We start from the raw sequence: 218198 nt of genomic DNA, 5'->3' as shown, positions 1-218198 counted from the left end.
TTTGACTAATTTAGTTTAATGTTCGATATTAATTGAACTACAAACTGATTAATAAAAACTGCTAGATTACTCTAAGTAAAGGCTATTTGATTAGGATTTAGTGTATACTTTTTTTGATGAAAAAGTTGATTGGAATGGAGGGGTGCTCTACTCCTATGGGATTAGCGGGAAGGCTAAAGACCCCGCAGGCTTGCCGAGGAGGCTAAAGAATCTCGCCCCATGGAAAGCGAGCATCCTGTAATGGAAATCAACATCACTCTACTCCTTTTACGAAAATTTGGTCATTTAATTGACAAGGTTGTTTTTCAACAGCGTGAAAAAGCTAACTTATTTGTTAGCTTTTTACTTATTTGAAGTCCCCAAGTGAATATTGACTCAAAAATTACTATTTACTTTATGTATCAAACTAATTTCTCCCAAAACGATCGGCTTTCTTAAAAGCTTGAAAAACCAAATAAATAATAAACAAAATTGGTATATAAAAATAAAGAAAGCTAGAAGTAGCATATGTCATAAAAGTCCCTATTTTCTCCACATCCAATTTACTTTTGAGACTGATCACCATGATATGAACAATAATTATTGAGAACCATAAAGACTTTCTAGTTTTAAATTGAAACGATTCTTTTAAAATTCGGAACGCTCCCCACAATGCCATACAACAAGGAGGCAGTATTACTAAGAGCCATAAAAAGATATATACATATTCAAATCTTTCGATAAAAGGATAGCGAATAATTTTTGACATCATAAGGGTTGGCCAAGTTATATGTTTAAGTTGTCCATGACTAAAGTAAGCGAATGAAACGAATGTAATAAATAAGTATAAAATGATTGTATACGCTTGTGATATATGTGCCCATTTTTGAGATTTTTGATTATTTTTAATAAACGGAAAGTAAATAAGCAAAAATTCAGGTCCAGAGTACATCAGAATACAATACTTTGCTGAAACGAAATAGTCACTTATACTATGATTAAAAACAGGTAATAAATTCGTCCAATAAGCATATTTCAATGGAAAGTAACATGTTAACAATAAGAGAGAAGGTATTATTACTCCCCAAAAACATATTCCTGTAATGACTCTAAATCCTCCAATGACCAAATATGTGATAACAAAAAGCATAATAAATGATAAGAGCCAAATTGGAAAATATGGAAAAACCCAAGTAATAAGAACTGCTATATAGGACCGAATGATCGTTGTAATGACTAAAAGCATGTAAATATAAAAAAAGGTATTTAATATATTTCCTATCCATTTCCCAAATAATTGTTGGTGTAACGACATAATATCTCCATTATTTGATTTCTTTAACAAATAATACATTATCCAAATAATGATATGTATAGAGATACCAACTAGTAAAACCGAAACCCATGCATCCTGTCCGGCTCCTTTTACTATATTACTTTGAAAATTCAGTAAGCCAACACCTGTTTGGGTACTATGAATAAGAAATAATAAAAAAAAGGGAGATACTGTCAGACTTTCTTTTAATTGTTTACTCATAGACGATCTCCTCCATTTTTTTATTCGCCAATCCCAGATTGAGATAATACTACTTTTACATTCACATCGAATTTAATAGTTGGATACACATTTTCATAAAATTCCTTTTCGTTCCATTTTTTCGAATGTGCTCGTGCTAAATCACCTATACCTAAAGGATCGACTTGATGTTTTTGAAAGGTTAATAATAGATTTTCAAAATCTTCTTTCATCTGTTTTTCCAATTGATTGTTTAAAAATAGATTATTTTTTCTTTTCATTAAATCTAGCCATTCTGGATAATCTTTTACCATCCCATTTAGAGTAATATCAAATTTCATTTTTGTTTTTTTCTTATTGGTTTTAATTAATCTTTTTTCATTCCCATTTAAAATCGTTAATATTGCAACATCAATTTTATTTCCCTTCTGAATATTAAATTCTGTTTGTCCTCTAATTACTCTTCCTCTTAATATTTTATACAGTAAGCTTTCTTTTGGATTTAAGATCAGAGCAAGTTTGTCCTTCTTAAATACAGCTAGTCCGTTCACTTCAATATTCTCGTTTTGATTTATCTTAATATAGGGTACTGAAGCATCTCTACCTTCTCCATAATAATCAAATAAAAAACTATGAAATGTTGGAAGCGGTACAAATTGGTTCTTAAAATTTTGTTCAACCAATTTATAGATATAGTTGCTGTCTTTCTCTTTGTTTTTCTTTAATAATTCTCCTGCTGGTTCTTCTGAAACAGCCAATAGCGCATTGCTTCCAAGCAATGGATCCCTACAAACCGCCTTAACAAAATATGACACCCCATTTTCAGCTAGTTCTTTTCCAAAAATAAGAAGGTTCAACTTTCCAATTTCTATCGGTTTTGGGGATTGTTCATTTAAAGCTTGTTTAATTAATAGGGATTTCTTACCACTTCCCTGTAGGACGGAGCTCCCCTTATTTCCTACATCGGTAAAATCAGAATATAGTGCCGTTCCAACAAAATGATCATCAACCTTATCAAAACCGTATACTGATAGAATTTGTATTTCATCAATAATTTTTTGCCGAGGAAAAGAGCAACCTGACAGTAACAAGGTTAGTAGAAAAAAAGCACAAAAAAAGTATAAATTTTTTCGGTTTATTCTATTCATTATTACGATCATCCTTATCTTGATTAGGATTATATCTTTTTAGTGAAAGAGGTCTTAAAAATCTACTACGAGTCGTTGTAAATTGATATGATGACCGAATAAAACTATCGCCGAAGCTTTTTATTCTAAAAGGATATAAAGGAACCATATACGGATTTCCCAATGATTTAAGCTTTAATAAATGCCCTAGCAAAAGAACAAATCCTATTATTATTCCAAAACCACCCATATAAGCTGAAAGTAAAATAAGTGGAAACCGCAAAAGTCGAATAGCATTTGACATTTTAAATATAGGTGTTGTGAAAGAAGCAAGTGCAGATAGTGATACAATGATCAGTAAAATATTACTCGTTAGTGCAGCTTGAACAGATGCCTGTCCGATTACAATACCACCTACAATTCCTAGTGTTTGGCCAATTTTTGTTGGTAATCGAGCTCCTGCTTCTCTTAACAGTTCAATGGTAGTCTCCAAAAAAATGGCTTCCCATATAGGAGGAAATGGAACATGAGCTCTTGAACTAATGAGGGGTTGCAATAAATCATCAGGTAAAACTTCATAATGGTATGTTAAGATTGCTACGTAAATTGGTGTAGCAAACAAAGAGAAAATTACACTTATAATCCGAATGATTCGAAAAAACGATCCAAGTACCCAATTTAGATAGTAATCTTCAGGAGAAATGAAAAAATCCAATATAGTAGTTGGTCCAGTAATAATGTAAGGTGATCCATTCGAAAGGATAGCAACTTGCCCATTTACCATTGCATATACAACCCGATCAGTCCGTTCAGTAGATAAAAAAATTGGAAAAGGTGTATTTGAGTTATCTGAAATAATTTGATCAATCTGTGAATTATCAAAAATAACATCGAAGTCGATGTCTTCCAATCGTTGACGAACAGTTTGTACATATTCTGGATTCGTAATTCCATCCAAATAGGCAATAACTACTTCTGTTTTAGACATCGAACCTATTTTAATTTCCTCAAAAACTAACTCAGGTACAGCTAATTGTTTTCGAAGTAAATGAAGATTAGTACTTAGATTTTCAACAAATCCAACTTTAGGACCGATAACACTAAATTCATTTTCTGTATCATTATTCTCACGATAACCAAGATTTGCATTTTCTACGCTTATCGTCAAATAGCGTTTGAAATACTTGAATTCAAGAATAACATATCCTTTTATTAATTTTTTTTCGATCTCTAGTGGGTCATTCGTAAATTGGACATCCTCAAAAGGAATCGACTTCTTCACATCATTAATTGTACTAATTTTCTTAATATGCTCTTGTAATGACGGGAGTAAAAGGTTATTTATTTTATCGGCATCTACCATACTTTTAAAGTAGCTAATGGTTAGATCCTGCTCTTCACATAATGAAAATTGGTAGAAATCACTCGATTTAGCAGCCTGTTGAAATATGGACGTTATTGACTTTTTTTCTTTCTCGGACTCTTGATTATTTAAATTTCGTTCACTTGATTTTAAACGCATTTAGACCACCCAATCGAGTTTGTTTACTAATTTCTAAGTATTAAATATAGTCTGCCTAGAATTTCCATTTTATTTCCTACTTTATTTTTTCGTACTTTCTAATTTATATACAATAAAAGCATTCAATTTATATTTAAATTAATTCTCTAATACATCCATGCAATGCTGTGATCACATTTGCGGTTATTCTTTTCTATCTCCTGTTACTCATTAATCTTCAATAAATCTATACACTGAGTTTACTAGGTTTTAATATTCAGATGATATGATGGGTTTAACTTCAAATGAGGGGGCAGAATAAATGAATATTCGTGCATTATTTATCGATATGGATGGTACACTCTTAACAGTCTCAAACAACATTTCTCGCCGAAATATGGAAGCCATTAATAAGCTCATGAATCAAGGAGTCATGGTTTTTCTAGCAACTGGTCGACACTTTGAAGTGACCGCTCCCTACCATAAAGAAATTGGATTACAAACTCCGATGATTTGTTTGAACGGTGCCGCCATTCATGATGGTGAGACAGGAAGAATGATTCAAATGGAAACAGTCAAAGTGAACGAAGAACTACTCCATCATTTGACTGCTGAAGACCCTTGTAATGTTATTATCCATACAGCAAATGGACTTTACTGTAAAGAAACAAATGAAGAAATTGATTATTGGACAAAAGTTGGGCAAATACCACCACGATACATTGGTGACTTAAGACTGGCTAATTATAATGATGTGCTTAAATATAGTGTTCGAACAGATGAACAAAATATATCTGCTTTGTTTAAAGAGGAAGCTGAAGTCATAAATTGGAATGACGGTTTTGAAATGGTTGCTCCAAATGTTTCAAAATGGTCTGCTATTAAAAAACTACTTCGTGCATATCGAATTAATCCAAATGAAGTAGTAGCTATAGGAGACGGACCAAATGATATTGAAATGCTTCGTTATGTTGGCACAGGTGTGGCAATGGGGAACGCTCGCGAAGAAGTTAAAGCAGCATCTGATTTTGTAACTGGACATCATGAAAATGATGGATTAGCTGAATTTATAGAGCGTTATCTGCTTAAATCAACAGAAACATTTGCGATTTAGTGTTCTTTTCTAACAAGTTTAATGAATGTGAGAATCCAAAATCAGTAGTCATAAAAAAGGCTCAGAAAAAATCTGAGCTTTTTTGCTTTGAGATAGAATTTTATTATTGTGTAAAGATGGAACAGTCTTAAAATTATAGATTTCAGAAAAAACGATTCAATTGAAATTTTTCTTTGTTTATAATGGGAAAAACTAACATTATCATTTGTTACTAAAATCATACCTTATGAAAGGTTTGATTCCTTTGTTTGACTTTTTGAATTGAGGGTTTTGGTTTCAATAAATTAAATAAATTGCCTACGATCAAGCCTGTAAATAAATAGGTTAACCCTCCAAATAATGTATAAATAGTTACTCCTACTAGTGCACATATAAAACCGAAAATAACTTGTTGTTTGTCTTTGGCTGGCGATGTAGGAGGATCAGTGAGCATAAAAAATGCAAAGAAAAGCGATGCATTTATAAATGGACTACGAAAAGCATCCGATGCATCTCCAATATGAAACAGATTAGTCAATATTAAGAGAATGAAATAGGTTCCTAAAAATGAAAAAACCATAGGGAATTTATTTACACGACTTACAACCATATACCCAGCGATTAATAAAAATATATTTGTCCAACCTTGAAGATCTCCAAATGCCCCCCACCAACTTTGTTCAGTGTGAAAAAGGATGATAGACATTAATAGACCAAAAACTGCTGGATTAACTATTTGTTTCCTTTTAAAAACAATTATATATTTTGATAGAATTGAAATGATTGTAGTGAAAACAATCACATACCATGCAGTGGTTATACTTAAAATCATCGCGACAATCATTCCAGTAATAACTGCTCCGTATGGCTTAATATTTTTCCTTTTTAAAATTAACAAACAGAATATATCCGTGATTGTTGCCACAAAAACGGCGATCAAACAGTTAATTACTCCTCTACTGGTTTGATAATCAATTGTAGCAATTAAGAGTAAAATCATTAAGGACAGAATCACATATCCTTTTGGTGACTTTATCCATTGTTTAATAGTCAATAGTATCCACTCCTTTATGATAAATTTGTAAATCGGATGAAATTAAAATACCCTCTAAACCAACTTCTTCTAATAGAGTTAGTCCCTTTTTTCTTCCCATTAAAAAACATGTAGTTGAAAATGCGTCAGCCATCATTGCATATGGTGCGATGATACTACAACTAATCAACTCTGTTGGTGATTTTTTATTTTTTGGGTTAATAATATGATGAATTCCTGGCTTTAAACCACTTTTACGCTCATAACTTCCAGAAGTACAAATCGCCATGTTAGAAATTTCTAGTGTGTGAATGATATTTTCCTTATTTTGTGGATGCTGAATTCCTATTTTCCATTTATCACCTAATTCATCTAAACCTCCTGCATAAAGATCCCCACCAGCATTAACAATGAATCCGTCAAATTGTCTCAATTCATTTACAGCAAGATCAATGGCAAATCCTTTGGCAACAGCACCTAAGTCAATCACTAATGGCTTTTTTAAAAGTATTGTTTTATCTTCTTCATTTAAGGAAATATCCGAGTAAGTAACTTTTTTAGATGTATTATTTTGTATGAGCTCTTCTGTTAAATAATGTTGGTTAAACCCAACATTTTCCATTATTTGACCGACCGTTGGATCAAATAGTCCATTTGTCCATTTAGCCACCTCTAACGCGAATTTTAATGGCTCAAATAATAATGGACTAACAGCTACTGGTTTATTAATTTGTTTACACACCTTCATTAGTTCACTATCCAAACTAAATCGACTACATGTCCTTTCAACTTCTCGAAAAAAATCAAATGCACGATTAATTGAAGCTTCCGTTTCCTCTAACGATTTTGATGTGACTACTTTAATATCAACAATCGTATCCATAAATAATTTCGTTTTTCCTATGATTTTCTTCATTATATGTTCCTTGCCTTTAATAGAGCATCTTGAATAGCATCTTTAAAGGCCTGTGTACTATATGTCGCTCCTGACACATTCCGAACTTGTGAACTTTGAACACTTACTACTTCATTTGGTAAATTTACAATATCATTCTCAGAATAATGCATACCATAATTACTTATCTCTACATCTATTATTTTATCTTCATTTATCTTTAAGGCGATTTGAATCGATCCACGACGATTAGAACCCATCCCATAAAAAGTTCCATTTTTATATAAACTTTTTTTTACAATATTATTTTTAATTAACGGTACATTGACCTGTTCTGTTTTTGGCGACGCTACATTCGAATCTTGAATCTCAGTTGTAAAGTAGCCAGTAGCATATATCGCTCCTATTGCAGTTGAACAGATCGTAACCCATTTTTTACTCATTTTGCCCATTTACATACCTCCAGTTCTTATTATCATCTTGTATTATAATGAGTAATTCTTAAAATTCTTTTAATTGCTAAGCAAAATTAATAAAATTTCTAGAATTTTTTTGAAAACTTTTCTTATCAGATAGCTTCATTTTAGAAGCTGAATAAACAGTTTAAGATAAATTTAGATTACTTTTTCTTGTTATTCAAAAAATAGGTAGCCATTTAAAATTTGTTTCTTCTAAAAATTACACTATAAAAGTGAAAACTTGATGAAAATTTTGTTCTTTTTTCATTAAATTGCAGAAATTGAGATGCAAGTCTTCTAAGTTGCACAAACTAATTTCTACATCATTAAATTTGTCTATCAATTTTAACCTCTTTTATAAGGAGATTACATAAATACTTTAATGATAATAATAATTAAAAATAAATTAAGGTTACTGGTAAAAGGAGTAGTTGCCCATGCCTGAACATTTTGAAATAATTACAAGAACAATGCTAGCATTTTTAATATTGTTCATTGGTGCTAAACTATTAGGAAAACAAATTATTGCTGAGATGAATACCTTTGATTTTATTGCAGCTATTTCAGTTGGGAGCATTATTGCAAATTTAGCTTTTAATTTAAATATAAAAATCCACCATGCAGTATTAGCTTTTTTAATTTTGGTTTTAGTCATTTTACTCGTTAGTTTTATTTCCTTGAAAAGCAGAATAGGTAGAAATTTACTTGCAGGTAATCCAACTGTCATAATTGAAGATGGAAAAATTTTAGAGGCTAATATGAGAAAAATGCGCTATTCTCTAGACTATTTAAATCAACAATTAAGAGAAAAAGGAATTTTCAACATAGATGAAGTTCTTTATGTAGTAGTTGAAACAAATGGTAAAGTATCTTTTTTACAAAAACCACAATACCGAAGCGTAACAAAACAAGATTTAAATATACCGACAAAACAAGAAAGTAATTTACCTATTGAGTTGATTATGGATGGGGAAATTATCTCAAAAAATTTAAGAGAAAATAATCTGTCAGAATTAAAATTGCAAGAAGAGCTAAAAAAACGTAATCTTCAAACGAAAGAAGTAGTGTATGCTGTGTTGGCAGCAAATGGAAATATTTATATCGATACTTATAAAGATCAGATTGCTTCTCCAACTGATCAAGAATGAACGATAAATTATTTGATAGGATTATTGAATAAAGTTCAAATAAAAAAGAGCCAATTAAGGCTCATAGATTATAAATTCATCATTAAAAATTCAATTATTTTGGTGGATTTACTAATTTATTATGAACTTTTACATTGATACCATCAGTATAAACCATTTTTCCACCATAATATCCTACTGATAATACTAGAATAAGTGAAGCTAAAGAAAAGATTAAATATAAAAACTTAAGCTTTTTAAATAGTTCTTTTTTCTTGAAATAAGTAGAATAAATTCTAAAAGCTGCAACAATTGTTACTAGCCAGCTTGTAAGTATTGCTAACTGTTCGTGTATATGCAAGAAAGTAGTATTACCTCTAGCCATCTCTTCTGGTCCAGAAGAAACTGAAAGCCAAGCGGTAAGTGCTGCAAAAATCCAAAGCCACAAACCACGCTCTGCTTGAAAGTTTACTTTCTTAAAAAAAGCACTCCAAAAATCTTTTAGAACTGCTAAAGTGATAAATGCAATTGGGAAATGAACAAGAATTGGATGAAGATGAGAAGTTACTTCGTTAATCATGTGAAAACCTCCTATTTAAAATAGTTGTGTATTCCCTCTAAGATTACTTTTAATTAGTTTGATTAAAGTGTAAACAAATATTATGAAAATTAAATGAAAAATAAATTAAATTTTCCGAAAAATCAATAAGTGAATTCCATCTTATTTGGAGGAACTCCTCTAATATCTTGAGTGATTTTTCTATTCTTATTCCCTACCCACCTATTAGATACAAAACTACTAATTAGTAGTACGAGTGCTACAAATCCAAGCACGTATTATTTGCAAAAGGATTTAGTTTTAAATGATATTGGCTAAAATGCTTCAATCTACTCATGTCATTACAGAAGGATCAATTGAAAAACGTTTTTTAATTTATGTACACGCAAGACAACAAGGTGAATGGGTTCAAAAGATAACAGGTGTTGATCCATTAACAAATAAAGATCAGCTTCTAAAATTTTGTCCCATAAAAAAAATTACAAAAGATTACCCGCCAACATTATTTTTACACGGAACGAAAGACACAGATGTTCCATATGAACAATCTGTCTTTATGAGAGCTGCACTTTTACAAAAAGGTGTGAAAACAAAGTTCATCACTATTCCAAACGGAGAACATGTATTTGATAAGGAATTCGAACATCCAATCGTTCAAGATTCATTAAAACAGATGATGGAATTTCTCCGACAGTATGTATGAAAATTTGCTGAAATAAAAGACTAATCGTTATTCTTTGAATGGAAAACTAAAAAAGGATGTCTCTTTGCCGAAAAAACGACGATGAGACATCCCTTTTCTTTATTATGCGATTGAAATACCATAAGATTGGGCAATTTCCCCATTCGAATTTGAAGAATCAGCAATAATGACTGTAGTTCCTACGTTAACTTGCTCAAAAAGCCATTGAATTTCACTATTATGCATTCGAACACAGCCGGAACTTACTGATTGTCCTATTGAACTCTCTTTATTGTTTCCGTGGATACCATATGCAGCACCAACACTTAATCCTAACCAGCGCTTCCCAAGGGGATTCCTAGGATCACCTCCAGGAATATTTCCTTTGTACCATGGGCGGTTCTTAACTTTGTTTGAGATGACAAATTTCCCAGTAGGTGTAGGTGTTGACGACTTACCTGTTGCAACAGTAAAGGTTTTTACAAGATTACCATTACGATAAAAAGTAAGTTTATTCGTCTTTGTATTAATCATTAGCAATTGACCAGTTGAAAACGTTGAACTACTTTTAACTGAACTTACCACTTGTGAAATATAATGTGATACGAGCAAAGTATGTGGAGTACTTTGATTATTACTCTGATCTAGAACGATTACTTTGAGAATTGAATTCGCTTTTTGTTTCCCAATTTTAACAGTGAATTTTCCTGTTGAGCTAACTGTATTATTTCCGATTAGATTTTCGTTCATATATACTTTGACAGTTGCGAAAGGTTCAGATATTCCAGTTACATTCTGTGATTGATCAGATATAGCAGAAAGAGAAGTAATCGATGGTGCAACTGTATCTTTTACACTAACTGTAATTGGTTTACTTTTTAATCCTTCACTCACCCCAATGACACTTATTTTCGTAAATTCTTTCAATGGTTTTATAGCATCATTAAATTCACCTTTATCATTTGTTTCCACGGTATTAATTAATTTAGAATCGGTATATACTTCTACCTGACTATTTGAAAGAAATAGACCTTTAATAGCAGTTGATTGGTTTGTTACTTGTTCGATCGTTGGGGTCGGTAAATCTAAAATTGTAAAATTGATTTTATTATCAGAGATTACTAGATTTTGATGATTAAATTTAATTGAATCAAGTTTATATTCTCCTTTTATAAATGAACTTGTAATTTTCATTTTTCCGGAAAAAGATTTCTCTGAAGTTTGTGTTAAAGAAATATTTTTTCGATTCGTACCATTTGAAAATGTTAATGAAACTTTTTCACCGCTTTTTTTCGTTTTTAAACCGATCTCAATTGTTTTACCATAAGTAGCCTCTGTCGTTTTTAAGTTCACATGATCTATATAATTAGAGAACTCATTATTGTTAAAATTAAACTGAAATGTAGTCGCATTCGCTTTCGGTATGAGGATAAGGATTACTAACATTCCCAGAAGTATCCAAATAATCTTATTAGACATAAGCTCTCTCCTTATTTATATTAAATTACTTAACTAATAGCTGGCCTTGGATTCTAAAACTAACTAGAAAACTTATATATGTATCATAGTTTTTAAATGTTTCATTTTTTGTCACAGGATGTTTCAAAGTTGTAAACATTTCGTTTTTTAACCTAAAAACAAGATAACTGAGATAAAAATAAAAAAGCCAAGAAAAATTCTTGGCTTTTTTTAGAATGTTGAAATATATAATGATCAAAAGGGAAAATGGACATTAAAGGAACATTTATTAATGATGAGATTATTTTTTGGATGGTTTTAAATGTTAATATGTTAAGCAATTTTATGATTCTAATAACACTAGTAATGTTTTTTTAGAAGTTAAAAAAATTATTAATCATCTAATAGGTTACTCTAAGTAAAGGTTATTTGATTAGGATTTATTGCAAACTTTTTTTGTTGAATTAGTTGATTGGAACGAAGGGGTGCTCGACTCCTATGGGATTAGCGGGAAGGCTGAGACCCCGCAGGCTTGCCGAGGAGGCTCAGGTCTCGCCCCATGGAAAGCGAGCATCCCGTAGTGGAAATCAACATCACACTACTCCTTTTACTAAAATTTGGTAATTTAATTGACAAGGTTGTTTTTCAACAGCGTCAAAAAAGCCAAGAAAAAATTCTTGGCTTTTTTGACCTATTCTATTTGGGGGGATATGTAAAAAAGAAAACAGTATTAGTATTTTTCTTTTTTTACATGTAACTTACTATAAATGGTATAGTGATTACTGTTATTAACATTAAGATCCAATTGTGTTTTTTAAGTTTATCTTCAAATTTTTGCATCTCATCTGCTGAAATGGTTTTAATGGGCTTCAATTAATCCGCCTTCTTTCTGTTTAAGTATTATTTAAGAATAAAATGATTATAATCTATTGATGTGAACTTAATGTGAATTTATGTTAACTTTTTTAGAATGAATCCTCTAAAATCGTAAAAAAAATATTGAAAAGTTAATAGATGTTTAATTGAGGGTATGTGAAAATTGATAAAAAAATCCTGATGGCTCTAAAGTGGCCATCAGGATTTTTTTTGACTTTATTTAGTCTTCAAAATCTGACTAAATCATATTTTCTGGTCTGATCATTCGATCGAATTCTTCTTCCGATAAATAACCCGTTTTTAAAGCAGCTTCTTTAAGTGTCAAATTTTCGTTAAATGCTAACTTCGCTATTGTTGCTGCTTTTTCATAACCAATATGAGGATTTAATGCGGTTACGAGCATAAGTGATCGATTTAGATTTTGTTCAATCACTTCTATATTTGCTTCTATACCTTTTGCACAGTGATCATTAAATGAAGTGATTGCGTCTGAAAGTAATCTTACTGACTGCAGAAAATTATAAATAATGACTGGTTTAAACACATTCAATTCAAAGTTTCCTTGACTAGCAGCAAAGCCTATTGTCGTATCATTTCCCATAATTTGTGTTACAACCATTGTCAGTGCTTCGGATTGTGTCGGATTTACCTTCCCTGGCATGATTGAACTTCCTGGTTCGTTTGAAGGAATGGTTATTTCACCTATACCACTTCTAGGACCGCTTGCCATCCAACGGACATCATTCGCTATTTTCATTAAATCTGCAGCCAATGCTTTTAAAGCACCATGAGTATAAACGATCTCATCATGACTTGTTAATGCTTGGAATTTATTTTCTGCAGAAATAAAATGTAGTCCAGTTAACGAACTAATTTCTTCAGCCATCATCGTTCCAAAACCCGGATCCGCATTGATTCCTGTGCCAACAGCAGTCCCACCAATAGCTAACTCAGCAATGAATTTCATACTATCTACTATCATTTCTTCGCTTTTTTCTAGCATACGATGCCAACCACTGATTTCTTGACCAAGTGTTATTGGTGTAGCATCTTGCAAATGTGTTCGGCCAATTTTAATAATTTGTTTAAATTTATTCATCTTTTCGTTTAATGTCATTTTTAAATTTCTTAATGCTGGAAGCAATTGCTCATTTACTGCAAGAGCACTTGAGATATGCATTGCTGTTGGAAATGTATCATTCGAACTTTGAGACATATTGACATCATCATTTGGATGAATTCTTTTATCGTTTCCTTTTTCTGCTAAAAACTCATTCCCACGATGAGCGATTACTTCATTAACATTCATATTTGTTTGTGTACCACTTCCTGTTTGCCAAACAACAAGTGGAAAGTGATTGTCAAGTTTACCTTCTAATATTTCATCTACAGCACCAATGATTGCATCTGCTTTTTCACTATCCAATTTTCCTAGTTTTTTATTAGTAATTGCTGCACTCTTTTTAATTAATGCTAATGCATAAATTAATTGAATAGGCATTTTTTCAGTACCGATTTTAAAGTTCTCAAAACTTCGCTGCGTTTGAGCTCCCCAAAGTTTATTAACGGGTACTTTTATTTCACCAATTGAATCTTTTTCAATTCGATAATCCAATTTTTTGCCTCCTAGATTTTAATTATTAAATCATATGTAAAAAGATGGAATCAAAGTAATAATTTTGACATTAGAATAAGTAGAGTTGAGTTAAGTTTATTTATGTATCATTCGAACTTTGTAAAAAATCCTATCTAAAAGAGTAGTCCTTTTTTATTTTATATTGAAATAAAGTCATCAAAATTTAAAATAAAAGTAAGCTAATCCAACAAGATTCGATTAGCTTACTTTTATTTGACTACATTTTCTATTATTTCTTTTTTTTATGAACAGATTCATTATTTAACTGCACAATTAAACTAATTAGAATTTATTTATAAAATCAATTTATACAGTGGTCAATTAGAATAAAAATGCATCTAACGCATATTTACCAGGTCCAATTAAAGCTATACCAATAGCAACTGACATCAATGTTAAGTTGTATTCATATCCATTAGCTGTTGCCCATAAACCATTAGGTCCATGAACTTTAATAATTGCCATCAGCATTGTTACTGCAATCATTATTCCTGCAAGTGGTGTTAATAGACCTAGTGTAAACAAAATTCCACCAATCAGTTCTGCTAACCCTGCGAAAAGTGCAACAGTCACACCTGGTTTCATACCAATTGATTCAAACCATCCACCTGTTCCTTTCAATCCATGACCACCGAACCAGCCAAATAATTTTTGAGCACTATGCCCCACAAAAAGTAAACCGATAACTAAACGAATAATTAATAAACCAATATTTATCATCTTAAAATCCTCCTAATTGTTATTTATCTTTAATTCGAGATAATATTTTAAAAAAATTACTGAATTAATTGTTTTTTATACATTATTTCTAAGACAGAGATTGTGAAATATTTATGTTTTTCTTTATTAACTCATCAAAAACTTCTTTATACTATTGATTTTAAAGTAAAACGAAAGAATTTAGCATTTATTATCCATTATTCACACCTCCAAGTTGTTTCAAATTAAAATATCTTGAATATGAGATAATAATAGTATGAAAAAACTTGGTTGTCAATAATTACAGGAAAAATAATTAAAAAATGTTAAACATACTAGATAAGATTCCCGCATTTTTAATTTAAGTTTAAACAAAAAATGATTTTTTGCCTTTCTCAATACTAAAATCAATACTTATTCGGTAAACGATTTGTCACTAATTAATAATGATCCCTTACAATTACCCTCAGTTAACATTTCTTTTTTCGGTACAAGTTTAAAGTAATTATTACAAGTTCTTTCTAAAAATTTTTTGAATAAATCAATAGTAGGTATTGATTACTGGATGTCTTTAGTTTGATCGCTTAATGATACGTTTTTTGCTCAAACCAAATTACAATAATAAGTAATGGGGGTAAATCGCGTTGAAAACAAGTGAATTTTACTACATGAAGGAAAGTATAGTTCAATGACCTTTCAAATGTGGAGTCCATTTCATTTTTTATTTATGGCTAGCCCTTTTCTATTTGTCACTTTGTTTTATTTTCTATTTAGGCGCTTTAACAATCAGACGTTACGATTGATTGGTATGGGTTTCTCGCTTATTGGGATTGCTCTTTTAGTTGGTCGTAATATAGAAATTTATCACAAAGTGAATCAAGTTTCACCTGAAGAAATCCCTTTACAAATTTGTCATTTTGCTAATTTTATTTTATTATTTGCTTTTTTATATGAAAGTGAATTACTATTTTCAATTGCGTTTTGTTTTAACCTTCCTGCAGCTTTAGTAAGTATTATATTTGCAAACGGGCTTTCAAACTATCAATCTCTCCTAACATGGCAAGGAATGGCGTATCTTTGGGGGCATATGCTAATCGTAGGAATTGTATTGTGGGCATATTTCAATCATATGGTTGTAATTAATTTAAAAATTTTACGAAAAACAATGTCGCTCATTATTTTAATGTACATTTTATCAATCTTTATAAATAATTTGTTTATGAAATGGATGGAACCCTTTACTTCTAATTACTTTTACACAATGGCACCCGAAAAAGGAACTCCATTAGCCTATTTTTACAATCTGGGTAAAGAAACAACAACTTTTGGACTTCATTACAATCTAATGTATTTATTGATCCTACTTTTAGTTGGGCTTTTTGTTGTATTCCTCTTTTATTTGGTCTATCTATTTTTAAATTTATTTAAAAACAGTGCAGTGAAGAAACTGAATGAGCAAAATCCGATGAATTAGGTAGAGTATTTAAGCCTCTTATTAAAAAGAGGCTTTTAGACAGTTAATATAAAATTAGTAGGATATCTTTTAAACGTACTTTTTCAATACAATAGCAGAATTATGACCACCAAAGCCGAATGAGTTTGAAATACCAATGTTTATTTCTTTTTTCCTAGCCACTTGGGGTACATAGTCTAAATCACAATCAGGATCCGGCTGAGTTAAGTTGATTGTTGGTGGAATAATACCTTCTTGAAGACTTTTCACTAAAGCGATCGCCTCTACTCCACCTGCTGCGCCAAGCATATGACCAAGCATTGATTTATTTGCTGTAACTGGAATATTATAAGCGTGTTCACCAAACAGTTTTTTTATTGCCAGCGTTTCAGATTGATCGCCTAATGGGGTACTTGTTGCATGTGCACTAATGACATCCACATCTTGTAATGCTATTTCAGCTCTATTTAATGCATTTCTCATAGCTAAAAACGCTCCTCTTCCTTCTGGGTGAGTTGCAACCATATGATATGCATCAGAACTTGCTCCATAACCAATTATCTCACATAAGATGGGCGCATTTCTTTTAATCGCGTGTTCTAATGATTCTAACACTAAAACCCCTGCTCCTTCACTCATTACAAATCCATCTCTATTTGCATCAAAAGGTCGACTTGATGAAGTAGGTTCAGTATTGATGGACAATGCCTTTGCGTTACCAAAACTTGCTAAAGATAATTGAGTTATAGCTGCCTCTGTACCACCCGCAAAAATAACATCAGCTTCTCCGTTACGAATTGTATTGAATGCTTCTCCAATTGATGAATTTCCTATAGAGCACGCGGTTACTGGTGATAAAGATGGACCAAGTGCACCTAATCTTATACTTATTTGAGCTGCTGCTGCATTTGATATCATCATCGGTACTAAACTTGGACTAACTCTCCCAGGTCCTCTCTCGTTTAATAAATTTACATTTTCGATAAAGGTATTAATTCCACCAATTCCTGATCCAACATAAACGCCTAAACGTTCAAGATCAATTTTTTCTAATTGTAATTGTGAACTTTCTAAAGCTTGTTCAGCAGCTGCTAAAGCAAATTGACAAAAACGATCTAATTTTCTTGCTTCCTTTCTTCCCCATCTTTCTTCGGCATCAAAGTCACGAACAATTCCTGCTACCTTCGTTTTTATATTTGATACATCAATTGTATCAATAGCGGTGATACCTGATTTTCCGTTAATTAAGTTATTCCAAACTGTATCTACATCATTTCCAAGAGGCGAGATAACACCCATACCTGTAATAACTATTCTTCTCATTATAAGTTCTCCAATCGTTTTTTCTTTATTTTAACGCGTATTTATCCTATTACAAGTTGTAGTTTATCCTAGTATAATTTATACTACGTTGAGAAGGGAGTTATAAGATGAATCAAGAAACCCGACTTCAAGCACTGTCAGAATTTCTAAAAACGCAACGGTCTAAAATAAATCCGCAAATGGTTGGATTACCAGTTGGAAACCGTAGAAGAACGCCGGGCCTCCGTAGAGAAGAGGTTGCCGGGTTAGCAGGGGTAAGTACAACATGGTATACATGGCTAGAACAAGGAAGAGATATAACAGTTTCTAATTCTGTATTAGATGCTATTTCAGATGCATTACAATTAAATAAGGATGAGCGAAATTATTTATATGCACTTGCATTACCGGAAGCTGAAAAACGCTCATTTTCAAATGAAGAAGAAACAGTCATTAGTCCAGCCTTGACTAAAATATTAAATGAACTTCGGAACTGTCCGATCATTATTTCAGATCGAAGGTGCCATATCGTTGGATGGAATCCAGCAGCAGCTCACGTATTTTTAGATTTCGAACAAATTCCAAAAGAGGAACGAAATCTTATTCATTTACTGTTCTCTAGAAAAGAATTTAAAAGTTTAGCAGTGAATTGGGAGCATTTTGTGAAAGGCTTTTTAGCTATTTTTCGAACTTATTACGGACAATATATGGGAGATCAATGGTACACTTCGTTTATTTATGAAATGGAACAAAATTACCCTGAATTTCATGAACTCTGGAATGAGAGCGAAGTAAGTTCGGCCCCAGATGTTTTAATTGAATTTCGACACGCAAAAGCAGGAAAAATGCTCTTTAATTTAACTTCATTACAAGTACAAGGTAACATTGATTTAAGATGTAGTGTTTACACCCCTGTTGAAAATACCAATACAGAATCTAAGTTAAGAAAACTGATGAATAATGAGTAGATTTTCTTCTTTTTATATACTCATGGAGTTCTTATGAGGTACTTAATTTCTTATTTTCGCCTTTTTACTTACTCATGAAGCTCTTATGAGGTACTAAATTTCGTATTTTCGCCTTTTTACTTACTCATGAAGCACTTATGAGGTACTACTTTTCGTATTTTTTTCTTTTTACCTTACTCATGAAGCTCTAATGTGGTAAAATTTCACGTAATTAAACTAGTCTAAATTCAAAAAAAATCCCGATTACTCATAAGAGCAATCAGGATTTTTTGTTTTGCTAATGCTTATACATATTATTTAACTAAAGAAAACTGAGTTAATTTAAATGAATCAACATTTATTAACTTGTTTGTTGCGGCACTAGATTTTGTACCAGTAGCAACAATCTTAATAGTGTGAGCTTTATTTGCTAGATTTTGTATATCGAATACATTTACTTTATATTTACGGCTTGAAGAGTAAAGGTCAATTTGCTTTATTTTTTTGCCATCAATATAAATATCTGCTCTACCCATATTCTTATCTTTTAAAGCATTTACAGTTATACCCGTACCACTAAAATTGTATTGAAGCGATCCAGTTGATCCTTTTGTTTGATTTATCGTGCCACCAGAAGCGCTCGTATAATTTAACTTACTCCAGTTTCCTGAGTATTTAACATTAGAATCATTGTTCTCTACTGATTTTGTTGTTTGCACTGAAATATTAATACTATATTGGCCAGAGCCTTTTACAGCAGAAGGAACGATATAGTACATACCAGTTTTTGTTGGTTTAAAGACAATTTTTTCAGTAGACGTTGTACTAGCAGACTTTTTCAATTCATTCGTACCATAAATAGTTGATGTACCAATGTTGTATAATGAAAGATCAAAGTTTGCATTAGTCGGACCAGTTAACGTAATTTCATATGTTTTGCCTGCTTCTAAGTTTTTAGCCCAAACATCTTTAAAGTCTTTTGCGTCAGTATTAAGACTGCCTTTTGCAGTACCTGATATATATATTCTTCCTTTAATATCATCATCGTTTACGTAACTAATTGATGTTGAATAAGGTGTCTCAGTTTTATCCTGTGTATTAATTACCACAACATAGTTGTACGTTTTTCCAGGTGACATAGCAGTTGTATCTGTAAATGTCGTTGTTGTAATAGGTGTTTTATTTATTTGTACATAATCAGTTTGTGACGACTCTTTTCGATAAATATTATATGATTCTGCCCATTTAGGAGCAGTCCATGAAATTACTGGATATTTCTTTGCAGTATCAAATGATGTTTTTAATGAAATAGGATTATCTTTAACAATAAATTTATCCAAATTGATTCCTGTAGCAGATTTTCTTGCCATTGGATCACTTTTACCAGTCCAAACAATTCTGATAGAGTGATTGCCATAAGTTGTAAAATCATATTTTAATAAACTTTGATTTGATTTCAACGTACTATTATAAAGCGATAGAGATGGGATCTTATTGCCGTCTATATATACATCGGCAATTCCTTGTGTTGCATCTTTAAAACCTTGCCATTCAATGCTAGATCCAACAAATGAGAAATTAACTTCACCTCTAGAATTAAGTACTCCTGCCATTTCTTCAGAGAATTGCGGATTAATTACTGCATTCCATTCTCCATCTAACGTCACTGCGTCAGAATCATCTTCATACGATCCACCGAAATTTCCAGAATAAAGTTTGTAGTTTCCTGAACCACTGTAATCGTAGACATTTACAAAATAGATTCCAGTTCTAGGAGCGATAAAGTTAATCTTTTCTTTGGATGAATTTATGTTCTCTGAGTACGCAACCATACCATTCTTATTATTTACACTAGATGAGGATTCATTATAAACATACAAGTCAAAATCGCTTCCTGTTTGCCCGTTTAATGAGAATGTAATGCCTTGGCCTTCTTTTAATGATATTGCATAAACATCGTTTTTGTCTTTTGTAGAATCTAGACTTCCATTTAGTACACTTTTATCTAATGGAATACCTGGTGTATCATTGTCATCAAAGTTATCTAGAGTTGATGATTTAACAATATTTCCAGTGCCTACTAGACCTTTTAGTGAATCTAATTTCGTTCCTTTTGCACTTGTATATAGCTTAAGCATCTCAGGTGACATGTTTGGATGTAAACCTAGTAAAATAGCAGCCGCACCCGTAGTATGTGGAGTTGCCATAGATGTTCCACTATAATAATCATATGCTTGGGTATAATCAGAAACATATTTAGAATTAATGACTGTTTTTGGATCATTCGATGTTACATAATCAGCGATGTAGTATGGTAAATCATATCGGTTTACATCAAATTTAGTATCTTGATAGATTCCACCAGTACCTTCAACATTTAAACTTGGACCCATGTCTGAATAAACATTTAAATGTAAAGTATCTTTTACAAGCGATGATTTCTCTTGTCCACCAAGTACGTTCACACCAGATAATAATAACTTACCGCCATTAGTAAGATAATTTTTTAGTAATTCTGTATCTGATTTTGTTAAAGTAGTACCCTCTTCAGAGTTAATTCCAATACCGTTCCCTGTAAACCAAACTACAGCATCGTATTGTGATAAATCTGTACTGTTCATTGATAAAGAAGAATCAGAACTGATTGTAACCGTATTTACCGAAGAATACTTAGACAACAGTTTTTGATATGTCGGTAAATAGTTTTTAAAGATTTTAGCAAGTTCAGGAATAAAATCTTTTAACAAGTCTGCAAGATCATTTTCATCATCTTGAACTAGTAAAATTTTCTTATTCGTATCCGTTAAATCTAAATAACTTAATGCTTTATCAAAAGCATCCTGTCTTTGTTTTTCAGATATCTTTTCATATCCAATGCCATCAAAGATCGCTTTGTAATTGTCTCCAGCAATTTGAGCTGATGCTCCAGCTTGATCAATTTTTAATGCTTTTGTAATTTCATCGATTGGGTATTTAGGGACTGAACTCATAATGTCAACTCCAGGAGCAGCAACATCTACAGATTCAGCGCCATAATTTGAGAATGGTGCTAAATTTCCTTTATTATCAACTGCAGCAACGGATAATATATTAGAACTTTCAAAACTAGCAGGATAAGAGCCTTCTTCATCATTATCCATTCCGTCATTACCCGCAGCAGCTACAAATAAGCTATTTGAATTTGCAATTGCTTCTTCAAGTAATGGATCGTATTCTCCGCCACCCCAGCTGTTATTTGTGATTTTTACGCCCATACTTTTAGCGTATTCGATTGCTTCGATCGCATCTGCTGATGTTCCTCCATCAGGACCGATGAACTTTAATGGTAAAATCTTTACGTTAGGAGCAACACCTACTACACCTTTATTATCTGATAGATTTGGACCTTCTAGTGCTGCGGCAATTGTTCCAGATACATGAGTACCATGTTCATCTCCATCAAGTGCATCGTAAACAGTGTTATCATCGTTATAAAAATCCCAGCCATTTACATCATCAACATAACCATTATGGTCATCATCAATTTTATTATTAGGAATTTCTTTAGTATTTTTCCAAATTTTTCCTGCTAAATCCGGATGATTAATATCCACGCCTGTATCGATTACACCAACTACTACTTGCGCTTCAGGTTTTGCAAGTTTTGAACTAAAATTAGTCCAGCTTTCAGGTGCGTCTATATCAATATCTTCTTTTCCTACACTATCATTGACCGTTTGTCCTTTATTATTAAGTCCCCATAATTGTTCATAATAGTCATTCGCATTATTGAAGTCAGAAGCGTAATATTTGTAGTTCGGTTGTACAGATTCAACATTTGGATCCTTTTTTAGTTTCGTTATGTATTCTGAAGTACTTTCGCCTGTTGGAATTTTTACTAACTCAGCATTTAAACTCTTTAATTTCTTAGAAGACTTTAAAGAATATTTTTTCTGTAGTGTAGTGATTTCCCCAGTAGTCACTTTCTTTTTATATTTAACGATTAATTCACCTGTTTGTTCATTATGTTTCGTTACTGATTGTTTATTTTTTAATTTATCTCTTAATTTTGTTTCAATTTTAGATTCTGCCTTTTTAGGGAGTACTTTACCACTTGCTTTTTGCACTTCCTTCATTTGGCTTTTTCTAAGGTTTTTACCAGAGTTTGTCTGATTAGCTACTGTACTATTAGCTCCTGTTACTGAAGCAGCTTGAACTGTTCCAGAATAAATACTTGAAAATAACAGGATTGTTGATACAGGTAAAGCTAAATAATTTTTTTTCTTCATTGTTGAGCCCCTTTTTTAATAGATTCAAAGATTATTAACTAGACAAACATATGTAACAACTAAACATTAATCCATTCATTTAAATGTAAGATTAGAATTATTTAATGAATGAAAACAAATGGATTAAACTTATATGTAGTTACATCATTTACAAATCAAAACTATCAAACCCCTCCTTTCTCTTGGAATTATTTTCTAGTAAACACTCAATAATACCTTTTAGATTACTCAAAAATAGAACTTTTGGATTTGATAATATGAATTTCCGAGGATTTTCAAGGTCTATTTACCTGTAACGTAATTAACAAAACAAGCGTTTTTACTCACTATTAATAAAAAGAGATATAATTGTTACAAATTCTTATTAATTGTAAGGTATTTAAAACAAAATTAATATACAATTAATTGTTTTTTAAGAAAAATAGTAAAATTTTCCTTATCCCTATTTTTTCCATAATTGTTTAAACAAAAAATTAGGGTAAAAACTAACCAATCAACAAAAATATAATTCAAATTTTACATACATCATAATTTAGAGTAAATTGGGGGATTTAAGCATGAATGAAAGAACATAAAAAAGGGCATTTCACTTAAAAATATTGTCATTTAAACGATATTTAAAGAGAATCCCAAGTTAATTTGAGGAAATATCAATTCGTTTTATTAAAAAAACATAAATTTTTTATATTGATTTTTTTTATAATTGGGGAAATTAATAGATTAAATGTTTATTTTGTGATGCAACTAAAATTATATGTCGAAATGTATTTTTTAATTCTTTGTTATAAAATAAAAAAGAGGTAGCAAAAAAGCAAACCTCTTCAAAAAAGTACTTTTAAATACAAAATAAAAAGAGCCTCCAAAAATTTGGAGACTCCCACTTTTTAATATTGATCACTAAACATTCGTTGATCCAAAATAGAATGAAAAAATGTTTCAATTTCTTTGATATCTTCAGCTGCAATGCCGAGCTTTTGATCCCAGTGTTCTGGATGGTCAATGTCTTCTCTGCAAAGTAATACCATTCTTCCACTTTGAATAGAGACAACCATTGCTTTACCTAGAAATTTTCCCGAAAAGATAACAGCAAAGTCGTAGCGATGGCTACCTGCAGCGATACAGTAATAATGAATGTTTTGGTTTTCCTTCTCTTCCGATATAATGTAGAAATTCATCCCTACCACTCCTTTTTTTTACCATAGTTTTTACTTTGAGCATCTTACACTTAAATCGAATGATTGCATCGATTATTAAATAGAAAGAGAGTATAAACTCCCTTTCTTATTAATTAGCTAAAATATGCCAATTTTCCTTTATTTTTATTGTTAAAATTTTGTGATAAATTAAAAATTATGTCGTAATGCATCTAATTATTTTCAAACTAATGTAAATTTGAACTTTTTTTAGATATTAAAATTATTTTCTATTAAAAAAAGATAAACAGTAAACTGTCTATCTTAAATTAAACAAAATGTTTATTTTACTAAATTAGCTTTGTGCAACCTTCTTTTGCAAATTCTTCTTCTAAGATTGCCAAACAAACATGATCATACCACTGATCTCTAATTTTTAAGTTTTTTCGATAATATCCTTCCTTCACAAATCCAACCTTTTCAAGGACGCGTAAAGACCCTAAGTTTTCTGGATTAACTTCTGAAGTCACTCGGTGGAACTTCAAATCTTCAAATGCAATTTTCAAAGCAAGTTTCAAAGCTTTCGTCATATATCCTTGGCCGTTAAATTTTTCCCCAATATGGTAACCAACCATACAACTTTGTTTAGGTCCTCGTGTAACAAAAATGAACTGTACTTCGCCAATTAAAGTAAATTCATTGTCTTCTTTAACAAAGATCGCAAAATCATATCTATTATCTTCTGCACTTTTTTCCATAAACTCTTTAATACTATTCATTTGTCCTTCAACTGTATAAAATTCCTCTTTCCTTAATGTAGGAGACCATTTTTCAAAGTGTTCTTTATTTTCTACATGTAATTGTAACTTAGCCTCTGCATCCTCAAATGTATATGGGCGTACTATAACTTCTTTCAAATTAACCCCTCCAATAAACTTTTCTATCTCTACTATTCGTTATCCATCTACTCATTAATAACAGCTGATTTATTTATACGGAAAATTGTTAATAATGAAATTTTACCATAAAATTTTACAAAAATGCTATTTCTTAAACATTTATGGACAAATTAAAAAGGGGTGATTTGATGGAAGTAAAACCGCTGTTAGAAGTTGAAAAGTTAGCCTTAAAGAAACAAAAAATATTTGACCAAAGCCATCTCCGCTACGTATTAAGAAGTATGCTTGCAAGTATGTTTATTGGTTTTGGGGTAATGGTAGCTTTTAAAACAGGGAACGGCTTTTTCTTAGTGAATTCTCCTGTTGCTTACCCAATTGCCGCATTAACATTTGGAGCAGCTATTGTGTTGATTTGGTATGGAGGTGGAGATCTCTTTACTGGGAATACATTTTATTACACTTATGCTGCATTGAGAGATAAAATGAAATGGCCTAAAGTCTTTGAGCTCCTGGTATATAGTTATGTAGGAAATGTATTAGGCGCATGTCTTTTTGCTTTTATCATTTATACTACTGGACTTTTTGATGCTCCTGACTCAAGTGCGTTTCTATTATCAGTTGTCGAACATAAAATAGATAATTCTATTTTTCATTTATTCGCAAGGGGGATCTTGTGTAATTGGCTCGTGTGTCTTGCCTTTTTCATACCAATGTCTTTTGGTGAAACTGAAAATCTAACAAAAATTACTGCGATGATGTTATTTGTATTTTGTTTCTTTATGTCCGGTTACGAGCATAGTATTGCCAATATGTGCTCCTTTGCAATAGCACTTGTAATTGATCATCCTACCACTATTTCTGTATCAGGAATTATTCGAAATCTAATTCCTGTAACAATTGGAAATCTTATTGGTGGAGAATTTATGATGGCAGTTATGTACTATTTTGCGAACAAACCATTTTTTGATGAAGAAGTAAATTCTAAATAAGACTTAGTTAGAAACTATCCAAGTTTTTTTTATAGTCTCATTAGAAAAGTACGCTGATTACTCAGCGTACTTTTTACTTTTTTCTTAATATGCTCTCTCATAAGGTTTTGGAGTCAAAGGTTTTCCATCAAGAAGGATTGAAGCTTCATTAGCCCAATAAGGATTGCTTAGCATACCACGACCAACAGCGATTAAATCCGCTTCTTGATTGCCAAGTACAGCTTCTGCAAGATTTGCATCATCTAATTTCCCAACTGCAATGACAGGGATTTCTACTTCTTTCTTAATTTGTTCAGCTAATTTGACTTGATATCCAGGATGAGATCCAGGTCTACCTCCTGAACCGATTGGACCTTCACCACCGGATGAAATGTGGAAGATATCCACACCTGCATCACGGAATGCTTTAGCCATTTCGACAGAATAATCTAGTCCATAGCCTCCATCCACGTATTCTAACGCAGAAATTCGCATAATAAGTGGCATGTCAGCTGGCATTACACTTTTAGCTGCTTTAATCACTTCTTTTCCAAATAAAAATTTATCCTGTCCATATTCATCTGTTCTTTGATTCGTATAAGAAGATGCGAATTGGTGAATAAGATAGCCATGAGCACCATGAAGCTCAATCGTATCTACACCAGCAAGAACTGCACGCTCTACACCTTTTTTGAACTTTTCAACCATTTCTTTTACTTCTAAAGTTGTTAACTCATGTGGAGTTTTTGAATTCTCGTTAAAAGCGTTTGGTGAAGAGGACACTGGAATTGGAGCATCTTCAGCTTTACGTCCTGCATGAGCAATTTGAATCGCAACTTTTGCACCATATTTATGACATTCATCGATAATTCGCTTAAATGCCGGTATATGGTCATCACTCCAAATTCCTAGGCAATAATCTGAAATGCGGCCTCGATCTTCAACGTTTGTCATTTCTATAATGATTAAACCCGTACCTCCGATTGCACGACTTGTATAATGAACGAAATGCCAATCTGTTGGAATCCCATCTTTTAAATGGACCGAATATTGACACATAGGGGGCATTACAACACGATTTTTTAATTCTAATCCTTTGTATTTGAATGGTTTGAATAAATTAGACATAGTCAACGTCCTCTCACAAACTTTATATTTAAGCTACAATCCCATATTATCCCAATCATTTTAAAAATTCTATTTAATTGCTCAGTTCACTCATTTATCTTACCCAAGAAATAAAATATAAAAAGTAGAAAGCAATATGCCTTCTACTTTTTTAGTATTCAATCATTTCAAAAATTCCAAATCGTTTTATAAGCTTGCTTCCATGAAAAGAAAGTCACAATAATTAGCAAGACTAAATAAATCATTACACCAAATGGAATAAATGTTACCCCCCAATGAATTAATGCCAATATGCCCCCTAATATTAAAGCAACCATTATTTTGAGACCGGAATTTTGAGTGGCATCCTCAAATGACTCTGAAAATGGTAGCGATCCCTTAAGATAATTTGAGCAAATAACTGTATATAAAATTGAGCTTATAAAAACTACTAATAGATCAGGAATTATTTTTATACCAAAGATTCCGATAAAAATTATACTTAAAATAAAATAGACCGGAAAATATAGATTTGCGATAAATACTTTTAATGTTGCGCTATATAATGGTGCTAGGTTTGATACAGGAGCCGTTTTGTAGATCCAGGCTCCTTTATATTTCCCGGAATATTTTAACATTGCAATCGCATTAGGGATAATTAAACAAGACATATAAATCGTTAGAAAACTCTTACTTGATACGATATGATGGTAGGAAGAAATTTGTAATTGATTGAATAAGAAAACAAATGGGAGAACGATGGATAATCCTAATGACGGATAAACCTTTAGTCGGAATTCCCTCTCGTTTCGCATCATATTATCTGCAAATCTAAAAAATACTTTTTCTTCATTATTTTTACAAATTACATTAGCTAGCCAATTTTTCCACTTACTGTCTTTTTTTCTATTTAAGCCGCTATTATTTGATAATTTTTGAAGATTTTTCTCAAAGGATGGGATCAATAAACTGTAAAACATGATTGCAATAATAGGGATTATTACTGCTAAAATAGAAAATCCAATAAGATAAGTACTTGTATTACGATTTAAAATCAGCTCAAATGGTGCCCCAAACCAAATAGGTGGAATCAGAAAATGGTACCAATTTGGCGAAAATGACATATCTAGATTTACAAAGCTAAATGCTCTACCAACAAGTTGATAACCAACAGCAATTGAAATTGATAGCCCGATTTGAACGTAATTGATAATATCTTTTAACTTTTCACCATCAAAAAATCTTAAAATAATATAATAAATAATTGAAGTTAAAACAACTATAAATAAATTGACTAGAAGAAGCTCTACAATCGCTAAAATTAAAAATAAAAAACCGTGTCTAAATGTCCCAACTATTACTGGCAATGCTGTAATAGATGTAGTTATTAATAAAAGATAGATCGATATATGTACCATTTTAGCAGCAGTAATCGTCTTTTTTCCGATCGGTTTCGTATGAAGAATCCCCTTGTCTTTCACATCAAGTAAGACATTTGAAAAATCTGAGATCATTGATGTCATGATGAGGAACATAATAATGCCAAAAAAAGCGCTCATTTCATATACATAACTTTTTCCAAAAAGCACTAAAGGTATGAGCATTAGACTAAGTAAAGCATACATTCCTAAAGATTTTGTAACTCCATTTTCTTCGTCTTTTTTTGTTTTCTTGTTATTTTGATTAAAAATGGTCGGTGTCCTACGACTATCCATTGTTAATTTAACTGCTAAAATTTTACGCATGATTGGATAATCAACACCAAATAGTTCAAAAAGCGGTCGAAAAAAGTCTAAGATTTTTAACGTAGGGAAATCCTTCACAGTTATCCCCCTTTTACAATGGATACGAATTCCTCAGCTAAAGCTTGATGTTCATTAAATCCTGTAAGCTGATTGAAAATTTGTTCCAATGATCCTTCTTCATTTTGCTCCTTTAATTCTTTAAAACTACCATCTGCAACGATTTTGCCATCATTAATCAAAATAATTCGATTACTTATTTTCTCTACTACGTCCATAATATGTGATGAATAAAAGATCGTTTTTCCATTAGCTGCGAGAATGTCTAGTATTTCTTTAAATACCATTACACTATTTGCATCAAGTCCACTAAGTGGCTCATCCAAAAATAATAGGTCAGGATTATGTATTAAACTTGAAATGATTAGGACTTTTTGCCTCATCCCTTTTGAAAAAGAAGCAATTCGCGATAAATAAACTTCCTCCAAACCAAATACCTTCATTAACTTCATAGCCTTCTCATCAGCTTCATCAAAATCCATTCCGTATAACTCGCCAACGAATGTTAAATACTCTCTGGCTGTTAGATTATCGTATAGTTCGGCAATTTCAGGAACATACCCAATATTCTTCTTATATTCAACATTCTGATCTGAAATTTCCTCTCCAAAAATCTCAACCTTCCCAGAGTAATTCCCTTCTAGTCCTAATAAAATTTTGATAGTCGTGCTTTTACCTGCTCCGTTTGGACCAATATAACCAATAATTTGTCCACGATGAACTGTTAAATCAATCCCTTTTAAAACCGATTTTGCACCATAATCCTTTTTTAAATCCTTCAAGCACAATACGACTTCGTGTTTTGTCTCGATGATGATCACCTACTTTTTATTTAATAATTCAATTTTAATAGACTATTAATCTTGTTGTAAGAGCAAGAATTACCATATTTTAGGAATTTTTTTACAATAACAGAAGAATTTTTTGTCTGTTTTAATTTAAAAATGGAGTTTTAGAAAAGTTAATTCAAGTCAATATAAAAAGCATCGATCTATAAAATCGATGCTCTTTTGTAAATTTGTATTAAATCATTCAGTTAAAATAATTAGCATTGTATTTAAACGATCTGAAGTGGTGATTTTCCAATCAGTGGAGACTTGTTTCCAGAGTAAAGTACGATCAAATTGTGTAGTGCTCGAGTACATCCAACATAAAGTAATTTAGCGTCTTGTTTCGTTTCTTCGTAGTGTTCATCATCTACATCGACAAGTAGTACTGCATCAAATTCAAGTCCTTTAGAAAGATACACCGGTACTACCGAAATGCCCCCTTCATATTTTCTCTGTTTTGAATGAATAAAGGATACTTCTTCACCAGCTGCAGATAATTCACTGTGTAAAATTGCACACTCATCCTCAGTCCGACCAATAATTGCAATTGTATCCATTTTATCCTTTTTTAATTGACGGATGGAATTAATGATTATTTCAATCTGATTTGAGTGATCTACTTCTTGTATTTTAACTTTTTCCCCACTTCGAAATACTGGATTTGCTAAGCTAACAGGTATATTTGCCTTTTTTATAATCTCATTCGCAAACTGAATGATTTCCATTGTGGAACGATAGCTTCTATTTAACTCGTAATAGGTTACTTCTTTTGCATTGAATACCTCTAAAAACTCATCCCAATTATTAATACCTTGATACTCGTGAATGGCTTGGGATAAATCTCCGAGAATCGTGAACGAATTTCTAAGCGTCATCTGCTTTAATAGTGCAATTTGGAAAGGTGAAAAATCTTGCGCTTCGTCAACGATTACATGATGGAACTTTTGCTGTGACTCAATTCCAAAAAGACGATTGTGAATATAGACTAGCGGAGCCAAATCCTCCTGATCCATCTCTTTCTTTTTACAATTTAAAGATGTTGATTTAATAATATCTGCTGGTATTTCGTCTACAATAGAAGCACCCTTTGTTGTAGTGAATAGAGATTTATAGAAAGAAAGTGCAGTATGCTTTGGCCATTGTTTCATATAAGAATTTAAATATTGAATAGCTTTTTTCTTTTTCTCTTTTCTTATATTTGTTTCTTCTATAATCTTTAGCTCATTATCAATCCATTTCTTGAGCCTTGCAACAATTCGTTCTCTCCGTTTAGCAAGTGGATAATGTTTATATTCAATACTAAACCAATGTTTAAGTGTTTCTTTATCAATCATTCTTTTTTTCCAAGGTTTGAAATCTTTCTCAGGAACAGCTGAGGCTTCATACATATCCATACATCGATCAATATATGACATAAAATGAGTTGAACCTTTCCATTTACCTGGACTATATTGATTGATTTCAAGACGATTAGCACCAATTGCGAACCATTTGTTTAAGTTTTCTGACGAATCCTTTAATTTTACATCATGGTCGAGAGTATTTAATGCCCAATCTGAAAATGTTGTCTGTTGGATGCCACCTACTCCTAACTCTGGAAGAACGTTAGAAATATAATCTAGAAACATATTATTAGGTGCAAAAATAATCATTTTATCTGCCCTTAATGTTTCACGGTATTGGTAAATCAGAAATGCAAGTCGATGAAGAGCAACAGTTGTTTTTCCGCTTCCTGCTACTCCTTGAATGACTAAAGGTGTATTTTTGGATGAACGAATAATATCATTTTGTTCAGATTGAATAGTAGAGACAATATCCTTCAAGCGATTATCTTTGTTTTCACTTAATCGATATAGAAGAAAATCATCAGTAGTTGATACATCTTGATCGCCTTTTACATATGTATCTACAACGCGTTGGAGATTTTTTTTGCGGATTACTATATTTCGTTTTAAATAGATAATACCTTCGATAATACCTTCAGGCGATTCGTAATAAGCAGGATCGTCCCCTCCAGTAAACGAATAAAACATACTAGCAATTGGTGCACGCCAATCAATTATCAATGGATTTTCTGTAGCTTGTTCTGATATTCCTACTTTTCCTATGTAAACTGGTACCGAATCTTTATGCTCCTCTTGAAAATCCATACGACCAAAATAAGGTTCGTTTTTAGCTAAGCGAAGATTCCTTCGATTTGTTTCTCTTATTCCTTCTAGTACTTGTTCGGTTACATCACTTCCAGTGTAAACGGGAATCCCTTCAAGTTTCGTTAGTTGCCGTTCCATTTCAGATAAAATTGTGTTTAAATATTGAAGTTCTTCTTCGAATTGCTGTGTCGCCATTTTCTAACCTCCCTTTATGTAAATAAATAGCCGAATTTTCAGACGGAAAGCTATTGTATCAAGAATTTAATAATAAAGTAAAGACATTATTATTAAAAAATTATTTTTGATAATGGTTAAGCTTTTCTTGTTATATCAAATAAATTAAATATTATTACTATATGGAACTAGGAAAATGACTGTAGCTGAACAAAAGAAAAAAGAAACTATAATAAATTCAATAACAATTTTAAATTAAAAAAGATGAAAACTGTACAACACAGAAATCATCTTTCCATTACGGATTACTTCTTTTTCAAAATTATTTTTAAAAGAATCTTTCATTAAGTGATTTTCACTTGTTTTATTGTTTTGTTTATTTTGTGAAATTATATATCTTTTTACTTACATAGTTGTCCCTTTATCTACCAAGATAATTTTTACGTTTACATTAATTTTTGATTGTTGGTATGCACTAACCCAATCATCTTCTACTTTTTTCCATTCATGGTATTTAAATGACCTTGCGAATTGACCAAGACCAATAGGATCCAACTTTTCTTTTTGTAGTGATTTAATTAAATGATTAAGTTCTTTTTGTAATTCATGCTCAATTTCCTTTTTCAAATTTCCTTGTGATTCATCATTTAATAATATTGGGGATTCTGTTATTGATACCGGTAATTTAAGGTTTATATCAAATTGGTATTTTCCATCTTTATATTTCTTTTTTACATTCCTTTTTATATCCCTAACATAAAAACTGATTTTATCATTAGGGATGGTATTATTATTTTTGTTGTCTTGTTTATCCTTTAACCACATACTTATTTGTCCTGTATTTCTATCCGCTAATATTTTTATTAGCAATGTTTCTTTTAATGATAGGGACCTACTATATTGATTTTGATTGTTTAATAAAGTAGTACCACTTATTTCTAAAATATCATCCTTTAAAGTTAATTCAGGTGCAAAAGGTGTAATACCTTTTTCTGAATTCAAAGAGTAAAAATTTCGTAATGTAGTTCTTACTGAGACATTTCTAAAATTGGCTGTTTTTATTAACTGTGGAATAAAGACTGATAATCTTGGCTTATTTTTCGGACTAAATTCAAAAACATCTGAAACAGAACCGTTAATAACTAATATATCAGCATTAAGACGCATCTTTGGATCTCGGTAAAATACATCTAATAAAGAAAACCAGTCGTTACGTTCAATTATTTTTCTACCGATTAATATAGCCTGCAACTTACCACCTGCTGTAATACCAGTTGCTTTTGCATCAAAATAATCTCTGGCTTCTTTGAAAGATAAACTTTTCACTTTAAATTCTTCATTTTTTTCTTTCGCATCTTTACTAAAAACAGGGCTTGACATATAAATAGTAACATTCCCTTGTTCGTCTAAATCAATTCCGTATAAAAGCGCCATAGTAATGTCTTCAATATTAACTTTATCATTACAACCTGTTAATCCCATTAATATCATCAAACTTAATAAACAATGAGCAATTTTTTTCACTTTGATGTCACCCGAAATTTTTTTTATTTATTATTCCACCTATCCATAACAATATAGGTAGGCCTAAAATAACAATGAGCCCCAAATTAGAAAAAGTTTTCACTTGAAGATCAAAGAATTTAAAGGATGGAATGAAAAAAAATGAACTAATTATAATGAAACTAAAAATAGTCATTACAAAAAGCGGAAATCGTTTTATTTTAAATAACTCATAAAGTCCGTCCATACCTGCCCAAAAATAGGTAACCCATGTTTTTGAAATTACCATAAATAGTAAAGATAATAAAATTACATCCATTCGCTCTAAAAATTGAAATTCGATAATACTTAAAATATCAATAACAGGTGCAAAAATAGTTAATATCTCATATGGATTATAATTTAAAAAACAAATTATTGTTACAAATAAATAGGTAAACGAACTCATCACATTTGCTATAATAACTCCCTTCATTGCTTTTTCCTTCTTATCTAAAAATGGATAGATTACAAATATGATTTCGATTCCTAAAAATGACACAGTCGTTGTAGGAACAGATTTTATAATAGGCATCCAACCTTCTTTCAAAATAGGAATTAGATTTTTAAAGTTTGGAATTTTTAATGTCAGAAATAACATAAGTAAGAAAAATATAACTAATGGAAATATTGTTTCAATATATTTCGCAATTAAATGAATACCTCCAGTTACTAATTGAAAAGACGGAACCAAAAATAAGAACAATATAATATAAGCACTTGTATGTTGAAGTAAATATGATTGAACAAATAATACAGATAGCATTAAAACTAAAGATGCACCATATATGAAATAGATTGAGATTAAAAAAAGCATTATTTTTCCAACTATTTTTCCTAAATAAAAAGTAATAAATGAAGAAAAATTTTTGTGTGGAACTTTTTGACATAATTTTATATATAAAGTACTTAAAATTGTTGAAATTAAACCTCCAATTAAGATCGAAATCCAACTGCCTGCACCTGATTTTTCAGCTAATTCACGTGGTAGCGATAACATTCCAATACCTATTTGAACGCCAAAAATAATAAGAACAAATTGGTAGTATGTAATGTTCAATTTAGTGATATTCATTAATAATCACATCCAATATTCACTTAATCCTTTTTAATCGTTTTATTTTGATTTTTCCAAAGATAGTTTAAAGGAATTCGTATAAATGTATCCTTTAGTTGACTAAAAATAATTGGTGATAGGGGTGAAGAATATGCTGTATTGAAACTCTTTAATGATAGTACGTGAACAGTTAAGATCATTGTACTAATAACAAGTCCAAAAATGCCAAATAATGACGCCATCACCATTATAGGAAATCTTAAGATGCGTAAACTTGATGCCATTTCATATTTTGGAATAATAACGAAGAAATAGCTGTTAATGCAACTACAATAACCATAATGTTACTTACAATACCTGCTTGAACTGCAGCTTGTCCAATTACAATCCCCCCTACTACCCCTACTGTTGTACTAATTGGCGCTGGTAATCTAATACCAGCTTCTCTAAGCATTTCTAATGTAATTTCCATAATAATTGCTTCAAATAGAGGATCAAAAGGGACCTGTGCACGTGATTCACCAATAGAAAAAAGTAATTTTAAAGGTACAACTTCAAAGTTAAACGAAACAATTGCAATATAAATTCCAGGTAAATAGAGCGTAATAAAGAAAGCTACAACTCTTAGAATTCGATTAAATGTAGCTACTAAAGATCTAGAAGAATAATCATCAATACTTGTAAAAAATGATATGAACTCAGAAGGTAAAATAATGACATCAGATGAACGATCTAATATTAGAACGACTTTTCCTTTTAATATTGCTGAAGCCGCTTCATCTGGCCTTTCAGTAGTTAATATTTGTGGAAATGGTGAGAATTGATTTCTCTCCATTAATTGAGCCAATTGATTTGCATTTAGTATAGAATCTACTTTTATTTCTGAAATTTTGTTTTCAATAGATAAAAGTAAATTATTTTCAACCACATTATCTAAATAAGCAATTGACACGATGCTTCTATTCTCATTTCCAATTTCTGTTTGCTTTGTTCGAAAATCTCGATTTTGAATAAATCTACGGAGCAATGCAATGTTATCTTGATACGTTTCAACAAAAGATATTCTTGAACCCTTCAGCGAATTATCGATAGTAGGTGGCATGAATGTCCTATGAGGTGGATTCTCTGTAGAATAAATAAAAGCAGATGAAACCCCATCTAAAAATAAAACGCTCTTACCCTCTAGTACAGATTTTTCGATTTTAGCAATTCGAATCGTACTTTCCGTATTATTATTTACGAATAACTCGAAATCTTTTTTTTGCGAAATTATATTATTAATAAATGAATCAATTTTTTGTTCATTTACTAGACCCGATAAATAAATTAAAAGTGCAGGCTTGCCATCAATCATTAGAATTTTTTTTACAAGGTCAGAAGTAGGAAAGATTGATTCGATGATTTCCAAGTTTTCATTGATATTTCCTTTGGGATTAATTGTGAAATTATGGACATTATTTTTCTTATTTTTTTCATTTCTTCCATTTAAATCAACCACTTACTATTTCATCCCTTCGCAAAAACTAAGAACTTTTATAGATAAATCATCCTACCATCTTCCACTCTAAAAATTATCTTGATTAGTATGCGCTTTTTTGTTTCTTTTCATTATTGTTTGTCAAAAAAAAGCGTAAAAATGAAAATTATATTAAATTTTAGGTTTAATAATTACTAGATAGCATATTGTAAACTTTTGAATTTCGAATAATTCAATTTTTTGATCTGTTAGTTTTAAATTAAAATAATCAAATTCAAACAAATCAAAAAGCATGAATCAGATTAATTTTCAGATTCATGCCTTAGATACAGCTTTATAGTTTATGTTTTTTTGTTAAGATTTTACATTTTTTTCAATGTTATTTTCTCTTAAAGTACAATTTCCCTTTTTGTTGGTGAAACTAAAATTTCTTTATTTTTCACATCATATAATCCACTTGGAGTTAATCGAATAAATGGTAAATGGGTTGCAGAAAAGAATAATAATGTAAAAGCAGGATCGTCGTATTTATATCCTTTTTCTTTTAGCAATTCAATCATCTTTTTCTCAATTTGGATTAAACTGTCCATTTCTAATTCTGACATGCTACCTTTTAAAGTTAAAGATATTTCGTGAACAATTTTGTTCTCTTCAACTAGTACCATGCCACCACCTATTTCTTTCATTCTTTCAAAAGCTTTCAACATATCTGACTTTCTTTTGCCTAAGATTAAAATGTCTCCAGTACCAGAATAAGAACTTGCAAATCCACCCATGTGTTGAGCAAATCCTTTCACTAACGAGTTTAATCTCCAAGAACCATCTCTTCCAACCATTAAAAGAAAACATTCATCATGCTCGTATGATAATTCTTCACATTCTAGATCAATCATACTTTCATATGGTTTTGTAATAACATTATTTATCAAGTTTATACCATATGAATTTGATAGGTTCAGATCCTCTTTATGTAAAGTCCACTTTAAATCTAGTTTAGAAAATTGATATTTCTCCCAATCGATCGGTGAATATTGATTGATAAGGTTCCCGTCTTTCTTGATCCATTTACCTTTTGCTAAAACACTTTTAGGTGTTGGGTTTTCTTTACTTTCTAGTAAATTAATATTTGCAATTCTTCCCGTGGCGATTGAACCATGTAAATGTTCCAGATGATAATAGCAAGCTACATTAAAACTAGCCATATTATATGCTTCAATCAATGGTATTTCGTGACGGATTGCTATTTTTATTAATTCATCAGTCATTCCTTTTTCATAAAAATAAGGATGTGAACCGTCAGTCGTAAAGAAAAAACGATCAAATTTTTGAATGCCGAGTTCTTTAATTTCCTTTAAAAGCACTTCTAAATCGGGTCGTATCGAAGAATGTCTTAATGAAACCATATAGCCTTGCATTAAGCGCGAAAGTACTTCGTTTCCTGTCATTGCTTCATGATCACAATCTGCACCTAATAACATTAATTTAGCTAAAGTGCGTTCTGAAGCTCCAGGAAAATGCCCTTCCACTTTCTTATTTAGCTTCTTCGTCTCCTGTATCCAAGTAAGCATTTGGTTGTCACCATTTAATAGCTTTGGCCACGCAGTTAGTTCTCCACCTTGTAAAACTAAATCATTTTCAAGCCATGACATAACATCTTTTGTATTGAATAACTTATCATTATTCGGAAATTCAGTTTGTGCATCGAAACGACACCACCAATACATGCTTGATGGGATATTTTTAAAATCATTTAATAATTCAAAAGCAGCATGACTAGGCAATTCTAAGAAGAATTTTAGATTATCGTTTATTAATGTTGTAGTACCGAATTGTCCAGCATGTTTTGCTAAAGTAAGAGGATTATAGAGTTGATAAGGATGAGCATGAGGTTCAATATAACCTGGCACTAAGTATTGCCCTTCACAATCAACCACTTCAATTTCATTCAAGTTTTCCGGAAGAACCTCTCCAACATAAACAATCCGATCTTGATAAACCCAAATATTTGCATGTAACCATTGATTCAAATATGAATTTAAATACGTTGCATTTTTTAAAATGATATGCGGATTAATTACTCCATCAAGAACGCTTACTTGGTTTCTAATTTGTTCATTACTCCATCTATAATTTTTCATCATTTCACCCCTATTTTGTTAAAAAACTAACTGAACAAGAATCATATAAACTATCGTACCTCCCGCAATCGACAGAAGCATCATTCTCTTCCATAAATGGAGAATCGCAACAACAAATACTGACATGAACTCTGGAATACCGTGCGTATGAGAAAGTATATTTACATTTTTAAAGCAATAGATGACCAATAGTCCAATTACCGCAGACGGTAGGACTTTACCTAGATACTGAATATACTTCGGTGTAGCTTTCCCAGGTGGAAAAATGATAAATGGAAGAAATCTTGTAAGCATAGTACCTAAAACAACCATTGATACTGTGATAATTTGCTGTGTTATATTCATCGTCATACTGATACCTCGACTTTCTTAGATGGTTTTCTTCTAAGTACACTAAGTGTAACAAGAATTGAAAGCATCGCAGGAATAATAAAGTGATCCCCACCAAAAATAATTAAACAAATAGTTGAAAGACCAACCCCTGTTATTGCACTTATGTGTTTTGTCTCTTTTTTCCACTGTTCAATGAATATAACAACAAAAAGGGCAGTCATGACGAATTCAAGCCCTTTAGTATTGAATTTTACAAGTGAACCAAAAATTCCTCCAATTGATGCACCAATTACCCAATACAAATGATTAAGGAATGTAACAAAAAACATAAACCATCTCTTATCCACGCTATCTGGGATATCGGCAGTATAATTTATCGAAAAAGTCTCATCACATAATCCGAAAATTAGATAGATTTTTTTCTTTCCAGTGCCTTTATATTTATCTAACATTGAGATTCCATAAAACAAATGTCGCGCGTTCACCATTAAAGTTAGTAACAGTGCGTTAATTGGATTGAAACCCATAAGTAATAAGTTTGCTGCAATAAATTCCATCGATCCAGCAAAAATTGTTAGCCCCATCAGAATAGGATAAATGGCACTAAATCCTAAAGAGTTCATAAAAATCCCATATGCTATACCTAAAAATAAAAATCCTGCAAAAATGGGTATTGTGTGCGGAAAAGCAAAGCGAAATGCCATCCAAAGTTTGTTTCCCTTTTTCATAGTTTCACATCCTGTATCGTTAAATTTATTATAATTTAACATAGAGAATCCATACAAAAAACGAAATAATTGTATGGATTACAATTTTCTAAAAATTAAATCAAGTATAGTTTAAAGGATGTTTACCACTTTCTATTCAATTAGGAATCTATTTTTAATTTTTTGATTTCCATACAAAAATGATATAATTGTATGGAATTAAACAGTAGAGGTGGAAACTATGCCAGTAAATTCATTTGAAAATTACCCAATGTCTTGGAAACCAGACAAAAAGACTTTAAAGCGTCCTTTTTATAATTCCATTGCCCTACAACTTGAACAAGATATTATCAATGGTTTTTTAGCACCTGGTACAAAGTTACCACCGCAGCGAGAATTAGCCGATTTTCTTGACCTAAATTTTACGACAATCACTCGCGCCTACAAAATATGTGAAATAAAAGGTTTAATCTATGCGATTACAGGTAGTGGAACTTTTGTCGCTCCAAATGCAGCTCATTCAATCACGATTTCAACAGATAAAACAGCCAATAGTATTGATCTTGGCTTTGTGGCTTCTTTTGAACAAACGAATAGTATTGTGATTGAAGCAATTCAAAAAGTAGTCGGTAAAAGCTATTTAGATCAATTATTAAATTACAACGATCCCACCGGTATCCCACATCAAAAAGCAGCAGCACTAAACTGGATGGAAGCTTTTGGTATTAAAGCAAAACAAGATAATATCGCAATTGCGTCTGGTACTCAAAATGCTTTGGTCCTTGCTTTGGCTAGTTTATTTGAGCCAGGTAATCGAATTGCAACAGATTTTTACACTTTTTCAAATTTTATTGAGTTGGCCAAAACGCTGCACATTCAATTAATCCCTATTCCTTGCGACCAGTATGGAATGTTGCCGGATGAACTTGAAAAGCAATGTAGCCAATTAAATATACATGGCATATTCCTAATGCCTTCTTGTAGTAACCCAACTACTATCATGATTTCTGACTTTCGTAAACTTGAACTAGCTTCTGTAATAAGGAAGCATCGTTTAATTTTAATTGAAGATGATATACATGCATTTATAACTGCAGGAGTAATTTCTGACTATAAACAGCCAATGTATAATCTACTTCCAGAACAAAGCGTATATATTTGTGGTACATCAAAGTCCATCTGTTCTGGATTGAGAGTTGCCTACATGGTTTTTGGAGATGCACTACGTGAAAAAATTTTGAAGGCAATTTTTAATCTTAACGTAAAAACATCATCACTGGATGTGGAAGTAATTACTGAACTGATCTTATCAGGAAAAGCGCATGAAATCGTACAACAAAAGAAACAGTTAGCTGAAACTGTAAACGACATTTATTCATCCTATTTCCCTGTAAATAAGATTGGTCATCCGCTTAGTTTTTACCGTTGGCTTCCAATTCATGGAAATAGTAATGGGGTAAACTTCGAAGCAGATTTGAAAAAATTAGGTGTACGTGTGTTTCATTCTGATCGTTTTCTAAGTGGACAGTCTTCTTCTGAAAAGTATTTACGTATTGCACTTTCTTCTACCCATTCACTAGATGATTTAGATTCTGGATTGAATGTTCTTGCTCAATATCTCGACAAACAGATGAAATAATTGCGATACAACAAATGTATTTGAAAAAAAGGAGCTGAATTACAATCAGCTCCTTTCAGACTATTAATTTATTCTTTTAAATTTAATTAAAACGAGAAGAACTAACCTTTAAGTTATAATCAGTAATCTCAAATCCAAGTTGTTGATAGAGATTCAATGCACTTTGATTATGACCAAAAACGTGTAGGCATACTTCATCTACTCCTAATTCATTAATTTCTTTTATACACATTCTCATCGATTCTTTACCGAATCCCTGACCCCTATATTCTGGATAAATTAGAATTTCATATAAATAAGCATAATTTGGCACTTGTTTTATGTTAATAGAATACCAGATATAACCAATCTTTTCTTCATTTAAAACAATGTTTTTCAAATAGTTATTTTCAGTATTTTCACCTTCTGGCAATAAAGATTGAAAAGCTGCCTTAGATTGTTCTAAAGCTGTTTCTTCTTTCCAACTTCCATTTTTCACCTTATCATTCGCAAAATTCACGGTTGCTATTTCTAGAAACCTCTGAAAATCTTGGTGATTCATAAGTGTCAAATTTAAAGTCAAATTAGATCATCCTTTTCATTCAAGTAATTTTTAAGCTTAAAGTCCCAATTAAGTATTCAATTTTATATCAGAAATATCCTTTTTTGATCGTCAGACTATGAAAATAGGACGGCACTTTTGGCTATCAGATAGTAATTTCCATGAGATTTATCCTAAAGATGGGTGAAATTGAGTAAAAGAAGACTATTCAAATGTTTATTTTCAAATCCATCTGTTCAGATAAAATATGAAAGTAAAAAAGACCCTCAATCTATTAAATACAGGTACGAGTCTTAATACTGTAATTATGAATATTTTAGTTCAATTAAGTCCATTAAACCAAGCGGTCGCTGTAATTTTATTCATTTGTAAGTCTTTTAATTCTATTGTTTTCTAAGAAGTCTGTGCAATTTCTGTGCAATCGAAAAGTAACGCTTTATTATGAATTAGGTTGAATTGCAAAATTAAACTATCATGTACACCTGCTTCGATTATGGGAAGCGCTAGAAGAAACTTAGTAAAAATAGATATTACGATCTGACACAATTTGAAAAAGGACTGTCTAAATTTTTGACAGTCCTTTTTCGATCTTATTGAAATAATACTAGCGTTAGCTCGATAAGAAAAGCTATGTTTGAACACTGAGAAGTACCTAATCTAATGTAAATTAATTAAGAAATGATGGTAATAAAATCACCTCATTAAACAAAAACGAATACAAATTAATTGTAAAAACAGGGGGAACTCGATCACTAGTTTCATTATATAATAGATTGTTACTGGTATACGATCCCTTGCTACACATTCACCACTTTTTAAAATATAGCACTCTACATAATGATCACAATGAAATCCATGCAAGTTTGTTGTTGTGAATTCAGCCAACTTCGCCTTAAATTATAAACGCCTTATTTTTTTATTATTTCTGTTTTTTCTTGTTTACTTTAGATAATCTTCCTAATGTAAAGGCACCGACCGCTAAGCCAATCATGGTGTTGTTTTTTTTATTAAAGACCTGTTTTGCTACAAGGTTTAAGTTTTGTGGTCTTTCCGCAAGCCGACGCATAAAGTAACCGTACCAGTCCTGTCCAAATGGCACATAAGTGCAGAAATTGCAGCCTTCACTTGCTAGTTTCAATTGAAGGTCTTTTCTGAAGCCGTACAGCATTTGGATTTCAAATTTATCGTTCGGAATATTATTTCTTTTTACAAAATCTTTAACATGTTGGATAATTTTGTGGTCATGTGTTGCAATAGAAGTGAATTTTCCATTTAACAAGTGCCATTCTATCAACTTAATAAAGTTTTTATCAATATCTTTCTTGTCTTGGTACGCATATTCCTCAGGCTCTTTATATGCACCTTTTACAATACGAAGGCGAAAATCTTTATACTTTTCGAGATTTTCTTGTGATTGATAGAAGTATGCCTGAATAACGGTTCCTACATTATCATACTCCAAAGAAAGCTCATCTAAAAGATCAAACGAAGGCTTTAAGTGTCCATAATCTTCCATATCAATATTAACAAAAATCCCATATTGATGAGCCTGGTGAACAATTTCTTTTAAATTACTCAAACAAAAAGAGTACTCAATGTCCAAGCCCAATTGAGTCGGTTTTAACGAGATATGTGCATCTACTTTATTCTTATGAATGGCTTCGATGACTTTCAGAATTTGTTCTCTAGCCTGGATTGCTTCTTCCTTTTTAAAGACAAATTCCCCTAAGTTATCAACCGTACATGAGATCTCATGTTTATTTAGCTCTTTAATGCTTTTAATTACTTCTTCAATATTTGTACCAGCTACAACACTTTGCGCCCCCATTTTTAAACCATACTTTTTAGCGGCACTGTTAAGAAATTGGTTTTGTGATAAGGCCATAAAAAAATCTTTCAATATCATATTGATTCCTCCCATATTTTCCTGCTACCTAAATCTAGTTTGCTTTTTCCGGCAAATCTTTGCTAGCTTTTGAAACAACCCCAACCACTTCATTTTTATTAGCAGGGTTAAATGATGTGATTTTGTGATCCGTTATAATTTTTTCCCCGCCAATGGTTAGGGGATATTCTTTCCCAAGCTGTGAGTTTACAAGATCTAATGCTTGATTAAAAGCATTTATATTCTCCTCTTTTGAAAAGTCTGTAAAAGGTTCGTGTTTATAAGATAGCATGTTTTTACCCCCTCAAATTCTTTGTTGCTTTATTTAAATGCAATTTTTGTGCCAACTTAAAAAACTACTTTATACTTGATTTTTCGAAAATTGTGTAAACTATACATTTACAAAAGTGTAAATGGAGTGTAAAATATAAACACTTTTGTAAACCATTAAACAGTGATAAGGTGATTGGTTATGTTAAAAGAAAAAGTTTCACTTCTGTCCATTTCCCTTCCTTTAGATGAGGAGATTCATACAGAAAAAATAAAACAATTCTCTGTCGACACCTTGCTCTCAGAGGTTGAAGAAATAGTTCTAGACCAAGATATTGTTCTTGTTGATGAAGCTGGAAGGCAAGTGCGCAGGGTCCCTTTTACTACATTAATAAATGCTATTTTTCAAGAGTGGCAAAAGCTTTCAGGTGTTTATCAGACGCTTCTGCGTGCCGTAGATAATGCCATTACAATAGTAGACAACGATGGAAAAGTTGTTGCATGGAATCCTAAGGCAGAAGATTTGTACAAAACTTCTGCTGAAGAAATGATCGGCTCTAAAATTACAAATCGCTTTAAAGAGGATTCAGTAGTTTTAATGTCCACAATGAAGGAAGGAAAAGGGGTTATTCGGCATTATAACCAGCCGCAGGAAGATGTCCATGTATTAATTAACACCTTACCAATATTCATCAGGAATAAGGTGGTAGGTGGGATTTCCGTTGAAAGTGATATTACAGAAATTGTAAAACTAAATAATGAACTTACAACTACTACTGCGTATATTCAAGATTTGGAAAATCAGATTGGGAACAAGGATATTATCGATCCCTTCCACAAAATAAAGGGAAGAAGCCAAGCGATAAAAACTTCCATCTCTTTGTCCAAGAAAGTCGCCCATACAGATGCAACCGTCGTGATTACTGGTGAGAGCGGTGTTGGTAAAGAGTTGTTTGCACAGGCTATTCACAAAGCAAGTCCCCGTTCAAAAGGGCCATTTGTTGATCTTAACTGCGGGGCCATTCCCTCGGCGCTTTTTGAAAGTGAATTATTTGGTTATGAAAAAGGTGCATTTACTGGGGCAATAAAAGAAGGGAAGCTAGGAAAAATAGGGACAGCAAAGGGTGGAACATTATTTCTCGATGAAATTGGGGAAATGCCATTAGAGCTTCAAGTAAAGTTGCTGCGTGTCTTGCAGGAGAAACAATACTATCGAGTTGGCGGAAACCAACCTATTCCAATAGATGTACGAATTCTTTCAGCAACTAACCGGGATTTGGAGAAAATGGTGGAAGAAGGTTTATTTCGTGAAGATTTATATTATCGGTTAAATGTGGTTACGATTCCTATCCCGCCCCTCAGAGACAGAAAGGAAGACCTACCCGAACTTGTCCAATTATTTTTAAAAGAGTTTTCCATCAAATACCGGAAGCCGGTTCCAGTCATTTCTCCGGAAGTGATGGTAACATTCATGCATTTTCCTTGGAACGGCAATATCAGGCAGCTAAGAAATATAATTGAGCGAGTAATGATATTTACAGATGATAATATAATCAAATCTGAACAATTGCCAAATGAATTTTTTAAAAGACACACAAATTCTCAATCGCCTATTCTCGGAGAAGCAGAACTACACGAAGGGGATGAAAAGTCACTAATAATACATGCCCTAAAAGTAACATATGGAAATAAATCAGCTGCTGCAAAAATGCTTGGTGTTTCCAGGGTGACACTTTATAACAAAATGAAGAAATATGGGCAGTTATAATGAGATGTAATTTTTAACAAAAAAAGTGATCGCGCAATAAAAATTTAGCGATCACTTTTTTCAAATAACATCTATTTTCTAGGAAAGGTATTTAGCTCCTTAATTGGGGGAGTACCAGTGGTTGTCACCACCCGCAGTAAGGCAATCCAAATCTCAATGTCTCCACCAGTATTTGATCCCTTAACTGCGACTCTTGCACTGAATTTGTAGCACCATTGATACCGCTTCTAAAATCAAATTACTTATATTAATCCACTTAATAAAAAAAGGTTAAGTCCCAATAACGAAGGGAACTTAACCTCTAATCTCAACTATTTGATACTTTATATCTTAGACTTTACTTAAAATTAACACTACCTCTAAAACCATACACATTTCATAAATAATTTATTTTCTTTAAACTCTATAGTAATACTACCATTCGTTTTTTCCATTAACTTTTAGCAATTGGCTAACCAAGGTCTGTGCCTTTTCCTGTTCGAGTATGTTCAGCCAGCTTTATAAAAACGATCAATCATACGTTATTTATGTGTAATTCATCAACTACACAGACTGACTATGACCTGTCGAAATTTCCATTTCCACATTGTTTTTTGATTTCCATAATATAAAGAGTGAACAAATTACAAACAATATACAAAGTAAATAAACATTACGATAACCTGCTAATTGTGCAAATAGACCTCCGCCTAAATTTCCTACTAAACTTCCGATCGTTGAGCAATTCGCATAAATTGAAGCAGAAAATCCCGGTGAATTTGGTAGTAGGTCGTTAAAATAGCTTATACCATTACCCATTACGATAGCAATGTAAGTTGCCTGTAGTAACTGTGCAACGATTAACTCCCATGTATGAGTTGAAATGCTTAAGGTTAAGTAATAGAGTAATCCAATTAAGCAGCCGTAGATCATCAATGCATGATTGGAGATTTTTTTAGAAAGTACTCCCAACACAAGCATGATTGGAATTTCTAAACCTGCACATAAACTTACGACTAATCCAACATCTGTATTAGTACCATGTAACACATTGACGATAAAAAGAGGTGTGTTGATCCAATTTATCGAACTAACTGCAAATAATAAGATAAAAGCTATAAATGGTAATCTAAGTTGTTTTCGTTTAGCGGCTGTGACTTTTGTCTTGTTTTTCTTTTTTATATTGTTCTGAACTGGCTTTCTCTTTTCTAAAAAGAAGAATACTAGAAGTGTAATCAATACATAAATGCTAGATGTTCCCCAAAAAAGTCCATGATAACCTTTTGCCCTTAAAATTAAAGTACCTATTAATGGTCCAATTAAAAAACCTAAAGAAACAAGTGAACGTAAAGTTGATAATGCTAAAGTCTTGTCTTTCGTTAAACTTGCATTTGCCGATTCCTGTGCGGATGCAAAAATTTGTGGCATAGCCGCTGCACCTAATCCATTAAATAAAGCAACAAAAACTAATAATAAATAGTAGTTATGAAATAGTAAATAGGATGCATAACCTATTGCAGATGAAATCATCGCAATCAGAATAATCCATTTTCTGTCAATCCCTCGATCAGAACGTTCAGCAATAAATGTATTAACTAAAACACCACTTAATGAAATCACTGCCATGAAGATACCAAATGCTCCAGAGCTCATCCCTATATATTTTGTTGAATACAGTGATAAATAAGGAGTTGTGATTGAAAGTCCGATCCCTACAAATAACAAACAGATGACAAATAAACTATACCCCTTAATGGCAAATAGATCTTTTATCCGTCTAACCAAATTTTATTCCCCCTTACCTTTCTATATTTTAATCGATTGGTTTAAATAGACAAATAAAAACAACCTTGGATAATGTTATATACTCACACATTTAACCAAGGAAAATATTGCATATTTAGATGTATTTAGATTTCTTTACTATTATAGTACATTAGACTCTTTAAAAATATATTTTTGAAATGCATATGCAACACCATTTTCATCATTACTTAATGTAACAACATCACTTGAGAGCTTTACTTCTTCTTCAGCATTCCCCATTGCTATAGATAATCCGGCTATATTTAACATCGGTAGATCATTTTTTTCATCTCCAATAGCTACTGTATTTTCTATTGGAATATTAAAATATGAGGCCATTGCTTTTAAACCATACCCTTTATTTCCATTTATATGTGTAACCTCAAGATTAAAAGGTGAGGCACTTGTAACAAAAGTCTCATCTATGGATCTTAATTTTTTATCAAGTCTCTCCATTTGTTTTGGTTCAAGGGTTAAAATAAGAAACTTTTGGACTGTCAAATCCTCATTATCAATTATTTCATGAACTTTGTTAAAAAACGAATGCCCATATACACTTGGAGGTGTAGTAAACATTTTGAAGTGTCTGTTTGAAAAGTATTCTTTAGGAACACGCCCAGATGAAACAACTTGTTCAAATCGTTTATGCCAATTACTTGGGGCATATATTCCCTTGTTTGTAGAAATATTGTACGGCAAGTCTTCTCTCTCAACTTCTAAGGCAATTTTTTGCACTTGAGGTCTTCCTATCGAATTTAGTTCAATTAATTTACCATTCACATATAATGCGGTTCCGTTATGGCCTCCAACTGGACAATTTAAGCCATACTTTGAAAGTTCATCATTAACTGAACTTGGTGAACGCCCGGATAAAATCATCACGATATGCCCTGCTGCCTGAGCTTTTTTAATCGAATTTAATGTTTCTACACTTAATATTTTATTAGTGTTGAGTGTTGTACCATCAAGGTCTAATGCAATTAGTTTCATAAGTATCTCTCCCTTAAGGGTTTTAAAATTAATTCCTCATCGATGAAATGATAATATTATAGTTTTGAAGATATGTTTGATATACTTAATTATGCATTAAAATAAGCAGAGTTCGTTAACACATTCCTCCTCAATGATTGCCTAATCCTCTCACAATTACATATCCTATGAAAAATTTTTTAAATTTAAAGTAAGGAGGACTATATGTCTGAAATTAACGTTTCTTATCTAAGCGAACTAATCCAAATTATTGATCGCAATACTAGTCATGAAGGTGTTAACGAGACCTCAATTAACTCATTATTTTTCATTCGGGAGTCTACGATTACTGATCCTAAATACAGGGTCTATAAGCCGTCGCTATGTATAGTTGTTTCTGGTAAAAAGGAATTATTACTAGGTAATGAAAGTTTTAAATATGGACCTGGAAATTATTTAGTAGCATCCGTTGATTTACCAGTTACAGGCCAAGTTATTGAAGCTACTCCAAGCGCTCTATATCTAGCTTTAAAACTTGAATTTAATCCAGGTCAAATCTTGGAAATTTTAACTGATACTAAAATTCCCACTAATTCAAAGGAAATTGCTAAACGAGCGATTTTTGTTAACGAGTTAGAAGGTTCAATTTTAGATGCAGTGATTAGATTGGCCCGTTTAACGGAATCACCTGAAGATATCCCATTTCTTGCACCTATTTTTACAAAAGAAATTCTCTATAGAGTATTGCGTGGACAGAATGGGAATATATTGCAACAAATAGCCATCGAAGGTAGCACAACTAATCGAATTAATGAAGTTATTGAACAAATTAAAGCGAATTTTTATAAGTCTTTACGAATTGATGAGCTTGCAGAAATCGCAAATATGAGCGTTTCTTCCTTACATAGACATTTTAAAGACGTAACTGCAATGAGTCCCCTACAATTTCAGAAGCACTTAAGGTTGCAGGAAGCGCGACTTTTATTACTGTCTGAATCTTCAGATACACAAGAAGTAGCATTCCGAGTAGGGTATGAGAGTCCATCCCAGTTCAGTAGGGAATATTCTCGATTATTTGGTTTTCCGCCAAAAGAAGATCTTAAACGAATGAGAGCGAAATAACCTAGTTAAAATGGGAAAGCAAAAAACTAAGATTCTATCAATCTTAGTTTTTTTGCATCTTATTTATCTTTTTCCAGTATCTTCTATAATCCGATTCGGTCCCCTTTTTCAAGTCTTTGAATCTGTTGTGAACCGACTTCAGCTAATTCTTGAAATTGTAAAATTGTTTGACGCATTTTTGGCAAAGCTTCTTGTTTAAATGTACTAATCGATTCAAATGCTGATATGACGTTTGTGAATGAGGTTTTTAGTGTTTCAACCGATACCGCTGATTCCATTGCTTGCTTTTGGATTGCAACTCCTTGCTCCTTTAATAATCTAGAAGTACCTTCAATAATTGTATTTGTTGTTTGATTTAAAGCAGTGATTTTTTGTAAAACGATTTTTTGATTATATAGAGCACTTGCTACCGTTACAGCTGTATTCAGTGCGGAAATCGTTACTGTTTTTGCACGTTCAACTCCACGGATTAATTCACGATTATTCCGAATAACAACTTCATATGACATATCTCCTTGGTGATTGACAACTAACATTTGCTGTAGGTCCATGACTCGTTGTCGTAACGGATAAAGAACTTCCTCTGAGATGAATTTAATTTTTTCTTGATCTTCCCCTTCAATTTTTGCTTTTTCAATCTGGTTTTCAATTGACTCATCCATTAATGTTCCAAGTTGGATTTCTTTTTCTAGCGTTTTTGAAAGCATACGAAGTGATAATTGTTCATGCTCTAATGTCGTATTATCATTTTCAAGAATTTTTTTACCCTTATCAAGAGACTTTACAATATCTGCGATTGCAACATCTGCTTTTTCAAATCTTTGAAAATATGAACGAATAGGATTAAATAACTTACCTAAAAAACCCGACTTTGTAAAATTAATTACACTTGGATCTAAATCTTTTAATTGAACTTGGAGCTCTGATAATCCTTTTGCAACTTGCCCTCCTTCGTCTCCACTTTTAGCAAGTTGACCAAGTGAAACCTTTAGAAGAGAATTTTTATTCGAAGAAGATTTCATTGTCTGTAATCCAAATGATTCGATAGATTGAAGAATTTCCTTTCGTTTTTCGTATGTTTCTTTTGAAACAGTGTCTATTTCCATAATCATCGCTACATTTGCATCCGCTGTTGCCTTTAATTTCATTAATTCCTCTGGTACAGGCTTTACTTGCTCTTCTATTACTGCTTTGATTTCCTCTTCATTTACAACTTGCATAGAAAATGACATGCTTAAATCCTCCTACTAATTAAAGTTGAACATTAAAGAGATTACGAATTTTATAGATTACGTCATCTGAATCTGCATTAATATTCGCAGCTTCGTTAATATTGGAAATACTTTCAAGCGCTTTAATATTGGCGTTATAACCAATCGTATAAATTGGAATTTTATATGCTTTTATAATTCCTTTTACATTTTTTAATGAATTCCCGTGATTGGTCTCCCCATCGGTTAGGACAAAAATAAGCGGTCTTACATTTGGATTTTTTTTCATTTCATCTTTCAGCATATTAATTGCTACAAGGATTCCATCGTTTGTTGCTGTATCTCCACTTGCATCGAGGCTAGATACTGCACCAACAAATTTTGACTGTTGATTGGCATCATATTTTGCAATTGGAAGATTGATCGTAACATCAGCAGAGTATGAGATTAAGCCAATACTATTATCTCTTCCTAAATATTTTTGTCCTTTAAGTAATGATTCTTTTAGCTCATTTAATGGTTTGCCATCCATACTACCTGAAACATCGGCTACAAAAACCGCAGCAATTGGATTTGAAGTATTTTTCTTTCCTTTCCAAAGCTTCTGTGCAGCACTTAATGTATCCCCATCGATCGTTTTAAGCTCTGATTTGTAATTGTTTAACCCATTAAACCCATCTTGTTTCGCAAGTGATTGAAGATTATTTTGACCAGTAAATTCAGCAAATTTTTTCAAAATATCCATTTTCTCTTTTGATAAATTCCCTAAAGCATAAAGTGGACTGTCGTGACGCACTCCAAATGGAATAAACTCGTAACTATTTTTTAAACCAGGTGAATTAACAAATGTTTGATATTCTAAGACAAATGCATCCAGGACGCCCGATTCTGCTGCATCACTCATTTGTAGAGTCGTAGATGCAGTGAATGGTACATTTGCTTGAAAGCGTTCAAACCCTCTCACAGCAGTATCGCTTAGTACATCTTTTGAATCAAAGGAATTTAAAGTCGTAACTAAAAAATTTAATCCTGTTGAACTAGTAAATGGGTCGGTATATCCCATTGATAGTTCATTTTTTGTCATCGCTTCGATAACGGTTTTCGGATCGACTTTACTGTACTTTTTCATTAACTCATTATATTTTGTCTTTGAAATGACAATTCCAGGGACATTCCCAACTAAACGCGAGGATACAGTTTCTGTTTGTACACCACTTGCTGTGATCATTTGACCCCAAAGTTCATTTGAAGGTGTAAAGGCATCAGGAACATATTTACCAGTTTTAATAAAATCTGTTGCAGTACCAGATGCAATGTTTCTAATTTTTACAGATACTTGCTTACCGTTTAGATTGAATTTTGCATCATTAAACTTATTTGCGACCTCATTTAGCCAACCATTTTTTCCATCACTTGATTTTTCAGTAGATGAAAAAATTTCAACAAAACTTTCAGTCGTATTGTCTACGGATACAGGAAATTTTGAAATATCGGGGAGTTCACTTGCTACATCAGCTGTACTTAAGTCAATTTGACCTTTAATTGGTTTTGCTTTCGAAATATTTATTTTTTCTATCATTTTAGCTAATTGCTGATTTTTATTTTTATCAGTAATTTTCACAACCTTATCCCCTGAAGTCATATTGACTCCAATATAGACAAGAAGAAAAACTACAACGATCACTGCAATAGATGCAAAAAGAAACTTCCTCATTGTTATCATCCTTTCATTCATTGCCTATAATATTTTGTTTGTTGAATTAACGAATCGATTTCTTTCATACATTCCATTTTTTCAATATCATCGATTCCGATTTCATCAAGTCTTGAAATTTCTAAAATTAATTTATCAATATTAACAAGAATCTCTTCATTCATTTCAATTGCTCTTTTTACGAATTTAATGTATTCATTAAAAAGATTTGTTTTCTCTTGAATTAATGACTTTGAGTACCGTAATCCATCTTTCCCCTTTATTTTTTTATATTCAAGTTCATCAAAAGTACTAATCTTGTTTATGATGTTTCTTATTCTTAAATAAAATAATGTTTCAACCTCGTCCACAACAGATGCAAACTTGTTGTATGTAATTTCGGTTGGAGAAAATCGATCTGCTAATAAGTTATAAAATACGCCTTTTTTCTTTTTCATTCGTTCGATTTGCTCAATTGAAGTAATAATATCTTCTTTTAGTACTTTACTATTTTTATACCGACTTAAAGCAAGAACGAAATCTTCATTTGTTTTTAGCTGTTTAATTGGCTTATCTTTAACAGGCTTGAAATATAGTTGAAACATACTAAATAGAAGTACTAACAAATTCGCTATTATGAACGATATCCCAAATGCAGTTTGAAATGCACTCGCATTAATTAATTGGATTCCGATTAAACCTGGAGAAAATACAATCACGTTCAAAATCGTAATGAAAGCGATTAGCCCCACTAATTTTAATCCCTTTATCATCTTTCACTCCTCCGCTATACTCTATTTATGCTCTATTACTCATTTATATTTATCATTCTGATTTTTTAGTTTAATAATTAATGACTTGGCTTAAATTTTTTTACAATTGATTTTTTTATTAAACAAAAAAAAGACCGCTAAGCAGTCTTTAAGTTTGTACTAAAAGCTAGTTAAACACCCTATCTCTTCATTTTTTCCCAACCTTTTTTTGTCCTAAGAATATGCTAATTGTAGTTTACTTTATTTAACCATCAGTCCAATAGCTAAATTAATCCCCCGACTTTTCGGGGGCATCAGCATTCTCATTTTTTGTAAATATTTGCATTAAGAATGTTCTTACACTTATTAATCTTTTGTTTAATTTGCATATTATCAAAAAAATATACTTCTGTACCTGACCAAATAAATACCCAACATACTATGCTTAATATGCCTCCGATATAGGCGTGACTTTTTTGAAGCTTTAAATATAAGATGCCGATAATAATACCAAAAACAAATAAAATAATTGTCTTTTTAATATTTCTAGCATAAATCCGTTCATCAGTTTTCATGAGGTTAGAAAAAGAGTTTAACGTCGCAGTTTTTAATGAATGTTCATCAAAATTATTTTGACCACCAAATAGTAGCTCTATATTTTTTCTTTTAGCACTATGTAGTTTAGATAATATAAAATCTTCTAAATCAGAGCTTAAGTGTAAATCGTCTTCGCTATAATAACTAGCGTATGGATTATCCGACTCTTTTAAAAAAATATTAATCCTTATTTTATCTTCCATTTTAAAACTCCTTTAACATGATCACTTTAAAAAAACGCATTGATATTTCTCAATGCGTTTTAATTTTAGATTTAATGTGGATTTTTAGGATTAGGTACGATTGGATTTACAATATTATCTCCATTCGCTCCTCCTGTACCCGGCGTTTGATCACCTGGCTTCGTACCTTCTCCTGTCCCGTTTCCATTCCCTTGCTCATTTCCAGTTCCTTGTCCATTTCCATTTCCCTGTCCATTTCCATTTCCTTGTCCACCTTCATTTACAGGTGGAGTAGTTGGTTGTTCAGGTGAAGATAAATCAACAGTAACTGTAACAGGTCCACTCTTACCTTCAGCACTCATAGCAACAATCGCTATTTTTACAATATCTCCAGGGACAATTCCATTAATACTTGTTGCTGTACCTTGAATTTTTTGAGTTTGTCCCGCTGCACCATTTACAGTATAACTTACTTCAAAAGAGGTTTTTTGAAGCAGATTTGCAGGATACGTCCAATTTAATGAAATATTACTTGTAACAGGATCATAATTCGCCTTAACATTTTTTGCAGACTCAATCACAATATCTTTTGGAATATCATCTACTTTTTCTCCACGAATGTATAATTCATTTCGAATTTCTTCAACCGATGAAGGTTTTCTAAATATTGCGTTTCGATCACCATTTGCAGCTAACATATCTCTTGCAATGTATTTGGCAATATTCGTTGAACCTTTACCAAGAAAGTTATTCTTTTTATTTTTTTCATACCCAGTCCAAACAGCCATTGTAACATCTGAAGAATATCCTATAAACCAACTATCACGAGTTGCGTTATCCGGAAATCCGTATTTTTGTTTTACTTCATCAGAATAGTTTGTCGTACCTGTTTTACCTGCCATATCAAGCCCTGGTACATTTGCTCTCTTACCAGTACCAAGTGGTGTTTTTACTACATCGCGAAGCATATCTGTTACCATATATGCAGTATAATCACTCATTACTTGTTTAGGCTCAGTTGCAAATACTTTTTCAGTTTTATCAGGATAAATAATTTTTTTAACGGAGTGAGGCTTATTATAAATTCCACTATTTCCAAATGCAGCATAAGCTCCTGCCATCTCCATTGCTGATACACCTGTGAATCCTCCAATAGAATAAGATTCATAATATGTATTTTTCGAAAAATTAAACCCTAAACCATTCCCAAATTCTCTAGAGCGATCACTTCCTACAGCCTGGAAAGTCTTTAATGCAGGAATATTTCGAGAATCGACTAATGCTAATCGAATTGAAATATTACCTTTGTATTTGCGATCCCAGTTTCTAATAGGTGTCCCATTAGAATATGTATAAGGTTCGTCAAGAATTTGATGAAAAGTTGACCATTTTAAATACTGAATAGCTGGACCGTAATCAAGTATAGGTTTAATCGAAGATCCCGGCTGTCTTTTAATATCAGTTGCAAAGTTTAAACCACCAGTACTTGTATTTCTACCAGCACCTACTGCTCGAATTTCACCTGATTTCGTATCTAATAATACAAAGCCAGTTTGAAATTCATCACTCGGATAGAAGCTTTTTCCCCTACTTAATATTTCATCAGCTTTATCTTGAGCTTTAGGATCTAATGTAGTTTCAATCGTTAGCCCATCTGTATAAACATTTGCATCACTGTTTTTTTCTACTTCGTTTACGACTACATCGATAAATGAATTGTATTTTGTACCACCAGATTCATGTACCTTTACTAATGATTTCATTGGTATTGCTTTTGCAGTTGTATATTGTTCCTCTGTAATATAACCATATTTTTTCATTTGACTTAAAACCGTATTTCTACGATTTTGTGACTGTGTAGGGTGCTTTGCAGGATTATAGCTATTTGGGGCCTTCACCATCCCTGCTAAAGTTGCTGCTTCTGGCAATGTAATTTTAGATAAATCTTTACTAAAATAAGTTTCACAAGCTTTAGCTACCCCATATACTCCTCGCCCTTTAAGACCATTTGAAAAGTAAACTTTATTTAAATACATTTCTAATATTTGATGTTTAGAGTATCTTTGTTCTAATTTAAATGCTAAGTACATTTCCTGAACTTTACGCTTAATTGTTTTTTGAGAAGATAAAAATGAGTTTTTTACTACTTGCTGGGTGATTGTACTTCCACCTTGTGATCCAAAACCTCCAGTAATATTGGCTAAAACTGCACCAAATACCCGTCGAATGTCTACGCCTTTATGTTTATAAAACCGCACATCTTCAGTGGCAATAAATGCGTCCTCTACAACCTTTGGAATTTCATTGTAGGACACTTTTGTTCGTTGTTCTCTACCTAATTCGGCTACTACTTTGCCATCCTTATCGACAATAGTCGAAGATAGCGGTACTTTAAGTTTTGATTCATCTAGTGCGGGTGCTCCGCTAACTAAATATGAAAATATTCCTACACCAATCAGTATGAAAACAATTACGATTGATAATAATGTTACAGTAATTTTTTTCCATAAGCCTTCAGACTTATTGGAAATTTTAGAAGGCTTTTCCAGCCGTTTACGTTCTTCTCGCGAACGATATTCATTTGCCATCTTAGTTCGCCTGCCTTTTTAGTAAAATAGAGCTTTTTGGGGCAAAAATTATACTTTTTATTTAAACCAATTTAGTAATAATAGTATTTTCTACACGCTCTACTTTCATGTACATGTACTGAAGAATATCTTCCTCAAATAAAAAAACAGATAAACCGCTCTTTAAGGTTCATCTGTTTTACAAAATCTAATTAGTTATTTAATTTGCATTAGACGAAAACGTCTTTTCAATAAAATCAATTACTCTCTTCATATATGGTTCAGGTTCTTCAATAAATGTTGTAATATGTCCATGTTCTGTTAGCCATAATGTTTTTTCGTTTTCATTAGGGATTTGTTCATAAATCATTTCACTACTACTGAATGGTACTTTCAAATCATTTTTTCCATGAATTAATAAATAATTTGTAGAATTTCCTTTTTGAACTGATATGACTGGAGACACTTCTTTTGGATTAATCTTTAATAGGTGTTTCATCGAACGTAAAATGATTGAAGTAAACGGTTTTTTAGGTAATTTTGACCAAACACTTAAATTATCTTCCAAATAAGTTTGTAAATCATGAAATGGGCTATCTGCAATAACTCCTTTAATTTGCGGATGAAGACTGCCAACTAATAAACATGTCGCACCACCCATACTCCATCCAAGCAAAACAATTTCAAGTTGATTTCGTTGATTAATCACATATTCGACTGCCGACGATAAATCATGCTGCTCATAATATCCAATTCCTGTTGTTCGTCCACCTGATTTTCCACTATTACGGAAGTCAAACATCAATACATTATACCCTTGATCATGGATTGATTGGACAATTCGAAGACCATTAATCTTTTTTTGACTTCGTTCATCTGTATACCCGTGTGCAGTTATAACAGTTTTAGATGTTGAATTTTTTGCTGGTATCCACCATCCTCTTAGCACAACTTGATCAAGATTACTCTTAAATTCAACCTCTTCAAATTGCAAATTGTAATCGGCAGGGGTTTGTTCGGTTTTTCGTCTAAATGGATGCGTTAAAATTAAACCGACTAATATCGGTATTAGGAAGAATAAAAACGGAGACAAAATTAACATCCAAATTAAAAGCTTATTTATTTTTTTCCGTTCCATCTTGCACACTCCTTTTGTCTGGTAGCCCAATAGAAGTTCTTCTATTTAAAGTATGAAATATGTTAGACTTTGTTAGTCTTAATCAAATTTTATTTATGTATTAATTGTATCTTTTTAAGTTCCTGTTAATCAATAAATAAGGGGTGCCGAAATTTCAGTTACACCGAATTTTTAGGCACCCCATTTAATGAACTTTAGATTAACTTTAAAAATTTACTTACGTGCTAATTTCTGATGTCTTCCATTATACAATCTTGTGGTCCTTGTCTATATGTTAAAATAACTAATGTTGTGATTGCGACTAAATAAAATAATAGCATTGCACAAAATCCGATTACTAAGAACATAAGATTACCACCTTTATATTTGTTATGATTTTCACAAGTTAAATTTAACATATAAAGTTTAGGATTAATTCTCGATATTATGTATTTTCTTGTGACAAAATTCACAAAATTGTATTTGAGATATCATGGAGCATGAAACAATTAGTTAAATACTAAAAAGTGTAATGGCAACAATTACGTTATTTGCCGAATCGTTGCCGTCATCAATTATCTCCAAATTATATATAAATTTATAATTACTTATAGCAACTTATTATGCGAAAAAAGCTATTAATTTATATTTAATTTTAACAAAATTATTTTTAACGAAAAGCACTCATCTATTAAATCTAATATTAAAATTCGTACCATTGTCACTAGTTGTAAAATCAATGGTTGCGTTATTTCGCTTTGCAATCGCATAACAAATTGCTAATCCCAATCCAGTTCCATTTTCTTTTGATGTGACAAATGGTGTGGAAATTCTCTCGATTATTTCAGGTGGAATCCCAGTTCCTTCATCATTAATTGACATAACAATTTTATCGTCTTCAATATAAGTATGTATTTTTACAATTTTTCTAACATCCATTGCATCTAAGGAATTACTAACCATATTTAAAAGTAGCTGTCGGATTTCATTTTGATCAATGATTAAATTAGGAATTTCATTTAGCTCTCTTATAATGAGTTTGTCCTCTTTTAATGCTCTAGTTTCAAGTAATGGATAAAAAGTATTTATTATTTGATTTAAATTATGTTCTTCAAGCTTGTTAGGCTTTTTCTTTGCAATATCGAGAAATTCAGTAATAATTGCATTTACCCGATTAATTTCATCGATCATTAATTCAAATATTTGACTATAGCTTTCAAAGTCTTTATTTTGTAATCCTAATTGTAAAAATCCCTTTACTGTAGTAAGAGGATTTCTAATTTCGTGCGCTACACCAGCAGCCATTTCTCCTATTATTTTTAGTTTTTCATCTCTCAGATATATTACTAAAAATAGCTAGTATCCCATTCTGATCGGGTATCACCTTAATTTCATATGGAATAAGTGAATACTCCGTTATTGTTTCAAAGACTTCCGCCATGTTATTAAAAACTTCATGTAGGTCAACATGATTAATTAATTGATTTTCTTTATTTAATGATAAATTACTATTTGAAACCAAAGTCATCATACCCCTTCCTTTTTTTATGACTAATAAAAAATCTAACCAGTTTATTTTAGAATATCATATTTCTGAATTTTCAGAAATAAACCCTTATCCCATTATTCAGTTAGATACAAACAAAATTAAATTTATAATTTCATTACATTACTTAAAAGATACTCTTTTTACTTCTTTCTTTATACTAAATCCAGGAAAAAATCCACCCTTTTGAGGTTCTCTTTAATATGATCATTAGTAAACAATATAAATAGAACAATCTATAAAAATTATTATTGAGCACCCGGTTACTTATTATTTTAAAAATGCAAAAAACAACAAATGCACCAAATGGAAATTTAAAATAGCTCAAAACACAAAAAATCCCCTCATATTTTCCCTATGAACAATAGGTGAATTATAGAAGGAAAAGTTTTAAATGAGTATAATTTTTTTACTTTAAAAGAATTTAACTATCATTCTTATTAATGAGTTTAATTGCTTTTTGGATCGACCGTTTTATTCCTGTGTATCCTGTACATCTACATAAATTACCTGATAAAGCTTCATTTATTTCTTCATCTGTAGGATTTGAATTTGTATCAAGAAGCGCTTTTACAGCCATTATCATACCTGGAGTGCAATATCCACATTGATATCCGCCCTCTTCTAAGAAAGATAATTGAATCGGGTGGAGCCCTTTTTCTGCTATTCCTTCAATTGTACAAATTGATGTATTATTTACTTGATAGGCCATCATCAGACAAGAATTAACTAATTTATTATCCATATGAACCGCACATGCCCCACACCGACCAATTTCACATGAGATTTTAGTTCCCGTCAGTTTTAATTCATCTCTTAAAATGTCAATTAGACGTTTGGTAGGTGAAACATATAATTGCTTTTCCTTATTATTTATTTTTAAATTTAGTTCAAGTAAATGAATAGGTTGATCTTGATCATATTTATTCATACCCATTAGCTCATCTCCTTGAATTTATTAATTGCAATAAATATTCTGGGGAAATTGGTAATTTATTGATCCAACATCCTGTTGCGTCGAAAATTGCCCTAGCAATTGCAGGAGCAACAGCAACTGTTCCGATTTCTCCAACTCCTCTAGGTCCAAATGAATCTTCTTCAACAAGATTTTCTATTGGGACTACATTTAATTTAGATGGAACATCACAAATTGTTGGTATTAAATACGTATCAAAGTTATCAGAAATGTATTTACCTTTTTCCATTATCGAATCTTCCATCAATGTATACCCTAATGCCATAACACCTCCACCCTCGATTTGACCTTTATAACCTAAAAGATTGACAACTGGACCAGCAGCAACTACTTGGTCTAATCCAATGATCTTGGTTTTTCCAGTCAAAAGGTCTACTTCAACTTGTGCCAAAACGGATGCGAAAGAATAAAGATAGTGACTACCTCCAACAGTAGCATCAGGACTTATCGGAAAATCAAAAGATGTCTGAACGATTATATCTTGTTTTTGAGGCAATTTTTGAGCAAGCTCTTTATACGTCATAATAAATTTTTCTTCTCTATCGTTAACTTTTAGCCAAATCCCTTTAGGTCCCATTTCAAGAAAGTTAATCGGTAATCTAGTAACCTTTTGAGCTAGTTCAAGAACTTGGATCTTAAATGAAGCTTCCATTCTTTTTAAAGAATGCCACACCATGCTTGTAGCTCTCGATGCTGTAGAAGAACCACTAATTGGCACCAATTCAGTATCACCTATAATAATATTAATATCTTGTTCAGAACAATTAAATTCATCGATTAATAATGTTTCAATTACAGCTAGAATACCTTGACCACATTCTTCAAATCCAAAAGCTGCTTCTATTTTACCTTTTCGAGTAAACGATAACCGACCTCCCGCTGGGTCTATTCTGTCGACCCCAAGTCCCCCACCATGCATTGTGATCGCAATACCTTTTCCATAAACCTTCCAATTCTGATTATGCTCATTTTTATTTAGTACAGGTGTTTTACATATTCGATTTAATACATCAAAAGCACTGTTTGTTGGTACGATTTTTTGACCTAATGGGCCTAAATCATTTATTTTTCTTAGATTTATTAAACGAAATTCGATTGGATCCATATTAAGCTTTTCAGCAATTCGATCGATTTGACCCTCAAGAGCAAACGTAATTTGATTTCCTCCAAATCCTCTAAATTCACCAGCAACTCCATTATTCGTAAATACTGAATACCCTTCAATTTCAATATTAGATATGATATAAGGTCCTGATGCATGTTCAATAGCAAAATCTAAAACTGCAGGACCTAATGTTGCGTATGCACCTGTATCAGCAATAATTTTTACTTTATGTGCTTTAATTTCTCCAATTGCGTTTACACCTGTTTTCATTGTAATTTTCATTGGATGTCGTTTTAATCCAGACTTAACAGATTCGCTTCTACTTTGGTGAATTTTTATTGGACATTTAGTTTTTAGAGCTAACAATGCACCGTATGGTTGAATATTTAATTCATCTTTCCCTCCAAATGAACCACCCATTGGGCTAGAGATAATTCGAATTGTTTCTTCTGGCATATTTAGAATCCTGGCCAATTGAAATCGATCTTTAAAACCATGCTGTGTTCCAACATACACCGTTAAATCCCCATTTATTTCAGGGACAATTACTCCACCTTCTGTTTCCATATATGCATGCATTTGCCTAGGTAACTCATATGTTTCTTCAATAATCATACTACATTCTCGAAACCCTTCGTCAACATCACCTTTTTGATATTTAGACTGATGTAAAATATTTCCTTGTTCATGTAATTTAGGAGCATCAAGGCGAAGGGCCATTTCAGGGCTATCAATAACAGGTAGCTTTCTATATTCCACTTTTATCAACTTTAAAGCCTGTTCAGCGATTTCTTCTGAATCAGCGGCGATTGCTGCAATTGCATCACCGATATACCTTACCCGGTCTTTACAAAAAACAGGTTGGTCAGGAACGATCAGACCAAAACCATTTAAACCTGGAATATCCTTATAAGTAACAATAGCTTTAACACCCGAAATTTTTTCAGCTTCTTCAATTGAAATAGATAAGATTTCAGCATGTGGCTCTGTACTTCTTAATACTTTCCCATATAACATTTTTGGAAAGGAAAGGTCCGTAAGATATTTCAGATTTCCGGTCACCTTGTTTAAACCATCAGGACGAATTCTTCTTTCCTTATTGGTAGGGGTCAAATCTTTACGCATTCAATCACCTCTCATTTACTACTTAGTTTAGCAATCTCGGAAACTATAATATTAATTGTAATGTCCTGTTTATAGTTCGAAGATGAAAAATGATCAGAAGGAGGATTGAATTCCTTTTTGATTGACTGAGCTATTTCATTGAATTGACATGGTGGAAGGAGTAACTCTTTAATAAGCTCTTCTGTACGATTTAACCTTTGGGGCAAAAAAGAGCTACCACTAACTGCTAAGTGAACTTTTTCGATTACCTTTTTTTTGCCGGTTTTGAAATAACCGCAGATACTCACTATACTTTGACAAAAATTCTCTCTTAATCCTATTTTTTGATAAAAATAATTTTCACGAGTATTCTTTTTTTGAACAGGAATAGTAATACTCACGAGGATAGAATTTAATAAAAAGTTCTTTTCTTTTATACATTCTGTTAATTTTTTTACTTTAATTTTGTCTCCATCATACAATAACAGACTTGCATCCAATACTAATAATGCCGGAATGACATCACCATATCCATTTGCAACATTCCCCCCGATTGTTGCTCTGTTACGAATGGCTGGAGATGCAATATTGCGAACAGCTTCCACTAAGATTGGGACATTTTCAAGGAAGATTGGATTATTCCTACAACAATCTAAAGTTGTTAAAGCTCCAATTTGGATAAAAGATTGCCCATATTTTGTCACTAATTCAATTTCCTTCAATTCTTTAATGTTTTCTATACTTATTATATTTTCCGGACACTGAATTCCCTTTTCCCATTCAGTTTGTAAAAGAGTTCCTCCCGCAATAAGGCATGAATTATAATAATATTGCCGCTTTAATTTGTATGTTTTCTCAAGTGTATCTGGAAACCAAACGGCTTGCTTATTAAGGGTCTCATCTCCTTTTCTAATCACAAATAAAATCAACTCCCTTCGCTACATCATACGCCTCTTTTGTATCGATATCGAAAAAATCCCACTTATTCTCAAATTCAACTAAAAAATCTTCTAGATTAGTATGATTCCGAATAATTGCTCTTGCTCCTTCATCTCCATTTAACATGAATAACTCAGGTATCGTATTTGGTGATAGTATAATAGGGGGTCTAGGAAAGCCTTGGAAGCTTGCTGCTAAAAAAGGAATTGTTGAATTCTCACTAACACGATTTAAATAAATTTCATGTAATTCATTAATCGTATGGATTGATAAAAAAGGTTGGTCTGCTAGGAGAATCATGATCCCTAAAGCCTTTGATTTTAGGGTTTGATTTAAACCACATTTTAGAGAATATGATTGTCCCTTGTTAGCACTTGCGCATGGAACATGTGTCCATGAATCTTTATAAGGTTTTTGAAAAAGATCTTTGCTAATCCAATTTAGTGAATCATCTTCTTTTGTTACGACAAAAACATGGTCAATATTAGAATTGATAAATGTACGTAAACCGATACTTCCAATTGTAGAATTACCTAATGGAAGTGACATTTTATTCTGTCCCATTCTTTTACTACTACCTGCAGCAAGTAAAATTGCAACGATTCTACTATTCTTCATACTTAGATATCTTCTTTATTCTTTGTCGTTGAATTAGTTCACCAACAATACTGATTGCAATCTCTTCTGGTCCTTCAGCACCAATTTGTAGGCCAGCTGGACTGTTTATTTCTGTATCTACTTTTTTACCTTCCAAAAGTCGTTGTATTCGTTTTTTTCCACCTAGAACTCCTAAATACTTAAGATGAATATTTAAAATATGATTTACTATTTCCTTGTCTTTTTGGAATTGATGGGTAATGATTATAGCAGAATCAGAAGCAGTCAATTGAAGTCTTGGTATGATTTCGCTCGGAAAGCCCACAAGAATTTGATCTGCGTCTGGAAAGTATTCTTTAGAGCAAAGATCTGCACGCCAATCAGTTATCGTTACAAAGAATCCTGCTAAAGATGCAAGTTTTACTAAAGGAATCGCATCTTTACCTGCTCCGAACACGAATAATCGAGGCTTTGGATAAAAAGTATGTAGATACGTATTAGTTTTAAGCGGTTTAATCATTCGTAACCCACTTTTTTGATTAGTATAATGTAATTCATTAAGAGCACTTTTAACCTGATCTAAATTTCTTTCATTACAATTTCCAAAAAAGGTCTGTTCATCCACGAGGAATAAAGTTTCAACTTCATTACGATCGTCAAATAAAATTTTCATCATCGATACACTCATACCATTTAATAAGAATCTTTTTAATTTAGTTAGTAAATTAAACATACTTTCATCAATTGGCTCTAAAAGCACAGTAATAATTCCGTTACACCCTGCTCCATTTCCCCATGTTAAATCATCCTCTGCACTCATGTCATAGGTAACAGTTTGAGGTGTTTTTCTTACTCTTGTTTCTTGAACTCGATATGACAAATCTGCTTCAAGGCAACCGGCACTTAGTAAGCCAACCTCTTTCCCATTTCCCTTAAACAACATAGAAGCTCCTTCTTTCCGGTATGCTGAGCCTTCTACATGAATAATAGTCGCTAATACATCACCCTCTTTAGCTGATGTAATTTCATTTAGTATCTCATGGATACTTTCCATTAGATCACTCCTAAATATAAAATCACTGATTCATAATCCAAACGGCATTTTTTTAGTAAATATTAATATATAGTTCTATGATGAATGTGTTATGTCTCCATACAAAATTAATTAACATAAATAATAACTACAATAAAAAAAGATTAACCATAATCAATGGTTAATCGATAAATTTAAGTAAGTTAAATTGAAAAATATAAACTTAATACAAAATTTTTATTTTTTTATACCTAGCGCGTTCTTTCCAATATTAGCTAGTACAGTTTGTCCATCTTTAGTTGGATGTATATCTCCCTGTCTAACATACGTTGCTTGTTTTTCATCAAACGCAGAAAAAGCATCAGCTATTTTTACATTTTTGTATTTATCTGCAATGCTAGCAATTTTAGGATTAATGATGAGAGATAATATTTGATTTGAAAGTTTATGCATCGGTTGATTATTTACTTGAAATGGATTATAGAAATTGTACAAAACAATCGTAGCATCACTAAGTTCACGAATTTCCTTAATTATTTCATTTAAATTTCCAGTTAATTTTGGCATCATTGAAGCAATTTTAACTGGAAGTTGTTCTAAATGATTACTTTTTTTCAAAGTATGTAACAAATCATTATTTCCTATATCCAAAGTAATATAGTCTGCATGTCTTATTGATTGTCTGAAGTTGATATCATATTTTATTGCTTGTAAAAGATTAGCTGTCGTCCAACCTGGAACGCCTAAATCACGAACTTCAAAGTTTGCGTTTTCACCAATTAGAAATGGGAACGCATAGTTTGATGGTATATTATTATTAGTGCCTAGATTGAAACCAAATGTTATGGAATCTCCAAGACCAACTAGATCAATCTTTTCATAAGTATTAACTTTATCTTCTTTTGCAAGTGCTGTATTTGAAAACAAAGAACCTGCTAACGCAAAAGTAAGAAATGTTATTACAATTTTTTTTCTTTTCAACAAATACGCCCCCTTAAATAAGTGTATTAAGATACTAAACTTCTTTTTATGATTAGTAAAAAGTAGTAATACAAGACTTAAATTACCAATTTTCAGGATTATACTCTAAATATATAGGTATTGTGTTTTATTAAATTATTTGTCTAAAAGAACAAAAACATGTAACCATTTAGCATAGATTTGATAATAAAAGATGAAATTTGAGAAATAAAAAAACTAACTGTATTTATTAGCTTCTTTCACGCTGTTGGATAATAACTTTGTCAATTAATTACCAAATTTTCGTAAAGGAGAAGGGTGTTGTTGATTTCCACTACAGGATGCTCGCTTTCCATGGGGCGAGACCTGAGCCTCCTCGGCGAGCCTGCGGGGTCTCAGGCTTCCCGCATATCCCATAGGAGTCGAGCACCCCTCCGTTCCAATCAACTCATTCATCAAAAAAAGTATACAAAAAAACTTAATCAAATAGCCTTTACTTTTAGTAACTTAAAAGCTTATTAATCAGTTTGTAGGTAAATTAAGATCGAAATTAATTTAAACTAATCAATTGTATTTGTTTTTCTATAAAATTAACTCATAAATTTTTAACCTATGAAAAAACATTACTAGAAATGGTGGAAAAACAGTTTAACATTTAAAACTATAAATAGATTATCCAAAAATGATAATTTCATCTTTAAATAAATGTTCATTTAAAGTTCGTTTTCCCAACTGACAATTTTATATTACAACACTCTTAAAAAGCTAACTGAACTAGTTAGCTTTTTTCAATTCGCAAGTAAATTTGAAACTTCTATTCTTGATCTAAATTTAAATCTCAACAACTTTTGAAGGGTTATTTAGTTTATATTTAACTTCTTTGTTTAGTTTCTTATCAACTACTTTCCCATCAAATTGATAAGATTTACCTACTTCTAATTCAGCTGCTTTTAAAGTTTTGCTTAATGAACACCAAGCATTTCCAATTACTAAATCCTGATCTCCTTTGACGGCCACGTTTTCCCAAATTACAATCTCTTCTTCACTATCATTAAAATGATTATATTTTGTACTAAATTCTTTAATCGTACCGTTAAAATGTGATTTATCAGTTGGTAATGTAATTAAAACTTCCTCTTTCTTTTCTACTTTTTTCTTTGTAGTAGCTTTAGAAGTACTTTCTTTTGACTTTGTTACTGTTTCTGATTCTGATTTCTTCTCTTCACTGTTCTTCGTATCACTTTCACCAACTGTGTATACTTTCTTAAAACTTGGGGACTGCATTTCTTTTAAATAAGCAGGATGAATACATGTTAAATTGCCATCTTCAAATTCAATAATAATTGTATGATACTCATCTGTAACCCCATAAGTTTCATAGCCAACAAGCTTTACATTTACTTGAAAGTCTTGACCTTTGAATAAAAAATCATGTTTTGGATTTTTATTAAATAAACCCCAAGTTCTTCCTTTTTCTAAATAATCCTCATCAGACAAAAATCTTGTAAATTCTCCTTTTGGAGGTATGTATTTTATTAACTCAGTTTTCTCATTTTGAACTATATTTTCTGTCATTTTATTTACTCCTTTGGTGAATCTTTTTTATTTCCAGATTTACACAGTGGTTGTTTTATTAGTTATATGTCAAAATTATAGTTTAGTTTGGAACTTTTTGTCCATCTTATCGTTAAAAGAAATAATTTTAGGAATATATTACGATACGTGAAATTTTCGCGAATGAATTGCTGTTGATTCAGTTTTATTAATAATCTTAAATTTAAAGTTGTAAAATTCTTTTGTATATAAAATACGGTGAATGAAATTTCATTTACTATTATGAACTAAAGCACAAAAAACGCCGATTTTTTAACCGACGTTTTTTTAAATTTAAAATTAAAATTCCACCTTATCAAAATGATAACAATTTGTTAAATATGAAGTATTTGAATTTACGACCAACTTTTGGCAATAGTCTTCTAATACTTTTGGTCCTGTAACAAATTTACTCATCGCAAATGTACCTTTTCGATATCGGTCTGTTCGATCCCTTGAACTATCAAATCGATAGTAGATTAATTTTCCATTATATTGGTATTCGGTAATCACTGGATCACCCTTTGAAGTAAATTCAACAAATCGAATAAAGTCAGGCTTCTTATTTTTTACATTATTAATAAATTTTTGAATCCGTACATTATGGTTAGTTGTTCTTCCTATTATTAATATATCTCCTTTTTTTAGCGCATCTTCCTTACTATAGGATGCTGGGATTTTGTTAGTTACTTTTTCTCCATAATTCTCGATTTCTTTTTTTAGCATTTCTTTTGTAAATACACTTGCCTCGGCCACCATAAAATGATCGAAGGAAAAACCAAGAACTATTAAAAGCATAAACGATACGATTGATTTATACATTTTGCCCTCCAATAATACAATTAATATTATTGGTTAGTTTTTCCATTCAGTATTAACTTATGCAATTGACAAAAAATCCACCTTAGTAGAAAGGTGGATTTTTACGCTGATGAAAAACAACCTTGTCAATTAAAATACCAAATTTTCGTAAAAGGAGTAGAGTGATGTTGATTTCCACTACAGGATGCTCGCTTTCCCTGGGGCGAGATTCTTTAGCCTCCTCGGCAAGCCTGTGGGGTCTCAGCCTTCCCGCTAATCCCATAGGAGTCGAGCACCCCTTTAGTTCCAATCAACTTATTCAATCAAAAAAAGTCTACAATAAACCATAATCAAATTGCCTTTACTTAGAGTAACCTAACTGTAGTATATTAATCTGCTTGTAGGTCAATTAATATCGAACATTAATCAAACTAATCAATATTTAAATTGTTTTTCTAAAAATTAGCTCATAATTTAACTTCTGAAAAAATCATCATTAGAGTTATTGGAATCATGAAAATGGTCAAACATATTAACATATTCCATTCTTAAAACATTCATCAATAATTTCATCATAAAATAACTGTTCATTTAATGTCCGATTTCTCTTTTGACCATTTTATATTTCAACACTCTGAAAATCCACCTTTACGTAGAAAACTGGATTTTATTTACGAAGAGTGAGAGCTATATGAACTTGAATGTCTACGATGGTGGCGTCTAGAGGATGAAGAATGTCTGTAATGATGCCTTGACGATGAGTGGTCATGACGTCTTTTATGTTTTCGGTTACGTCGATGGGAACTTCCAAATATAGATTTAAAAATGCCTAGCTGGAGAGTTTCTTCTTCAAGAGAAAATCGTCCGACGTCAACAATTCGTACTTCGCCATCATTTGATAACATTAAATTATGATTATGTAAGTCGAATGCATTTAAACCCGCATTTTGAGCATCAAAGATCGCTTGATTAATTTCTGTTTCATATTGTTTACGTAATTTTTTACTGTTTCCATCTAATTGATAAAAAGTTTCCCCAAATATTCGATCACAGACCATAAAATCATTCGTAAATGTATGAACTTTTGGATAGTATATACTACGCTCGAGTAGGTGAAGTTTCATTCCGTCATCTCGACTTTTTCCATCTTCCTTAAATACTTTTATTACATAATTGTCTCTAGCGTAAACATTACCATCTTTTCCACTTGCTAAGTATTCAAAATGATCTGCATGTTCTCCAAATAAAGTAAAATCATGAATTTCTTTCAACAGCGATTGTTTCATTCATAAGCCCCTTTCAACTTGAAAACATTCTAAGTGATCAAGATTTAAAATTTCCTTTACAAATATATTCTTTAATAACATTCTTTTTACCTACCAACCATTGGTTTTGAAAAAAAGTTTACTTTAGTGGAGTAATTTGTATTAGCTTTGAATTTTGGGGATAATACCCTATTAACAGAGAAGATTAGCTATCATCAGTTAATTATGTATCAATCGTAATACAAAAAAAGTGTTGAACAAAAAGGAGTTTGTAAATATGCATGAAATAATTATGAGCTTAATCGCAGGTTTAATTGTTGGAGTTGTATTTACTCTCATTAAATTACCAATTCCGGCACCACCTGTATTTTCAGCAATTTGTGGGATTATAGGGGTGTGGGGTGGCATGAAATTAGTTCAGCTATTTATATAAATAAACCTTACTTTATTTAATGATATTTTTATATTGATTGGAAACAATAAGATTGCAAATTAGAAATTATTCTACGATTTTGTAGTTTGGAGGAAAATAAATGTCATATATTTTCGCAATCATTGGCATTATCTTGATACTTATTATTTGTTGGCTAATGTCTAATGATAAAAAGCACATTAACTATAAAGCTGTTGCCATCATGTTAGTGGTTCAATTGATTTTAGCTTGGTTTATGCTAAAAACCTCAATTGGAAGAACAGTTTTACAAAAGATCGTCTCCTTCTTTAATAAAGTATTATCTTTTGGTAATGAAGGTATTTCGTTTGTATTCGGTGATTTATCGACAAAGGGTTATTTCTGGATTAATGTTTTAATGATGATCATATTCGTATCTTCATTATTATCAATTTTGACTTACACAAGAATACTACCATTAGCAATTAAATATATCGGTGGTGCAGTTGCAAAAGTTACAGGATTACCAAAGATTGAGTCATTCGTTGCTGTAAATAGTATGGTATTCGGTGATACAACAGCAATTCTTTCTGTTAAAACTGAATTACATAAACTAACACCTAACCGATTATTTGTTGTCGTTACATCTTCGTTAGTTGCGGTATCTTGTTCGATCTTAGGTGCATATATGCAAATGATTCCCCCTGAATATGTACTAGTTGCACTACCGATCAACGTGTTCTCTGGTTTAATTCTTTCTTCAATGGCATGTCCTGTTACATCAGAACAAGATGAAGATATTAATGTCAAAGAAATGATTAAAGAAAAGTCATTATTTGAAGCCATCGGTAACGGTGCACTTGATGGTGGTAAAGTTGCCTTAATTGTAGGTGCAATGTTAATAACCTACATTGGTTTACTTGCAATGATTAATTTCGTATTCAATTCGATTATCGGAATGACATTTACTGAAATTTTAGGATATGTTTTTGCACCTGTTGCTTTTATCATGGGTATACCAACAGATGAATTAGTACGTTCCGGATCAATTATGGGTACAAAAGTCGCTGCAAATGAGTTTGTCGCAATGCTTGATTTCCAAAAAATCATTCCTAATTTATCAACAAAAACTGTTGCGATTGTGTCATCATTCTTAGTATCATTTGCTAACTTTTCATCCATTGGTATTATATATGGTGCAATTGCTGCAATTGATAAAAAACAATCGGAGCTTTTTGCAAAATTTGGATTAAAAGTATTATTAGTTGCTACGCTAGGTTCAGTTTTAACAGGAACAATTGTAGGATTATTTGTTAGATAATACTTATATTCATTTAAAATAACGTATAACAAAACAGCTGAATCAAATTTAGGTTTTCGGCTGTTTTGTTTATTATCTTAATTAATTTCTTGTATTGGTTTTAATTCTCTTTAATCCATTGATACATATAACCAATTTTCTAGATGATAGATGTTTTTTGTCATACACTACAAGGAAATACATTTTAAAAACGATGTCACCTTCATAATAATAATCCCCCATTTAGAGATTAGTGCAATTTTAAGCAATACCCCCCTTCTTTTTCTATCAATTCAAGTATCTTAATTTAATTCTAAACTTAATACGGTATGTGAAATTTCCTCTCATATATAAAACATTTTAATATTTGTATTGTTAGTATTCATTTTGAAATAAATTGTTCAAAAAATAACATATTAAATAAACCAAAATCTCGTTAAAATAATCGAAGTAGAAATCTAATTTTGTTATGTCTAATTGATTATTATCTTTCATAACAATACAAGTTTTAAGGAGATTTAATTATGCAATTTGTTACAATACTCACCCTTTTCTTATGTACCTTCTTCCCAATATTACATATGATTAATGCACTTCCAATCTTTTATAATCGTAAGAAACGAAAACAAAACATTGTACGATCTAATAAAAGCATTAGCATACTCATACCATGTTTTAACGAAGAAAGCATTATTGAAACAGCTATAAAAGGTATTAATAGATTAGATTACTCAGCAAAAGAAGTTATTTATATTAACGATGGATCACAAGATGAAACCATGAAAATTTTGCATAAACTTCTTCGTCTTTCACCAGAAGAGCGAAAAATATCAAATCAGTTAAAGAGTAATAAAATCAATAACTTTTATAAATCGACTATTTACCCTAATGTCTACGTAATTGACAAAGTAAATGGTGGAAAACATGACGCTTTAAACGCTGGAATCGAATATTCAAAAAATGAATTAGTCGTAACTTTAGATGCAGATAGTATTCTTGCAAACGACGCATTGCATGTTTTGAATGAAGTTTTCCAAGATCCAGATGTATTAGCAGCAGGAGGAATGGTGCACCCCCTTCAAGGTGTCCAATTTAATGAAAAAAATATCGAGCGTACTTTATCGGTTAATCATGTCATTCGATTTCAAATTTTTGAGTTCATAAAAGGATTCTATATTAATCGAGTTTCACTTGCGAAATTCGATGCACTATCCGTTATTTCCGGGGCATTCGGGGTTTTTAATAGAAAGATTTTATTTAAAGTTGGTGGATATAGAAAGACTTTAGGTGAAGATATCGACATTACATTAAAATTCCAACAATACATTTTAAAAAATCCTGGTAAGAGAATGGTTTTTGTACCCAATGCTGTATGCTATACAGAGTGTCCAGAAACGTGGAAGGATTTATTTAAACAGAGAATTCGTTGGCAAAAGGCATTTATTGATTGTGTCATTTATTATTTTCCGATGCTTATAAAGACCTTTTTATTTCGCACCGTTTCTTTCTTTATGCTAATCGATTCTTTTATATTAGGTACAGTTGCTATCTATTTTACGCTTTTTAATTTTGGTTATATGTTGTTTACAAATATAGGAAATGCTCAAAATCTACTATTATTCTATCTGCTTGGAGTTGTATCTTTAAATTTTATTTATAGTCTATTTGCTATGTATTTGGCTAATTATTATGGCGTTAAATTTAAAGGCAAAGAAAAGATCAGATTGACGGTTACAATTATTTTAGACTTATTTGTCTATCGTTTTGTAACATTGTTTTTTGTGCTATTTGGCACTATTTCCTATTTTATAAACCGTAATGATTGGAACAAAGTTTCACGATCCGGAAGAATTTATGAGTTAGAAAAGGATAAAGGAATGAAGAACGTTGGATAAAAAACTTGTTATCGTATATGCTGTTCTAATTTCATCATTTTTGATAGCATATCCGTTTATGAAAAGTAGTGCATCTTATTTGTCAGAATCTAAACCACAAAATAATTTGGTGCAAACTACTAATTGTAAAAATTTGCAAAGTAAAGTTCAAACACCACAAGAAATTCAAAAAAACAAAAATAAAGCTAACATTATTTTTACAATGGATGATGGATGGGAAACGCAATTTACGAAAGGTTTTAAAATCCTAAAGGATAATGATGTAAAAGGAAGTATTGCTGTCATTCCTTCGAAAATAGGTACTGAAGGATACATGTCATTAAGTCAATTAAATACTTTATATCGTTCTGGTTGGGATTTAATGAATCATACTAATACACATCGACATTTAGCAAGTTTAAAAAAACAAGAACAAAAAAGTGAATTAAACGATGCACGTAAATGGCTTGATCAACACTGTTTTACAAGAGCAAGTAATATCGCAGTTTATCCATATGGGTCTTTTAATCAAGATACCTTGAAAACTTTGCAGGAAGAACATTATCGAAGTGCTCGTACCATTAAGGATGGAATACAAACAAACAATATCAAAAAATATGAAGTCCGTACGATTAATTTACTTCCTAGTACCGACATTTCATGGGTTAAAGATCAAATTGACTTAGCAATTAAGACGAAACAATCAATTGTATTTACGAATCATCGATTTGAAAAAAAAGCTGATAAAGCTCAAATGAATTTTGATCCAGAAAAGTTTAAAACGATTGTTAATTATGTCGTAAGTAAAAAAGATGAACTAAACATTTTGACATATTCTGAATGGCTAGATTTAAAAGAGATTAAATAACATTATAAATATTAATTCAAGCTGCTTTGGCAGCTTTTTTCTTCTAAAATAATAATAAGGAGAGTGAGGGGTTCGTTATCTACTTACCTCTCACTCTCCTATTATCTAAACTTTAAAAGAAATTAACTTACTTGAATATCAGATTCATTCATTTTCGATGTGTTTAATTGTGTTTTATTTGTTACAAACTGGATGATTATACAAACTATAAGAACACCCAATAAAATTGCAGATGCGATTTGTGTTCCGTTCTCTAACCCTAATCCGCCTTTTTCTTGAGGTTTAATTAGGAAATCTCCGAATGTTGCTCCAAACGGTCGTGTCAACACGAACGCTATCCAAAATAAAAATACTCTATTTAAATTTGTAAACTTATATGCTAAAAGAATTAATAAAATTAAGCCACCTGTTAGCATAGCCCCCTCGGCTATAGTTAGTCCTAATCCTTGTTCTAGATAGTTACCACCACCTGCTAACGTACTTACTCCATCAGCTTTATGCGATAAAAAATCACCTGCTGCAGTCCCTAATGTATTAGATACAAGAATAGCAATCCAATATAAAACTTCAACTCGTTTTGTTTCAATTTTTTTCACATTTAAAGTTGGCTCTGTAAAATACCAAAAGATAAAAATGATAGCTAGCAAACTTATTAGTATGAGTGAGCCTTTCATATAACCTAGCCCTAATGAGCGATCCATATAATCAGAAAATGCTGTTCCCGCAAGACTAGTTGATAGAATAACAGTCCAATAGACAGATGGTACATATCTCTTAACAAATAATTGAATGATTAAAAAGACAGCAAATACTCCCACGAAAAACAGAAATGGAGTTAAATAATTATCCTCTGTTCCAGGTACAGTAACTAAATCACTCCCTGTTTCTCCTAGTGTTGTCGCTGCAATCTTCATAATCCAAAACAAAAAGGTCAACTGTGGAATTTTACTAACTGACGACTTTAAAACTTTTTTTGCATTTGACATTAAAATATCATTCCCTTTCATATGTAATTTAAATACAATTTATAATCCCATACAATTATGAAAGGAAAATGAAAATGGTAATTTTTTGAAAAAAATTCACCTATTCTTTAAAATTTTTCAACTTAACTCTAACTTAAAATTATGAATAGATCTTTACTGTTTTTTCTAATAATCATTGAAATTCACTCCAGCAAAACCATTAGTCATTATAATATCTTAGCCATATAATATTCATCAAAGCTTTTACCATCTATTAGTAAGGAATTTATTTTTGTTCCTTCGATTTGATAACCCATCTTTTTATATAAACCAACTGCTGCTTCATTCTGTTTTACAACAGTTAATTCTAATCTGAATATACTATGATTAATAGCCCATTCTTCTATTGCTTGAAATAATTTTGTCCCAATTCCCTTACCTGAAAATTCCTTTAAAATTCCAATGACAAGATAGACGGAATGTTTTTTCCTTTTTGCAGTACTCCCAATTGCAAAAGCATAGCCGACTAACTTGCCAGAAGTTTCTTCCGCAACAAATATAGTTGAATTTGAGGATTTTTCAATTACTTCTAACTGTTTACGTTGTTTATCAGTTGTTAGATTCCTTTCTCCTGCTCCATAAAGCATGAAATCTGCCTGGCTTTCAACTTCAGAAATTATTTTTGCAAAATTTTCCGCATCCTCTAGTTTGATTTCTCTAATTTTCACTTCTGACCCACCTTATGTATTGATTTTTTTCATAATTAAATTGTCGATCAAACAATTAAGAAAGTAAAGATTCTAATAAACTTGATAGACGAATATCTTCGTTTGTTATAGGATTCTCGTAACGGCTTGTTCGCACGAATAGCTTTTTAATATTCGATGTGATGGTATTGAATCCCTTTATTCTATGAACTTAAACTATATCAATTAGTGTTGTTCATGACTCATTTAAAAAAGAAGCCGAAATTTCGACTCCTTTGATGTTGGCTTTTTTAAATAGGGTTTTTCAGGCAAAAAATATGGAAACGTCTGATTTTGACGTTCCCCTTTCTTTTTCAGTAAAACACTCGATAATGAAATAAGCTAATTAATTTATATAATCTTACCAGTGTACTTGAAGTTTATTACCATTTGGGTCATAAAAGTGGAAAAAGGCATGACCGTTATCTTCTTTTATTTCCTCTACCTTAACTTGATGATCAATTAAGTGTTGATGAAATTTAGATAATTCTCGACTTGTAAAGCCAATGCTAAATGCTTGTTCATTATCAATTGTAAAATGTACAAATGTTTCATCTTCAGTAGGAACTAAGATAAGTAAGAAAGGTCCTTCATTTACTTTTAAAATCGCAAGTTCCTCATTATTGTTTACTAACTGCAGCCCTAATACATCTCTATACCACCTAGCAGACAGTTTTAAATCCTTTACAGGAATTCTTATATAATGTACTTGTTCAATAAATGATTTACTCATAGCCTTTTATCCTTTATTTAATCTGATCTATGAAATAATTCCCTTTCTATCTACCTTTTTCCTTCTGAAATTGAATTAACTTACCATTGATTTGGCAAATTATGTCCGATAATACCATTAAAACTAATTTGCCCTCAGTTAATTTTACAACCGTTAAAGTAAATCACTTAATACATTATTTTTTAACTAATCTTTAAAATTAAATCCTTTTATTCAGGAATTTGGCTAATGCCTCAACTATCAAATTATGATCATCCTCTTGAGCTAAGCCTGAAACCGTAATGACACCAATTACGCCAGATCCTTCAATTTTAATAGGAAATGCCCCTCCATGTGCAGCAAACTCAGACGGACTGGCCGAGTAAAATTCATTATATGATCTATTTTTCATCTCATTGTAAAGTCTCATATAATAAGAGCTGCAATGATGACGGAGAACAATATTAGCTTTTCGCTTGATCCATAAATCTTGATCTGGTGATGTATGATCCATTGCATAATGAAAAACGCTTTGACCATTTTTCAAAATATTTATAGCAACTGGTTTATCAAACTCTTTAGCTGCTTCAATCAGTAACAAACCAATTTCTAAAGCATTTTTGTTTGAAAAACTTTTAAAGATTAGATTCTCTTCTTGTTTTTTTACCACTTCAAGTTTTTGTTGAATAGTTATCTCTTCCATACGACCCCCAAATTAAAGATAGATTACTTTCTTTTCTTCGCTACTTTTAAGTGCTGCTTCAATGATTTTAATAACACATAAGCCTTCTATACCTGTAACGGGAGCATCGCAACCATTTAAAATACTTTCAGCAATTTTCCTGTAATATGTTGTATACGAACCTGGTATTGTTTCAATCGTTTCTTCCATTTCTTTTTTGCCGTCAACAGTATAGAGCTTTCCATAGAAATGTGGTTCATCCGTTCCCCATTTTTGTTCAGTAGGCTTTTTACCTTCTTTTAGTGCAGCTTCTTGTCCATCTATACCATACTTTATAAAGCTACCCTTGTTTCCATGAACTTGAAAACGCGGTCCGTTACTTGGAATGATGGAACCAGAGTGCAATATAACACGTAGTTTGTCATAACCTAGGATGATATGGAAATAATCATCTGTCTCTGCATTTTCTCTTTGTGCAAATACATCCGCAAAGATGAATTGAGGTTGTCCAAAAAGGCTTAAAGCTTGATCAATTAAATGTGAACCTAAATCGTATAACATGCCAGAACCAGGACCTTGCTTTTCTCTCCATCGATTTCTTACTTCTGGTCTATATCTGTCAAAGTGAACTTGATATGTATTGATTTCACCTAATACACCTTCATTTATTAACTTTTTAACTGTTAAAAAGTCGTTATCCCATCTTCTGTTATGGTAAACGCTAAGTAGTAAATTCTTTTCTTCAGCTATCTTAATTAGCTCTTCTGCTTCCCATGTTTCCACTACCATCGGTTTTTCTAATATGACATGTTTACCAGATTCTAAGCTTTGTTTTGCCATTTCATAATGCATTCCACTTGGCGTAGTAATGACAACTAAATCAATCAATTTATCTTTTAATACATCATCTAAACTACTTACTACATGAACATCTCCTAAATCTCTTTGGACATCTTCCTTTTTTGAACTAACAACTTTAGTTAATTCAAATTCATCTAGAACGCTAATAAATGGTGCATGGAACGTAGCTCCTGAAAAACCATATCCAACTAAACCAACCTTAATTTTTTTCATCCGAAACCCTCTCACTTTCCTCTTCTTCTAAACTAATTAAATGAATATTGAATTCGATTATTTTTCTTTTAAATTCTTCATCTGGATCTTTGTCTGTAATAATGATGTCGATCCCCTTCATATCACATACCTTGTGCAGAAAAACTTTTTCGAACTTTGTATGATCTGCCAATAGAACTACTTGTTTTGCACAACTGATCATTTTTTTCTTTAAAAACGCTTCCTCTTCATCAGGTGAAGTTATTCCGTCTGTGCTAATTCCACAAGCACCAAGAAATAGCTGATCAACTTTGTAATCATTAAGTGTTTCAATTGTCCTAGGTCCAACTAAATTTCTATTTTTTCGATTAAATTTTCCTGGTAGCATAAAGGTTTGAACTTCTTCATACTCGCCTAATAAATCAACTATATCAATTGAATTTGTAATCACATTGACTTGTTTATTCGACATAAATTTCGACATGAGTGCACAAGTTGAAGATGTATCCATCAATAAGTCACTAGTTTCCCGTATAAGTAATGTTGCTCTTTGCGCAATTTTTTCTTTGCCTTCCGTTGCAGTTCTTTCTTTATAATCGGTTAAATTTCGATTACTAGTTGGAAGTGTTGCTCCACCTTTAATTCGAATAATTTCCCCGCGTTCTTCTAGTTTGACAAGATCTCTCCTTGCTGTATCCTTTGAAACGCTAAGCATCGTACATATTTCTTCTAAAGTAATCTCACTATTTGAAGCCAAATACTTTATTATCAAAGTTAATCTTTGTTCTTGATACATCGTTTAGAGCCCCTTTATCTATTTCCTAAATATAATTCTAAAGCTATTATATATAATTAATCTAAGTATTTCTATAACAAAACTTAAAAAACTTAATTTAATTATGTTATTTAAGTTTTTAAGGAGTTATTTATAACATAAAATAAAAAAGACGGTATTTTAACTTAACCGTCTTTAAAAACTGTTTTATAAAAATTTAATTTGGTGGAATTGATGACTTTTTCCATTCCATTCAATTATAAATTCTTCAATCCCTAAAACTGCAGTCTCGGGTTTTGACACTTGATGATCAATCCATTTCTTAAGTTTAGGTAATACATCATTATGAAATTGGGATTTTGCCTTCTCTGGATAAATAGTTTGCGAGATTGGATAGAAATAAATTCGAATATCCTTGTCTCTATTACAAGTAACCGAAGCTACAACGGTACCGCTAATTTGTGGTGGTCTTGCACAACGATTATCAAATTCAAACTTTCTTGTTAGGCCAAATATAACACTAGCCTCTTCTTTACTAGGAAGATTCAACCTTATTTGTTTTCGATTTGCAGCATATGTTTCAATTTTATTGAGATTTCTAAAAAAAACGATCTTCAATTTTGCACCTCCTAATAATAGCCACAACAAATATAATTTCTACTTCATTTAATTTATGCCCCTACTAATAATCATATTGACCTACTTTGAAATAATCACAATAAAAAAAATCGACAAAAATGTCGATTACGTTCAAAGCTAGTAAACTATTTGAATTATGGTTGAATTAAGTAAGAAAAAATTATTTAATATAGTAAACTAGTCCTCCAATACTTATAAAAAAAATGCCAAAAACGCCTGACCATATGGAGATTTGATCTTTATTTAAGTGCCCTAACTTAAATAAATCATCTTTCACAACTCTTTGTTGTTCTGGAGCTTGAAACGCACCTATGAGTATTCCAGAAATAAGTATAAAAATTGCACCAATAATCAAACAAATTTTCACCAAATTTATTCCACTCTCCTTTATGAATTATATTCAAAGGAGAAGTACCAAAACCCTTTAATTTTTCCACTTATCTAATCGAATCAACTACTAATCTCCAAAGAAAATTTCCAACCAACAACGACAAGCCAATATACAGAACAAAAAAGAGAAGTACTACTAAAAACCTCTTAAACTTATTCAGCATAGTAATCCCCCATTATGTAAAAGATTAAGTGTCAAATAAGTAAATTTATATAATTTTATACTGATAATGGGGAGAAAGAACTTAATTAGCTAATATTTTCTTTTTAAAAAACCTCTCAAAATAGAGAAGTTCAGAGTGTTGAAATATAAAATGGTCAATATAGAAAACGGACATTAAATGAACATTTATTAATGATGAAATGATAACTTTTGGTTGAGCTATCTATTAATGGTTTTAAATATTAATATGTTTGAGCAATTTTATGATTCCAATAACACTAGTAAGTTTTTTTATAAGGTAATAATATTATATGCTAATTTATTGAAGAATAAATTTAGTTTATTAATTAATGTTCGATCTTAATTGACCTACAAATTAATAAACAACTGATAGGATACGCTAAATAAAGGCTATTTGATTAGTTTTTATTGCAGACTTCTTTTTGATGAATAAGTTGATTGGAACGAAAGGGGTGCTCGACTCCTATGGGATAAGCGGGAAGGCTGAGACCCCGCAGGCTCGCCGAGGAGGCTAAAGAATCTCGCCCTATGGAAAGCGAGCATCCTGTAGTGGAAATCAACATCACTCTACTCCTTTATGAAAATTTGGTAAGTTAATTGACAAGGTTGTTTTTTTTCAGCGTGAACCTCTCAAAATAGAGAGGTTATTTGTCAGCCTTAAGATTATATACCGGTTTCATAAAGAAATCGATCTCAATCTGTTCCGTAATATTTTCTAATATTAATTTAGGCTTTTTATATACCATTGGTGATTCATCGACTGTATGTTTATTGACTGATGTAGTATATACACCTTTCATTGCTTTTTGATAAACATCTAAGTCGACTTTATAGACTGCGTCTGTTCGGCTCATAATTCGGCCTGCCCCGTGTGGTGCTGAATAATTGTAGTCACTTGAACTTTTACCTTTCCCTACAACACATCCATACGCCATATTAAATGGGATAATAATTTCTTCACCTTCACGAGCTGAAATTGCACCTTTTCTTAGAATATTGTTTTGAAGGTCAATATAATTATGTACTGATTCAATTTTTTTAATCGAATCAAAATCGAGTTTAAAATATTTTTCAATGATGATTTTAGCAATCGTTTCTCTATTTAACGAAGCAAAATGTTGAGCAATTGATAAATCTCTTAAATATGCATCTTTGTCTTCCTGTTTAGATAAATATTCGAATCCTTTGTAACTTTCTCCGAATAATTGTTTCATATTTTCTTTAGCAACATTTATATGATGTTTTGCAATTTCAAATCCAAAATTTCTTGAACCTGTATGGATGACAAGCCAAAAATGATTATTCTCATCTTTATCTATTTCTATAAAGTGATTTCCAGAACCTAACGTTGCAATACTGTTCATTACATACATATAGTTCAGATTAAGTCTCTCAATCGCTTCAGCAATCTCTTCCGGCTCAATCACAGGTTCCTCATGGATATTTGAACCAATCGGGATCTGTTTTCGGATGAACTTATCAAGTTTTTCACTCTTTATAGATTTCATTCGCCCTAGATGGTATGCACTAACTCCACATCCAATATCTACACCGACGATTGAAGGGATAATAAAATCATTCAACGTCATCGTAAAACCTACCATGACACCTCCACTAGATATATGGCAGTCTGGCATGACAACAATGTTTGAATTTGCAAAGCATTCAGTATCCAAGATTGTTTTTAATCGTGTAATGACATTTGTATCAACATAATCAAGTAGTATTTTTCCATTATTGTGTTTTCCATTGAATTCTAACATGCGTGATCCTCACTTGTGTTTTTCTAAAACTGTTTTTCATAAAGTCCTATCCACTTAACAATAGAACAAACTTAGAAATATTATACCACCTCTAATTATACGATTCGTTAACTTCCTGAAAAATAAAGCATCATCTACTTCTTTCACCGTATTCTAATAATGCATTTTTTAGTAGAATATCAGTATAAAACTCTAACTCTCCTTTTTACATTTAATACCTCTAATCAAACTATTAGAAGTGTATGTACATTAATTCCATATTCTTTTCACTTCAACTAAAGATTCACCTTCAAAGGTTAATTTATAAATATCCGGCATAGCAAGTTCATTCCAAAAATTAAAATCATATTTTTGATCAAAATAATTCATAATTAGCACCATCAAATTTCCATGTGTACCAATAACAATGTTTTTACCCGAATAATTTTTTAATAGATTGTTTATTGCTTCCAATCCTCTTTTTTGAGCCGTATAATTTGACTCTCCACCATTCAACGAACGCTTAAAGTCCATCCAAACTTCTCTTATTACTTTTTCAAAATCCAGGACAGGCTCTAGTGATAGGAGTCGCTCTTTAAAATTTTCTTCTATTATAATGTCTAAATTTAAGGATATGGCTATCTCTTCAACTGTTTGAATTGCACGTTTATATGGACTTGAAATAACGTAGTCAATCTTTTCATTTAATAGTAGTTTAGTAACAATATTTGCATCAGTAAAACCTTTTTTAGATAATGGTGGCCCATTTCATCAGGAGTATAAGTTGAATGAGCATGTCTTACTAAGTATAAGTTCGTTATCATTTGACATCACTCCCTTTTCAACATTTTTTACCTATCTATGAAATTCGACATTTTTTTAGCATTTCCTTGTACTGTCTTCGGTCATTAATAATACTTCAAATACAATGGTATTATCTATGGCTTCAAACATTTTTAAAAGTATAGTTTTGAGTAATTCAACTTAAACTAAAGTAAAAAATTACACAAGGTCCGGTGTGAATAAATGAATAAAATATGTATTACTACCATTTTGAGCACATTCATTTTTTTTAGTTCTTCGCATTTAGCGCTAGCAGAAAAGTTAAATGAAGTTTCTGCAACACTTACAGTCCAAGTAAGCCCAGCAGCAGACCCCTCAGGAGAATCTGGTCAACCGATTAAAGGCGCTAGGATTATTGTAATCAATTCATTAGGTAAAGTTTTAGGTACTGAATTAACTGATTCAAAAGGAATTGCAAAAATAAATGTAACAGTGATGAAGGATCCTCGTTTTTCTAAGAAGCAAATGGGAGAGGTTACTGTTATCGCTGTAGCAAACGGATATAATGAACAGATTGACTTTAGTGTACCAATCAATGAATTCAATGACCATATGGCTAAAGATTCGGTATCACTGTTGATTGTGGATCCAAAAAGGAGAAATGAACCACAATTTACTAATGGTTCATATCATCGGTTAACCGTATTTGAAATGTTAGATGATTATGCAAAGCAAATCGGCTTATCGAAACAAAATATTACAATGGATGCAGGAGTAGAGCCGCCTTGGGGACCTAATTTGAAAAAATAGTAAAGATAAATATACTTAAGTTTATCAACTTGCTATTTAAACCTTTCAAATATAAAAAATAGACTGTTTCAATTTAACAGTCTATTTTTTTATAATTTCCATTCAATTACTTAAAACGAAACTTCATACTAGAACTAAATCTGTATAACAAAATCTTGTTTCTCCTGAATAAACATCAGCAGTTAGCTTCTTTTCTCCAATGTTAAAATGAATAGGATTATTAAAAATAGGTCCATCAAATACAAATGAATGGTATTCTCCATTTTCACCACAAGGATCAACTTCTTTTGGAAGATCGTTGATTAAATGATAATCTATTTCTTTACCAGAAAATTCTTCTGATAATCTCGTTAAATCAACACATGTAATAATCGTTTTATAACCTAAAGAAATAAAGCGTTCGATCACATTTGTCGTAGCTTCACCCCATAAAGGAAAAATTGGCTTAATTCCTATTGGTTTAAGCATATCCTCTCGATACTTTCGTACGTCTTCAAGAAATAAATCACCAAATGCAATATATTCAATCCCTTGTTCCTTTAGCTCTAAATTAACCTTAGTCATTATTTCTTGATATTTTTGATTAGAACAATTTTCTGGAATCCAAATTTTCTTTAATGGAAGACCGATTGAATCTGCTTGTGCCTCCAATAATTCAACCCTCACTCCATGAATGCTCGTCCGATTAAATCCTTCGGTTACTGATGCGATTAGTACGACTACTTCAAATTCATCAGAATGCAAAAGATCATGCAATGCCAAAGTTGAATCTTTACCGCTAAAAGATACTGCTACTTTTTTCTTATTAATTGCGATTACCACCCTTATATTAAACTTTTAGGTTCCATCATCTTCCATAAAAAATTATAGCATTTTTTCAATTAATTAATATTCATTTAAATAACATAAAGCCGGTAATATGTCTCATTTTCAAAAATAGATAATAAATTTTTATAAAAAGGCTAATAAATAACGAAGAATGATTCACCGAAAAATAAAATTGACATACAACCATAAGGTGTTATAATTTAAATAACACCTTATGGTTGTATAAATTATTTATAGGAGGCAACAAGAATGGACAAGCAAGGTCAAGAAATGTTTTTAAATTTCATTTTACAAAGAGTTCAAGAGGGTAAGGAAGATGAAGCAAGGGAAATTCTTTTAGAAAACTTCAGAAAACAAGATGAAGGTACTTTTTCATTAGAAGAAGTTCAACAATTTGTTCCTAAGATGATTACTTTATTAAAGCCTGATAAACTTGAAGAAGTTAAAGCAGTTGTAATGCAATTCGCTGGAAACTTTGGTAAATAAAAAGAAAAAACTCTGTCAATCAGAGTTTTTTCTTTTATTTCACTATTTATTTAAACTTCCCACCAAATGACTACTTTAGCAGTTTCATCTTCAATCAATACTTCTACTTCTCTAGATGTCTTTCAAAAATAAAAAATGAATATAGTCGATACAATATTGCGATCAGCGCTAAAACTGATAAATAGATCATAGAATTATAATCAATAAAAAATGAAGCGATAAAAACCGCAAATGCTAGTAATGTTAAAAAGTTCCCAGAAAAACCATTAATTGGTTGATTGTTTAGAAAAAGTGTTTTGGCACCTTTTAAATCTTTTGCATAACAATCCTCATGATAAGGAACGACTTGAAAAAACATCGTAGCAGTAACGAGATCTCCCCTGATCCTAATTTCCTTTAAACACCGATCGCAATGCACTGTTTTAGCCAAATTAGTCACCCCATAAACTCTAATTCTACTTTATTTTATTTATTCTATTTTTTCCAATAAATTCCTAGTAAACTATGAACATTTCTTCAAAATAAAAAATAAGAACTTTCCTCGACCTATTTTATTTCTTTTACCGAAAATAATTTGAATTCGCTCTTCTTGTTTTACTTGCTATTTGACGTTGGTCATTCGTACCCCAATTCAGGGTAAAATTTTGTTAAAAATTCATTTAAAATAACCTTGTGACTTTTCACAATATTATTTGGTAGTTCATTTGGATAAAAGAACTCAAATTTAATAGATTCCGAATCATTAACACTTAATATTCCTTTATAATCTTCTGTATAATAAGCAACAGTAACTACGAAAAATTCATCTCCGTTTTCAGCTTTAACGAAGTTTTGTGGTCCTGAATAAACATTTATTAAATTCAAATGATCCACAATTAGTCCCGTCTCTTCAAAAACTTCTCTCTTGGCAACATCTTCAGTTGATTCCCCTAACTCCATCAGTCCACCTGGTATTCCCCAATATCCATTTGGAAATTTTCGAAGTTGTAATAATAATCTACCGGATTGGTCAATGATGATTGAAACTGCGCCTACAAATATTAAAGGTCTATGTCCAACAATACTCCTTAACTCTTCTATATATCCCATTTTTACGCCCCCTTATTATTACTATATTTTACCAGAAGGAATGATCAAAGTTCCTAAAAAAAGAAACAACCTATTTAGATTTATAATCCAAGATTGTTTCTTTTAGTTTTATGTTGTTTTAGAGTAGATTTAATTAAGATGCAACTTTATTATCATTTATTTTATCATTTGAAACTTTTTTATTTATTGCACCAGAACTTGAAACCCAGTAAGCTGCTCCAACAAATAAACTGCCGCCAATAATATTTCCAAGTGTAACCGGAACTAGATTCGAAACCATTCCGGCTAGTGTTACTGTTTCTGGATGTTTAATAAGTAATGAGATTGATAATAAGGTCATGTTTGCAATACTATGTTCAAACCCTGAAGTAATAAATGCAAACAGGCACCAAAATACCATGATTAATTTTCCTGTTTCAGATTTCATTTTGAATGAACACCACAGCGCTAAACAAACAAGTATATTACAAAGAATTCCACGTACTAGTAATTCCATAAATGGTGCATTCATTTTTGCTGAGGCTGCATTATTAATAAAATCTGACACACCACCATTAGCTAGCCCTGAGTAAGCAAATAATAATGCCACTAATACCGAGCCAAATAAATTTCCTAAATAACTATATCCCCATACTTTCGTAGTATCAATCCAATTAACCTTTTTTTCTAACATACCTATAGACATAATCATATTATTTCCAGTAAATAAATCCGCTCCTGCCATAATGACTAAACTTAAAGCAATCCCAAATGAAACACCCATAATAATTTTCGTACCAGCAAAACCAGTTGGTGCGAGTAATCCACCAATCGTAAAGATTAAAATAATACCTAATCCTACAAAAAATCCTGCCATCATTGTAGGAACCATATATCTTGATTTACTTTCTTTGATTTGGTTTGTCTTCGCGATGGCTATATTCCCAATTGAATTAATAACTTCTTTCATATTGATCACCCGATATTTAGATTTTAAGCTTCTCTTCAATTCGCTCGATCAGTGCTTGGCTCATCAATTCATCGAACTGTAAATTCTCACATAGATAAAATTTTTCATTTACATTGGAAATTCGTTTCTTAATTTTTTCAAGAAGTAATCCTGTAAATAATAAATATGGCATTACAAAAATACGTTTAAATTCTTTACTCATATTTTTAATGGTATCTTCTAATTTTGGATTACCCGCGGTTAAAAAAGCTACGCGAACAGGGACATTAATTCGCGACTCAACAGCATTTCCAATTTGTTGAAGCATTTCGATTGGCTCTTTGTCGCTACTTCCACGACCTACTAATATGATTGCAGCGTTACTAGTTCCACATGCAGCTTGTACACGCTTTTGAACAAGCTGAATCATTTTTTCATGAATACCAAATGGCTCAGTTATCGTAATATTTACATGTGAAAATCGTTTTAAAATACGATTTATTTCGACTGGAATATCGCGTTTATAATGTCCAGCTGCAAATAATAATACTGGTACAACTACTATATTTCTCGCACCTTCTACGATCATTTTTTCCAAAGTTTGTTGAATAGTTGGCTCAACTAGTTCTAAAAATGCATATTCTTGTTTTTGAACAGGAATCTCTTTGATTACAGATTGAATATAGTGTATAAATTGTTGATTACCTTCTTGCCTTCGACTTCCGTGTCCAATATAGACAACAGCATCAAACATAATCTCACTTCCAATCACCTAGCATTAATTCCTTTTGTAATTCTTCGTCAACTTTAGTAAACCCGCATTTAATTGCATATTCTTTAACTGATTCACCAATATATGCAAATGGTAAATCCATTAAATGACTTACCTTAGTATTCTTTAATTCTTTTATAAACCAATCAACAGATGAACGATTTGGAAAAATAATTGATTCCCATTTTGTTTCTTCAATCATTCTTTGATTGATTACATCAAATCTAGAATCTGCAATAGTTTCATGTGTAGCCAGAAATTTTGACTTTGTTGGTAATTGTGTCTCTTTGTCTACCGAACCAATAAAAATTGCATCGTTTTCATGACGGCTAACTTTTTCTGCCAATATTCCATATTTATCAAGCTCTTTGCTCGTTTTCGGTGATATATACTTAATTCGATTAGGCAGTTTACGAATATCAATCTTTGATTTAAACATATTTGTAAAAAATAATTGCACACTTTCTGGTGAACAAAAAACGATTTTTTCATGACTTAGTGCTTCAACTAACTGATCCTGTTGTATAGGAAGATGAACTGATTTAAGAGTAGGAAAAGCGTAAACCTCAGCACCGTTTTCTGATAAATAAGTTTCTAATCCATTCTTCTCTACTGATGCAGTTCCTTTAGCCAATAAAATTTTTCTACTAAAATATTTTTTCTTTTCAAACCAAGAAATAGTTGAGCGTAATTTGACAACATCTCCAATAACTGTCATTGCAGGATTTGTCATTTCTTCTTCCTCAATAACAGATACAATTGTTTCGATCGTTCCCTCAACAACTTTTTGTTTTCCAATTGTTCCCCACTGAATTACGGCCACTGGTGTATCCTTTGATTTACCAATCTTTATTAGGTGCTTACATATTTTAGGTAGATTACTTACCCCCATATAGTAAGCAAGTGTATCCCCTAATTGGTCAGAACAATTCGATTCAATAAGATTTTCATTCTCCATACATTTATGGCCTGTTCTTAAAGTAAAACTTGTACTATATTCTCTATGTGTAACTGGGATCCCAGCATATGCTGCTGCAGCAATGCTAGATGTAATCCCCGGAATAATTTCAAATGGTATATTATGCTTTGAAGCTTCCTCTGCTTCTTCACCTACTCGACCGAAAACGGATGGGTCTCCTCCCTTTAATCTAACAACATATTTCCCGTCTTGGGCGAAAGTAACTAATGTCTGATTAATCATTTCTTGACGCATTGTATGTCTGTCAGGAAGTTTCCCACAGTAAATAAATTCACAATTTTTATTCGCTTCACGAAGTAATCTTGGATTAGCAAGTCGATCATATAAAATGACTTCAGCTTCTCGAATACATTTCATTCCTTTTTCTGTAATTAAGCCTAAATCCCCAGGCCCTGCACCTACAAATGAAATAAATCCAGATTTTTTAGTCATACGTTACACCGTAATATAAACAGAACCGTCAATTACTTCGGTTTTATATGTTTTTACAATGCCATCATCTGGTTTTTGAACTTCACCCGTTATTAATGAAATTTTCCAATCACGTAGAGGACAAAAAACATATTCACCTGAAACAATCCCTTCAGCAAGTGGTCCATTTGTCCCCGGACATTTACTTTCAACTGAACGAACATCTTCATTTGATAAACGGAATAATGCGATTGATTCCCCTTTAATTACTACTTCCTTTCCAATTTGTATAGGTAATGAGGCAAGATCAATAATCTTAATTTTCTCTGGTGAATTGGTCATTTTGATTGCTCCTCTCAAATTTGAAATTATTTTCTAATAACCTCATATAGGTCTAATTGATTCTTAAGCGCTTGGCTCCATGCTTCTTCATAAGTAGATTTTGCTTGATTAAACTTCTCTACTAAAGCATTTTCTAATTCTTTGTTTAACAATACTTCTTTAATTACTTCAACTCCTGTTCGCTCTACCCAAGGAGCAGTACGTTCCCCGTAAATACCCGTTTCGCGATAGTATTGAACATAAGCTTTTGCCATGTGAACTACTTCTTCTTCTGTTGTTACAGTTGTTAAAAGATCACATTCTCGAACCGCTGTCCCACCATTCCCACCAAAATATAGCTGGAATCCATTTTCGACACATATTACCCCAAAGTCTTTAGTTAGCACTTCAGCGCAATTTCGAGGACATCCTGTAACACCCATTTTCATCTTGTGAGGGGTGTCAACCATTTCAATCGCTTTTTCTAATTCGATTCCTAAGCCTAGTGAATCTTGTGTTCCAAATCGACAAAATCGATTTCCGACGCAAGACTTAACATTTCTAAGTGATTTTGAATAAGCATAACCTGAACGCATCCCTAATTCTTTCCATATTTTAGGTACGTCTTCTTTTTTAACACCATATAAACCAACACGGCTCGCACCGGTAACTTTTACTAAAGGTACATTGAATTTATTTGCTACTTCACCAAGTTTAATTAATTCATCACCAGTCGTAACTCCTCCATACATTCGCGGTACGATTGAGAATGAGCCATCATTTTGGATATTTCCTTCCATTCGTTCATTAACGAAGCGTGATGATTTATCATCTTGATAATCATTGGGATACATCATTCTTAAATAATAGTTTAGAGCTGGACGGCATTTTGAACAACCTTCTTCATTTTCAAATCCTAATACAATTCGAACCTCTCTAGGAGTTTGTAATCCTTTTTCTTCTATTTCATTTATCACTTCATCACGAGATAATGCGGTACATCCACACATACCAGGCTTTGCAGCATTGGGATCAAATGTATCACCTAATGTAGCCGCTAAAATACTTTCAACCATTCCTTTGCATTTTCCACATGATGCGCCTGCTTTTGTGCAATTTTTCACATGTTCAAACGTTGTAAGCTCTTGTTCTAAAATTGATTGAACAATTGTGCCTTTCGTAACACCATTACATCCACAAACTGTATCATTAGCACTCATACTAAGAACAAAAGCTTCACCAGCGTCCTCTCCTGATTTATGGAGAATAGAAGCACTAGTATATTCCTTTATATTTGTTTCATTTTTTAACATGTTGAATAATCGATTTCCATCTGATGCATCACCATATAAAACTATTCCAACAACTTTTTCATCTTTCACAATTACTTTTTTGTATAGTCCAGCAAATTGGTCATTTACAATGATTGCTTGCATATCTTCTCCTTCATGGATTAATCCACCAGAGAATAAATCACAGCCAGATACTTTTAATTGAGTTGATAAAATGCTTCCTTTATATCCTTTCGTGGAATTACCCGTTATATGTTCTGCTAGCACGATCCCTTGTTCATATAGCGGTGCTACTAAACCATAAGTAGTTCCGTTATGTTCGGCACATTCACCTACAGCATAAATTGATGGTTCTGATGTTTGCATTATATCGTTTACAATGATTGCACGGTTTGCGTCGATTCCTGCTTCTTTTGCTAAAGAAATATTTGGTCTAATTCCTACAGCCATTACGACTAAATCACATTCTAATGAAGTTCCATCCGAAAAACTGATTCCTTCAACACGATTCGTTCCATTTATTGAAATCGTTTGTTTCTCCATTAAGAAATTCATACCCTGTGCTTCTAAATCTTTTTTTAACATTTTCGCAGCAGTTGCATCTAATTGTTGTTCCATTAATGTAGGCAATAGATGTACAACATGAACTTCCATTCCTCGGTCAATTAAACCTCTTGCTGCCTCTAAACCTAGTAGGCCTCCCCCAATTACAACAGCTTTTTTATATTTTTTTGCATAATCTATCATTAATTCAGTATCTTGAATTGTCCGGAAATCGATTACACCTTGTAGATTATTTCCTGGGATAGGAAGTATAAAGGCACTAGATCCAGTAGCTAAAATAAGCTCATCATATAAAAGCATTTTTCCTTTTTCAGTTTCAACTATTTTTTCTGCAGGGGATATTTTTGTAACTTTTTCGTTTGTAAGTAATGTAATTTGATTCTCTATATACCAATTCCAATCATTAATATTAATTTCATCAAAGGTTGTTTTACCTTGTAATACGTTCGATAACATGATCCTGTTATAGTTTGGATAAGGTTCATCCCCAATTATTGTGATTTCAAATAAACTTTTATTTCTTTTTAGTATTTCTTCTATACAACGAACTCCTGCCATTCCATTACCAATCATCAATAATTTTCTTTTCATCTCTTCTGTCCCCCAAATACAAGTTGTGAACTTTTTCACATGTTTTGCTAAAAAAATCAACTTCATCATTCATTACTTGTTTTTTCCTCTAAATACAAGTTTAGTATAACGTATAAAGTATTTTATTATTGGAAAATATTTGACAATATTTCGAACAAAGCGATCAGTCCTTTTTACTAAAAAAACCTCCAAAACTAAAATTAGCTCCAGAGGTTTTGATCTTATTTTTTCTTTTTTAATTTTTCTTCCGCTTTTTTAATATCCTCAAGTTCCCTATACTTTACAATCTTTTTTATCAAATCAAATGGAAGTGGGTCGTTTATTGGAAATTGCACAGATCCTTTAGCACCTTTATAAACGGATAATTCTTGTTTAAATGCTGCAATTCCACTTGCGCCCGGGTAAAATCCAATATGATTTTTAAATGCAGCAAAATGTACTAAATTTTTATTTAGCGCAAAAGTAGGCATTTGATAACTAATTCTCTCTACAGCATTTGGTACAACTTCTTTTACAGTCTTTCTTAAAGATTGTAATTTTTCTTGAACTTCAGGCTGAAATTGTGAAATATATTCATCAATCGTTTCAAATGTTTTTTTAGTATTTTCCATAAATCCTCCTTTAACAAATTATCCTACTTTTTCTGTTTTATCTCCAGAAAGTGAATTAATTCTTCTAAGTGAAGGGAATAAATACATCCAAAGTCCAGCAACTAATATCGTTCCAAGTCCACCTACAAATGCAGCTGGTACGGCACCCATTAATCCAGCCATTGTTCCAGATTCAAATTCCCCAAGCTGATTCGAAGTTCCAATAAATAAAGAATTTACAGCATTTACTCTGCCTCTCATATCATCCGGTGTCTGTAACTGAACGAGTGAAGAACGTATTACTACGCTGACTACATCTGAAGCTCCAATTATAAATAATGCAATTAATGAGATGACTAAGTTTGTTGAAATTGCAAATAGCATTGTTGCTAACCCAAAAATACCTAACGCTGCAAATAATATCGGCCCAAAAGATTTTTTAAGTGGGAAATAAGCTAAAATTAGAGACATTATTAATGCTCCAACAGCTGGTGCAGTACGCATCAGACCTAAGCCCCAAGCGCCTGTATGTAAAATATCTTGGGCATAAATTGGTAAAAGTGCTGTAGCTCCACCAAGTAAAACGGCAAACAAATCAAGTGATATAGTTCCTAAAATAATTGGGTGTTTATAGACAAATTCTAACCCCATAAGCATTGTACGTAAAGTTACCGGCTCTGCTTTACGAATAAATTCACTATCTAATTTTATAAAAATTGTTAAGATTGATGAAAGTAATAAAGCAATTGCTGAGGTTGCATATACGTATGCTGGTCCTAGTGAAAATAATACACCACCAAGTGATGGTCCAAGTATTTGTGCTGTTTGACCTGCAGATGTACTCCAAGAAATAGCTTGTTGTAAAATAGATTTTGGCACAACTTGAGGTAATAACGCCGAAGAAGCAGGTCCTTCAAATGATCGACATGCACCGAGTATAAAAGCTGCAATTAATATTTCCTCCCTGCTAAGCCAGTTAGCAAAATTACCATATAAAAGAAGTCCTGCTATTAAAGCTTCTACCATTTGGCATATGAAAACAATTTTCCGACGATCGACTCTGTCAGCAACTTGACCAACTACTAAAGTAAGTAAGACCATTGGAATAAATTGTGCTAAACCTACTAGACCTAGACTAAACGCGTCATGTGTCAAATCATACATTTGCCATCCAATTGCTACCGATAGCATCTGAAATGAAGTCGAAGTAAACATTCGTGAGACCCAGAAATTTGTAAATGAAGTCCCTTTAAATATAGATTTTTTTGATGCAGACAAATTAAAACTCTCCCCTTTTTAACTCTAACAAATAGAAAAATGAATATTTATACTATTAATGAAATTTAAATACAAATCATTATACTATTTTTACTCTGAATTTGTGGATTAATTCAACTTACATTAATTGATTTTTAATAATTGGAGAGCGCAATTCTATTCACACTTTAACCATTTATGAATGGGATATTTACATTCTTTTTTACGTTTTTACTTACTTAGAAGCCCCCCCTTGAACTATGGGTTACTATACTTTATTTCAACACGTTGAAAAACACTTCTCCAAATAAAGAAGTGTTTTTTCGGATTGTATTCTAGTTTAATGAACTGCAGTTGAAGTTAAAACAAATCCTTCATATCCATTTGTAGCTATTTCATCGCATTTTTTGCGATATGCCCCAACACCTCCAAGGTAAATTTGAAATCCTCGTGGTTTTCCTTTAATATTTGCCCCTGTGTACCATGAATCTGTTTTTGTGAATAGTGTTGCCTCTGCAACTTCCCTGCAATGTCGGCTCCAGTCATTTTCTGCATCAACATTAGCTTCAATCATATCAACATCATTTGTACGTAAGAACTGGATACAATCTGCAATCCATTCTACGTGTTGCTCGATTGAAACAGGCATGTTGCTTAGTACTGAAGGACTTTCTGGCCCAGTAATCATAAACATATTAGGGAATCAAGCATTAGCAATTCCAAGATATGTTCTTGTTTGTGCTCCTCCGTCCCATTTTTCTTTCAAACTAATTCCATCTTTTCCTTTAATATCAATCTTCATTAATGGTCCAGTCATACCATCATACCCAGTTGCAAATATAATCACATCTAATTCATATTCATTGTTTTTAGTTTTCAACCCATTAGGTGTAATTGATTCAATTGAATCGTTTTTAACATCAACTAAAGATACGTTTTCACGGTTATATGTTTCGTAGTAATTCGTATCTATAATTGGACGTTTTGTACCATAGTAATAGTATGGCATTAATTTTTGGGCAACTTCAGAATCATGTACAATTTTACTAATTTTTGATCTGATGAATTCAGCAACTGTTTCATTTGCTCTTTCATCAATTGTAAGATCAGTGAAGGCCCCAAAAAGTCCGAGTCCACCATTTTTCCAACTATCTTCATAAATTTTGTTTCTTTCAATTGGATTGACATCTAAAGCAGATTGGGTTGGTGGAACAACCGGTTGGCCCCCGATTGATTCTCTCATCTGTTTTTTAATCTCTTTAAAGTTTGCTTTCGTTTTTCGTATATACTCCGGGTCATACGGATGGTTTCTTGCTGGTGCACTATATTGAGGTGTACGCTGGAATACAGTCAGATGACCCGCCTGTTCTGCAATAACTGGTATAGCTTGTACACCGCTCGAACCAGTTCCAATAATTCCAACACGTTTCCCTTTAAAATCAACTTCCTTATTTCTTGGCCAGTGACCAGTATGGTACCATTCCCCTTCCCGTTCGAAATGCTTATTTATTTCGATATTCTCCTTTTGGATTTTTAGGCGAAGGCATTATTTTGATTACGAATGATGGATTAACACATATACGAGAGATCAGAGATGATATTCGTTCGCTCCCAATCATCTTTACAGCAATTTGTGAGCGAAAAGCAAAGTTCTGTTCAGGCATTGAATACTTAAAACAAACGAGTAGTAAATATATCTTCCCTTCTAGTGTTAACTCTATGATCGCTGTACCAATCTGCTTCGGTTCAGTAGTTGTTGGTTATATTTGTTCAACAGAATTTAAAGATCATCTTAAAATGGATGATAAACTCCTCTCTTCATTTACATATTACGGTAAGTTAATTGGAAAATTTTTAGAAAATACAACTGGGGCGTATGATTCAATCATTTTAAGCAAAAGAGAATTAGAGGTAATGAAACGAATTGCTTGGGGCGAAAGCACAAACGAGATGGCAGATTCCATGAATATTAGTGAACTTACAGTAAAACAATATGTAAAATCCGCTATAAAAAAACTCGGTGCAAACAATCGCTCTCATGCGGTTGGTGAATTAATTCGAAAAGGAATAATATCTTAAAAACTTTTTTGAATGTTCACTATAAAAAAAGTAAATTAACTTGGTGGGAAAATCGTTTTATCGTAAAGTGGATGGTAAAAGTGTTGGATAATTGGATGAGTAGTTACAAAGGTAATTAAGCTATACTAAATGGAGAATTACATTATTACTTGAGTATTTTTTTCAAAACAATGAGGTATATAAGATTTTTTTTTGAGTCGAAGCTAATGTTCGTACGAATTTTGGCATGTAAATTGTTTAATATTAGAATTATTGAATGTAACTGGCTATTTTATGTTTTTTAAGTAATCTTGGTTTGATGAATAGTTATATTGGAACGCAAAGATGCTCGTCTCCTATAGGAGCGAGCATCTTTAGTGGAAATCAACAATACAATACTTATCTTTTTTCAATTGGATAACACTAATCCTTTTAAGTAATAGATTAGTGTCATTTGTTAATTAGTCAAACGAAATCCAATTATTTTTGATTGCAGAAATCACAGCATTTAATCGATCAGATACCTGTAATTTTTGAATTATATTTGAAACATGATTTTTAACAGTTTTACTCGAAATAAATAATTCAGATCCTATTTGAATATTGGAAAATCCTTGAGCTAAAAGTTGTAAAATTTCAATTTCTCTTTTCGTCAAAAGATTATTCATCGCTTCATAATCTAGTTCTTTCTTTTTATTTCCATTCTCAAGCATTCGTTTATTTTCTTGAATGATTAAATTTGTTAATCGAGAATCTAAGAAGAATTGACCATTTTGAACTTGTCTTACAATATGAAGTAAATATTGTTCATCAATGTCAGTTAAGCAAATTCCATTTACCCCAATTTTCATCAAACTCTCAATTTCATTATAATCTATATTATTTTTAATGATTACTATATTAATGTTCTTATCAATTAACTTTAAAAGCTGAGATTTTTCTTCCATCTCTTCATTTTTCACATGACAAATAAAAAATGATTCATTTAAATCGTTTGTATTAATTTCATGGAAATCTATTTTTCTAGCATCTAGATTATGATGTACTAAAATTGTACAGATTCCAGATACGAAAAGAGTATTTTCAACAAAAATAAATGTTTTATTTTCGTGGTGATTAAACTCATTGTAAGTAAACATTTTTATTCCCAACTTTCAACAGTAACTAGATTCAATTACTGATATTTCATTGCTTAATCCTAATTATTCCTATAAAATTATATGGAATTAAGTAGTATTTTACATTGTTTACGACAGAAATTATATTTCATATATGTTAAGCTATTGTTAAGTAATACTTAACAATGTAAAGCACATAAATATATTAAACTATTGATAGGGAAAGTTAGTTTTTATATTAGGAGGTTAATATGAACTTTGAACAACTAGAATACGTTGTAAGTATCGCGAATGAAAAGTCGATTTCAAAAGCAGCGAAAAAATTGCATATTTCTCCTTCTGGGGTTAGTCAAGCCATTAGTCAACTTGAAAGAGAATTAGAAATAAATATATTTAATCGATCTAGAGGTGGAATTACCTTAACTATTGAGGGAGAGTTAGTATTATCTAGGTCAGTTGAAATTTTAAATAATTTAAAAGAATTAAAAGAACAGCTTTCGGATTTTAAGGAAACTAGAGTAAAACATATGAAAATTGCATGTGCACCAACTTTTACTTATACAATTCATGATGTTTTAAAAAAATACTCTGGAAATAACAATGGAGCGACTATTGAATTAATTGAACAAGGTACACCTCAGATTATTAACAATTTAACAAAAGAGGACTATGACCTAGCGTTAGTTGTATCTTCTAAAGCGGAATTAGAAAAGGAAAATAATATTAATTTCGAATTCTTAAGTAAAGGAAAAGTGTGCATTATAGTAGGCAAAAATTCTCCTTTATATGAATTAGATTATGTTACAGCTGAAGACTTACTTTATCAAAAGGTCGTAATGTATACTTTTTCGAATAAAAATTTTCTGCAATTAGCTAAAAAATTTAAAAATGAGATCGTTCTTAAATCAAACCGTACTATGACACTTATTGAAATTATTAAGGAAGGACGCGTATTTACTTTTGTGCATAATACAACTTTAAAATATTTTCCCGAAGTATTAAGTGGCGAATTAAAAATAATCCCAATTAAAGAAACAGATTATTTTTATCAAGACTTTTGGGTAATATCTCCAATTACGAAAGAAAATACAAGTGACAAAAATGAATTCATAAAGTGTGTAAAAGATCATTTAAATGGTATATTTTAATAAAAAACGCTAAATGATACAAACCAAAATTGTATAATTAGCGTTTTTTATATTTATTTAAGCATTAGGAAAAATCTTTTTTAAGGATTCCTTCATATTAGGATTCGATTTAATTGTTGGACGGATTGATCTAGCCATTTCTTCAGCTTCTTCAATTGTTTTAGCTTTGTTTAGTGCAATTAATGCTCCCATTGCCACTGTACCTGCACGTGTATTGCCACCACCACAATGGAAATACACTTTTTGATCATTTTGATAAGCTTCTACTACATGATCAATCGCTCTTTTAAGTGTTTCTGCTTGTTCTTCTTTGTCATCAACAATCGGACTATGTACACGGTTAATTTGAGGGTCAACCTCATATTTTTTTACTCTTAGATCAAAAACAATATTTGCATTTTCATTTTCCATCATGTCTTTTACGTCATCTGCCCCACCGAAAAAAACACGATTTTTTATTAATTCATGATAATTCTTGTTACTCATTTCTTTGCCTCCAAAAACGATTTTTTAAAATTTTAATCGAATGATTTCACTTAATCTTTCTTTTATATTCCTCTCAAAAAGTCCACCATGATAACAGATCACTTTTTCAATATCAAATGACAATAAAGCCTCAAGTGATTTTATCGATTGTTCAATATCATATGTGTATTGTGGGTTTGAAGGGTTTAATTGATCATTTTCAATTATTAGTGCATCACCTGCAACTAATGTTTTCGACTCCTTATGATAAAAGCTTATATGCCCTGGTGTATGTCCAGCAGTATCAATTACAGTAATACCACCACAAATTTCCAAATCATTTCCAGGGGTAACAATATGGTTAACTTTACCTTTTGGTGGGTTTTCTAATCTGTTTTTAAATGCTTTTCGAAAGTCATCTGTTGTATCCGCTGGTAAGGACGCTACAGCTTTTGCAATTTTTTCGGGTGTTATTTTAATAAGTAACTTTTCACCTTGAATATACGGTTTTTCTATTTCACTTGCATAGACTTCAATTTCGTTAGTAGACTCTTCTACAATCACAGAAAGACTTCCAATATGATCAATATCCTGATGAGTAATCAGTATTTTATTCAGTTTTTCAAAAGGTACACCAATAGTTTCAAAGCAATTTTGAAATTCTTTTAATTGTCCTGGATAACCTGTATCAATTAATACGACATCTTCTTCATCCCAAATTAGTGTTGGATGAATTGTATTTGTCATACCATTTGAATTCATCGTAATGCTTAACATTTGGATCTTACTTTTACCAAGCATAAAATCACTCCCGAACTATATTGTGTAATCATTTCTAAGTACTATCGTACCGTCTATAGTTCACTCAGTCAATAATAAAATATAATATTATAACATAAATATTTTTATTTATCAATAGATTAGTTGGTTTATTAAAATGTAATTTTTAACATTTTCTCACAAAAAAACTAGATATACTAATCTTATAGTATATCTAGTCACGCTGTTGAGAAACAAGCTTGTCAATTAAATTACTAAATTTTCGTAAAAGGAGTAGAGTGATGTTGATTTCCATTACAGGATGCTCGCTTTCCATGGGGCGGGATTCTTTAGCCTCCTCGGCAAGGCTGCGGGGTCTCAGCCTTCCCGCTAATCCCATAGGAGTCGAGCACCCCTCCATTCCAATCAACTTATTCACCAAAAAAAGTTTGCAATAAATCCTAATCAAATAGCCTTTACTTAGAGTAATCTAGAGTAACCTAACTGTTGTGTTGTAGGTCAACAAATATCGAACTTTAATTAAACTAATCAATTGAATTTGTTTTTCTAAAAATTAGTACATAATATTTTCAACTTCAGAAAAAAATCATTACTAGTGATTATTGGAATCATGAAATTGCTCAATATATTAACATTTAACTCCATTAATAAATCATCAAAAAATGATCATATCATCATAAATAAGTTCAATTTAATGTGCGATTTCCATATACACCATTTTATATTTCAACACTCTGACTAGATATACTAATCTTAAAGTATATCTAGTCATTCTGTTGAATTAAGGTCTTTTTACCTCGATCAAAATATTCTCAATATAGTCAATTTAGTAACGTTGTTTTCCATTACAATCCACTACATTTTAAAGCGGGATATTTCCATGTTTCTTTTTAGGTCGTGTTTCACTTTTTGTACTTAACATTTCTAAGGATTGTTTTAAGACTTTACGTGTTTCTCTTGGATCAATAACATCATCGACCATGCCATGAGAAGCTGCAACATATGGATTTGCAAACATTTCTCTGTATTCTGAAATTTTTTCAGCTCGAGTTGCAATTGGATCGATACTTTGATTAATTTCTTTTGCAAAGATAATATTTGCTGCTCCTTCTGGTCCCATTACGGCGATTTCTGCATTTGGCCAAGCGTATACTACATCTGCACCGATTGCTTTAGAGTTCATTGCTACGTATGCGCCACCATATGCTTTTCTTAAGATTACTGTAATTTTTGGAACTGTAGCTTCTGAATATGCATATAAAATTTTAGCTCCGTGACGAATAATTCCACCATGCTCCTGGTTTACACCTGGGAAGAAACCTGTTACATCTTCAAATGTAATTAAAGGAATATTAAATGAATCACAGAAACGGATAAATCTTGATAGTTTATCAGAAGAATTAATATCAAGTCCACCTGCCATTACTTTTGGCTGATTTGCTATGATTCCAACACTGTGACCATCAATTCGACCAAATCCAATAACAATGTTCTTCGCAAAGTTTGGTTGTACTTCCATGAAGTCTCCATTATCAAGAATTTGCTCAATTACTTTTCTTACATCGTAAACTTTCGTAGACTCGATTGGAACTAAGTCAATTAGATCTTCTCTCCAATCATCTTTTTCAAAGAATGGAACTCCTTCTGGTTTTTCATTATTATTTTGAGGTAAAAAGCTAATTAATCTGCGTACTTGTTCCAATATTTCTGGTTCTGATTCTTCGGTAAAATGAGCTACTCCGCTAATCGAAGAATGAACTTTTGCCCCACCAAGATTTTCCGTTGTAATTTTTTCTCCAGTAATTGTTTCAATTACTTTTGGACCTGTAATAAACATTTGGCTTGTCTTTTCAACCATAAAAACAAAATCAGTAATAGCTGGTGAATAGACTGCTCCACCTGCACATGGTCCCATTATGACTGATATTTGCGGAATAACGCCAGAGTAGATCGAATTTCGATAAAATACATGACCGTAACCGTCTAATGAAACTACTCCTTCTTGTATTCTAGCACCACCAGAATCGTTTAATCCTATAATCGGAGCACCTACTTTTGCAGCTAAGTCCATAGCTTTTGCAATTTTAATAGCATGCATTTCACCTAATGCTCCACCAAATACTGTAAAATCTTGTGCAAAAACATAGATTAAACGTCCATGGACTTTACCGTAACCTGTGACTACACCTTCACCTGGACTATCCATTTTATCCATTCCAAAATTAGTAGCGCGGTGTTTAATAAAAGGATTTAATTCGACAAAAGTATCTTCATCTAATAAAAGATTAATACGTTCTCTAGCAGTTAATTTCCCTCTATTATGCTGTGAATCTATTCGCTCGTCTCCACCGCCTAGTTCAATTACTCTCTTTCGGTCCATTAATTCATTAATTTTCTCATAAGCTGTCGTCATAACTTTATTCAACTTCCTTTCTTAGTAGCACTAGATGATGGTTGGCATAGCTCAAACAATACTTTATTCGTTGAATTTGGATGAAGGAAAGCGACTAGGCTATCATGCGCCCCCTTTTTTGGAACTTCATTTATAAGTTTAATTCCGTGTTCTTTCATCATTTCAAGCTGTTTCTCACAGTTTTCTGTTTCTAATGCGATATGGTGAATTCCTTCGCCTTTTTTCTCAATAAACTTTGCGATTGGGCTTTCTGGACTAGTTGCTTCTAAAAGTTCAATTTTCACTTCTCCGATTTCGATAAATGCTACTCGTACTTTTTCACTTTCAACTGTTTCAATTCCTTTAAGTTTTAAGCCAAGTACATTCGTATACAATTGAATAGAAGTTTCTAAATCTCTTACTGCAATTCCAATATGATTAATTTTTTTTGGACTAGTCTCATGCATTACAATGGCTCCTTCCTATTGCTTTCAAAAATGGATAATAAATAGTTTGCAGCTGAAGTTGCTGTTAATTCTCCATTTACAATTGAGCTTTCAATCGATTTTAAATTTAGTTTTACACTTTCATGATTCATAAAACTTAGTTTCAACTGTTCAAAAACCATGTTGTACATCCAATCAATCATTTGTTTTTGACGGCGCAAAGAAAAATAGCCAGATTCAGTTGTTAAATTTTTAAACGCATTAATTTCATTCCATATTTCTTCAATACCTTCACCTAGTAACGCGGAAGCTGTATATGCTTTACTAGACCAACCTGGAGTGGAAGGCTGTAATAAGTGAAGTATTCGATTAAATTCAGCCTTAGCCGCTTTGGCCTTTAATTTGTTTTGTCCATCGGCTTTATTGATAACAATTGAATCTGCAAGTTCCATGATGCCTTTTTTAATTCCTTGTAACTCGTCTCCAGCCCCAGTTAGCATGACTAAAAGAAAAAAATCTACCATTGAACGAACCTGTACTTCACTTTGTCCAACACCGACAGTTTCGATTAAAATCACGTCATAGCCTGCTGCTTCGCACACTAGCATAGATTCTCGTGTTTTACGTGCAATCCCACCAAGAGATCCACCTGATGCAGATGGCCTAATAAATGCATTCGGATTCTTTGAAAGTGAATCCATTCTTGTTTTGTCTCCTAAAATACTACCTTTTGTAATTGTGCTACTTGGGTCAATTGTTAAAACGGCTACTTTATGTCCTTGTTCACACAAATATGTTCCAAAGCTTTCTATTAAACTACTTTTACCGGCACCTGGAACCCCAGTTATTCCAATCCGGATCGAACGACCTGAATGAGGAAGTAACCTCGTCAACACATTTTGTGCAGAATTCATATGTGCTGACGAATTACTTTCTATAAGGGTAATTGTTTGGGCTAAAATAGTTCGATTGCCTTCAAGTACTCCATTTACATAGTCGTCTTCTGAAAGCTTTTTCTTTCTTTTGTTTTCGTGATCCATTTAAATCGAATCCTCAAGTCGGCGATTAATTTCTTCAATAACCTTTTGTGCCGCAACTGGGATAACAGTACCTGGTCCGAAGATTGCTGCCGCTCCGTTCTTTAATAAAAACTCATAGTCTCCTGCAGGTATTACCCCTCCAGCAACAAGAACAATGTCTGGTCGACCTAGTTTTTTTAATTCTTCCATTAATTGTGGAAGTAGCGTTTTATGGCCTCCTGCTAAAGAGCTCATTCCGATAACATGAACATCATTTTCAACTGCTTGAAGTGCCGTTTCCGCTGGTGTTTGGAATAAAGGACCGATATCTACATCAAAGCCTAAATCAGCAAATGCTGTTGCAATTACTTTCGCTCCACGATCATGACCGTCTTGTCCTAGTTTAGCAATCATAATACGAGGACGACGACCTTCTTTTTCTTCAAAATCATCAGCCATTTTACGTACAATCTCTATTTCATCTTTTTCACCGTATTCCGCACTGTAAACGCCCATGATTGAACGAATAACAGCTTTATGTCTACCCACTACTTTTTCATAAGCATCTGAGATTTCACCTAAAGTTGCACGTGCTCTAGCAGCCTCAATTGCAAGCGCTAACAAATTACCTTCCCCAGACTCCGCTGCCTCAGTAATTGCGGCTAATGTTGACTGAACTTTCGCTTCATCTCTAGTTGCTCGAAGCTCTTGTAATCGCAAAATTTGCGCTTCACGAACAGCAGTATTGTCGACTTCTAAAACATCTAATGGATCTTCTTTTTCAAGACGGTATTTATTAACGCCAATAATTGTTTCTTTACCTGAATCGATGTGAGCTTGACGTCTTGCTGCTGCTTCTTCGATTCTCATCTTTGGTAAACCAGTTTCAATCGCTTTTGCCATACCACCTAATGATTCAACCTCTTTAATATGTGCCCAAGCTTTTTGAACTAATTCACTTGTTAACGATTCAACGTAATATGAGCCTCCCCAAGGGTCAACTACTTTACAAATTCCAGTTTCTTCTTGTAAATAAAGCTGCGTATTTCGGGCAATACGAGCAGAGAAATCAGTTGGTAATGCAATCGCTTCATCTAAAGCATTCGTATGAAGTGATTGCGTATGTCCTAACACAGCAGCCATCGCTTCAATACAAGTACGAGTCACATTATTAAATGGATCTTGTTCAGTTAAACTCCAACCAGATGTTTGTGAATGCGTTCTTAGCGCCATAGATTTTTCTTTCTTTGGGTCAAATGATTTGATCAATTTAGCCCAAAGTAGACGAGCTGCTCTCATTTTTGCAATTTCCATGAAATAGTTCATTCCGATTCCCCAGAAAAATGATAAACGAGGGGCAAACGAATCAATATCGATTCCCGCTTTTAAACCAGTTCGAACATATTCCAGTCCATTTGCCAAAGTATAGCCTAATTCGATATCTGCAGTAGCCCCTGCTTCTTGCATATGGTAACCAGATATACTGATGCTGTTGAATTTTGGCATATGTTGTGAAGTATAAGAAAAAATATCAGCGATAATACGCATTGATGCTTCTGGCGGATAAATATAAGTATTTCTCACCATATATTCTTTCAAAATATCGTTTTGAATCGTTCCTGTAAGCTGTGATTGATCTACCCCTTGTTCTTCAGCAGCAACAATATAAAATGCTAAAACAGGAAGTACTGCACCATTCATTGTCATTGAAACTGACATTTTATCTAAAGGAATACCATCAAATAAAATTTTCATATCAAGGATTGAATCAATTGCAACCCCTGCTTTTCCAACATCCCCTTCAACACGAGGATGATCTGAATCATATCCACGGTGAGTGGCTAAATCAAACGCAATCGATAAACCTTTTTGACCAGCAGCTAAATTTCTTCGATAAAATGCATTACTTTCTTCTGCAGTTGAAAAGCCGGCATATTGACGAATTGTCCAAGGCTTGTTTATATACATCGCAGGGTAAGGTCCACGTAAAAACGGAGCAATTCCAGAAACGTAACCTAAATGTTCTATCTGATTTAGATCAGTCGAATCATATAATGGTTTTACATCTATTTGTTCTAAAGTTTTCCAATCATCATGATTAACTTGCATCGGTTTAGGAGGTGCTATATTTGGTGCTGAAAATGTTGTATTAAATGGCATCTTTGTAAAGTCTGTTAGTTTGTTCATTTCGTAATCCCTCCATCCTTTTGAAGATTTTGCAACTTCTCGAAATTATTTACATTAATATGAATGAAATCATCAATTCCAACTTCTTTATATAATTTCATATCATCGATCGACGGCTTCCCTGCTAAAAGTACTTTTGCATTCGGATTAATTGTTTTAATCTGATTTGTTATAGAAGGTACAACTGCTGAATATTGATCATCAGTTGAACAAATGACAACAATTGTCGATTCTGATTTTTTAAATGAGACAATTATTTCATCAATTGATGCAAAGCCTTTATTTTGAAGCACCTTAAATCCTCCAACTTCAAAAAAATCAGTTACAAAGTCCGTTCGAGGTTTATATGCTGCAACTTGTCCAAAATTAGCTACAAATACAGTTGGAAATTCACCTGTACTATTTTTATAGCTTTGAGAATTTTGGCGCAATGATTCATAAGGTTGTGCACCACGATGTATGTTTAATTGATTAACGCTAGGAAGTTCTGATTCTATTAAATTCATTGCATTTAAAATACTCGTTATTGTTGCGCCATTACTTGCTGCATCAATGATATCTTCAACTGAACAACCACTTTGTAAGATAAAATGATCTGAACTGCTCTCGAAGTTTTCTTTATTCCCCTCAACTTCTCTACGATCCAATTCTTTTTTCTCTAACCCTGTTTCATTCAGATTTGGATAGATATTAGTCCCAATAAATTTATCTTTTCTATTTTTTATGTTGCCCGACTTTTCTTCTGCAATCTGTCTAACTAAAGCTTGTGGGAAGCCTTCTTGTATTGCCTTTACCATTCCACCTTTTTCTTCAATTTTTTGGAATAGTTCCCATGCTTTTTCAGCCAAAGAGTAAGTAAGTGATTCAATATACCAAGAACCACCAGCTGGATCAGCGACTTTTGATAAATTTGATTCTTTTTCAAGAATTAAATGTGTATTTCTTGCAATACGTCTAGAAAACTCATCAGATGATTTAATCGATTCATCGAATGGTGAAACATGAAGTGAGTCAGTTCCTCCAATTACTCCTGCAAAAGCTTCAACAGTTCCTCTAAGTATATTGACATAAGGATCATAAATCGTTTTCGTCCACGTCGATGTACGAGAATGAATAGTCATTTTTTGGGAAGCTTCATTGCCACCTAATTCTTTCATCATTCTTGCCCAAATCATTCTAGCTGCTCTTAATTTTGCGATTTCCATAAAGAAGTTCGATCCGACTGAAAACGAGAAAAGTATTTTCGTCGCTGCATCATCAAGCGGAATTTGTTGGTTATCCATTTCACGTAGATACTCTAATCCAGTTGAAATAGCAAATGCTAATTCTTGCACTGCATTTCCTCCAGCATCGTGATAAGGATGTGACTGCACTAAAATATTTCTTAAATTTGGCGTATGTCTAACTGACCATTTGGTGATCTCAGCCATCATTTTGTAAGCATTTTCAATAGAATACGGAAGTGTCCCTTCTTTCACTAAATGACTGATCGGATCCATTCCAATAAATCCATTTATTTTATTAAAATCGTAATTTTGTTGTTGCAAATATGCGATAAATGATCCAAAAAATGCTTGCCCGCCGTTAACTGTTTCAATATATAAAGGAACTTCTTCTAAATTTATATTTTGAAAGGCTACTCTAACATCATTAATAGATGTTAAGATTAACCCTTTATTTAAATCATTATTTTTATTATTTGTTTCGAAAGATTCGTTAAGTTGAATCTTTAACATCGTTTGCCCTTTGTCTAAATCATGTTTAGCAACACGGTTGAACTCCTCAGGCGTTGAACAATCTAATTCCTGACTAATTTCCCATGGTTTTTCTAGATAACCTTGTTCACTTGTACCTCTAACATAAGGAAATTCTCCTGGTTGAGCGTTTAAATAAGGAAAGTTAGCAATATCTTCTTCCCCATACATCGGCTTCAAAATTATTTCTTCATACGTTTTTGTTACTAGCTTTTCCTCAATAGTGGCTCCTTTTAAGGATTTTTCAACAACATCTCTCCACTCTTGTACAGTAGGCTTTGGAAATTCAGCAAATAAATTCTCTTCCAAGTTATGGTTCGAAGTTTTCGTATTTTCTGACATGTATAAAGCCACTCCTTTCTTTAACTCTTAATTTAATAAGATGTAAAAATAAATTAGATCATCGAATTTATCTATGTAATAAAGTCGATTTTTCTTTTCATTAAGAATATAAATGCAAAGAATAATTAAAATTTCGACATACTCTTTCAAAAATCCTCTAAAATTATGAAAATTACGTATTTTTTAAATGCTCTTATTTGTAAATATATTTTGACATTATTTTTTGCTAAAAATAAAACAGCTAGTCTACCCAATTAAATAGGTAGTCTAGCTGTTTTACTAAAATCGAACGCTATATCTCAAGGATTATTTGATTTGATTTTGCCCTAGAGACACACGTTAAAATCGTTTTATTACTTTTTCTTTGATCCTCATCCAATAAGAAATCATGATGCTCAATTTGACCATCGATTACATTAACTTCGCATGTCCCACATCTACCAACTCTACAGGAATAGGGTACTTTTAAGCCCTCATCAAGTAAAACATCTAATAAAGTTTTATCAACGGGAACTTGTTTTGTAGTACCATTCGAAAGTACTATCTCAAAAGGTCTAGAGCTAGCCAATAATTGTGGTGTAAAAACCTCAATATGGACACTTGATTTCGGATAGCCAAATGCATAAGCTGATTCATTAAATTGAGAAATGAACCGATTAGGACCACAAAAATATACATGAGTACCGATTGAATGGTCTAAAAGCGTTTCAACTTTTATCCGACTAGAATTAAGCTCTTTCGTAAAGTAAAATGTAGTCTCTTCTTTATAAGATTCATTTAAAAAGTCATAAAACGCACTACTTGATTTTGTTGCCGAAGTATAGTGAAGTTCAAAAGACTTATTTTTACTTTTTAATTCTTTCATCATCGATAAAAATGGCGTTATCCCAATACCCGCTGCATAAAACACATGATGTTTTGCTCTTGAACTTAATGGAAAATGATTTTTTGGATAGCTAATCCGTAATCGATCACCTATTTTAATTCGTTCATGCCAATATTTTGAACCGCCCTTTGATTCCGAACTTAGTTGGATGGCGATTTTATAAGTGTTATCAATAAGTGAATGATGAACTAAAGAATAAGGTCTGCAAATAATCTCATTTTCTGTAGCAACATATGTATTAATATGAGAACCTCCACTAAAAGTTGGAAGATTAAATTCATCAATTGGAATAAAACTAAACTCTTTAACCTGTTGTGTTATTTGCTTTATTTCATTAACACGAACTAGTATCGTATTCTCAATCAATCCATTCACTCCCATCTACAATTTAGCGATATTTCCTAAATATGCGTCATAATGAACAGAATAATGGTCAGAAACTGAAAGTAATAAATGACAGTTTTGACATTGAACTTCTTTCCCAATTTCTAAATTTTTTAATTCAGTTAAACTATGACATCGACAACAAAAAACCTTCGAGTTCAATTCACCATAACCAACATATTGTACTTCATCCTCAAAAAATCCAACATCCTCTATAATCGGCCGTAAATTTTTAAGCTCTTCTTTACTAAGTGCTATATATAAATAGCTACCCATTTTCTGACTTTGCAACCAAGTTTTAAGATTATTTTGCAATTGTTCTGGACTTGAATCAAATCCGATGAAGACAAAATCAAAAGAATAATTTTTCTCAAGTAACTTTTCTAAAATTGGCTGGATTAACGCCCTCCCTCTATGATTCGAACAGATTAAGTATTTTCTTTTTCCATCTATAAAACTAGCTTCTTCAACTATTAAATTATTCATCGCATTCTACCCAACTTCATCAAGTTTATTTTTTAAATATGTTATTACTTCTTTTTTATATGAAGAGATTCCTTTATAATCTAAAATGAAATCCGGTAATTCACATAGAATTTTATAAAATTGCTCTAACCATACCTTATTTAAAGTTAATTGCTCTAATGGTAATAAGTGAGTATGAATCGTAAAAAGGAGCCCATTACTAGCAGCCAGCCTAAATAACTTTTGAACTTCAACACGTAAGTGAACAAAACTCCCTACATTATCAGCTGTAACTTTTTGTCTATCTTTTCCCCATTGATTAAATGTTTCTAACGAAGTATCTAATCTTTTCCCTGCCATTAATGACCAATTTTTACGAGTCCAAGGAGCTCCTTGTTCAATATTTTTTAAGAAACGCAGAATTCGATCATCCAATGATTTTTCACTAAACATAGGGATTGGCTGATGAATCTCTTTAAATCTCATCCCTAGTTTAAAAGTAAGTGACCAATTAGAGGGGAAACAAAGATGTCCAGCATCTAAAAATAAATCGCCATCTCGTTGACTCATATAAATTAAATCCTCTTGTACGTGTCTACCTATAAAATTCAAAGGCTTTCCTAAAACAGAAGTTCGATCCCCAAAGCTAAATCGTTCCTCCTCCATCAGAAGCTTATTATAAATAGTCCAATATTCATGCCCCTTATGAACTTCAAAAAAGTTTGGATAGTACCTTATTAAATGATCTAAAACTAATTCTACAATTTCCCATTGCCCTTCAAAACTAGTAGGAAGTGCCTGATAACAATGGTTAGGTGAATTGTGTAACAAGCTTCTTTTTAACTTTATTTCATTTTCATATTTTGGAGTAATCTCGATGCTTACAGGTGGATCTAATAGAATAGAATTATTAGAGTAACGATAAATCTCCTCTTTAAACGGATACGGAAAGCTTTCTAATTCATTAACTTGATTCATCTGAACACCCTTTTTAGTAGATTAAAAGTAAATCGTTCAAATAAGTTAAACGAGACAAAGGTAAACTTTCTATTAATTACTGTTTTTTGTTACATTAGATTTTAATTAATTATAAGAATATTCTGTTTTTTATGTCAATACCTAGTCCGATTTATTGTGTATTTTAATAAAAGTTTATGAAAGAATCATATGAGGTACTATATCTCTGCTTTTTCACTCTTTACTTCCTCATGAACCCTTTATGAGGTACTATATCTCTGCTTTATCTCTTTTTTGCATAGATATTTACATCCTTTTTCACTTTCTCTTAACTAATAAACCAGTGAATATTCTGATCTATCCATACATATAAAAAAAAATTGCCTATATTCTTTTATAAGCAATTTTGATCAAATCGTTTATTCAATTTCGCCTGTCCAAGCAAGCATACCGCCGGTCATATTCACAACATTAAAACCGTGACTTTCTAAAAACTGTACTGCTCGACTACTTCTGCCACCAGCATGACATACAACGATGTATTCATTATTTTTATCTAGATCTGCCATGCGAAATTCGATTAAACCAAGTGGAATATGCGTCGCACCTGGGATCATTCCGTTTGCTACTTCATCCGCCTCGCGAACATCAATAATATTAAGTGAATTTCCATTCTTTAATAACTCTTCAAGTTTTTCTGCTGTCATTTCTCTCATTATTTATTCTCCTTTATTAAGACCAGGTACTCATTCCGCCTTTTACATTTGTAATATTGGTATAACCCATTTTTTTAAGAACTTTACATGCTTTTTTACTTCTCATTCCACTCTGGCAAATAATAATTGTTTCCTTATCTTTTGATAGATGATTTATATTTTGCTTTAACAAATGCAATGGAATATTTTTGAATTCTTTAATATGTCTGCCTTTATATTCTGCAGAGGTTCTAACATCAATGAATTGTTTTTCCTTACTTTTCAATTCATTTTTTAATTCATTTGTTGATATTTGCTTAACCCCTTTGATTGGAAGAAAAGTTTGTACTAGAAAATAAGCAATTAATACGATGATTAGAATATTTAAAAATTCCATTAAAGTCCTACTTTCAAGAAAATTGATGTTCAGAAATTTTTTGGCCAGTGATCAGTTTTACAAAAGTTTTTTATCTACTTTTTACTAATAAGTTAACTGCTTCTTTAACTAGCTCTTCTGCATTTTCTCCATTTTCATCAGCAAGCCTTACACATTCAATAAGATTCGTACTTACGATTACTCCAATTGTACGATCCATTGCCGCTCTTACTGCTGATAATTGAGTGATAACATCTTTACATCCTTTATCCTCATCCATCATTTTTAAAATGCCTCTAAGCTGCCCTTCAATTCTTTTTACTCTATTTTTTATTTGATCATCATAAGACATAGAAATCTTTCCTTTCTTAGTAAAATTTTTACATTAGTTAATTTGAACTATATACCCAGATAGGTATGAAGTCAATTAAATTGTCGTCCATTTAGATTACTAGAAAAAGAAGATTAAGGGCCTTAAAAACATGAAATTACTTATTTCATAGTCAATTTCCTTTTAAACAGCATAAAAGCCTGGTATCTAGCTAATCCAGGCTTTACTTCATTACATGTTAATTACTAAAAAAGGTATCGTGATGATCGCTACGATCATTAATAACCAATTATTCTTCTTTAATTGAGAAATTTCTTCCTCTAATAACAGCTCTTCACTTTTTTTCATTATATATTCCTACTTTCAGTTTTGATTAATTTATTCTTATATTTAAGATTTATTTCCTTAAATAAAGCTTAAAATACCTGTAAGTATTAATTTTGTTACTTTTTTACTTTATATAATGAAAATGAAAATTTAATGAAAAACCTTTTTTCTAATTCTATGATCTCTATTTAATCCATTTTATTTTTCCATTTATTGTATTATTCTTACTCGATTAAAAGGGAAAAAAACTCCTTCAACTTTACCGACTATTTCAGACTGTTTAATATACCCTAAACCATTTCTGCTATCTTTACTATTTAGTCGATTATCCCCCATGACTAAATAGGACCCGCTAGGTACTTTAACTTGATTAAATTGAAGATATTCTTTATAGACATTTTTTAAATGGTCATTTAAATAGTTTTCAGATATATGTTTTCCATTAATATATAGGAGTCCATTCGTTAAATTAACGTTGTCACTTGGCAAACCAATGATTCTTTTGACATAATATTTAGGGTCATTTTGTTTTTTTATAATGACAACTTCGCCTCTATTTAATGATGAAATATGAAATGAGGCTTTGTTAACAAACAAATAATCATGATTATGTAGGGTCGGTTGCATCGAAGCACCTTGAACAATAAAGGGTGAAAAAATAAAAATCTTAACAATTAATGCGATTGTAAAAGAATAGACTATTATTTTAAAAGTTTGCCATGAAGATTCCTTTTTTCGTATTTTCAAATTTGTATCCCCTTTAAATTTATTGTCTCCACATTTTACCATAATCCAATTAATTATTTGAATATTCTTTACAAATATTTAATGAAAAAATAGCAAAGCTTTCTATTTCACTTTGCTATTTCTTCAATGATGTAATCAGCTGAATTAAACTTGTTTTGAGGCAGTTTCTACTGCTTGCTCTCTAAGTCGGAATTTCTGTATTTTTCCTGAGGCAGTCATAGGATACTCTTTTACAAATTCTATATATCGAGGAATTTTATGTTTTGAAATTCTTCCCTTACAGTACATTCGGATATCCTCTTGTGTAATTTTAATTCCTTCTTTAAGTATAATCCAAGCCATTACTTCTTCCCCGTACACATGATCAGGTACTCCAACAACTTGAACATCTAACACATCTGGGTGAGTATATAAAAATTCTTCAATTTCACGAGGGTAAATATTTTCCCCACCACGGATAATCATGTCTTTGAGCCTACCTGTAACTTTGCAATAGCCATTCTCATCCATGATCGCTAAATCTCCAGTATGTAACCATCCATCTTCATCAATTGCAGTACGAGTAGCTTCTTCATTTTTGTAGTAGCCTTTCATTACATGATAACCTCTAGTACAAAGTTCACCTTGTACCCCACGTGGTACTTCATTAGAAGTGCCTGGTTCTACTATTTTCACTTCAACATTTGGTAATGCCTTACCAACCGTTTCAACACGTACCTCAATTGGATCATTCGTTCTAGTTTGTGTGATAACTGGAGAAGACTCGGTTTGGCCATATGCAATTGTAATCTCTGTAATTCCCATTTTTTCGATTACTGCCTTCATAACTTCAATTGGACAGTTTGAACCTGCCATAATTCCAGTTCGTAATGTTGATAAATCATATTTAGAAAAATTAGGTTCATTTAATTCCGCGATAAACATTGTAGGAACTCCATGTAATCCAGTACATTTTTCATCTTGTACTGTTTGAAGTACTCTTTTTGGACTAAAGTCTTGAACAGGTACCATCGTTGCTCCAACAGTAACACAAGCCATGGTACCTAAAACACATCCAAAACAATGGAAAAATGGCACGGGTATGCATAAACGATCTGCCTTTGTTAATTCCATACAATTCGCAATATTAAACCCATTATTGACGATATTTGAGTGTGTAAGCATTACACCTTTTGGGAAACCAGTCGTTCCAGATGTATATTGCATGTTGATTACATCATACGGACTCATTGATGCAATTCTCTTATCTAACTCTAAGTCTGATGTATTTTTTGCCATGGAAATAAGCTCTTCCCATGAGAATGTTCCAGGGTATTTTTTCTCACCAAGAACAATTACGTTCCGTAAAAATGGCAGTCGGCTGCTATGAAGTTCTCCAGGAACAGCATCTTTTAATTCTGGTATAATTTCATAAAGCATTTCAATATATGAAGAATCTTTATATTGATCCATTAAAATAATGGTTGTTGAATCAGATTGCTTTAACAAATATTCTAGCTCCGCTGTACGATAATTCGTGTTTACTGTAACAAGAACTCCACCCATTTTACCAGTTGCAAATTGTGAAGTAAGCCATTCTGGTGTATTTGAAGACCATATTGCAATATGATCACCTTTTTGAATTCTAAGACTCATCAAACCTTTTGCTACTTCTCTACAGTGGTTTTCAAATTGTTCGTAATTCATCCTTAAACCTCTATCCGCATAGACAACAGCCTCATGAGTAGGATGTAATTTCGCTTTTTCTTCTAATAGTTTCCCTATCGTAATATCTAGTAAATTTGTCATCTTATCCTCCTTAATTGGTTCCCTTCCAAAAGGACGCGTAATTAGAATTTAAATTAAACACAATTAAGAACATTCTATGTTTTTAGACTTTTTCCTTTAAAAAAACTTCTGTAAAAATAGAAAAGCCACAAGGAATCTCTTTTTCCTTGTGGCTGTTGATTATAGTTAATTTATTTGAGAGTTAAATTTAAAATATCTTTCCTATATTATACGTTACATAGCAACGTTATTATCATTCTTCACCACTTCTGGTTTAAATGCGCGTTCCCATTTAGCAATTACTACTGCTGCTAAAGAGTTACCTACTACGTTTACTGCAGTTCTAGCCATATCTAGAATACGGTCAATACCTGCAATAAATGCTAAACCTTCAACTGGAATTCCAGCTGTACCTAATGTTGCTAATAATACAACAAACGATACGCCTGGTACACCTGCGATCCCTTTTGAAGTGACCATTAGAACTAACATAAGTGAAATTTGATCAGTGATTGATAAATGAATACCATACATTTGGGCGATGAAAATTGCTGCTAATGCCTGATATAAAGTTGATCCATCAAGATTGAATGAATAACCAGTCGGAATAACGAATGAAGAAATTGATCTTGGTACTCCGAATTTTTCTACTTTTTCCATAATTCTAGGTAAAACTGTTTCAGAACTCGCAGTAGAATATGCTAAGATCAGTTCATCTTTAATTAATTTAATGAACTTAAATATATTAACTCCTACCATTTTAGCTACTAAGCCTAATACTACTACGATAAAGAATGCCATTGTAATATAAACAGTTATGACTAATTTTCCTAATGGAATTAAAGATTCTAATCCAAACTTTGATACTGTAACACCGATTAATGCAAAAACACCAAATGGAGCAAATTTCATAATTTGATTTGTAATGTAAAACATTGTATCAGCTGTTCCTTGGAAAAATGCTAATACTGGCTTTCCTCTTTCTCCTACCGCTGTGATCCCAAGACCAAACAGTACTGAGAAAAAGATAATTGCTAACATGTTTCCTTCAACAAAAGCTGAAAAAATATTTGGCGGTACGATATTTACAAATGTATCTGCAAAGCCATGACTTTTCACTTCTTTTGCTGTTTCAACATAAGTATTTATATCAGTTTTGTGAAGAATACTCATATCTACACCAGCGCCTGGTTTAACGATATTCGCTACTAGTAATCCGATTAAAATTGCAACTGTTGTAATAATCTCAAAGTACAGAATCGTTTTTCCGCCTAAACGGCCAAGTTTTTTTGTGTCACCAACACTAGCAACACCCACAATAATACTTGAAACAACGATTGGTATTACAATCATTTTAATCAGACGTAAAAAGATGTCTCCAATTGGTTGTAAATAGTCAGCAACCTTTGGATTTCCATAAAAAATTGCGCCTACAATGATCCCGATAACAAGACCAATTAATATTTGCCAAGCTAAGCCAATTTTTTTCATAATAAAAGTCCCCCTTGTAGTAGAATTTTGCCAAGTTTTTTAATTTACTAAAAATAACAAAACCATTTAAATTTTTTTAAATGGTTTAAGCACTACTTGGCTTATTAAGATATCGATGGAACTCTCATAAATTACCCATCATTTCCATAATTTACTTTTTGATTATATTCTGAATTTACAATCAAAAAAGGTTATAAAAAACAGTATAACAGAAATCATTAAGATTTCAATTTTACTTTATTTTCCAAATGTCTATTAAGGTACATTACAATTCTACTAAAAAACTGAGATTTTGACAAATTCCTCTTACTTTTTTTTAATTATTTTTTAATTTTTAACCAAATAATTACATATAACTATTTAAATTAAGAAAAAACTTGCATTATCCAAATCATTTAAAACCCCTTTGTTTACAAGGAATAAAGAGAAAAAAGTTAAATATTATCAAGACTCTTATTTACGAATCTGTTCGTTTTGTTTATGATATAAGATGAATAATTTGGAAATTTAATTTATTTTTTAATAATTAATGAAAATGCTTTCAAATTTTTTTGAAAGCGATATTACATATTTTGTATAATCAACCTTGATTATTACTAAAATAAGTTAGTAATTTATGTTTAAGAAGTGAGGTAAATTAATTGAAAACTAAAGTAAACCCAAAAGCAGTTATTGTTATTTTTGGAGCAACAGGAGACCTAGCAAAAAGAAAGCTTTTTATTTCAATATATAGATTATTTTTAAGTCAAAAAATTGATGAAGGTTTTGCAGTTGTCGGTGTAGGTAGAAGACCTTGGTCAAATGATGAGTTTCGTGAAACTGTAAAAAAATCAATTCAATCTATTGCTTCATCTGAGACTGAGATTGAAAGCTTTTTATCTCATTTTTATTACCATCAATTTGAAGTATTAGAACCGTCTTCATATATAGAATTAGGAAATTTATTAACAAACTTGGATAATCATTATTTAATTCCTGGTAACCGTGTTTTCTTCCTTGCAATGGCACCTGAATTTTTCGGAACAATTGCTAAACAGTTAAAACAAAATGGATTGGCTGATACAGAAGGTTGGAGTCGAATTGTCATCGAAAAACCTTTTGGACATGATTTACCGAGTGCAATTGAATTGAATGATGAAATTCGTGAAGCATTTTCAGAAAATCAAATCTACCGTATCGATCATTACTTAGGTAAAGAAATGGTTCAAAATATTGAAGTAATCCGTTTTGCAAATGCAATGTTTGAACCACTATGGAATAATCGATTTATTTCAAATATCCAAATTACTTCTAGTGAAATTCTTGGTGTTGAAGACCGTGGAAAATACTATGAGAATTCGGGAGCTTTAAAAGATATGGTTCAGAATCATATGCTTCAAATGGCGGCACTACTTGCTATGGAGCCTCCGATCAAATTAACAACTGAAGAAATTCGTAGTGAAAAAGTTAAAGTATTTAAAGCTCTTCGTAAAATTGATGAAAATGAAGTAAAAGATTACTTTGTTCGCGGACAATATGATGCTGGTGTAATGAATGGTGAAGAAGTTCCAGCATATAGAAACGAAAACAATGTAGCACCTGAGTCTCAAACTGAAACATTTGTAGCGGGCAAACTTTTTATCGATAATTTTAGATGGGCTGGTGTACCATTCTATATTCGAACAGGAAAAAGAATGGCGACAAAATCTACTAAGATTATTGTTCAATTCTCAGATATACCAATGAATCTTTATTACAATACAAAAGAGACAATGTCTCCAAATTTATTAATTATACATATTCAACCAGATGAAGGAATTACATTGCAATTAAATGCAAAAAGATCTGGTTCAGATGAAGGTTACACTAAGCCAATTCAATTAACATTTAATAATAATTGCGTTGATTGTATTAATACACCAGAAGCATACGAGCGATTAATTTATGATTGTATGTTAGGTGATGGAACAAACTTTACTCATTGGGATGAAGTAAAATATTCTTGGAGCTTTGTTGATGTCATCTCAAAAGCTTGGGACAATAATTTAGCACCACTCACAAATTATAGATCTGGTTCAATGGGTCCAAACGAAGCTGATACTTTATTGACAGTTGATGGTCATAAATGGTGGCCTGTTACTGATCGATTAAATGAAAATTAAGAACGATTTATATAAATAAAAAGTTACCTCCTCAAAATATCGAGGGGGTAACTTTTTTATATTTTTAAAAACAAATTTAAAAATTATGTCCACTGAGTATGGAACTTACCTTCTTTATCAATTCGTTCATAAGTATGTGCACCAAAATAGTCTCTTTGTGCTTGAATTAAATTTGCAGGAAGTGTTTCTGTACGATAGCTATCAAAATAAGCTAAAGCAGCAGAGAAACATGGAATTGGTACACCAGCTTCAATCGCTACTACACTAATTTTTCGTAAAGCACCTTGATAACTTTCTACGATTTCTTTGAAATATGGATCAAGTAAAAGGTTCGAAAGATTAGCATCTAAATCGTAAGCTTCTTTAATTTTTTGTAAGAAAGCCGCTCGAATAATACATCCACCTCTGAAAATCATTGCAATATCACCATATTGTAAATCCCAGTTATATTCATCAGATGCAGCTCTTAATTGAGCAAATCCTTGAGCATATGAACAAATTTTACTCATATATAGAGCTTTACGCACGTCTTCAATCAGTTGCTCTTTATCACCATTATATGTACTAGTTGATGGACCTGATAATAATTTACTTGCTCTTACTCTTTCATCCTTCATCGCAGAAATAAAACGTGCAAATACAGACTCAGTAATAATAGAAGTAGGAACGCCTAAATCTAGTGTGCTTTGACTAGTCCATTTTCCAGTACCTTTTTGTCCTGCTTTATCTAAAATAACATCTACAAGTGGTTTACCTGTTTCTTCGTCTGTTTTAGTAAAGATATCCGCTGTAATTTCAATTAAATAGCTATCAAGTTCACCCTTATTCCAATCACTAAATACATGGTGTAATTCGTCTGCAGTTAAGCCAAGTACATTTTTTAATAAAAAGTAAGCTTCTGAGATTAATTGCATATCACCATATTCAATTCCATTATGAACCATTTTTACGTAATGACCAGCACCATCTGGTCCAATATATGTTGTACAAGGTTCATTATTAACTTTTGCAGCAATCGCTTCAAAAATAGGTTTTACTAGTTCAAATGCTTCTTTTTGTCCACCAGGCATTATTGAAGGTCCTTTTAAAGCTCCCTCTTCTCCACCTGAAACACCTGTTCCAATAAAATGAATTCCGCTATCAGATAACATTTTGTTTCGTCTTTGAGTGTCTTTATAGTATGTATTTCCACCATCAATTAAAATATCACCCTGATCAAGATGAGGTAATAACATTTCAATTGTTGAATCAGTTGGGCCACCTGCTTTTACCATTATTAGTATCTTTCTAGGTGTTTCAAGAGAATTTACAAATTCTTCAATTGAAAATGTTCCAACTACATTTTTACCTTCTGCTTCTTTTAAAAATTCTTCTGTTTTTTCTACTGATCGGTTATATACAGAAATTGAGAAACCTCTACTTTCAATATTTAAAGCTAGGTTTTTTCCCATTACTGCTAAACCAATTACGCCTATTTGTTGTTTAGCCAATTCAATTAGTCCTTTCTAATTAAAATTTGCAAGGGTTTTCAAATTAAAAATTGTAAACTATTTACTATCTTTAATATATCCGCCGATTAGTTTCGCTATCCTGTTAAATATTCTAAAAACTAACCGAGCAAAATCCTTGCATACCATAAACTTAAGGTCAATAATGATATTAACATAACAAGCGCGATGAATAAATGTAAACATGATCTATACATTAAAATTTTATAATTTGAAAAGAAGTGAAACGATGGTAATAAAATACAACGATAACAAATGGATTCAACTTTTATTTACTTTCATTATTGCAATTATTGGTGGATTTTTATTTCAATTGATTAAACTACCAATCCCATGGCTACTTGGACCAATGTTTTTTGTACTTATACTTTCTAAAATAAAAGGGATAAAATTGTATTGGTCAAGTAAAATTCGAGATACAGCCATGATCATAATCGGCTACACAATTGGGCTATCATTTACATCTTCTACGTTTATTCAAATTGGACATCAATTATCTTCTATGATATTGATGACCTTTCTACTCATCCTTTTTACAATAATCATTTCGATCGTAATCTCTAAAGTATTTAAAATACATTATCCAACAGTTTTATTAGGTAGTATTCCTGGTGGTCTAAGTCAAATGATTACTCTTGCAGAAGAGATTAAAGATATTGACTTTACAATTGTCACTTTCTTACAAATTTCCAGGCTTATGATGATTATTTTTATGGTTCCATTATTAATCTTCAGTCCATTTTTTAATGTACATAAAAGTTCGATCTCAGAAGCCATTCACCACTCATCAGCAAGCTGGCATGGCTTATTTCCAAACATCATTATTTTTGCTATTTTCTGTACACTACTTGGAGTTTTAGGGAAGAAAATAAATTTTCCTACTGCATTGCTATTAGGACCAATGATCGCTACCATTATCCTTAATTTATCTGGAATACATGGACCTGCATTACCATCTGTTATTTTAGATTGCTCACAGCTAATGATGGGAAGTTATATCGGCTTATTATTGAAACCAGAAAACTTAACTAACAAATTAAAAATAGTTTTAGTTTCAGTCTTAAGTGGAGTCGTTTTATTAACATTTTCGCTTTTATCTAGTATATTTTTAACACATATTCACCCTATTGATCATATTAGTGCCTTACTAAGTTTAGCCCCTGGTGGAATGGATCAAATGGCATTAATTGCAAAAGAAGTAGACGCAGACATAACTGTCATTATGTGTTATCAACTATTTAGAACACTATTCATATTTATTGTTGTACCCTATTTATTAAGATATATTTTTAGAACAAGGATACAAGAAAGTAAGGTAAAACGAATCAGTAACGAATAAAAAAAGCAAGGAAATTTAATTTCCTTGCTTTTCTACTCTTCATAGATCATCTTTCTAGTCATGCCACCATCAATGATGATATTTTGACCATTGATAAAGTTATTTTCTGGATCAGCTAAATAAATACAAGCTTTAGCAATATCTTCAGGCTTGCCTACTCGATTCGACCAATGTTGAAGATGATCAGTTTCTTTTAATTCTTCATTCTGATCAACTTGAATCCATCCTGGACTAATACAGTTTACTGTTATACCATTTGGCTGAAGCGATGCTGCTAATGAATGGGTAATTGATACAATTCCACCCTTTGATGCTGCATAAGCTTCTGAATTTGGCTCAGACATAATCGCTCTCGTTGATGCCATATTTATTATTCTTCCACCATTTTTCATCACTTTAGCAGCTTCTCTTGATGAAATAAAAACGCTTCTCAAATTAGTATTTATTACATGATCCCATTCATCTGTTGTTAAACTTAAAAATGGCTTAAAAGCGGAAATTCCTGCATTATTAACTAAAATATCAAGTTTACCAATTTTATCAATGACATTGCGAATAAGATTTATGATGTCTTCCTCTTTACTAACATCAGTCTTAAGGAATATTGCTCTGCCTCCATTTTCTTCAATTTTCTGTACAACTCTATTACCTTTTTGTTCATTCACATCAGCTATAAAAACAATTGCACCTAATTTTCCAAATGCAAGTGCAATACCCTCTCCAATTCCATTCGCACCACCTGTAATAATAATTGATTTCCCTTCAAACTTTACTTCCATCTATTTATCCCTCTTCTAACAATTAGTCTATTAATATTATTTCCACTCTAAGCAAAAAAAGCCGTCAACCGACAGCTTTTAATCCCATTTAGTTCGAATTGATTTATCTCAACATTGAGGTTGATTGTTGCTTAATCCGATCTTTTTTAATAAATAGATTAACATATCTTTTTCCACTGAATTTAATTGAGAAAATAAGTTATGAATCATTTCACTATGAGCTGGAAAGATGCAACTAATTACGCTTCTCCCCTCTTTTGTCAAAGCAGCATAAATGACTCGTCGATCTTTTGGACAATGAATCCGTTTAATATATCGTCTGGCCTCTAATTTATCTAAAACATACGTCATATTTCCGCTTGAGATTAATATCCTTTTTCCAATTTGTTGAATTGGCTGATCTCCTTTATGATAAAGCAATTCTAAGACTGCAAACTCAGTTAAATTCAAACCAAAACATTTAATATTATTAATAGAAGCATCAGTCAAAAATCGATTTGCTTTACAAATTTCAGAATATAACTGGAGCGAATTAGTTGAAATTTCATTTTGATTCAATTCATATCAACCCCTTTCAACTATCTTGAATTAAAGATAATTTTAAAGCATTTTTTGTATGTAGTCAATGTCCTACGATTAGTTAAATAGTGAAATGAAGTTAATGTAGGTTATTTAGTTTACATAATAATATTATTGATTTTTATTATTTACGTATGAACTTTTTATGGGTTAGATATTTTCAGATTTTTGCTGTTTTACTTCCTCATGAGCTTCTTATGAGTAACTATATTCTAGATTTTTGCTGTTTTACCTTCTCATGAGCTGCATATAAGTAACTACTCTAAAGCATCTAATTCAATTTTTTTAACTATTTAAAAAAAAGCCGACTAATTTGGCTCCTTTTTAATTTTCATTAAATCAGTTGTAATAAAAATTTATTCCTCTTCTCTTTTATACTATATTGAAAAGGTAATTTGTGGGTATCCTAACTGTTAGAATCGAATGCCATTGACCAGTAATGGTCTCTTAGTAAACGAGACATTTATATTTAGGACGTGAGATTATGTCAGAGACAGATATGTCAAAATATGAGAAGAAAATTGAAGTTCGAAATATACGTATGGAAGATATAAGTGAAATTATGAAGTTATCAAATCGTTGTTTTCCTGGTATGGAAGGATGGAAACGTGAACAATTAGAAAGTCATATTCGCATTTTTCCAGAAGGCCAGTTTTGTGTAGAATATGAAGATAAAATTATTGGTTCTTGTTCAAGTTTAATGGTTGACTTCGACGAATATGACGATCAGCACACTTGGAATGTCATAACTGATAATGGTTATATTACAAATCATGATCCGAATGGATTTAATTTGTATGGTATTGAAGTTATGGTTGATCCAGAATACCGTCGTATGAAAATTGGTCATCGTCTTTACGAAGCGCGAAAGGAATTAGCTCGACAATTAAATCTTCAAAGCATTATCATTGGTGGTCGAATCCCAAATTATCATAAACATAGAGATGAAATGTCACCACGTGAGTATGTAGCTGCAGTAGAAAAACACAGTATATATGACCCCGTTTTATCATTTCAATTAATGGAAGGTTTTACTATTAAACGTATTAATACTCGTTACCTACCGGATGATAAAGCATCAGATTCATTTGCCACTTTGATGGAATGGAGTAATATTGACTATCTTCCAAAATCTAAACGTGTTTATCGTGCTTCATTTCCGGTTAGAATTTGCGCAATACAATACATGATGAAAAAAATCGATTCATTCTCTGATTTTACGAAGCAAATCGAGTATTATGTTGATGTCGCCGCCGACTTCGGTTCAGATTTTGCTGTTTTCCCAGAGTTGTTTACAACACAATTGATGTCTTTTCTGGAAGAAAAACGTCCTGATCAGGCTGTTCGTAGGCTTGCAACTTATACTGAGCAATATATAGAACTGTTTACAGAACTTGCTGTACGCTACAATGTCAATATTGTTGGGGGATCTCACTTCGTTGAAGAAGACGGTAATATCTACAATGTTGCTTATCTATTTAGACGTGATGGTACGATTGAAAAGCAATTAAAAATTCATGCAACTCCTAATGAGCGAAAATGGTGGGGAATTTCAGAAGGAAACGAAATCCATGTTTTTGATACCGATTGTGGAAAAATCGCTATCCAAATATGCTACGATATCGAGTTTCCAGAACTTGCTCGTATTGCAGTCGATCAAGGTGCAAATATCATTTTCGTTCCATTTTGTACCGATGATCGCCAAGGTTATCTCCGTGTTCGATATTGTGCTCAAGCAAGAGCGATTGAGAACCAAGTATATACTTGTATCGCAGGAACAGTTGGGAACTTAACACATGTACAGAACATGGACATTCAATATGCACAATCTGGTATTTTCTCCCCTTCTGATTTTGGCTTCGCAAGAGATGGCATTGTTGGTGAATGTGATGCAAATGTTGATACTGTCGTAGTCGGAGATGTTGACCTTGAAAAATTAAGACGTTCACGAAATACGGGATCAGTCCGTCAATTACGTGATCGACGTCGTGATTTATATCGAATTGAATTTAAGAATTTAAAGTTAGAATAAAAAACTTGATTGATAAAAAAGTTGAGAAAATAAGTTCAGTATAAAATAGTATGCTGAGCTTACTTTCTTTTTTATATTCAATTTATTTCCTTAGCTTCCTAATCATATAGGCACATCTATTACTAGTTTCTACCAATTTTTCTAAAGTCATATCGTTTATATTTTAATTAATCAATTTACTCATTAATTTAATAAATCATTCTATTAACCCTTAATCTACTTAGCAATATTTTTTGACATATTTAGACATTGTCCCAAACCTCTACTATTCTAAAAAAATGTTAAACTGAGTAATTTTTACTAAAAATTTTTAAAAAGCACAAATTTATGTACGGTAGCGTTTTTTTATGATATGTTTACTTTATAATTTGATTATTCAGAAATAATTACAAATTCATATTATTTGTCGAAATTTTGTATATTTTTATTATTTCTAATGAAATCTTTTTAATATGAGGAGTGAAAGCTTTGGAATTTACCGATGTACTACATGGGCACAGATCAATACGAGAATATGAAGATAAGGAAGTAAGCCAAGAACTGTTAGATCAAATATTAGATGCAGGAATTCGTGCGTCTTCAAGTGGCAATATGCAATCTTATTCGATTATTGTTACAAAAGACAAGGAAATTAGAAAGAAATTATATTCTGCTCATATGGAGCAATCAATGGTAATTGATGCACCTATACTTTTAACTTTTTGTGTGGATTTTAATCGAATGAGAAAATGGCTTACGCTTAATGATGCACCTGTACATTTTGATAATTTCATGAGCTTTATGATTGGTGCCATTGATGCTACATTGGCATCTCAAAACTGTGCATTAGCAGCAGAGAATGCTGGTCTTGGTTTATGTTATATGGGCTCTACACTTGCAAATTGCAATCAAATTGGAGAAATACTTAACTTACCACCAAATGTAGTACCAGTTGTAGGATATTCATTAGGCTATCCTAAAGAAAATCCAGCTTTACGTGACCGCCTTCCAAGACAAGGTCTAGTACATTATGAACAATATAATGATTATTCAGATGAAGATATTCTTGAAATCTATAAAGAAAGAAATGAAAAAGGCTGGCAACGTTACATGGACGTTCCAAAGCTTAAAGAAATGACAGAACGACTAGGATTAAAGAACTTAGCACAAATTTATACGATTGCAAAGTATACACAAGAATCTCATCATGAATATTCTCAAACAGTTCTAGAATATTTAGAGAAACAAAATTTTATGAATAATAAATGATAAGTAATATTAAAAAAGTCGATTTCCACCTAAGGAATCGACTTTTTATAATTTTCTCTATTAAAATGGAATTCTACTAGTAAAATTAAGTTAATAATTGATCCATTATAGGCTGCAACCTTTTGAATTTTTTATTGTAAGATTGTCTTTCTAACAATTCTTCTACTAATTTTATTGCATCTTCTTTTCGATTTGCTTTTACGTAGCAATCAATCATTACTTTATATTGCTCATCGTAAGGTATTTTTTCTAGTTTAACTAGCTCAAAAGCTTTATCGAAACTGTTGGTAGCATTTTCATAATCTTTTAAATAAGAATATGTTCCTCCATTACCAACATATAATTCTGCACGTTGTAAATCAGATAGTGAGTGCAAATTCAGAGCTTCTTCTCTTATTTGGAGAGCTTTTTCATATTCTTTTCTGTCATCACAATTTAAAGCCTCGTTATGGAAATGCTTAAATTTTGTTAAGCTTTTTCTAGACTTTTTTGTTTTTAATAAAATCAAAATAATAAATAAATCGATGAAGATTGAAATAGTATCAAAACCTAGAGTTTGCGTTTTATTCTCTCCCCAAGCCTTATATACTAAATGAATGAGATCCCATGTAAGCTTAAAATACAAAATATAAAGAAGATATTTTCTCAAACCGATTCCAACTTTCTAAGATACTATCTGTTTATTATATCAATCTAGAATTTAAATGGGTAAATAAACCTGATCATTTAGAAAGATATACATATAAGCTAATATCCTCTTGCTTAATGTGATAATTCTTAAATTCAGTTTCATTTAAAAACATCTCAAAATTTTCTTTTGTATAAGCACCTTTTTTCAAGAAAGTTTTAAATGCAAATTTTACAAAATACTTATCAAACCCCTTCATTCCAGTTTTTCTAATTTCACCTTCAATATCTTGAACAGTTGCGTTAAAATTCATATCAATTATAAGTGACGTACCACCTGGCTTTAATACCCTGTACATTTCTTTAAGTGCCTTTAATGGATCCATAAAATTCTTAAATGCTGCACTGCAAACAATAAAATCAAATGTGTTATCTTCACATGGTAGATTTGATGCATTACCTTCTTTAAAATCTACTAAAACATTTGCTTCCTTTGCATTATTTTTTTCAATGTTAACAAAATCTGGACTTAACTCTACTCCTGTTACATCAAAACCCATTTTTGCAAGCTCAATAGATAGATATCCTGGTCCAGGAGCTACTTCTAAAATCCTAGCACCTTCATGAACTAACGATTTAATTTCGGTTGCATATTCTTGCATTTGTGCTAGACGACTTTTTCGAGAATTTTTATCATACCATTTTGCTGTAAAGCCATAAATACCAACATCTTTTTTCTTGCGCATATTTTTCATCATCATATCCACCCTAACTCTTTTTAATGTTATCAATCATTGTTCACAGATCTTATTATTTAAATTTATTTGATTTAGCAAATAGGTAATTTGTTTGAGCTTTAAAGTAGTTACTATTTCTAGTACAATAAGAGAACAAATACGTCTAACAACGTTAGTTATCTAACATCGTTAGATTAACATCTAACACTGTTAGAGTCAATGACAATTATTAAATTTTTGGAGAGAATTTATGGCGATAACGAAAGAAGCAATTGTAAAAGCATCACTTGATATTTTGAATCGTGACGGAATAAGTAATTTATCGATGCGCACTTTGGCAAAGGAACTTGAGATCAAAGCCGCGTCCCTATATTGGCATATTAAAGATAAACAGGCTTTATATGATTTAATTGCTGAGCACCTAAATAATGAAATTGTCCTTCCTGAAGAATTAGATGATGCAAAAGAAGCTTTAACAGCTCTTGCATTTGAAGTACGTAGAGTTTTATTAAAGACACGAGATGCAGTAGAAGTTTTTGCGCAATCAATGCCAACTACACCGAGTAGATTAAAAGCAGTCAAATTCACTTTAGAAAATTTGACTAAATATGGTGTATCTGATAAAAACTGTTTAATTGCTGGTAACCTTTTTAACAATTATGTTTTGTCATTTATAGCAGATGAACATCGTGCAAAACAGTTTACATACACTCCAGAGGAAGTAACTGCATTTACTTCATTTTTTGGTGAACAGTATCAATATAGTTTTGATTTTGAAGAACAATTTCTATATGGATTAAGGGTAATATTTGCTGGATTACATACTGAATAACAAAAAATAGTCACATCATCCTTTTGATGTGACTTTTTGAAATAGTATTTAGGATTTACATTAAATTTTAATACGTTAAATTTCTTTGTAAACGTTGGTCTATAAACTAATATGTACATATTTGAAACGAAAAAGAGCTGAATCCTCATCAGCTCCTAATCCGTTTCATTTTTTTATAACTGGTTTCCCGTCCCTTATCCAATAAGGGCATCTATTACCTGGATCTTTTACAGACATAAGTATTCCTCTTAACATTCGTTTAATTATTCATTAAAATCCAACCGTACTGTCTCAATACCATCAACTATATCCTCTAATTCAGTTAGGAAATTTAATTGTACTGGACCTGGAATTTGCTCCATCCACTTTTTAACTTCAGGTAACTCCTCAGCATCTTCTATATTTGTAGGTTTTGGATCAAGCGTTTCCCACCATTTCTTCACTTCATCAATAAATTCATAGAAGTAGCGTTCGAATCGTTCTGCCCATTCTGCTCCTTCATCATCAGTCGTTTTTTGCATCATACTCCAAGCTTCCATTGCTGTTTCAAAGTATTCATCAATCTTTTTCATGGTATTTTCCTTTCTTGGTAAAGTACTACTTTTCTTTTATATTAACTTTTTCAAGCTTCAACGTCATTTGGAAATTAGTACAATGATTTTTCAATTAATTCAACCACACCCAGGATTTAAAATCTTGGTCGATCATTGTTATGTGTCTGTCTCGTAATTTCTTCATGCAATTTTTGACTTTCCGTTTTATCAGGCGCTTTTGTTCCAAATTTTTTTTGCATAAAAAAACCAAATGCAATGGCAACAACAAAAAATCCCCAAAATAGATAGCCAAATAGTGTCAATTCAATCACTCCTAGATTCAATTGTATAGACAAAATAAAAATCGACTAATCGTCGATCTTGTTGTTTTCTAAGTAACTGCTATATTAACTTTTTTACAACTTATGAATTACTTCATTTATGCCAGGTATTAATATCATAATGATTGAGCAAGAAATTAACAGTTTTGTGACTATTTTAGTTAATTTCTCCCTTCCTTTTCCATTATACCATCCACTGAATTGTAATTTATTTCGATAGATGACAAAAATTAAAACAAGTATACCAAAATAACACCACCATCCAGTATGAGTAAGATTTACACCAATTTCATTATATGTTTTTGATACAACAGTTGAAAATAAAGCACCTAGTAACCCGAAAATCGCTATTATTCTAATCACTTCTAGAAATAGTCCAAGTGAAACGGATAATGCCTTCATTTAATGCCTCCTAAAATCTTTAATCTTATTTTAACTTGATCCTATGTATTTATTATTCGGTATTTGGTATTTTTCCCCTTTTTTAATTTTACAAACTTAATAAATAACTATGTATGATTTAAGAATAAAGTGTAAAAAGTTAGAAAATACTATTGAAAGGTTTTTATGTTCAGGGGGGATACTTTGTTTAGTCAGGTCGTAAAATCTATACCCAATTTACTTACAATCGGAAATTTAGTATGTGGTGTTCTATCGATCACGCTTAATATGAGTGGTTTAATCATGTTATCCTCAATTTTTATTTTCATCGCTGCTATTTTTGATCTTCTTGACGGAAGAGTGGCTAGGAAACTAAAAGTGAATAGTGAATTTGGTGTAGAGCTAGATTCTTTAGCGGATATTGTTAGTTTCGGCGTTGCCCCTGCGCTTTTATTTCATTCCATTTCGGCACCATCAATCTTAACATCACTTGCATTTATCCTTTTTCCTACGATGGGGGCATTAAGATTAGCAAAATTTAGTGCTAAACCTACCATAGGTTATTTTAAGGGTTTACCTATTCCTGCTGCTGGTTTACCTTTAGCTGGTATGGGAATGTTTTTTTATAGTAATGCATGGATTACTTTAATTCTTGCTTTCTTAATGGTAAGTCCAATTAGGTTTAAAAAACTTTAACAAACTTCAATCTTAAATGCTATTACCTTTCTTAGAGGAAATAGCATTTTTAATTTTTATTGGAATAATCTTGACACATTTTATTACTTATTATTAAATGAAATGATTGCATTTTTTAAAGTGTAGAGTTTTGCTGTGAAAATATAAAGTTCATTATAGTTATTTTCCACGTATTCATCAATAATGCTTATTCCTTTTATAAAGTTCTCAATCAATAAATATGTATATTTTCCATCCCACGCAAACCGATTAATTCTGAATAGTTCATCTGCCAATACTTGAAATCTAAATTCTTCAATTAGTAGTTTTATTTGATATATTTTGTCTTTATTATTAGTAGACGTGTATTTACTATTTTCATAACTATTATGTACTAACTTAACAAAATCATTTATATCTTCAGCCAACATATTCGCTTTTTGCATCTCAAATTTCATTTCTCCATCCCCTAAAGTGTTAAAAATATACATCACTAGAGTGTATGTTTTTATTTTAAATCATATCACAAACAATCTAATTTATCCCGTATACTACCCTTAATGGAAAAAGTGTTTCAAATAATATAAGAGCCACTATTGTGACACTTTACTATTCAACTTATTGGAATTGGTAGAATCAAATATAAGAAAGGACTCATATTTTTCTACTTTTCCCTTTAGAGATGATCATCATATGTACTTCTGTTGTTTCCCCACTATCAACATGATTTTTAATGGTTGATACATCAATATCTGTTTCAATTTTTACAACCTTACTCTCATTTCTTCCTAATTTTACTTTATATGGGGCATTTTTTTTCATGAGTGATAACATGGCCCCTTCGTCCTCAAACGGATATTTATTATAAAAATCAATCGTAAAAAGCACATCACTATTACGATAGTTTTTAAAAGGAAGTTCACATTCTGCATGTAATATTGTTTCATTTTTCATTTCAAAATTACACCTACTTTTACTCCGCTCATACGAAACTGCATAAATATCAGTAGCCATTGTCTTTTGATATGCATTTGCAAGAAAAGATGGAGTAATCACTGAAATGAATAAAGCAATCAAAATAATCCGTACCCTAAATTTTTTAAATGATTTTGATAGAAAATAAAAGCTAGCGATCAATAATAGTATCGATGTAATTCCTACATAATTTAGTCCAGTTTCTTTTGTAATCGGTATATTATTTACTGAAAATTTCGCACCTAAAGTTTCATCATTAGGAAAAGTAAAATTAAATGCCACAGATATCAAAAACAGAATGATTGAAATATAAAAAAACTTTTTATGTTTTAACATTTTGACTCACTCCACCTTTTTTAATCCCACTCTTATTCATATATTCTTCTTCACCAGCATATCCTAGCTCCATCTCACTGCCGAAACCTATATTTAAATCATCCGAAAATAACCCCTTTACATCCGTATTGGCAATCTTATTCGGAATATATATTAAGCCTCGATGTTTACCTATTACTTAATCAATCTGTTTTCCATGTTCATCAAAATACCTTTTTTCTAGACTAAATGCATTGGTTGCTTTGTACATTGTAATGATTTTAGCGCTCGGTTTACCAACCTTTATTTCAACTTTTTCATTGCTCCCAGTAGCATTCATAAGGCGAACGCTTAATTTAGAGACAGTATTAAAATGATTTGTGATGACTAAGATTTTCAAAGGTAAAGGCTTGTCATTTTTATATTTGATCGGCAAAGCAAAGTCTTGTAAGTTTGAATTTATTTTATTTTCATTGGTTATGTCACTTTCATAGTTCGATCCAAACTCAGCATTTAGAAATTTATAGTTTCCAATATTATCTTTTTTAAAATGAATGTACGACGGAGTATTGTTTTGCAAATAGGCAACATATCGATCATTTCCAATATCTAAAATTTTAATAATATCAATAGTTTTTCCCCCATTGGTTACTGAATGGATTGTTGCTAGTATATTTTTTTGATTGTTTCCATTCATCTGTAAAGTAGGCATAAGGAATTTGTAACAGATGAAGACAAAACACAAGAGAAACAATAGTGTGTATTTTATTTTCTGATTGATCACATTCGACCTCCATTGACTATATTTGATTCTATTGTTATTAATTATCCATTACACCAAATAAACCGTCAATCGGGTTATTTTCCGACTATTCAAATATTTATCCAACTCTATTTTATTCACTTTAAAAGATTAGCTTAACCTTTTATTAAATCGTTTAAATTTGCTATATTGTTGAAAAAATTAATATTTTGCTATCAGTAGCTTAAATTCGTATATATAATAGAAATTGCGGAAGTATTTGGTATTTTGAATTCGATTTCCAACTTTCGCTCCATCAAATCGTAATTCCTTTATTTATCTGCCTTTAGATAAAGGAGGAAGTTAAAATGCAAAAATTGATTTATATGATTGGAATTCCTGGTAGTGGGAAAAGTGAAATGGCTAAACAAATCGCCAAGAAAGAAAAAGCCATTATTTTATCCACTGATGAGTTACGTCAAACACTATTCTTTAATGTAAATAAGCAAAAGAGGACGAATCTTTTGTATATGGAATTATACAAAAGAGCCAATCATTTACTTGCTGAAGGGAAAAGTGTTCTCATTGATGCAACAAATATTGAACGTGAAAGACGAATGAAAGCATTAAATAAATTCGTAGACGTTCATAAAGAGTGCTATTACATGGATGTGCCGTATGAAGTTTGTGTAGACCGAAATAACAAGAGAGAGCGTGTAGTAGAAGATCGAATTCTTGTTAAGATGCGGAAAAACCTTGATTTCCCTTTAAAAAATGAAGGATGGGATGTCATCCACACAATTCATGAACCATTTTCTTATGATTGTTGAAACATGAATTAACTTACCTACTAGTGAATGAAGTTTCTTATGAAGAGTTATTCGAGAAGCTCACTTGTGTACCATTTTTTCAAGCTATGAAGGATTTTAATCAAGAAAATCCGTTTCATACGCTGACATTATGCCAGCACACATACGGAGTTATTGAGTACATTAATGAAATGTACGAAGAAGAAGATAAACTTATTCTGCAAATGGCAGCTCTTTTTCATGATGTTGGGAAGGTATTCTGTAAGACGTATAAAGTAACAAAAGGGTATTATTCATACTTTGGTCATGAAAAAGTTTCTTCACAAATTGCATTTCATTTTATAACTGCACTTGGTTTTGAAGATGAATTTATCCAAGCCGTAGTTGGGATCATCGAAATGCACATGTTAATTAACTACGGTGGTAACGAAGGAGCAACTGAAATTTATCATTTACTTGGTGATGAATTACTCGCAAAACTTTATTTCTTTCGTGAAGCAGATACGTTTGCGAAGTGAGGTGTTAGTATATGAAAATTAAGTATCCAAAGACATTTCATTTACCTTGGTCAGAATCTAAAACTTCTGATGATAAAACGCTTCATACTATTGAACATTTTATTGGAAAAGAAGTTGTTGTAACGGAAAAAATAGATGGTGAAAATTGCTCGATTTATCGGGATGCGATACACGCAAGATCAACTGATAGCCTAGACCATCCATCCAGACATTGGGTTAAAATGCTACAAGCAACGATTGGTTACCAAATCCCCGAACATTGGCGAGTTTGTGGAGAAAATGTATATGCAATGCATTCGATCCTTTATGAGGAACTAGATAGTTATTTTTATATCTTTTCAATATGGGACGAACAAAATAAATGTCTATCGTGGGAAGAGACGATTATATGGTCTGAATTATTAGGTCTAAAAACGGCACCGGTTTTATACAAGGGTGTCTTTAATGAAGAAGCTATAAAAGCTTGTTATACAAAAAAGTCAAATTTAGGCGGGGAACAAGAAGGATACGTTATACGATTAACTGATGGATTTCAATACAATGATTTTAAATACTCGGTTGCAAAGTTTGTTCGAGAAAACCATGTGCAGACAGATAAACATTGGATGACTAAACAAATTAAAGCAAATCGACTAAAACAAGAATAGTAGAGATTATTTTTCACCTATAAAAACACTAATTTAAATTTATTGAAAGGAATGAGAACAATGTAATTTGTTAATTTTATAAAAATTTATTATATAAGTAATAATTATCCCCCTCTCTTTTCATAAATCATAAAAAAAGAGACGCTAATCCCTCAAAGAATCGCATCTCAAAAAACTTCTTCTCTCGTTATCATTTAAGTAACCGTTAATATAATCCTATTTAATATAAGTTAATCCGATTCGATTATTAAAAATTTGATTTCGATTTTTGAAAACAAATGATCCATTAACATAATCGATTACTAGTTGGTCTTCGTATACATCTTCAAAATTTTTATTTACCATAAATTCAAACTGGTCACCAATTATCATTTTTTCATTAGGACCACATTCTCTTTTATTAATAACTTTTATCTCATAAATGTTATTTACTACATCACAGCTTCCACGGTCAAATTCTAATTGAAGTATTTTATTTTGATCTACTGCGCCAAGTATTTCTTTGGCTGCATCAGTTATTTTAAAATCCATCTTTAAAGTCTCCTAATTTAGATTAAACGTTTAAAAATTTTACACATACTGCTTCAGGTACTTGTACGTCTGATTGAAGCACTGTTAATTTTCCAGTCGTTTTATTTCTTGCATATAAAACTAGATTCCCTGACATTTCATTTGAACCAACTAAATAGTTCTCAGATGGATCTAAAACGAAATCTCTTGGCCAATTACCCTCACTTGAAGTAATTCCCACTAATTCAAGCTTACCAGTATCTTGATTTACACTAAATACTGCGATACTATTATGACCACGATTTCCTGCATATACGAATTGACCGTCTTTTGAAATATGGATGGCACTTCCTTGGTTGTTTTCAGTAAAATCGCTAGGGATTGTAGAAATATATTGTAAATCTGTAAAGCTTCCATCTTCATTTAATTGTAGCGCAATTACTTCCGAACTAAGCTCTGTCATAATATAAGCGAACTTTCCATTCGGATGGAATGTGATATGACGTGGTCCACTTCCTGGTTTAACAGATAGACTGCTTACTTCAATTAAAGAATTGTTTTCAATTTTATAAGTATTTAATTTATCGATTCCTAAATCTATTGCAGCAACATATTTTTCATTTAATGTATAACCAGAAAAATGGGCATGAGGTTTTTCCTGACGTTCTTTATTCGGACCTGTTCCTTCATGTTGCATAATCGATTTAACATCACTTGCAAAACCATTTTCTTGATTGATTTTATATAATTCAATTGTACCTTTATGATAATTTGCTGTAACAATATTTTGCTTTGATGAATCAATGCTAATATGACAAGGTGAAGCGCCTTCATTCAGCTGTTCGTTTAATTTGTTTAACTCCCCACTGTTTTCATCGATCGAATAAACAGCAATACCACCTAAGTTTCCTTCTTTTACAACAGCATATAGATTCTTATTGTCTTCACTAATTGCTAAATAAGTTGGATTTCCCAATTCAGCAACCGGTTTAACATCCGTTATTTTTTCTTTTTCTGTATCAAGCGTAAATTGATAAATACCTTTACTTTCACTTTTTGTATATGTACCTACATAACCAACAAATTTCTGATTCGAATTCATTACTATTTCCTCCTCTATTCCTTGTTTTTATGTAAATACCCCCATTTCATAGCTACAAAATTAGTTTCAATGAAGATGGGGGCTTTATACTTATTAGATTTAAAGTTTGTTACAAATTATAATGAAGTTTTTGCCCAGTCAGCAGCAAATTTTTCAATACCTTGATCTGTTAATGGGTGTTTAGATAATTGCTCAATAACACTGTAAGGAATTGTTGCGATATGAGCTCCAGCTAATGCTACACGAGTAACATGGTCTGGGTGACGAACTGACGCAGCAATGATTTGAGCGTCCATATTATGAACTTTGAATAATTCAGCAATTTTAGCAACTAATAATACACCATCTTCAGAAATATCGTCTAAACGACCTAAGAATGGAGATACATAAGTAGCACCTGCTCTAGCTGCTAATAAAGCTTGGTTAACAGTAAAGATTAATGTTACGTTTGTTTTAACACCTTTTTTCGTTAAGTAGCGGCAAGCTTCTAAACCAGCAAGTGTCATTGGTAATTTAATTGTAATATTTTTATCTCCACCGTTTATTTTAATAAGCTCGTCAGCTTCAGCGATCATTTCTTCAGCAGATACAGCATTTGGCGTAACTTCAGCAGAAACTGATTCTACTTCAGGAACTAATTTTAAAATTTCTTCGATACGGTCTTCGAATTTAACTCCTTCTTTTGCTACTAAAGATGGATTTGTAGTTACTCCTGATAATACACCCATTTTATAAGCTTTTTGGATGTCTTCTACATTAGCTGTGTCAATAAAAAATTTCATTTTTAAATTCCTCCAATTTTTAGGGATATTTCCTATTTTATACTTTATTTATTTCTTTTCAACTGCATGTCCACCAAATTCATTACGAAGAGCCGCAACTACTTTACCTGTGAACGTATCGTTATCTAATGAACGGTAACGCATTAATAATGACATTGCAATAACTGGAGTAGCAGCTTGAAGGTCTAGAGCAGTTTCAATTGTCCATTTCCCTTCACCAGATGAATGCATTACGCCTCTAATTTCATCAAGCTTAGCATCTTTTGAGAATGCATTTTCAGTTAATTCCATTAACCAAGAACGAATTACAGAACCATTATTCCATACTTTCGCAACTTTTTCATAATCATAATCAAAGTCACTTTTTTCTAGTACTTCAAATCCTTCACCGATTGCAGCCATCATACCGTATTCGATACCATTATGAACCATTTTTAGGAAATGTCCACTACCAATTTTACCAGCATATAGGAAACCATTTTCTACTGAAGTATCTTTAAAGATTGGTTCTACGATATCCCAAGCTTCTTGGTCTCCACCAACCATATAACAAGCACCGTTACGAGCGCCTTCCATACCGCCTGAAGTACCAGCATCCATGAATCGGATTCCATGTTCTTTTAATTCATCATAACGTCTAATAGACTCTTTATAATGTGAGTTTCCTGCTTCAATGATAATATCCCCTTCTGATAAGAATGGTTTTACATCACTAATAACAGAATCTACTACTCCATGTGGTACCATAATCCAAAGAACTCTTGGCGTATCAAGATTTTTTACTAATTCTTCTAAGCTTGAAGTACCAACTGCACCAAAGCCTTTCATTTCTTCTACTGCTGCAGTATTCAAATCAAATGCTACTACTTCGTGATTATGATCCATTAAATTTTGACCTAAGTTTAGACCCATTTTTCCTAATCCAATTAAACCAACTTTCATTACGTTATCCTCCCATAATATCTACAGTAATATTAATGTTTTTCTCTAAGTAAAAATTTTTATGATAAAAAAATAAATAAAATATTATTTGATCAAGAATTTAATAAAGTTTTGCTTACGTTAACTACATTCTTTGTACTAAAACCAAATAATTCCATTACTTCATTACCTGTTCCAGATGCTCCAAAAGTCTCGATTGAGATTTTTTTACCTTTGAAACCAACATAGCGTTCCCATCCAAGTGAAATTCCCATTTCAATTGAAACACGGTTTAATACGTGTGATGGTAAAACAGACTCTTTGTATTCATCTGATTGTAGATCGAATAGCTCCCAACTTGGCATTGCTACTACACGAATTGATAAGTTTTCTTTTTCTAACTCAATTTTACTATTCACTGCAAGTGACACTTCTGAACCTGTAGCGATTAAAATTAAGTCTGGTTGATCATTCGTTTCTGTTAAAACATATCCACCTTTTGAAAGATTATCTAATCTAGATGCTGTTTCTTCAAATACAGGTAAATTTTGACGACTTAATACTAAAGCGATTGGTCCATTTGTATTTTGTAACGCATATGCCCAAGCATTAGCTGTTTCATTTGCGTCTGATGGACGAATAACTGTTAAACCAGGGATCGCACGTAAAGCTGCTAAATGTTCAACTGGCTCATGTGTAGGGCCGTCTTCACCAACTGCAATTGAGTCATGAGTGAATACATATGTTACTGGTAATTTTTGTAATGCTGCTAAACGAATTGATGGACGTAAATAATCATTAAATACGAAGAACGTACTTACAAAAGGCTTAACTCCACCGTGTAATGCCATACCATTTGCAGCAGCACCCATCGCATGCTCACGTACACCAAAATAAATATTGCGTCCAGCAAATGATTCTACAGCAAATTTACTTTCATCTTTAATATCTGTCATCGTTGAATGAGATAAATCTGCGCTTCCACCGAAAATTTCAGGAACTGATTTAATGTAGTGATTAATTGCTTCTCCACTTGCAACACGTGTAGAGATTGTTTTATTCTCGTCAAAAGTTAATAAATCTTCTGTTTCGATTAAAACTTCACCTTTAATTGCTTTTTCAAGCTGAACTGCTAATTCTGGGTAAGCTTCACGGTAAGCATTAAAAACTTTATTCCACTCAGCTTCTTTTTCGCTGCCTTTTTCTTGTATTTCTTTGAAATGACATTTAACTTCTTCTGGTACAAAGAAATCTTCTTCGTAATTCCAAGCATATGCTTTTTTCGTTTCTTTTGCTTCTTCAAGACCTAATGGATTACCATGGGCTTTATTTGTACCAGCCACTTTTGGACTTCCGTAACCAATAATTGTTCTAACTTCAATGATTGTCGGTTGGTCTGAGTTTTGTTTAGCTTGTTCGATTGCTTTCGAAATTTCTACATGATCGTTTCCATCTTCTACTCTTAAATATTGCCAGTTAAATGATTCAGCTCTCTTTTTCATATCTTCTGAATAAGAAAGATTTAATGTACCATCTAATGAAATATCGTTTGAATCGTATAATACAACTAGTTTTCCAAGTTTCATGTGACCAGCAAGTGACATAGCTTCGTATGCAACACCTTCCATTAAATCACCATCACCAACTAATGCATAAGTATAGTGATCAATAATAGAAAGGTTATCTTTGTTAAATTTACCTGCTAAATGAGCTTCAGCCATTGCCATACCAACAGCAGTAGCAATACCTTGTCCTAATGGACCAGTCGTAGCTTCAACACCATCAGTGTGTCCAAATTCAGGATGTCCAGGTGTTTTACTATTTAGTTTACGGAAATCTTTAAGGTCTTCGATTGAAACATCGTAGCCTGCAAGATGTAGTAAACTATATAACATACTTGAACCATGACCAGCTGATAATACAAAACGGTCACGGTCAAACCATTTTGAACTTTTTGGATTATGCTTTAAATGATCTGCCCAAAGTGCATATGCCATTGGCGCTGCACCCATTGGTAAACCTGGATGACCAGAATTAGCTTGGTTAATCGCATCAATTGAAAGTGTGCGGATTGTATTAATTGATAATGTAGAAATCGAACTCATAATTTAAATACTCCTTTTTAGATCTGTTTTGTTGTTTTCATTTTCTTGTACAAAATCTGTATCTAACCACCATTTGAAACCATCTTCTGCTAATAATTCATCAGCAGCCTCTGGACCAAATGAACCGGATTTATAAGTATGAAGTGGTACTAAATTTTCTTCAAATGCTTCTAAAATTGGTTGAACCCATTGCCATGATAATTCTACTTCATTCCAATGAGCAAAAAATTTCGAATCGCCGCGTAACGCATCGTATACTAATAACTCATACGCTTCTGGACGATCTTCTTTATTCGCAAAATACTCAGCTTGTACAGGTTCAATATTGCCCTCTACGTTTTTGCTATTTAAATAGAAAGAAACTCTTTCATTTGGATTAATTTCAATAACCAATAAATTTGGTCCATTATTAATGCTGTTCTTTTTGGCAAGATTTTGAATCGGACTTTTGAATTCAAAAACGATTCGAGTAGATTTTTCTTTCATTCTTTTACCTGTACGGATATAGAATGGAATTCCCTTCCAAAAATCGTTTTCGATTAATACTCTAGCTGCTACATAAGTATCATTTTGTGATGAAAATTCAATTCCTGGTTCTTGTCTATATGCAACTACTTTCTTACCATTTTGTTCACCTGAACCATATTGACCACGTACTACATGAGAAACTACTTCTTCTTTTGATAGAGGTAGAAGAGATTCAAGAACCTTTTTCTTCTCAGCTCTAACATCACTAGCCGTATTTTGGTTAGTTAAATGCATAGCAGACATCATTAACATTTGTAACATATGATTTTGGAACATATCTCGAATTGCTCCAGATTTATCATAATAACCTGCTCGTTCTTCAACTCCGACTGTTTCACTTGCGGTAATTTGAACATTTGCGATATATTGATTGTTCCATAATGCTTGTAAAACTGGATTAGCAAACTCTAAAGCTTCTAAGTTCTGAACCATAGGTTTGCCTAAGTAATGATCAATTCGGAAAATCTCATCTTCTTTAAATGACTTACTTAATTTTTCATTTAAATCTCTAGCCGTTTTCAAGTCACGTCCAAAAGGTTTTTCAATGATTAGACGTTTCCAACCTTTTGTCGTACCAAGTCCACTTTCCTTAATATTTGATGCAATAACTTCAAAAAATTCTGGTGCTACAGATAAATAAAATAATCTGTTTTCAGGTAATTGTAATTCCTGTTCTCTTTCTTTGACTAAATCTAATAAATCAACGAATCCTTCTTTATTCGTGATATCTAGCTGTTGATAACGAATTGAATCTAGAAATTCTTGGACCATTTTTTGATCCTCTAAAGAACGTCTTGAAAAAGTAATGAGTGATTGCATTACTTGATTCTGAAATTCATCATTTGAAAAATCTTTTCTACCAATCCCAATGATTGAAAAAGACTCTGGCATCTTTTGATCTATAAATAAATTATATAAAGCAGGAAAAATTTTTCGTTTTGCTAAATCGCCTGTGGCTCCGAATAATACAAATGACATAGAATCCATTAACTAAACCTCCTCTTACTCGAACTTTTAACTAGTTGATAATAAAAAATATATTTCAAACGATCTTTAATTTTTATTTAGAGCTAATGTTAGTTCAAATAATTCATTCCAATTATCCATTCGGAAAATATTTTTTACCCAAACCTATAATACATGAAAAAAATTTTTCTTTCCAATAAAATGCTTATGTTTCTATTTATTGGATTTTTTTAATTTATTGACGAGACTTCAGGCGAAGACAGAATTAATTCCAATAATTGGAAATTACGTCGATTTTTCTTCCCTGATGCCAATTTAAACTTTCATTATATAAAAAAACCTTAATTAACTTTTTACGTTAATTAAGGCTTTTGTAGGAAGTAATGTTTAAATATTATGTAAAAATCAATCTTAGACTAGTCAGTACTAAACCAATAATAAATCCACAAACAGCTCCATTGACACGAATCCAAGTAATATCCTTACCAATTTTATTTTCCAATAAATCAGTTATCTCTTCAGTAGATAATTTTTCAATATTGTATCTTACTAAATCACTAATTTTATGGTGATATTTTTCAACTGTATTTGTTAATAGTTTCTTAAAACTTTGCTCAACAGTATCAATCCAATTAGAATTTTTAATGAAGCTGATTATTTTTTGGATCGCATTAAAAATAAACTCTTCATCATTAATTTTTGTTCTAAACATTTTAATTGCTTGATCTACAATATATTCATAGCCTTTATTTTTCCATTCATCTAATTGGCGAATAATGTTTTCATTCGATTTAGTTTTATCAGCTTCCATTCGAATAAACGATAAAATGAAATTCCTACGATCACTATTAGGGTGTTTTAATTCCGTTAGTAAATCGATTAATCCGCTATGTATAAATTCTGTTATTTTCTCTTCTCCAATCATTGGTAGAAAAGCTTTAATCATAAAAAACTTTCGCTCGATAAACTGTATAACTTCTTTACCGATTAATTCCTTAATATGTGGTAGGCTAACTGTTTCTTCGATTTTATTAATTAAAAATTCATATGTCTTTGCATCCCATTCTTTTTCAATAACTGTATCGACAGCTTTACTTAATAAGTTCTGAGATGATATGGAATCAATTGTTGGTTTAAATGTATTTAATAAAAATTTTTTGATTGTATCATCCTGAATAGATGCACCAAACTGTTTGATTGAATGAACCATTTTATTTCTTGATTCATCATTTTCAAGGATCTTTTCAAAAGCATTAATACCTTGATTAACCCAGTCACGTTCTTCTACCTTTTCAATTAAACTTTCCTTACTTAGCCATTGATTATTAAGTGTATTTAAAATCCCCTCAGTAATCTTCTTTCTATTTTTAGGTAATAAAGCTGTATGTGGGATCGGTATACCAAGAGGATGACGAAACATTGCAGTTACAGCAAACCAATCCGCAAGACCACCAACTAAAGCTGCCTCAAATCCACCAGAAAGGATTTGAAATAATTTAGATTGAAACGGCATTGTTGCAGCGAAACCACAAGTTGCCACGATTAGTGAAATATTGGCTAGCCGTTTTGAATTCTTTTCTTTCATTTAGTAAAAGCCTCCTGTATCTATTTGAAAATAGTATATCATTCCTTTAATCTATTTTCTAAAATCAATTCTAATAAATAATAAAAGATTTGGTCCGTAAGCATAATTGTAAAGTTTTTTAAATTTACGATCAAAAAAGAGACTGTTTTCACAGCCTCAATGTATTGAGTATCGATCTGCTAAATAATTTTGAAGCAGTTGAGTCAGTTAAAAATTCAATTGAAAATGATGACATGTAATATTTAAACTATTTTTAAGATAAAACCTATGAGCATCGTAACGTTGTACCCCAGAATCTAGATGGAATTGTTCACAATTATTTAGTTTTGCATCATTAATTAACCAATTCCACAAAATTTGTGCATAGCCTTTTTTACGATGATTTTCACTAGTAATTAAGTCATCAACATAAAAGTATTTCCCCCATGCTAATGATTCTGTTATACGATAACCAGCAACAGCTGTTACTTCATCATTTTCGATCACGGCTACAAGTTGATAATGATTTGTGTTGATTAATCTGTTAATCGTGTTAACAAATTCATCTTCTCTTAAATGTGGACGTAATTGACTTACTGTTTGAAACGTTTTCAAAATATCCGAACTACTATTCATTATTTTTACTTCTGCCAACTTTTATCTCTCCATTCATAAAAAGGTTCTACTTTAAAATACCACAATTTTCTATCTTTTTTTATGAATTGATGTTTTTAAATTTTTGGTTTATGGTTCAAAACCTTTTTGACTAATAAAAAGCTGATCCTCTGAAAAATATTTTTTAAATCGTTGATAAACGATCTGATAGGCATCTGGACCATACCAATCTTCTAAATTACGCTCAGCATATTTTTTTTCAATACCAAGACGACCTGTTCGTTTTCCTCCGCTTCCGTCACCCATAAAAAAATCATCGATACAGATTCTATGAACAATTTCCGATAATCTTTTTGGGAAATTCTCGCTACTAGGGAGAATAGGGGCGATTGTAGCCTGGGTTGGAATTCCAGCATTTACAAGTTCTTCGATGACTTTAAGTCGTGCATTAATAGGGGGTGCATATGGTGAGAAAAACTTTCTTATTTCATCCAAGTCTGTTTCAATCGTCATACTTACTCGTACTTTCTCCTTAAATAGCTTTAAGAGATCAATATCTCTTTTTACAAGCGGACTCCGAGTTTGAACGAATAAAAAATCTGGTTGATTTTGCAGCATGACTTCTAATAGACTTCTAGTCAATTTTTCTTTATATTCAATCGGTTGAAATGGATCTGTGCTAGATGACATAAAAATGGTTACTTTATCTTTGCTTTTTGCCTTTTTCAATTCTTTCTCTAGAATAATAGGGGCACTCTGTTTAATATCAACCCAACTACCCCATTCTTTTTTTCGAAAAAGTGAAACAGGCATTTGTCTTACATAGCAATATGAACATGCAAATGAGCAACCAGTATAAGGATTTAAAGAGTGAGTATATCCTGAGAGAAAACCTGTACCTTTATTTAGAATGGTTTTTGGATTTTTATAAAATATTTCACTTTCCATCCAAACACCTCCTAATTAATTAGTTTCTAGTTTCAATTTTTAAAAGACTTTTTTTCATTTCTAAACCACCACGATAGCCAGTTAATGATCCATCCTTTCCAATTACGCGATGACAAGGAATAATTATCAATATTGGATTTGCACCAATTGCTCTCCCGACTGCTCGAACAGATTTTGGCTTATTTAGGTAACTCGCAATGTCGGAATAAGTTTTAGTTTCTCCATAACCGATCGAGCATAGCGCACTCCAAACTGAATTTTGAAATGCAGTACCACGAAAATCAAGTCTACTATTAAAATTAGACCGCTCGCCCTCTAAAAATTCAATAATCTCTTTTTTATAAGCTTCTAATATTTTTTCATCTTCTTCCATTTCAATTCCAGGAAAGTATTTATCCTTAAATAAAATTAATTCTTGAATGGGTCCACATTGTGAGCCTACGAAACATAACCCTTTTATTGTTGCAGCAATATGAATCTTCCATTTTTTATGTTCAATTAAAGTCCAATATAGTTTTTCAGTTGAATGCAATTTAAATCACCCTTTGCTCTTCATGGTCTTATTTAAATTTTATTATAGACTTAATTAAGAAAAATGGACTGATATTAGAATGAAAGAGCAAGAATTTGAAAAATATTTTAAAATGAAACTGCAAATAAGTGCTGGAGAAATTCAATCATGTCCTGGAGAACAGTAGTTATTGAGTCAATCTGTGCAAATAAAAGTGTACTGCAATTAAAATCTGAAAATCGCAATTAAAAACCCCTAAACTGCAATTAAATTCAAAAGAATAGCAAATAAAACAAAAAATTACCCATACCAGTTAAGGTATTACATCCTATAGATTGTACAATCGTGAGTAATATAAAGTGAAAAGCTAGCAATTTTACTCTAAACCTTTTTAGAATGAAAAAATTGATGTATATAGGCATATTACCTGCAAAGAAAGGTCATTTCCATCTAGAATACCCTAATACCTCGTACATTCTACTAAACATTAGGCGGGGCCACTTTAAATAGCAACCTACTTAATTAGATTGCCCCTTACCGATCGACTAAGCTCAAAAATGTATTTTATTTCTGCTTCTCAATCATATCCATTACTAATTTTTCAGCTGCATTTTTATATAAATTACTCATATTAACGAAAGAAGTAATTAAGAGTAATTTCTCAATATATTCTTTACTTTCATCATCAATCTGTTCAATTTCTTTACTTACATTTTCACCAGATTGTTGAAGTTCAGTTTTAAACTTTTCAAGGTCTAGTTCATTTAAATGTAAAAAACTTGAGTAAATATCATCAATACTTATTTCATTATTTTCAAGGATTCTTTGATTTAATCCATTTAAAGACTCTTTTATATCATTAATCGAAAGTGCACCTTTTAAATGATAAATTAAACTGATTAAAATGATATGATTCTTTGTGTATTTCTTATTTTTTATTGGGAAAAGCAATTTAGCTTTAGCGTAATTATTAATCATTGTTTTTGTCATTACTTTTTCATTTGAATTCGGTTTCGCAAATTTATTATCAAATAGTTGGATTACTTGATCCATATAAAGATCTAGATTAGGAATATCCTCTAATAATATTTTTTTATCTAAATCTATTTGTTCAATTAATTCATTAATTTTTTTCATTTTTCTTCCTCTTTTTATGTAATTTACGGGTTAATTTTATCATAAAAAAATTGTTCTTTAAACACTTGACTATATAATATCGTTGATGATAACTTTATATGTAGTTATCAAAACTACATAACATAGTTGGAGGAGATATATATGGGGAACTATATGCGTGAACCTATTAATACCATGACACATTTAGTCGGTGCTGTTTTATCACTATTTGGGTTAGTAGCGATGGTTTTAAAGTCAACATTTTCTGGTGGAAGTGTATTACAAACATCTGCGGTTATTGCATTCGGTGTAAGTATGATTCTTCTCTATTTAGCTTCAACGACCTATCATATGGCAAAAGCTAGCGATAAAATAATCGCTTTTTTAAGACGGATGGATCATTCAATGATCTTTGTCTTAATTGCAGGTACATATACTCCTTTTTGTATCATTAGTCTAAAAGGGACATTGGGATGGATTATCTTTTCGATTGTATCTTTCATTGCATTTTGTGGTGTTTTGTTCAAGTTGATTTGGTTTAGTTGTCCAAGATGGTTATCAACAGCCCTTTATATCGCTTTAGGCTGGGTCATTATACTTGCTTCGGCACCTTTATCTGATGCGATTAGTATGAAAGGAATGTTCGCGCTAATCTTAGGTGGAATTTTCTACACAGTTGGTGGTGTGATTTATGGAATTAAACCTAAATTTTTATCTTTTAAAAATTGGGGATTCCATGAAATTTTTCATATTTTCATTATGCTTGGAACACTTTGTCATTTCTTCTGTGTTTATTATTTTGTAATCTAAATAAACAAAAAACCATCCTCAATGGATGGTTTTTTGTTATTTTAAGATACCTGTTCCGACAATTTTCACTTCAACTTTTGGTTTAATTGTAATTTTAGCATAGTCTTTGTCCCAATCCAGTTTTTTCCACACGTCAGGATGAAATGAAATTAACTGTCTGCCAATTCCTAATGCATCACAATTTGATTCTTGAACTGTTTTAATGATTTTTTCAGCTTTAATTGTTAATTGCTTTGAAATTTTTTTATTTAACTGATCAATTTCTTTTTTAGAATCTAATTCATCATGTGCGTACTCAAGTGTGTCAACGTCCAGCTTTAGATTTAAATTTACGGTTATTTTATTTCCTTTTGATACTTTAATTTCCATCTTTGGCTTATTTTTTTTCACTTGAATCGTTATATACCGTTCCCTAATATCTTTTTCTTTCGGACTAACATTTACATTAAATCTTGCGTACTTCTTCATTTGATCTTTAAATAAAAGTAACATAGTAGGTTCATCACCTAAAAGATTATACCCTGTATATTTCTGATCATTAAATAATGCTACCCCAGAAATATCGATCAATTTATCATCATCTTTTTCAATTAGCGGCAAAAAAATATCTTCACCTGGGTCGAACATGATTGTACAGATTGTTTGAACATTTTCAATTGGAACCATTGTATGGCTTTCTGCGTTAGTTACTAGATCCAAAATTTCTTCACTTATGAGTGTTTCCTCTACTTTGCTTAGTTTTAAAACTTCTTCCGCTTTACCCTTAGTAATAATAACTTTTGCCCCTAATGAACTTCTAGGGTCTCTATATATAACATCGAATATAGGATAAATATCCTGTTTAGATAATTCATCTCCAAGTAATAAAACCCTTGTTTTATTAGTAGCATAATCACCTGCTACTTTTCGAGTAACTTTAATTCTCGCATCACTTGTTGTTTTTCCAGTGGCTGTAATAATGACATTTGTTGTTTTAACTTGTGTAGGATCACTTCCACCTTGGCTATTTGTTTTAATGACTGCAGTTACGAGCATATTATTATCCTCTGCTAAATCAAATCCAGCACTATAAACTAGCCTAGACTCCTTTAGTAATCTTTGATCCCAACAACTAGTTAAAGGCAAAATACAAATTAAAGATATCAATGCTATTTTATATTTCATATGAATTACCGAGTTCTTTCTTTTTTCTTATAAGCGAAACAATTAATAAAATTAATGGTAATGCAAAGATAAAAAAATAACTTGTAAAAGAAAGAATTGTCCCAAATTTCATTACAAATTCTTCACTATTTGGTAAAAAAGTACAGATGATCGCAATAGCAATTCCTGTATAAATAGTTGTTTTACCATGGTTTTTAAACTTTAAGAGTTTGCTGATTCCGAAACTAGTTAAATATAAATAGGTCACAAATGAAGTTAAGATTGGTACTACCCAAATAGAAAGAAAGACAAGGTCTAATCTTTCAATCACTTCATATGATAATGATTTTAATAAATATAAAATTGGCTCAGGTACGATTGCAATTTCTGCTTTGCTAAAACTCATATAACTTGTAATTAAAAAAAATGTATACAAGAGGCTTACAAAACTAATTGCGATTGTTCCAGCTTTTAATATTTTGTTTGGCTTTCCATTTACATACGGAAATAATACTAAAATGAACTCAAATCCCATCATGGAGATTAGTGCATCGTGAGCTCCAAGAATGATGTTTTTAACACCCGCCTGTCCAACTGGAAATAAATAGCGATAATTTACATTATTGTAAGAACAAAATTCAAAGAAAATCAAAAATAAAATTAAAACACAAACGAAAGTAAAAAATCGTGCGATTACTTTCATATTTTCTTTTGCTAAATAAATCCCTGTACCAACTATAAAGATGATTAATACATAAGGTGGAGTAAATGTAAGAATCCATTTTTTAAGTACAGAAATGGTGATAATCACCACATAAATCGCAACAATAAAGAAAAATAAGATATAAAGATACGAAATGACAATCCCAATATATTTACCAACTATTTTCGTTGTATATTCATAGATCGTATCTTTAGGAAATCTACTGCCAAGTAACCACATAATTAGTAAAAGTAAAAACACCCCACCCCCGGCAACTAATGTTGAAATCCAACCATCGTGTTCTGCATGTTTATGGACTACATATGGTAGTGAAAGTAATCCTACTCCAATTTGAGCTTGAATGATGACGAATGTAAATTGCGATATTGAAAGCATCTTTTCATTTTTCATCATTTTCCCACCCTCTAGAATTATTTTCTCGTTTAAACGACTTTGGTAAAGGTGCAAATGGTCGTTTTTTCATTTTCCATTGTGGAACACGAACAACAGTATCTTTTAAATCTGATTTTCTAAATGGAGCAAATGGCGCGAAATATGGTGACCCAAACGATTCAAGTTTACATAGATGGATTAGGATAATACTGAGTCCAAAAACGATTCCAATTAAACCTATTAATGATGCTGCAAACATTAAAGGAAATCCAAGTAATCGGACAGAGGTTCCGATTTCATTATCTGGTACAACAAATGATGCAATTGCCGTAAGTGATATGACAACGATCATCGTATTTGAAACTAAATTTGCTTGAACAACGGCAGTTCCAATTACTAACCCTCCAACAACACCAATTGTCTGAGCGATTGGGCTTGGAAGACGTATCGCAGATTCTCTAAGTAATTCTAATGTTATTTGCATTCCTATTGCTTCTATTAATGGTGGATAAGGGACGTTTTCTAGTGAACTCTTTACATTAAAAACTAGGTCTATTGGAATAATTTCAAAATGAAAAGAAACTAATGCGATATATAATGCAGGTAATGATATGGCAATTAAAAAACTAACCAATCTTAAAAGACGTGCAAATGACGCGACCATCCATCGGCTATTGTAGTCATCAGGTGATTGATAAAAAGTGAAAAATGTAATTGGTAAAACAAGTGCTGATGGGCTACCATCTGTAAGAATGGCAACCCTTCCTTCCATTAAATTACCGGCTATTCGATCAGATCTCTCAGTTGTCAGTACTTGTGGAAAAGGTGAATATGGATTGTCTTCTATAAATTCCTCAAGATTACCTGGTGAATGGACATAATCAACATTTATATAAGAAAGTCTTCGATGGACTTCCTTAACTAACTCCTCATTTGCAATCGTATCAATATATAAGACTGCTAATCGTGTATCAGATTCTACACCTAATGATAAAGTTTTAACAACTAGATTAGGATTACTAATTCTTCGTCTTATTTGATTAATATTTGTCAGTATACATTCCACTAATCCGTCATGGGAGCCCCTAATCGTTTGCTCACTAATAGGCTGTTGAATTGATCTATTTTGAAAAGAAGTAGTTTCTAAAATAAATACGCTTTGTTCATCTTCAGTGAAAATGAGTGTGTTTCCTTTGACAATACTGAGAATACATTCATCAAATGAATCCGAACTTTTAACATCATTAATTGAGACTGTATTCGGAATCGTATTCTTTGGATTATTAATAATTTGTTGAATGATTTGGACTTCAAGAGATTCTCTACCTACAATTGTACTAATATAGGCAACTACAATTTTTTTATTATGAAACATTAAATGTCTAATCGTTAAATCACTCGTATTTATAAGTGATTTCTTTACATTTTCTACATTCCGATCCAAATCGCCACTAATTTCAATTATTGAACCTCGATTATTTTGGTTATGTTTATTAGAACGCATTATGCATTTCACCCAATTTCCAAACTCATACAATAAATTAGACTTATTTTGCGTTAAATTAAGGTTATTATTCACTTGGAAATTCCAGTAATTGTAAAACTGTTACCACTTGAATAAAAAAAGGCGATCCTATAAGTCAAAGTAATGACTTTAAGGTCGCCTTTTTATTGTACTTAATTATTCTTCATTTACTCTTTTTTTCCAAATTCCAAGCATGATCGCTGTGATCATTGAGCCAATTAATATAGCTAGTAAATACAATACTGGTTTATTTACTAACGGTATAACAAAAGCTCCACCATGTGGCGCAGGTAATGTAATACCAAATGCCATTGCAAGTCCACCAGCGATTGAAGAACCTACAACAGAACTTACAATTACCCTTACTGGGTCTGCAGCAGCAAATGGTATCGCTCCTTCTGTTATAAAAGAAATCCCCATAATATAGTTTGTAATACCTGATTTACGTTCCATTTCAGTAAACTTTGATTTGAAAAGTGTAGTAGCTAAAGCAATACCTAATGGAGGTACCATACCACCTGCCATTACAGCAGCATGTGGTGCAAAATTATTTGCTGCAATTGCAGCGATACCAAATGTGAATGCAGCTTTATTTATAGGGCCACCCATATCTACTGCCATCATTCCACCTAAAATTAATCCTAACAATACAGCGTTTCCACCATTTAAACTACTTAACCAATGTGTTAAAGCTGAATTTAAATATGTTACAGGAGGATTTACAACTAATTCCATTAAAATACCCGTAATTAATAATCCAAATACTGGATATAATAGAACCGGCTTAATACCTTCTAATGATTTAGGTAACTTAGAAAATATTTTCTTTAGTCCAAGTACAACATAACCTGCTAAGAAACCAGCTATTAAACCACCTAAGAATCCTGCGCCAGCACTTGAAGCTAAAAATCCACCAACAACCCCTGGTACAAATCCAGGTCGGTCGGCAATCGAACTTGCTATGAAACCGGCTAAAATAGGAACCAAATAACTAAAAGCACCAGTTCCTCCAATTTTCATTAGTAATTCAGCAACTGGACCTTTTGTATGAATTCCTCCAAAAGCAAATGCTAACGCAATTAGAATTCCTCCACCAACTACAAAAGGTAACATATTACTTACACCATTCATTAAGTGCTTGTATATTCCCGAACCTTGATTTGTTGAAGAACTGCCACCACCATTTTGATTAGCATGAAAAATTGGTGCATCTTGTTTAACAGCTCTTTCAAGCAATTCCTTTGACTTACGAATACCATCTGCTACTGGAACTTGGATGACATGCTTTCCATCAAAGCGATTTACTTCAACTTGTTTATCCGCTGCTACGATTATAGCTGCTGCTCTATTAATCTCGTCTTTTGTTAATTCATTTTTTATTCCTGTTGATCCATTCGTTTCAACTTTTAAATCAATATTTAATTCCTTTGCTTTTGCCTTTAAAGCATCAGCCGCCATATAAGTGTGAGCAATACCTGTTGGACAGGCAGTTACTGCAAGGACTAGTGGACGTGAAGAATCTTCTATAACTGGTTCTACATTCTCATCATTTAACGATTTTTCTTTTAGATCGATTAATTGAATAATTTCATTTGCATCTTTTGCACTTAATAATGAGCCTCGAAATTCTTCATCCATCAATAGTGAAGATAATCTAGATAATGTTTCTAAATGCGCATTATTTGCTCCTTCACTAGCTGCAATCATAAAAAATAAATGAGCTGGTTGACCATCAAGTGATTCATAATCAATCCCATTTTTTGATCGACCAAATGCAATTGCAGGAGTCTTAACCGCCGCAGTCTTAGCATGTGGAATTGCAATACCTTCTCCAATTCCTGTAGTACTTTGACCCTCACGTGTTAAAATCGCTTCTTTAAACTGTTGTTGATCGCTTAATTTCCCTGCAACATCTAAAACATGTATTAATTCATCAATTACTGACATTTTTGATGATGAATTCAAATCAATGAGAACTGTATCTATTTTTAATAATTCTGTGATTCTCATATTTCGTCCCCCCTAATCTTTTTCAATCTTTACTTGATTAAGTAATTCTTCAATTTTCTCTCTTTTTGTTAAATCCTCTGAAAAAGCGGTCGCACTACCTGATGCAACACCTACTTTAAATGCCGTTTCAATATTATTTGTTTTTACATAAGTACCAACAAAACCAGCCACAAGTGAATCACCTGCACCAACTGAATTAATTACTTCTCCCTTTGGAACATTTGAAACATAAACGGAAGACTCTGTAATTAGAATCGCTCCATCACCTGCAAACGATATTCCTACATTTTGAGCACCTAATTTAACTAACTTTTTACCGTACGGGATTGCTTGTTCAATTGAAGTAATTTTGACATCAAATAGGTCACCTAATTCATGATGATTTGGCTTGATAAAAAATGGACGATGTTTAACTACATCTAAAAGTACTTTTCCACTTGCATCAACAATGATATGAATCCCATTTTCTTGTCCCCACAAAGTCAATTGTTCATATAAATCAGATGGTAATGTATTAGGGATACTACCAGCTAATACAACATAATCACCTTTTTTAATTTGTTTTAGTTTATAAAAAAATTGATCTAATTTTTCCTCGGAAATTGCAGGTCCTTGTCCGTTAATTTCAGTTTCTAATTGAGATTTTAATTTTATATTAATTCTAGAATCGCCTTCCACTTGAACAAAGTCAGACGTAACTCTTTCATTTTCCAACACATTTTTAATAAAATCTCCTGTAAAACCTCCAACGAAACCAAGTGCTATGCTTTCGACATCTAATCTTTTCAAAACTCTTGAAACATTAATTCCTTTACCACCAGGAAATTTATTTTCCCTTTTCATCCGATTAATTTTTCCTAACCCGATATCGTCAACTTCAACGATGTAATCAATTGAAGGATTAAGTGTTACTGTATAAATCATGATTTCACTACCTTTATCAAAGATGTTTTTTCCTCTAATTGTTTAGCTAGTACATCATCTATTTCGTCCGTTAAAATAATCGCTTCTTCAATTTCACCAATCTTTGCAAAACTTGTTTCGCCAAATTTACTATAATCAGCTATTATAAATACTTTCTCTGAAATAGAGATGGCTGTTTTCTTAACAAACGCCTCTTCAGGATCTGGCGTAGTATAACCAAACTCGGGATGGATACCGTTCGCCCCAATAAAACATTTATCAAACCGATAATTCTTTAGACTTTCAGAAGCCATACTCCCAATCAATGCTTTTGTATGCCCTTTCATTTTTCCACCTATAAGATATGCAGACACTTCATTTTCAAAAAGTGCTTCAACATGCATTAATCCATTCGTAACGACTGTTACATCTAACCCCTTTAATAAAGGAATCATTTCAAATGTCGTACTTCCAGCATCTAAATATATACAATCGCCTTCATTAATTTGAGTTACTGCAAGCCCGGCGATTAATTTTTTACTTTGAACGTTTTTGGATGTTTTTTCAGTCATACTCAACTCAGTGGCTTTGCTATTGATTGAAGCTGCACCACCATGAACTCTTTTTAAGAGATTAAGAGACTCAAGCTCAACTAAATCACGTCGTATTGTCGACTCAGAAGTATTTGTAGCCTCTACGATATCCCTCAATTTCACAATACCCATTCTCTTTATCATCTCTATAATGAATTGTTGTCTTTCCGGAGTTAACATAAAATTCATCCTTTCATAAAACCAAGTATAAGACACCAAAAATAAAAAATCAATCATTTTCTTCCAAAAACATTCAATAACAATCTAAATCATTCAAACTCATTCAAAACCGTTCAAATTTGTAAAAATTTACAAGCTACATTAAATTAAAAATAAGAATTACTATTTGTTTTTTATATTATTTCTTATGATTACTCATAATATTTATCTAAATAAGTAATACTCAAATTTTAGATTCATAGAGTCTTGTAAAAAATTTTGGTTTACAATTATTAAAATAGAAATGGGGAATATCTTTTGAAGGAAAATATCCAAATTCGTGAAGAACTGATGGAAGTTATTGAACATTTATCAGATGAACAGTTAAATAAGAAGGTAAATAATGAAAAATGGTCCATTATGCAAGTTCTTGACCATTTATACTTAATGGAATCTAAATTAGTAAAGCTAATGACACGAACATTTAATGAAGCACCTAGTGAAGTTATTCCAGATAAGCCAATTCACCTAGTAACTGATCGTACTAAAAAAATAACCTCTCCACCTCATTTTGAACCAATTGATCAATTCATTACTAAAATGGAAATGACTGAGAAATTGAACCAATCTAGAAAATCACTACATGAATTTGTTGAACTAACTAAAGATCATAAATTGGATGATAAAGGCATACCGCATCCCATCTTTGGACAAATCAATTTAAAACAATGGATTCCTTTTATAGGTGTTCATGAAAAACGTCATATTGAACAAATTAGAGAGTTAAAAAACGAATTATTCATTAAATAAACAGATTATAGATACAAGGAAGTTGATCTAGGCAAGTTCTACTAAAAAAATCTCAACAATATAAAAAAGAGCTTACAACAACGCGTAAGCTCTTTTTAAATTGAAGATAATCCCTCTAATTCTTTTTGGTAAAGACTAAGTATTTGATCTTTATGTACTTCTAACTGGTTAGACACTTGAGAAATTGAATACCCGATAAATAATGGTGAAACAACAAATCTAGGAATAATTTTACAAATAATTTTCCCTTTCCATTTATAAAAGAATAAATTATAGCTTTGAAGTCCTTTATAAAAATGGTTAAGTAAATAATGTGTAACCGTTTGTAAGTAGACGGCCATTTGTGGAATAAATTTCTGATCATCAATTAGTATATTGAATTCTCTAAATCCCATAATTGGATGAGTAGAAATGTTTAATTCATATCCATTATCCGACGAAATGGTAATCCCTTCGAAATACACATCTGTTACCTTTTTGTTGTAATCAATATTTTTCAAGCCAACAATTTGCATATGTGGATGAGTTAGTGTTCCCCCAGATAATGGGCCATGATTTTTATATAAAATAACAGATTTGTATTCTCCTGTCGATTCCATATCACCCCATTTATCAATTGCAAAGACTAATAATTCTGTCAAATGTGTTAACGAATATTTCGAAGGATCTCCTTCACAATCATCGCTTTCAATAATAACAGTTTGAAAAGTATCTTCTAATGTTGGAAATTTATTTTTTAAAAAAATGATTGAGCCAGAAGTATCGATAATATCCGTTAAGTTTTCACGATCACAAAATGGGCATTTAACTTCTTTATTTTTAATACTATCAGGTTTTTTAACACCTATATCCATTTTAAATTGTAAGACCTCATTTTGAATATCCATCCCGGTTTCCCCTTTGAATAAATTGAAAAAAATATTTCTAAATTTAAATAATCTCCTCTTTGAAAATACATCATTGTTTTAGTTAATACATTAGTGTTTAATTCTAATTGAAAATTGCCTTCATCTTTCAGCAACTTAACAAAATGTTTTTTTCTATTACTTAAAATAATAATAAACGATACGATGGATAATCAATTAAAACGCTCATTAATTACCATTAAATTTTAGATTTAACAATTTTCTTAAATGAAATTCTATTTTCACCTAAAAATATGAAGTTAATTTATATTCTTAATTTCAATATCTCATCTTAAATTAGATCTAAATAATTTTAGTGTTTTAAAATAGTATCTTTTTCAACTAATTTTCAAATACTAACAACGATATTCAATTGAATATCAAAGATATCCTAAATTATCTTAGAGGTGAATCAAACATGACATTAAAAAATCATTTAGATCCTCATTCTCAGAAATTTTACCACAATTGGACTAGACCTAAACATGCTAAATCACAAGTCAATGGACATACTATGGAGTCTCAGAACACGATCATTTTAAGAAGCAACGCTAAGGCACATAGATGGTAAAAAAGGATAATTAAGGAGTAGGAAGACATTTAGATGTCTTCCTTTCTTTTAACAAAATAAAACTAGCCATGTTAATTACCACGGCTAGTAAAACATTTATTATTTATTTGTTCCATGTTGCTTAGTAGGTAATTTTTCATTTGGTGTTCCATTACCTTGGTGTTCTTTATTTTTTTGGTCTTTTCTTTGTTTTTCATGTAATTTTTCGACAAATTCATGTGTATCTTCCATTTTTTAATCCTCCTTAGTAAAGAATCTAAATGTTACTTTAACCAATCAGGTAGAAAAAAATTCATTAGCTTGATAAAGAAGTTATATAAGAATTTTTATCAAAAATAAAACAGACCTTACAATCAACATTGTTTGAGCAATTCCAAATAAGAATCCTGTTATGAAACGTAAGGAATTATTACTTTCTCTCCATTTCCATTTCTGTGTATACCCATCAATCAATAACGGAGTCATTAAAATAGGAATGTACCACCAAAGTATAAAGGAAGAAATCATAAATAGAAAAGGAAGAAACAAATAACCTAGAAGTATGGCAGTACACCTTGCACAAAGTGGAAAAGTATAAGAGCCTATATGAAATGACCTTTCTTTTTTACGATGACATGGTATCCAATTCAAAATCAAAAATAATCCCCCTATTAGCTTGGACAATCTGGGCTACAATCACAATCAGGTGCACAATCCGGTGTGCAATCAGGCATGTGATGATGACAATCAGGCAAGTCACAATCTGGTATATAACCAAAATCACCGCAATCACACCAATCGAATCTCCTATTCTGTCTTCTCCGTTCATAGTAAATAATCATAATAATTCCAAAAACGATACTTATACTAATCAATATTAGTCCTTTTACTAAAAAACCCTTTATTATTAAAACGATTCCTAGAATAAGAAGAATGAAAAAACCACTGATTAAGAAAAAGACCAACTTTATCACTCTTTCTTAAAAATAATGAAAGACTAACCTGACGTTAGTCTTGTTCTTAGTTACCAATTATATATTACTTATAAATCACTCTATTTTGAACGTTGAGTCGCTGCACCAATTAAAATAAAAATGGCTGATAGAATATGCAAAATCATACCTAATATCGGAATCCATGCAAGACAAGAAGTTATGATCCCAAAAATATTTCCAATCGCAGAGACGCCAGCCTTTTTCGCTAAAACGAGTGTAATAATGTGGAGGATTAAAGCTATAAATAATGGCGTATAACCAAAACCAAAAACGATCCAGCCACCTAAAACAGGTATCCCGAGTAATGCTTCAAAACCACCTGAAATCCATTTCATATTTTTAACGTTAGACTTCATAAAATCTCCTTTTCAACATAAAAATGTTAATTTTTTCTAATAAATACTAATGTATTCTATAAATTCTTTTACGGATAGTTTTTATTAAAAATTCCATTTAAATTCAGTCTAAAGAATGAGAATTTATGATAATGTAAAAATTTAAAAGCAAGAGACAAAAACTCTATTTTACTTTTTTATCAATTATATTGTTGTAAAAACGCCCTAACCGAATTTGCAACTGATTGTACATCTTTAAGTTGCTCATTTTTAAAACTAAGAGATGTTTTCTTTTCATCTAACCCGAATGACTCTTGTAGTAAGCCTGTTAAACCACGATATGAACCAGCTTTATCTACTGCTATCATCATAAACAGTCCATCTTTATTCGGTTCGATCATACATTCAATTTCATCAAATCGCCATTCTCTTTTAGAGTTAGGAACAAACTCCCACTCTTGATAGAATCGACCTTTTTGAGACTCCACCTCGACCTGACGTAAACGGAAGCCAAGAATTTTAAATGCTTCTACAAAGTTTGCTAATTCTTCATGTGCAAGAACCTTTAAGAAATCAGTATCTGTTGGGTCAATACTTAAATCGATATCTAAATCAGTTTCAATCCAAACCTGGCCATGCCTTATTGTAATCGGTGTGTAAAATGGCAATTGGAACGAAAAAGGAATTACTTTTTCTTCATTCGCTTCAATTTTCATTTTTCCAGATACACGTTCTTCATGCAATTGAATTTTAACGTTTACCTCATCGTCTCCACTTTTCTTTTTAGCATATGATTTTAACTTAAGCCCAATATGATTAATTTCTTGTGCAACTGAACCACCCTTAACTTCAACTACACCTTCAACATTTTTTCCTGGAAATAAATCTCTTGTATGAATAATTGTATTTACCGAAGCTGCTCCAATTCCTAGTCTAGCTAGTACTTTTTTAAACATCAAATCCCCTCCAAAAAAATTACTATATTTCCATTATATAGTAGATTACCATTCTTGAATAATCCAAATTTAGTAATGAATCCCTTCTATACATTATGAAAAATAGAAATAATTATGTAAATTATGAATGTAGAATTAGTAGACAAGTTATTAATAGGATAAGCATATTTTATAATATGAAATTAATTTTGGAGGTGTCTTATGCACTTTATTTTTATTAAGAAAAAATGGTTATTAATTTGCTTTCTCCTTGTAGTAATTGGATTAAGTGGTTGGTATTACTTAACACCAAATTCAGTTCAGACTGCAGTAGAGCAGCAACATGTAAAAACAATAGACATCGATATGATTACAGCCGAATTCAGTACAAAGCTAGATGATGGAACAGAAATTGAAGCTTATAGATGGGATCCAGGTACGATCGTTGTTGAAAAAAACCAAAAAGTAAATCTAAAAATTCATGGAATAAATGGAAAAGAACATAGTTTCCATATCGAAGGAACAAATATCACGGGTGTAGTTGTTAAAGGTAAAACGACTGAAGTACCTTTATTCTTTAAAAAAGAAGGTACATACCGATTAATTTGTGATACTCACTCTCATGATGGAGCACCAATGATTGGTTATATTGTTGTGGATTAATTATTAATAACAGAATCTGGCATTCAAAAAAAGATAGTAAAAATAGTCTAGTTTACTAAATTTACTATCTTTTTCTTATTCTTCCTTATTTAAATGTTACTTTACGTTCATTTTTACCCTCTTTTATGATAATTTGTTTACTCCAAGTACCTTCCATCGGCAGTTCCAAGCTCACTTCATATCTACCTGTATTTATTTTCTTCATACTCGCTTCAACATGATGATTCATACTTTTCATTTCCATTTTAAAATTAATCGAATCTACATCTACTTCTTTACCATCTGAATCTACTAAATTTACTTGATACACATGTGTATGTTTTTTATTTGTTAATCTTTTTTCGTTAATTGATAATTGAATATGATCTAAAAAAGGGCTCGATTTAATTTCAGCCTTTTTTCCACAGCCAGAACAAATTAGTAAAATACATAACATAGTTATGAATATGTAAAAGAATTTCTTCATTAACATCACTCCTTTTTAAATAAAATCCTCACCCTTACTTTACTTAAAACGGATAATTAAATTTGTGATATAAATGTAAAAGCAAAAATAAAATTATTGAAATCTCATTCATACAATTAAGCTTTTTCAACATATAATTGAACGTTATAACTCAAACAACTAAGAATCCTACATAGGGAGGAGTTTAACTTAATGTTCTTAGAATGGGCTAGCATTGTCTTAACTGTACTACTTTCATCATATGTCATCTTAATCGCAAATAGAAAAAAAGAAAAACTTTCTTGTACAGCCGGAAAAATGATCAGTATGACGAATTCAATGATGACAAGTGTTACAATTGGTACAATCTTTGGTATTATTTTTCGGAATACAGATTTGACCATTCCTACAATTATTTCAATGACTGCAGGCATATTAATAGGATACTTAACAGGTAAACCATTATCATTAATGGCTGTACTAGAAGGTATAACTGCGGGAATTATGGGTGGTATGATGGGAGCAATGCTTGGCATTATGCTACAGGAAACTTATTTAAACTTATTAATCTATTTTATAGACGTTATTTTTGTATTCGTTACAATCCTATTAATTAAGGTGATTGATCAAGAAGTTAACAAATTCAATAAAAATGAAAAATCTTTCCAATCAATTTAATCATTAAAATAGCCTACCTATATTTTAAATTAGGTAGGCTAACATATTTTAGTAAAAACATTAAATACGATCTAAATGAGTTGTATCGCAAAGTACTTTAAATTCCAACTCTTTATCTTCATCAAAATTAATAACCGTTAAACTTGTTCCATGGACATAAGGTAGATCCCATAATTTTTCATTTGGTGATTGCTTTAAATGAGCTACAATTGTCGCCAATACAACTGCATGTGTAACAATTAATATATTTCCTTCTTCATTTGAATTTAAAATATTTTGGATAACATTACCTACTCTTGCTCTTAAGTCTAGTAAACTCTCACCTTGATGTGGACTATGATCGTATAAATGTGGTGTTTTCCATAGCGATTCGAATTCATTTTCAAAGCCCGCATTAATTTCTTGTTTCGTTTTCCCTTCCCAATCACCAAAATTAATCTCTTTTAAATCATCTTCTTCAATAATTGGAATTGTGGGATTGTTTTTTAAAATATTTGCAGTTGTTACTGCACGTTTACTCGAACTAGTATATATTTTTCTAAAATTCACTTTTGCTAATTTTTCACTTAATAATTTAGCATCACTAATCCCACTAGCAGTAAGTTCGGAATCTTTTGAGCCTTGTAATCGATTTTCGATATTCCACACCGTTTCACCATGTCTTGTTAAATAAATGGTTAACAACTTTAGTCCTCCAGCTTTTGTAAATTATTCATTAACTTGTTTTTCTTCTCTTCGTTCATATAATATACCTGCGATTAAGGCTAATAAAACATTTGTTATTAATAATGGGCTAAATCCAGAACCACAGACTAATGATAGAACTAACGCAATAATAGCGAAAAGGATTGGTAAATTCATTTTGTATGCTCCTTAAATATGAAGTTAATTATTTTCAAATACAAATATTAATAATTTATATTAAAAATATTTTACCATGAATTAACCTTTTTTTAACAATTCAAAAAAATAAAAAACGATTCATTTGAATCGCTTTGGAATCATGATTGGGCTGATTATTAACTAAAATTTCTGTATTCCTTAATTTAGTTAATAATCTTCTGTCGCTTCCCCATTCCTATACCTACTTGCTTAATTTAACTAGGGTATAATGAGGTTGAAAGAAATCATTAAATTGCTATATATTATTTGTACTTATTTTGACTTCATTTAAACATTCTTTCAACTTCTTACAGTCGATTTTTTAATAAATTGTTTTACTACCTTAAAAAATAATTCCTTCTCTTCTAAAAATGGATAATGATTACTTTCATTAAAAATGACTAATTTCGAATTTTCAATTCCTTCAGCCATTTCTTCTGAATATTCGATTGGGCATTGTACATCATGTTTGCCACAAATGATTAAAGTTGGACAGCTTATTAATGCTAACTTTTTTGTTACATCGTATATTTGATATTCCCGATTAAAATAATTAAGTCGAATTGCTGACATTTTTTTAGAGATTGGTAAATTAAAATAGTCATAATATCGTTCAGGCTTATGTAAAGAAAGCTTTGTCCGCTCAATTGATAGCGCTTTTCTTTCTTCATTAGATAATTGGTTACTTTTTAGTCTTTCAATTAATTCTTGCATATTATTATATTGCGGATGAGCCCTGTTATAAATACAGTTTTCTGAAAATGTTGCATAGTCTCTTGCTGCAGCCCCAACAATAATATTATGATTTAAAGAATTTGAAAAATAGATCCCATAAATAATTCCAAGCATTCCACCGGTAGAATGTCCAGCAAAACTCCAGGACGAATAACCTAACGCTTTCCTAATTTCTTCTAAATCAAAAATCGTTTCTAACATACTTAATTCATAAGGAAAATGTGCTTTTTCAGAATTACCCGTTTCTCTTAAATTTATTAAAAATACTTTAAATAATTTTGTAAATGAATTTGCAAAATAATCTCCAATATCATTGAATTCAGAGTAATTATGTGTGACACATAAAGGCTCTCCCTCACCTTTGCAAAATACTTCAAATGTACCTCGTTTCGTATTAATTAGTCTTCGTTCCCATTTCTCCATAACGTGAAAATCCCTACTTTTTGACATACCCTACTATTTCTTGAAAATAGCTACTAATTCCTATCATTTAAAAAATTGTTCACATATTATTCAAAATTAATCATACGTAAAATTCAGTTATCTCTGAACAATGTAATACCAAACTGCTTCTTCTCCAAAGTAGTCACCAGTCGGATTAAATCCGGATTGCTTATATAAATTCATAGCTAATTTATTATCTTTATGAACTGTTAAGCGAATCTCATTGCATTGCTGAAATTTATTCACAATCCATTTAATCATTTCAGCAAATGCTAATTTACCATAACCTTTACCCTGAAACTGTTTATCAACTAAAAAACCATTTATCCAATAACTATTTGTTGTATGTTCTTCATAAGCATGCATAATAAATCCGACCATTTTCTGATCATCATAAATGGCAAATGGGATATATTCCACTTTTTCACCATCTGGCTTTATATATACTTTTGCAATAGATACTGCAACCGAAGGAACAAAATTAAATTGTTCTCTATCTACTTCAAGTTTTAAAGCTTCTTCCCAATTTTCTCTTGTTACGATTTCTAAATGAATAGTCATCGATAGCCTCCATTCAAATTTAAAATTGAATTCCCTTATATCATATCACTTTCTTTACTAAATTCAGAAATTTCCGAAATTACGGTAAATGAAATTTTTAATATTAGGCGAATATTTTCTAGACTTTAGGTAATAACAACCTTGAAAAGCAATTTTTCATATTTACTACCTAATTTTTATTTAGCTAGTACATTTAATAAATATGAAAGGAAATTATTATGAAAAAAATTGTTATTATCCTCTCTATCTTATTTGCATTTGCATTTGGTTCATTGGCTGGCATTGGTTTTAGTAAAGCTGAATTGGCAAGAAGCACACAAGAACATAATGTTATGTCTACTAATTGGTTTCAATCCTCTGCGGAAAACAAGGCTTTGCAAATTCAAATTTATAATCAGGCAAAAGAAGAGCTTGCAGAAACAATGATTAAAAAGAAAGCAAGTGATAAATTAAATAAAAACGCAAAACCAGCCGCAGTTGTTTTAGACATTGATGAAACAATCCTTGATAATTCCCCAGATACTGCTTGGTCCATTAAAAATAATACTTCCTACCCACAAGGCTGGGATGAATGGATCCATATGGCAAAAGCTGAATTAATCCCTGGTGCAAAAGATTTCCTGCTCGCAGCGAAAAAAATGAATGTAGATGTTTTTTATCTTACAAATCGTCCTGAAAAAACACGAGATGACACAATAAAAAATTTGAATTTACATGGATTACCAAATGTTGACTCAAAACATTTATTTTTAAAAACAAATACTGCTCAAAAAGGTCCGAGACAAGCAGAGATTGCAAAAACCCATGAAATTGTTATGTTAGTAGGCGATAATACAAACGATTTATCAGATATCTTTTATAAAGCGGATTTGAAAACTCGAAAAGATAATGTCGATAAAATTGCAAAGGACCTAGGTATAAAGTATATCCAATTACCAAATCCGATGTATGGAGACTGGGAAGATGCAATCTATCATTACAAAATGTCAAAAACTGCAGATGAAAAAGCAGTCGATCGATATAAGGCTTTACAACCAATGAAATAGATAGCTTAAAAGGTTAGATGAGTTAGTTTTGACTTATCTGACCTTTTTCTTTTATAAGTTGATTTGAAATAATTGACCATCTAATTAGCATCCCTTGAACATATTATTAGCAATATTTAAGTTAAATTTCTACATTGTAAAGGTTTAAATCCTTCCACCCTTCAAATGCATTTCTAAAGATTCTCGATATATTTTCATCTTTACTAATTAATAAATTATAGGACGAGTCCCAAAATACTATTTCAAATAAAGCCTTTGGATGTTGAGTTTTCGGATTTGGTACCCAAAAACTTGGGTTACCATCTGCAAATGGAATGATTTCTAAATTACTTAGTTCAATCTTTTCATTTTTAGGGAAAGCTGAAAATACACCCCAAGATAAACCAAAATACTTATGTTCAGTAATCTTTGAAATGTTTTTATGTGGTATCCAATATATTTCTAAAATGTCATTATCTCTATTTTTTATTCGATAGTTCTCAATTGTTTCACTAAATTCTTCAAAATAAAAATCTGTATCAGTTATTAGCCAGTTATATTCATCTTGAAGTGCACTGAGTGCTTGAAAAACTTCATATGGAGAATAAAACACTTCTGTTATTGTATTCATTTATTTCCCCCGTATAGTATGTTTAATTAGCTTTTTCCTGTTAGTATTTATGCAAGTTTAAGTCATTAAAACTGAAGATCCGATTTTAGTTAACTTTACTAAATCTACAACATTTGATTTGCGATATTAATGACATATTGTTTATTCTTTTCAGTATTTTCAATATTTGAAACATAATTAAGTTCATAATAAATACCTTTTTTATTGAAAACAAGTGTATTTTCTTCTGTATCAAAATCTTCTTTATTGTTATCCAGTTTATATGAAATACCTAAAGTTGAATTTCCTGTATAAGTACCAAGTACCCCACCCTTTAATTTAACAATTTCATTCGCTTCATTTTCTTCTACCTCAAGTTCAGGTTTATAATTATGAACTATAACAAGTACTATAAATAGGGTTGACTTATCAATATGAGAAAGACTATATTGTACATCTAATTTCTTTCCTTTATGATCGATATCATTTATAGATAATGTTTTAATAGGATCGACTTCAAGTGGTAAATTATTAGGAATCTTCAATTTAAAAGGAAGTGCACTTAAACCTTCTTCGATCGAAGAGGATTTATAAGTAACAGGTAATATTTTTCTTTGTTCTTTTGTAAGTTCCGGTTGTTCAAACTTTTTTAATTTTGAAGTATCTAGCGATGGATTTTTTTCATTTTCACAACCAAATGGTATTAATAATGACGTTAGACCAATAAATAGTGATTTTTTCATTTCATGCTCCATTAGATAATTTAATAGGATAATATTTTCATATTATAAAATTATATCATTTCTATTTTTATTTAACTTAAACTTCTCCCCCTCACTATCAATACGATGGGTTTTCAACACATGAAAATCGACAAAACTCCCGAATTACCACAAATTAAATACCCTAAAATTTATTTTCGAAATTTTCTTTAAACATTAGTCTGATAGGCATTGATTTAAGCAGGAAAATAACATCTCAATGAGGAATTTAATCTAAAAACAAATTTTTTATCTACAGGTATTTTAGCATTGAATCAAAAAATCCAAATTTCAGTTTTTTCTTTTCTACAAAAATGATTTGCGAAATTTATTCAAATCAATGTGCTCACCAATTTTTCCTAGGATTTGTATTAGTGAAATAGACAAGGAGATGTGACAAAATGTTAGAAGTAGGCAATTTAAAGGAAACTGAACAAACCATTTTTAATCACACTGGTCCGTTTATCCAAACAATTGATCGCGAGATTGAGATTCATACTCGAAAAGAAGAACCATTAGTTGTCTTACTTAATAATGTTTTAAGTGATGAAGAGTGTGATGAGCTAATCAACCATGCGAAATTGCGCATGAAACGCTCAAAAATAGGGTTATCTCATGAAGAAAATGAGATGCGAACAAGTAGTGGCATGTTTTTTGAGGAAAGTGAAACGGAACTTATTAAACGTATTGAAAATCGAATCGAAACGATCATGAATATTCCAATCGAACATGCAGAACCATTACAAGTTCTTCATTACGAACCAGGGCAACAGTATAAACCACATTTCGATTACTTTTCTAATCATAGGACAAAAAATAATAGGATTAGTACACTCATTCTCTATTTAAATGATGTGGAAGAAGGCGGAGAAACGATTTTTCCTGCGCTTAATTATTCTGTCGCCGCTAAAAAAGGCAATGCTTTATACTTTGAATATTTTTATCAGGACGAAGCAATCAATGAACTAACGATTCATGCAGGTAGCCCTGTTATTAGTGGAGAAAAATGGGTTGCGACTCAGTGGATGAGGCGACAACGTATTCGCTAGTTATAACGAAATAAATAGATAGTTTAATAGAAAATTTTGCATATTTAGGACCTGATATTTCAGATAATTCTAATAATATTTGGTCCTTCCTTATGTAAAGTGTTTCCCTTTTTGCTTTTTCAGTAACTCATAAGCATCTTATGCGATACTACAAATCTATTTTTTCCTTTTTAACTTACGCATGAACCTTCTATGAGTTACTTCAAATCTATTTTTTCATTTCTAACTTACTCATGAACCCTCTATGAGTTACTTCAAATCTATTTTTTCATTTCTAACTTACTCATGAACCCTCTATGGGTTACTATAAATAAATTTTTTTCCTTTTTACATACTCATGAACTCTCTATGAGTTACTATAAATCAATTTTTCTCCTTTTTACTTACTCATGAACTCTCTATGAGTTACTATAAATCAATTTTTCTCCTTTTTACTTACTCATGAACATCCTATAATTTACTAAAACTCATATTCCCCCTAATTCCCCGCCTCATACCCTCAACGAAATCCACCATTAAAAAAACGCAAGGTAACAACCTTGCGCTTCACAATTTAATTGTTTATTCAACTTCCTTCAAAAAGCCTTCAACTACTCGAATATATTCTTCTGGCTCTTCTATGTAAGGCATATGTGCACTTTGCTCAAATACGTGGAATTTTCCATTTGGCGTTAACTCGCTGAAATATTCTGTTGATTTAGGTGTTGCTTCGTCGTATCTCCCACAAGTATACATTGTTGGGACTTGAATATTTTTTAATTTCGAAGTACAGTCAAAATCCTTTAAGTTTCCAGTAACGTGAAACTCTGATGGACCCCACATTATATTGTAAACTTCAGGATTTCTGTAGTGTTTTCCTTTTTTCAGAAATTCTGGATATGGGTCTAATCTGCAAACAAAATGCTTGTTAAATACAGCATTAGCATTTTTGTATTCGTCTGAATCTGTTGTTCCATTTTCCTCGCACTTTATTAATGTTTCTTGTACATCAAGCGGGAGTAGTTTTCGATTTTGGTCCTGGTCCTCAGCCCATAACGGGGCACTTAAACAAGGGCTAGAAAAAATTATACTTTTCACTCCAACTGGTCTCGATAAATAATAAGCTGCAGCAAGTGTTGTTCCCCATGAATGACCGAGGATATGAAACTCATCAAGCGAAAGCGCTTCTCGGATTTGCGCTAATTCTTCAACGAATCTATTAATATTCCATAAGGAGGTATCTGTTGGACGGTCTGACTTTCCACAACCTAACTGATCATAAAAAATAACTGGGCGATCTTCTGCTAATACGTGCAGACCTTGCATCGAATAATGCGAAGATCCAGGCCCTCCATGTACTACAACAACAGGGATTTTAGATGAATGCTTATTATGATACTGATACCATACCTTCCCGCCTGTTACTTCAATAAAATCCTCAATCACATTCATTTATTTCTCTCCTTTACATTCAAATCAGTATATTAATACCCATCTCAAACATTGTTTTTTTTAATAATATAAGCAAGTACCAATGGAATCAATGGAAGAAATACAACCACCCTAAACCAATTCTCTGCGCCACCAAAATATAGTGTTGGCAGTATTAAAGCAACTCCGCTCACTATTAATGTTTTCCAGGATTTTTTCCATAATCCCAAAAATAAAAGAATGAATCCAGAACTAATTAACAACCAAAAGATTAAACCTATCCAATAGAATCCAGCATGTTCCATTTAAATCACACCCTAGTCAGTTTTATGTATTACAGGAAATTTTTTTTAAGGATCATTCCAATAAAAAATAAACGATAGGTATTATTTCATAATGTATGCTTGGATAATTTCTATATTTATCTGAATTTTACCACATTTTTATTTTAAATAGAAAAACATTATGTAATTACAAATTAATCCTTATGTATACAATTTCATAACATGAATGTAATAAAGTGATTTAAAACGTTATTTTTAATTAAACTGTCTTATTCAAAGAAATTGTGAATAGTCATGAATTATTATGAGATGAAATAATATAGGAAAGTAAGACATTTAAAAGCCAATGGGGGCGATTAAATTGGCATATGTAGAACTTGATTCTCATACAAAGCTCTATTATGAAGATCATGGAGAAGGTCAAACTATTATTTTTGTTCATGGAGTTATGATGAGTAGTAAGTTTTTTCATAAACAAGTACCGTATTTTAGTAAAAATTATCGCGTCATTACTTTAGACTTACGTGCACATGGGAAGTCCTCAAAAGTTCAATATGGGCATACAGTTGCACAGTACGCTCGTGATTTAAAATGCTTTATCGAAAAACTAGATTTAAAGGATGTAATTTTAGTTGGTTGGTCAATGGGAGCTTTTGTATTGTGGGATTATGTTAATCAATTTGGGTGTAAAAATATTAAGGCGCTAACAGTTGTTGATCAATCTGCATCCGATTATATATGGCCAGATTGGGAGTTTGGAGCATTTGATTTTACGATTTTAAAAAATGTAATGCAATCGATCCAAGAAGACCAAAACAAGTTTAATAGTGATTTCATATATGGGATGTATAAGGATCAACCTGATCCAAAAGAATATAAATGGATACTAAAAGAAATGAATAAATTACCTGCAGCAATTGCAAGTACAATCGTATTTAATCAAACGGCTGTAGATTATCGGGGTACTCTTTGTAATGTTGATATTCCAACATTAATATGTTTTGGTAGTCATGGATTTTTCCCATTAGCCGCTGGTGAGTTTATTCAAAAAAAAATAAATGGTTCAAAATTTGTTCCTTTTTATAATAGTAGTCATCTTTTATTTTTGGAAGAAACAGATAAGTTCAACCAGGAGCTAGACGAATTTTTTAAGGAAGTACACAAATCTGGAAAACGAAAAACAAAATCTAGAAAAAAAGAAAAAAGAAAAGCAGGAAACTAAATGGTGAACAAGGAATGCAGGATTTAGGCGTTAAAGGATTGAAAAATTTTGTTTTCAATTCTTTCCCTACTTGCTTTTCTTGTTTTTTATTCTTCCTGCCATTAACTTCACTTAAACCAACCTTTTTCTTTTGATTGTTTTATAGCTTCGATTCTATTTTTAACTTCTAATTTATCCAAAATCATAGATATATAATTTCTAACTGTTCCTGTTTTTAGACTCAATTCATCCGCAATTTCTTGTGTGTTCTTACCATCGGCTACTAGTTCTAAAACTTCTTTTTCTCGGTCAGTTAACGGATTTTCCTCGGCGTATACATCATCCATTAGTTCCGGAGCATAGATTCTCTTCCCGGAAATTATACTTCTTATTGAGCTTGCTAACTCTTCACTTGGACTATCCTTTAATAAATAGCCCTTTACACCCGCTTTTAATGCTCTTTGAAAATAACCAGATCTAGCAAAAGTTGTTAATATAATCACTTTACAATTTAAAGGTTTTAATTCTTCTGCGGCCTCAAGTCCAGTTTTACCAGGCATTTCAATATCCATTATGCAAACGTCAGGTTGTAATTGCTTGACTAGTTTAACTGCTTCTTCTCCGTTTGATGCTTGACCAACAACTTCCATATCATCTTCTAGATTAAGTAAAGAACCAAGAGCACCTAATAGCATTCGTTGGTCTTCAGCAATTACGATCCTAATCATACTAGTTCCTCCACTTCAATTTGTTTAACATCGATTGGAACTGTCATAATTAAAGTCATTCCGTTTTCACAGCTTATCTCTAATGTCCCATTCACAAATTCGAGTCGTTCCTTCATTCCAATTAACCCATAACCGGTTGTAAACTTATCCGATTTACAACCAACTCCATTATCTATTACCGAAAAAATTATTTCATTTTTCATTTGTTTAATAGATATTTTACATAAAGTGGCATTACTATGTTTTACTACATTTGTTACGGCTTCCTTTAAGCACATACTAACAATATTTTCTGTAAGTAAGGAAACATTTGAAAGTTGAAAGTTTTCGTTACATTCAACTGTAATTTCAGCCGCATGTAGAATTTGCTTAATCCTTATTAGTTCATCTTTAATTCGAATTCCTCTCATTTGAGAAACGATTTTTCGAACCTCATTTAAAGCTGTTCTGGCCGTTTGTTGTACATCTTTTAATTCATTTTGAGCTAAATCCGGATCCTTTGTAATTAATTTTCTAGCTAAGTCACTTTTTAAGCCAATCAGTGAAAGTTTTTGACCTAGTGTATCATGTAAATCACGAGCAATTCTTTGACGTTCTTCTAGTTTTACTAGATCTGATATACGTTTATTAGCATCTACTAGCTTTTCTTCCAATTGCCCTCTTTCATTTCGACTGTAGAGACTAAATGGTAATAAAATAACGCTAATCCAAGTGATGATAATAAAAGGAAGCTGCCTAATTATTAATTCTTCTTGAAGGATAATCGTGATGTTGATTGATATTGTAGTGATGACTAAATGAAGGATATATAAAGTTAAAAATGTAGCTCGATTTTTTCTCTTTCCAATCATATAAGCTATAAAAAATGCAAAATATACATAACTAAAAAGTATATTCATTGAAGTGGAAATGATGATTAAGATTGATGACCACAGAAAAATTGACCACCCTTTAGATATGTACGCCAATCGATAGATTATAAAAAATGATATTGTTAGTAAAATTCCTATTATGATTCTTAAAGTGGAATGAGCAGAAAGAAAAATAAAATAAAATGGCGAGATTCCTAAAACTGTCCAAATATATGGTGAGATTCCGGTACTTCTTAGGAAGCCTAAATATCTTTTAAACATAAATTTACCTCATTATTCAAACATTTTGTGACCTTCTTTAACAATCTTATCATATTTTAGCAAAGTTATTCTTTATAAAATACATCGAAAGTTCAGACAGTGTCTGAACTTTCGCGATTTACTTTATAGATTGATTTTATATCTTTAAATCCTACAAATTGCTTTGTTTCTTCATCCCATAATTTGAATTTCAAAGATGTTAAACTTGTTTTTAGTGTAATCGTCGGTACATTTTGTAATGGAAGCGTATTATTATGAACTGACTCTAAATTATAATTTGGTACCCTTGGACTTAAATGATGAACATGGTGGTATCCAATATTACCAGTAATCCATTGCAATAATTTTGGAAGTTTATAAAAAGAGCTTCCTTCAACTGCTGCTTTTACATATTCCCAATTCGTATCTTCTTCAAAATAAGTGTCTTCAAATTGGTGCTGTACATAGAAAAGCCAAATTCCTAATACTGCAGAAATGAAAAAGATCGGACCTTCCACTAATAAATAATTTTCCCAACCTATTGTATAGCAAAATAACGCTGATACCCCAACAATTAAAATATTAGTTAAATAAGTGTTTAGTCTTTCTTTTAATTTTGCATCTTTTGTATTGAATCGATTTGAAATTAATACGATATAAATTGGTCCTAAACCAAACATGATTAATGGATTACGGTATAGACGATATTGTATTTTTGTCCAGGATGATGCTGCAACGTACTCTTCAACAGTTAAAACCCACATATCTCCAATTCCGCGCTTATCTAAGTTACCACTTGTCGCATGATGAATCGAATGACTATGCTTCCACTGGCTGAAAGGAAATAAGGTCACAACGCCTGTAATTGTGCCTAGAACTTTATTTGCTGTTTTATTCTTAAAAAATGATTGATGACAACAATCATGGAAGATAATAAATATCCTGATTAGGAATAGTGCAGCAACAATATCAATAAAAATTGTTAATACTACTGAAATAGAAATACTTTTATAAGCAAGATACCATAAAAAGATAAATGGAATAAAAGTATTAATCATTTGCCAAATACTAGCTTTTAAATTTGATTTTTCATAAGGAATAATTTGTTTTCGTAAACTCTTTTGATTTTCTTTTGACATTTAGAAGTTCCTTCCTAATGTTGTAACTTTTCATTATTATTTTATCCTAATTATATAAGTTATTTTTCCAAGTGGTAGTAGCAGGCGTCATATGAAAAAGATGACAAATGTCATATTAAATTAAACGCTTACTTTCAATCTTGGCTCTATAAAAACACATTAATTAGAATGTTACATTTTTTGGTAAATATGATAGTTTTTTCATAAAAAAAAGTAATACTCAAATAGTATTACTTCTTCAGAATGTTTAAAATATAAAATGGTCAATTAGGAAAACAGATAATAAATTGAACTTATTTATGAAAAATCAATTTTTAGATGATTTATTATGGTTTTAAATGTAAATATTTTGAGCAATTTTATGATTCTAATAATCACTAGTAATTATTTTTTTCAGAAGTTAAAAATATTAAATGCAAATTTTTAGAAATCAAATTCCGTTGATTACTTTAATTAAAGTTCGACATTAGTTGACCTACAAGATTTTTATTACACTCTATTAAGGTTATTTTAAGTAAAGGCTATTTGATTAGAGTTTATTGCAGACTTTTTTTCGATGAATAAGTTGATTGGAATGGAGGGGTGCTCGACTCCTATGGGATTAGCGGGAAGGCTGAGACCCCGCAGGCTTGCCGAGGAGGCTCAGGTCTCGCCCCATGGAAAGCGAGGATCCTGTAATGGAAATCAACATCACTCTACTCCTTTTACGAAAATTTGGTAATTTAATTGACAAGGTTGTTTTTCAACAGCGTGAAAAAGTGATACTCAAATAGTATTACTTCTTAATCAGTTAGAAATTTATAAAAAATAATTTTTATTGTGTTGCCACTTTTTTATTTTTTTTAATTTTACCAAAAGGTTTAAAATACGTAATGAATGTCATGAATGCTAAGCAAGTTAAGTTAAAGATTCCAGTTATTATAATTGATAGCCAGGTTGATTCAAATTTATTTTGATTAAGTGCACTCGCCCCTAATCCTTCTGCGGTTTTTACTAAATATACGAACCAATCATTAATCAAAAAGATGCCAATCAGAATAATTAAGAAAGTTAAAACGAGTTTTATAACAACCCAATAATGCTTTACTAATCCCCACTGTGTCCAAACAGAAAGTAAAATGCCAGTAACTAAAGTTGCAAGTGCAGGATATTTTAATAAATTTTCATCAATGATCTGCATACTCGATAATGTATAAATAAGCTGATCTGAGTTTTGCGCATTTTTTAAATAGAAACCTAATATTATTAAACTTAATGTACCTCCAAACCAAGCACAAACTGCTAAAACATGTACACTAACTAATATATTTTTTTTCGTTAAATTTAATTTCTTTTTAGCCACTACTCTGTTCCCTCCGTTTTCATTAATTTTATACTTTTCATCATAGTGGCTATATATAAACTTACTATTATCAATTCCTTAAATATTTCTTAAATCATTTCTTCAACGAAACTGCATTTTGATTGGCGATGGTTTACAAATAGGGAAAGGACTTATAAGGGTATGAGGACAACTAATAAATTTGTATTTTTGGGGTAACGTTGTAATTTACTTAAATAACTTTAAAGAGCACAAACAAAACTCACAAATAAGACTTGTAAATAACGAATAACACCTATGTAAGTAAATAAAAAAGAGTCATCCCTTAAGTCAGCACTACTAACTCACCAGATAACCCTTAAATTGATAAATATTTAAATTTAATCTTTAAACCGATATCCCGCTCCCCATATCGTCTCAATATAATTCGGGTTGGATGGGTCAACTTCTATTTTTTCTCGGATTTTTCGGATATGAACAGTTACAGTAGAAATATCTCCGACCGTTTCAAATCCCCAAATTCGATCAAATAGTAATTCTTTACTAAATACTTTATTTGGATTTGAAGCAAGAAAGATAAGTAGGTTAAACTCCTTTGTTGTAAATATTTTTTCTTCTCCATTAACAAGAACTTTTCTAGAATCTTTTTGAATTGTAAGTCCCCTTACTTGAAGTTCTTCTTCATTCATTTGACCTTTATTTGCTAAACGTTGATACCTTGAAAGATGAGCTTTAACTCTGGCTATTAATTCACTTGGACTAAATGGTTTCACGATAAAATCATCGGCCCCTAGACCAAATCCTCTAATTTTATCAATATCTTCTGTTTTTGCTGAAACAATTAAGATCGGGATGTCTTTACTTTCTCGGATTTTTTTACATATTTCAAAGCCATTTAATTCTGGTAACATTAAGTCAAGTATGATTAAATCATATTCCTTCGATAAAGCTTTTTGAAGTCCGCTTTTACCATTTGATTCTATTTCAACTTCAAAATCATTTATTTCTAAATAATCTCTTTGTAATAATGCGATACTTTGATCATCTTCAATAATTAAAATCTTTTTCATTTTGTCACCTTTTAGTTTGATTTCTTATTTAATGAAAGATAAATGTTTGTATATTCACCAATTTGACTTTCTGCCCATACTTCTCCACCGTGCTCTTCTATGATTCTTTTTGCAATGGCCAGCCCGAGTCCCGTCCCACCAGTTGATAGATTTCTTGATGGATCGGCTCGATAAAAACGATCAAAAATAAACGGAAGTGCCTCTTTCGAAATCCCCTTACCGTTATCATGAAATGTTATCGTTATTTTTTCTTTGTCATCTATTAATTTTATAATAATTTGTTTTTCATCTTTATCCATGTATTTCAAACTATTTTGAATGATATTTGTCATTACACGTTTGAATTGTTCTCGATCTATTAGTACTATACTATTTTCTCGATCCACATTCTTACGATAAGTAATACTTACATTTATCGGTTCTAAATCAAATTTCAATTCCTCGATCCGATCCACTAAATAATCATGAATATTTACTTCTTCAAAATGAAAGGGTACTCGTTTTAAATCTAACTTCGAATAAAGGAATAGCTCATTAATCAATTGATCCATATCCAAAGTTTTCATATAAATTGTTTCAATATATCTTTCCATTTTTTCTGGTGTGTTCGCTACGCCATCTTTAATTCCTTCAATATATCCCTTTATTGATGTAATTGGCGTTTTTAGATCATGTGAAATATTAGCAATTAATTCTTTTCGATTTTCTTCGTATTTTTTCTGTATTTCAGCTGACTCTTTTAGATTTCTTCTCATTAATTCAAAGCTAATAGCTAATTGACCGAGTTCATCATTACTAAGTGGTTTAACTTCAAAATTTAAATTTCCTTCACTAATTTGTTTAGCAGCATTAGTAAGATTTTTTACTGGTCTTAGTATAGTTCTTGAAACTAAATATGATAGCACTCCATTTGTAATTGCAAAAATAGGGACAATGATTCCGAATCGAAAAAAATAAAACGAATGTGGTGGATGATCATTAAATTTAGGCACAAAAACTTTATAGTAAAACAGACCGAGTAAAATCTCGATGAGGATAAAAGAAATGATTGGAATAACAATCATAGCAATATTAGATAAGATTAACCGTTTTCGAATCGACAATATATATTCCAACTTTCAGGCGAGTGATGAACTATTATAATATTTCATTTTTGTTACTTATTTTGGCATAGTATAATTTAGAAAAATTAATTGCCTATTATTAAATTCTTAAATAATTCTTAAATTTTATACTACCATTCGCCAGAAAACTAAATTTAGGTAAATATTAAAAAAGGTGTGACACAAGCATAAGCGTCACACTGTTCATTAAAGTAATGATGTTTTACATTTCTACAGGCTACCAATAAAATTCATTTTATCTACTTCCATCAAGTCGTAAGCACCATCAATTAGTTTTCGAACATCTTGTAAAGTATTTTGCAAATTAACAGATGCTCCTTTTGTACCTGTGAATTCTTCTGCTACGAAAAATGGTTGAGTTAAATAGGCTTCTAATAATTCACCCCGTTTATATGTTAATTTTTCATTTTCGGCTAATGAATCTAATCCATGTACTGCAACAAACGATCTCAACTCACGATATCGACGTAGTAATTTCTGAGCTGCTTTTTGCACTTGGTTGTGGGTATGGTCTGGTTGATTATCTTCTAAAACTGTAGATGTCGAATGAATAGGATTAATTGCAGGGTATTTATGTCTGAAAGCTAAGTCTGCATCAAACTGCCATAATGTTTCTAAGGGTCCGTAAGGGAAATCTTCATCCACCGCTTCCCCTTTTAAATCAACTAAAAAAGTAGTTACATCTTCAATACCGATATCTGCTAATTTTTGTTGGAGACGGTTTATATCACCAGTAATGACGTTTGAACGATCGGCTGCGAAAGCAAACTCAACATTTTTTCCCGCTTTTGCAATCGCTTCATAAACCTCATCAATTGAATAACATACTAAATTTACATCTGCTAAAATATCGTCAATTTCAGGATGCTCACCTTCTGGTTTTAGTAAAATCGTAAAATATGAATCATTCTTTAATTTATATAACATTTCAGCTAATACAACTAATTGACCCATGCCTGGTCTTGCAACTAACCCGACTGTACCACCTTTTACTAATGGAGCAAATAAATCAAGCGTTTTTATACCCGTTTCAATCATCTCAATCTTCTCCCCTCTAATAATCAGTTCATCCAATGTACATTCTGCTAAAGCGGCTAATGCGACTAGTGTTCTTACTTCTGAGCGACCAATTGGAATTTTACCAGTACATAAATTTGAAACAGTTGCTGGTCGAAGTCCAACAGATTTCGCAGAAGTAGTCAAATTCGGTACTCTACGGCGTAATAATGCGACATTCAAGCGTAAATTTTCCATTTTTCTCCTCCTTTAAGTTTAATTTATTCGAATTTACAGAATTATGCAAGTGTTTTTTACTTTATAGAGTAATTTTTTTACTTTTAAAAGTAAAAATAGGTGTTATTAACTAAAAGCGCTTTATATTTTAGAAAATAATTGGTTTACAGTAGAACTAAGAATTTCCTATCTATGAACATTAAAAAAGAGAAGTGGATCAGTCTTCTCTTTGATGTGTTTCTATATGAAATGATCATTCTATAAACCTTCATAATAATAATCTTCTTTCTATAATACCAACATCGCTAATTAAAATGGATATTTAACTATCAGCCCAAACAAATAACATTAATTTTCATACTTTAATAAGGATTAAACTAAAAAAGGAGTTGATAAAATGAACTTTTTCCCTCAATATCGGACATTTCCAGGATTTCCAGGACAACCGGGCGGATTCCCAGGGCAACCAGGTGGATTCCCAGGGCAACCGGGTGGATTTCCGGGACAACCGGGTGGCGGAGGTCAAGGCACGGCTCAAGGTCAACCGACTGCACCACCGCCTTCATTCACTCCACAAATGTCTCAAGCTACAGCATTCGCAATAGATCCAGGTGCAATTGCTGGTTGTCGATTTAGAAATACTTATGTTTGGTTGAATAATGGAGAACAATTTTGGTACTTTCCAACCTTCGTGGGCAGACAATCAGTTGCAGGCTGGAGATGGATTGGCTGGAGATGGGTTTTCTTTGGAATTGATACAAGACGAATTAGATCGTTTACGTGCTTCTAAAAACTATCGCTACTATAGCAAAAAGCCTTGTGATTAATTATCACAAGGCTTTTTAACGAAAGTCATTTCTAACTTACTAGAATATACGTTTACTTGATTTCTACCATTCATTTTAGCCAAGTACAGAGCTTTGTCGGCAAAATTCTATTATAGAAGATTAATTTTCAGTACTATTTAAGAAATAAGCCCATCATTAAAGTATTACAATACTTTCCGTTTAGATAAGTATCTTCTTTCATTACCCCTTCAATTTCAAATCCTAATTTTTTATACAATTCAATGGCTTTAAGATTATCTTCATTCGTAACTAATTGAATTTTTCGAGTTAGATCATTTTGTTTAGCCCAATCAATTAAAGATTGCATTAATAATTTCCCAATACTTAATCCCCAATATTCTTTTTTAACTACTATACCTAGCGTACCAACATGCTTTGTACGTTCCTTTTGACTGGAATTGATGGAACCGATACTTATTATTTGATCATTGTTGGTAACTAATAAAATAATTGAATTTTTTTCTTCGAATGTATCTTCTAAATATGTCTTATATTCAGCTTCATTTCTTTTAAACTCGTTTCCTCCGAATGATAAAAAATTCGTTTCTCCACCTACGATGTTATAAAATTCTATCATTGATTTAGCATCAGTTCCTGTTGCTTGACGTACTTTTACTAGATCTCCATTTTTTAAGTTTAATTCAAACATACTATTTTACCCCTTTACAAATTAAAAATAGCTGCATAAGCAGCCATCTTTAACATTTACATTTTATTAAACTACGATTCTAAATACAGTTTATCATATACCATTTAAAAATCCATTTTATTCTCAACTATCTTTCTTTTCTCACTAGTAAGAACAACTAATAGCGCTCCACCTAGTACAATAGCCCCACCTATTATTTGCAGTAAACTCATATTTTCATGGAATAGAATGGTTGAAAATGTGATTGTTACTACTGGTTCAACCATACTTAATACTGCTCCTTTTGTCGGTCCTATTCGTTTTACACCAGCAAAAAATGTCCCCATTGAGATAACACTTGATATAATCGAAATACCTAAAATTGATAGCCAACCAATCAATTTAAAGTGAATATGTATTGTGCTTGTCGATACGCCTACTAGTAAAAATGAAATGCTTGCAAATAAGGAAATATATGCACTTGTTACTAATGGAGGTACATGCATCGAGATCCTCCCACCAACAATTATGTATATTGAGTAAACAATTGCTGCAGCTAATGCTAATATGATACCGAATGGATTTATATTTTGCGCTGGAGCTCCCAACACTAGTACAATTCCAGCCAACGATAGTAAAATCGATATCATTATATTTTTTGTTAATTGCTCTTTGTTTACTAAAAATGATAGAATTGCTACAAAAATGGGATATAAATAGAGAATTAATGCTGCTAATGAAGCAGGAATATATTTTACTGAACTAAAATAAAAACTTGATTGAAGCATATACAATACTCCACCTAGTAAAACAAACAATCCTAATTGTTTTTTCGTAATTTTAACTAATTTTTTTCGAACTACTAAGTAACTAAAAAACATAATTGTCGCAAATGTAAACCTTAAAAATAATAATGTATTCACACTTACATTTTGATCATAAGCATAAAGCGCAAAAATAGGCATTAATCCAAAAGCTATTGCAGATATTAAAATTAATAAATAACCGAAATACAAAGTATTTTCCCCTTTCTGTATCATTTATCTGAATATTATAATTAATAGATATCAGTTTAACATAAATCGCTATTTCAATCTCTAGCCATTTACACTATGTACATAAAAATTATGCAAGTCATAATTTAATGATAAATTTTAAGGGAGTGATGAAAGTGGAATTATTGGGAATTCATCATGTTTCACTACTTACTACAAAGGCTGAAAAAAATTACGAGTTTTACACTAAAGTTTTAGGGATGAGACTTGTTAAGAAAACAGTAAATCAAGATAATACTTCTAGTTATCACTTATTTTACGGTGATGCAAAAGCAAATCCCGGGACAGAAATAACCTTTTTTGATATCCCTCATCTAGGAACTACATATCCAGGTCACTCGATCGTATCTTCAACTTCATTAAGAGTTGCCACAACTGAGTCACTTCATTATTGGAAAAATCGCTTTGAAGAGCTTAATATTTCACATGATAAAATAATTAAAAAAGCAAATCGAGATACACTCGCATTTCAAGATTATGAAGGTACCAGATTAATTTTAGTAGCAGATAATGGTGAAAAAGGTGTTGCGCCAGGTACTCCTTGGAATAAATCAAATATCCCAACCGAGCATGGAATACTTGGCTTAGGTCCAGTGACACTTACCGTAAAAGATTCGATTCCTACAAGTAAAACTTTAACGGATGTTTTAGGTTTTAGACTAGTTGGCACTTATCCTTCTATTGAAGAGAATTTTGCAAGTATAGAAGTTTACGAAACCGGACTAGGTGGTGCTGGAGCAGAAGTTCACTTGGAAGTAAGACCAGACTTACCGAGAGCTAGACCTGGACGAGGTAGTGTTCATCATGTAGCTTTTAGAGTACCGAACGAAGAAGAATATAATAAATGGGCTGATAAATTAAATTCACTAGGGATTACGAATTCTGGAAAAGTAGAACGCTACTATTTTAAAGCGCTTTATTTCAGAGAACCAAATCATATTTTATTCGAATTATCAACGGATACCCCTGGATTTGATGTAGATGAAAATATTGATACTTTAGGTGAACGGTTAGCATTGCCTCCATTTCTAGAGCCTAAACGCACTGAGATCGAAGCTAGTTTACGGCCATTAGATTTTAATGAACATTAATTTGAGACATGGGCAACTGATTTTAATATGATTTTACTTTAATTTCAAAAGTCATTTAGCATGCTAGACTAATTTGCAAGTAAGTTGCAACTAAAAATCAATCATCTAAATTCGCAGAGTCCCATAACAAAAAAGCGCTCAACACGAAGGTTGAGCGCTACTATTCATGACTTGTTCGGTTTTCCCATCTTTACTTGATACTTACAGTTTAGCGGATCGGATGACTGACCACCCACTGTATACTTTTTTCGTTCCCACTAATTTGTAAGCCCTCACCTTGTAGTAATACGTAGACCCTCTTTTTAAATTCGAGTTCGTCACTTGAACAGATGTTGTTGATTTAATTAGCGTATAGGAGCCACTACTTTTGGTTGCTCGATAGAGTTCGTATCCCGAAGTGCCTGTTACCTGACTCCAAACGATTTTGAGACTGGTTGAACTGGATTTTGTCACCACGATACTTTTTGGTGTAGGTGGTGTCGTGACTGTCCATTTCGCATAAAGCATCGTATTCGTTGTGACTTTATTACTTGAAAAATTCCACGGTGTTTTCAAGCTTGCCTCTTTGTACCACCCACGAAACGTGTAACCTGTTCGTTTGGGTGCTGTTGGCGCTGTGATCGTGGTGTTGTAGTCTGTTGTTTTCGCACTAACTTTACTTCCACCATTACTATTAAAATTCACTGTGTACTGATTAACTGTCCATTTCGCATAGAGCGTTGTATTTGCTGTGACTTTATCACTTGTAAAGATCCACGGTGTTTTCCCACTTGAATCTTTGAACCACCCACTAAATGTATAACCTGTTCGTTTTGGTGCTGTTGGAGCGTTAATGATTGTGTTATAGTTTGTTGTCATCGAATTAACTTGACTTCCACCAGTGCTGTTAAAGCTCACTGTGTATCGATTCAACGTCCATTTGGCATACAATATTGTATTCGCTGTGATTTTATCACTTGAAAAAACCCACGGTGTTGTCCCGTTCAATTTATACCACCCTGCAAATGTATAACCTGTTCGTCTAGGTGGTGTAGGCGCCGTTATGGTCGTGTTTTCGTAAGCAGTGGTCGGACTTACTAGACTTCCACCCGTACTATTAAAGTCCACTCTGTACGATCGAATGTTCCACTTCGCATACAGTGTCGTATCTGATTCGACTCGATCACTAGATTCGTACCATGGTTTTGTAAGATTTTCATCCTTATACCATCCACCAAATACATACCCAGTCTTCGTCGGCTGCGGTATATCTAGTCGATCAAAAAGACTGCCTTCTTCATAATATCTGTCCGAAACGAACGAACCTCCATTGCTATTGAAACTCACTTTATGATACGGAAGAGATACGATAACGAGTACTCTTGCTTTGTACTCACCAACCTCTGAGGTCGCTGTAACTGCAACCTTTCCTCTTTGAATAGCTGTTACATTCCCATTTGAATCAACGGTTGCAACCGACGGATTACTCGATGACCAATGGATGGTTTGATTAGACGCATCAACTGGTGTCACCTCTGCTGTTAGTTTCCCTGTTGTACCGATTGTCAAATACAGTGGGTCCTCAGGCAGTGTGACTTTGACATAATCGTTCACGACGATTGGAATTGTCAGTTTCTCTTCATTATTTTTCGTGGATACCCCTTCTAATACCGCTGAACCGGGACCTATCACACTAACTCCCCCGTTATAATAGGAATAGACTATTGACTGATTCGAACTGGTCCAATGAAAGGTTTCACTTGCATCCGCCGGATTAACGGTAACTAACTTGAAATCCGTACCGTAATCGACTGTTAGTTGTTGAATTTGATTAAGTGGACGAAGATCAAGTATGATGGCATAATCATCAGAAGCAGCAGAACCGACCGCTAGAATTCCGTGTTCATTTGTTGTGACACCGTTAAATTCATCATAAACCGAGCCACCAATGGTTTTTTTCCACACAACGTTACCATCACGGTCATATTGAACGAGTAATGCATCTTCTCCATCCGTATTGAGATGGTCCAAATCACCATCATTCGAGAACGCACCACCCGCAGCTAGAAACCCATCACTTGTTGGTGTGACTGCGTTAAAACCATCTGATCCACTCCCCCCGAACGTTTTCTTCCATACAACGTTTCCGTTTACATCATATTTTATAATTAATGCATCAGACGAAGCTTTTCCTGCGATGATAACTCCATCATCTGTTGTTATGATGCTATTGTACGAAGAAAAAAGGCGACCACCATATGCTTTTTTCCAAATGACATTCCCTTCTACGTCGTATTTCACGATGAATCCAGTCGGAAATCCTTCGGTCAGACCTGTTACATCTCCATCTTCTGAGCTTGTTTCTCCTACCGCGATATAGCCATCACTTGTTGTGATAACTGAGTGAAACATATCAGATTCACTACCACCAAATTTTTTAAGCCAAATTTGGTTCCCATTGTTATCATATTTGACGATAACCGCATCGCCATTCAAATAACCAGCAGTGATAAACCCATCACTTGTTGCAGTGACGGAGTTAAATGAATTTTTACTATTGACACTTCCTAGTTCATTTTTCCACTCAACGTTCCCATCACGGTCATATTTCACGATGATGGCATTTATATAACCCTCTTTTAGGGTTAAATCACCATCATTCGAAGCGGCATAGCCAACTGCTACTGTACTATCACCTGCTGTTGTAACTGCATTAAATGCATCACCGCTACTACCACCAAACGTTTTTGTCCACTTGATGTTCCCATTCGGACCATATTTCACGATGATGGCATCTTCGTACCCTTTATTAAGGCCCAATAATTCACCTTCTGTTGAGTCCGAATAACCTACTGCCACATGATCATCGCCCGTTACGGTAACAGAGTTGAAATGGTCACGCTCACTATGACCATCACCAAACATATCTAGTTTGCCGAGCATTCTTGACGGTTCATTCGCTGCTTTAACAGTTTGAATGAAGGAAGTTAAGTTACTAGTTGAAAAAAACAATAAGCAGATAAGGACAATTTTAAAAGTAGTCTTCATCATTCACACACCCTTCTAGATCGACCAACGATGTCATCGAACTTCTATTAGACAATTATATAATTGTTCAGACTATCTTGATAGAGTTTTTCTACCAATTCCTTCCTTTGATTTTTTCGAGTCTTTAAAGTTGAAACTTAGGGGTGAAACAATGCAGTTAGATGAAGAAATGCTAGAAAAGAAGATTGGACTGCAATTAAAATCCGAAAATAGCAAATAAAAATTGCAAATCTGCAATTAAAACTTGAAAACCGCAAATAAAATTAGCAAATCTGCAATTAAAAATCAAGAATCGCAAATAAACTGAATAATTACCTATGCCAGTAAGGGTATTACGAGTTAATAATTTTACAATACTAGCAACTTTGAATTGGCAAACTACCAAATATGCTCTAACACATACAAAATAGTATAAAATTCTTCTAATAACCAAAATAAAGTACGATTTTATTAACTATAGATGAAAATTATTATGAAATACCCCCACTACTTTAGATCACCAAAGCTCTGGTAATAATATCTGATGTTCTAAAAAGCGTTCTTATAAATATTGAAAAAAGAGGCGCCTTTCGTGTCAGTTAACCTGACTTTTGAGACAGCCTCTTCCTTTATTCTTAAATAAAAATATCTAATACTAATGTAAGTCCAAACGCTACAAACGAAAGAAGCGTTTCCATTACTGTCCATGTTTTGAATGTTTCTTTGACAGTTAATCCTAAGTATTCTTTTACTAACCAAAAACCTGCATCATTTACATGTGAAAACATTAGTGAACCGGCGCCAGTTGCAATAACAAGTAATTCTAAGTTTACACCTGTCATATGTGCTACTACTGGTGAAACAATTCCAGCAGCTGTTGTTAAAGCAACCGTAGCAGAACCAGTTGCTATTCTTATTAAACCTGCTACCAAGAATGCAAGTACGATTGGTGATAGTGACATTTGTTCAGCCATAGTTGCAATGGCAGTACCAACACCGCTTTCAATAAGAATTTGTTTAAATGCTCCACCTGCACCGATGATTAAGATAATTGAAGCTAAAGGTGTTAAACATTCATCCGTTAATTTTTTGATTAAAGTTTTGTCCATTCCTTGGCGATACCCTAATAAGTAATATGCTGCAAAACAAGAGATTAATAGAGCAATTACAGGGCTACCAATTAAAATGAAGAATTTAGCGATTGCACTAGGTAGGGATAAGTATGGTGTAATTACCGTTAACACCATTAGTAAAACTGGAAGTAAAATAATGAAAAATGATACTCCTGTACTTGGTAAAGCATTCGACTTCGTTTCAACTCGAATTAATTCTGGTTCACCAATTGGCGTTACACGTTTGTGAATCCATTTTGAAAAGATAGGACCTGCAATAATTGCAGTTGGAAAAGCAATGATTAATGAATAAAGTAGGACGCGTCCTAAGTCTGCATTATAAATACCAATCGCTGTCATCGCACCAGGATGTGGTGGCACTAAACCATGTACGATTGATAAACCAGCAAGTACTGGGATACCAATTAATAGAATATTTGAATTGGTAGATTTACGAATTGATATAACAAGAGGTAACAAGATTACTAGACCTACCTCAAAAAATACTGGAATTCCAATAATAAATCCTGAAAGCAACATTGCCCATGGAAGGTTTTTTACGCCGAATTTTTTGATAAAGAAATCAGCTACTTGCATTCCTGCTCCAGAATCTGACATCATTTTTCCTAAAATCGTACCTAAAGCTAAAATCCCAACAAGATGGCCGAGAACAGCGCCTACTCCTGTTTCATAAGCAGTTACAATTTTATCCATTGATACGCCAGAAAAAACGGCTAGGAAAAGGCCAGCTACTGATAAACTAATAAATGCATGCCATTTCCACCACGATACTCCTAATATAACTATAACGATTGCTACTAATGTAATTCCTATTAAATATAAATCCATTATTTCACACTCTCCCTTAGTAATCGCTTACATTTTATATAATGAAGATACATTACTGCGTTGAATCATTGTAAGTTACAACGTAATTTTGTTTGGCCGTATTATAGTACCCTTCACTGATTTCTAAAACATTTCCATCTTCATCACTAGAACGACGTATTCTTTTTAATGTGGTTGTGCCTTTTTCTAAATTTAGAATCTCACAAACATGATCCGGAGCGACCGCTACTGCAAATTCATCTCGGAAAGATTCTAATCGAATATTATTTTCTTCTAAGAAACGATATAAGGAACTGATCTGTATGTCTTCTATTTCTTCTTCTGTGACATCAATTGAAATATAGTGTGTAAAGTGAATATATGGTTCATTTTCCAGTAAATAAATCCGCTCAATTTGGACATATTTATCACCAAATACAGAATAAGGAATAGAATCCGCTGTTATTTCCGGCTTTTTTATACTCAGTACTTTTTTAGTAATATGATGTCCTTCCTCTACTAGAATTTCTGTAAAACGTTTCCCTTTTGAAAGTTTTGCGCTCGTTACATTCGCAATAACCTTTGTTCCTTTACCACTTTTCTTTTCTAAGTATCCTTCTTGAACAAGTTCTTTTATAGCATTTCTAATCGTAATTTTACTAACACTAAACTCTTCTTCTAACTGAGGTTCAGAGGGAATATTTGTGTGAATTGGATAAACTCCGTGTAAAATTCGATCCTTTATCATCTCTTTAATTTGTAAATATAACGGTCCTTTTCTACGATTCACACTCATTCCCTTACCTCTCCTTTTTTAGCGCTTAATATCATCAATTGTCCCAGCCATAGCTGATAAAATTTCTGCTTCAGTTGACATTGGAGTATCTCCAACAATCGTACATGCTAACATACCCGCTGTTTGAGCAAATTGAACGGTTTTTTCTGGTGAAAACTCAGTTAACACACCATGTAGTATACCGCTAGTATAAGCATCTCCAGCACCAATTCGATCGTATACGGAAAATGAAGTATTTTCCGAGAAGTGAAACTCTCCATTCGTGTAAATATATCCACGTAATGAATGTGAATTATCACTATTAATTGCTCGGTGCGTTCCAGCAATAGTTTGTATGTTATATTGTTTTGCAACTTTAGGAATAAGGTCTTTCAGTTGTGTTTCCCGGGAAGTACCTTCTGTCTCCATTCCTAAAACATACATCGCATCTTTCTCATTCATCATCACGATATCAGCTAAAGCTAGCATTTCTTCATAATGAGGTTTTGCTTTACTATATCCTCCATCCCATAAAGAAGGTCTGTAATTACAATCGAAACAAACTAATCCGCCATTTTCTTTTACTTTTTTCGCGAGCATTTTCATTGTTTCTCTGACATCATCTGTCATCGCTAGTGTAATACCACAAAAATGGATCACATCTGCTTGTTTTGCAATTAGATCAAGATCATAATCGATATAAGATGCAGTATTAAAGCTACTTTCTAACCGATTAGTATAAGTCACACGACTGGAGCGCTGTCCGAAACCATTTTCTAAAAAATACAGTCCAAGATATTTACCGCCTCTAGTTATATAATTTCGATTAATTCCTAATCGCTGTAAGAAAGCAACCGCAGCATCTCCTAATGGATTGTTTGGCAATTTTGTTACCAAATAGCCTTCATGACCAAGTTTAGTAATCGCAGAAGCAACATTTACACCAGTTCCCGAGAAAGAATATTGTAATGCGTTTGCTTGTGCCAGTAGTTCATACCCTGGCACTTGCAATCGCATCATTACTTCTCCGAAAGCAACAATTTGTTTACGCATATTTTTCAACCAAACTTTTAGTGATTGCTAATAATTTTCTTACATCTTCAGGATTAGTTTTTCCAGTTTCTTCATTAATAATTGAAGAATATACATGTGGGATAATTTTAGGTACTTTTTCTTCCAATGCAATTTCTAAAATCTCTTCAAAATTCTCTAAATCAATACCACCTGTAGGCTCTAGGGCAAAACCTTCTTCACCACATGCTTTTGCTACAGCACGGAACTCTTCTACGTGTTTTAAACCTTTCATTGGGAAGTATTTTAATGAATTTCCACCCATGTCACGAACTAAGGCAATTGCAGATTTGATTGGTACAATCGCTATTTCGCTAGCAGCACTTACAGGTCCAGTAGAAATATTTACATAGCCTACTTTTCCAGTTGGAGATACAAGGGAATTGATCCAGCTATCTTTTTCACCTAAGTTAGCGCGAGTTGCTCCTACTGCAGGAAATACTTGATTAATATGACTTCCTGGATAATGTTTAGCGATTTCTGCAACAACTGCTGCTTGTTTATTATCACCAGCACCAAGTCCAATCGATACTGCTTCATCAATTGCTGCACCGTATTCTTTCATTGCTGTAACTGCAGCCTCTACAGTTGGGTAATCTTTAGAAAGAACACCTACTAATACATGACCTTCTGCAGCTTCAAAAACTTCAACTGCATTTTCAATACTATTAGCTAAAACATTTAATGCAACTCGGTTGTTATAAAAACGTTTTTCAATATTTGTCATTGTTCAGTTCCTCCTAATATTGCTCTAAGTTGTGCTTCTATTACGTAAATATCATCTGATTGTAGTGGTCGTGGATCAATATCGAAAAATCCTTGACGAACTCCGTAATCACGAGTGTAAATCGCAATACTACCATTCTTTAATTGATCATTTACATCCTTTGCTGTAGTTTTCGTTACAACAGGATCAATTTGGATTCGAGCTCTAAAAATAGCTCGTCCCGCTTCATCTTGTACAATCGTGACTTTTAAACCATCGATCGATTCTAGTGATTTTAAAACTTCTAAACTAGCTTTTTCATTTTCACTATTATCTTTTTTGACAAAATATTCATCCAAAGCTTGCAGCAGACCAAAAGTGGTTTCTTTACCAACTTTCATGCTTCTACCGATACAATGTAATTGTACTTTTAACCATTCGATATATTTTTCTTTACCAGCAACAATACCTGAAGTAGGTCCTTCAATCGCTTTCGAACCACTATATATTGCTAAATCAGAAAATTTGACATATTTTTGTAAATCTTCTTCAGCAGCAGCATCTATAATGAAAGGTACATTATTTGCCCGCGCTACTTCCCAAGCTTCTTCAACTGAAATCATATTTTTTTGAACAGCATGATGAGATTTCACATATAAAATTGCAGCTGTTTTTTCATTAATAGCATCTGCAATATGCTCAACTTTACCTTCATTTGCATAACCGACTTCTACTAATTTACCTCCACCAAGGAAAATCATTGTTTCAACTGGAGCACCATACTGTACGTTGTGCCCCTTTAACATAATGATTTCATTTTTATGAATTGGTTCTTGGTGTAATCTTTCGCTTTTACGTCTGTTTCCTTCTGTCACAATTGCAGCTACTGAAAGGGCAATTCCACTTGAAGCTGAGTTAACAACAACAGCTGACTCTGATTTAAGAAGACCTGCAATATGAATTCCAGCCTTATCAACTAAGTCCGAAATTTCAACGTAATTTTGACCACCTATTTTCATCGCTTCCATTACAGTGTCCGTAGGAGCAGAAACACCTAATATACTCATCCTACCGCTTGCATTAATTACCCTTTTCAAACCATATTTAGCATTCAACGTGTTCTCCATTAATAACCACTCCTTTTACTACGATTTTTTGTTCAGCTTTACGCTTGCCTCCTTCAGAATCAAGTAAGGTTGTCACTTCATCTTCAACAGTAAATAAAGTGAGGTTCGCAATATCTCCTACTGAAATTCTTCCAAGTTCCGGCTTATTAAGCCACTTAGCCGCATTAACGGTAACTGCATCAATAATCTCTTCTAGTGAATAACCTAAGTATAAAAATTTTGATAAAACATGTGACATACTATAGACTGGTCCATTCAATCGATTTTTCCGATAAATATCAGTACTAATCGTATCGAATTTAATTCCATGTTCTTTAGCTTGCAAAGCCGTTTTAAACGAAAAACTTGCATTGCCATGCCCAACATCCAAATGAACACCTCGATTAATTGCATCTAGAAAATTTGGAAGAGGTCTTCCCATTTCATCAAATAAATTATTTGCTTTCCCATTTAAGTAGTGAGTAATAATATCTTTATTTTCAAGTAGGTTTAGAACATCATTAATATCTGGAGGTCCTGAACCTATATGAACCATAAGTGGTAAATCTGTTTCGTTAGAAAACTTACGCGCTATTTTTAAAGGTTCGACACCATTCTCACCTACTACACTTTTGCTAATCCTTGCCTTCAGTCCGATAATAAAATCTTTATGCTCTGCAATCGTATTTTTGAGTTGATCCTCATCTAACCAAGACAAATCAGATAACTCATCAATTCGTTTTAAGCCAATTCGCGAAATATTTAAAAATGCGAAAACATTTGTTTTTGACTTTTTACAGCTACTAACCAATTCGGACAAATTATCAGCACCAGTGCTACCCGCATCAACAATTGTTGTAACACCTGTTTTATAACCGATCTCGTCGACATCATCACCATATGGCTCAAATTCTGCATATGCATGGACATGCAGATCAATCCAACCACTAGAAACAAATACATTATGCTTGTAATCTACTATTTTCTCACCATTACCAGTTCCAGCAGCTACAATGTCTATAATCTTTTTATTTTCTACTATGATATCTACAGAACTTCCGTCTATCATTTTTACATTCTGTAGTACGAAATGATCCTTCATTTCCCCTCATCCTTTTCAGTAAACAAAACTAAATTGATTAATGTATTCGTTTACATCAACCTTGTTTATTATTCCAATGTAGAATAACATCTAAATTCGAGTTAGTCAATATAACGTTATAATGTTTAAATATTTTTTTATCCTTTTACTTAAAACCAATCACGAATAACATGTGTCATCAGATGCTCTATTCATCACTTTCATCCTGCTTACTATTTGCTATTAAAATTTTTTTATTATACAAAAAAAGCTTGTAAACATGGAGGAAACTCCAATTGTTTACAAGCTTAAGCGAAGTGAATTTACCAAATTCGTTTTCATAATCAGTAATATGATCCTTTTAGTATACAATTAATTCTTTATTAAATACTTTTTGCGATTTTGTATTTTTAAACCCAATCTTTTCATAAAAAATTAGTGTCTCTATTCTAGTTTCATTTGTCCGTACTCGTATTTCTTTAAATCCCGATAATTTTGACCATTCTTCGCATCTTTCCACTAGTAACTTACCAATTTTTTGACCCCGATATGTACTATCAACAATCAAACCACCAATTTCAACATATGGTGGAGACTCAATCAAATATCGTCCGTGAGCATGAATCCATCCAATAAGTTGACCTTCAATTTCTGCTACAATGACCACATGATCATTCTGACCTAATATTTTATTTAATCTTTCAATGACTTGATCTTTTTCAACATTGTAACCCAATTGACCTGATAATCTAGCAATTTCTGAACTATCATTTGTTGAGGCAATTCTATATTTAATTTCCATACTCCACCTCGCATTTTATTTTGTATTTACAAATTGTTTTTTATTTAATACTTGTACTTCTCTAACTAAGACTTTGTTATTTGAATCATAATACAAAATGTTAGAGCATAAAAGCTAAAGGAGAAACATTCTGAATTTTCGTCTTTTTCAATAGAATTAAAATTGTTTAGATTCCATTAACATTTTTATTTAATCCATCAAGAATATCAACAATCTAAAAAACCTATCCAATTGGATAGGTTCATTATCTAATTGATGCCTAAAGACTTCTTAATCGAATCAATTGTTTTTCCATTATACTCCTTAACACCAGTAGGAGTATCTAATACATAATCATTCTCTTTTAAATAATTTGGTTCAAGTAACTTGAAATCCAATGAGTCAACTTTACCATCAAAATTAATATCAGCATTACGGTTATTCGAACCCCAATTTAGTTCGAGTAGTATTACATCATAAATATCAACTACATTATCTTTATTAAGATCCCCAGCATTTTCTCTTACAGTAGGATAAGAAATACTTTCACCAATAAAAATATCACGATCTTTTCGACCAATTTCCATAGGTGTGTAAGTAGTAAAATGACCTGGGACATCTATGATGACTGTATATAATTGTTCCGTAATTGGAAGTTTACTGAATACTATGTTTCCATTCTTTTGAATTTCACCAGTATAGTATTGACCTTTGGAGTCTCTTGCTTTTGCTTGTGCACCGATAGTAGTGTAATCAACTGCAAAGTTAAAACTGCCATTTGCATTTAACAATCCTGCTGCGTTGATTTTTGCAGTAGCATCTGAATAAGCTGAGTAGCTTGGTAAATATCCAACTTGAGTATACGGGTTTACTGTTTTACCATTTAGATCTTTATACGAAGATGAAGTGATATAGAAAAAAGTAGTATTAACGTTTACAAAAGTATCTCGGTTCGTCTCTACTTGCATATCAAACAATGGCGTATCACCAGTTATACCATCACCTGGTGCCTTTATATTAATTGTATTTGATTTGCTGGTAGTTCCTGTTGAAGTAACTGTAAACTGAGTATCATCAGATAAAGCCTTATTTTTATTAAATCCGACTGAGTTAAAAAATCTTGAAGTGTAATCGAATTTAAGTGTTAGATCTTTTGCATTTTGCAAACCGTGAGCATAGAACGTATAAGTTAATTGATCACCCATTGTAAAAGATTCTTTATTTGGTTTGGCATAAATATATTGTGTTCCTGGTTTCATATAGTAAACTACTTTCGCCATCGTTGAATTACCCGCTCTGTCCGACGCTACAAATTGGAGCATATTGACTGGATTTGGAGAATCCACAGATATTTCTTTGGAAAACTTACCATTTGCATCAGTAGCAATACCAATGGCCGGAGCGTTTGGTCCATACCAAGCTTTATTAGTTGCTTGTGTAACATTCATACCGCTATTTTCCATTTCCGTTGCTTCATTATCTATAATATTTCCAGATAATGTAACTGTTTTTTGGCCAGGTGCTAATTCAACAAATGGAAGATCACCTTTAGGTAGTGCATTTGTATCATCTAATGTGAATGTTGGACGGTTATTATCGATATATACTTGGTCTGTTTTGGTGTACTGTTTTCCGTCTAAATTTGTACCAATTACTTTCATTTTATATATTCCTTGTGTTGCTTGAATCGATGTGTAGCCAACTGGTTTCTTAGCATTACCTGTAAATGGAAAATAGCGACCAGTAAAGGCTTTTTGAATATAGAGATCTTTATCAACTCCTGCACTTGACACATTAATTGTACCAATTATTCCTAAACCTTTATTAGTTTTTGGATCTACTAAAATAAAATCTAATGTTTTCATCGGTGAATTTAATTTAAAATCTAAATCAGACGCCTTAACGCTATATGGTGCAGTATCACGAGTTGTAGAGATGCTTGGTGAATGAACTTTGAAATATTCAAAGCCTTCTTCTACTAAACGGAATCCAAATGGAATTTGATAATGATCGTCTGGATCTTTTTCATTCACAACATGAATATAGCCCTCATATGTTCCTTTACTTGCAGTTGTTGGGATCGTAAGTGTTGCAGGAATCATCTCCTGGCTATTCTTCTTCATTTTAAGATCTTTAGGTACTGTTACACTTACCCCGTTTGACTTAGCATCCAAAGATCCACGTGTACCGATATTATATTCTACCGAAATATTATATTTTTGCATTTTATCAGTATGATTTGTGATTAATATATTTGTAGTTTTCGAAATAGCATTATTATCTACAGGAATAAAACCATAACTAAGACCACCAGTTTGCTCATCAATATTTACTTTTTCATTATTTTTAAAATATGGCGTTGTATCTTGAACGCCTAGTTCGATACGTGAATAAATCGCTTCATAAGGATCTACTCTACCTGCCCCAACTTCAAACACGCTGTATTTACTTCTTAACGGATCCGCTGTATTCATCAAGACGGTTTTAATATCAGCAGGCGTATAATCCGGATGAGCTTGTAATAATAATGCAGCTATACCAGTAACATGTGGAGTTGCCATTGACGTACCAGACATTCGCATATATGCAGAAGAATAATCTGTTGAATCATTTTTGTTATTGATATATGCAGGAACAGTCGATAATACATCTACGCCTGGTGCTGTAACTTCGGGTTTAATATCATATAAAGTTCCTGATGGCCCCCTAGAACTAAAGCTAGCTAAATCATCACCAGGAATTACATCTTCACCAATATTACCTAATGTAACTGATGGTGTACCATTACTAAATAAATCGCTAACCGCTAAGCCATCTTTATTTGTCATTGAAAATACCGGGATATTATCATTGCTTTCTCCCAAATAATACGGGATCTGTCCCTCAGTGGCATTATTGTTGTATATAATTACCCCTACAGCTCCATTTTGCTTTGCATAGTTCATTTTATCAACAAGTGCATACGTCCCTCGAGCAACAAATGCAATCTTACCTTGAACATTTTTTCCTGTGTAATCTGTTGGACCACCTTCTCCAACATTTACAATTTCAAATGTTTTTCCAGACATTTTAGTAAAATCATCTGTCCATTTTTTTGTCATTAATCGAAGAGTACTATCCTTACCTTTACCGTTTACTAAAAATTTACTTGCGAATGTAGTAACTGTAGTTGGTACAGAACTCGCACCTACTGTTAACGCAAGTGCTGCTGCACCTGGAGAGCCTAGTGTGTACATACCATCTCCAGCATTTCCTGCTGCAACGACAGCTGTAACACCATTTAAAACGGCATTATCAATTGCTAAGCTAGTTGCTTCTAATGGATCGTTTATAGAGGCCCCAAGCGAAAGATTAATTACATTCATCCCATCGGCTACCGAACGGTCAATTCCTGCAATTACTGCAGAATTAGAACCTGAACCATACGGTCCCAATACGCGGTATACATATAAGTCTGAATCAGGCGCTACTCCGGTTACTTTATAATCAGAATTATTTTTCCCTCTTCCAGCAATCGTTCCGGAAACATGCGTACCGTGATCAGTATAATATGAGCTGCCATTAACAAATTCAGCTTTTTTAGAAGCTTTCCATTGATCGTATGTTGCTTCCATTGGGTTATTATCATTATCTACGAAATCATAACCACCTTTGTATGCATCTTTTAAATCGGGATGGTTATAATCAATACCCGTATCGATAACACCTATCTTAATATTTTTACCTGTAAAACCTTCTTCATGCAATTTATCAATTTTTAAAAATGGTAAACTATCAACCTTTGATTGGTCCTTTTCGACTGGTTCATCCGGTGGCTTAATTTGTATTATTGAATCACTATAAACAGCTTTAACTGTATCCAAATCTAGTAAATCCTTAATTTGATTTGCTGGAAGTGTCAATGAAACGCCGTTAAACGCATTCTGATATGTATATTTAATTTGAATTCCTTCATTACTTGCTTTCTCTTTATTTCCTAATTTTTCTTGTAATTCTTGTTTAAAGTGAGCATGCGACTTAGTTACATTTTCCTTCGCCTTTTCTAATGAAATTGACTCCCCTTCAACAGCCTTCTCTAACTGTGCTACTTTAGCAGGAAGTTCTTTAAATTCAACAATTACAGAAACATCTTTATCACTTGATAGGTCGATATCATCTGATAATTGCAAACCTGTTTTTGAACCAGCAAGATCTAACTGATTCAAAGCCTCCCTTTGTTCTGCTGTAAGTGATTGTAGAATGCTTTCTGCTTCACTTGAGTTCGCATATGCTGGCTTTTTACTAATCATAGTCGATCCCAAAATTGTACTGCTAGCTAAAACTAGTACTGATGTGGTTTGAAAAAATTTACTACTTAACCCCTTCATTTAATAACCTCCAACTTTTTCTTAATTAAAAGATTCTAAAATAAGAAAGAATATATGTGATTTTTCAGAAAAATCACTTAACTTAGATTATAGCTAGAGTTTTTCTTGAAAAGTATTGGGGGAATTTTCATGAATGAAGGAAATTATAAAATAAATTAAATGTCGATATTAGTAAAATCTGATAAAAAAATAAAGTATTGCGTTTACCTAAATGTAGATTCATGTAGTTTAATGTAAAATCCCATTAAAAAACTTGGGGGAAATTCACTAATAACGCCTTATATTATTGTTCTAGCTAAATTTTAAATTAAAAATTTTTAACTATTAGTACAATATAAAAATGATCAGAGCAAGGGCGTATGTGAGTGGCATCTTAAATACATTGTCATCAATTGTTTTTATAAGGAAATAATAAAAGTTGGATTAATTTATTTACATAAAAACAAAAAAAGAGTTTCCCCAAAAAAACCTTTGAGAAAACTCTTTATCTTTTTTTAATTTCTTCACCAATATTTTTCCATTAAAGCCTTTGACCATTCTGCTTGTTTGATCTCTCCTTTTGGAAGAAATTCTTTCATAATTGGTTTGATATCAATGATTGGCGTTCCATCGATCGCATCTAACCCTTTAACTGTAAGAATGCGGCCACTGTGTTTTAATAGTTCTACTGATGTTAGCCCTAATTTATTGGGTCTGTTTTTACCTCTTTGAGCAAAAATTCCAACCTTTGGATAATGAATATTATTTCTAGGATGTCTAGCATTATATTGAATCATTTCATCAGTTACTTTATCGAAATAAAAAATTATCTCTAAATGTGAAAAATCACTTATTCCACTTAATGCTTCTTCATTAAACTCCTCTACTAACTCAATTTCAGAAATAATTGACCCCCAGTTATCGTCTTTAATTTCTTTTCTTGAATTTTTAACAAACGCAATTGGCTTAATAGTAAATGTCATCAATTCATCTCCTAACTTATTGTATTTCGTCTATATTATACTGAATTTTTCGTTAATAATTTATAAAAGAAAAAGTATGCATTCTATCCACATACTTTTTCTTGAATCGGTTTTAACTTCTACCTCTCATTTTTAATGGTGCATTGATCATCATTGGAAATGTTAATAATTGAAGCACTATTCCTACTAATCCAATTAAAGTAAACAAATTAATCGGATTAATATTAAAAATCATAGAATAAAAGTCTGAACTTATTCCATTGATTGATAAAAAGGTCATTAAAATACTAACTAAAACTAGTGTTAGTAGAAAATAGAGAATCCCCAATCTTCTAACTAATACAGCAATAAAAGAAGAAAGCCCTAGTATAATAAAACCAACCATTAGGTCGACCCAATAATACGTAAAGAAATGATATTCTGAGGAAACTAAATCTGCAGGATGGTAAAAGTGAAAACTATTTATTCCTTTGTCTAATAATATTTTCATAATGTAATACATTATATTTAAATAAGTAATACTTGAAATAACCATTAATACTGACATTACATTATAAGATTTTAGAAACTGTCTTCTTGTACTACCTAATCCAATTGCAACTTGGAAAGGAATGACCAATCCTGCAACCGCGAATGTACTAATCCCCCCATAAATCGGTCCAAACAAAGCTGCACCACTTTGTAAAGGGATATTAAAAATTAAACTAACGAGTACGTAAACAACTGATAATAACAAAGTAATTAAAGAAAATATTTTAAAATACCATTTCAATTCATCGAAAACTAGTTGATAAGTGCCTCTTATCGAGTTCATCTTTTCACCTCTTTGTTTTTTGTTTTATTTATTAAATAGTCTTGTAGAGTTGCTTTTTCAATTTTAAGATGATGATCTTCAGCGATTTTTTTCCATTCATTTGTAAATAACTCATCGATCATTACTTTTTTAGTCGAACTGATTTTTGAGGATTCAAGTATAGAAATATTTTTCGTTACATGTTCTATTGAATCTATATTGCCAGAAAGAATAATACCTTTCTCCCGCATAACATCCATTTGTTCATGAAATAGTACTTTTCCATCATTTACTACAACGATCGTTTCACATAATGGTTGAATTTCTTCGATATGATGTGTTGAAAGTAATATGAGTCTTGGATTTTCTTCATAGCTTTCCAATAATGCATCATAAAATAGTTTTCTTTTCACTGCATCTAGTCCATTAGTTGGCTCATCGAGAACTGTTATTTTTGCGTTACTAGCTAATCCTAAAATGATTTGCACTGCCGTTTTCATTCCTTTTGAAAACTTAGTGATTTTTTTATTCATCGGTAACTCAAAAACTTGCACTAAATGTTCAGCAAATTCTTGATCCCATTCAGGATGAAAGTACCTTCCGTATTTTAATAAATCGTCTATTCTCCAATTATGACCAAATGGATGATTTTCTTGGATATAACAAATATTCTCAAGAACATTTAAATTATTATAAGGTTCTTCCCCTAAGACTTTTATTGAACCTTCGTTTGGTTTATAATGGCCAGCGACTAAACTCATCAAAGTTGTTTTTCCTGTACCATTTCTTCCCCATAATGCAATAATACTCGGTTCTGTTTCAATTAAATTGAAATTCGTTAAAACTGGTGTATGCTTATAGCCATATGTCAAATTTTTAATTTCGATCAATTTTTACCCCTCCTAATTCGAGTCGTTTTTTCTCTTTATTAATTCAATTACCATTTCTTCATTTAAATGAATTCTCTTGGCTTCTTTAAGTAAAGGTGCAACATAATCTTCATAAAACTGCTGTTTTCGCTCTAAAAGTAACTTTTCTTTTGCTCCAGTAGAAACAAACATACCTACACCTCTTTGTTTAAAAATTATCTCCTTATCAACTAATGCTTGAAGTCCTTTCCTTGCAGTTGCAGGATTAATATTAAAAAAGCGAGATAATTCATTTGTTGAAGGCACTTGTTCACCCTCTTTAATTCTTCCGTCTATAATTTCGTCCATAATCATCACCGCAATTTGTTGAAATATTGGTTGTGATTCATCTAATGTCGGTTTCATTAGCACCTTCCTTTCTGGTTAGTTATTTAGTTAGTTACTCATGTAACTAACCATACTACTCCTTAAATCATATGTAAAGTGTTTTATTTAAGTACGCCTATTTTTTAGGAAATAAAAAAAAGCTTAATGCGATTATGCAATAAGCTTATGTTTAAATACTATGTGTTTATTATTTTTCAATAATTTTACCAGTTATACAATATTTTCCTTCTAAATAAATTGGAGATTGACCTGAGTGTAGTATGGTCACAGTTTTTATATATTGACTAGTATAGCTACTCGTATTACCTGGTAACACGGAAATTATATGACAGATATTGCTACTTACTTCGATTGTAATCGGTCCAGTACTGCCTTCGCTATTATAGACTGAAATCGTTGCTAAAGCAGTTAAATTTCCACCTAAACTCCACAGTTCAACTGGTTTATCAAGATTATCTTGAATCATAATATTGCCAAATAGATCAATTGGAATACATGGATCACATTTTGTTGGCGGAGGTATTGGTGTTGGGGGGGTAGGTGGTGTTGGCGGAGGTACAGGTGGTAATAGAGTTGGAGAAGAAACTGGTAATTTAATACTAGGTAAGTTTGATATATCTGGTCTTTTTTGTTTCAATTTTTATCCCTCACTTATTATAGTTAATATCCTATGTATCTAAAATACTGAAAAGGCATTATTTTTAGTATTAAATAAAACATAAAAAGAAAAGTGACCACTATTAATCTTACTCATATAACTTGTAGTCACTTGTTGAATTAAAATAATATTAATTAACCTACTCTAACAATGGAAATTGTCGCAGCGGTCGTACCAGCTGCTAACGATACTGTAGCGGCTAAAGTAGCAGACACCATTACTTGTATCGAATCACCTGCATTTATATTAATAATCACTTGATTACTGACTAAACTTAATCCAACTGCAGCAGAAATATTTGTACCTGCTACTCCAGCCCCATTTCGAAATAACTGAAAAGTCGTTAATAAAGATAATGTAGGATACACTTGATATGTTATTAAATATCTACCACTTGTATTAATCGTAAAAATGGTAGCTGTTGGGTTGTTCACTGTTATATCTGCTGATAAATTTTGCGCGTTCGGAAACGGTATCGGTGAAGGGCCTAAAAGTGTAATCGCAATTGTTGCTCCAGAGGTATTTGCTGCCGATCCAGAAGTATTAAAACTTGATCCGGTTGATCCTGTTGCTCCAGTTACTCCGGTTGCTCCTGTTACTCCCGTCGCTCCCGTTATTCCAGTTATTCCCGTTACTCCTGTTACTCCCGTCGCTCCCGTCGTTCCCGTTGTTCCAGTTGGGCCGGTTACTCCCGTCGTTCCCGTTGTTCCAGTTAGGCCGGTTACTCCCGTCGCTCCCGTTATTCCAGTTGGGCCGGTTACTCCCGTCGTTCCCGTTATTCCAGTTGTTCCAGTTGGACCGGTTACTCCCGTCGTTCCCGTTATTCCAGTCGGACCGGTTGACCCGGTTACTCCTGTCGCTCCCGTTATTCCGGTTGGGCCGGTTACTCCCGTCGATCCGGTTAATCCTGTCACCCCAGTTGATCCGGTTGTTCCAGTTGGGCCAGTTACTCCTGTCGTTCCCGTTATTCCCGTTGACCCGGTTAATCCTGTTATTCCGGTTGAGCCCGTTGCTCCGGTTGGACCGGTTAATCCAGTTGCTCTTGTTTCTCCTGTCGTTCCCGTTATTCCACTTGGCCCGGATACTCCTGTCACCCCAGTTACTCCTGTTTCTCCTGTTATTCCCGTTGCTCCAGTCGGGCCCGTCACCCCAGTTGAGCCAGTTACTCCTGTTGGACCAACTTTTTTAATCGCATTACATGAAAAACTATTACAACAACTACATTTATTCGAATTGGAATTGAATCCTTTTACGAAAGGAATTGCATTACCATTCTCATCTTTATTATTCATAAAAGAATACATTAATTATCGTTCCTCATTTCATTACATAGGACTGTTCAAAAAATTATTCTGAACAATACTATTTAGATAAAATGAACTATTACATTGAATATCTAACCGTTAAACAAAACTCACCCTCTACTACCCCGGTTAAACCTGTAGTATCAATTTGAATTTCATCGAATAGCTTTTCTGAGAAAGCTACACTACTTTGAGGTGGGACAGTAAGGGTATCAATTACATTTCCTCCTCTTAAAAAATTAACAACGATATTATCTGTTCCTGTATCATTTTTTACATAGCCTGTTGCAGAAATAATTGGAGCGATATTATTTGTAAAGATTGTGATAATACCGGGTGTATTCACTTGCCAAGTTATACAAACTTTGTCTTGAAAAATATTTTTAGTTGAGCAACAACTTAATCCATTACACATTTGCTTTTCTCCTCATTTTCTTCAATTAAACAGAATATCGTGTTGTTATACAAAACTCACCTTGAAATAGTATATCTGCTCCAATGGGAATAACGGCTTGTATTACATCAAATCTTCTAATTGTAAATGCCAAACTAGAACCTAATGTTACAACTTCAGAATTAATCGTGCCTCCAGCAGAGTTTAAAAATAAAATCTGTATTGGTGTTGCAACAGAACCTACCTCATACTTCACAAAACCAGTTCCTATAATATTTTGGTTAAAATTATTTTTAAAAAGTGGAATTGTAACGGTTGTTGCATCTCCTACTGCTTGCCATGGTGTACATACCTGGTCTTGAACAAAAACCTTTTCAGGACAGCAAGTTAATGTTGATGTTGAACAATTACATGATGATGCCATTTATGTTTACTTCCTTTCTTTCATTAAAATGAATCATTATCATATAGTAATCAAAGTGTCCTGAACATGCTTGTACATTTGTCATAAAAAAAGGAATCTATCACCCATAACTAGGAGATAGATTTAGCATTTAAAAGATTGATAAAAAAATGAATGTTATATGAAAAATTACAAAATAAAACGAAAAAAGAAAATTCTTATTTCATAACTTGGAAATACTTTGTATATAACTTGGTTACTAAATGTTTCATCAAACGCTGAATTCTAGTATAATAGATAAGATGTAAAAATTTGTTTATGATCTTTGATTTAGAAAGGACTTTATAATAGATGGCAAATAAAGAATTAATCAATCAAGTTGCTAAACGCCGTATTTTTGGGATCATCTCTCACCCAGATGCTGGTAAAACAACTTTAACTGAAAAATTACTACTTCATGGTGGAGCTATTCGTGAAGCTGGTACTGTAAAAGCTCAAAAAAATTCAAAATATGCAAAATCTGACTGGATGGAAATCGAAAAACAACGTGGAATTTCTGTAACTTCCTCTGTTATGCAGTTTGAATACGATGAAAAAATGGTATCAATTATGGATACTCCTGGTCATAATGATTTTGGTGAAGATACATATCGTGTACTAACTTCTGTTGACTCTGCAGTAATGGTAATTGATGCTGCAAAAGGTATTGAAGCACAAACTAAGAAACTTTTCCAAGTTTGTCGTTTACGTGGTATTCCTATTTTTACCTTTATGAATAAATTAGATCGCCAAGCTAAAGATCCACTAGAATTAATGGAAGAATTAGAAGAAGTTCTAGGTATGCCTTCTGTTGCAGTTACTTGGCCAATCGGAAGTGGAATGCAATTTGAAGGTGTTTATGATCGATTAGAAAATGAAGTTCATCTTTTCCGTAAAGACGAAGTTATTAAACTTGGTCAAGATGGCGTTCATGGTCCTGAATTAGAAGCACATTTAGAGCCTTCAAATTTAGAAAATTTACGAGATGAAGTTGATCTTTTAGAAGGTGCAGGAAATGAATTCAATTTAGACTTAGTTCGAGCTGGGGAACTTACTCCTGTTTTCTTCGGTACAGCATTAGTCGATTTTGGTGTAACACCATTTTTAAATCATTTCTTAGATATGTCACCTGCACCAGGACCTCGTAAAACAATTAATGGTGAAGTAAATCCAACTGATGAAGTATTTAGTGGTTTTATATTTAAGATTCAAGCTAATATGAATCCTGCTCACCGTGACCGTATTGCATTTCTACGAATTTGTTCTGGTGTTTTTGAACGAGGAATGAACGTAATGCTTTCTCGTACAGGAAAACAAATTAAATTAAGTCAATCAACTCAATTGATGGCTAATGACCGTGAAACGATTGACAGAGCATATGCTGGTGACGTAATTGGTATTTACGATTCAGGTACTTATCAAATCGGAGATACAATCACATCTAGTAAGCAAAAATTATTCTTTGAGCCATTACCAACTTTCCCACCTGAGTTATTCTTACGAGTTAGCCCAGTTAATTCATTAAAATCTAAGCACTTCCATAAAGGTGTTGAGCAATTAGCTCAAGAAGGTGCAATTCAAGTTTATAAAAATGAATTTAATGAGGTTATTTTAGGTGCCGTAGGTCAACTTCAATTTGAAGTATTTGAATACCGCTTAAAAAATGAATATGGATCTGATATCCGTAAAGACCATGTTGATTACAATATTGCTCGATGGGTTAAAACTGATGATGTAAAAGGACTTAAGAAATATCAAGATATGCGTAACATGCTAGTATATGACCGTTTCGAACGTCCATTATTCTTATTTGCAAATGAATTTACGTTCAATCGTTTTAAAGAACGTCATGAGGAATTAGAATTAGTTGAAGCTCTTGATGTTAATAATGAAATACAAGTTGATTAATTGACGTAGAAGACCGATTTTTTCGGTCTTTTTTTGTTGGTTTTTGACGAGGTTCTTCTTACTTATTTTATAAGTGCGCTTTTCTTCGTTTAAAAGGATAATTGATGAACTAGTCGAATAGTATGGGATATATGGAAAATATTAGGAGGTTTAAGATGAAAAGAACGATTAGAGGTATCTACTTAGGGACCGCAATCGCTACCGGATTAATTGTCTTTAGTGGCTGCTCGAATTCAACTGAATCGCATGAAGCTACAGGTAAAGCTGTTATCATAACGAAGGCAGAGTTCGATAAGATTCAAAACGGTATGACATCGAAGCAAGTATTCGAAATTATTGGCGGTAAAGGCGAGGTAATGAGCGAAGCTGGCGAGAAAGATAAGCCAGGATATACGATTCTTTATACATATAATGGTAAAGGTTCAACGGGAGCTAACGCTAACTTTACGTTCCAAGACGATAAGTTAATGGCGAAGGCTCAATTCGGATTAAAATAACAAGCGAATTCCGCCTTAATTGGCGTCTTTTTTTGAAGGCGTATCATTGACAATAAAGATGATTTACACTTTATTTCGCGTTTATCCATAATTTGGCTATAACTAAATAAATTAACCCTCGGGATTTCGCCAAGGTTTATTAAAAAAACAATTACACCGTATGCCATACCAAGAAACGTTTTATCTTTATCATCTTTTTGTTGTGAATTTGCTACTTGCTCAATTATAAGCTTATATAATTCTTTTCTTTGTTCAGTTGTGAAATCATTATACTTTAACTCTTCCTCATAAATTGAGAAAGTTTTAATAATGTCGTAAACATTTTGACAAGAAGAACTAGAGGTTTTAGTAGCATTAATAAACATTTCTTTAATATACATGTTTGTTCTCGTGCAAATTATACTAATATCTCGGATCGTTATCAATATCAACATTTACCTTTATCTGAACCAGAATCTTAATTAAAAAAAGCCGACCCCACTATTATTTCAATAGTTAGTCGGCATTTTCAAATAACCTATTATTCTATTAAATTACATGTTTTTCTGTATCAACATTAGCTTCCTTGTTTCTTGAAAATAAATTAGCCAATGCTTCTGGCAATGCAATCATTGCTGGTAAAAAGATCGGTAATAATATAAAGCAAAGGACTATAAGACCTGTTATTACCGCTATTGCTAATTCAAACAATAAAAGGATTCCAGATGGCATAAGTGTAGCAAATGTACCTCCAAGTATGATTACCGCTGAGATAATTACTCCACCAGTATGCTTAGATGCTAATACGATTGCCTCTTTCGGTGACAAATGAGTATATTCCTTAAATCTCATCATTAGGAAGATACTATAATCCACACCTAAAGCTACTATAATTATGAAAGAGAAGAACGGAACAAAAGAAGATATTCCTTCATATCCTAGCAAATCTATGAAAATATAATTGATCATAAACATAGCACTGTAGTATGCTCCTAAAAGTGATGCGGTGATAAATACTGGTGTCCAGAATGATTTTATCACTAGGAATAATACAAGTAATACCCCAATTATAACAATAGTTGTTGTTTTATTTAGGTCACTACTCAAAATATTGTTCATATCATTTGTTGTTGCACTCGGACCTGAAACACCTGACTTAGCATTTGAAAGTTCTGTGCCTTTAAGTCCACTTTTAACAGCTGAATTTATTTTATTGATCGTATTTAAAGATTCTTTTGAATATGGATCGTTTTCCAAAACAATCGTTAGCTTTGTAATCTTTTTATCTTTTGACATAAACATGTCGATTGATTTTTTAAAGTTCTCGTCAGCCAATGCTTCTTTTGGAATAAAGAAAGTTTTATTCGAATTATACTGAGTTAAGAAATCATTTGTCTTTCCTAATCCGTCAGATATTTTTTCTAACCCACCATTTACATCTGATAGTTTTTCCCCGAATGTACTAAATCCATTGATGCCAGATACTAGCTGTTGCTGACCTGATTTCATTTGACCAAGTCCATTTGATACTTTATTCATATTTGTGACAATTTTTCCGATTCCAGATGATGCATCACTTAAGCCACTTTCAAGTTTTTTCAAACCATCAGCCATTTGAGTTAAGCCATTACTCATACTAGAAAGATTACTGTTTGCGGTAGCAAAACCTGCAGTTACAGCATTATAATTATCATTTAATGCTTTGATTCCTTCTGGTGTAATTTGATTTAATGAAGCAACTGTTTGATCAATTGTTTGCTTTAATGATTGGTAATTTACATCATCTTTTGAATTCGCATAACTACTACCAAGTGCTGTCACCATTGATTGCATTTGAGAAATTGCGCCTTTTAGTCCAAGCAGTGCTTGTGCTGATTCTTGGTAATGACTTCCTAATTCTTTATAACCTGATTGCATTTTCACATAATTTTTTGCTAATAATGATACGCCACTACTCATTTTTCTTAGATTCATTTCGATTGTTGCTATTCCACTAGAGATTGTTTGAGAATTACCAGAACCATCGCCAATCCCTGCTTGAATTTGTTTTAATCCACCACTTAATGCTGTCACACCATTTTGTAGTTCCGTTGTTCCATCTACCATTTGATTAACCTTTGAAAAATCCGCTGATCCTAATTTATCTTGGGCTAAACTTAAACCGTCATGTATTTCGTTAACTCCATCTTTTGTTTTTGAAATACCATCAGTCACTGTCCCCATTTGGCTATCAACATAAAAACTATCAATTTGTTTGCTTTCAGGTTGTGTTACTGAAGATACTTGCTTAACACCTTTTATGTTCTTAAGTCTTTCAGTAACATTATCAATTACTGCAAATGATTGATTATTATCAAGCGCTTTGTTGTTTTCAATCACGACTGTTGCAGGCATTGCTTGACCTTTACCAAAATGATCTGAAACGATATTAAATCCTTTTGATGAAGGATATTTATTTCCCAATTCTCCAATTGTATCGAAGTTTAGCTTTTCTTTATGGAAATAGACCATTGGAGATAAAATCAATAATATGACTACTATTGTTATAATTGGTTTCTTTATAGCAAAAGCAGACGAATTACCAAAAAATTTGTTTTCTTTATGTCCACTAACATTTTTAGATGGCCAGAAAAGTTTTTTTCCTAATACTTTCATAATAAATGGTGTTAACGTTAAAATTTCTAGTAATAATATACATACACCTATTACAACTACTACACCTGATTTATAAATTGGAGATTCTGCGAATACAAGTGCAAGGAACGCAATAAACACAGTTAAAATACTATAGGCAATTGTTTTACCAGCCGTTTTATATGTGTTTACAATTGATTCATCAACCGAATGTCCAAGTGAGAGTTCCTCTTTGAAACGATTAAAAAGGAGTATGTTGTAATCAGTCCCAACCCCAAAAAGAATAAGTACTAGTAGCATTTGAGTAAGACTAGTAATTGGAAATCCAGCTTTATCGATTAATTGGGCAGCTATTCCCATTGAACATAGATAAGAAAATGCAACCGCAATCAAAGATACAAATGGTGTAACGATCGATCTAAACGCAAGAATAAGTACTACTAAAATAAAAATAACTGTTAGAGCAGCACTTTTTTCTACTCCCGCTTGTGAAGCTTTTAAATAATCATTATTGATAAAATCTTCACCACTTAGATAATATTCGACTGGTACTTTACTTAATTTATTATCTATTTCCTTTTTAATATCATCTATTTCTCTTCCGTTCTTATCTAGCTTATAGCTCACCATTAGTGTGGTGCCATCTTTTGAGACTAATGAACGTTTTGCATTTGGAATACTAAATGGATCAATGATTTCCGAAATTCTAAGTTCTTTACTACTATCACGTATTCCTTTAACAGCATCTCCGATTTTTTCCATTTCGTCATTCGAAATTTTATTTTTATCATAAAAAACAATCAGATTATTCGTTCCTTTTGAAGTATCCATTTTTTTGAGGATATGATCTGCCATAACAGAAGGTGAATTACTATTCGCTCCTTCTTGCCCCTTATTCCGTAAAATTGCATTTATATCAGGCTGAAGAACTGTTAACAATACTGTTGCAATTAACCAAATTGAAAAAATGATCCAACGACCCTTTATGATTTTGTTCACACGGTCCCCTCCTTCATTAATTTATTTCTCTTTTTTTTCTTTTTCCTCATCAAGAAAGTACAATACATCAAAGAATTCATAATTATCCATTCCATCTGTCTCCATCTTTTTCTTAACAGCTGTAACTAATAATTTCATTCCTTTCTCTACAATCTCTTGTTCATCAGAGTCTAGAAGACTTAGTGCACTATTTAAGGACTTATTTGCAATTTCAGTAATGCTATCATGTATTTCTTCAGCAATATTTTCAGGTAAAGAAATCTCCACGAAACGTTTATCTTTTGGATTGGGTGTTTTCAATAATAGGCCTTTTGTAGTCAGACGCTCAACGATATCAGATACAGTACTTTGCGTCATTTTTAGATTTTTAGAAAGTTGTTTAATGCTCATTGTTTTATGAGCATACACTTCGCCAATAACTCTTGCTTGTGGAATTGTAACTCCATGTTCCTCCGAATGCTTTTGTAGGCTTTTCATTAAAAAACGCTGTAAAAAATCGATTGATTCACGAATAAATTCTGGTCGTTCTACCATGTAATCCCTCCAACAAAATACTTCTAATTAAAATACATCTTATACGATGTATCGCACAAGATTTATATTATTTGTCCTAACAGTATTTGTCAATTTAAATACATATGAAAGTCTGTTTTCAAAAATTCATTCCATCTAATCTTAAGATTCATATATCTACAGTAAATTAGCCAATAAAAAAAGCAGTCGAATAGTTCAACTACTTTTAAATGTTTCATGCTTTTTTAGAGTTATATTGAAGCGTCGTTTTCTGCTTAGGTTCTTTAATCGATAAATACACAGCTACAACAATTAGAATACTTCCAATGAAGAAAGAAGGACTAATTTCTTCATTTAATAAAAAATATCCAAATATCGTACCAATTAATGGTTGTAAAAAGAAAAATAATGATCCAGTTGAAGTATCAATATATTCAAATCCTTTGTTCCAAAGATAAAAGGCACCTGCTGTTGAGATTGTTCCTAAAAATATGACCCCCATCCAAATCCAACCATTTGTTGGTAAATGAGTTATGTGTTTACTTTGTTCAAGAAACGTAAATGGTAATGTAAAAATTACGCCAAATACTGTCGCCCAAGTTGTTACGGTTAATGATGAATATTTACTAGTCTGAACTTTACTTAGAACTGTATATAGCGCCCATGTAATTGCTGCACCTACTAGTATGAGATTTCCAAAATATGCGCCTAAATTTGACCCACCTTTTGGTAATCCGATTACAACGATTACTCCAATCGTTGCTAAAATTAACGATACAATCTTACGGCTATTAATTTTTTCTTTTAAAATAAAAAATGCAAATAATGATATTAATGCAGGTGAAGCTGAAGTAATTAAAGAGCCCATTGCTGCGCCTGAAAGCTTTGTACCAACAAATTGAAAACCAATTGAGCCAGTATACCCGACTAAAGCAATAACTGCGAGAGGAACCAAATCTTTTTTATTAATTTTCCAGCTTTTTTGGAAAAGACTGATTATCCCTAATGTTAATAAAGCTAAAAGAAATCTCATTTCTAGTAATAACCATGGAGAAATGCTATCTAATACTACTTTACTGACAACATAAGTCATACCCCAAATACTTGCGGCCAATGATAAATACAATGCTCCTTTAAAGAAATTCACTTATTTCCCAACTCCTACCTTTTATTCCAATCATTTTTCGAAAGTCCAAACATAAATTCAGTTACATATTGGCCTTTAAAAAAAGAATTTTCTATTATGTTCATTTCATGAAATCCTAATTTTTTTAGTAATTTAATTGAAGATGAATTTTGTTCTACTGCTATTGCGTTAATTTTTTCTTTATTTAATTCGTTAAATAAATAATCAAGAATCCCTTGTAATGCTTCAAAGGCATATCCCTTATTCTGGTACACTGGCTCTAATGTAAAACCGACTTCAACTTGATTTTTAGGATTTGATAAAGTGTGTACTCCAATATCCCCTATTAGTTGACCATCCATTTTATTTTCAATCGCTACTTGAACCCATGAGTTAGGAATATTCATTACAGCTGACTTTTGCTTTTCGATAAAATTAATCGATTGTTCGTATGTATAATTTTCCCAGCCTTGATAAATCGCCACAGCTGGATTTGAACGATATTTATAAAAATTGCTAACATCTTCATCTTTAAACCTTCTAAGCTTTAATCGACTAGTCTCTATTTCAAAAAATTCTAGTTTGCTCATATTCCACCTCTAAAAATTCTCATTCTATTTTAATTGTACTTTCTATTATACTTAGAAATTTCAAAATAAACTAACTTTTTACACTTTACTTTTTTAATTCTATCTATCGTAATTCCTATAATTCGTTGTAGAAATCTTTTTTATAGTAATAAAACATCTATATATAATAAAGTTTATTTTTGTAATTCAAACAAGTATAAAACACACTCCATCATTTAAACTCAAAATATAGTTGACATATTTAACTGTAAACAATAAAATTACAGTATACTCATATCAATTGAGTAAGAAAAAACCTAATTTGTTTTATTCGATAGTACATTTTTAACTATTTTTTTATTTCAACTGTAATTTTTTTTATTACATTTTATAAGGAGTGTGTAATAGAATGGTGAATCTATATGTAACACCAAGTTGTACATCCTGTCGTAAAGCAAAAGCTTGGCTAGATGAACATGATATTGAATATAGTGTGAAAAATATTATGAATGAATCACTTACACTTGAGGAGATTAAATCGATTCTTCGCATGACAGAAACTGGTACTGAAGAAATTATTTCAAATAAATCAAAAACGTTTCAAGAATTAAATATAAATATTGAATCGCTGCCACTTAATGAATTATATAATTTAATCATAAATAATCCAAAAATGTTGCGCATGCCAATAATCCTAGATGAAAAGAGATTGCAGGTTGGTTATAATGAAGATGAAATTCGTAGTTTTCTTCCGCGTAAACTACGAACATTCTCATACATTAAGTCACAAAAAGTAGCTAATTAATATTTTATTATTTAAACTGTCAGTTCGCTAACACATTTTATTACCGAACTAAATGTAAACACGAAAAATAGAAAGAAATTAACGATTTTAGGAGGCAGACCATGAATAGTGACTTCACTCTTGCCATTCATAGTTTAACGTATCTTGCGCTGCAGCCGGATCGGATGTCTACTAGTGATGCAATATCAGAGAGTGCCTGTGTCCATCCAGTTCGAATTCGAAAAGTGCTTAGTTTGTTAAAAAAGCATGGATTTATAAAATCGAAGGAAGGATCGGGCGGTGGATTTATTTTCGCGGTAGATTTAAAAGAAGTTAATCTATGGGACATTTATCTAATCACCTCTGAGGGGGCACTGCAACCTAAGTGCCCTGAATCAAATGATAAGTGTGTTGTTGGGGCAAATATGCAAAATGTTCTTTTTACTATTTTCTTAGGTGCAGAAAAACATCTTGGGGGATATTTAAAGCAATACACTATTGGGGACATAGTCGATCATATCAAAAGTGATAAGTGAGCAGCTAAATAAAAAGAAGGCTCTGCCTTCTTTTATCCAAAGTGTAATAAAAATAATTACAGTTCGTTTTAAGGGCTGTAATGATCACTAGTTTTTTAACTAGTAACTCTAAATAAGAAGGTGGAAAAAAATGAATTTAAATAATGATTCTATTTTAAAAATAGGTGACTGGGTTAAAGGTATATCATTGCATGGAGAATTAGTAATAGGTTATGTTGATTCACTTACTATTCTTGATGAAGTAGTAAAGGTAAATGTCATAACTTCAGATAATAAAACGACTGTTGGAAAGACCATTCAAATGCTAAATAGAAACGTAAAGAAAATGCCTGATTCGAAAGTGACAAACAAAGAACAGATTCACTTTCTAATTGACTTGGCCCTCTCAACGGGAGATGAGGATTGGTTTAATGAGCTATCTTCACAATTAAACTCAATGAGGCAACTTGTTAATAGCGTAAAATAAAGCTTATAAAACAGTAGTAATAAAAGTTCCTAAAGGTTGTCTATTTAGACAGCCTTTTTTAGTTCAAAAATCCTTTCAGATACCCTCCTTCTCTCGAACGATAAACAAGACGGTCCTCTTTAAAATTAATCATCATGACTCCTGCGAGTAAAGTTTGAAACGTAAAAAAACTGATCAAATCATTGACCAGTTTCAGGATCATATTAATATTGCGTTAATTTATTCAATGGTGTTTGAATAATTAGTGGTTTTTTTGCCGGATCTAACCATTTTAAAATGGATACTACATTTGTTTTAGATGTAGCTGTACAGCCTGCCGTATACCCTGAAGTACCAGCTACGTGAAAAAAGATTGCACTACCTTTTCCTGGGGTTCTCGCAGTATTGTAGTTAATAACAAAACCATAATCATATTGAGAAATATTCATCTTTTCGGCCGTTTTCCATCTACCGTTATTTTCTGATGCCAATTGCCAAGTATTATATAATTTACTATTTGAATCATCTACATATACATCATTTGAAGTAATTTTACGGTATGTCATTTTTGTACCTGGATTTGAATATCTACCGAATGCTGTTGTAATTGTATATTTCCCTTCAGGTGTTTCATAATCACCCTCATGCTTACTACTAATCATGCCGTTTTTCCCGATTACACCTGAATATGTATGTAATTTTTTCCAACTAGTACCGCTTTTTTCAAATGTTTCAATTAATGCATTTCTTGTACTTTCATTTGCAGCTGACACAATGATTAATTGCTTTGAAGTACCTAAAGTTTTCATTTTATTTACGGTTGTGGCAGAAACTGTCGTTGGGGCTTTTTTAATATATTTACTTGAAACCCATCCAGTTTTTGTTCCACTTGTTATTTTATACCAAGATCCACTTGTGCTTGTTATCGTAACTTTCGCACCCTTTTTAAGTGTGCTAATTACTTTATAACTAGTACTAGGACCGCTTCTTACATTTAAAACTGATGCAGTTACTGTACCGCTTATCGTAGCAGCTTCCACGGTCTTAATTGAACTCGGAGTACTATTTCCATAGAATAAACCTCCAGTTAAAATTGATAGTGCTAAAGTTGTTTTGCAAATACTTTTAATCATTAAATCAGCTCCATTGTAAAGTAAATCGATATTCGAGCTTTAATTATACATAACTAACCTTACATAATAAGGACATTTTTATTACAATTCAATTAGTTTTATAACAGTTCTCTTAAAATTGTAGAAATTATAAAAATTCTTTCGATACTATTTAAATTATAATCAAAAATGACAAAAAAAGAAGCCAATTTTTTAATATTGGCTTCTTTTATATATATTAATGTCCTACCATCATTGAAGATTTTGACTCGTCAAGATCTGCTTTTGCCGCATCTGTATCTTGCACTTTTGGTTTACGTAAAATAATTGCTAATAACGCTCCTACTAATGCGATACCTGCTGCTAGTAAGAATGTATCACCAAATGCTGAAATCATTGCATTTAGTGGATTCGTTGTTTTTGTCATATAATCCTTTGTACTAGAAGTTAAAAATCCAGCCATACCTGCTACTGCAAATGATACCATTACTTGCTGAGCTGCTGCAGTTAAAGGCGTTACACGACTTACTAAATGTCTTGGTGCAGATTGTAATACGTGTGTATTAATTGGCATCATTGATAATCCCATTCCAGCACCCATCATAGCAAGTGTTAACATAATAAATGTATTTGATGAGTCCACTGAAATTTTAGAGAAAATGAATAGTGCAGATGTGATAATTGTTAAACCAACTAACGCCATCGGTCTAGCACCAACTTTATCATACATTTTACCACCAATTGGCATCATTAAAGCAGATGCTAAAGCTTGAGGTAACATAATTAAGCCCGTTTCAAATGCCCCATATTGTTTAACTGTTTGTAAAAATAATGGAACAATTAAGAAAGAACCGAATAAAGCAATTTGCATAATCCACGTAATTAAAATACTTCTAACAAAATCAGACGATTTAAATACACGTAATTCAAGTAAAGGTTGTTTTAGGCGAAGCTCAACAAAGATAAATAGTAATAAAGCAACTCCACCAACAATTAAACCTGTTAATGTTCCTTTTGATGTCCAACTTGTTGAACTTTGACTAACTCCGTATGCTAACATTGAAAAAGCGATTGGAGCAATGATGATTCCTAATCCGTCTAAAGCAGGTACTGATTTAGATTCAAAATTAGGTAAGAATTTAGCTCCAATTATTAAAGCGATAATACCGATTGGTAAATTAATTAGGAAAATCCAATGCCAAGTAGAATACTCTACGAACCATCCTGAGATAACCGGACCTAAAGCAGGTGCAAGTAACATCGGTATTCCAAGCATCCCCATAATTGAACCGATCTTTTCTGGAGGAGCTAATCTAAAGATAATTGCCATACCGATTGGAGCAACCATTCCTCCACCGATTCCTTGTATTACTCGAAATAAAATTAACTGTTCAGGTGTTTGTGCTACAGAACAAAGAACTGAACCGATTGTAAAAAACAAAATCGTAAATAAGAAAATTTTCTTAGCTCCAAAACGATCAGACATCCAGCCTGCAAGTGGTATAACAGCTGATAATGCCAATGTATATCCAGTAATCGTCCACTGCATTTTTGTTAAATCAGATTTAAAATATTCGGTAATTCCAGGTAATGCTACATTTACTACCGTACTATCTAAAATAACCATGATCATCCCTACGATTACAGCCATCATTGGACCAATAATCGTTTTTACGCTAAACGGCGTGTCAGCCGAGTTTTGCTGATTATTCATATATTATCCCCATTTCTTCTCTTTTTTTGTAAAGCTGTATTGAAATTCGTTCAAATTTTCTATTCTATTTATAAGTGCAAAAAAACATTTTATGATAAAAGCGAAATTTGAACAGAAAGTCTATCATACAAAAAAACAATTAAAATGTAAATAGTAATTGTCCTTAATCCAAAAACAGTACTCACAATAAGTACAGTATAAATTAATCAAATGTCCATTTCAAGTTTAATTTTTAATTATTTTTGTTGATTCTTTGTTAACATACATTGTTGCTTACAAATAAAAAATAGCCCTTATGATTCTATTCACTGGGCTATTTTTTAATCACATTATTTTAATTATTTATTTTTAACATACTTCATCATTAGAGCAGCAATTGTATGTTGCTCTTGTTCATCTGCAACATTCCAGAGGTCTTTTAAAATTTGTTCTTCTGCATTTTTTGGTTCTACTTCATTTGCTAAGTAATTTCCTAAGCGATATGCCATTTCATTAATAGCACCTTCACCTACACCTTTTTCACCTGTTGCTTCTAATCGATCACCTAAAAAATCTTTCCATTGATCCCAGTTATCTAAAATTGACATCGTTTTTCACCTCATAATAATAGTAGTTGAAGATTACATAAATACTATTTACTTTTTTTGAAGAAATTATGTATGAATTAATATCCAGGTGACATTATCAGAAAATTAAAATAAAAAAGCTAATTAATTTTGCATAATTAGCTCTTTTTATCATATTATTTTTTATTTTCGTTCATAAAAAATATTGCTAAAGTACCAGGTCCTGCATGAGCACCTATAGCAGAACCGATTGAATTAATGACAAACTCCTTACATCCAAATGTCTCTGCCATCGCATTTTTAATTTCAATTGCTTTGTCTAAATCGTCACCGTGAGAAATACCAATTAATTGAGTTGATAAATTTGTCCCTCGGGATTCCATAATTTCGAGAATTCTTTTTATCAATTTTTTTGAACCTCTAATTTTTTCAAGTGGAATTAACTTTCCATCTTCAACATGTAAGATCGGTTTAATATTTAATAAATTACCTACAAAACCAGCCACTTTACTTAAGCGACCTCCACGTACCAAATATTGTAGGTCATCAACTGTAAAGATATGTTCAATATGACCGATGCTATGTTTTATATTATTAATAACCTCTTCTTTTGTAGCTCCGTTCATTGCAAGCTTTGCAGCATTAACAGCAATTAGCCCTTGTCCGATTGATGCACTTTTTGTATCAAATATCTCTAAATTAAAATCAGGAAGTTCCTCGTCAAACTCATTTTTTACCATTACTGCTGATTGATATGTACCTGAAAGTTCAGAAGAAAACGCAATATAAATACATGGTGTATTTTCTTTTGCATATTTAGCGAAGGTATTATAAATATACTCATATGACGGAAGAGACGTTTTAAATACCTTTCCATTACGCATTTCATTGAATAAAGTCTTTGAATCCAAAGTTAAACCATCAAAATATTCTTTTTCATCTTCTGAATAAACTCGTAGTGGAATGACATCAATATTATATTGTTCAATGATCTCCTTTGGTAAATCAGCCGCACTATCCGTAATTATTTTTAAATTCATCTAATCATACCTCTGTTTCAAAAAATTGGTTTATTCTATTTAAACCGATAAATTCTATTTTCTCACAAAATGCTTTTACAGAAAAATAAAATGTTTTAATATAATTTTAATAATAATATTTGCTATTAACGAATAGATACCTTCTTTTTTTCGTATTCTTCACAAAAAATTATTATTTTACCATTCGAACTGTTTATTTGGATAATAACCATATCGATAGTCTAACTGTTCTTTTTCATATTCGCTTCTTTTATTGCGAAGTGCATAAATTATTAAAATGGCTCCAAACACTTGAACCCAACTACCGACAAGTAATAAATCATCTCCTAAAATAATTTTATCACGTAGTAATGCAGCATTACCAATACCATCAATTAAAGCACCTAAACCGATTAATTGATTTCCATAAGCCTCAATTTTATCTAGTTGCGTCCCCTCGATCAGTGCTCCAGTTGTTTCTATTTGAGCACCTATTGATTGAATGACGCTTCCAAGTGCATTTAATTTGTGACCTTCCCTTTCCAAACCTTCAATTTCTAAATTTGTTGCAAATGTATTTGTACCGTTTCCGATTGCTTGAATCCAAGCACCAATCATCATTGTTAGTTCAAATTCTTTTTCTTTTTCATTATCATTTTCATTTTTTACTCTCTTATATAATTTTTCTCTTCCAATTGCTTGTATGGAGTTGCCAAATGCTTCAATTGCATTCCCTTTAGCGAATAAACTTCTTCCAAAGTTTTCACTTACGATTTTTTTACTTGATACACCAACAGCAGCCGTTGATGTACCTAATAATAAAAAATACGCACCGATTAGAGGTAAATCATCAACTAAATCCCTCAATTTGGCACCTCCATTCAAACAGTAATTAAATTAGTTTATTCAACTTTAAATTTAATTGACAATTAATATTGTTTTGATTAATATAATAACAATTAATATTTCGACATTTAAAAGCTATGAAGAGAAAAGTAGTAAAGATAAAATTATTTACAGAGAGCTCCTGGTTGCTGAAAAAGGAGTAATAATAAACTTTATGAAAAAAGACTTGGAGCTTCGTATGGAACTAAAGTTCACTTTAGGGATGGTACGCCGGGTTCTCCCGTTATAGAGATAGGGTATAAGCATTCGTGCCGTACCTAAATAAGGTTGGTATGGTAACATATCAATAAACTGGGGTGGTACCACGAAGTTAACAAACTCTCGTCCTCAAGATGATAAATCTTGGGGGTGGGAGTTTTTTTATTTTCAATTAGAAGGTTAAATACAAATAATTTTTGAGGTGAAAACATGCATTGGGCATATAAAATCGCAAATGAATTAATAGAAAAATATCCAAATAAAGAAACTTATGTTTGTGCATCTGGCATAAGCCCATCAGGGTCGGTTCATATCGGAAATTTTCGTGAGATCATTACAACTTATTTTGTTGTGAAAGCTTTAAATAATTTAGGTAAGAAAACAAGATTTATCTTTTCTTGGGATGATTTTGATCGATTTAGGAAGGTCCCTAATAATCTTGATCCAACATATCATGATTTTATAGGGAAAGCTTATTCAAATATCCCTGACCCATCTGGCTCTCACTCAACATTCGCTGAACACTTTGAAAAGGAATTTGAAAATTCCTTATCTGAACTAGGAATTGAGGTTGAGTTTATCTATCAAAGTAAAGAATACAAATCCGGTAGATACAATGTTGACATTATACATGCTATTGAAAAAAGAAAAGAAATTTATGATATTTTAATGAAGTTCAAAACAAGTGTACCAAATGAACAAGAACGAAATAATTTTTACCCAATTACGCTGTACTGTGAAAATTGCGAAAAAGATGATTCTTCAATTACAAAATATAATGATGAGAGCAAAGTTCTTGAGTATACATGTCGTTGTGGATTTTCGAATCAATTATCTGTAGAAGTTGCAAACAATATTAAATTAAACTGGAAAATTGATTGGGCTATGAGGTGGATGAAAGAAGACGTTGTATTTGAACCTGGTGGAAGAGATCATTCATCTGAAACCGGTAGTTACAATGTTTCAAAAGAAATTGCCAAAGCCATATTTGACTATGATGCACCTCATTATACACCTTATGAGTTTATTGGAATAAAAGGACAAAATCAAAAAATGTCTAGCTCTTCTGGTAATTTAATAACTCCAGGTGAGTTATTGCAAGTCTATTTACCCGAAGTGATTCTCTTTATGTTTGCTAAATATAAACCAATAGCAGCATTTAATATTGGTCTAGATGAAGATGTGATTAAAAATTATTCAGAATTTGAACGCTATCAATCAAATTATATTGATCACTCTTTACACGATTTAGATATTTGCCAATCGGTCGAATTTGCACATATCGGGAAAATTGATAAAAAATATCCAAAGTTTAATCATATTGCTAGTATCCTACCTCTCGTTAATTACAATGTAGATCTATTAAAAAACATAATGGCTAATAATGAAGAAACTTACTCATCAATTGAAATAGAGAAAATTAGTCATAAGGCTGAATATTGGATTAAAAAATACAATCCACATAAAAATATAATGATAAATGAAAAGCAAGCTATTGAATTTTATAACTCTTTATCTGAAGAACAGCAATTTTGGTTAAAAAATTTATGTGACTATCTATTAAATAACGAGCCCCAAGATCAAACTGAATTAATGAAAGAATTATATTCGATTTGTTATCATGACGATAAAAAAATCATGAAAGCAAATCAAAAAACTTTTTTCAAAATGATCTATCAGCTTGTTTTAAATAGAACAAGTGGGCCACCAATACCATTGTTGTTTCAAGTAGTGAATAAAAATCAGCTAATCAATTTATTAAACTTAAACGAAAGTTAAAATGAGGTAATTAAAATAAAAATGGACTCAGATTTATAAAATCCGAGTCCCATTTCTTTATCAATTTTTATTGAATACGATTTTTAAATGCTTCTTCTGTCACAATATAATCTTCTTCTCGATCTTCATGTTTACGGTCTTCTGGTGCAACTAGTGATCCTTTTGGATGTGTAGGTTCATGACCTTTTTTCTTATGATTAAAGCTTTTACCTCTTGCCATTATAAAATCCTCCTTAGTTAAATCATCATTAATAATATGAGTATTTGGACTTTAACTTATAGATGGTAGATTATTACAAGAAGAATTTTATTAAGCTGATTTTGATGTTATGATAATGAAAAGGACTTAATTAACAGTTGAGGTAGAAGATGAAAAAAGAATTTGCAATCAATATTTCAAATCAAATTAAAAATTGGATGGTTTCGAATAATTCTTTATTTAATATTGAAGAAATACCAACAACTTTCAATACATTACAAAATTTTCAACAATGGACAAACGGTAAACCAATTGTTTCAGCCTTTCATTTAAGAAAGGTCGAAGAAGAAAGCTATTATTTACTTTTAATCGACTGGCATCGAAATGAAAATTTTTATTTAGTCATCTATGTTGAAAATAAATCTACAACTGCAGCAGAAATAAGAGAAATTCGTGAGCAAGATGGACAATTTTCTTTAATTTGGAAATATTATCCATTGAAACGAGATGGTAAAAACGCTGAACGAAAAGCTTATTTCAAACAAGCATTTGGTTCACTTGAAGTAGAAATACCCATTCCGAGTACTCCTAATGAAGTTGAACGGTTTTTTAATGATCTCTACAAATTATGTAGAAACCGTCAAACTGCAGACAGGATTATAGATCAATATGATTTTTAAA

General features: G+C 32.0%; 208 protein-coding genes, 3 pseudogenes and 1 other annotated feature. Of the genes and pseudogenes, 43 read left to right on the top strand and 168 right to left on the bottom strand.

Annotation, left to right across the window (positions count from 1 at the left end; all coding sequences use genetic code 11):
* Positions 1 to 406 precede the first annotated feature (406 nt).
* From BED47_RS02540 to BED47_RS02530, 3 genes are read right to left on the bottom strand one after another with little or no spacing between them, the layout of a single operon-like run.
* Entirely contained in the window at positions 407 to 1516 is a 1110-nt protein-coding gene (locus tag BED47_RS02540) for a GerAB/ArcD/ProY family transporter (protein WP_029715373.1), read from the bottom strand.
* A 20-nt stretch (positions 1517 to 1536) separates the two neighbouring features.
* The gene (locus BED47_RS02535; RefSeq protein ID WP_069032240.1) at positions 1537 to 2643 is read right to left on the bottom strand and encodes a Ger(x)C family spore germination protein; all 1107 of its coding nucleotides are present in this window, start codon (positions 2641 to 2643) and stop codon (positions 1537 to 1539) included.
* A complete protein-coding gene (locus tag BED47_RS02530; protein ID WP_069032239.1) occupies positions 2636 to 4144 on the bottom strand; it encodes a spore germination protein in 1509 nt (502 codons plus the stop codon). Before BED47_RS02530 ends, BED47_RS02535 begins: the two co-directional genes overlap by 8 nt.
* Positions 4145 to 4445: 301 nt before the next feature.
* On the opposite strand from BED47_RS02530, the gene BED47_RS02525 reads away from it, so the two are divergent.
* Positions 4446 to 5237 carry a Cof-type HAD-IIB family hydrolase gene (locus BED47_RS02525; RefSeq protein WP_069032238.1) on the top strand — a complete coding sequence of 264 codons (792 nt, stop codon included), beginning with the start codon at positions 4446 to 4448 and terminating at the stop codon, positions 5235 to 5237.
* A 217-nt stretch (positions 5238 to 5454) separates the two neighbouring features.
* On the opposite strand, the gene BED47_RS02520 is transcribed toward BED47_RS02525, so the two are convergent.
* The 3 genes from BED47_RS02520 to BED47_RS02510 are packed head-to-tail and all read right to left on the bottom strand — an operon-like array spanning position 5455 to position 7596.
* Entirely contained in the window at positions 5455 to 6270 is an 816-nt protein-coding gene (locus BED47_RS02520) for an RnfABCDGE type electron transport complex subunit D (RefSeq protein ID WP_069032237.1), read from the bottom strand.
* Positions 6260 to 7165 (bottom strand): FAD:protein FMN transferase, encoded by a 906-nt coding sequence (locus BED47_RS02515; RefSeq protein WP_069032236.1) that lies wholly within the window; start codon positions 7163 to 7165, stop codon positions 6260 to 6262. Before BED47_RS02515 ends, BED47_RS02520 begins: the two co-directional genes overlap by 11 nt.
* Positions 7165 to 7596, bottom strand: a complete 432-nt coding sequence (locus BED47_RS02510; RefSeq protein ID WP_069032235.1) for an FMN-binding protein — start codon at positions 7594 to 7596, stop codon at positions 7165 to 7167. The genes BED47_RS02515 and BED47_RS02510 overlap by 1 nt, the downstream gene beginning before the upstream one ends.
* 443 nt (positions 7597 to 8039) lie before the next feature.
* Between BED47_RS02510 and BED47_RS02505 the strand changes: the two genes are divergently transcribed.
* Positions 8040 to 8750 (top strand): DUF421 domain-containing protein, encoded by a 711-nt coding sequence (locus tag BED47_RS02505; protein ID WP_069032234.1) that lies wholly within the window; start codon positions 8040 to 8042, stop codon positions 8748 to 8750.
* 94 nt (positions 8751 to 8844) lie between these two features.
* Here the strand turns inward: BED47_RS02505 and BED47_RS02500 are convergent, their stop codons facing one another.
* On the bottom strand, positions 8845 to 9309 hold the full coding sequence (locus BED47_RS02500; RefSeq protein ID WP_069032233.1) for a DUF2231 domain-containing protein: 465 nt from the start codon (positions 9307 to 9309) through the stop codon (positions 8845 to 8847).
* 283 nt (positions 9310 to 9592) lie between these two features.
* On the opposite strand from BED47_RS02500, the gene BED47_RS02495 reads away from it, so the two are divergent.
* Positions 9593 to 9991 (top strand): alpha/beta hydrolase family protein, encoded by a 399-nt coding sequence (locus BED47_RS02495; protein WP_069032232.1) that lies wholly within the window; start codon positions 9593 to 9595, stop codon positions 9989 to 9991.
* Positions 9992 to 10093: 102 nt separating this feature from the next.
* Here BED47_RS02495 and BED47_RS23950 read toward each other — a convergent pair whose 3' ends face one another.
* The 3 genes from BED47_RS23950 to BED47_RS02475 all read right to left on the bottom strand — a co-directional run bounded on the left by BED47_RS23950 (position 10094) and on the right by BED47_RS02475 (position 14660).
* On the bottom strand, positions 10094 to 11449 hold the full coding sequence (locus tag BED47_RS23950; protein ID WP_175403435.1) for a L,D-transpeptidase family protein: 1356 nt from the start codon (positions 11447 to 11449) through the stop codon (positions 10094 to 10096).
* Positions 11450 to 12542: 1093 nt separating this feature from the next.
* Positions 12543 to 13919, bottom strand: coding sequence for a class II fumarate hydratase (gene fumC / locus BED47_RS02480; protein ID WP_069032230.1), 1377 nt, complete (start codon positions 13917 to 13919; stop codon positions 12543 to 12545).
* A 342-nt stretch (positions 13920 to 14261) separates the two neighbouring features.
* On the bottom strand, positions 14262 to 14660 hold the full coding sequence (locus BED47_RS02475; RefSeq protein ID WP_069032229.1) for a DoxX family protein: 399 nt from the start codon (positions 14658 to 14660) through the stop codon (positions 14262 to 14264).
* A 667-nt stretch (positions 14661 to 15327) separates the two neighbouring features.
* On the opposite strand from BED47_RS02475, the gene BED47_RS02470 reads away from it, so the two are divergent.
* Positions 15328 to 16113, top strand: a complete 786-nt coding sequence (locus BED47_RS02470) for a TMEM164 family acyltransferase (RefSeq protein ID WP_069032228.1) — start codon at positions 15328 to 15330, stop codon at positions 16111 to 16113.
* A gap of 69 nt (positions 16114 to 16182) precedes the next feature.
* Here the strand turns inward: BED47_RS02470 and fabF are convergent, their stop codons facing one another.
* On the bottom strand, positions 16183 to 17415 hold the full coding sequence (gene fabF, locus BED47_RS02465; protein WP_069032227.1) for a beta-ketoacyl-ACP synthase II: 1233 nt from the start codon (positions 17413 to 17415) through the stop codon (positions 16183 to 16185).
* A 107-nt stretch (positions 17416 to 17522) separates the two neighbouring features.
* Here fabF and BED47_RS02460 point away from each other — a divergent pair, with 107 nt between their 5' ends.
* Positions 17523 to 18362 (top strand): helix-turn-helix transcriptional regulator, encoded by an 840-nt coding sequence (locus BED47_RS02460; RefSeq protein ID WP_069032226.1) that lies wholly within the window; start codon positions 17523 to 17525, stop codon positions 18360 to 18362.
* A gap of 293 nt (positions 18363 to 18655) precedes the next feature.
* On the opposite strand, the gene BED47_RS02455 is transcribed toward BED47_RS02460, so the two are convergent.
* From BED47_RS02455 to BED47_RS02445, 3 genes are all read right to left on the bottom strand, one after another.
* Entirely contained in the window at positions 18656 to 22609 is a 3954-nt protein-coding gene (locus BED47_RS02455) for a S8 family serine peptidase (protein ID WP_069032225.1), read from the bottom strand.
* Between the two features lie 884 nt (positions 22610 to 23493).
* The gene (locus tag BED47_RS02450; protein ID WP_069032224.1) at positions 23494 to 23784 is read right to left on the bottom strand and encodes an SAV0927 family protein; all 291 of its coding nucleotides are present in this window, start codon (positions 23782 to 23784) and stop codon (positions 23494 to 23496) included.
* 308 nt (positions 23785 to 24092) lie between these two features.
* A complete protein-coding gene (locus tag BED47_RS02445) occupies positions 24093 to 24659 on the bottom strand; it encodes a GNAT family N-acetyltransferase (RefSeq protein WP_069032223.1) in 567 nt (188 codons plus the stop codon).
* A 170-nt stretch (positions 24660 to 24829) separates the two neighbouring features.
* Here BED47_RS02445 and BED47_RS02440 point away from each other — a divergent pair, with 170 nt between their 5' ends.
* The gene (locus BED47_RS02440; RefSeq protein ID WP_069032222.1) at positions 24830 to 25630 is read left to right on the top strand and encodes a formate/nitrite transporter family protein; all 801 of its coding nucleotides are present in this window, start codon (positions 24830 to 24832) and stop codon (positions 25628 to 25630) included.
* A gap of 84 nt (positions 25631 to 25714) precedes the next feature.
* Here the strand turns inward: BED47_RS02440 and BED47_RS02435 are convergent, their stop codons facing one another.
* The 10 genes and pseudogenes from BED47_RS02435 to azlC all read right to left on the bottom strand — a co-directional run bounded on the left by BED47_RS02435 (position 25715) and on the right by azlC (position 38947).
* On the bottom strand, positions 25715 to 26737 hold the full coding sequence (locus BED47_RS02435) for an NADH:flavin oxidoreductase/NADH oxidase (RefSeq protein ID WP_069032221.1): 1023 nt from the start codon (positions 26735 to 26737) through the stop codon (positions 25715 to 25717).
* A 167-nt stretch (positions 26738 to 26904) separates the two neighbouring features.
* Positions 26905 to 28539: a hypothetical protein gene (locus BED47_RS02430; RefSeq protein ID WP_069032220.1), complete on the bottom strand. Its 1635-nt coding sequence runs from the start codon at positions 28537 to 28539 to the stop codon at positions 26905 to 26907.
* Positions 28540 to 28541: 2 nt separating this feature from the next.
* On the bottom strand, positions 28542 to 29300 hold the full coding sequence (locus BED47_RS02425; protein WP_254664525.1) for an ABC transporter ATP-binding protein: 759 nt from the start codon (positions 29298 to 29300) through the stop codon (positions 28542 to 28544).
* A 275-nt stretch (positions 29301 to 29575) separates the two neighbouring features.
* Complete coding sequence (locus tag BED47_RS02420; RefSeq protein WP_069032219.1) at positions 29576 to 31693, bottom strand: HelD family protein; 2118 nt, start codon at positions 31691 to 31693, stop codon at positions 29576 to 29578.
* Between the two features lie 384 nt (positions 31694 to 32077).
* Positions 32078 to 33196, bottom strand: coding sequence for a Ger(x)C family spore germination protein (locus BED47_RS02415; protein ID WP_084006721.1), 1119 nt, complete (start codon positions 33194 to 33196; stop codon positions 32078 to 32080).
* Between the two features lie 7 nt (positions 33197 to 33203).
* The gene (locus tag BED47_RS02410; protein ID WP_069032218.1) at positions 33204 to 34289 is read right to left on the bottom strand and encodes a GerAB/ArcD/ProY family transporter; all 1086 of its coding nucleotides are present in this window, start codon (positions 34287 to 34289) and stop codon (positions 33204 to 33206) included.
* Positions 34290 to 34312: 23 nt separating this feature from the next.
* Positions 34313 to 35625: pseudogene (locus tag BED47_RS02405) on the bottom strand (spore germination protein).
* A gap of 512 nt (positions 35626 to 36137) precedes the next feature.
* Positions 36138 to 37889 (bottom strand): adenine deaminase C-terminal domain-containing protein, encoded by a 1752-nt coding sequence (locus BED47_RS02400; protein ID WP_069032217.1) that lies wholly within the window; start codon positions 37887 to 37889, stop codon positions 36138 to 36140.
* Between the two features lie 15 nt (positions 37890 to 37904).
* The gene (locus BED47_RS02395; RefSeq protein WP_069032216.1) at positions 37905 to 38237 is read right to left on the bottom strand and encodes a branched-chain amino acid transporter permease; all 333 of its coding nucleotides are present in this window, start codon (positions 38235 to 38237) and stop codon (positions 37905 to 37907) included.
* Positions 38234 to 38947: an azaleucine resistance protein AzlC gene (azlC, locus tag BED47_RS02390; RefSeq protein ID WP_069032215.1), complete on the bottom strand. Its 714-nt coding sequence runs from the start codon at positions 38945 to 38947 to the stop codon at positions 38234 to 38236. Before azlC ends, BED47_RS02395 begins: the two co-directional genes overlap by 4 nt.
* A gap of 220 nt (positions 38948 to 39167) precedes the next feature.
* Between azlC and BED47_RS02385 the strand changes: the two genes are divergently transcribed.
* On the top strand, positions 39168 to 40565 hold the full coding sequence (locus BED47_RS02385; RefSeq protein WP_069032214.1) for a PLP-dependent aminotransferase family protein: 1398 nt from the start codon (positions 39168 to 39170) through the stop codon (positions 40563 to 40565).
* An 82-nt stretch (positions 40566 to 40647) separates the two neighbouring features.
* Here BED47_RS02385 and BED47_RS02380 read toward each other — a convergent pair whose 3' ends face one another.
* From BED47_RS02380 to BED47_RS02370, 4 genes and pseudogenes are all read right to left on the bottom strand, one after another.
* Positions 40648 to 41127 carry a GNAT family N-acetyltransferase gene (locus tag BED47_RS02380; protein WP_084006718.1) on the bottom strand — a complete coding sequence of 160 codons (480 nt, stop codon included), beginning with the start codon at positions 41125 to 41127 and terminating at the stop codon, positions 40648 to 40650.
* 672 nt (positions 41128 to 41799) lie between these two features.
* Positions 41800 to 41967 (bottom strand): nucleotide-binding domain-containing protein, encoded by a 168-nt coding sequence (locus tag BED47_RS24485; protein WP_353615538.1) that lies wholly within the window; start codon positions 41965 to 41967, stop codon positions 41800 to 41802.
* Between the two features lie 58 nt (positions 41968 to 42025).
* Complete coding sequence (locus BED47_RS02375; protein ID WP_069032213.1) at positions 42026 to 43012, bottom strand: proline dehydrogenase family protein; 987 nt, start codon at positions 43010 to 43012, stop codon at positions 42026 to 42028.
* Positions 43013 to 43052: 40 nt separating this feature from the next.
* Positions 43053 to 43283 (bottom strand): annotated as a pseudogene (locus BED47_RS02370) (L-glutamate gamma-semialdehyde dehydrogenase); the annotation flags it as partial.
* Positions 43284 to 43463: 180 nt separating this feature from the next.
* On the opposite strand from BED47_RS02370, the gene BED47_RS02365 reads away from it, so the two are divergent.
* A complete protein-coding gene (locus BED47_RS02365; protein WP_069032211.1) occupies positions 43464 to 45029 on the top strand; it encodes a sigma-54 interaction domain-containing protein in 1566 nt (521 codons plus the stop codon).
* Positions 45030 to 45572: 543 nt separating this feature from the next.
* On the opposite strand, the gene BED47_RS02360 is transcribed toward BED47_RS02365, so the two are convergent.
* Together BED47_RS02360 and BED47_RS02355 are read right to left on the bottom strand one after the other, a co-directional pair.
* Positions 45573 to 46793, bottom strand: coding sequence for a sugar efflux transporter (locus BED47_RS02360; protein WP_069032210.1), 1221 nt, complete (start codon positions 46791 to 46793; stop codon positions 45573 to 45575).
* Between the two features lie 141 nt (positions 46794 to 46934).
* Positions 46935 to 47804, bottom strand: coding sequence for a Cof-type HAD-IIB family hydrolase (locus BED47_RS02355; RefSeq protein ID WP_069032209.1), 870 nt, complete (start codon positions 47802 to 47804; stop codon positions 46935 to 46937).
* Between the two features lie 204 nt (positions 47805 to 48008).
* Between BED47_RS02355 and BED47_RS02350 the strand changes: the two genes are divergently transcribed.
* Positions 48009 to 48905 (top strand): AraC family transcriptional regulator, encoded by an 897-nt coding sequence (locus tag BED47_RS02350; protein WP_069032208.1) that lies wholly within the window; start codon positions 48009 to 48011, stop codon positions 48903 to 48905.
* 83 nt (positions 48906 to 48988) lie between these two features.
* Here the strand turns inward: BED47_RS02350 and BED47_RS02345 are convergent, their stop codons facing one another.
* The 19 genes from BED47_RS02345 to BED47_RS02260 form a co-directional block, all read right to left on the bottom strand.
* A complete protein-coding gene (locus tag BED47_RS02345; RefSeq protein WP_069032207.1) occupies positions 48989 to 50137 on the bottom strand; it encodes a toxic anion resistance protein in 1149 nt (382 codons plus the stop codon).
* Between the two features lie 19 nt (positions 50138 to 50156).
* Entirely contained in the window at positions 50157 to 51839 is a 1683-nt protein-coding gene (locus BED47_RS02340; RefSeq protein ID WP_139116328.1) for a vWA domain-containing protein, read from the bottom strand.
* Between the two features lie 8 nt (positions 51840 to 51847).
* On the bottom strand, positions 51848 to 52582 hold the full coding sequence (locus BED47_RS02335; protein WP_069032205.1) for a hypothetical protein: 735 nt from the start codon (positions 52580 to 52582) through the stop codon (positions 51848 to 51850).
* 302 nt (positions 52583 to 52884) lie between these two features.
* Complete coding sequence (locus BED47_RS02330) at positions 52885 to 53361, bottom strand: hypothetical protein (RefSeq protein WP_069032204.1); 477 nt, start codon at positions 53359 to 53361, stop codon at positions 52885 to 52887.
* Positions 53362 to 53432: 71 nt separating this feature from the next.
* On the bottom strand, positions 53433 to 55928 hold the full coding sequence (locus BED47_RS02325) for a transglycosylase domain-containing protein (RefSeq protein ID WP_069032203.1): 2496 nt from the start codon (positions 55926 to 55928) through the stop codon (positions 53433 to 53435).
* 199 nt (positions 55929 to 56127) lie between these two features.
* Positions 56128 to 57045 carry an alpha/beta hydrolase gene (locus BED47_RS02320; protein WP_069032202.1) on the bottom strand — a complete coding sequence of 306 codons (918 nt, stop codon included), beginning with the start codon at positions 57043 to 57045 and terminating at the stop codon, positions 56128 to 56130.
* A 224-nt stretch (positions 57046 to 57269) separates the two neighbouring features.
* Positions 57270 to 57392, bottom strand: coding sequence for a hypothetical protein (locus tag BED47_RS24300; protein ID WP_286143666.1), 123 nt, complete (start codon positions 57390 to 57392; stop codon positions 57270 to 57272).
* 316 nt (positions 57393 to 57708) lie between these two features.
* A complete protein-coding gene (locus BED47_RS02315; RefSeq protein ID WP_069032201.1) occupies positions 57709 to 58329 on the bottom strand; it encodes an ATP-binding protein in 621 nt (206 codons plus the stop codon).
* A gap of 22 nt (positions 58330 to 58351) precedes the next feature.
* The gene (locus BED47_RS02310) at positions 58352 to 58552 is read right to left on the bottom strand and encodes a hypothetical protein (protein ID WP_069032200.1); all 201 of its coding nucleotides are present in this window, start codon (positions 58550 to 58552) and stop codon (positions 58352 to 58354) included.
* A gap of 442 nt (positions 58553 to 58994) precedes the next feature.
* The gene (locus BED47_RS02305; protein WP_091021710.1) at positions 58995 to 59501 is read right to left on the bottom strand and encodes a (2Fe-2S)-binding protein; all 507 of its coding nucleotides are present in this window, start codon (positions 59499 to 59501) and stop codon (positions 58995 to 58997) included.
* A 10-nt stretch (positions 59502 to 59511) separates the two neighbouring features.
* Positions 59512 to 61776: a xanthine dehydrogenase subunit D gene (pucD, locus tag BED47_RS02300; protein ID WP_069032198.1), complete on the bottom strand. Its 2265-nt coding sequence runs from the start codon at positions 61774 to 61776 to the stop codon at positions 59512 to 59514.
* 11 nt (positions 61777 to 61787) lie between these two features.
* Positions 61788 to 62684, bottom strand: a complete 897-nt coding sequence (locus BED47_RS02295; protein WP_084006717.1) for an FAD binding domain-containing protein — start codon at positions 62682 to 62684, stop codon at positions 61788 to 61790.
* Positions 62665 to 63312: an NTP transferase domain-containing protein gene (locus BED47_RS02290; protein ID WP_069032196.1), complete on the bottom strand. Its 648-nt coding sequence runs from the start codon at positions 63310 to 63312 to the stop codon at positions 62665 to 62667. The genes BED47_RS02295 and BED47_RS02290 overlap by 20 nt, the downstream gene beginning before the upstream one ends.
* Complete coding sequence (locus BED47_RS02285; protein ID WP_069032195.1) at positions 63302 to 64345, bottom strand: XdhC family protein; 1044 nt, start codon at positions 64343 to 64345, stop codon at positions 63302 to 63304. The genes BED47_RS02290 and BED47_RS02285 overlap by 11 nt, the downstream gene beginning before the upstream one ends.
* A gap of 216 nt (positions 64346 to 64561) precedes the next feature.
* Entirely contained in the window at positions 64562 to 65305 is a 744-nt protein-coding gene (locus BED47_RS02280; protein ID WP_175403433.1) for an SGNH/GDSL hydrolase family protein, read from the bottom strand.
* A gap of 810 nt (positions 65306 to 66115) precedes the next feature.
* Positions 66116 to 66859, bottom strand: coding sequence for a hypothetical protein (locus BED47_RS02275; protein WP_069032194.1), 744 nt, complete (start codon positions 66857 to 66859; stop codon positions 66116 to 66118).
* A gap of 318 nt (positions 66860 to 67177) precedes the next feature.
* Entirely contained in the window at positions 67178 to 67699 is a 522-nt protein-coding gene (locus BED47_RS02270; RefSeq protein WP_069032193.1) for a DUF4362 domain-containing protein, read from the bottom strand.
* Between the two features lie 82 nt (positions 67700 to 67781).
* Positions 67782 to 67961: a hypothetical protein gene (locus tag BED47_RS02265; protein WP_069032192.1), complete on the bottom strand. Its 180-nt coding sequence runs from the start codon at positions 67959 to 67961 to the stop codon at positions 67782 to 67784.
* Between the two features lie 388 nt (positions 67962 to 68349).
* Positions 68350 to 68964: a hypothetical protein gene (locus tag BED47_RS02260; protein ID WP_069032191.1), complete on the bottom strand. Its 615-nt coding sequence runs from the start codon at positions 68962 to 68964 to the stop codon at positions 68350 to 68352.
* Between the two features lie 256 nt (positions 68965 to 69220).
* Between BED47_RS02260 and BED47_RS02255 the strand changes: the two genes are divergently transcribed.
* The 4 genes from BED47_RS02255 (at position 69221) to BED47_RS02240 (ending at position 73376) form a co-directional block, all read left to right on the top strand.
* Positions 69221 to 69376, top strand: coding sequence for a XapX domain-containing protein (locus BED47_RS02255; RefSeq protein ID WP_025671048.1), 156 nt, complete (start codon positions 69221 to 69223; stop codon positions 69374 to 69376).
* A gap of 100 nt (positions 69377 to 69476) precedes the next feature.
* On the top strand, positions 69477 to 70655 hold the full coding sequence (locus tag BED47_RS02250; RefSeq protein ID WP_069032190.1) for a NupC/NupG family nucleoside CNT transporter: 1179 nt from the start codon (positions 69477 to 69479) through the stop codon (positions 70653 to 70655).
* Positions 70656 to 71158: 503 nt separating this feature from the next.
* Positions 71159 to 72529, top strand: a complete 1371-nt coding sequence (locus BED47_RS02245; RefSeq protein WP_069032189.1) for a glycosyltransferase — start codon at positions 71159 to 71161, stop codon at positions 72527 to 72529.
* Positions 72522 to 73376, top strand: coding sequence for a polysaccharide deacetylase family protein (locus BED47_RS02240; RefSeq protein ID WP_069032188.1), 855 nt, complete (start codon positions 72522 to 72524; stop codon positions 73374 to 73376). The genes BED47_RS02245 and BED47_RS02240 overlap by 8 nt, the downstream gene beginning before the upstream one ends.
* 122 nt (positions 73377 to 73498) lie before the next feature.
* Here the strand turns inward: BED47_RS02240 and BED47_RS02235 are convergent, their stop codons facing one another.
* The 10 genes and pseudogenes from BED47_RS02235 to BED47_RS02190 form a co-directional block, all read right to left on the bottom strand.
* Complete coding sequence (locus tag BED47_RS02235) at positions 73499 to 74362, bottom strand: COG4705 family protein (protein ID WP_069032187.1); 864 nt, start codon at positions 74360 to 74362, stop codon at positions 73499 to 73501.
* 206 nt (positions 74363 to 74568) lie between these two features.
* Entirely contained in the window at positions 74569 to 75069 is a 501-nt protein-coding gene (locus BED47_RS02230) for a GNAT family N-acetyltransferase (RefSeq protein ID WP_069032186.1), read from the bottom strand.
* A 379-nt stretch (positions 75070 to 75448) separates the two neighbouring features.
* Positions 75449 to 75820, bottom strand: a complete 372-nt coding sequence (locus BED47_RS02225; protein ID WP_069032185.1) for a VOC family protein — start codon at positions 75818 to 75820, stop codon at positions 75449 to 75451.
* 199 nt (positions 75821 to 76019) lie between these two features.
* On the bottom strand, positions 76020 to 76502 hold the full coding sequence (locus BED47_RS02220; RefSeq protein WP_069032184.1) for a heme-degrading domain-containing protein: 483 nt from the start codon (positions 76500 to 76502) through the stop codon (positions 76020 to 76022).
* A gap of 12 nt (positions 76503 to 76514) precedes the next feature.
* Positions 76515 to 77555: an oxidoreductase gene (locus BED47_RS02215; RefSeq protein WP_069032183.1), complete on the bottom strand. Its 1041-nt coding sequence runs from the start codon at positions 77553 to 77555 to the stop codon at positions 76515 to 76517.
* On the bottom strand, positions 77542 to 78330 hold the full coding sequence (locus BED47_RS02210; protein WP_069032182.1) for a DeoR/GlpR family DNA-binding transcription regulator: 789 nt from the start codon (positions 78328 to 78330) through the stop codon (positions 77542 to 77544). Before BED47_RS02210 ends, BED47_RS02215 begins: the two co-directional genes overlap by 14 nt.
* Positions 78331 to 78516: 186 nt before the next feature.
* Entirely contained in the window at positions 78517 to 78927 is a 411-nt protein-coding gene (locus BED47_RS02205) for a hypothetical protein (protein ID WP_069032181.1), read from the bottom strand.
* Positions 78928 to 79108: 181 nt separating this feature from the next.
* Positions 79109 to 79318: a hypothetical protein gene (locus BED47_RS02200; RefSeq protein WP_069032180.1), complete on the bottom strand. Its 210-nt coding sequence runs from the start codon at positions 79316 to 79318 to the stop codon at positions 79109 to 79111.
* Positions 79319 to 80166: 848 nt separating this feature from the next.
* Positions 80167 to 81285, bottom strand: a complete 1119-nt coding sequence (locus BED47_RS02195; RefSeq protein WP_069032179.1) for an RtcB family protein — start codon at positions 81283 to 81285, stop codon at positions 80167 to 80169.
* 249 nt (positions 81286 to 81534) lie between these two features.
* Positions 81535 to 82088, bottom strand: a pseudogene (locus tag BED47_RS02190) (histidine phosphatase family protein).
* A gap of 202 nt (positions 82089 to 82290) precedes the next feature.
* Here BED47_RS02190 and BED47_RS02185 point away from each other — a divergent pair.
* Entirely contained in the window at positions 82291 to 82857 is a 567-nt protein-coding gene (locus BED47_RS02185; RefSeq protein WP_069032178.1) for a hypothetical protein, read from the top strand.
* Positions 82858 to 82980: 123 nt separating this feature from the next.
* On the opposite strand, the gene BED47_RS02180 is transcribed toward BED47_RS02185, so the two are convergent.
* Complete coding sequence (locus BED47_RS02180) at positions 82981 to 83679, bottom strand: diphthine--ammonia ligase (RefSeq protein ID WP_175403432.1); 699 nt, start codon at positions 83677 to 83679, stop codon at positions 82981 to 82983.
* A 255-nt stretch (positions 83680 to 83934) separates the two neighbouring features.
* Here BED47_RS02180 and BED47_RS02175 point away from each other — a divergent pair, with 255 nt between their 5' ends.
* Complete coding sequence (locus BED47_RS02175; RefSeq protein ID WP_069032177.1) at positions 83935 to 84171, top strand: hypothetical protein; 237 nt, start codon at positions 83935 to 83937, stop codon at positions 84169 to 84171.
* Between the two features lie 103 nt (positions 84172 to 84274).
* Here BED47_RS02175 and BED47_RS02170 read toward each other — a convergent pair whose 3' ends face one another.
* The 11 genes from BED47_RS02170 to BED47_RS02120 all read right to left on the bottom strand — a co-directional run bounded on the left by BED47_RS02170 (position 84275) and on the right by BED47_RS02120 (position 94208).
* Positions 84275 to 84601: a hypothetical protein gene (locus BED47_RS02170; protein ID WP_139116326.1), complete on the bottom strand. Its 327-nt coding sequence runs from the start codon at positions 84599 to 84601 to the stop codon at positions 84275 to 84277.
* A gap of 185 nt (positions 84602 to 84786) precedes the next feature.
* Complete coding sequence (locus BED47_RS02165) at positions 84787 to 85260, bottom strand: NUDIX hydrolase (protein ID WP_069032175.1); 474 nt, start codon at positions 85258 to 85260, stop codon at positions 84787 to 84789.
* A 133-nt stretch (positions 85261 to 85393) separates the two neighbouring features.
* Positions 85394 to 86209 (bottom strand): formate/nitrite transporter family protein, encoded by an 816-nt coding sequence (locus tag BED47_RS02160; RefSeq protein WP_069032174.1) that lies wholly within the window; start codon positions 86207 to 86209, stop codon positions 85394 to 85396.
* A gap of 16 nt (positions 86210 to 86225) precedes the next feature.
* Positions 86226 to 86942 (bottom strand): sirohydrochlorin chelatase, encoded by a 717-nt coding sequence (locus BED47_RS02155; RefSeq protein ID WP_069032173.1) that lies wholly within the window; start codon positions 86940 to 86942, stop codon positions 86226 to 86228.
* Positions 86943 to 86946: 4 nt separating this feature from the next.
* Positions 86947 to 88371, bottom strand: coding sequence for a uroporphyrinogen-III C-methyltransferase (cobA, locus tag BED47_RS02150; RefSeq protein WP_069032172.1), 1425 nt, complete (start codon positions 88369 to 88371; stop codon positions 86947 to 86949).
* Between the two features lie 3 nt (positions 88372 to 88374).
* A complete protein-coding gene (locus BED47_RS02145; protein WP_069032171.1) occupies positions 88375 to 88692 on the bottom strand; it encodes a nitrite reductase (NAD(P)H) small subunit in 318 nt (105 codons plus the stop codon).
* A gap of 26 nt (positions 88693 to 88718) precedes the next feature.
* On the bottom strand, positions 88719 to 91118 hold the full coding sequence (nirB, locus tag BED47_RS02140) for a nitrite reductase large subunit NirB (protein WP_069032170.1): 2400 nt from the start codon (positions 91116 to 91118) through the stop codon (positions 88719 to 88721).
* A gap of 221 nt (positions 91119 to 91339) precedes the next feature.
* Positions 91340 to 91729, bottom strand: coding sequence for an iron chaperone (locus tag BED47_RS02135; protein WP_069032169.1), 390 nt, complete (start codon positions 91727 to 91729; stop codon positions 91340 to 91342).
* Between the two features lie 18 nt (positions 91730 to 91747).
* On the bottom strand, positions 91748 to 92986 hold the full coding sequence (locus BED47_RS02130) for an MFS transporter (protein ID WP_069032168.1): 1239 nt from the start codon (positions 92984 to 92986) through the stop codon (positions 91748 to 91750).
* Positions 92987 to 93305: 319 nt separating this feature from the next.
* Complete coding sequence (locus BED47_RS02125) at positions 93306 to 93659, bottom strand: hypothetical protein (RefSeq protein WP_139116325.1); 354 nt, start codon at positions 93657 to 93659, stop codon at positions 93306 to 93308.
* 9 nt (positions 93660 to 93668) lie between these two features.
* Positions 93669 to 94208, bottom strand: coding sequence for a hypothetical protein (locus BED47_RS02120; protein WP_069032166.1), 540 nt, complete (start codon positions 94206 to 94208; stop codon positions 93669 to 93671).
* A 308-nt stretch (positions 94209 to 94516) separates the two neighbouring features.
* Between BED47_RS02120 and BED47_RS02115 the strand changes: the two genes are divergently transcribed.
* Positions 94517 to 95044, top strand: coding sequence for a response regulator transcription factor (locus BED47_RS02115; RefSeq protein WP_254664523.1), 528 nt, complete (start codon positions 94517 to 94519; stop codon positions 95042 to 95044).
* Positions 95045 to 95484: 440 nt separating this feature from the next.
* Here the strand turns inward: BED47_RS02115 and BED47_RS24295 are convergent, their stop codons facing one another.
* Positions 95485 to 96162, bottom strand: coding sequence for a response regulator transcription factor (locus tag BED47_RS24295; protein WP_069032164.1), 678 nt, complete (start codon positions 96160 to 96162; stop codon positions 95485 to 95487).
* A gap of 230 nt (positions 96163 to 96392) precedes the next feature.
* Here BED47_RS24295 and BED47_RS02105 point away from each other — a divergent pair, with 230 nt between their 5' ends.
* Positions 96393 to 97289, top strand: a complete 897-nt coding sequence (locus BED47_RS02105) for a LysR family transcriptional regulator (RefSeq protein ID WP_069032163.1) — start codon at positions 96393 to 96395, stop codon at positions 97287 to 97289.
* Between the two features lie 57 nt (positions 97290 to 97346).
* Here BED47_RS02105 and BED47_RS02100 read toward each other — a convergent pair whose 3' ends face one another.
* The 16 genes from BED47_RS02100 to BED47_RS02025 form a co-directional block, all read right to left on the bottom strand.
* Positions 97347 to 97775: a protein-tyrosine phosphatase family protein gene (locus BED47_RS02100; RefSeq protein ID WP_069032162.1), complete on the bottom strand. Its 429-nt coding sequence runs from the start codon at positions 97773 to 97775 to the stop codon at positions 97347 to 97349.
* Positions 97776 to 97799: 24 nt separating this feature from the next.
* A complete protein-coding gene (locus tag BED47_RS02095; RefSeq protein WP_069032161.1) occupies positions 97800 to 98555 on the bottom strand; it encodes an MBL fold metallo-hydrolase in 756 nt (251 codons plus the stop codon).
* Between the two features lie 841 nt (positions 98556 to 99396).
* Positions 99397 to 100947, bottom strand: coding sequence for an acyl-CoA carboxylase subunit beta (locus BED47_RS02090; RefSeq protein ID WP_069032160.1), 1551 nt, complete (start codon positions 100945 to 100947; stop codon positions 99397 to 99399).
* A gap of 8 nt (positions 100948 to 100955) precedes the next feature.
* On the bottom strand, positions 100956 to 101393 hold the full coding sequence (gene mce / locus BED47_RS02085) for a methylmalonyl-CoA epimerase (RefSeq protein ID WP_069032159.1): 438 nt from the start codon (positions 101391 to 101393) through the stop codon (positions 100956 to 100958).
* Entirely contained in the window at positions 101393 to 102412 is a 1020-nt protein-coding gene (gene meaB / locus BED47_RS02080) for a methylmalonyl Co-A mutase-associated GTPase MeaB (RefSeq protein ID WP_069032158.1), read from the bottom strand. The genes mce and meaB overlap by 1 nt, the downstream gene beginning before the upstream one ends.
* On the bottom strand, positions 102413 to 104578 hold the full coding sequence (scpA, locus tag BED47_RS02075; RefSeq protein ID WP_069032157.1) for a methylmalonyl-CoA mutase: 2166 nt from the start codon (positions 104576 to 104578) through the stop codon (positions 102413 to 102415). It lies immediately after the preceding gene.
* Complete coding sequence (locus tag BED47_RS02070) at positions 104575 to 106674, bottom strand: methylmalonyl-CoA mutase family protein (RefSeq protein WP_069032156.1); 2100 nt, start codon at positions 106672 to 106674, stop codon at positions 104575 to 104577. The genes scpA and BED47_RS02070 overlap by 4 nt, the downstream gene beginning before the upstream one ends.
* Before the next feature lie 292 nt (positions 106675 to 106966).
* Positions 106967 to 107935 (bottom strand): PDR/VanB family oxidoreductase, encoded by a 969-nt coding sequence (locus BED47_RS02065; RefSeq protein ID WP_254664522.1) that lies wholly within the window; start codon positions 107933 to 107935, stop codon positions 106967 to 106969.
* A 6-nt stretch (positions 107936 to 107941) separates the two neighbouring features.
* A complete protein-coding gene (locus BED47_RS02060; RefSeq protein ID WP_069032154.1) occupies positions 107942 to 108430 on the bottom strand; it encodes a dimethylamine monooxygenase subunit DmmA family protein in 489 nt (162 codons plus the stop codon).
* 6 nt (positions 108431 to 108436) lie between these two features.
* Entirely contained in the window at positions 108437 to 109387 is a 951-nt protein-coding gene (locus tag BED47_RS02055; RefSeq protein ID WP_069032153.1) for a heme-dependent oxidative N-demethylase family protein, read from the bottom strand.
* Between the two features lie 398 nt (positions 109388 to 109785).
* Positions 109786 to 110082, bottom strand: a complete 297-nt coding sequence (locus BED47_RS02050) for a rhodanese-like domain-containing protein (protein WP_069032152.1) — start codon at positions 110080 to 110082, stop codon at positions 109786 to 109788.
* Between the two features lie 16 nt (positions 110083 to 110098).
* Positions 110099 to 110458, bottom strand: a complete 360-nt coding sequence (locus BED47_RS02045; protein WP_069032151.1) for a rhodanese-like domain-containing protein — start codon at positions 110456 to 110458, stop codon at positions 110099 to 110101.
* 70 nt (positions 110459 to 110528) lie between these two features.
* Positions 110529 to 110789 carry a metal-sensitive transcriptional regulator gene (locus BED47_RS02040; RefSeq protein ID WP_069032150.1) on the bottom strand — a complete coding sequence of 87 codons (261 nt, stop codon included), beginning with the start codon at positions 110787 to 110789 and terminating at the stop codon, positions 110529 to 110531.
* A 516-nt stretch (positions 110790 to 111305) separates the two neighbouring features.
* Positions 111306 to 111842 carry a signal peptidase I gene (gene lepB, locus BED47_RS02035; RefSeq protein WP_254664521.1) on the bottom strand — a complete coding sequence of 179 codons (537 nt, stop codon included), beginning with the start codon at positions 111840 to 111842 and terminating at the stop codon, positions 111306 to 111308.
* A gap of 144 nt (positions 111843 to 111986) precedes the next feature.
* A complete protein-coding gene (locus BED47_RS02030; protein WP_069032149.1) occupies positions 111987 to 113630 on the bottom strand; it encodes an AMP-binding protein in 1644 nt (547 codons plus the stop codon).
* A 213-nt stretch (positions 113631 to 113843) separates the two neighbouring features.
* Positions 113844 to 115100: a cation:dicarboxylate symporter family transporter gene (locus tag BED47_RS02025; protein WP_069032148.1), complete on the bottom strand. Its 1257-nt coding sequence runs from the start codon at positions 115098 to 115100 to the stop codon at positions 113844 to 113846.
* Between the two features lie 641 nt (positions 115101 to 115741).
* Between BED47_RS02025 and zwf (BED47_RS02020) the strand changes: the two genes are divergently transcribed.
* Entirely contained in the window at positions 115742 to 117241 is a 1500-nt protein-coding gene (zwf, locus tag BED47_RS02020) for a glucose-6-phosphate dehydrogenase (protein ID WP_069032147.1), read from the top strand.
* Positions 117242 to 117324: 83 nt separating this feature from the next.
* Here the strand turns inward: zwf (BED47_RS02020) and gndA are convergent, their stop codons facing one another.
* Positions 117325 to 118731 carry an NADP-dependent phosphogluconate dehydrogenase gene (gndA, locus tag BED47_RS02015; RefSeq protein WP_069032146.1) on the bottom strand — a complete coding sequence of 469 codons (1407 nt, stop codon included), beginning with the start codon at positions 118729 to 118731 and terminating at the stop codon, positions 117325 to 117327.
* A gap of 247 nt (positions 118732 to 118978) precedes the next feature.
* On the opposite strand from gndA, the gene BED47_RS02010 reads away from it, so the two are divergent.
* On the top strand, positions 118979 to 120088 hold the full coding sequence (locus BED47_RS02010; RefSeq protein ID WP_069032145.1) for an AbrB family transcriptional regulator: 1110 nt from the start codon (positions 118979 to 118981) through the stop codon (positions 120086 to 120088).
* A gap of 32 nt (positions 120089 to 120120) precedes the next feature.
* Here BED47_RS02010 and BED47_RS02005 read toward each other — a convergent pair whose 3' ends face one another.
* Both BED47_RS02005 and BED47_RS02000 read right to left on the bottom strand, forming a co-directional pair.
* A complete protein-coding gene (locus BED47_RS02005; protein ID WP_069032144.1) occupies positions 120121 to 120867 on the bottom strand; it encodes an SDR family NAD(P)-dependent oxidoreductase in 747 nt (248 codons plus the stop codon).
* A 108-nt stretch (positions 120868 to 120975) separates the two neighbouring features.
* On the bottom strand, positions 120976 to 121425 hold the full coding sequence (locus BED47_RS02000; protein WP_069032143.1) for a MarR family winged helix-turn-helix transcriptional regulator: 450 nt from the start codon (positions 121423 to 121425) through the stop codon (positions 120976 to 120978).
* Between the two features lie 505 nt (positions 121426 to 121930).
* Between BED47_RS02000 and BED47_RS01995 the strand changes: the two genes are divergently transcribed.
* Both BED47_RS01995 and BED47_RS01990 read left to right on the top strand, forming a co-directional pair.
* Positions 121931 to 123478, top strand: a complete 1548-nt coding sequence (locus tag BED47_RS01995) for a bifunctional GNAT family N-acetyltransferase/carbon-nitrogen hydrolase family protein (RefSeq protein ID WP_069032142.1) — start codon at positions 121931 to 121933, stop codon at positions 123476 to 123478.
* A 468-nt stretch (positions 123479 to 123946) separates the two neighbouring features.
* On the top strand, positions 123947 to 124726 hold the full coding sequence (locus BED47_RS01990; RefSeq protein WP_069032141.1) for a nitroreductase family protein: 780 nt from the start codon (positions 123947 to 123949) through the stop codon (positions 124724 to 124726).
* Between the two features lie 85 nt (positions 124727 to 124811).
* On the opposite strand, the gene BED47_RS01985 is transcribed toward BED47_RS01990, so the two are convergent.
* Positions 124812 to 125375 carry a tetratricopeptide repeat protein gene (locus BED47_RS01985; protein WP_084006714.1) on the bottom strand — a complete coding sequence of 188 codons (564 nt, stop codon included), beginning with the start codon at positions 125373 to 125375 and terminating at the stop codon, positions 124812 to 124814.
* A 73-nt stretch (positions 125376 to 125448) separates the two neighbouring features.
* The gene (locus BED47_RS01980) at positions 125449 to 126108 is read right to left on the bottom strand and encodes a class I SAM-dependent methyltransferase (protein ID WP_254664520.1); all 660 of its coding nucleotides are present in this window, start codon (positions 126106 to 126108) and stop codon (positions 125449 to 125451) included.
* A 232-nt stretch (positions 126109 to 126340) separates the two neighbouring features.
* Between BED47_RS01980 and BED47_RS01975 the strand changes: the two genes are divergently transcribed.
* Positions 126341 to 126922 (top strand): TetR/AcrR family transcriptional regulator C-terminal domain-containing protein, encoded by a 582-nt coding sequence (locus BED47_RS01975; RefSeq protein WP_069032139.1) that lies wholly within the window; start codon positions 126341 to 126343, stop codon positions 126920 to 126922.
* Positions 126923 to 127185: 263 nt separating this feature from the next.
* Here BED47_RS01975 and BED47_RS01970 read toward each other — a convergent pair whose 3' ends face one another.
* The 3 genes from BED47_RS01970 to BED47_RS01965 form a co-directional block, all read right to left on the bottom strand.
* Positions 127186 to 127494, bottom strand: a complete 309-nt coding sequence (locus tag BED47_RS01970) for a hypothetical protein (protein ID WP_069032138.1) — start codon at positions 127492 to 127494, stop codon at positions 127186 to 127188.
* A 116-nt stretch (positions 127495 to 127610) separates the two neighbouring features.
* A complete protein-coding gene (locus tag BED47_RS23555) occupies positions 127611 to 127778 on the bottom strand; it encodes a hypothetical protein (protein ID WP_175403431.1) in 168 nt (55 codons plus the stop codon).
* Positions 127779 to 127871: 93 nt separating this feature from the next.
* A complete protein-coding gene (locus BED47_RS01965; RefSeq protein WP_069032137.1) occupies positions 127872 to 128198 on the bottom strand; it encodes a hypothetical protein in 327 nt (108 codons plus the stop codon).
* A gap of 183 nt (positions 128199 to 128381) precedes the next feature.
* Here BED47_RS01965 and pssA point away from each other — a divergent pair, with 183 nt between their 5' ends.
* Positions 128382 to 128873 (top strand): CDP-diacylglycerol--serine O-phosphatidyltransferase, encoded by a 492-nt coding sequence (gene pssA, locus BED47_RS01960; protein ID WP_069032136.1) that lies wholly within the window; start codon positions 128382 to 128384, stop codon positions 128871 to 128873.
* 83 nt (positions 128874 to 128956) lie between these two features.
* Here pssA and BED47_RS01955 read toward each other — a convergent pair whose 3' ends face one another.
* From BED47_RS01955 to BED47_RS01945, 3 genes are all read right to left on the bottom strand, one after another.
* Complete coding sequence (locus tag BED47_RS01955; protein WP_069032135.1) at positions 128957 to 129310, bottom strand: hypothetical protein; 354 nt, start codon at positions 129308 to 129310, stop codon at positions 128957 to 128959.
* A 196-nt stretch (positions 129311 to 129506) separates the two neighbouring features.
* Positions 129507 to 130163: a hypothetical protein gene (locus BED47_RS01950; protein ID WP_069032134.1), complete on the bottom strand. Its 657-nt coding sequence runs from the start codon at positions 130161 to 130163 to the stop codon at positions 129507 to 129509.
* 178 nt (positions 130164 to 130341) lie between these two features.
* Positions 130342 to 130926 (bottom strand): hypothetical protein, encoded by a 585-nt coding sequence (locus BED47_RS01945; RefSeq protein WP_069032133.1) that lies wholly within the window; start codon positions 130924 to 130926, stop codon positions 130342 to 130344.
* A 326-nt stretch (positions 130927 to 131252) separates the two neighbouring features.
* Here BED47_RS01945 and BED47_RS23940 point away from each other — a divergent pair, with 326 nt between their 5' ends.
* The 3 genes from BED47_RS23940 to BED47_RS01935 are packed head-to-tail and all read left to right on the top strand — an operon-like array spanning position 131253 to position 132858.
* Entirely contained in the window at positions 131253 to 131714 is a 462-nt protein-coding gene (locus tag BED47_RS23940; protein ID WP_254664519.1) for an ATP-binding protein, read from the top strand.
* Positions 131711 to 132211 (top strand): HD domain-containing protein, encoded by a 501-nt coding sequence (locus BED47_RS23935; protein ID WP_254664518.1) that lies wholly within the window; start codon positions 131711 to 131713, stop codon positions 132209 to 132211. The genes BED47_RS23940 and BED47_RS23935 overlap by 4 nt, the downstream gene beginning before the upstream one ends.
* 11 nt (positions 132212 to 132222) lie before the next feature.
* Positions 132223 to 132858: an RNA ligase family protein gene (locus tag BED47_RS01935; RefSeq protein ID WP_069032132.1), complete on the top strand. Its 636-nt coding sequence runs from the start codon at positions 132223 to 132225 to the stop codon at positions 132856 to 132858.
* 216 nt (positions 132859 to 133074) lie between these two features.
* Here BED47_RS01935 and BED47_RS01930 read toward each other — a convergent pair whose 3' ends face one another.
* The 11 genes from BED47_RS01930 to BED47_RS01880 all read right to left on the bottom strand — a co-directional run bounded on the left by BED47_RS01930 (position 133075) and on the right by BED47_RS01880 (position 144547).
* Positions 133075 to 133389: an iron-sulfur cluster biosynthesis family protein gene (locus BED47_RS01930; protein WP_069032131.1), complete on the bottom strand. Its 315-nt coding sequence runs from the start codon at positions 133387 to 133389 to the stop codon at positions 133075 to 133077.
* Positions 133390 to 133411: 22 nt separating this feature from the next.
* Complete coding sequence (locus tag BED47_RS01925; protein WP_069032130.1) at positions 133412 to 134470, bottom strand: lactonase family protein; 1059 nt, start codon at positions 134468 to 134470, stop codon at positions 133412 to 133414.
* 116 nt (positions 134471 to 134586) lie between these two features.
* The gene (gene fsa, locus BED47_RS01920) at positions 134587 to 135252 is read right to left on the bottom strand and encodes a fructose-6-phosphate aldolase (RefSeq protein WP_056465967.1); all 666 of its coding nucleotides are present in this window, start codon (positions 135250 to 135252) and stop codon (positions 134587 to 134589) included.
* Positions 135253 to 135300: 48 nt separating this feature from the next.
* Complete coding sequence (gene gnd, locus BED47_RS01915) at positions 135301 to 136194, bottom strand: phosphogluconate dehydrogenase (NAD(+)-dependent, decarboxylating) (RefSeq protein WP_069032129.1); 894 nt, start codon at positions 136192 to 136194, stop codon at positions 135301 to 135303.
* 92 nt (positions 136195 to 136286) lie between these two features.
* On the bottom strand, positions 136287 to 138281 hold the full coding sequence (tkt, locus tag BED47_RS01910) for a transketolase (protein WP_139116324.1): 1995 nt from the start codon (positions 138279 to 138281) through the stop codon (positions 136287 to 136289).
* Positions 138282 to 139793 (bottom strand): glucose-6-phosphate dehydrogenase, encoded by a 1512-nt coding sequence (zwf, locus tag BED47_RS01905; RefSeq protein ID WP_069032127.1) that lies wholly within the window; start codon positions 139791 to 139793, stop codon positions 138282 to 138284.
* A gap of 373 nt (positions 139794 to 140166) precedes the next feature.
* Entirely contained in the window at positions 140167 to 141357 is a 1191-nt protein-coding gene (locus BED47_RS01900; protein WP_069032126.1) for a DUF445 domain-containing protein, read from the bottom strand.
* Positions 141358 to 141564: 207 nt separating this feature from the next.
* Entirely contained in the window at positions 141565 to 141990 is a 426-nt protein-coding gene (locus BED47_RS01895; protein ID WP_254664517.1) for a GNAT family N-acetyltransferase, read from the bottom strand.
* A gap of 90 nt (positions 141991 to 142080) precedes the next feature.
* Positions 142081 to 142899 (bottom strand): SPL family radical SAM protein, encoded by an 819-nt coding sequence (locus BED47_RS01890; RefSeq protein WP_069032125.1) that lies wholly within the window; start codon positions 142897 to 142899, stop codon positions 142081 to 142083.
* Positions 142900 to 142918: 19 nt separating this feature from the next.
* Complete coding sequence (locus BED47_RS01885; protein ID WP_069032124.1) at positions 142919 to 143431, bottom strand: methylated-DNA--[protein]-cysteine S-methyltransferase; 513 nt, start codon at positions 143429 to 143431, stop codon at positions 142919 to 142921.
* Positions 143432 to 143974: 543 nt separating this feature from the next.
* Positions 143975 to 144547: a DUF1836 domain-containing protein gene (locus tag BED47_RS01880; protein WP_069032123.1), complete on the bottom strand. Its 573-nt coding sequence runs from the start codon at positions 144545 to 144547 to the stop codon at positions 143975 to 143977.
* 141 nt (positions 144548 to 144688) lie between these two features.
* Between BED47_RS01880 and trhA the strand changes: the two genes are divergently transcribed.
* Entirely contained in the window at positions 144689 to 145336 is a 648-nt protein-coding gene (gene trhA / locus BED47_RS01875) for a PAQR family membrane homeostasis protein TrhA (RefSeq protein WP_069032122.1), read from the top strand.
* 36 nt (positions 145337 to 145372) lie between these two features.
* Here the strand turns inward: trhA and BED47_RS01870 are convergent, their stop codons facing one another.
* The 6 genes from BED47_RS01870 to BED47_RS01845 form a co-directional block, all read right to left on the bottom strand.
* The gene (locus BED47_RS01870; RefSeq protein WP_069032121.1) at positions 145373 to 146500 is read right to left on the bottom strand and encodes a Ger(x)C family spore germination protein; all 1128 of its coding nucleotides are present in this window, start codon (positions 146498 to 146500) and stop codon (positions 145373 to 145375) included.
* On the bottom strand, positions 146490 to 147593 hold the full coding sequence (locus BED47_RS01865) for a GerAB/ArcD/ProY family transporter (RefSeq protein ID WP_069032120.1): 1104 nt from the start codon (positions 147591 to 147593) through the stop codon (positions 146490 to 146492). The genes BED47_RS01870 and BED47_RS01865 overlap by 11 nt, the downstream gene beginning before the upstream one ends.
* The gene (locus BED47_RS01860; protein ID WP_069032119.1) at positions 147583 to 149079 is read right to left on the bottom strand and encodes a spore germination protein; all 1497 of its coding nucleotides are present in this window, start codon (positions 149077 to 149079) and stop codon (positions 147583 to 147585) included. The genes BED47_RS01865 and BED47_RS01860 overlap by 11 nt, the downstream gene beginning before the upstream one ends.
* 177 nt (positions 149080 to 149256) lie before the next feature.
* The gene (locus tag BED47_RS01855; RefSeq protein WP_069032118.1) at positions 149257 to 151110 is read right to left on the bottom strand and encodes a PTS fructose transporter subunit IIABC; all 1854 of its coding nucleotides are present in this window, start codon (positions 151108 to 151110) and stop codon (positions 149257 to 149259) included.
* Between the two features lie 12 nt (positions 151111 to 151122).
* On the bottom strand, positions 151123 to 152034 hold the full coding sequence (gene pfkB, locus BED47_RS01850) for a 1-phosphofructokinase (RefSeq protein WP_069032117.1): 912 nt from the start codon (positions 152032 to 152034) through the stop codon (positions 151123 to 151125).
* Positions 152031 to 152786: a DeoR/GlpR family DNA-binding transcription regulator gene (locus BED47_RS01845; RefSeq protein ID WP_069032116.1), complete on the bottom strand. Its 756-nt coding sequence runs from the start codon at positions 152784 to 152786 to the stop codon at positions 152031 to 152033. The genes pfkB and BED47_RS01845 overlap by 4 nt, the downstream gene beginning before the upstream one ends.
* A 297-nt stretch (positions 152787 to 153083) precedes the next feature.
* Here BED47_RS01845 and BED47_RS01840 point away from each other — a divergent pair, with 297 nt between their 5' ends.
* Positions 153084 to 153575, top strand: coding sequence for a DinB family protein (locus BED47_RS01840; RefSeq protein WP_084006711.1), 492 nt, complete (start codon positions 153084 to 153086; stop codon positions 153573 to 153575).
* 95 nt (positions 153576 to 153670) lie between these two features.
* On the opposite strand, the gene BED47_RS01835 is transcribed toward BED47_RS01840, so the two are convergent.
* On the bottom strand, positions 153671 to 154456 hold the full coding sequence (locus BED47_RS01835; RefSeq protein ID WP_439097765.1) for a DUF4931 domain-containing protein: 786 nt from the start codon (positions 154454 to 154456) through the stop codon (positions 153671 to 153673).
* Positions 154457 to 154898: 442 nt separating this feature from the next.
* On the opposite strand from BED47_RS01835, the gene BED47_RS01830 reads away from it, so the two are divergent.
* On the top strand, positions 154899 to 155051 hold the full coding sequence (locus BED47_RS01830) for a YpzG family protein (RefSeq protein WP_069032114.1): 153 nt from the start codon (positions 154899 to 154901) through the stop codon (positions 155049 to 155051).
* Positions 155052 to 155150: 99 nt separating this feature from the next.
* Here BED47_RS01830 and BED47_RS01825 read toward each other — a convergent pair whose 3' ends face one another.
* The 5 genes from BED47_RS01825 to BED47_RS01810 form a co-directional block, all read right to left on the bottom strand.
* Positions 155151 to 155282 (bottom strand): DUF4023 domain-containing protein, encoded by a 132-nt coding sequence (locus BED47_RS01825; RefSeq protein ID WP_056466015.1) that lies wholly within the window; start codon positions 155280 to 155282, stop codon positions 155151 to 155153.
* Between the two features lie 81 nt (positions 155283 to 155363).
* Positions 155364 to 155687 carry a DUF2085 domain-containing protein gene (locus tag BED47_RS01820; protein ID WP_069032113.1) on the bottom strand — a complete coding sequence of 108 codons (324 nt, stop codon included), beginning with the start codon at positions 155685 to 155687 and terminating at the stop codon, positions 155364 to 155366.
* Positions 155688 to 155701: 14 nt separating this feature from the next.
* Positions 155702 to 155905: a hypothetical protein gene (locus BED47_RS23395; protein WP_139116323.1), complete on the bottom strand. Its 204-nt coding sequence runs from the start codon at positions 155903 to 155905 to the stop codon at positions 155702 to 155704.
* 179 nt (positions 155906 to 156084) lie between these two features.
* Positions 156085 to 156381 (bottom strand): hypothetical protein, encoded by a 297-nt coding sequence (locus BED47_RS01815; RefSeq protein WP_069032112.1) that lies wholly within the window; start codon positions 156379 to 156381, stop codon positions 156085 to 156087.
* A gap of 179 nt (positions 156382 to 156560) precedes the next feature.
* The gene (locus BED47_RS01810; protein ID WP_069032111.1) at positions 156561 to 157316 is read right to left on the bottom strand and encodes a sporulation protein; all 756 of its coding nucleotides are present in this window, start codon (positions 157314 to 157316) and stop codon (positions 156561 to 156563) included.
* 201 nt (positions 157317 to 157517) lie between these two features.
* Here BED47_RS01810 and BED47_RS01805 point away from each other — a divergent pair, with 201 nt between their 5' ends.
* Complete coding sequence (locus BED47_RS01805) at positions 157518 to 157958, top strand: cupredoxin domain-containing protein (RefSeq protein WP_069032110.1); 441 nt, start codon at positions 157518 to 157520, stop codon at positions 157956 to 157958.
* Between the two features lie 85 nt (positions 157959 to 158043).
* Here the strand turns inward: BED47_RS01805 and BED47_RS01800 are convergent, their stop codons facing one another.
* Complete coding sequence (locus tag BED47_RS01800; RefSeq protein ID WP_069032109.1) at positions 158044 to 158424, bottom strand: FixH family protein; 381 nt, start codon at positions 158422 to 158424, stop codon at positions 158044 to 158046.
* A gap of 192 nt (positions 158425 to 158616) precedes the next feature.
* Here BED47_RS01800 and BED47_RS01795 point away from each other — a divergent pair, with 192 nt between their 5' ends.
* Positions 158617 to 159081, top strand: a complete 465-nt coding sequence (locus BED47_RS01795) for a hypothetical protein (protein WP_069032108.1) — start codon at positions 158617 to 158619, stop codon at positions 159079 to 159081.
* A gap of 60 nt (positions 159082 to 159141) precedes the next feature.
* Here BED47_RS01795 and BED47_RS01790 read toward each other — a convergent pair whose 3' ends face one another.
* From BED47_RS01790 to BED47_RS01780, 4 genes are all read right to left on the bottom strand, one after another.
* Positions 159142 to 159765, bottom strand: a complete 624-nt coding sequence (locus BED47_RS01790) for a histidine phosphatase family protein (RefSeq protein ID WP_069032107.1) — start codon at positions 159763 to 159765, stop codon at positions 159142 to 159144.
* 24 nt (positions 159766 to 159789) lie between these two features.
* Positions 159790 to 159942 (bottom strand): hypothetical protein, encoded by a 153-nt coding sequence (locus BED47_RS23550; protein ID WP_175403430.1) that lies wholly within the window; start codon positions 159940 to 159942, stop codon positions 159790 to 159792.
* A 321-nt stretch (positions 159943 to 160263) separates the two neighbouring features.
* Positions 160264 to 161121 (bottom strand): alpha/beta fold hydrolase, encoded by an 858-nt coding sequence (locus BED47_RS01785; RefSeq protein WP_069032106.1) that lies wholly within the window; start codon positions 161119 to 161121, stop codon positions 160264 to 160266.
* Positions 161122 to 161238: 117 nt separating this feature from the next.
* The gene (locus BED47_RS01780; RefSeq protein ID WP_069032105.1) at positions 161239 to 161703 is read right to left on the bottom strand and encodes a GNAT family N-acetyltransferase; all 465 of its coding nucleotides are present in this window, start codon (positions 161701 to 161703) and stop codon (positions 161239 to 161241) included.
* A gap of 218 nt (positions 161704 to 161921) precedes the next feature.
* Between BED47_RS01780 and BED47_RS01775 the strand changes: the two genes are divergently transcribed.
* A complete protein-coding gene (locus BED47_RS01775) occupies positions 161922 to 162749 on the top strand; it encodes a 5'-nucleotidase, lipoprotein e(P4) family (protein ID WP_069032104.1) in 828 nt (275 codons plus the stop codon).
* A gap of 121 nt (positions 162750 to 162870) precedes the next feature.
* On the opposite strand, the gene BED47_RS01770 is transcribed toward BED47_RS01775, so the two are convergent.
* Together BED47_RS01770 and BED47_RS01765 are read right to left on the bottom strand one after the other, a co-directional pair.
* Positions 162871 to 163359: a hypothetical protein gene (locus BED47_RS01770; protein WP_069032103.1), complete on the bottom strand. Its 489-nt coding sequence runs from the start codon at positions 163357 to 163359 to the stop codon at positions 162871 to 162873.
* Between the two features lie 104 nt (positions 163360 to 163463).
* Positions 163464 to 164081 carry a hypothetical protein gene (locus BED47_RS01765; protein ID WP_069032102.1) on the bottom strand — a complete coding sequence of 206 codons (618 nt, stop codon included), beginning with the start codon at positions 164079 to 164081 and terminating at the stop codon, positions 163464 to 163466.
* A gap of 419 nt (positions 164082 to 164500) precedes the next feature.
* Here BED47_RS01765 and BED47_RS01760 point away from each other — a divergent pair, with 419 nt between their 5' ends.
* A complete protein-coding gene (locus BED47_RS01760; protein ID WP_069032101.1) occupies positions 164501 to 165148 on the top strand; it encodes a 2OG-Fe(II) oxygenase in 648 nt (215 codons plus the stop codon).
* A gap of 561 nt (positions 165149 to 165709) precedes the next feature.
* Here BED47_RS01760 and BED47_RS01755 read toward each other — a convergent pair.
* Positions 165710 to 166579 carry a proline iminopeptidase-family hydrolase gene (locus tag BED47_RS01755; protein ID WP_069032100.1) on the bottom strand — a complete coding sequence of 290 codons (870 nt, stop codon included), beginning with the start codon at positions 166577 to 166579 and terminating at the stop codon, positions 165710 to 165712.
* A gap of 44 nt (positions 166580 to 166623) precedes the next feature.
* Positions 166624 to 166863, bottom strand: coding sequence for a hypothetical protein (locus tag BED47_RS01750; protein ID WP_069032099.1), 240 nt, complete (start codon positions 166861 to 166863; stop codon positions 166624 to 166626).
* A 340-nt stretch (positions 166864 to 167203) separates the two neighbouring features.
* Here BED47_RS01750 and BED47_RS01745 point away from each other — a divergent pair, with 340 nt between their 5' ends.
* Entirely contained in the window at positions 167204 to 168064 is an 861-nt protein-coding gene (locus BED47_RS01745) for an alpha/beta fold hydrolase (RefSeq protein WP_069032098.1), read from the top strand.
* Positions 168065 to 168171: 107 nt separating this feature from the next.
* Here the strand turns inward: BED47_RS01745 and BED47_RS01740 are convergent, their stop codons facing one another.
* The 7 genes from BED47_RS01740 to BED47_RS01710 form a co-directional block, all read right to left on the bottom strand.
* A complete protein-coding gene (locus tag BED47_RS01740; RefSeq protein WP_069032097.1) occupies positions 168172 to 168771 on the bottom strand; it encodes a response regulator transcription factor in 600 nt (199 codons plus the stop codon).
* Positions 168768 to 169904, bottom strand: coding sequence for a sensor histidine kinase (locus tag BED47_RS01735; protein ID WP_069032096.1), 1137 nt, complete (start codon positions 169902 to 169904; stop codon positions 168768 to 168770). The genes BED47_RS01740 and BED47_RS01735 overlap by 4 nt, the downstream gene beginning before the upstream one ends.
* A gap of 92 nt (positions 169905 to 169996) precedes the next feature.
* Positions 169997 to 171022, bottom strand: coding sequence for a fatty acid desaturase (locus BED47_RS01730; protein ID WP_069032095.1), 1026 nt, complete (start codon positions 171020 to 171022; stop codon positions 169997 to 169999).
* A gap of 814 nt (positions 171023 to 171836) precedes the next feature.
* On the bottom strand, positions 171837 to 172364 hold the full coding sequence (locus tag BED47_RS01725; protein ID WP_069032094.1) for a hypothetical protein: 528 nt from the start codon (positions 172362 to 172364) through the stop codon (positions 171837 to 171839).
* Positions 172365 to 172723: 359 nt separating this feature from the next.
* Complete coding sequence (locus BED47_RS01720) at positions 172724 to 173413, bottom strand: response regulator transcription factor (RefSeq protein ID WP_069032093.1); 690 nt, start codon at positions 173411 to 173413, stop codon at positions 172724 to 172726.
* 11 nt (positions 173414 to 173424) lie between these two features.
* The gene (locus BED47_RS01715; RefSeq protein ID WP_069032092.1) at positions 173425 to 174516 is read right to left on the bottom strand and encodes a sensor histidine kinase; all 1092 of its coding nucleotides are present in this window, start codon (positions 174514 to 174516) and stop codon (positions 173425 to 173427) included.
* Between the two features lie 231 nt (positions 174517 to 174747).
* Entirely contained in the window at positions 174748 to 175791 is a 1044-nt protein-coding gene (locus tag BED47_RS01710) for an ATP synthase beta subunit C-terminal domain-containing protein (protein ID WP_069032091.1), read from the bottom strand.
* Between the two features lie 376 nt (positions 175792 to 176167).
* Between BED47_RS01710 and BED47_RS01705 the strand changes: the two genes are divergently transcribed.
* A complete protein-coding gene (locus BED47_RS01705; RefSeq protein ID WP_069032090.1) occupies positions 176168 to 176560 on the top strand; it encodes a transporter in 393 nt (130 codons plus the stop codon).
* A gap of 170 nt (positions 176561 to 176730) precedes the next feature.
* On the opposite strand, the gene BED47_RS01700 is transcribed toward BED47_RS01705, so the two are convergent.
* Both BED47_RS01700 and BED47_RS01695 read right to left on the bottom strand, forming a co-directional pair.
* Positions 176731 to 177267, bottom strand: a complete 537-nt coding sequence (locus tag BED47_RS01700) for a GNAT family N-acetyltransferase (RefSeq protein WP_069032089.1) — start codon at positions 177265 to 177267, stop codon at positions 176731 to 176733.
* A 104-nt stretch (positions 177268 to 177371) separates the two neighbouring features.
* Complete coding sequence (locus BED47_RS01695; RefSeq protein ID WP_254664516.1) at positions 177372 to 178262, bottom strand: DMT family transporter; 891 nt, start codon at positions 178260 to 178262, stop codon at positions 177372 to 177374.
* A 155-nt stretch (positions 178263 to 178417) separates the two neighbouring features.
* Between BED47_RS01695 and BED47_RS01690 the strand changes: the two genes are divergently transcribed.
* Positions 178418 to 179392, top strand: coding sequence for a ring-cleaving dioxygenase (locus BED47_RS01690; protein ID WP_069032087.1), 975 nt, complete (start codon positions 178418 to 178420; stop codon positions 179390 to 179392).
* Between the two features lie 201 nt (positions 179393 to 179593).
* On the opposite strand, the gene BED47_RS01685 is transcribed toward BED47_RS01690, so the two are convergent.
* The 17 genes from BED47_RS01685 to BED47_RS01605 all read right to left on the bottom strand — a co-directional run bounded on the left by BED47_RS01685 (position 179594) and on the right by BED47_RS01605 (position 200016).
* Entirely contained in the window at positions 179594 to 182422 is a 2829-nt protein-coding gene (locus BED47_RS01685; RefSeq protein WP_069032086.1) for an InlB B-repeat-containing protein, read from the bottom strand.
* A gap of 611 nt (positions 182423 to 183033) precedes the next feature.
* A complete protein-coding gene (locus BED47_RS01680) occupies positions 183034 to 184359 on the bottom strand; it encodes a GntT/GntP/DsdX family permease (RefSeq protein WP_069032085.1) in 1326 nt (441 codons plus the stop codon).
* A 52-nt stretch (positions 184360 to 184411) separates the two neighbouring features.
* Positions 184412 to 185134 carry a GntR family transcriptional regulator gene (locus BED47_RS01675; protein ID WP_069032084.1) on the bottom strand — a complete coding sequence of 241 codons (723 nt, stop codon included), beginning with the start codon at positions 185132 to 185134 and terminating at the stop codon, positions 184412 to 184414.
* Between the two features lie 18 nt (positions 185135 to 185152).
* Positions 185153 to 186166: a sugar kinase gene (locus BED47_RS01670; RefSeq protein ID WP_069032083.1), complete on the bottom strand. Its 1014-nt coding sequence runs from the start codon at positions 186164 to 186166 to the stop codon at positions 185153 to 185155.
* Positions 186159 to 186911 (bottom strand): 2-dehydro-3-deoxy-phosphogluconate aldolase, encoded by a 753-nt coding sequence (dagF, locus tag BED47_RS01665; RefSeq protein WP_069032082.1) that lies wholly within the window; start codon positions 186909 to 186911, stop codon positions 186159 to 186161. The genes BED47_RS01670 and dagF overlap by 8 nt, the downstream gene beginning before the upstream one ends.
* On the bottom strand, positions 186908 to 188017 hold the full coding sequence (locus tag BED47_RS01660; RefSeq protein WP_069032081.1) for a DgaE family pyridoxal phosphate-dependent ammonia lyase: 1110 nt from the start codon (positions 188015 to 188017) through the stop codon (positions 186908 to 186910). Before BED47_RS01660 ends, dagF begins: the two co-directional genes overlap by 4 nt.
* Positions 187995 to 189098 carry an amidohydrolase/deacetylase family metallohydrolase gene (locus tag BED47_RS01655; protein ID WP_069032080.1) on the bottom strand — a complete coding sequence of 368 codons (1104 nt, stop codon included), beginning with the start codon at positions 189096 to 189098 and terminating at the stop codon, positions 187995 to 187997. Before BED47_RS01655 ends, BED47_RS01660 begins: the two co-directional genes overlap by 23 nt.
* A gap of 340 nt (positions 189099 to 189438) precedes the next feature.
* Positions 189439 to 189879, bottom strand: coding sequence for a GNAT family N-acetyltransferase (locus BED47_RS01650; protein ID WP_069032079.1), 441 nt, complete (start codon positions 189877 to 189879; stop codon positions 189439 to 189441).
* A 248-nt stretch (positions 189880 to 190127) separates the two neighbouring features.
* Complete coding sequence (locus tag BED47_RS24290) at positions 190128 to 194225, bottom strand: S8 family serine peptidase (protein WP_069032078.1); 4098 nt, start codon at positions 194223 to 194225, stop codon at positions 190128 to 190130.
* 503 nt (positions 194226 to 194728) lie between these two features.
* Positions 194729 to 195187 carry a tRNA (N6-threonylcarbamoyladenosine(37)-N6)-methyltransferase TrmO gene (tsaA, locus tag BED47_RS01640; protein WP_069032077.1) on the bottom strand — a complete coding sequence of 153 codons (459 nt, stop codon included), beginning with the start codon at positions 195185 to 195187 and terminating at the stop codon, positions 194729 to 194731.
* 112 nt (positions 195188 to 195299) lie between these two features.
* Positions 195300 to 196001 carry a hypothetical protein gene (locus BED47_RS01635; protein WP_069032076.1) on the bottom strand — a complete coding sequence of 234 codons (702 nt, stop codon included), beginning with the start codon at positions 195999 to 196001 and terminating at the stop codon, positions 195300 to 195302.
* The gene (locus BED47_RS01630; RefSeq protein WP_069032075.1) at positions 195998 to 196870 is read right to left on the bottom strand and encodes an ATP-binding cassette domain-containing protein; all 873 of its coding nucleotides are present in this window, start codon (positions 196868 to 196870) and stop codon (positions 195998 to 196000) included. The genes BED47_RS01635 and BED47_RS01630 overlap by 4 nt, the downstream gene beginning before the upstream one ends.
* Positions 196871 to 196882: 12 nt before the next feature.
* On the bottom strand, positions 196883 to 197254 hold the full coding sequence (locus tag BED47_RS01625) for a GntR family transcriptional regulator (protein WP_069032074.1): 372 nt from the start codon (positions 197252 to 197254) through the stop codon (positions 196883 to 196885).
* Positions 197255 to 197423: 169 nt separating this feature from the next.
* Positions 197424 to 197873 (bottom strand): S-Ena type endospore appendage, encoded by a 450-nt coding sequence (locus BED47_RS01620; protein ID WP_069032073.1) that lies wholly within the window; start codon positions 197871 to 197873, stop codon positions 197424 to 197426.
* 155 nt (positions 197874 to 198028) lie between these two features.
* The gene (locus BED47_RS24285; RefSeq protein ID WP_069032072.1) at positions 198029 to 199198 is read right to left on the bottom strand and encodes a BclA C-terminal domain-containing protein; all 1170 of its coding nucleotides are present in this window, start codon (positions 199196 to 199198) and stop codon (positions 198029 to 198031) included.
* Between the two features lie 79 nt (positions 199199 to 199277).
* Entirely contained in the window at positions 199278 to 199613 is a 336-nt protein-coding gene (locus tag BED47_RS01610) for a DUF3992 domain-containing protein (protein ID WP_069032071.1), read from the bottom strand.
* A gap of 25 nt (positions 199614 to 199638) precedes the next feature.
* The gene (locus BED47_RS01605; RefSeq protein WP_069032070.1) at positions 199639 to 200016 is read right to left on the bottom strand and encodes a DUF3992 domain-containing protein; all 378 of its coding nucleotides are present in this window, start codon (positions 200014 to 200016) and stop codon (positions 199639 to 199641) included.
* A 330-nt stretch (positions 200017 to 200346) separates the two neighbouring features.
* Here BED47_RS01605 and BED47_RS01600 point away from each other — a divergent pair, with 330 nt between their 5' ends.
* Together BED47_RS01600 and BED47_RS23060 are read left to right on the top strand one after the other, a co-directional pair.
* Positions 200347 to 201942, top strand: coding sequence for a peptide chain release factor 3 (locus tag BED47_RS01600; protein ID WP_069032069.1), 1596 nt, complete (start codon positions 200347 to 200349; stop codon positions 201940 to 201942).
* Between the two features lie 155 nt (positions 201943 to 202097).
* On the top strand, positions 202098 to 202439 hold the full coding sequence (locus BED47_RS23060) for a hypothetical protein (RefSeq protein WP_254664515.1): 342 nt from the start codon (positions 202098 to 202100) through the stop codon (positions 202437 to 202439).
* Here BED47_RS23060 and BED47_RS01590 read toward each other — a convergent pair.
* From BED47_RS01590 to BED47_RS01570, 5 genes are all read right to left on the bottom strand, one after another.
* Positions 202421 to 202819, bottom strand: coding sequence for a hypothetical protein (locus BED47_RS01590; protein ID WP_069032068.1), 399 nt, complete (start codon positions 202817 to 202819; stop codon positions 202421 to 202423). The genes BED47_RS23060 and BED47_RS01590 overlap by 19 nt on opposite strands.
* Before the next feature lie 148 nt (positions 202820 to 202967).
* Positions 202968 to 206051 (bottom strand): MMPL family transporter, encoded by a 3084-nt coding sequence (locus tag BED47_RS01585; RefSeq protein WP_069032067.1) that lies wholly within the window; start codon positions 206049 to 206051, stop codon positions 202968 to 202970.
* A gap of 21 nt (positions 206052 to 206072) precedes the next feature.
* A complete protein-coding gene (locus BED47_RS01580; RefSeq protein ID WP_069032066.1) occupies positions 206073 to 206585 on the bottom strand; it encodes a MarR family winged helix-turn-helix transcriptional regulator in 513 nt (170 codons plus the stop codon).
* 214 nt (positions 206586 to 206799) lie between these two features.
* Positions 206800 to 207711: a DMT family transporter gene (locus BED47_RS01575; RefSeq protein ID WP_084006708.1), complete on the bottom strand. Its 912-nt coding sequence runs from the start codon at positions 207709 to 207711 to the stop codon at positions 206800 to 206802.
* Positions 207712 to 207725: 14 nt separating this feature from the next.
* Positions 207726 to 208280 (bottom strand): GNAT family N-acetyltransferase, encoded by a 555-nt coding sequence (locus BED47_RS01570; RefSeq protein ID WP_069032065.1) that lies wholly within the window; start codon positions 208278 to 208280, stop codon positions 207726 to 207728.
* Between the two features lie 388 nt (positions 208281 to 208668).
* Between BED47_RS01570 and spxA the strand changes: the two genes are divergently transcribed.
* The 3 genes from spxA to BED47_RS01555 all read left to right on the top strand — a co-directional run bounded on the left by spxA (position 208669) and on the right by BED47_RS01555 (position 210045).
* Entirely contained in the window at positions 208669 to 209064 is a 396-nt protein-coding gene (gene spxA, locus BED47_RS01565; protein ID WP_069032064.1) for a transcriptional regulator SpxA, read from the top strand.
* A 101-nt stretch (positions 209065 to 209165) separates the two neighbouring features.
* Positions 209166 to 209579 (top strand): RrF2 family transcriptional regulator, encoded by a 414-nt coding sequence (locus BED47_RS01560; RefSeq protein ID WP_069032063.1) that lies wholly within the window; start codon positions 209166 to 209168, stop codon positions 209577 to 209579.
* A gap of 130 nt (positions 209580 to 209709) precedes the next feature.
* Positions 209710 to 210045: an IDEAL domain-containing protein gene (locus tag BED47_RS01555; RefSeq protein WP_069032062.1), complete on the top strand. Its 336-nt coding sequence runs from the start codon at positions 209710 to 209712 to the stop codon at positions 210043 to 210045.
* 203 nt (positions 210046 to 210248) lie between these two features.
* Here BED47_RS01555 and BED47_RS01550 read toward each other — a convergent pair whose 3' ends face one another.
* The 5 genes from BED47_RS01550 to BED47_RS01530 all read right to left on the bottom strand — a co-directional run bounded on the left by BED47_RS01550 (position 210249) and on the right by BED47_RS01530 (position 215302).
* Positions 210249 to 211157 carry an SH3 domain-containing protein gene (locus BED47_RS01550; RefSeq protein WP_084006707.1) on the bottom strand — a complete coding sequence of 303 codons (909 nt, stop codon included), beginning with the start codon at positions 211155 to 211157 and terminating at the stop codon, positions 210249 to 210251.
* 217 nt (positions 211158 to 211374) lie between these two features.
* Positions 211375 to 212850 carry an MDR family MFS transporter gene (locus BED47_RS01545; RefSeq protein ID WP_069032061.1) on the bottom strand — a complete coding sequence of 492 codons (1476 nt, stop codon included), beginning with the start codon at positions 212848 to 212850 and terminating at the stop codon, positions 211375 to 211377.
* 338 nt (positions 212851 to 213188) lie between these two features.
* Entirely contained in the window at positions 213189 to 213437 is a 249-nt protein-coding gene (locus tag BED47_RS01540; protein WP_025671950.1) for a DUF3243 domain-containing protein, read from the bottom strand.
* A 155-nt stretch (positions 213438 to 213592) separates the two neighbouring features.
* Positions 213593 to 214456, bottom strand: a complete 864-nt coding sequence (locus BED47_RS01535) for a DegV family protein (protein ID WP_069032060.1) — start codon at positions 214454 to 214456, stop codon at positions 213593 to 213595.
* 177 nt (positions 214457 to 214633) lie between these two features.
* Positions 214634 to 215302 carry a DUF6944 family repetitive protein gene (locus tag BED47_RS01530; protein WP_069032059.1) on the bottom strand — a complete coding sequence of 223 codons (669 nt, stop codon included), beginning with the start codon at positions 215300 to 215302 and terminating at the stop codon, positions 214634 to 214636.
* A 107-nt stretch (positions 215303 to 215409) separates the two neighbouring features.
* Positions 215410 to 215673, top strand: a binding site (T-box leader).
* 76 nt (positions 215674 to 215749) lie between these two features.
* Between BED47_RS01530 and lysS the strand changes: the two genes are divergently transcribed.
* The gene (gene lysS, locus BED47_RS01525) at positions 215750 to 217318 is read left to right on the top strand and encodes a lysine--tRNA ligase (RefSeq protein WP_069032058.1); all 1569 of its coding nucleotides are present in this window, start codon (positions 215750 to 215752) and stop codon (positions 217316 to 217318) included.
* A gap of 67 nt (positions 217319 to 217385) precedes the next feature.
* Here the strand turns inward: lysS and BED47_RS23545 are convergent, their stop codons facing one another.
* The gene (locus BED47_RS23545) at positions 217386 to 217538 is read right to left on the bottom strand and encodes a hypothetical protein (RefSeq protein ID WP_165347078.1); all 153 of its coding nucleotides are present in this window, start codon (positions 217536 to 217538) and stop codon (positions 217386 to 217388) included.
* Between the two features lie 149 nt (positions 217539 to 217687).
* Here BED47_RS23545 and BED47_RS01520 point away from each other — a divergent pair, with 149 nt between their 5' ends.
* Positions 217688 to 218197: a hypothetical protein gene (locus tag BED47_RS01520; RefSeq protein ID WP_069032057.1), complete on the top strand. Its 510-nt coding sequence runs from the start codon at positions 217688 to 217690 to the stop codon at positions 218195 to 218197.
* Position 218198 lies beyond the last annotated feature (1 nt).

It is taken from the genome of Gottfriedia luciferensis (assembly GCF_001712755.1).
Lineage (GTDB): Bacteria > Bacillota > Bacilli > Bacillales > Bacillaceae_G > Gottfriedia > Gottfriedia luciferensis_B.
This window is presented reverse-complemented; position numbering and strand designations above follow the sequence as displayed.

Coding starts and splice junctions, on each gene's coding strand:
- BED47_RS02540 (WP_029715373.1), bottom strand. CDS start 1,516: ATGAGTAAACAATTAAAAGAAAGTCTGACAGTATCTCCCTTTTTTTTA.
- BED47_RS02535 (WP_069032240.1), bottom strand. CDS start 2,643: ATGAATAGAATAAACCGAAAAAATTTATACTTTTTTTGTGCTTTTTTT.
- BED47_RS02530 (WP_069032239.1), bottom strand. CDS start 4,144: ATGCGTTTAAAATCAAGTGAACGAAATTTAAATAATCAAGAGTCCGAG.
- BED47_RS02525 (WP_069032238.1), top strand. CDS start 4,446: ATGAATATTCGTGCATTATTTATCGATATGGATGGTACACTCTTAACA.
- BED47_RS02515 (WP_069032236.1), bottom strand. CDS start 7,165: ATGAAGAAAATCATAGGAAAAACGAAATTATTTATGGATACGATTGTT.
- BED47_RS02510 (WP_069032235.1), bottom strand. CDS start 7,596: ATGGGCAAAATGAGTAAAAAATGGGTTACGATCTGTTCAACTGCAATA.
- BED47_RS02505 (WP_069032234.1), top strand. CDS start 8,040: ATGCCTGAACATTTTGAAATAATTACAAGAACAATGCTAGCATTTTTA.
- BED47_RS02500 (WP_069032233.1), bottom strand. CDS start 9,309: ATGATTAACGAAGTAACTTCTCATCTTCATCCAATTCTTGTTCATTTC.
- BED47_RS02495 (WP_069032232.1), top strand. CDS start 9,593: ATGATATTGGCTAAAATGCTTCAATCTACTCATGTCATTACAGAAGGA.
- BED47_RS23950 (WP_175403435.1), bottom strand. CDS start 11,449: ATGTCTAATAAGATTATTTGGATACTTCTGGGAATGTTAGTAATCCTT.
- BED47_RS02475 (WP_069032229.1), bottom strand. CDS start 14,660: ATGATAAATATTGGTTTATTAATTATTCGTTTAGTTATCGGTTTACTT.
- BED47_RS02470 (WP_069032228.1), top strand. CDS start 15,328: ATGACCTTTCAAATGTGGAGTCCATTTCATTTTTTATTTATGGCTAGC.
- fabF (WP_069032227.1), bottom strand. CDS start 17,415: ATGAGAAGAATAGTTATTACAGGTATGGGTGTTATCTCGCCTCTTGGA.
- BED47_RS02460 (WP_069032226.1), top strand. CDS start 17,523: ATGAATCAAGAAACCCGACTTCAAGCACTGTCAGAATTTCTAAAAACG.
- BED47_RS02455 (WP_069032225.1), bottom strand. CDS start 22,609: ATGAAGAAAAAAAATTATTTAGCTTTACCTGTATCAACAATCCTGTTA.
- BED47_RS02450 (WP_069032224.1), bottom strand. CDS start 23,784: ATGAATTTCTACATTATATCGGAAGAGAAGGAAAACCAAAACATTCAT.
- BED47_RS02440 (WP_069032222.1), top strand. CDS start 24,830: ATGGAAGTAAAACCGCTGTTAGAAGTTGAAAAGTTAGCCTTAAAGAAA.
- BED47_RS02435 (WP_069032221.1), bottom strand. CDS start 26,737: ATGTCTAATTTATTCAAACCATTCAAATACAAAGGATTAGAATTAAAA.
- BED47_RS02420 (WP_069032219.1), bottom strand. CDS start 31,693: ATGGCGACACAGCAATTCGAAGAAGAACTTCAATATTTAAACACAATT.
- BED47_RS02410 (WP_069032218.1), bottom strand. CDS start 34,289: ATGAATATCACTAAATTGAACATTACATACTACCAATTTGTTCTTATT.
- BED47_RS02400 (WP_069032217.1), bottom strand. CDS start 37,889: ATGATGAAAAATTATAGATGGAGTAATGAACAAATTAGAAACCAAGTA.
- BED47_RS02395 (WP_069032216.1), bottom strand. CDS start 38,237: ATGACGATGAATATAACACAGCAAATTATCACAGTATCAATGGTTGTT.
- azlC (WP_069032215.1), bottom strand. CDS start 38,947: ATGAAAAAGGGAAACAAACTTTGGATGGCATTTCGCTTTGCTTTTCCG.
- BED47_RS02385 (WP_069032214.1), top strand. CDS start 39,168: ATGCCAGTAAATTCATTTGAAAATTACCCAATGTCTTGGAAACCAGAC.
- BED47_RS02375 (WP_069032213.1), bottom strand. CDS start 43,012: ATGATATTGAAAGATTTTTTTATGGCCTTATCACAAAACCAATTTCTT.
- BED47_RS02365 (WP_069032211.1), top strand. CDS start 43,464: ATGTTAAAAGAAAAAGTTTCACTTCTGTCCATTTCCCTTCCTTTAGAT.
- BED47_RS02355 (WP_069032209.1), bottom strand. CDS start 47,804: ATGAAACTAATTGCATTAGACCTTGATGGTACAACACTCAACACTAAT.
- BED47_RS02350 (WP_069032208.1), top strand. CDS start 48,009: ATGTCTGAAATTAACGTTTCTTATCTAAGCGAACTAATCCAAATTATT.
- BED47_RS02345 (WP_069032207.1), bottom strand. CDS start 50,137: ATGTCATTTTCTATGCAAGTTGTAAATGAAGAGGAAATCAAAGCAGTA.
- BED47_RS02340 (WP_139116328.1), bottom strand. CDS start 51,839: ATGATAACAATGAGGAAGTTTCTTTTTGCATCTATTGCAGTGATCGTT.
- BED47_RS02335 (WP_069032205.1), bottom strand. CDS start 52,582: ATGATAAAGGGATTAAAATTAGTGGGGCTAATCGCTTTCATTACGATT.
- BED47_RS02330 (WP_069032204.1), bottom strand. CDS start 53,361: ATGGAAGATAAAATAAGGATTAATATTTTTTTAAAAGAGTCGGATAAT.
- BED47_RS02325 (WP_069032203.1), bottom strand. CDS start 55,928: ATGGCAAATGAATATCGTTCGCGAGAAGAACGTAAACGGCTGGAAAAG.
- BED47_RS02320 (WP_069032202.1), bottom strand. CDS start 57,045: ATGGAACGGAAAAAAATAAATAAGCTTTTAATTTGGATGTTAATTTTG.
- BED47_RS24300 (WP_286143666.1), bottom strand. CDS start 57,392: ATGTTCTTAGTAATCGGATTTTGTGCAATGCTATTATTTTATTTAGTC.
- BED47_RS02315 (WP_069032201.1), bottom strand. CDS start 58,329: ATGGCTGCTGGTGTAGCGCACGAAATTAGAAATCCTCTTACTACAGTA.
- BED47_RS02310 (WP_069032200.1), bottom strand. CDS start 58,552: ATGACTTTGGTTTCAAATAGTAATTTATCATTAAATAAAGAAAATCAA.
- BED47_RS02305 (WP_091021710.1), bottom strand. CDS start 59,501: ATGAATAAATATGATCAAGATCAACCTATTCATTTACTTGAACTAAAT.
- pucD (WP_069032198.1), bottom strand. CDS start 61,776: ATGCGTAAAGATTTGACCCCTACCAATAAGGAAAGAAGAATTCGTCCT.
- BED47_RS02290 (WP_069032196.1), bottom strand. CDS start 63,312: ATGAAGAATAGTAGAATCGTTGCAATTTTACTTGCTGCAGGTAGTAGT.
- BED47_RS02285 (WP_069032195.1), bottom strand. CDS start 64,345: ATGGAAAGTATCCATGAGATACTAAATGAAATTACATCAGCTAAAGAG.
- BED47_RS02275 (WP_069032194.1), bottom strand. CDS start 66,859: ATGACAGAAAATATAGTTCAAAATGAGAAAACTGAGTTAATAAAATAC.
- BED47_RS02270 (WP_069032193.1), bottom strand. CDS start 67,699: ATGTATAAATCAATCGTATCGTTTATGCTTTTAATAGTTCTTGGTTTT.
- BED47_RS02265 (WP_069032192.1), bottom strand. CDS start 67,961: ATGGGATTAGCGGGAAGGCTGAGACCCCACAGGCTTGCCGAGGAGGCT.
- BED47_RS02260 (WP_069032191.1), bottom strand. CDS start 68,964: ATGAAACAATCGCTGTTGAAAGAAATTCATGATTTTACTTTATTTGGA.
- BED47_RS02255 (WP_025671048.1), top strand. CDS start 69,221: ATGCATGAAATAATTATGAGCTTAATCGCAGGTTTAATTGTTGGAGTT.
- BED47_RS02250 (WP_069032190.1), top strand. CDS start 69,477: ATGTCATATATTTTCGCAATCATTGGCATTATCTTGATACTTATTATT.
- BED47_RS02245 (WP_069032189.1), top strand. CDS start 71,159: ATGCAATTTGTTACAATACTCACCCTTTTCTTATGTACCTTCTTCCCA.
- BED47_RS02235 (WP_069032187.1), bottom strand. CDS start 74,362: ATGTCAAATGCAAAAAAAGTTTTAAAGTCGTCAGTTAGTAAAATTCCA.
- BED47_RS02225 (WP_069032185.1), bottom strand. CDS start 75,820: ATGAGTAAATCATTTATTGAACAAGTACATTATATAAGAATTCCTGTA.
- BED47_RS02220 (WP_069032184.1), bottom strand. CDS start 76,502: ATGGAAGAGATAACTATTCAACAAAAACTTGAAGTGGTAAAAAAACAA.
- BED47_RS02215 (WP_069032183.1), bottom strand. CDS start 77,555: ATGAAAAAAATTAAGGTTGGTTTAGTTGGATATGGTTTTTCAGGAGCT.
- BED47_RS02210 (WP_069032182.1), bottom strand. CDS start 78,330: ATGTATCAAGAACAAAGATTAACTTTGATAATAAAGTATTTGGCTTCA.
- BED47_RS02195 (WP_069032179.1), bottom strand. CDS start 81,285: ATGTTAGAATTCAATGGAAAACACAATAATGGAAAAATACTACTTGAT.
- BED47_RS02185 (WP_069032178.1), top strand. CDS start 82,291: ATGAATAAAATATGTATTACTACCATTTTGAGCACATTCATTTTTTTT.
- BED47_RS02175 (WP_069032177.1), top strand. CDS start 83,935: ATGGACAAGCAAGGTCAAGAAATGTTTTTAAATTTCATTTTACAAAGA.
- BED47_RS02165 (WP_069032175.1), bottom strand. CDS start 85,260: ATGGGATATATAGAAGAGTTAAGGAGTATTGTTGGACATAGACCTTTA.
- BED47_RS02160 (WP_069032174.1), bottom strand. CDS start 86,209: ATGAAAGAAGTTATTAATTCAATTGGGAATATAGCCATCGCGAAGACA.
- BED47_RS02155 (WP_069032173.1), bottom strand. CDS start 86,942: ATGTTTGATGCTGTTGTCTATATTGGACACGGAAGTCGAAGGCAAGAA.
- cobA (WP_069032172.1), bottom strand. CDS start 88,371: ATGACTAAAAAATCTGGATTTATTTCATTTGTAGGTGCAGGGCCTGGG.
- BED47_RS02145 (WP_069032171.1), bottom strand. CDS start 88,692: ATGACCAATTCACCAGAGAAAATTAAGATTATTGATCTTGCCTCATTA.
- nirB (WP_069032170.1), bottom strand. CDS start 91,118: ATGAAAAGAAAATTATTGATGATTGGTAATGGAATGGCAGGAGTTCGT.
- BED47_RS02135 (WP_069032169.1), bottom strand. CDS start 91,729: ATGGAAAATACTAAAAAAACATTTGAAACGATTGATGAATATATTTCA.
- BED47_RS02125 (WP_139116325.1), bottom strand. CDS start 93,659: ATGTTTATGATTACTGGGCCAGAAAGTCCTTCAGTACTAAGCAACATG.
- BED47_RS02120 (WP_069032166.1), bottom strand. CDS start 94,208: ATGAGAGAATCAATCGGGGGCCAACCGGTTGTTCCACCAACCCAATCT.
- BED47_RS24295 (WP_069032164.1), bottom strand. CDS start 96,162: ATGTTTACTTACAATGAGTTTAATCACCACGAAAATAAAACATTTATT.
- BED47_RS02105 (WP_069032163.1), top strand. CDS start 96,393: ATGAACTTTGAACAACTAGAATACGTTGTAAGTATCGCGAATGAAAAG.
- BED47_RS02100 (WP_069032162.1), bottom strand. CDS start 97,775: ATGAGTAACAAGAATTATCATGAATTAATAAAAAATCGTGTTTTTTTC.
- BED47_RS02095 (WP_069032161.1), bottom strand. CDS start 98,555: ATGCTTGGTAAAAGTAAGATCCAAATGTTAAGCATTACGATGAATTCA.
- BED47_RS02090 (WP_069032160.1), bottom strand. CDS start 100,947: ATGACGACAGCTTATGAGAAAATTAATGAATTAATGGACCGAAAGAGA.
- mce (WP_069032159.1), bottom strand. CDS start 101,393: ATGCATGAGACTAGTCCAAAAAAAATTAATCATATTGGAATTGCAGTA.
- meaB (WP_069032158.1), bottom strand. CDS start 102,412: ATGGATCACGAAAACAAAAGAAAGAAAAAGCTTTCAGAAGACGACTAT.
- scpA (WP_069032157.1), bottom strand. CDS start 104,578: ATGAACAAACTAACAGACTTTACAAAGATGCCATTTAATACAACATTT.
- BED47_RS02070 (WP_069032156.1), bottom strand. CDS start 106,674: ATGTCAGAAAATACGAAAACTTCGAACCATAACTTGGAAGAGAATTTA.
- BED47_RS02060 (WP_069032154.1), bottom strand. CDS start 108,430: ATGAATAATTTAATAGTTGAAGAAGCTAGTTTTATAGATGGAAAAAGA.
- BED47_RS02055 (WP_069032153.1), bottom strand. CDS start 109,387: ATGAATCAAGTTAATGAATTAGAAAGCTTTCCGTATCCGTTTAAAGAG.
- BED47_RS02050 (WP_069032152.1), bottom strand. CDS start 110,082: ATGAGAGAAATGACAGCAGAAAAACTTGAAGAGTTATTAAAGAATGGA.
- BED47_RS02045 (WP_069032151.1), bottom strand. CDS start 110,458: ATGGAATTTTTAAATATTCTAATCATCGTATTAATTGCTTATTTTCTA.
- BED47_RS02040 (WP_069032150.1), bottom strand. CDS start 110,789: ATGTCTTATGATGATCAAATAAAAAATAGAGTAAAAAGAATTGAAGGG.
- BED47_RS02030 (WP_069032149.1), bottom strand. CDS start 113,630: ATGACAAATTTACTAGATATTACGATAGGGAAACTATTAGAAGAAAAA.
- BED47_RS02025 (WP_069032148.1), bottom strand. CDS start 115,100: ATGAAAAAAATTGGCTTAGCTTGGCAAATATTAATTGGTCTTGTTATC.
- BED47_RS02010 (WP_069032145.1), top strand. CDS start 118,979: ATGGTAATAAAATACAACGATAACAAATGGATTCAACTTTTATTTACT.
- BED47_RS02005 (WP_069032144.1), bottom strand. CDS start 120,867: ATGGAAGTAAAGTTTGAAGGGAAATCAATTATTATTACAGGTGGTGCG.
- BED47_RS01995 (WP_069032142.1), top strand. CDS start 121,931: ATGTCAGAGACAGATATGTCAAAATATGAGAAGAAAATTGAAGTTCGA.
- BED47_RS01980 (WP_254664520.1), bottom strand. CDS start 126,108: ATGAAAAATATGCGCAAGAAAAAAGATGTTGGTATTTATGGCTTTACA.
- BED47_RS01975 (WP_069032139.1), top strand. CDS start 126,341: ATGGCGATAACGAAAGAAGCAATTGTAAAAGCATCACTTGATATTTTG.
- BED47_RS01970 (WP_069032138.1), bottom strand. CDS start 127,494: ATGAAAAAGATTGATGAATACTTTGAAACAGCAATGGAAGCTTGGAGT.
- BED47_RS01965 (WP_069032137.1), bottom strand. CDS start 128,198: ATGAAGGCATTATCCGTTTCACTTGGACTATTTCTAGAAGTGATTAGA.
- BED47_RS01955 (WP_069032135.1), bottom strand. CDS start 129,310: ATGAAATTTGAGATGCAAAAAGCGAATATGTTGGCTGAAGATATAAAT.
- BED47_RS01950 (WP_069032134.1), bottom strand. CDS start 130,163: ATGTTAAAACATAAAAAGTTTTTTTATATTTCAATCATTCTGTTTTTG.
- BED47_RS23940 (WP_254664519.1), top strand. CDS start 131,253: ATGCAAAAATTGATTTATATGATTGGAATTCCTGGTAGTGGGAAAAGT.
- BED47_RS01935 (WP_069032132.1), top strand. CDS start 132,223: ATGAAAATTAAGTATCCAAAGACATTTCATTTACCTTGGTCAGAATCT.
- BED47_RS01930 (WP_069032131.1), bottom strand. CDS start 133,389: ATGGATTTTAAAATAACTGATGCAGCCAAAGAAATACTTGGCGCAGTA.
- BED47_RS01925 (WP_069032130.1), bottom strand. CDS start 134,470: ATGAATTCGAATCAGAAATTTGTTGGTTATGTAGGTACATATACAAAA.
- fsa (WP_056465967.1), bottom strand. CDS start 135,252: ATGAAATTTTTTATTGACACAGCTAATGTAGAAGACATCCAAAAAGCT.
- gnd (WP_069032129.1), bottom strand. CDS start 136,194: ATGAAAGTTGGTTTAATTGGATTAGGAAAAATGGGTCTAAACTTAGGT.
- zwf (WP_069032127.1), bottom strand. CDS start 139,793: ATGGATTCTATGTCATTTGTATTATTCGGAGCCACAGGCGATTTAGCA.
- BED47_RS01900 (WP_069032126.1), bottom strand. CDS start 141,357: ATGAAAGAAAAGAATTCAAAACGGCTAGCCAATATTTCACTAATCGTG.
- BED47_RS01890 (WP_069032125.1), bottom strand. CDS start 142,899: ATGGAAAGTGAAATATTTTATAAAAATCCAAAAACCATTCTAAATAAA.
- BED47_RS01880 (WP_069032123.1), bottom strand. CDS start 144,547: ATGAAAAAAATTAATGAATTAATTGAACAAATAGATTTAGATAAAAAA.
- trhA (WP_069032122.1), top strand. CDS start 144,689: ATGGGGAACTATATGCGTGAACCTATTAATACCATGACACATTTAGTC.
- BED47_RS01870 (WP_069032121.1), bottom strand. CDS start 146,500: ATGAAATATAAAATAGCATTGATATCTTTAATTTGTATTTTGCCTTTA.
- BED47_RS01865 (WP_069032120.1), bottom strand. CDS start 147,593: ATGAAAAATGAAAAGATGCTTTCAATATCGCAATTTACATTCGTCATC.
- BED47_RS01860 (WP_069032119.1), bottom strand. CDS start 149,079: ATGCGTTCTAATAAACATAACCAAAATAATCGAGGTTCAATAATTGAA.
- BED47_RS01855 (WP_069032118.1), bottom strand. CDS start 151,110: ATGAGAATCACAGAATTATTAAAAATAGATACAGTTCTCATTGATTTG.
- pfkB (WP_069032117.1), bottom strand. CDS start 152,034: ATGATTTATACAGTAACACTTAATCCTTCAATTGATTACATCGTTGAA.
- BED47_RS01845 (WP_069032116.1), bottom strand. CDS start 152,786: ATGTTAACTCCGGAAAGACAACAATTCATTATAGAGATGATAAAGAGA.
- BED47_RS01830 (WP_069032114.1), top strand. CDS start 154,899: ATGACATTAAAAAATCATTTAGATCCTCATTCTCAGAAATTTTACCAC.
- BED47_RS01825 (WP_056466015.1), bottom strand. CDS start 155,282: ATGGAAGATACACATGAATTTGTCGAAAAATTACATGAAAAACAAAGA.
- BED47_RS01815 (WP_069032112.1), bottom strand. CDS start 156,381: ATGAAGTCTAACGTTAAAAATATGAAATGGATTTCAGGTGGTTTTGAA.
- BED47_RS01810 (WP_069032111.1), bottom strand. CDS start 157,316: ATGTTTAAAAAAGTACTAGCTAGACTAGGAATTGGAGCAGCTTCGGTA.
- BED47_RS01805 (WP_069032110.1), top strand. CDS start 157,518: ATGCACTTTATTTTTATTAAGAAAAAATGGTTATTAATTTGCTTTCTC.
- BED47_RS01800 (WP_069032109.1), bottom strand. CDS start 158,424: ATGAAGAAATTCTTTTACATATTCATAACTATGTTATGTATTTTACTA.
- BED47_RS01795 (WP_069032108.1), top strand. CDS start 158,617: ATGTTCTTAGAATGGGCTAGCATTGTCTTAACTGTACTACTTTCATCA.
- BED47_RS23550 (WP_175403430.1), bottom strand. CDS start 159,942: ATGAATTTACCAATCCTTTTCGCTATTATTGCGTTAGTTCTATCATTA.
- BED47_RS01785 (WP_069032106.1), bottom strand. CDS start 161,121: ATGGAGAAATGGGAACGAAGACTAATTAATACGAAACGAGGTACATTT.
- BED47_RS01780 (WP_069032105.1), bottom strand. CDS start 161,703: ATGACTATTCATTTAGAAATCGTAACAAGAGAAAATTGGGAAGAAGCT.
- BED47_RS01775 (WP_069032104.1), top strand. CDS start 161,922: ATGAAAAAAATTGTTATTATCCTCTCTATCTTATTTGCATTTGCATTT.
- BED47_RS01770 (WP_069032103.1), bottom strand. CDS start 163,359: ATGAATACAATAACAGAAGTGTTTTATTCTCCATATGAAGTTTTTCAA.
- BED47_RS01765 (WP_069032102.1), bottom strand. CDS start 164,081: ATGAAAAAATCACTATTTATTGGTCTAACGTCATTATTAATACCATTT.
- BED47_RS01760 (WP_069032101.1), top strand. CDS start 164,501: ATGTTAGAAGTAGGCAATTTAAAGGAAACTGAACAAACCATTTTTAAT.
- BED47_RS01755 (WP_069032100.1), bottom strand. CDS start 166,579: ATGAATGTGATTGAGGATTTTATTGAAGTAACAGGCGGGAAGGTATGG.
- BED47_RS01750 (WP_069032099.1), bottom strand. CDS start 166,863: ATGGAACATGCTGGATTCTATTGGATAGGTTTAATCTTTTGGTTGTTA.
- BED47_RS01740 (WP_069032097.1), bottom strand. CDS start 168,771: ATGATTAGGATCGTAATTGCTGAAGACCAACGAATGCTATTAGGTGCT.
- BED47_RS01735 (WP_069032096.1), bottom strand. CDS start 169,904: ATGTTTAAAAGATATTTAGGCTTCCTAAGAAGTACCGGAATCTCACCA.
- BED47_RS01730 (WP_069032095.1), bottom strand. CDS start 171,022: ATGTCAAAAGAAAATCAAAAGAGTTTACGAAAACAAATTATTCCTTAT.
- BED47_RS01720 (WP_069032093.1), bottom strand. CDS start 173,413: ATGAAAAAGATTTTAATTATTGAAGATGATCAAAGTATCGCATTATTA.
- BED47_RS01710 (WP_069032091.1), bottom strand. CDS start 175,791: ATGGAAAATTTACGCTTGAATGTCGCATTATTACGCCGTAGAGTACCG.
- BED47_RS01705 (WP_069032090.1), top strand. CDS start 176,168: ATGAACTTTTTCCCTCAATATCGGACATTTCCAGGATTTCCAGGACAA.
- BED47_RS01700 (WP_069032089.1), bottom strand. CDS start 177,267: ATGTTTGAATTAAACTTAAAAAATGGAGATCTAGTAAAAGTACGTCAA.
- BED47_RS01685 (WP_069032086.1), bottom strand. CDS start 182,422: ATGATGAAGACTACTTTTAAAATTGTCCTTATCTGCTTATTGTTTTTT.
- BED47_RS01680 (WP_069032085.1), bottom strand. CDS start 184,359: ATGGATTTATATTTAATAGGAATTACATTAGTAGCAATCGTTATAGTT.
- BED47_RS01675 (WP_069032084.1), bottom strand. CDS start 185,134: ATGAGTGTGAATCGTAGAAAAGGACCGTTATATTTACAAATTAAAGAG.
- BED47_RS01670 (WP_069032083.1), bottom strand. CDS start 186,166: ATGCGTAAACAAATTGTTGCTTTCGGAGAAGTAATGATGCGATTGCAA.
- dagF (WP_069032082.1), bottom strand. CDS start 186,911: ATGACAAATATTGAAAAACGTTTTTATAACAACCGAGTTGCATTAAAT.
- BED47_RS01660 (WP_069032081.1), bottom strand. CDS start 188,017: ATGGAGAACACGTTGAATGCTAAATATGGTTTGAAAAGGGTAATTAAT.
- BED47_RS01655 (WP_069032080.1), bottom strand. CDS start 189,098: ATGAAGGATCATTTCGTACTACAGAATGTAAAAATGATAGACGGAAGT.
- BED47_RS01650 (WP_069032079.1), bottom strand. CDS start 189,879: ATGGAAATTAAATATAGAATTGCCTCAACAAATGATAGTTCAGAAATT.
- BED47_RS24290 (WP_069032078.1), bottom strand. CDS start 194,225: ATGAAGGGGTTAAGTAGTAAATTTTTTCAAACCACATCAGTACTAGTT.
- tsaA (WP_069032077.1), bottom strand. CDS start 195,187: ATGACATTTACTATTAAGCCAATTGCGTTTGTTAAAAATTCAAGAAAA.
- BED47_RS01635 (WP_069032076.1), bottom strand. CDS start 196,001: ATGAACTCGATAAGAGGCACTTATCAACTAGTTTTCGATGAATTGAAA.
- BED47_RS01625 (WP_069032074.1), bottom strand. CDS start 197,254: ATGAAACCGACATTAGATGAATCACAACCAATATTTCAACAAATTGCG.
- BED47_RS24285 (WP_069032072.1), bottom strand. CDS start 199,198: ATGTATTCTTTTATGAATAATAAAGATGAGAATGGTAATGCAATTCCT.
- BED47_RS01610 (WP_069032071.1), bottom strand. CDS start 199,613: ATGTGTAATGGATTAAGTTGTTGCTCAACTAAAAATATTTTTCAAGAC.
- BED47_RS01605 (WP_069032070.1), bottom strand. CDS start 200,016: ATGGCATCATCATGTAATTGTTCAACATCAACATTAACTTGCTGTCCT.
- BED47_RS01600 (WP_069032069.1), top strand. CDS start 200,347: ATGGCAAATAAAGAATTAATCAATCAAGTTGCTAAACGCCGTATTTTT.
- BED47_RS23060 (WP_254664515.1), top strand. CDS start 202,098: ATGAAAAGAACGATTAGAGGTATCTACTTAGGGACCGCAATCGCTACC.
- BED47_RS01590 (WP_069032068.1), bottom strand. CDS start 202,819: ATGTATATTAAAGAAATGTTTATTAATGCTACTAAAACCTCTAGTTCT.
- BED47_RS01580 (WP_069032066.1), bottom strand. CDS start 206,585: ATGGTAGAACGACCAGAATTTATTCGTGAATCAATCGATTTTTTACAG.
- BED47_RS01570 (WP_069032065.1), bottom strand. CDS start 208,280: ATGAGCAAACTAGAATTTTTTGAAATAGAGACTAGTCGATTAAAGCTT.
- spxA (WP_069032064.1), top strand. CDS start 208,669: ATGGTGAATCTATATGTAACACCAAGTTGTACATCCTGTCGTAAAGCA.
- BED47_RS01560 (WP_069032063.1), top strand. CDS start 209,166: ATGAATAGTGACTTCACTCTTGCCATTCATAGTTTAACGTATCTTGCG.
- BED47_RS01555 (WP_069032062.1), top strand. CDS start 209,710: ATGAATTTAAATAATGATTCTATTTTAAAAATAGGTGACTGGGTTAAA.
- BED47_RS01550 (WP_084006707.1), bottom strand. CDS start 211,157: ATGATTAAAAGTATTTGCAAAACAACTTTAGCACTATCAATTTTAACT.
- BED47_RS01545 (WP_069032061.1), bottom strand. CDS start 212,850: ATGAATAATCAGCAAAACTCGGCTGACACGCCGTTTAGCGTAAAAACG.
- BED47_RS01540 (WP_025671950.1), bottom strand. CDS start 213,437: ATGTCAATTTTAGATAACTGGGATCAATGGAAAGATTTTTTAGGTGAT.
- BED47_RS01535 (WP_069032060.1), bottom strand. CDS start 214,456: ATGAATTTAAAAATAATTACGGATAGTGCGGCTGATTTACCAAAGGAG.
- lysS (WP_069032058.1), top strand. CDS start 215,750: ATGCATTGGGCATATAAAATCGCAAATGAATTAATAGAAAAATATCCA.
- BED47_RS23545 (WP_165347078.1), bottom strand. CDS start 217,538: ATGGCAAGAGGTAAAAGCTTTAATCATAAGAAAAAAGGTCATGAACCT.
- BED47_RS01520 (WP_069032057.1), top strand. CDS start 217,688: ATGAAAAAAGAATTTGCAATCAATATTTCAAATCAAATTAAAAATTGG.